The 230,686-nt window shown below is 34.5% G+C and carries 257 protein-coding genes, 1 tRNA gene and 3 pseudogenes (2 of these 261 only partly in view); 127 read left to right on the forward strand and 134 right to left on the reverse strand.

Going from position 1 to position 230,686, the window contains the following annotated elements:
* From QI155_RS04370 to QI155_RS04405, 8 genes are all read right to left on the reverse strand, one after another.
* Positions 1–256: the 5' end (the start) of a homoserine dehydrogenase gene (locus QI155_RS04370; RefSeq protein ID WP_068861757.1), read on the reverse strand. It extends 1,025 nt beyond the left edge of the window; 256 of the gene's 1,281 nt are visible here — the first part of the coding sequence; it begins with the start codon at positions 254–256; its stop codon lies off the left edge, out of view.
* A 9-nt stretch (positions 257–265) separates the two neighbouring features.
* The gene (gene alaC / locus QI155_RS04375; protein ID WP_068861758.1) at positions 266–1,474 is read right to left on the reverse strand and encodes an alanine transaminase; all 1,209 of its coding nucleotides are present in this window, start codon (positions 1,472–1,474) and stop codon (positions 266–268) included.
* 285 nt (positions 1,475–1,759) lie between these two features.
* Entirely contained in the window at positions 1,760–2,911 is a 1,152-nt protein-coding gene (locus QI155_RS04380) for an iron-containing alcohol dehydrogenase (protein WP_281321192.1), read from the reverse strand.
* Positions 2,898–3,758: a lipoyl synthase gene (gene lipA, locus QI155_RS04385; RefSeq protein WP_281321193.1), complete on the reverse strand. Its 861-nt coding sequence runs from the start codon at positions 3,756–3,758 to the stop codon at positions 2,898–2,900. The genes QI155_RS04380 and lipA overlap by 14 nt, the downstream gene beginning before the upstream one ends.
* Before the next feature lie 43 nt (positions 3,759–3,801).
* Positions 3,802–4,005 (reverse strand): cold-shock protein, encoded by a 204-nt coding sequence (locus tag QI155_RS04390; RefSeq protein WP_012546429.1) that lies wholly within the window; start codon positions 4,003–4,005, stop codon positions 3,802–3,804.
* 115 nt (positions 4,006–4,120) lie between these two features.
* On the reverse strand, positions 4,121–4,888 hold the full coding sequence (gene mazG, locus QI155_RS04395) for a nucleoside triphosphate pyrophosphohydrolase (RefSeq protein ID WP_281321194.1): 768 nt from the start codon (positions 4,886–4,888) through the stop codon (positions 4,121–4,123).
* Entirely contained in the window at positions 4,878–5,618 is a 741-nt protein-coding gene (locus tag QI155_RS04400; RefSeq protein ID WP_068861739.1) for an AAA family ATPase, read from the reverse strand. Before QI155_RS04400 ends, mazG begins: the two co-directional genes overlap by 11 nt.
* Before the next feature lies 1 nt (position 5,619).
* Positions 5,620–6,267 carry an HAD-IA family hydrolase gene (locus QI155_RS04405; protein ID WP_281321195.1) on the reverse strand — a complete coding sequence of 216 codons (648 nt, stop codon included), beginning with the start codon at positions 6,265–6,267 and terminating at the stop codon, positions 5,620–5,622.
* 82 nt (positions 6,268–6,349) lie between these two features.
* Between QI155_RS04405 and QI155_RS04410 the strand changes: the two genes are divergently transcribed.
* From QI155_RS04410 to QI155_RS04420, 3 genes are read left to right on the forward strand one after another with little or no spacing between them, the layout of a single operon-like run.
* Entirely contained in the window at positions 6,350–7,429 is a 1,080-nt protein-coding gene (locus tag QI155_RS04410) for a type IV pilus twitching motility protein PilT (protein WP_068861736.1), read from the forward strand.
* Complete coding sequence (locus QI155_RS04415; protein WP_281321196.1) at positions 7,426–8,604, forward strand: PilT/PilU family type 4a pilus ATPase; 1,179 nt, start codon at positions 7,426–7,428, stop codon at positions 8,602–8,604. The genes QI155_RS04410 and QI155_RS04415 overlap by 4 nt, the downstream gene beginning before the upstream one ends.
* A complete protein-coding gene (locus QI155_RS04420; protein WP_281321197.1) occupies positions 8,604–9,023 on the forward strand; it encodes a hypothetical protein in 420 nt (139 codons plus the stop codon). The genes QI155_RS04415 and QI155_RS04420 overlap by 1 nt, the downstream gene beginning before the upstream one ends.
* On the opposite strand, the gene rlmB is transcribed toward QI155_RS04420, so the two are convergent.
* The 5 genes from rlmB to QI155_RS04445 are packed head-to-tail and all read right to left on the reverse strand — an operon-like array spanning position 9,012 to position 13,554.
* A complete protein-coding gene (gene rlmB / locus QI155_RS04425) occupies positions 9,012–9,758 on the reverse strand; it encodes a 23S rRNA (guanosine(2251)-2'-O)-methyltransferase RlmB (RefSeq protein ID WP_281321198.1) in 747 nt (248 codons plus the stop codon). The genes QI155_RS04420 and rlmB overlap by 12 nt on opposite strands.
* Positions 9,740–11,197, reverse strand: coding sequence for a cysteine--tRNA ligase (gene cysS / locus QI155_RS04430; RefSeq protein ID WP_068860725.1), 1,458 nt, complete (start codon positions 11,195–11,197; stop codon positions 9,740–9,742). The genes rlmB and cysS overlap by 19 nt, the downstream gene beginning before the upstream one ends.
* A 15-nt stretch (positions 11,198–11,212) precedes the next feature.
* Complete coding sequence (locus tag QI155_RS04435; RefSeq protein ID WP_281321199.1) at positions 11,213–11,437, reverse strand: type II toxin-antitoxin system HicA family toxin; 225 nt, start codon at positions 11,435–11,437, stop codon at positions 11,213–11,215.
* Positions 11,434–11,652, reverse strand: a complete 219-nt coding sequence (locus tag QI155_RS04440) for a type II toxin-antitoxin system HicB family antitoxin (protein ID WP_068860729.1) — start codon at positions 11,650–11,652, stop codon at positions 11,434–11,436. Before QI155_RS04440 ends, QI155_RS04435 begins: the two co-directional genes overlap by 4 nt.
* Positions 11,653–11,685: 33 nt before the next feature.
* Positions 11,686–13,554 (reverse strand): ASKHA domain-containing protein, encoded by a 1,869-nt coding sequence (locus tag QI155_RS04445; RefSeq protein ID WP_068860731.1) that lies wholly within the window; start codon positions 13,552–13,554, stop codon positions 11,686–11,688.
* Positions 13,555–13,570: 16 nt separating this feature from the next.
* On the opposite strand from QI155_RS04445, the gene QI155_RS04450 reads away from it, so the two are divergent.
* The gene (locus QI155_RS04450; RefSeq protein ID WP_281321200.1) at positions 13,571–14,437 is read left to right on the forward strand and encodes a glycosyltransferase family 9 protein; all 867 of its coding nucleotides are present in this window, start codon (positions 13,571–13,573) and stop codon (positions 14,435–14,437) included.
* Here the strand turns inward: QI155_RS04450 and QI155_RS04455 are convergent.
* The 43 genes and pseudogenes from QI155_RS04455 to lnt form a co-directional block, all read right to left on the reverse strand.
* Positions 14,376–16,517, reverse strand: coding sequence for a methyltransferase domain-containing protein (locus tag QI155_RS04455; RefSeq protein WP_281321201.1), 2,142 nt, complete (start codon positions 16,515–16,517; stop codon positions 14,376–14,378). The genes QI155_RS04450 and QI155_RS04455 overlap by 62 nt on opposite strands.
* A gap of 185 nt (positions 16,518–16,702) precedes the next feature.
* Positions 16,703–17,113 carry a flagellar assembly protein FliW gene (gene fliW / locus QI155_RS04460; RefSeq protein WP_143600739.1) on the reverse strand — a complete coding sequence of 137 codons (411 nt, stop codon included), beginning with the start codon at positions 17,111–17,113 and terminating at the stop codon, positions 16,703–16,705.
* Positions 17,114–17,115: 2 nt separating this feature from the next.
* Complete coding sequence (gene csrA / locus QI155_RS04465; protein ID WP_068860740.1) at positions 17,116–17,340, reverse strand: carbon storage regulator CsrA; 225 nt, start codon at positions 17,338–17,340, stop codon at positions 17,116–17,118.
* 2 nt (positions 17,341–17,342) lie between these two features.
* Positions 17,343–18,785, reverse strand: coding sequence for a flagellar hook-associated protein FlgL (gene flgL / locus QI155_RS04470; RefSeq protein ID WP_281321202.1), 1,443 nt, complete (start codon positions 18,783–18,785; stop codon positions 17,343–17,345).
* A 2-nt stretch (positions 18,786–18,787) separates the two neighbouring features.
* Positions 18,788–20,437 (reverse strand): flagellar hook-associated protein FlgK, encoded by a 1,650-nt coding sequence (flgK, locus tag QI155_RS04475; protein ID WP_281321203.1) that lies wholly within the window; start codon positions 20,435–20,437, stop codon positions 18,788–18,790.
* Positions 20,438–20,878, reverse strand: a complete 441-nt coding sequence (locus tag QI155_RS04480; protein WP_083200109.1) for a flagellar protein FlgN — start codon at positions 20,876–20,878, stop codon at positions 20,438–20,440.
* Positions 20,862–21,161, reverse strand: coding sequence for a flagellar biosynthesis anti-sigma factor FlgM (flgM, locus tag QI155_RS04485; RefSeq protein ID WP_068860748.1), 300 nt, complete (start codon positions 21,159–21,161; stop codon positions 20,862–20,864). The genes QI155_RS04480 and flgM overlap by 17 nt, the downstream gene beginning before the upstream one ends.
* A 29-nt stretch (positions 21,162–21,190) precedes the next feature.
* Positions 21,191–21,964, reverse strand: a complete 774-nt coding sequence (locus QI155_RS04490; RefSeq protein WP_281321204.1) for a M23 family metallopeptidase — start codon at positions 21,962–21,964, stop codon at positions 21,191–21,193.
* A 7-nt stretch (positions 21,965–21,971) separates the two neighbouring features.
* On the reverse strand, positions 21,972–23,162 hold the full coding sequence (locus tag QI155_RS04495) for a flagellar basal body P-ring protein FlgI (protein WP_083200110.1): 1,191 nt from the start codon (positions 23,160–23,162) through the stop codon (positions 21,972–21,974).
* 12 nt (positions 23,163–23,174) lie between these two features.
* On the reverse strand, positions 23,175–23,906 hold the full coding sequence (locus QI155_RS04500) for a flagellar basal body L-ring protein FlgH (RefSeq protein ID WP_281321205.1): 732 nt from the start codon (positions 23,904–23,906) through the stop codon (positions 23,175–23,177).
* The gene (gene flgA, locus QI155_RS04505; RefSeq protein ID WP_281321206.1) at positions 23,903–24,577 is read right to left on the reverse strand and encodes a flagellar basal body P-ring formation chaperone FlgA; all 675 of its coding nucleotides are present in this window, start codon (positions 24,575–24,577) and stop codon (positions 23,903–23,905) included. Before flgA ends, QI155_RS04500 begins: the two co-directional genes overlap by 4 nt.
* A gap of 2 nt (positions 24,578–24,579) precedes the next feature.
* Complete coding sequence (gene flgG, locus QI155_RS04510; RefSeq protein ID WP_068860755.1) at positions 24,580–25,368, reverse strand: flagellar basal-body rod protein FlgG; 789 nt, start codon at positions 25,366–25,368, stop codon at positions 24,580–24,582.
* A gap of 12 nt (positions 25,369–25,380) precedes the next feature.
* Positions 25,381–26,100: a flagellar hook basal-body protein gene (locus tag QI155_RS04515; protein ID WP_281321207.1), complete on the reverse strand. Its 720-nt coding sequence runs from the start codon at positions 26,098–26,100 to the stop codon at positions 25,381–25,383.
* Positions 26,101–26,304: 204 nt separating this feature from the next.
* Positions 26,305–26,487 carry a hypothetical protein gene (locus QI155_RS04520; RefSeq protein WP_068860759.1) on the reverse strand — a complete coding sequence of 61 codons (183 nt, stop codon included), beginning with the start codon at positions 26,485–26,487 and terminating at the stop codon, positions 26,305–26,307.
* Positions 26,487–27,326 carry an HDOD domain-containing protein gene (locus tag QI155_RS04525; protein WP_281321208.1) on the reverse strand — a complete coding sequence of 280 codons (840 nt, stop codon included), beginning with the start codon at positions 27,324–27,326 and terminating at the stop codon, positions 26,487–26,489. Before QI155_RS04525 ends, QI155_RS04520 begins: the two co-directional genes overlap by 1 nt.
* Positions 27,327–27,335: 9 nt before the next feature.
* On the reverse strand, positions 27,336–28,391 hold the full coding sequence (locus QI155_RS04530; protein WP_068860763.1) for a chemotaxis response regulator protein-glutamate methylesterase: 1,056 nt from the start codon (positions 28,389–28,391) through the stop codon (positions 27,336–27,338).
* A gap of 12 nt (positions 28,392–28,403) precedes the next feature.
* Positions 28,404–29,588, reverse strand: a complete 1,185-nt coding sequence (locus QI155_RS04535) for a protein phosphatase CheZ (protein WP_068860765.1) — start codon at positions 29,586–29,588, stop codon at positions 28,404–28,406.
* Between the two features lie 23 nt (positions 29,589–29,611).
* The gene (locus tag QI155_RS04540; protein WP_281321209.1) at positions 29,612–31,324 is read right to left on the reverse strand and encodes a chemotaxis protein CheA; all 1,713 of its coding nucleotides are present in this window, start codon (positions 31,322–31,324) and stop codon (positions 29,612–29,614) included.
* Positions 31,324–31,728, reverse strand: coding sequence for a chemotaxis response regulator CheY (locus QI155_RS04545; protein ID WP_281321210.1), 405 nt, complete (start codon positions 31,726–31,728; stop codon positions 31,324–31,326). The genes QI155_RS04540 and QI155_RS04545 overlap by 1 nt, the downstream gene beginning before the upstream one ends.
* A 10-nt stretch (positions 31,729–31,738) precedes the next feature.
* On the reverse strand, positions 31,739–32,119 hold the full coding sequence (locus QI155_RS04550) for a response regulator (protein WP_281321211.1): 381 nt from the start codon (positions 32,117–32,119) through the stop codon (positions 31,739–31,741).
* A gap of 13 nt (positions 32,120–32,132) precedes the next feature.
* A complete protein-coding gene (locus tag QI155_RS04555; RefSeq protein WP_068860773.1) occupies positions 32,133–32,981 on the reverse strand; it encodes a protein-glutamate O-methyltransferase CheR in 849 nt (282 codons plus the stop codon).
* On the reverse strand, positions 32,978–34,867 hold the full coding sequence (locus QI155_RS04560; protein ID WP_281321212.1) for a HEAT repeat domain-containing protein: 1,890 nt from the start codon (positions 34,865–34,867) through the stop codon (positions 32,978–32,980). The genes QI155_RS04555 and QI155_RS04560 overlap by 4 nt, the downstream gene beginning before the upstream one ends.
* Before the next feature lie 55 nt (positions 34,868–34,922).
* A complete protein-coding gene (locus tag QI155_RS04565) occupies positions 34,923–35,627 on the reverse strand; it encodes a FliA/WhiG family RNA polymerase sigma factor (protein ID WP_068860777.1) in 705 nt (234 codons plus the stop codon).
* 5 nt (positions 35,628–35,632) lie between these two features.
* Positions 35,633–36,442, reverse strand: coding sequence for a MinD/ParA family protein (locus QI155_RS04570; protein WP_254045463.1), 810 nt, complete (start codon positions 36,440–36,442; stop codon positions 35,633–35,635).
* The gene (locus QI155_RS04575) at positions 36,432–37,448 is read right to left on the reverse strand and encodes a hypothetical protein (RefSeq protein WP_068860781.1); all 1,017 of its coding nucleotides are present in this window, start codon (positions 37,446–37,448) and stop codon (positions 36,432–36,434) included. Before QI155_RS04575 ends, QI155_RS04570 begins: the two co-directional genes overlap by 11 nt.
* A gap of 15 nt (positions 37,449–37,463) precedes the next feature.
* Complete coding sequence (flhA, locus tag QI155_RS04580) at positions 37,464–39,503, reverse strand: flagellar biosynthesis protein FlhA (RefSeq protein ID WP_281321213.1); 2,040 nt, start codon at positions 39,501–39,503, stop codon at positions 37,464–37,466.
* 5 nt (positions 39,504–39,508) lie between these two features.
* Complete coding sequence (gene flhB, locus QI155_RS04585; protein ID WP_068861702.1) at positions 39,509–40,570, reverse strand: flagellar biosynthesis protein FlhB; 1,062 nt, start codon at positions 40,568–40,570, stop codon at positions 39,509–39,511.
* A 3-nt stretch (positions 40,571–40,573) separates the two neighbouring features.
* Positions 40,574–41,305, reverse strand: coding sequence for a flagellar biosynthetic protein FliR (locus QI155_RS04590; protein WP_068861701.1), 732 nt, complete (start codon positions 41,303–41,305; stop codon positions 40,574–40,576).
* Between the two features lie 2 nt (positions 41,306–41,307).
* The gene (gene fliQ, locus QI155_RS04595) at positions 41,308–41,577 is read right to left on the reverse strand and encodes a flagellar biosynthesis protein FliQ (RefSeq protein WP_281321214.1); all 270 of its coding nucleotides are present in this window, start codon (positions 41,575–41,577) and stop codon (positions 41,308–41,310) included.
* Positions 41,574–42,188, reverse strand: a pseudogene (fliP, locus tag QI155_RS11055) (flagellar type III secretion system pore protein FliP); the annotation flags it as partial. The pseudogene fliP and the gene fliQ, both read right to left, overlap by 4 nt.
* Before the next feature lie 138 nt (positions 42,189–42,326).
* Positions 42,327–42,530 (reverse strand): annotated as a pseudogene (locus QI155_RS11060) (flagellar biosynthetic protein FliO); the annotation flags it as partial.
* A gap of 62 nt (positions 42,531–42,592) precedes the next feature.
* Positions 42,593–43,030, reverse strand: a complete 438-nt coding sequence (gene fliN, locus QI155_RS04605) for a flagellar motor switch protein FliN (protein ID WP_068861699.1) — start codon at positions 43,028–43,030, stop codon at positions 42,593–42,595.
* Between the two features lie 3 nt (positions 43,031–43,033).
* Positions 43,034–43,999 carry a flagellar motor switch protein FliM gene (gene fliM / locus QI155_RS04610; protein ID WP_068861698.1) on the reverse strand — a complete coding sequence of 322 codons (966 nt, stop codon included), beginning with the start codon at positions 43,997–43,999 and terminating at the stop codon, positions 43,034–43,036.
* 3 nt (positions 44,000–44,002) lie between these two features.
* The gene (locus QI155_RS04615; protein ID WP_068861697.1) at positions 44,003–44,488 is read right to left on the reverse strand and encodes a flagellar basal body-associated protein FliL; all 486 of its coding nucleotides are present in this window, start codon (positions 44,486–44,488) and stop codon (positions 44,003–44,005) included.
* Positions 44,489–44,867: 379 nt separating this feature from the next.
* Positions 44,868–45,671, reverse strand: a complete 804-nt coding sequence (trpC, locus tag QI155_RS04620; protein ID WP_281321215.1) for an indole-3-glycerol phosphate synthase TrpC — start codon at positions 45,669–45,671, stop codon at positions 44,868–44,870.
* Complete coding sequence (locus QI155_RS04625; protein WP_068861660.1) at positions 45,671–45,934, reverse strand: EscU/YscU/HrcU family type III secretion system export apparatus switch protein; 264 nt, start codon at positions 45,932–45,934, stop codon at positions 45,671–45,673. The genes trpC and QI155_RS04625 overlap by 1 nt, the downstream gene beginning before the upstream one ends.
* Positions 45,931–47,148 carry a hypothetical protein gene (locus QI155_RS04630; protein WP_068861661.1) on the reverse strand — a complete coding sequence of 406 codons (1,218 nt, stop codon included), beginning with the start codon at positions 47,146–47,148 and terminating at the stop codon, positions 45,931–45,933. Before QI155_RS04630 ends, QI155_RS04625 begins: the two co-directional genes overlap by 4 nt.
* Complete coding sequence (gene serS, locus QI155_RS04635; RefSeq protein WP_068861662.1) at positions 47,145–48,419, reverse strand: serine--tRNA ligase; 1,275 nt, start codon at positions 48,417–48,419, stop codon at positions 47,145–47,147. Before serS ends, QI155_RS04630 begins: the two co-directional genes overlap by 4 nt.
* A 66-nt stretch (positions 48,420–48,485) precedes the next feature.
* On the reverse strand, positions 48,486–50,729 hold the full coding sequence (gene gyrB / locus QI155_RS04640; protein ID WP_281321216.1) for a DNA topoisomerase (ATP-hydrolyzing) subunit B: 2,244 nt from the start codon (positions 50,727–50,729) through the stop codon (positions 48,486–48,488).
* 26 nt (positions 50,730–50,755) lie between these two features.
* A complete protein-coding gene (dnaN, locus tag QI155_RS04645) occupies positions 50,756–51,862 on the reverse strand; it encodes a DNA polymerase III subunit beta (RefSeq protein WP_281321217.1) in 1,107 nt (368 codons plus the stop codon).
* A 19-nt stretch (positions 51,863–51,881) separates the two neighbouring features.
* Positions 51,882–53,201, reverse strand: coding sequence for a chromosomal replication initiator protein DnaA (dnaA, locus tag QI155_RS04650; RefSeq protein WP_281321218.1), 1,320 nt, complete (start codon positions 53,199–53,201; stop codon positions 51,882–51,884).
* Positions 53,202–53,540: 339 nt separating this feature from the next.
* Positions 53,541–54,654, reverse strand: a protein-coding gene (prfB, locus tag QI155_RS04655; RefSeq protein WP_348650828.1) for a peptide chain release factor 2 whose coding sequence is annotated in 2 segments (ribosomal slippage) — positions 53,541–54,578 and positions 54,580–54,654 — 1,113 coding nt in all. Because the reading frame shifts where the segments join, the coding sequence is not laid out codon by codon here.
* Positions 54,633–56,222, reverse strand: coding sequence for an apolipoprotein N-acyltransferase (gene lnt / locus QI155_RS04660; RefSeq protein WP_281321219.1), 1,590 nt, complete (start codon positions 56,220–56,222; stop codon positions 54,633–54,635). The genes prfB and lnt overlap by 22 nt, the downstream gene beginning before the upstream one ends.
* 32 nt (positions 56,223–56,254) lie before the next feature.
* Here lnt and kdsB point away from each other — a divergent pair, with 32 nt between their 5' ends.
* Complete coding sequence (kdsB, locus tag QI155_RS04665; RefSeq protein WP_143600665.1) at positions 56,255–57,028, forward strand: 3-deoxy-manno-octulosonate cytidylyltransferase; 774 nt, start codon at positions 56,255–56,257, stop codon at positions 57,026–57,028.
* A complete protein-coding gene (locus tag QI155_RS04670) occupies positions 57,007–58,659 on the forward strand; it encodes a CTP synthase (RefSeq protein WP_281321220.1) in 1,653 nt (550 codons plus the stop codon). Before kdsB ends, QI155_RS04670 begins: the two co-directional genes overlap by 22 nt.
* 50 nt (positions 58,660–58,709) lie before the next feature.
* Here QI155_RS04670 and dsrP read toward each other — a convergent pair whose 3' ends face one another.
* From dsrP to QI155_RS04715, 9 genes are all read right to left on the reverse strand, one after another.
* Positions 58,710–59,900, reverse strand: a complete 1,191-nt coding sequence (dsrP, locus tag QI155_RS04675; protein ID WP_068859544.1) for a sulfate reduction electron transfer complex DsrMKJOP subunit DsrP — start codon at positions 59,898–59,900, stop codon at positions 58,710–58,712.
* A gap of 13 nt (positions 59,901–59,913) precedes the next feature.
* On the reverse strand, positions 59,914–60,684 hold the full coding sequence (dsrO, locus tag QI155_RS04680; RefSeq protein ID WP_068859542.1) for a sulfate reduction electron transfer complex DsrMKJOP subunit DsrO: 771 nt from the start codon (positions 60,682–60,684) through the stop codon (positions 59,914–59,916).
* Positions 60,681–61,082, reverse strand: a complete 402-nt coding sequence (gene dsrJ / locus QI155_RS04685; RefSeq protein WP_068859540.1) for a sulfate reduction electron transfer complex DsrMKJOP subunit DsrJ — start codon at positions 61,080–61,082, stop codon at positions 60,681–60,683. Before dsrJ ends, dsrO begins: the two co-directional genes overlap by 4 nt.
* Before the next feature lies 1 nt (position 61,083).
* The gene (gene dsrK, locus QI155_RS04690; protein WP_068859538.1) at positions 61,084–62,700 is read right to left on the reverse strand and encodes a sulfate reduction electron transfer complex DsrMKJOP subunit DsrK; all 1,617 of its coding nucleotides are present in this window, start codon (positions 62,698–62,700) and stop codon (positions 61,084–61,086) included.
* Positions 62,701–62,704: 4 nt separating this feature from the next.
* On the reverse strand, positions 62,705–63,694 hold the full coding sequence (gene dsrM / locus QI155_RS04695; RefSeq protein ID WP_281321221.1) for a sulfate reduction electron transfer complex DsrMKJOP subunit DsrM: 990 nt from the start codon (positions 63,692–63,694) through the stop codon (positions 62,705–62,707).
* A gap of 16 nt (positions 63,695–63,710) precedes the next feature.
* Positions 63,711–64,238 (reverse strand): RsbRD N-terminal domain-containing protein, encoded by a 528-nt coding sequence (locus tag QI155_RS04700; protein ID WP_068859537.1) that lies wholly within the window; start codon positions 64,236–64,238, stop codon positions 63,711–63,713.
* An 84-nt stretch (positions 64,239–64,322) separates the two neighbouring features.
* Positions 64,323–64,658, reverse strand: a complete 336-nt coding sequence (locus tag QI155_RS04705; RefSeq protein ID WP_068859534.1) for a TusE/DsrC/DsvC family sulfur relay protein — start codon at positions 64,656–64,658, stop codon at positions 64,323–64,325.
* A gap of 119 nt (positions 64,659–64,777) precedes the next feature.
* Positions 64,778–65,752: a DVU0298 family protein gene (locus QI155_RS04710; RefSeq protein ID WP_068859532.1), complete on the reverse strand. Its 975-nt coding sequence runs from the start codon at positions 65,750–65,752 to the stop codon at positions 64,778–64,780.
* Positions 65,745–67,118 carry a cobyrinate a,c-diamide synthase gene (locus tag QI155_RS04715; RefSeq protein ID WP_068859530.1) on the reverse strand — a complete coding sequence of 458 codons (1,374 nt, stop codon included), beginning with the start codon at positions 67,116–67,118 and terminating at the stop codon, positions 65,745–65,747. The genes QI155_RS04710 and QI155_RS04715 overlap by 8 nt, the downstream gene beginning before the upstream one ends.
* A 38-nt stretch (positions 67,119–67,156) precedes the next feature.
* On the opposite strand from QI155_RS04715, the gene QI155_RS04720 reads away from it, so the two are divergent.
* The 11 genes from QI155_RS04720 (at position 67,157) to QI155_RS04770 (ending at position 79,031) form a co-directional block, all read left to right on the forward strand.
* Positions 67,157–68,017: a glycine--tRNA ligase subunit alpha gene (locus tag QI155_RS04720; protein WP_068859527.1), complete on the forward strand. Its 861-nt coding sequence runs from the start codon at positions 67,157–67,159 to the stop codon at positions 68,015–68,017.
* Positions 68,001–70,034 carry a glycine--tRNA ligase subunit beta gene (gene glyS, locus QI155_RS04725; RefSeq protein ID WP_281321222.1) on the forward strand — a complete coding sequence of 678 codons (2,034 nt, stop codon included), beginning with the start codon at positions 68,001–68,003 and terminating at the stop codon, positions 70,032–70,034. The genes QI155_RS04720 and glyS overlap by 17 nt, the downstream gene beginning before the upstream one ends.
* A gap of 77 nt (positions 70,035–70,111) precedes the next feature.
* Complete coding sequence (gene pal / locus QI155_RS04730; RefSeq protein ID WP_068859525.1) at positions 70,112–70,666, forward strand: peptidoglycan-associated lipoprotein Pal; 555 nt, start codon at positions 70,112–70,114, stop codon at positions 70,664–70,666.
* Positions 70,663–71,508 carry a tol-pal system protein YbgF gene (gene ybgF / locus QI155_RS04735; protein WP_068859523.1) on the forward strand — a complete coding sequence of 282 codons (846 nt, stop codon included), beginning with the start codon at positions 70,663–70,665 and terminating at the stop codon, positions 71,506–71,508. The genes pal and ybgF overlap by 4 nt, the downstream gene beginning before the upstream one ends.
* A complete protein-coding gene (gene moaA / locus QI155_RS04740) occupies positions 71,505–72,473 on the forward strand; it encodes a GTP 3',8-cyclase MoaA (protein ID WP_068859521.1) in 969 nt (322 codons plus the stop codon). The genes ybgF and moaA overlap by 4 nt, the downstream gene beginning before the upstream one ends.
* A 41-nt stretch (positions 72,474–72,514) precedes the next feature.
* Positions 72,515–74,281: an ABC transporter ATP-binding protein gene (locus tag QI155_RS04745; protein WP_083200051.1), complete on the forward strand. Its 1,767-nt coding sequence runs from the start codon at positions 72,515–72,517 to the stop codon at positions 74,279–74,281.
* 18 nt (positions 74,282–74,299) lie between these two features.
* Complete coding sequence (locus QI155_RS04750) at positions 74,300–75,517, forward strand: O-antigen ligase family protein (RefSeq protein WP_068859519.1); 1,218 nt, start codon at positions 74,300–74,302, stop codon at positions 75,515–75,517.
* Positions 75,518–76,300 (forward strand): glycosyltransferase family 2 protein, encoded by a 783-nt coding sequence (locus QI155_RS04755; protein ID WP_068859517.1) that lies wholly within the window; start codon positions 75,518–75,520, stop codon positions 76,298–76,300.
* Positions 76,287–77,066: a class I SAM-dependent methyltransferase gene (locus QI155_RS04760; RefSeq protein WP_068859515.1), complete on the forward strand. Its 780-nt coding sequence runs from the start codon at positions 76,287–76,289 to the stop codon at positions 77,064–77,066. The genes QI155_RS04755 and QI155_RS04760 overlap by 14 nt, the downstream gene beginning before the upstream one ends.
* Positions 77,063–77,968: a class I SAM-dependent methyltransferase gene (locus QI155_RS04765; protein WP_068859513.1), complete on the forward strand. Its 906-nt coding sequence runs from the start codon at positions 77,063–77,065 to the stop codon at positions 77,966–77,968. The genes QI155_RS04760 and QI155_RS04765 overlap by 4 nt, the downstream gene beginning before the upstream one ends.
* 4 nt (positions 77,969–77,972) lie before the next feature.
* Positions 77,973–79,031 (forward strand): glycosyltransferase family 9 protein, encoded by a 1,059-nt coding sequence (locus QI155_RS04770; protein WP_281321223.1) that lies wholly within the window; start codon positions 77,973–77,975, stop codon positions 79,029–79,031.
* Here the strand turns inward: QI155_RS04770 and QI155_RS04775 are convergent.
* Entirely contained in the window at positions 79,028–79,819 is a 792-nt protein-coding gene (locus QI155_RS04775; protein WP_068859507.1) for a glycosyltransferase family 2 protein, read from the reverse strand. The genes QI155_RS04770 and QI155_RS04775 overlap by 4 nt on opposite strands.
* 133 nt (positions 79,820–79,952) lie before the next feature.
* On the opposite strand from QI155_RS04775, the gene QI155_RS04780 reads away from it, so the two are divergent.
* From QI155_RS04780 to QI155_RS04815, 8 genes are all read left to right on the forward strand, one after another.
* On the forward strand, positions 79,953–80,255 hold the full coding sequence (locus tag QI155_RS04780) for a DUF2325 domain-containing protein (RefSeq protein WP_068859505.1): 303 nt from the start codon (positions 79,953–79,955) through the stop codon (positions 80,253–80,255).
* On the forward strand, positions 80,255–81,370 hold the full coding sequence (locus QI155_RS04785) for a carbohydrate porin (RefSeq protein ID WP_068859503.1): 1,116 nt from the start codon (positions 80,255–80,257) through the stop codon (positions 81,368–81,370). Before QI155_RS04780 ends, QI155_RS04785 begins: the two co-directional genes overlap by 1 nt.
* 12 nt (positions 81,371–81,382) lie before the next feature.
* Entirely contained in the window at positions 81,383–81,613 is a 231-nt protein-coding gene (locus QI155_RS04790; RefSeq protein WP_068859501.1) for a ferrous iron transport protein A, read from the forward strand.
* Complete coding sequence (locus tag QI155_RS04795) at positions 81,610–81,837, forward strand: FeoA family protein (RefSeq protein ID WP_068859498.1); 228 nt, start codon at positions 81,610–81,612, stop codon at positions 81,835–81,837. Before QI155_RS04790 ends, QI155_RS04795 begins: the two co-directional genes overlap by 4 nt.
* Entirely contained in the window at positions 81,834–84,002 is a 2,169-nt protein-coding gene (gene feoB / locus QI155_RS04800; RefSeq protein WP_068859496.1) for a ferrous iron transport protein B, read from the forward strand. Before QI155_RS04795 ends, feoB begins: the two co-directional genes overlap by 4 nt.
* A gap of 11 nt (positions 84,003–84,013) precedes the next feature.
* The gene (locus QI155_RS04805) at positions 84,014–84,253 is read left to right on the forward strand and encodes a FeoB-associated Cys-rich membrane protein (RefSeq protein WP_068859495.1); all 240 of its coding nucleotides are present in this window, start codon (positions 84,014–84,016) and stop codon (positions 84,251–84,253) included.
* Positions 84,254–84,323: 70 nt separating this feature from the next.
* Positions 84,324–84,791: a cytochrome C gene (locus QI155_RS04810; RefSeq protein WP_068859493.1), complete on the forward strand. Its 468-nt coding sequence runs from the start codon at positions 84,324–84,326 to the stop codon at positions 84,789–84,791.
* Positions 84,792–84,935: 144 nt separating this feature from the next.
* The gene (locus QI155_RS04815; protein ID WP_068859491.1) at positions 84,936–85,337 is read left to right on the forward strand and encodes a metal-dependent transcriptional regulator; all 402 of its coding nucleotides are present in this window, start codon (positions 84,936–84,938) and stop codon (positions 85,335–85,337) included.
* Here the strand turns inward: QI155_RS04815 and QI155_RS04820 are convergent.
* A complete protein-coding gene (locus tag QI155_RS04820) occupies positions 85,318–86,199 on the reverse strand; it encodes a lysophospholipid acyltransferase family protein (protein WP_281321224.1) in 882 nt (293 codons plus the stop codon). The two genes, QI155_RS04815 and QI155_RS04820, sit on opposite strands and share 20 nt — an antisense overlap.
* A gap of 31 nt (positions 86,200–86,230) precedes the next feature.
* On the opposite strand from QI155_RS04820, the gene QI155_RS04825 reads away from it, so the two are divergent.
* From QI155_RS04825 to QI155_RS04885, 13 genes are all read left to right on the forward strand, one after another.
* Positions 86,231–86,788, forward strand: coding sequence for a DUF6036 family nucleotidyltransferase (locus QI155_RS04825; RefSeq protein ID WP_281321225.1), 558 nt, complete (start codon positions 86,231–86,233; stop codon positions 86,786–86,788).
* The gene (locus tag QI155_RS04830; RefSeq protein ID WP_068859484.1) at positions 86,785–87,003 is read left to right on the forward strand and encodes a hypothetical protein; all 219 of its coding nucleotides are present in this window, start codon (positions 86,785–86,787) and stop codon (positions 87,001–87,003) included. The genes QI155_RS04825 and QI155_RS04830 overlap by 4 nt, the downstream gene beginning before the upstream one ends.
* Positions 87,004–87,228: 225 nt before the next feature.
* Positions 87,229–87,384 (forward strand): hypothetical protein, encoded by a 156-nt coding sequence (locus tag QI155_RS04835; RefSeq protein WP_159426683.1) that lies wholly within the window; start codon positions 87,229–87,231, stop codon positions 87,382–87,384.
* 134 nt (positions 87,385–87,518) lie between these two features.
* Positions 87,519–88,103, forward strand: a complete 585-nt coding sequence (locus QI155_RS04840; RefSeq protein ID WP_068859482.1) for a YqaA family protein — start codon at positions 87,519–87,521, stop codon at positions 88,101–88,103.
* A 165-nt stretch (positions 88,104–88,268) separates the two neighbouring features.
* Entirely contained in the window at positions 88,269–89,513 is a 1,245-nt protein-coding gene (gene thrC, locus QI155_RS04845; RefSeq protein WP_068859480.1) for a threonine synthase, read from the forward strand.
* 3 nt (positions 89,514–89,516) lie between these two features.
* The gene (locus QI155_RS04850) at positions 89,517–89,795 is read left to right on the forward strand and encodes a MoaD/ThiS family protein (RefSeq protein WP_068859478.1); all 279 of its coding nucleotides are present in this window, start codon (positions 89,517–89,519) and stop codon (positions 89,793–89,795) included.
* A 10-nt stretch (positions 89,796–89,805) separates the two neighbouring features.
* Positions 89,806–90,054, forward strand: a complete 249-nt coding sequence (locus QI155_RS04855) for an NIL domain-containing protein (protein ID WP_068859476.1) — start codon at positions 89,806–89,808, stop codon at positions 90,052–90,054.
* A gap of 2 nt (positions 90,055–90,056) precedes the next feature.
* Positions 90,057–91,130: a threonine synthase gene (thrC, locus tag QI155_RS04860; RefSeq protein ID WP_068859474.1), complete on the forward strand. Its 1,074-nt coding sequence runs from the start codon at positions 90,057–90,059 to the stop codon at positions 91,128–91,130.
* On the forward strand, positions 91,127–92,335 hold the full coding sequence (locus QI155_RS04865) for a cofactor-independent phosphoglycerate mutase (protein WP_068859472.1): 1,209 nt from the start codon (positions 91,127–91,129) through the stop codon (positions 92,333–92,335). Before thrC (QI155_RS04860) ends, QI155_RS04865 begins: the two co-directional genes overlap by 4 nt.
* A 107-nt stretch (positions 92,336–92,442) precedes the next feature.
* Positions 92,443–93,168, forward strand: a complete 726-nt coding sequence (locus tag QI155_RS04870) for a rhomboid family intramembrane serine protease (RefSeq protein ID WP_068859470.1) — start codon at positions 92,443–92,445, stop codon at positions 93,166–93,168.
* 6 nt (positions 93,169–93,174) lie between these two features.
* Complete coding sequence (locus tag QI155_RS04875; protein ID WP_068859468.1) at positions 93,175–94,281, forward strand: radical SAM protein; 1,107 nt, start codon at positions 93,175–93,177, stop codon at positions 94,279–94,281.
* A 291-nt stretch (positions 94,282–94,572) separates the two neighbouring features.
* Positions 94,573–95,757: an L-2-hydroxyglutarate oxidase gene (gene lhgO, locus QI155_RS04880; RefSeq protein ID WP_068859466.1), complete on the forward strand. Its 1,185-nt coding sequence runs from the start codon at positions 94,573–94,575 to the stop codon at positions 95,755–95,757.
* A complete protein-coding gene (locus tag QI155_RS04885) occupies positions 95,757–97,298 on the forward strand; it encodes a bifunctional aminoglycoside phosphotransferase/ATP-binding protein (protein WP_068859464.1) in 1,542 nt (513 codons plus the stop codon). Before lhgO ends, QI155_RS04885 begins: the two co-directional genes overlap by 1 nt.
* 5 nt (positions 97,299–97,303) lie before the next feature.
* Here QI155_RS04885 and QI155_RS04890 read toward each other — a convergent pair whose 3' ends face one another.
* From QI155_RS04890 to QI155_RS04935, 10 genes are all read right to left on the reverse strand, one after another.
* On the reverse strand, positions 97,304–97,963 hold the full coding sequence (locus tag QI155_RS04890) for a restriction endonuclease (RefSeq protein WP_216819007.1): 660 nt from the start codon (positions 97,961–97,963) through the stop codon (positions 97,304–97,306).
* A 17-nt stretch (positions 97,964–97,980) separates the two neighbouring features.
* Positions 97,981–98,193, reverse strand: coding sequence for a winged helix-turn-helix domain-containing protein (locus QI155_RS04895; protein ID WP_216819006.1), 213 nt, complete (start codon positions 98,191–98,193; stop codon positions 97,981–97,983).
* A gap of 242 nt (positions 98,194–98,435) precedes the next feature.
* A complete protein-coding gene (locus QI155_RS04900; protein ID WP_068859462.1) occupies positions 98,436–99,380 on the reverse strand; it encodes a site-specific DNA-methyltransferase in 945 nt (314 codons plus the stop codon).
* Positions 99,381–100,013 (reverse strand): ThaI family type II restriction endonuclease, encoded by a 633-nt coding sequence (locus tag QI155_RS04905; protein ID WP_068859461.1) that lies wholly within the window; start codon positions 100,011–100,013, stop codon positions 99,381–99,383.
* Positions 100,014–100,230: 217 nt separating this feature from the next.
* The gene (locus QI155_RS04910) at positions 100,231–100,494 is read right to left on the reverse strand and encodes a chorismate-binding protein (protein WP_083200047.1); all 264 of its coding nucleotides are present in this window, start codon (positions 100,492–100,494) and stop codon (positions 100,231–100,233) included.
* A gap of 10 nt (positions 100,495–100,504) precedes the next feature.
* Positions 100,505–101,203 carry an ATP-binding cassette domain-containing protein gene (locus QI155_RS04915; protein WP_068859457.1) on the reverse strand — a complete coding sequence of 233 codons (699 nt, stop codon included), beginning with the start codon at positions 101,201–101,203 and terminating at the stop codon, positions 100,505–100,507.
* Positions 101,194–101,907, reverse strand: coding sequence for an ABC transporter permease (locus QI155_RS04920; RefSeq protein WP_068859455.1), 714 nt, complete (start codon positions 101,905–101,907; stop codon positions 101,194–101,196). Before QI155_RS04920 ends, QI155_RS04915 begins: the two co-directional genes overlap by 10 nt.
* The gene (locus QI155_RS04925; RefSeq protein ID WP_068859453.1) at positions 101,904–102,710 is read right to left on the reverse strand and encodes a substrate-binding domain-containing protein; all 807 of its coding nucleotides are present in this window, start codon (positions 102,708–102,710) and stop codon (positions 101,904–101,906) included. Before QI155_RS04925 ends, QI155_RS04920 begins: the two co-directional genes overlap by 4 nt.
* Before the next feature lie 67 nt (positions 102,711–102,777).
* Positions 102,778–103,830: an anthranilate synthase component I family protein gene (locus QI155_RS04930; protein ID WP_068859451.1), complete on the reverse strand. Its 1,053-nt coding sequence runs from the start codon at positions 103,828–103,830 to the stop codon at positions 102,778–102,780.
* Positions 103,831–104,571, reverse strand: coding sequence for an aminotransferase class IV (locus tag QI155_RS04935; protein WP_068859449.1), 741 nt, complete (start codon positions 104,569–104,571; stop codon positions 103,831–103,833).
* Positions 104,572–104,682: 111 nt separating this feature from the next.
* Here QI155_RS04935 and QI155_RS04940 point away from each other — a divergent pair, with 111 nt between their 5' ends.
* Positions 104,683–105,462 carry a ribonuclease H-like domain-containing protein gene (locus tag QI155_RS04940; RefSeq protein ID WP_281321226.1) on the forward strand — a complete coding sequence of 260 codons (780 nt, stop codon included), beginning with the start codon at positions 104,683–104,685 and terminating at the stop codon, positions 105,460–105,462.
* Positions 105,428–106,312, forward strand: coding sequence for a site-specific tyrosine recombinase XerD (xerD, locus tag QI155_RS04945; protein WP_068859445.1), 885 nt, complete (start codon positions 105,428–105,430; stop codon positions 106,310–106,312). The genes QI155_RS04940 and xerD overlap by 35 nt, the downstream gene beginning before the upstream one ends.
* Before the next feature lie 3 nt (positions 106,313–106,315).
* Here the strand turns inward: xerD and QI155_RS04950 are convergent, their stop codons facing one another.
* Together QI155_RS04950 and QI155_RS04955 are read right to left on the reverse strand one after the other, a co-directional pair.
* Positions 106,316–107,341: a mechanosensitive ion channel family protein gene (locus QI155_RS04950; protein WP_068859443.1), complete on the reverse strand. Its 1,026-nt coding sequence runs from the start codon at positions 107,339–107,341 to the stop codon at positions 106,316–106,318.
* 13 nt (positions 107,342–107,354) lie between these two features.
* On the reverse strand, positions 107,355–108,428 hold the full coding sequence (locus QI155_RS04955) for a 3-methyl-2-oxobutanoate dehydrogenase subunit VorB (protein WP_068859441.1): 1,074 nt from the start codon (positions 108,426–108,428) through the stop codon (positions 107,355–107,357).
* A gap of 64 nt (positions 108,429–108,492) precedes the next feature.
* Between QI155_RS04955 and QI155_RS04960 the strand changes: the two genes are divergently transcribed.
* Genes QI155_RS04960 through QI155_RS04995 form a run of 8 tightly spaced genes read left to right on the forward strand, consistent with a single transcriptional unit; the run spans position 108,493 to position 118,649 of the window.
* Entirely contained in the window at positions 108,493–109,029 is a 537-nt protein-coding gene (locus QI155_RS04960) for a Slp family lipoprotein (RefSeq protein WP_083200046.1), read from the forward strand.
* A gap of 9 nt (positions 109,030–109,038) precedes the next feature.
* Positions 109,039–110,673, forward strand: coding sequence for a DNA mismatch repair endonuclease MutL (gene mutL, locus QI155_RS04965; RefSeq protein ID WP_068859438.1), 1,635 nt, complete (start codon positions 109,039–109,041; stop codon positions 110,671–110,673).
* Between the two features lie 29 nt (positions 110,674–110,702).
* The gene (gene ppcA / locus QI155_RS04970; RefSeq protein ID WP_068859436.1) at positions 110,703–112,196 is read left to right on the forward strand and encodes a phosphoenolpyruvate carboxylase; all 1,494 of its coding nucleotides are present in this window, start codon (positions 110,703–110,705) and stop codon (positions 112,194–112,196) included.
* A 45-nt stretch (positions 112,197–112,241) separates the two neighbouring features.
* The gene (locus tag QI155_RS04975; protein ID WP_068859434.1) at positions 112,242–114,134 is read left to right on the forward strand and encodes a thiamine pyrophosphate-dependent enzyme; all 1,893 of its coding nucleotides are present in this window, start codon (positions 112,242–112,244) and stop codon (positions 114,132–114,134) included.
* 10 nt (positions 114,135–114,144) lie between these two features.
* A complete protein-coding gene (locus QI155_RS04980) occupies positions 114,145–114,618 on the forward strand; it encodes a 2-oxoacid:acceptor oxidoreductase family protein (RefSeq protein ID WP_068859432.1) in 474 nt (157 codons plus the stop codon).
* The gene (locus QI155_RS04985; protein WP_068859428.1) at positions 114,575–115,852 is read left to right on the forward strand and encodes a phenylacetate--CoA ligase; all 1,278 of its coding nucleotides are present in this window, start codon (positions 114,575–114,577) and stop codon (positions 115,850–115,852) included. Before QI155_RS04980 ends, QI155_RS04985 begins: the two co-directional genes overlap by 44 nt.
* A 14-nt stretch (positions 115,853–115,866) precedes the next feature.
* On the forward strand, positions 115,867–117,207 hold the full coding sequence (gene trkA / locus QI155_RS04990) for a Trk system potassium transporter TrkA (protein WP_281321227.1): 1,341 nt from the start codon (positions 115,867–115,869) through the stop codon (positions 117,205–117,207).
* Complete coding sequence (locus QI155_RS04995) at positions 117,204–118,649, forward strand: TrkH family potassium uptake protein (RefSeq protein ID WP_068861695.1); 1,446 nt, start codon at positions 117,204–117,206, stop codon at positions 118,647–118,649. The genes trkA and QI155_RS04995 overlap by 4 nt, the downstream gene beginning before the upstream one ends.
* Positions 118,650–118,651: 2 nt before the next feature.
* Here QI155_RS04995 and QI155_RS05000 read toward each other — a convergent pair whose 3' ends face one another.
* Positions 118,652–119,473, reverse strand: coding sequence for an ATP-dependent Clp protease proteolytic subunit (locus tag QI155_RS05000; RefSeq protein WP_281321228.1), 822 nt, complete (start codon positions 119,471–119,473; stop codon positions 118,652–118,654).
* A 172-nt stretch (positions 119,474–119,645) separates the two neighbouring features.
* Between QI155_RS05000 and QI155_RS05005 the strand changes: the two genes are divergently transcribed.
* The 5 genes from QI155_RS05005 to QI155_RS05025 all read left to right on the forward strand — a co-directional run bounded on the left by QI155_RS05005 (position 119,646) and on the right by QI155_RS05025 (position 123,039).
* On the forward strand, positions 119,646–120,809 hold the full coding sequence (locus QI155_RS05005) for an LL-diaminopimelate aminotransferase (RefSeq protein ID WP_068861693.1): 1,164 nt from the start codon (positions 119,646–119,648) through the stop codon (positions 120,807–120,809).
* The gene (locus tag QI155_RS05010; RefSeq protein ID WP_143600888.1) at positions 120,809–121,210 is read left to right on the forward strand and encodes a secondary thiamine-phosphate synthase enzyme YjbQ; all 402 of its coding nucleotides are present in this window, start codon (positions 120,809–120,811) and stop codon (positions 121,208–121,210) included. The genes QI155_RS05005 and QI155_RS05010 overlap by 1 nt, the downstream gene beginning before the upstream one ends.
* Positions 121,210–121,974, forward strand: coding sequence for a YkgJ family cysteine cluster protein (locus tag QI155_RS05015; RefSeq protein WP_068861691.1), 765 nt, complete (start codon positions 121,210–121,212; stop codon positions 121,972–121,974). Before QI155_RS05010 ends, QI155_RS05015 begins: the two co-directional genes overlap by 1 nt.
* Before the next feature lie 200 nt (positions 121,975–122,174).
* The gene (locus tag QI155_RS05020) at positions 122,175–122,438 is read left to right on the forward strand and encodes a hypothetical protein (RefSeq protein WP_068861690.1); all 264 of its coding nucleotides are present in this window, start codon (positions 122,175–122,177) and stop codon (positions 122,436–122,438) included.
* Between the two features lie 28 nt (positions 122,439–122,466).
* Positions 122,467–123,039, forward strand: a complete 573-nt coding sequence (locus QI155_RS05025) for a hypothetical protein (RefSeq protein ID WP_281321229.1) — start codon at positions 122,467–122,469, stop codon at positions 123,037–123,039.
* A gap of 183 nt (positions 123,040–123,222) precedes the next feature.
* Here QI155_RS05025 and QI155_RS05030 read toward each other — a convergent pair whose 3' ends face one another.
* Positions 123,223–123,840 (reverse strand): hypothetical protein, encoded by a 618-nt coding sequence (locus tag QI155_RS05030; RefSeq protein WP_281321230.1) that lies wholly within the window; start codon positions 123,838–123,840, stop codon positions 123,223–123,225.
* A gap of 10 nt (positions 123,841–123,850) precedes the next feature.
* The gene (locus QI155_RS05035; RefSeq protein WP_068861745.1) at positions 123,851–124,543 is read right to left on the reverse strand and encodes a S24 family peptidase; all 693 of its coding nucleotides are present in this window, start codon (positions 124,541–124,543) and stop codon (positions 123,851–123,853) included.
* Between the two features lie 44 nt (positions 124,544–124,587).
* Between QI155_RS05035 and QI155_RS05040 the strand changes: the two genes are divergently transcribed.
* From QI155_RS05040 to QI155_RS05100, 13 genes are all read left to right on the forward strand, one after another.
* Entirely contained in the window at positions 124,588–124,791 is a 204-nt protein-coding gene (locus tag QI155_RS05040; RefSeq protein WP_068861746.1) for a hypothetical protein, read from the forward strand.
* Positions 124,792–124,840: 49 nt separating this feature from the next.
* Positions 124,841–125,308: a hypothetical protein gene (locus tag QI155_RS05045; protein ID WP_068861747.1), complete on the forward strand. Its 468-nt coding sequence runs from the start codon at positions 124,841–124,843 to the stop codon at positions 125,306–125,308.
* Between the two features lie 3 nt (positions 125,309–125,311).
* Positions 125,312–127,543 (forward strand): Mu transposase C-terminal domain-containing protein, encoded by a 2,232-nt coding sequence (locus QI155_RS05050; protein ID WP_068861748.1) that lies wholly within the window; start codon positions 125,312–125,314, stop codon positions 127,541–127,543.
* Positions 127,544–127,654: 111 nt separating this feature from the next.
* Entirely contained in the window at positions 127,655–128,248 is a 594-nt protein-coding gene (locus QI155_RS05055; protein ID WP_281321231.1) for an AAA family ATPase, read from the forward strand.
* Positions 128,245–128,574, forward strand: coding sequence for a hypothetical protein (locus tag QI155_RS05060; protein WP_068861442.1), 330 nt, complete (start codon positions 128,245–128,247; stop codon positions 128,572–128,574). Before QI155_RS05055 ends, QI155_RS05060 begins: the two co-directional genes overlap by 4 nt.
* Positions 128,534–128,839: a hypothetical protein gene (locus tag QI155_RS05065; RefSeq protein ID WP_068861441.1), complete on the forward strand. Its 306-nt coding sequence runs from the start codon at positions 128,534–128,536 to the stop codon at positions 128,837–128,839. Before QI155_RS05060 ends, QI155_RS05065 begins: the two co-directional genes overlap by 41 nt.
* Complete coding sequence (locus tag QI155_RS05070) at positions 128,836–129,309, forward strand: phage protein GemA/Gp16 family protein (RefSeq protein WP_068861440.1); 474 nt, start codon at positions 128,836–128,838, stop codon at positions 129,307–129,309. The genes QI155_RS05065 and QI155_RS05070 overlap by 4 nt, the downstream gene beginning before the upstream one ends.
* Complete coding sequence (locus QI155_RS05075) at positions 129,272–129,691, forward strand: hypothetical protein (protein WP_068861439.1); 420 nt, start codon at positions 129,272–129,274, stop codon at positions 129,689–129,691. The genes QI155_RS05070 and QI155_RS05075 overlap by 38 nt, the downstream gene beginning before the upstream one ends.
* Before the next feature lie 84 nt (positions 129,692–129,775).
* A complete protein-coding gene (locus QI155_RS05080) occupies positions 129,776–130,156 on the forward strand; it encodes a hypothetical protein (protein WP_068861438.1) in 381 nt (126 codons plus the stop codon).
* The gene (locus QI155_RS05085) at positions 130,153–130,617 is read left to right on the forward strand and encodes a host-nuclease inhibitor Gam family protein (RefSeq protein ID WP_068861437.1); all 465 of its coding nucleotides are present in this window, start codon (positions 130,153–130,155) and stop codon (positions 130,615–130,617) included. The genes QI155_RS05080 and QI155_RS05085 overlap by 4 nt, the downstream gene beginning before the upstream one ends.
* Positions 130,604–130,912: a Mor transcription activator family protein gene (locus tag QI155_RS05090; protein ID WP_068861436.1), complete on the forward strand. Its 309-nt coding sequence runs from the start codon at positions 130,604–130,606 to the stop codon at positions 130,910–130,912. Before QI155_RS05085 ends, QI155_RS05090 begins: the two co-directional genes overlap by 14 nt.
* A complete protein-coding gene (locus QI155_RS05095) occupies positions 130,893–131,333 on the forward strand; it encodes a phage virion morphogenesis protein (RefSeq protein WP_068861435.1) in 441 nt (146 codons plus the stop codon). The genes QI155_RS05090 and QI155_RS05095 overlap by 20 nt, the downstream gene beginning before the upstream one ends.
* 2 nt (positions 131,334–131,335) lie before the next feature.
* Positions 131,336–131,626 carry a hypothetical protein gene (locus QI155_RS05100; protein ID WP_068861434.1) on the forward strand — a complete coding sequence of 97 codons (291 nt, stop codon included), beginning with the start codon at positions 131,336–131,338 and terminating at the stop codon, positions 131,624–131,626.
* Between the two features lie 620 nt (positions 131,627–132,246).
* Here the strand turns inward: QI155_RS05100 and QI155_RS11065 are convergent.
* The 6 genes and pseudogenes from QI155_RS11065 to QI155_RS05130 form a co-directional block, all read right to left on the reverse strand.
* Positions 132,247–133,026, reverse strand: a pseudogene (locus QI155_RS11065) (phage minor head protein); the annotation flags it as partial.
* Positions 133,010–134,497 carry a DUF935 family protein gene (locus tag QI155_RS05110; protein WP_068861432.1) on the reverse strand — a complete coding sequence of 496 codons (1,488 nt, stop codon included), beginning with the start codon at positions 134,495–134,497 and terminating at the stop codon, positions 133,010–133,012. The gene QI155_RS05110 and the pseudogene QI155_RS11065, both read right to left, overlap by 17 nt.
* An 8-nt stretch (positions 134,498–134,505) precedes the next feature.
* Positions 134,506–135,765, reverse strand: coding sequence for a terminase family protein (locus QI155_RS05115; RefSeq protein ID WP_068861431.1), 1,260 nt, complete (start codon positions 135,763–135,765; stop codon positions 134,506–134,508).
* Positions 135,762–136,163 carry a hypothetical protein gene (locus tag QI155_RS05120; protein WP_068861430.1) on the reverse strand — a complete coding sequence of 134 codons (402 nt, stop codon included), beginning with the start codon at positions 136,161–136,163 and terminating at the stop codon, positions 135,762–135,764. The genes QI155_RS05115 and QI155_RS05120 overlap by 4 nt, the downstream gene beginning before the upstream one ends.
* Complete coding sequence (locus QI155_RS05125; protein ID WP_068861429.1) at positions 136,156–136,401, reverse strand: hypothetical protein; 246 nt, start codon at positions 136,399–136,401, stop codon at positions 136,156–136,158. Before QI155_RS05125 ends, QI155_RS05120 begins: the two co-directional genes overlap by 8 nt.
* Entirely contained in the window at positions 136,398–136,664 is a 267-nt protein-coding gene (locus tag QI155_RS05130; RefSeq protein WP_281321232.1) for a hypothetical protein, read from the reverse strand. The genes QI155_RS05125 and QI155_RS05130 overlap by 4 nt, the downstream gene beginning before the upstream one ends.
* Before the next feature lie 123 nt (positions 136,665–136,787).
* On the opposite strand from QI155_RS05130, the gene QI155_RS05135 reads away from it, so the two are divergent.
* The 25 genes from QI155_RS05135 (at position 136,788) to QI155_RS05255 (ending at position 154,457) form a co-directional block, all read left to right on the forward strand.
* The gene (locus QI155_RS05135) at positions 136,788–137,903 is read left to right on the forward strand and encodes a hypothetical protein (RefSeq protein ID WP_068861427.1); all 1,116 of its coding nucleotides are present in this window, start codon (positions 136,788–136,790) and stop codon (positions 137,901–137,903) included.
* Positions 137,904–137,916: 13 nt separating this feature from the next.
* A complete protein-coding gene (locus QI155_RS05140; protein WP_068861426.1) occupies positions 137,917–139,053 on the forward strand; it encodes a P22 phage major capsid protein family protein in 1,137 nt (378 codons plus the stop codon).
* Positions 139,054–139,064: 11 nt separating this feature from the next.
* Complete coding sequence (locus tag QI155_RS05145; RefSeq protein ID WP_159426696.1) at positions 139,065–139,229, forward strand: hypothetical protein; 165 nt, start codon at positions 139,065–139,067, stop codon at positions 139,227–139,229.
* On the forward strand, positions 139,226–139,657 hold the full coding sequence (locus tag QI155_RS05150) for a DUF1320 domain-containing protein (RefSeq protein WP_068861425.1): 432 nt from the start codon (positions 139,226–139,228) through the stop codon (positions 139,655–139,657). The genes QI155_RS05145 and QI155_RS05150 overlap by 4 nt, the downstream gene beginning before the upstream one ends.
* A 312-nt stretch (positions 139,658–139,969) precedes the next feature.
* Complete coding sequence (locus QI155_RS05155) at positions 139,970–140,329, forward strand: hypothetical protein (protein ID WP_143600827.1); 360 nt, start codon at positions 139,970–139,972, stop codon at positions 140,327–140,329.
* Entirely contained in the window at positions 140,326–140,778 is a 453-nt protein-coding gene (locus tag QI155_RS05160) for a lysozyme (RefSeq protein WP_068861423.1), read from the forward strand. The genes QI155_RS05155 and QI155_RS05160 overlap by 4 nt, the downstream gene beginning before the upstream one ends.
* A complete protein-coding gene (locus tag QI155_RS05165) occupies positions 140,775–141,272 on the forward strand; it encodes a Gp37 family protein (RefSeq protein WP_068861422.1) in 498 nt (165 codons plus the stop codon). Before QI155_RS05160 ends, QI155_RS05165 begins: the two co-directional genes overlap by 4 nt.
* Positions 141,265–141,477 (forward strand): hypothetical protein, encoded by a 213-nt coding sequence (locus tag QI155_RS05170; RefSeq protein ID WP_068861421.1) that lies wholly within the window; start codon positions 141,265–141,267, stop codon positions 141,475–141,477. Before QI155_RS05165 ends, QI155_RS05170 begins: the two co-directional genes overlap by 8 nt.
* Positions 141,467–142,717: a phage tail sheath subtilisin-like domain-containing protein gene (locus QI155_RS05175; RefSeq protein WP_281321233.1), complete on the forward strand. Its 1,251-nt coding sequence runs from the start codon at positions 141,467–141,469 to the stop codon at positions 142,715–142,717. The genes QI155_RS05170 and QI155_RS05175 overlap by 11 nt, the downstream gene beginning before the upstream one ends.
* Before the next feature lie 12 nt (positions 142,718–142,729).
* The gene (locus tag QI155_RS05180; RefSeq protein WP_068861776.1) at positions 142,730–143,251 is read left to right on the forward strand and encodes a phage major tail tube protein; all 522 of its coding nucleotides are present in this window, start codon (positions 142,730–142,732) and stop codon (positions 143,249–143,251) included.
* Between the two features lies 1 nt (position 143,252).
* Positions 143,253–143,501: a hypothetical protein gene (locus QI155_RS05185; RefSeq protein ID WP_068861775.1), complete on the forward strand. Its 249-nt coding sequence runs from the start codon at positions 143,253–143,255 to the stop codon at positions 143,499–143,501.
* 132 nt (positions 143,502–143,633) lie between these two features.
* Positions 143,634–145,850: a phage tail tape measure protein gene (locus QI155_RS05190; RefSeq protein ID WP_281321234.1), complete on the forward strand. Its 2,217-nt coding sequence runs from the start codon at positions 143,634–143,636 to the stop codon at positions 145,848–145,850.
* Positions 145,850–146,365 carry a phage tail protein gene (locus QI155_RS05195; protein WP_068860564.1) on the forward strand — a complete coding sequence of 172 codons (516 nt, stop codon included), beginning with the start codon at positions 145,850–145,852 and terminating at the stop codon, positions 146,363–146,365. The genes QI155_RS05190 and QI155_RS05195 overlap by 1 nt, the downstream gene beginning before the upstream one ends.
* The gene (locus QI155_RS05200; protein WP_068860566.1) at positions 146,362–146,574 is read left to right on the forward strand and encodes a tail protein X; all 213 of its coding nucleotides are present in this window, start codon (positions 146,362–146,364) and stop codon (positions 146,572–146,574) included. Before QI155_RS05195 ends, QI155_RS05200 begins: the two co-directional genes overlap by 4 nt.
* Positions 146,562–147,545, forward strand: a complete 984-nt coding sequence (locus QI155_RS05205) for a contractile injection system protein, VgrG/Pvc8 family (protein WP_068860574.1) — start codon at positions 146,562–146,564, stop codon at positions 147,543–147,545. Before QI155_RS05200 ends, QI155_RS05205 begins: the two co-directional genes overlap by 13 nt.
* The gene (locus QI155_RS05210; RefSeq protein ID WP_068860576.1) at positions 147,538–148,110 is read left to right on the forward strand and encodes a phage baseplate assembly protein V; all 573 of its coding nucleotides are present in this window, start codon (positions 147,538–147,540) and stop codon (positions 148,108–148,110) included. Before QI155_RS05205 ends, QI155_RS05210 begins: the two co-directional genes overlap by 8 nt.
* Before the next feature lie 11 nt (positions 148,111–148,121).
* Positions 148,122–148,451, forward strand: a complete 330-nt coding sequence (locus QI155_RS05215) for a hypothetical protein (RefSeq protein WP_068860577.1) — start codon at positions 148,122–148,124, stop codon at positions 148,449–148,451.
* On the forward strand, positions 148,435–148,794 hold the full coding sequence (locus QI155_RS05220) for a GPW/gp25 family protein (protein ID WP_068860579.1): 360 nt from the start codon (positions 148,435–148,437) through the stop codon (positions 148,792–148,794). Before QI155_RS05215 ends, QI155_RS05220 begins: the two co-directional genes overlap by 17 nt.
* Positions 148,791–149,900: a baseplate J/gp47 family protein gene (locus QI155_RS05225; RefSeq protein ID WP_068860581.1), complete on the forward strand. Its 1,110-nt coding sequence runs from the start codon at positions 148,791–148,793 to the stop codon at positions 149,898–149,900. The genes QI155_RS05220 and QI155_RS05225 overlap by 4 nt, the downstream gene beginning before the upstream one ends.
* Positions 149,893–150,510, forward strand: a complete 618-nt coding sequence (locus tag QI155_RS05230; RefSeq protein WP_068860583.1) for a phage tail protein I — start codon at positions 149,893–149,895, stop codon at positions 150,508–150,510. The genes QI155_RS05225 and QI155_RS05230 overlap by 8 nt, the downstream gene beginning before the upstream one ends.
* Complete coding sequence (locus tag QI155_RS05235) at positions 150,503–151,414, forward strand: phage tail protein (protein ID WP_068860585.1); 912 nt, start codon at positions 150,503–150,505, stop codon at positions 151,412–151,414. The genes QI155_RS05230 and QI155_RS05235 overlap by 8 nt, the downstream gene beginning before the upstream one ends.
* A gap of 1 nt (position 151,415) precedes the next feature.
* A complete protein-coding gene (locus QI155_RS05240; protein WP_068860587.1) occupies positions 151,416–151,739 on the forward strand; it encodes a hypothetical protein in 324 nt (107 codons plus the stop codon).
* A 1-nt stretch (position 151,740) separates the two neighbouring features.
* The gene (locus QI155_RS05245; RefSeq protein WP_281321235.1) at positions 151,741–152,820 is read left to right on the forward strand and encodes a hypothetical protein; all 1,080 of its coding nucleotides are present in this window, start codon (positions 151,741–151,743) and stop codon (positions 152,818–152,820) included.
* A gap of 30 nt (positions 152,821–152,850) precedes the next feature.
* Positions 152,851–153,180 carry a diversity-generating retroelement protein Avd gene (avd, locus tag QI155_RS05250; protein ID WP_083200100.1) on the forward strand — a complete coding sequence of 110 codons (330 nt, stop codon included), beginning with the start codon at positions 152,851–152,853 and terminating at the stop codon, positions 153,178–153,180.
* 263 nt (positions 153,181–153,443) lie between these two features.
* Positions 153,444–154,457 carry a reverse transcriptase domain-containing protein gene (locus tag QI155_RS05255; RefSeq protein ID WP_281321236.1) on the forward strand — a complete coding sequence of 338 codons (1,014 nt, stop codon included), beginning with the start codon at positions 153,444–153,446 and terminating at the stop codon, positions 154,455–154,457.
* Between the two features lie 344 nt (positions 154,458–154,801).
* Here the strand turns inward: QI155_RS05255 and QI155_RS05260 are convergent, their stop codons facing one another.
* Both QI155_RS05260 and QI155_RS11070 read right to left on the reverse strand, forming a co-directional pair.
* The gene (locus QI155_RS05260) at positions 154,802–157,453 is read right to left on the reverse strand and encodes a cation-translocating P-type ATPase (protein ID WP_068860593.1); all 2,652 of its coding nucleotides are present in this window, start codon (positions 157,451–157,453) and stop codon (positions 154,802–154,804) included.
* Between the two features lie 45 nt (positions 157,454–157,498).
* Positions 157,499–157,633, reverse strand: a complete 135-nt coding sequence (locus tag QI155_RS11070; protein WP_348650829.1) for a PGPGW domain-containing protein — start codon at positions 157,631–157,633, stop codon at positions 157,499–157,501.
* Here QI155_RS11070 and QI155_RS05265 point away from each other — a divergent pair.
* Complete coding sequence (locus QI155_RS05265; RefSeq protein ID WP_254045459.1) at positions 157,572–157,742, forward strand: hypothetical protein; 171 nt, start codon at positions 157,572–157,574, stop codon at positions 157,740–157,742. The genes QI155_RS11070 and QI155_RS05265 overlap by 62 nt on opposite strands.
* Positions 157,743–157,774: 32 nt before the next feature.
* Here the strand turns inward: QI155_RS05265 and rlmN are convergent, their stop codons facing one another.
* The 4 genes from rlmN to QI155_RS05285 are packed head-to-tail and all read right to left on the reverse strand — an operon-like array spanning position 157,775 to position 162,080.
* Positions 157,775–158,818, reverse strand: coding sequence for a 23S rRNA (adenine(2503)-C(2))-methyltransferase RlmN (gene rlmN / locus QI155_RS05270; RefSeq protein WP_281321237.1), 1,044 nt, complete (start codon positions 158,816–158,818; stop codon positions 157,775–157,777).
* The gene (locus QI155_RS05275; protein ID WP_068860603.1) at positions 158,818–159,483 is read right to left on the reverse strand and encodes a TIGR00730 family Rossman fold protein; all 666 of its coding nucleotides are present in this window, start codon (positions 159,481–159,483) and stop codon (positions 158,818–158,820) included. The genes rlmN and QI155_RS05275 overlap by 1 nt, the downstream gene beginning before the upstream one ends.
* Positions 159,467–159,856: a co-chaperone GroES family protein gene (locus QI155_RS05280; protein WP_068860605.1), complete on the reverse strand. Its 390-nt coding sequence runs from the start codon at positions 159,854–159,856 to the stop codon at positions 159,467–159,469. The genes QI155_RS05275 and QI155_RS05280 overlap by 17 nt, the downstream gene beginning before the upstream one ends.
* A gap of 10 nt (positions 159,857–159,866) precedes the next feature.
* Positions 159,867–162,080 (reverse strand): vitamin B12-dependent ribonucleotide reductase, encoded by a 2,214-nt coding sequence (locus QI155_RS05285; protein ID WP_281321238.1) that lies wholly within the window; start codon positions 162,078–162,080, stop codon positions 159,867–159,869.
* 53 nt (positions 162,081–162,133) lie between these two features.
* Here QI155_RS05285 and QI155_RS05290 point away from each other — a divergent pair, with 53 nt between their 5' ends.
* A complete protein-coding gene (locus tag QI155_RS05290; RefSeq protein ID WP_068860608.1) occupies positions 162,134–163,141 on the forward strand; it encodes a sodium:calcium antiporter in 1,008 nt (335 codons plus the stop codon).
* Here QI155_RS05290 and QI155_RS05295 read toward each other — a convergent pair whose 3' ends face one another.
* On the reverse strand, positions 163,142–163,438 hold the full coding sequence (locus QI155_RS05295) for a ferritin family protein (protein ID WP_068860610.1): 297 nt from the start codon (positions 163,436–163,438) through the stop codon (positions 163,142–163,144). It lies immediately after the preceding gene.
* 77 nt (positions 163,439–163,515) lie between these two features.
* On the opposite strand from QI155_RS05295, the gene QI155_RS05300 reads away from it, so the two are divergent.
* The 3 genes from QI155_RS05300 to QI155_RS05310 are packed head-to-tail and all read left to right on the forward strand — an operon-like array spanning position 163,516 to position 166,621.
* Positions 163,516–163,851, forward strand: a complete 336-nt coding sequence (locus QI155_RS05300; RefSeq protein ID WP_068860612.1) for a YtxH domain-containing protein — start codon at positions 163,516–163,518, stop codon at positions 163,849–163,851.
* Positions 163,848–166,181, forward strand: coding sequence for an endonuclease MutS2 (locus QI155_RS05305; protein ID WP_068860614.1), 2,334 nt, complete (start codon positions 163,848–163,850; stop codon positions 166,179–166,181). The genes QI155_RS05300 and QI155_RS05305 overlap by 4 nt, the downstream gene beginning before the upstream one ends.
* On the forward strand, positions 166,178–166,621 hold the full coding sequence (locus tag QI155_RS05310) for a TIGR00725 family protein (RefSeq protein ID WP_068860616.1): 444 nt from the start codon (positions 166,178–166,180) through the stop codon (positions 166,619–166,621). Before QI155_RS05305 ends, QI155_RS05310 begins: the two co-directional genes overlap by 4 nt.
* Here QI155_RS05310 and QI155_RS05315 read toward each other — a convergent pair.
* From QI155_RS05315 to bioA, 5 genes are read right to left on the reverse strand one after another with little or no spacing between them, the layout of a single operon-like run.
* Positions 166,616–167,257, reverse strand: a complete 642-nt coding sequence (locus tag QI155_RS05315; RefSeq protein WP_068860617.1) for an ATP-binding protein — start codon at positions 167,255–167,257, stop codon at positions 166,616–166,618. The two genes, QI155_RS05310 and QI155_RS05315, sit on opposite strands and share 6 nt — an antisense overlap.
* Before the next feature lie 35 nt (positions 167,258–167,292).
* Positions 167,293–168,483: a hypothetical protein gene (locus QI155_RS05320; protein ID WP_173894049.1), complete on the reverse strand. Its 1,191-nt coding sequence runs from the start codon at positions 168,481–168,483 to the stop codon at positions 167,293–167,295.
* A 16-nt stretch (positions 168,484–168,499) separates the two neighbouring features.
* Complete coding sequence (gene kdsA / locus QI155_RS05325; RefSeq protein WP_068860621.1) at positions 168,500–169,327, reverse strand: 3-deoxy-8-phosphooctulonate synthase; 828 nt, start codon at positions 169,325–169,327, stop codon at positions 168,500–168,502.
* The gene (locus QI155_RS05330) at positions 169,309–170,289 is read right to left on the reverse strand and encodes a hypothetical protein (protein WP_281321239.1); all 981 of its coding nucleotides are present in this window, start codon (positions 170,287–170,289) and stop codon (positions 169,309–169,311) included. The genes kdsA and QI155_RS05330 overlap by 19 nt, the downstream gene beginning before the upstream one ends.
* A gap of 14 nt (positions 170,290–170,303) precedes the next feature.
* Positions 170,304–171,668 (reverse strand): adenosylmethionine--8-amino-7-oxononanoate transaminase, encoded by a 1,365-nt coding sequence (gene bioA, locus QI155_RS05335; protein WP_281321240.1) that lies wholly within the window; start codon positions 171,666–171,668, stop codon positions 170,304–170,306.
* Positions 171,669–171,776: 108 nt separating this feature from the next.
* On the opposite strand from bioA, the gene QI155_RS05340 reads away from it, so the two are divergent.
* Positions 171,777–172,103, forward strand: coding sequence for a DsrE family protein (locus QI155_RS05340; protein ID WP_068860626.1), 327 nt, complete (start codon positions 171,777–171,779; stop codon positions 172,101–172,103).
* Between the two features lie 4 nt (positions 172,104–172,107).
* Here QI155_RS05340 and QI155_RS05345 read toward each other — a convergent pair whose 3' ends face one another.
* From QI155_RS05345 to accC, 6 genes are read right to left on the reverse strand one after another with little or no spacing between them, the layout of a single operon-like run.
* Positions 172,108–172,557 (reverse strand): hypothetical protein, encoded by a 450-nt coding sequence (locus QI155_RS05345; RefSeq protein ID WP_068860629.1) that lies wholly within the window; start codon positions 172,555–172,557, stop codon positions 172,108–172,110.
* Positions 172,558–172,566: 9 nt separating this feature from the next.
* The gene (locus tag QI155_RS05350) at positions 172,567–173,283 is read right to left on the reverse strand and encodes a HesA/MoeB/ThiF family protein (protein WP_083200102.1); all 717 of its coding nucleotides are present in this window, start codon (positions 173,281–173,283) and stop codon (positions 172,567–172,569) included.
* Positions 173,271–174,257: a tryptophan--tRNA ligase gene (gene trpS / locus QI155_RS05355; protein ID WP_068860632.1), complete on the reverse strand. Its 987-nt coding sequence runs from the start codon at positions 174,255–174,257 to the stop codon at positions 173,271–173,273. Before trpS ends, QI155_RS05350 begins: the two co-directional genes overlap by 13 nt.
* Before the next feature lie 11 nt (positions 174,258–174,268).
* Complete coding sequence (locus QI155_RS05360; protein ID WP_068860634.1) at positions 174,269–174,925, reverse strand: site-2 protease family protein; 657 nt, start codon at positions 174,923–174,925, stop codon at positions 174,269–174,271.
* Positions 174,925–176,742 (reverse strand): sodium-extruding oxaloacetate decarboxylase subunit alpha, encoded by a 1,818-nt coding sequence (gene oadA, locus QI155_RS05365; protein WP_281321241.1) that lies wholly within the window; start codon positions 176,740–176,742, stop codon positions 174,925–174,927. Before oadA ends, QI155_RS05360 begins: the two co-directional genes overlap by 1 nt.
* A gap of 21 nt (positions 176,743–176,763) precedes the next feature.
* Positions 176,764–178,179: an acetyl-CoA carboxylase biotin carboxylase subunit gene (gene accC, locus QI155_RS05370; protein WP_068861340.1), complete on the reverse strand. Its 1,416-nt coding sequence runs from the start codon at positions 178,177–178,179 to the stop codon at positions 176,764–176,766.
* A gap of 79 nt (positions 178,180–178,258) precedes the next feature.
* Here accC and mqnE point away from each other — a divergent pair, with 79 nt between their 5' ends.
* From mqnE to QI155_RS05405, 7 genes are all read left to right on the forward strand, one after another.
* Positions 178,259–179,332 carry an aminofutalosine synthase MqnE gene (gene mqnE, locus QI155_RS05375; RefSeq protein ID WP_068861339.1) on the forward strand — a complete coding sequence of 358 codons (1,074 nt, stop codon included), beginning with the start codon at positions 178,259–178,261 and terminating at the stop codon, positions 179,330–179,332.
* Complete coding sequence (gene mqnC / locus QI155_RS05380) at positions 179,326–180,369, forward strand: cyclic dehypoxanthinyl futalosine synthase (RefSeq protein ID WP_068861338.1); 1,044 nt, start codon at positions 179,326–179,328, stop codon at positions 180,367–180,369. Before mqnE ends, mqnC begins: the two co-directional genes overlap by 7 nt.
* A gap of 14 nt (positions 180,370–180,383) precedes the next feature.
* The gene (locus QI155_RS05385; RefSeq protein WP_068861337.1) at positions 180,384–181,325 is read left to right on the forward strand and encodes an FAD-dependent oxidoreductase; all 942 of its coding nucleotides are present in this window, start codon (positions 180,384–180,386) and stop codon (positions 181,323–181,325) included.
* Between the two features lie 4 nt (positions 181,326–181,329).
* Positions 181,330–181,737 (forward strand): HEAT repeat domain-containing protein, encoded by a 408-nt coding sequence (locus QI155_RS05390; RefSeq protein ID WP_281321242.1) that lies wholly within the window; start codon positions 181,330–181,332, stop codon positions 181,735–181,737.
* Positions 181,734–182,144, forward strand: coding sequence for an archease (locus tag QI155_RS05395; RefSeq protein WP_281321243.1), 411 nt, complete (start codon positions 181,734–181,736; stop codon positions 182,142–182,144). The genes QI155_RS05390 and QI155_RS05395 overlap by 4 nt, the downstream gene beginning before the upstream one ends.
* Positions 182,145–182,331: 187 nt before the next feature.
* The gene (locus QI155_RS05400; RefSeq protein ID WP_281321244.1) at positions 182,332–185,223 is read left to right on the forward strand and encodes an intein-containing RctB family protein; all 2,892 of its coding nucleotides are present in this window, start codon (positions 182,332–182,334) and stop codon (positions 185,221–185,223) included.
* On the forward strand, positions 185,220–186,005 hold the full coding sequence (locus QI155_RS05405) for a menaquinone biosynthesis protein (RefSeq protein WP_281321245.1): 786 nt from the start codon (positions 185,220–185,222) through the stop codon (positions 186,003–186,005). The genes QI155_RS05400 and QI155_RS05405 overlap by 4 nt, the downstream gene beginning before the upstream one ends.
* Here the strand turns inward: QI155_RS05405 and QI155_RS05410 are convergent.
* Complete coding sequence (locus QI155_RS05410; protein ID WP_068861332.1) at positions 186,002–187,627, reverse strand: phosphomannomutase; 1,626 nt, start codon at positions 187,625–187,627, stop codon at positions 186,002–186,004. The genes QI155_RS05405 and QI155_RS05410 overlap by 4 nt on opposite strands.
* 172 nt (positions 187,628–187,799) lie before the next feature.
* Between QI155_RS05410 and QI155_RS05415 the strand changes: the two genes are divergently transcribed.
* Positions 187,800–187,887, forward strand: a tRNA-Ser gene (locus QI155_RS05415).
* On the opposite strand, the gene QI155_RS05420 is transcribed toward QI155_RS05415, so the two are convergent.
* Entirely contained in the window at positions 187,869–189,248 is a 1,380-nt protein-coding gene (locus QI155_RS05420; RefSeq protein ID WP_281321246.1) for a sigma-54 dependent transcriptional regulator, read from the reverse strand. The genes QI155_RS05415 and QI155_RS05420 overlap by 19 nt on opposite strands.
* The gene (locus tag QI155_RS05425) at positions 189,245–191,182 is read right to left on the reverse strand and encodes a DUF3365 domain-containing protein (RefSeq protein ID WP_281321247.1); all 1,938 of its coding nucleotides are present in this window, start codon (positions 191,180–191,182) and stop codon (positions 189,245–189,247) included. Before QI155_RS05425 ends, QI155_RS05420 begins: the two co-directional genes overlap by 4 nt.
* 110 nt (positions 191,183–191,292) lie before the next feature.
* Here QI155_RS05425 and QI155_RS05430 point away from each other — a divergent pair, with 110 nt between their 5' ends.
* Positions 191,293–191,751 carry a transcriptional repressor gene (locus QI155_RS05430; protein ID WP_068861330.1) on the forward strand — a complete coding sequence of 153 codons (459 nt, stop codon included), beginning with the start codon at positions 191,293–191,295 and terminating at the stop codon, positions 191,749–191,751.
* 13 nt (positions 191,752–191,764) lie between these two features.
* On the opposite strand, the gene QI155_RS05435 is transcribed toward QI155_RS05430, so the two are convergent.
* Both QI155_RS05435 and QI155_RS05440 read right to left on the reverse strand, forming a co-directional pair.
* Positions 191,765–193,468 carry a DUF2207 domain-containing protein gene (locus tag QI155_RS05435; RefSeq protein WP_281321248.1) on the reverse strand — a complete coding sequence of 568 codons (1,704 nt, stop codon included), beginning with the start codon at positions 193,466–193,468 and terminating at the stop codon, positions 191,765–191,767.
* 9 nt (positions 193,469–193,477) lie between these two features.
* Positions 193,478–194,026, reverse strand: a complete 549-nt coding sequence (locus QI155_RS05440) for a LemA family protein (protein WP_068861621.1) — start codon at positions 194,024–194,026, stop codon at positions 193,478–193,480.
* A gap of 162 nt (positions 194,027–194,188) precedes the next feature.
* Here QI155_RS05440 and QI155_RS05445 point away from each other — a divergent pair, with 162 nt between their 5' ends.
* The 6 genes from QI155_RS05445 (at position 194,189) to QI155_RS05470 (ending at position 201,276) form a co-directional block, all read left to right on the forward strand.
* Positions 194,189–195,466: a helix-turn-helix domain-containing protein gene (locus QI155_RS05445; protein ID WP_068861620.1), complete on the forward strand. Its 1,278-nt coding sequence runs from the start codon at positions 194,189–194,191 to the stop codon at positions 195,464–195,466.
* 112 nt (positions 195,467–195,578) lie between these two features.
* Positions 195,579–197,159 carry an FMN-binding glutamate synthase family protein gene (locus QI155_RS05450; protein WP_068861619.1) on the forward strand — a complete coding sequence of 527 codons (1,581 nt, stop codon included), beginning with the start codon at positions 195,579–195,581 and terminating at the stop codon, positions 197,157–197,159.
* A gap of 169 nt (positions 197,160–197,328) precedes the next feature.
* A complete protein-coding gene (locus QI155_RS05455; RefSeq protein ID WP_068861618.1) occupies positions 197,329–198,396 on the forward strand; it encodes a 4Fe-4S dicluster domain-containing protein in 1,068 nt (355 codons plus the stop codon).
* Positions 198,378–199,214 (forward strand): FAD/NAD(P)-binding protein, encoded by an 837-nt coding sequence (locus tag QI155_RS05460; protein ID WP_281321249.1) that lies wholly within the window; start codon positions 198,378–198,380, stop codon positions 199,212–199,214. The genes QI155_RS05455 and QI155_RS05460 overlap by 19 nt, the downstream gene beginning before the upstream one ends.
* Complete coding sequence (locus QI155_RS05465) at positions 199,214–199,960, forward strand: cytochrome B (protein ID WP_068861616.1); 747 nt, start codon at positions 199,214–199,216, stop codon at positions 199,958–199,960. The genes QI155_RS05460 and QI155_RS05465 overlap by 1 nt, the downstream gene beginning before the upstream one ends.
* On the forward strand, positions 199,957–201,276 hold the full coding sequence (locus tag QI155_RS05470) for a Ni/Fe hydrogenase subunit alpha (protein ID WP_281321250.1): 1,320 nt from the start codon (positions 199,957–199,959) through the stop codon (positions 201,274–201,276). The genes QI155_RS05465 and QI155_RS05470 overlap by 4 nt, the downstream gene beginning before the upstream one ends.
* Before the next feature lie 165 nt (positions 201,277–201,441).
* Here QI155_RS05470 and QI155_RS05475 read toward each other — a convergent pair whose 3' ends face one another.
* The 6 genes from QI155_RS05475 to QI155_RS05500 form a co-directional block, all read right to left on the reverse strand.
* The gene (locus tag QI155_RS05475; RefSeq protein WP_281321251.1) at positions 201,442–201,660 is read right to left on the reverse strand and encodes a hypothetical protein; all 219 of its coding nucleotides are present in this window, start codon (positions 201,658–201,660) and stop codon (positions 201,442–201,444) included.
* 53 nt (positions 201,661–201,713) lie between these two features.
* Entirely contained in the window at positions 201,714–202,073 is a 360-nt protein-coding gene (locus tag QI155_RS05480; RefSeq protein WP_281321252.1) for a NifB/NifX family molybdenum-iron cluster-binding protein, read from the reverse strand.
* Positions 202,074–202,105: 32 nt separating this feature from the next.
* On the reverse strand, positions 202,106–202,483 hold the full coding sequence (locus QI155_RS05485; protein WP_068858733.1) for a CGGC domain-containing protein: 378 nt from the start codon (positions 202,481–202,483) through the stop codon (positions 202,106–202,108).
* Between the two features lie 50 nt (positions 202,484–202,533).
* A complete protein-coding gene (locus QI155_RS05490; protein ID WP_068858731.1) occupies positions 202,534–202,851 on the reverse strand; it encodes a DUF5320 domain-containing protein in 318 nt (105 codons plus the stop codon).
* Between the two features lie 174 nt (positions 202,852–203,025).
* Positions 203,026–203,763 (reverse strand): ATP-binding cassette domain-containing protein, encoded by a 738-nt coding sequence (locus tag QI155_RS05495; protein ID WP_068858729.1) that lies wholly within the window; start codon positions 203,761–203,763, stop codon positions 203,026–203,028.
* Positions 203,760–204,536 carry an ABC transporter permease gene (locus QI155_RS05500; RefSeq protein WP_068858728.1) on the reverse strand — a complete coding sequence of 259 codons (777 nt, stop codon included), beginning with the start codon at positions 204,534–204,536 and terminating at the stop codon, positions 203,760–203,762. Before QI155_RS05500 ends, QI155_RS05495 begins: the two co-directional genes overlap by 4 nt.
* Before the next feature lie 67 nt (positions 204,537–204,603).
* Between QI155_RS05500 and QI155_RS05505 the strand changes: the two genes are divergently transcribed.
* Positions 204,604–205,188: a DJ-1/PfpI family protein gene (locus tag QI155_RS05505; protein WP_068858726.1), complete on the forward strand. Its 585-nt coding sequence runs from the start codon at positions 204,604–204,606 to the stop codon at positions 205,186–205,188.
* On the opposite strand, the gene QI155_RS05510 is transcribed toward QI155_RS05505, so the two are convergent.
* From QI155_RS05510 to QI155_RS05575, 14 genes are read right to left on the reverse strand one after another with little or no spacing between them, the layout of a single operon-like run.
* Positions 205,185–206,840 (reverse strand): ATP-dependent helicase, encoded by a 1,656-nt coding sequence (locus tag QI155_RS05510; protein WP_068858724.1) that lies wholly within the window; start codon positions 206,838–206,840, stop codon positions 205,185–205,187. The two genes, QI155_RS05505 and QI155_RS05510, sit on opposite strands and share 4 nt — an antisense overlap.
* A complete protein-coding gene (locus QI155_RS05515) occupies positions 206,841–208,103 on the reverse strand; it encodes an endonuclease Q family protein (protein ID WP_068858722.1) in 1,263 nt (420 codons plus the stop codon). It lies immediately after the preceding gene.
* Positions 208,090–208,746, reverse strand: a complete 657-nt coding sequence (locus QI155_RS05520; RefSeq protein WP_068858720.1) for a hypothetical protein — start codon at positions 208,744–208,746, stop codon at positions 208,090–208,092. Before QI155_RS05520 ends, QI155_RS05515 begins: the two co-directional genes overlap by 14 nt.
* Positions 208,747–208,748: 2 nt before the next feature.
* Entirely contained in the window at positions 208,749–209,456 is a 708-nt protein-coding gene (locus tag QI155_RS05525; protein ID WP_068858718.1) for a lysophospholipid acyltransferase family protein, read from the reverse strand.
* The gene (gene queC / locus QI155_RS05530; protein ID WP_068858717.1) at positions 209,453–210,121 is read right to left on the reverse strand and encodes a 7-cyano-7-deazaguanine synthase QueC; all 669 of its coding nucleotides are present in this window, start codon (positions 210,119–210,121) and stop codon (positions 209,453–209,455) included. The genes QI155_RS05525 and queC overlap by 4 nt, the downstream gene beginning before the upstream one ends.
* Positions 210,118–210,708 (reverse strand): glycerol-3-phosphate 1-O-acyltransferase PlsY, encoded by a 591-nt coding sequence (gene plsY, locus QI155_RS05535; protein ID WP_068858715.1) that lies wholly within the window; start codon positions 210,706–210,708, stop codon positions 210,118–210,120. Before plsY ends, queC begins: the two co-directional genes overlap by 4 nt.
* Complete coding sequence (gene pgsA / locus QI155_RS05540) at positions 210,705–211,241, reverse strand: CDP-diacylglycerol--glycerol-3-phosphate 3-phosphatidyltransferase (protein ID WP_068858713.1); 537 nt, start codon at positions 211,239–211,241, stop codon at positions 210,705–210,707. Before pgsA ends, plsY begins: the two co-directional genes overlap by 4 nt.
* A complete protein-coding gene (rfaE2, locus tag QI155_RS05545; RefSeq protein WP_143600624.1) occupies positions 211,222–212,238 on the reverse strand; it encodes a D-glycero-beta-D-manno-heptose 1-phosphate adenylyltransferase in 1,017 nt (338 codons plus the stop codon). Before rfaE2 ends, pgsA begins: the two co-directional genes overlap by 20 nt.
* The gene (locus QI155_RS05550) at positions 212,216–212,641 is read right to left on the reverse strand and encodes an NUDIX hydrolase (protein WP_068858711.1); all 426 of its coding nucleotides are present in this window, start codon (positions 212,639–212,641) and stop codon (positions 212,216–212,218) included. The genes rfaE2 and QI155_RS05550 overlap by 23 nt, the downstream gene beginning before the upstream one ends.
* Positions 212,641–213,708 (reverse strand): RIP metalloprotease RseP, encoded by a 1,068-nt coding sequence (rseP, locus tag QI155_RS05555; protein WP_068858709.1) that lies wholly within the window; start codon positions 213,706–213,708, stop codon positions 212,641–212,643. Before rseP ends, QI155_RS05550 begins: the two co-directional genes overlap by 1 nt.
* Positions 213,705–214,850, reverse strand: coding sequence for a 1-deoxy-D-xylulose-5-phosphate reductoisomerase (locus tag QI155_RS05560; RefSeq protein ID WP_068858707.1), 1,146 nt, complete (start codon positions 214,848–214,850; stop codon positions 213,705–213,707). Before QI155_RS05560 ends, rseP begins: the two co-directional genes overlap by 4 nt.
* Positions 214,851–214,859: 9 nt before the next feature.
* The gene (locus QI155_RS05565; protein WP_068858705.1) at positions 214,860–215,648 is read right to left on the reverse strand and encodes a phosphatidate cytidylyltransferase; all 789 of its coding nucleotides are present in this window, start codon (positions 215,646–215,648) and stop codon (positions 214,860–214,862) included.
* Complete coding sequence (locus tag QI155_RS05570; protein WP_068858703.1) at positions 215,629–216,336, reverse strand: isoprenyl transferase; 708 nt, start codon at positions 216,334–216,336, stop codon at positions 215,629–215,631. Before QI155_RS05570 ends, QI155_RS05565 begins: the two co-directional genes overlap by 20 nt.
* 2 nt (positions 216,337–216,338) lie before the next feature.
* The gene (locus tag QI155_RS05575) at positions 216,339–217,997 is read right to left on the reverse strand and encodes a VCBS repeat-containing protein (RefSeq protein ID WP_068858701.1); all 1,659 of its coding nucleotides are present in this window, start codon (positions 217,995–217,997) and stop codon (positions 216,339–216,341) included.
* A gap of 126 nt (positions 217,998–218,123) precedes the next feature.
* On the opposite strand from QI155_RS05575, the gene QI155_RS05580 reads away from it, so the two are divergent.
* The 14 genes from QI155_RS05580 to QI155_RS05645 all read left to right on the forward strand — a co-directional run bounded on the left by QI155_RS05580 (position 218,124) and on the right by QI155_RS05645 (position 229,519).
* Positions 218,124–218,966 carry an Mrp/NBP35 family ATP-binding protein gene (locus QI155_RS05580; RefSeq protein ID WP_068858699.1) on the forward strand — a complete coding sequence of 281 codons (843 nt, stop codon included), beginning with the start codon at positions 218,124–218,126 and terminating at the stop codon, positions 218,964–218,966.
* A 40-nt stretch (positions 218,967–219,006) separates the two neighbouring features.
* Positions 219,007–219,522, forward strand: coding sequence for an LPS export ABC transporter periplasmic protein LptC (gene lptC / locus QI155_RS05585; protein ID WP_068858697.1), 516 nt, complete (start codon positions 219,007–219,009; stop codon positions 219,520–219,522).
* Positions 219,503–219,985 carry a lipopolysaccharide transport periplasmic protein LptA gene (gene lptA, locus QI155_RS05590; RefSeq protein ID WP_068858689.1) on the forward strand — a complete coding sequence of 161 codons (483 nt, stop codon included), beginning with the start codon at positions 219,503–219,505 and terminating at the stop codon, positions 219,983–219,985. The genes lptC and lptA overlap by 20 nt, the downstream gene beginning before the upstream one ends.
* Positions 219,982–220,719: an LPS export ABC transporter ATP-binding protein gene (lptB, locus tag QI155_RS05595; RefSeq protein WP_068858687.1), complete on the forward strand. Its 738-nt coding sequence runs from the start codon at positions 219,982–219,984 to the stop codon at positions 220,717–220,719. Before lptA ends, lptB begins: the two co-directional genes overlap by 4 nt.
* Positions 220,719–222,131: an RNA polymerase factor sigma-54 gene (rpoN, locus tag QI155_RS05600; RefSeq protein WP_068858685.1), complete on the forward strand. Its 1,413-nt coding sequence runs from the start codon at positions 220,719–220,721 to the stop codon at positions 222,129–222,131. Before lptB ends, rpoN begins: the two co-directional genes overlap by 1 nt.
* Positions 222,132–222,143: 12 nt before the next feature.
* On the forward strand, positions 222,144–222,665 hold the full coding sequence (gene raiA, locus QI155_RS05605) for a ribosome-associated translation inhibitor RaiA (protein ID WP_068858683.1): 522 nt from the start codon (positions 222,144–222,146) through the stop codon (positions 222,663–222,665).
* 9 nt (positions 222,666–222,674) lie between these two features.
* Positions 222,675–223,526, forward strand: a complete 852-nt coding sequence (gene rapZ / locus QI155_RS05610) for an RNase adapter RapZ (RefSeq protein WP_143600622.1) — start codon at positions 222,675–222,677, stop codon at positions 223,524–223,526.
* A 123-nt stretch (positions 223,527–223,649) separates the two neighbouring features.
* Positions 223,650–224,069 carry a F0F1 ATP synthase subunit B gene (gene atpF, locus QI155_RS05615; RefSeq protein ID WP_068858681.1) on the forward strand — a complete coding sequence of 140 codons (420 nt, stop codon included), beginning with the start codon at positions 223,650–223,652 and terminating at the stop codon, positions 224,067–224,069.
* A gap of 10 nt (positions 224,070–224,079) precedes the next feature.
* Entirely contained in the window at positions 224,080–224,649 is a 570-nt protein-coding gene (gene atpF, locus QI155_RS05620) for a F0F1 ATP synthase subunit B (RefSeq protein ID WP_068858679.1), read from the forward strand.
* Positions 224,646–225,191, forward strand: coding sequence for an ATP synthase F1 subunit delta (atpH, locus tag QI155_RS05625; protein WP_068858677.1), 546 nt, complete (start codon positions 224,646–224,648; stop codon positions 225,189–225,191). The genes atpF (QI155_RS05620) and atpH overlap by 4 nt, the downstream gene beginning before the upstream one ends.
* 6 nt (positions 225,192–225,197) lie before the next feature.
* The gene (gene atpA, locus QI155_RS05630; RefSeq protein WP_068858675.1) at positions 225,198–226,706 is read left to right on the forward strand and encodes a F0F1 ATP synthase subunit alpha; all 1,509 of its coding nucleotides are present in this window, start codon (positions 225,198–225,200) and stop codon (positions 226,704–226,706) included.
* A gap of 32 nt (positions 226,707–226,738) precedes the next feature.
* Entirely contained in the window at positions 226,739–227,626 is an 888-nt protein-coding gene (gene atpG / locus QI155_RS05635; RefSeq protein ID WP_068858673.1) for an ATP synthase F1 subunit gamma, read from the forward strand.
* 33 nt (positions 227,627–227,659) lie between these two features.
* The gene (atpD, locus tag QI155_RS05640; protein ID WP_068858671.1) at positions 227,660–229,081 is read left to right on the forward strand and encodes a F0F1 ATP synthase subunit beta; all 1,422 of its coding nucleotides are present in this window, start codon (positions 227,660–227,662) and stop codon (positions 229,079–229,081) included.
* 15 nt (positions 229,082–229,096) lie between these two features.
* The gene (locus QI155_RS05645; protein ID WP_281321253.1) at positions 229,097–229,519 is read left to right on the forward strand and encodes a F0F1 ATP synthase subunit epsilon; all 423 of its coding nucleotides are present in this window, start codon (positions 229,097–229,099) and stop codon (positions 229,517–229,519) included.
* A gap of 12 nt (positions 229,520–229,531) precedes the next feature.
* Here QI155_RS05645 and QI155_RS05650 read toward each other — a convergent pair whose 3' ends face one another.
* The 3 genes in view from QI155_RS05650 to aat are tightly spaced (at most 1 nt apart) and all read right to left on the reverse strand, a layout consistent with a single transcriptional unit that may run on beyond the window.
* Positions 229,532–229,888, reverse strand: a complete 357-nt coding sequence (locus QI155_RS05650) for a peptide chain release factor-like protein (protein WP_068858667.1) — start codon at positions 229,886–229,888, stop codon at positions 229,532–229,534.
* 1 nt (position 229,889) lies between these two features.
* Positions 229,890–230,564: an HAD family hydrolase gene (locus QI155_RS05655; protein ID WP_281321254.1), complete on the reverse strand. Its 675-nt coding sequence runs from the start codon at positions 230,562–230,564 to the stop codon at positions 229,890–229,892.
* Positions 230,561–230,686, reverse strand: partial view of a leucyl/phenylalanyl-tRNA--protein transferase gene (gene aat, locus QI155_RS05660; RefSeq protein WP_281321255.1) — the end only. The gene runs 621 nt beyond the window's last position; 126 of the gene's 747 nt are visible here — the last part of the coding sequence; its start codon lies beyond the right edge, outside the window; its stop codon occupies positions 230,561–230,563. Before aat ends, QI155_RS05655 begins: the two co-directional genes overlap by 4 nt.

A 230,686-nucleotide genomic window follows, 5' to 3' on the forward strand; every position in this document is an offset into this window, starting at 1 on the left:
CTACGGTAGTGCCACCAACAAGTTCAACAACTATATCAATTTCCGGATCCTTTATAATCTCCCAAGCATCTGTAGTCAAAATCTCTTTTGGAAGTGTTATCTCTCTTGGTCTTTCAAGATCCTTATCAGCTACTTTTTTAAGAATTATATCTATGCCTGTTCTTTTTTTTATCAACTCTCTCTGATTAAGAAGAATTTTTATTGTACCTGTACCAACTACACCAAATCCTATAACTCCTACCTTTACCTGTTTCATTCTACCTCCTTATCCAACTTTTCTAATTCTTTTTACCTGAGGAACAAGATTTAGTGCTTTTTTAATTCCTTTACAAGCCTGCCTTATTCTGTGTTCATTCTCAACAAGAGCAAATCTTACAAAGCCTTCTCCTCCTTCTCCAAAACCAATACCAGGAGAAACTGCTACCTTTGCTTCATTTATTAAAAATTTAGCAAATTCTAAAGAACCCATTTTCTTAAAAGGCTCTGGAATTTCAGCCCAAACAAACATTGTTGCCTTAGGGGGGTCAACTTTCCATCCAGCCTGATTTAGTCCTTTAATGAGAACATTTCTTCTTCTTTCATAGGTTTTTCTTATTTCTTCAACACAGTCTTGGGGTCCCCTTAATGCAACAATTGATGCAATCTGAATTGGCTGAAACATTCCATAGTCAAGATAACTTTTTATTTTTGTTAATGCTCCAACAATCTCTTTGTTGCCAACACAAAAACCAACTCTCCAGCCAGCCATTGAATAACTTTTTGTCATTGAGAAAAATTCAACGCCCACATCCTTTGCCCCTGGAACTTGAAGAAAACTTGGTGCTTTATAATCATCAAAAACTAAGTCAGCATAGGCAAAGTCATGGATAACCATAATATTGTTTTCTTTAGCAAAATCAACAACTTTTCTGAAAAAATCAAGATTTTCCACAACTGCTGTTGTTGGATTATGAGGGAAATTAATTATTAAAATCTTTGGTCTGGGCCAGGAATTTTTATAGGCTCTTTCAAGCTCCTGAAAGAAGTCCATGGAGGGACAAATATCAAAGGTTCTAACATCTCCACCAGCAATTATTGCTCCGTAAGGATGAATAGGATAGGCTGGTGAAGGAGTAAGAACAACGTCACCTGGTTGTACTGCTGCTAAAAGTAGATGACTTAAACCCTCTTTTGAGCCAATGGTAACAACTGCCTCTGTTTCCGGATCTATATCAACGTCAAATCTTCTTTTATACCACTCTGAGATAGCACATCTAAGTTGAGTAATTCCCCTGCTTGCTGAATATCTATGATTTTTTGGAATCTTTGCTGCTTCACAAAGTTTTTCAACAACATGCTTTGGCGTTGGCAAATCAGGATTTCCCATACCAAGGTCTATTATATCCTCTCCTTTTCTTCTCAGCTCGGTCTTAAGTTGATTTACTACTGCAAATACATAGGGAGGTAATCTTTTAATTCTTGGAAAATCAAACATTTTTTCTTCCTCCATTTTTTATTTTCATTATACAATTATTTAAATTCCTCCTTTTGCATTACTTCCTTTCATTTAAAACAAACTCTGAAACTCCATTTTTATCATCCTGAGCCGAAGCCCTAAGCGTATGCAAAGTAATAGTAAGAATCTCCTCCTTTTACTATAATCGGAAGGAGTTCCTTCGGCTTACGCCTCAGGACAACGCCTCGGGGCATTTAGTCCCTCGGAATGACAGAAAAGATGTCATTCTGAGGGAGCGTAAGCGACCGAAGAATCTCCACCTCATTAATCATTTGCATATTTAATTATTTCTGTCAATACTTTTTTGTTATAAACATCTTTCATCTGCCAGACTTTTGCAATGTTATAAGCATTATCAACTATCTTTGATATCTCCGACTCACTTATTCCTACATCTTTTAAACTAACAGGTGCACCAATTTTTTTAAACCGATTCTTAAGTTCCAAAATTCCTTCATCAGCTGTTTTAACATTAAATATCTCTTTTGCAAATCTTTCAAACTGTTGGATATTTCTGTCTTTATACCACCGCATCCAAGCAGGTATGACAATACTTAAGCAGGCACCATGTGAAAGGTCATATAGAGCACCTAATGCATGGGCAATCATGTGATTAGGGAAACTACCATCTTTAATTCCTAACCTTGTAAGACCATTTAAGGCAAGGGTAGCAGCCCACATAAACTCAGCTCGGGCATTGTAATTGTAAGGTTCTTTTAATATCGTCTCTGTTGTCTGCATTGCTGTTTTAACAATCATTTCAACAAATCTACTCTGAAGAACTGGGCAATACTTACCGCTAAAGTAATGCTCAATTACATGAGCAATGACATCTACACAGGCATATGCCTGATATTGAGCAGAAACAGAGAAGGTAATTTCTGGATTTAGAATGGAAACCTTAGGGAAAATATGTTCAGATGAAATTGAAAGCTTTTCCTGATTTTCTTCCTTTGTTATTACAGCAAAACCATTCATCTCAGTTCCAGTTGCAGCCAAGGTTAAAATTGTATAAACAGGTAAAGCTGATTTTATTTCATCTCCTCTTTTGAAATAAACCCATACATCCTTTTTTGATTTTGCACCTACAGCAATTGTTTTCCCTTCATCAATAACTGAACCGCCTCCAACTGCAAGGATGGCATTTACTTTTTCTTCCTTTGCCTTTTTAATACCCTCTTTTGTGTGACTGAGGACTGGATTTGGCTTTACTCCACTGTGCTCAATGAACTCAATGTTATTTTCTCTTAATGCCTTGACAACTCTTTCATAGAGGCCAATTTTTTTAATGGATTCTTTTCCATAAACAAAAAGAACTTTTTTAATTTTATCCTTTTTCAAAATCTCTCCAATTTTATTCTCGGTCCCTTTGCCAAAAATTATTCTTGTAGGATTAAAAAATTCAAAGTTTTCCATACTTTCCCTCCTTTACTGCTTTAAAGGCTTCAAAAGCCCTTGTAGAACTTCTTATTAATGGACTACTTAAAACAACCTTAATTCCTTCTTTCAAAGCAAAATCCGCAATTTGATTAAAAAATTCCATTTTTTTATATTCTACTACAGGTAAAGCTTTTTTTGAAGGTTGAAGATACTGCCCAACTGTAATAATGTCACAACCTGCATTTTTTAAATCTTCTATTGTCTGAAATATTTCGCTAAGGCTTTCACCAAGTCCCACCATGAATCCTGATTTAGTAATCATTTCTGAATTAAGCTTTTTTGCAGATTCAAGAACTTTTAATGACCGCCTATAAATTCCGTCTCTTACATATCCGTATAGAGATGGCACAGTTTCAATATTATGGGAAAAAACTGCTATTTCAGAATTTATAACTTTTTCAATTGAATTTATATCTCCCTTAAAATCAGGAACAAGAACTTCAACCTGCGTATGAGGATTAATTTTTCTAATTTCTCTTATTGTCAAAACAAAATGTTCTGCTCCTCCATCTTCTATATCATCCCTTGTTGGAGATGTAACAACAACATATTTTAGGGAGAGGTCTTTAACTGCTTGAGCTATTCTCGAAGGCTCTTCAAAATCCAAAGGTTCAGGATTTCCTCTTTTAGCATTACAAAATTTACATCTTCTTGTACAAACATTCCCAAGAATCATAAAGGTTGCTGTTGGTTCTTTATAGCAAATACTTCTGTTTGGACATCTTAAGGTTTCACAGACAGTATTTAATTTTCGGTGTTTTAAAAAATTTTGTGTCTTTTTGAGCTCTTTAAGTTGGGTTTTAACCCATTCTGGAAGAGGCATTTGAAAAGTTTATAAAAGGGGGAGAGGTCTCCCCCTCAGGTTGTCAGACTTTTTCTACATTAACTGCTTTAGGTCCACGGTCTCCTTCAACAACATCAAATTTAACTCTGTCTCCCTGTTTCAGGGTCTTGAATCCATCACCCTTAATTGAAGTGTAATGGACAAAAACATCCTGTCCGCCATCCTGCTGAATAAATCCAAACCCCTTTGATTCGTTAAACCACTTAACACGTCCTTCAAAAGCCATACTTCTTAAAACCTCCTTTTAATCTCCCCACCAATGGTAGGTACTAAAACTTCGCTACATGCAAAGCTAATCCTTTTATAACATGGTCAAAGTAAAAAAGTAAAGGAAAATTTTTTCAACCTCTCTTTATTTCCTCCCAAAGGATGTCCATCTCGTTAATAGACATCTCTTTTAGTGATTTACCTTTTTGTCGAGCAAGCTTTTCAAGTTTTTTGAATCTTTTTTCAATTTTTCGATTTGTCTTTCTAAGAGCTGTTTCAGGGTCAATTTTCAAAAATCTTGCAATGTTTACAATGCTGAATAAAACATCGCCGACTTCTTCCTCTATTTTTTCCTTATCTCCTGATTTAACTGCCTCCTTCAATTCATTAATTTCTTCTTCAAGCTTATCAAAAGTTCCTTCAACATTATCCCAATCAAATCCCACTTTTGCTACTCTTGACTGAATCTTGTATGCTCTGAGCAAAGCAGGAAGTGCCAGAGGAATTCCCTCAAGAATTGAACTTTTAAGTTTACCCTCTTCCTTTTTTCTATCTTCCCACTGATTTAAAACTTCTTCTGGTGTCTTAAAATTTGCATAGCCAAATACATGGGGATGTCTGTTTATCATTTTCTTTGAAATTGTATCAATTACATCATTAATATCAAACTTACCCTCATCTTTTGCTATTTTGCTGTGAAAAACTATCTGAAGAAGCAAATCTCCCAATTCTTCCTTCATTTCTTTGTAGTCTTTCTTTTCAATTGCCTCTATTAATTCGTATGTTTCTTCAAGGAGATATCTTTTTAAAGTCTCATGGGTTTGCACTTTATCCCAAGGGCAACCTTCTTCAGATCGAAGCTTTTCCATTATTTCAACTAATTTCTGAAAATTATCTTCCAAATTCCTCCTCCAAAAATTTATAGAAATCTTTAATAACAACTGCTGAACTATTTAAAGAAAAAATACTTCCCCCTTGCTCACTTAAACTTTTTACTTTATCGTCAAAGTTAATATAAACTATTTTTCCAAAAATTTTTGATAATTCATCATGTCCTTCAATTTTTCCTGAAGACTGATTAATAACAAGAGCTTTTTTCTTAGAAGATAAATTTAATTCATCTACAAGTTGATTGATTCTTAATGCAGACTGAATACTACTTTTTGCCGGAGTGGCTATGATAAATAAGTAATCAATCTTGCTAATTATACCTCTGCTTATATGTTCCATCCCTGCTTCATTATCTACTATTATATATTTATATTTTTCAGAAATTTCCTGAAGAATTCTTTTTAATACATTATTAACTGCACAATAACATCCGCTTCCCTCAGGTCTTCCCATAACAAGAAGGTCAAATCCTTCTGATTCTTCAATAATTCTGTTAATCTCTATTTCAAGCCATTCATCAAGAGACATACCATCAGGTTTATCTTGCATTGCTCCTTCTCTAACTGACGCAAGAGTTCCAGTAATATTAATATCTAAGAGTTCAGGAAGACAAAAATTCGGGTCAGCATCGACAACCAATATAGGACTTAATTTTCTGTCTTTAAGATATCTTACAGTTAAGGCAGATAGAGTACTTTTACCTGTTCCACCCTTTCCTGCAAAAACAATAAATTGACTCATTTTAAGTTTTTCTAACAATACTTAATAAATCGCTAAATCGGTCAATAATAAAATCAGCATCTTTCAATAGCTCCCTTTCTCTATAGCCGTAAGTAACTGCTACAGTTTTAATACCTGCAGATTTTCCCGTCTCTATGTCAATATTGCTGTCTCCAACAATTAATGTATTTTCTTGTGATACATTGAATTTTTTCATTGTCTCTAATATAGGCACTGGTGAAGGTTTTTGTTGCGAAAAAGTATCACTGCCTGCTACAAAATCAAAATAATGCAAAAGATTCAATTTCTCAAGGGTTTTAATTGTTAAAAAACTTAATTTATTCGATATTACAGCCTTTTTAATATCATACAATTTATCAAGGATATCTGATACCTCAGGATAGGGCTTTGTATAGACTGCTATGTTATTACTGTAGTAACTAACAAAACAATCTAGTAATTCTTCAAGTAAATCTTTTTTTGCTCCTCTTTTTTCTATAGCCTGTTCTATTAATCTTTTAACTCCTTCACCAACCATTTTTCTTACTTCATCTTGAGAAAAACCTTCCAAGCCTCTGAGCTTTAAACAATAATTTAAGGCATTTTTTATATCTTCACAGGAATCAACAAGAGTTCCATCTAAATCAAAGATTATAAGTTCTATAGTCATGATTTAAATATTATAAATTATTTAAAAAATTATTTTAAAAATTTGTAAATTTTTAATCAAAATTATGGTATAATTTTACAGCATGGCAAAGATAGATGCATTTTTTCAATTAATGCTTGAAAACAAAGCAAGCGACCTTCACCTAGTAGCAGGAAGCCAGCCTGTTTTAAGAATTCATGGTGAACTTGTAAGAGTCCAGTACAAAGTCCTTGACAATAATGAATTAAGAAAACTTCTATATGAAATAACACCTGAGGAAAAGATAAAAATCTTTGAAGAAACAGGAGATCTCGATTTTGCTCACGAAATTCCAGGTGTTGCTCGTTTTCGTGCAAATTATTTTATGCATAAAGAAGGAATTGGTGCTGCTTTCAGGCACATCCCAAATGAGATTAAGACCATTGATGAATTGGGATTGCCACAGGTTTTAAAAAAATTTGCAATGCTTAAAAAGGGAATAGTTCTATTCACTGGTCCAACAGGTTCTGGAAAATCAACATCCTTAGCGGCCATAATTGACTATGCAAATACCCATAGAAAAGATAGAATAATCACTATAGAAGACCCTATTGAATTTATCCATCCAAATAAAGGTTGTGTTATTTCTTATAGGGAAGTGGGAACACACACTGAATCCTTTGCAAAAGCCTTGAGAGCAGCTCTAAGAGAAGATCCCGATATTATACTCGTAGGTGAAATGAGAGATTTAGAAACTATTCAGCTTGCCCTTGAAGCTGCTGCAACAGGGCATTTAGTTTTGAGTACCCTTCATACATCATCGGCAATTAAAACTGTTGACAGAATTGTTGATGTCTTTCCGACTGATCAGCAGGCTCAAATAAGAACATCCTTAAGTGAATCATTACAAGCAGTTGTATCTCAAACACTTCTTAAGAAATCTGATGGAAAAGGTAGAGTTGCTGTTTGTGAAGTCTTAATTAATACCTATGCTGTTGCAAATCTAATAAGAGAAAATAAAACCCATCAAATTCTTTCTATAATGCAGACAAGTAAAAAAATTGGTATGCAAACTATGGATGATGCTCTTTTAGAGTTACTTCAAGCAGGCAAAATAACTCCTGAAGATGCCTATGAAAGAGCCACAGACAAACAAAAATTTATTAAATTTCTTAAGGAAACACCTGAAACGGTATTTGTATGAGAAAGCAGGAAATAGATTATATTTTAGAAAAACTTTGTAATTATCATCCAGAGATATCTGATATTTTATTTACAGTAGGAAGACCATTACAGGTAATGCTTTGGGGAGAAATAAAACCTGTCTATTTAAATGAAGCTCCAATAGAAAGTTTAACACCCTTTCATACAGAGATTATTGCTCTTACATTAATTGGTAATCAAAAGAGACTTATAGATAATTTATTGAAAGATGGATATTGTGACTTATCCTATGCTATCCAAAGCGCTCGCTTCAGAGTAAATATATTCTCTCAAAGGGGTAATTACTCTATTGTAATGCGTAAACTTCCAATAAAAATTCCTACAGTGGAAGAACTTAAGTTGCCTGAAATAGTTAAAGAAATTGCAAAGGAAAGAATGGGTTTTGTTTTAGTTACAGGTGCTACAGGTTCTGGTAAATCATCAACTTTAGCAGCAATACTTAACATAATCAATGATACAAGGGCTTGCCATATTATAACACTTGAAGATCCCGTTGAATTTTTACATTCCCATAAAAAATCTACATTCAATCAAAGAGAAATGGGAATAGATTTTACTAATTATGCAGATGGACTTAGAGCAGCCTTAAGACAGGCTCCTCATGTAATACTTGTTGGAGAAATAAGAGATAGAGAAACCCTTGAAATTGCTATGCAAGCTGCTGAAACAGGACATCTTGTTTTAAGCACAATGCATACTACTGATGCAGGACAAACAATTGGAAGGGCAGTTGGAATGTTTCCTCCGGAAGATGAAAATTATATAAGATTAAGGCTTTCTGATACCTTAAAATGGGTTGTAAGCCAGAGACTACTGCCCAAAATTGGGGGAGGAAGAATTGTTGCTACGGAAGTAATGAGAAAGAATTTAAGAATAAGAGATTTAATAATAAATGGTGAGACAGCAGAAAAAACCTTTTATGATGTGATAGAAACTTCTCAAGCAGTCGGCATGCATACCTTTGACCAGTCAATTATTGAATTGTATAAACAAGGATTAATAACAGAGGAAACTGCTGTTGCCTTTGCATCAAGAAAATCGACAGTAACAAGAGAGATTGATAGAATGAAAGCTCAGAGGGGAGAAAAAACAACAGATATTGAAGGACTTAAAATAGACACTGAATATGAAAAAAGACTAAAAAGAGGACTATAATGGCAAAAGCAATTATTTGTGAAAATGATCCTGCAGTCCAAAAAAATTTATCACTAATTTTAAAGGCTTTTAATTTTGAATCGATAACACCTATTAGCTTAGAAGAAGCAATTAATGTTTTAGAAACCACTGATGATATATCTATAGTTATTGTAAATGAAACCTTTGCAGATCAAAAACCTCACAGTAACAGAATAATTCAATATATAACTAATCTGCCAATGTATCGAAGAAGAGATATTATGTTGATTATTACAGGACAAAACCTGAAAACATTAGACAGATTATTAGCTTTTGCAAAAGGTGCAGACTTAATAGTAAACACACAAGATATTAATAATTTCTTATCCTTTTTTAAAAAGTCCTATTCAGAACATCAAGCTACTTACAGACAATATAAGGAATTATTAAACAGATAAACTTCTCTGTCTCATAACCTCAAAAAGCAAAACTGATGTAGCGGTAGATACATTTAGTGAGTTTATCTTTCCTTTCATAGGAATCTTTACAATCTCATCACATAGTTCCCTTACAGTTTGTCTTATACCACTTCCTTCTGAACCAATTACTATGGCTATGGGAGAGTTTAAAGAAGCTTCCCAGAGAGTTTTGCCACCATCTGCTTCAGCTCCGATAATTGTGATGTCCCTCTCTTTGAACTCCCTTATCGCATACTTGATATTGTTTATCTCCACCAAATTTACATGCCATACTGCTCCTGCCGATGATTTCCATACTGAAGGAACAATGCCTACCGAGCGTCTCTGTTGATATATAACTGCATGGACACCTACAGCTTCAGCAACCCTTAGAATAGCACCAAAATTCTGAGGATCCTCAATTAAGTCAAGAATCAGGAAAAATGGTGGCTCTCTTTTCTGAGAGGGAATCTTAAGTGCATCTGTGAGATCTAACTTATCTTTTGGTATTACCTTTGCTAAAACACCTTGATGAACACCCTGTACAATTTTCTGTATTCGTTTTTCATCGACTATTCTCACAGGTATCAGACACTTTTCAGCTGTCTCTATTATCTCTCTCAAAGGTAAAAGCCTGCTTTTTGATATTAAAATCTCCTTTACTGCATAGGGAACTTTCAGGGCTTCCTTAACAGGATTTACACCGTAGATGTAGATTAAATCTTTATTTTCCATACTGTCCTGTCAGGCTTGTCTTCCAAAATAATTCCTTTTGAAAGAAGTTCTTGTCTGATAGTGTCAGCTTTTTGCCAGTCTTTATTTTTTCTTGCCATAACTCTTTCTTCAATCAATCTGTTTATCTCTTCCTCTGAAATTTCAACTTTTTTAATTTTAAGCAAATCTCTATACCATTGTATGGGTTCTCTTTGGAAAAGATTCAGAACACCTCCAAGTTCATTAATTGTTTTTTTTGCATAGGAAAGCAAGGATAACTCTTCTTTATTAGAAGGTTTTTTATCCATAAAACGGTTTAATTCCTTGATAAATTCAAATATTACTCCTAAAGCCTTTGCTGTATTGAAATCATCATCCATTGCCTTTTCAAACTCTGATTTAAGATTTTCAATGTTTAGTTCTATTTGAATATTTGATTTGCTTTTATCTTTTGGTTCAACTTTTTCAAAATCCTCAATTCTCCATATTGTGCTATAAACCCTGTCAAGGGTTGCTTCTGCTTCTTTAATATATTCATGAGCAAATTCTATTGGGCTACGGTAATGACTTGAAAGGAGAAAAAGCCTCAATGCCTCAGCATCATATATATCAAGTAAATCCCTAATGTTTAGGACATTTCCAAGAGATTTTGACATTTTTTCTTTATCTATGGTTACAAAGCCATTGTGAATCCAGTATTTTGCAAAGGGTTTTCCTGTGTATGCCTCTGATTGGGCAATTTCATTTTCATGATGGGGAAATATTAAATCTGCTCCACCACCATGGATATCAAGGGTTTCTCCAATATGCTTAAGTGACATGGCAGAACACTCAATATGCCAGCCAGGTCTTCCTTTACCCCAGGGTGATTCCCACCAAGGTTCACCAGGTTTTGAGGCTTTCCATAGAGCAAAATCAAGGGGGCTTCTTTTTCTTTCATTCACGTCAACGCGGGCACCACTCATAAGCTCATCGATCTTTTTCTTAGAAAGTTTTCCATACTGAGGAAACTTTTCAACAGAAAAATAAACACTTTGTGCCTCACCTTCATCTACAGTGTAGGCATATCCTCTTTCAATTAAGGCTTTCACTATCTTAATCATCTCTGCTATATGATCTGTTGCCTTCGGTTCTATATCAGCCCTTGCTATACCAAGACGATCCATGTCTTTGTAATACTCCTCTGTATATCTTTCAGCAATCTCATTCCATGTTACACCTTCTTTGTTTGCCCTATTTATAATTTTGTCGTCAATATCTGTAAAATTTCTCACGAATTTAACATCAAATCCGCGGTATCTTAAATATCTTACTATTACATCAAAAACAACAGCACTTCTTGCATGTCCAATATGGCAAAGATCATAGACAGTAACTCCACAGGCATAAATTCCTACCTTTTTGTCATTAAGGGGTTCAAATTCCTCAAGCCTGTTTGTTAAGGTGTTAAAAACCTTCATTTCATCCTCCAGCAGTTATAAAAGTTCCTTTAATTCTTCGATGCTTATACCAGCTTGACGGAGTATTGCTCTAAGTGTTCCTTCTGCTATCTCTTTATGATTAGGGATAGTTAATCTTCTGTGTGGTGGTTTGTCATGTCTTAGTATAATGTGACTTCCTGTTTGATGGTCTATTTTATATCCGATTTTTTCCAATAATTTGCAAAGCTCTTTACCTGAAAGCTGGGGAAGTTTGCTCACCCAAAAACCTCTACTTCTATAATTTCCTCATCTATAGGAGGTGGTAGGGGTTCATTGTGTTTTTTAAGACTTTCTAAATAACCTTTAACTGCATCTTTAATATTTTCCAAAGCTTCCATTCTTGTTTTACCCTGTGAAATACACCCAGGTAAGGAAGGACATTGAACCACAAAAATACCATCCTCATCCTGTTCAATCAAAATTCTATATTTCATTTATATCACCTCCTATTGAACCTTAAAACTATTTTAACCTAATTCTCTAAATCTTTCCCAATCTGTATGGGGTAAAAAGAGGGCAGATACATATTCATCCATAAATTTTTTTGAGCGCGAAAGGTCAATATATGTCATCTTTTGGGCAAGTTCATTGGCTAATTCCCAAAAATTCTTACTTAACAAACATAAAACAGCACCTGTTAAGGAAGTATTTCCCAAAAAAATAAATCTCTCCTCTGAAAGATTTGGTAACATTCCTATTTTTATTGCCTTTTTAATATTTAAAAACTCACCAAATCCTCCAGCTATGTAAACCTTTTTTAATTCCCTTTCACTTAATCCAACTTCTTCAAGAAGGGTTGAAATACCTGCATAAATAGCAGCCTTTGCACGAATAATATTGTCAATGTCTGACTGAGTTATGTAACAGTCTGAAGAAATTACAAATCTTGCTTCATTATCAAATATTTTTATATGTTTTGAATTATCAGTAACAAACTTACCTTTCTGGTCAATAACTTTTTTGCTAAAGAGTTCTGATAAAATATCTATCATTCCACTTCCACATATACCACGAGGAGCTTCATTTCCTATGACTTTTATATCAAATTCGTCAGTCTTTTGATTATAACTGAAAGATTCAACTGCTCCTTCTGTTGCTCTCATCCCACAGCTTATTCCACTTCCTTCAAAACATGGTCCAGCAGAGGTAGAGGCAGTGATAAGAAAGTCTTTGTTTCCAATTACAATTTCTCCATTAGTCCCTATGTCAATGAATAATGAAGTTTCTTCATCTTTATAAAGCCCTGTTGTAAGGAGGCCTGAAACAATATCTCCTCCTACATAACCTGCAACAGAAGGCAAAGTATAAATAGGTATTTGAGGTTCCAGCAAAAGCATGCAGTCAGATGCTTTCCATATTGGATAACGATTCAAAGTGGGAGTATAAGGCTCCTGTCTGATATACTTTGGATTAATTCCCCAGAAAATATGACACATTGTAGTGTTACCAGCGACGAAAGCACAATAAATCTTTCCTTCTTTATTTCTTAATGAAACAGTATTTATGAGGGCATTTATATCATCAACAATAGATTTTCTTAAAATGTTAAGTCCTTCAGGATTTTCCTCAGCAAAAATTATTCTTGTGATTACATCATCTCCATAATTAATCTGAGAATTATAACAGCTTGCAACATCTACAATTTTACCTTCTTCAAGGTCAACTAAAGCTAAAACAACAGTAGTTGTGCCAATATCAACAGCAATTCCGTAAATTTTTTTTGAGAGAAAATCAAGAATTTCCTCTTCTGTAATGGCTAAATTTATGCTCCAGTTATTTTCTCTTAAAAAATACGAAAGCTTTTCTGCAAGTTTTCTTGATATAAATAGCTCTTTCTGAATTGATCTTTTTAATCTCTCAAAATCTCCATGGGAATCAAAGGATGGTGGGTCTATTTTTAAGCTTAATTTTTTAACAACGGGAGCAAATAAAGATTCCTCGGGATATTGACCCCCTCGGAATGACAAAGAAGATGTCATTCTGAGGGCTTTAGCCCGAAGAATCTCCTCCTTAAGTATTTTTTCAATAATCTCTGTTTTAACAGTTGATATTCTTTCAGAAACCGTGATAAGTTTATCGGGAATTTCAATTAAAATATCACCACCTGGAAAGCTCTGGCAGGCAAGAACAAATCCTTCAGCTTTTTCCTTTTCTGATATTCCAAAAAAAGATTCTGTCTTTATATTTCCTTCTAAAACTTTGATTTTACATCTTCCGCAACTTCCTTTACCACCGCATGATGCATGAAGATAAACTCCCTGCCTTTGTAAAACCTGAAGAATACTTTCCTCTTTAGTTTCAAAAATTTTGCCATCCTTTGTTTTGACCTTAAACATGATTTAAAATTATATCATGAAAGCTCTTGTTTATCGCATGGGTGGATTAGGAGACAGTATTCTTGTTTATCCAGTTCTTGAGATTTTAAAAAGAAAAGGATATGAAATAACTGTATGGGGGAATCCTGAATATTTCAGACTCGCCATAGAATCAGGTTTTTGTAAAAAAGCAACATTTTATGAACCAAAGGAAGAATTTAACTTGAAAATAATCTTTTCCCAAAACAAAGAAATATTAAACAGTGAAAGCTCAATTTACATAAAGCCTATACCAACTGAAAAAATATGGATAGTTGAGTATTATTTGAGAGAATTAAGTTTTCAGAATGAATCCTTTTCCAGAACTCTTCCAATCAAAAACTCAATAGAAAAACACCGAAATCTATGCATTGTCCATCCAGGAAGTGGTTCAAAAAAGAAAAATCCCGAGCTGAGTTTTTTTATTAAACTTGAAAAAATCCTGAGAAACCGTGGCTTTAAAATTCAGTATCTTCTCGGACCAGCTGAAAAAAAACTTACAGGGAAATTTAAAAACTTCCTATATATGGAAGATACTCTGGAAATTGCAAAAATTCTCTTTAAAGCAAATCTTTACATAGGGCTTGACAGTGGCATAAGCCATTTAAGTAGTTTTCTTGGAATTCCTTCAATCATTATTTTTGGACCTACAGACCCTTTAGTCTGGCATCCCATTGGTGAAAATTTTTTTATTATTCGTGAAGAAAACTGTCCTCCCTGCTTTCCAAATGTTTGTGAAAAGAGGGGATGCCTTAATGAGAATTTATTAATTGAAAAAATCTCTCTGATTTTAAAAAAATATATTAAACTTTATCTGCCCTTCCCCAGATTATCTCTACAGCAGAGTATTTTATTGCCTTTTTAATGAGCTCTTCAAGATTAATTGGACTTCTTCCTTTAACAGCAATGGCAAACTGAAAATTTCCAAGAAGTCTAGAATTAAGATAAAGAGGTTTTAAGGTCTCTAAGACAACTGCCTTTGTTATATTGGAATCAACCTTTACAATTTTTCCATCATCAATCTTTAAATCAAATCCCAAAGGAGTTACTCCTTCAAGAACTGTTCCCGGAAGTAGAGGTTCTGTAAATATGTGAACTTCATCAAAACCAGCTTTTTTCAGAGCATAATGAAGGCTCCAAGGTTTCCATCTTGTTACATGATTTGGTGGATAATCACCATACCACCACTTATATTTTCTATATCCTTTAGCTGTGTTTTCAAATTTATAGAAGGGTGGACAGCTTAAAATAAGAAATCCATCATTTTCGAGGAGATTGTAAATATCTTCCAAAAACTTCATAGGCTCATGGACATGCTCAAGAACTTCAAGGGCTGTAATAACTTTGTAGGAAGCTTTAAAATCCTCGGATAATTCTTCAAAGGTTAAAGCTCTCACAACATTTAAATTAAACTTACTTTTTGCAATCTCTACAGCTTTTTCTGAGGCTTCCATTCCATAAGGATTAAAACCAATACGCCTTGCTATTAACATGAAAAATCCTGTTGAGCAGCCAACATCAAGAAGTTTTCCCTTTGGAATTTTTTTAAGAATTGGTATAAGAACATTAAATCTTGGAAGAATGCTCCATTTTTCTATTTCTTTTTTTTCATCCTCCACATTTAAATAGGACTCATAGGGAATATTAGTAAAATTTAATAAATCTTCATGATGCCTCCTATAAGCCTCATCATAATCCATTACTTTCATTGGATGGGTAAACTGCAAACCACAGGAGGGACATTCAAAGACTCTGAAAGAATTAATAACCTCAAAAAGAGGAATATCTCCAGAGAAATCACAGACAATGCATTTTTCAGGCTTTGGATAATTATTTTGCGTTAATAATTCAGCATCTTTCAAAGCAAGATATATCACCTTAGGAGGAATATTTTCAAAACAGGGGCTGTAAAACTGTCTTTTTACCTGTGCCTCTAAGCAAGGACCTTGAAGAGCATGAATATTACAGGGACTTTCACAAGTCTGACCCTTGTAGTTTGCCCGCAAAGGTATTACTGTAGGATAATTACCAGATGTAAACTCTGCCTCAATAGGTCCCGAAACAAGAACAGTTGGCTTACCCAATCCTCCTGCTATGTGAAGAGTTGCAGTATCTGCTGTTATCACAGCATCAGATAATGCCACAGAGGCAATGAGATATCTAATATCCTTCATGAAAACCGATAAATTAGCTGCCCTTATTCCATAGACATCTAAGGCTGTCTCAACAGTAATATCTTCATCAGGAAGTGAGCATATTACAGGAACATACTCATTCCATATTAAATCCTCAATACCTTTAAGAAGCTTTGGTGGAAGGGTTCTGTGCACTGAAGAGGCAAGATAATGAAATAAAAGTATTTTTTTGCCACCAGAGGCATCCCTGATTTTCTGAAAAGCCTCCCTCATCTCATTTAGCACTAACTCATCGATCCTAACATCAGGAGTTTCCTTTTCTGCTTTATAAATATATAACTTCCACAAATAGTAATCAATGAGGCTTAGGTTATCAAACTGAGGAGTATTAACCATCTCTATAACTTTTACAATATAGTCAGCCTTTGAAACCTCCTTAAAAGGAATTGGCATTGTAAGAAGATTATCAATATATGGAAGTCCCTCAAGAACAGGTCTTGCCTTTCCTGAGATGCTCACATTGAGAGTGACCTGAGGATACAGTTTTTTAATCTCCCTTAGCGCTGGAGTCATACATAAGGCGTCACCAATTGCTGCCTGAGCAATAACAAGCAAAGTTTTACCATTTAAGTGTTCCCCTTTATAAAAGGGTGGAAGCACGCTGTGAGCTAATTCAAATCTTGACTTTACAGGCTCAGGAAGAAAGTTAAAGACATCGTCAGCAAAGAGGAATTTATCTCCAGGACGGATTTTAAAATCGTAGCCATTGAAATTTAAATCAATCTTGTCCTTTGCCTTCCAAACTTTCATATCTCAATCCCTTTCATAGAAATTTTTATTATATAACATTTCCACTTTGCTTCATAGTAACAGGAAAAAAAAAGAGAAATTCCTCGGAGTATTGACCTCCTCGAAATGACGGAAAAGACTGCATTCTGAACATCTTATTTGTCATTATGACCCCAAACGAAAGCGAAGAGGAAGAATCTCATATCTTACTTCCTTATTGGTACTTTGAACTGGTAACGCTCATCTTCAAGTAGAATCTGTACACCAATTTTTTTGTTTTTATTTATTACAAAGGGAGATTTAAGATTTGCAGCAACTCCGTCATTGTATTTTAGCAAAGATACATAGATTTCAAGTTCTTCTTCAGTGTTAACCTGCAATATGGAGGTAATTTCATCACTCAATTCAAATCCATAGGTTGGGAAAAACTTAAAAGGAGAAACAATTAGCATTGCTACATCAGGGTCATCAATAGCAATGAGCCATTTTACAGGCTCAAGGCATTCTCTGATAATAAATCTTTCAAAGGGAATTCCAGGAATCCCGTAGGGAAAATTAATTATTTCATTTTGATTAATCACAAGTTCGCCAAATCGTTCAGTTTTAAGAGTTATCATTGTCATACTCCTTTTATAAAATCCTCAGGTTTTAGTTCCTTAGAGGTTTTCAATGCCTCTATGTTACTTTCACGGAGTTTTTCATAGAGTTCTTCACGGAAGATTAACACTCCCTTTGGTGCTTCAATGCCTATTTTTACCTGAGAGCCATCAATATCAACAATTTTAACTATTATATCATCGCCAATTCTTATTGACTGTCCCTGTTTTCTTGTAAGGACTAACAAAGCTACCTCAGAAAATCAAAGAGATTGCTACGGAAAAAGTCTGTAAGAGTGGTTCTTAGAGCCTGAAGTACAGACATTCTTCGATTAAGCTCTGATATTACCTTTATAGCATCAGCATCCTGATCATTTGATAAAGCTACTTTAGTATTTGTTTCTATTTCAAGATTGTAGTCTGTTATAGTTTCTATTTTATTTAGTCTTGCACCGATAAGAGATTGCTGTTTGAAAAGTTTATCTGCAATTTTGTCAATGTAGGCAACAGCTTTCTGAATTCTTCCCTGATCATTATTTTCAAGGGCTACCTTAAGAAAATGAAGTGCCCTTAAGTAGTAGTTTTCATTGAGATAATTATTATTAAAACTGTAATAGTTTGGGTCTGCTGGATCAGAAATATAATTGTATCCATTTATATTTTCTTGAAAACTCATTGAGACATTGCCTGATTCAGGATTGTAGGCTAAAAGATTAAGACCACTGTTTGGTGCATCAGTTGTTGTTACATCAATTCTTATCATATCGGATTTACCATTGGGAATACTTCCTATTACAAGGCGGTAGTCTGGAGAAGTAGAAGTGCCGACATTCACAACCCAGGCTTTAACATATTGAGATGCTTGATTGTTTATAGCATCTCTTATATCATTTAAAGAAGCATTTGCTGAAATAGTAACATTTACAGCCTGATTATCACCAAGCCTGATTGTAAGTGTTCCTCCATTGGTGGTAAAAGAATTTACAGGGTCTGTTACCGCTCCACCAGAAGACTGTGACATAAGTAAAGCTCCCAGAGGGTCTGCATCGTGTAATTGTAATATTTCATCTGGAGGCGGTGAAGAATTAGCTGAAACTGTTTGATTATATGGAGTTAAAATTTTAAGAGATGCCAACTCACCTGTTGCAGTATATGTAAAAAACTCTGTTGCAGGTAAATTTACAGCCACATCAAGGAAAAAGCTTATGTCAAGATACTGTAGATTTGTATCTGACTGATAAAGTCCATTCTGAGCATTAACTGGTGCTGTATCTGCTTTAAATCCTGCGAAGATGTATCTTCCTGATACCTTTGTGTTTATTGTGTCAATGCTACGCTGAATTAATGTATCAATCTCTCTTGCTATGGCAAGCCTGTCTGTTGGTGAAAGGGTGTCTGTTGAACCCTGAACTGCATACTGCTTGGCTTTAATTAACATTCTTTTTAGGTCATCAATTGCTTTTTCGGTTGCAGAGTTGTAAATCTTTGCAGTATCCATTACTCTTTTGTATTCATCGAGGGCTGAAATCTCTGATTTGTACTTGGCAATTCTTGATATTGCAACAGGATCATCACTGGGAGAAAGCACCCTCTTTCCTGTAGCAAGCTGTCTTTGAGCTTTAAACATCTCTTCAATCTGTTTGTTAATATCACCTAAAAAGGTCCTATAAAAAAAGCCTGTTGTAACTTTCATTGCTACCTCACCATTTCAAAAAGTGTTGAAAGTATTTCATCGGCAACTCTTATTACACGGGCAGAAGCTTCATACATCTTCTGATATTTAATTAGATTTATAGCCTCTTCATCAAGACTAACGCCTGAGATATCCTGTCTTCTTTTTTCAATCTCCTGAACCAAAGCCTCCTGAAAGTTTTTCTGAGTCTTTGCACTTGAAGAGTAGACTCCGATTTCTGAGACAATTGAGCGATAAAAATCTATTGGTTTAGCATTTCCAATTATTGGAGAATCAAGCAATCCATAAATTGCCCTTGCATTTCTGTTATCCATTGGACCAGATACCGTTAAAGGATTTTCACTTGCTGCTGCAATTTGGTCTGTATTTGTAATTGCAACACCAAAATAAAGAGCTGTATTCGGCTTTATCTGGAATGTAAAATCAAGCCCCGCTGATGGATTTCTAAGGGTTATGTTTATGTCATTGAAACTAAGACGATAGTAATTAATTGGAGGTGTTCCTTCAAACCATGATGTAACCGTAGGAGTTATTGATGTAGGGGGAGTCGTAGATTGGTCAGTAACTGTCCAATTAGTGCCATCATATTGAATCTGATATTGGTTATAGATGTTTGCATTGACTGAAGAAATATTAAGAGATGTTATATCTGGGCTACCAGATATAACTGTTAAATCATATAGCTGATTAAAAAAATTATTCCCTGTTGAACCATCAAGACCATAACCCTGACGATGCACTCTGTTTACTGCATCTGTTAGGTCAAATACAAGCATGTTTAATTTATTCATATATTCTGGAATTACTGTATCCCTTAAATCAATTTCTGCTTTAAGTTTTCCACCCTGAATTAACCTTGTTGCATCAATACTTCCTGAGACTGTTTCAAGATTAAACTGTAAATTCTGATTGCCATCAAGCCTTACATTCATGTGATACACTCTTCCACCATCAACAAGGGGCATACCACCAAGTAAAATTGAGTATCTTCCTGCATTATCTTCAAAATAAGTGATATTGACAATATCATTTAACTGCTTAACAAGATTTTCGCGCTGATCTTTTGCATCAAGGGCACCAGGATTTGCAACAATTTTTTCATTAAGTTCATTTATCTGATCAAGATATTGATTTATCTGATTCACAAAATTTTGAGAATCCTTATAAATTTCATATCTTTCATCAAGAAGAGCTCTATATGATAAATTGAATCTATGGGCAAGATAAGTTGCCTTATCAAGAAGTAAACTTCTTTCTGCTATTCCTGAAGGATTCTGGCTAAGTTCCTGCCAAGCATTGAAAAAATCATTTATAACATTGCTTAAAGCAATATCTGAAGCATCATTAAAGATACTTTCTAATCTAAGCATTCCCGACTGAAAAACATCCCAATAACCAAGTCTTGAGCTTTCTGTTTTAAGTTGAAGCTCTATGAATGAATTATACATTCTTCTTATATCTGTAATTTTTACTCCTCTTCCAGTTACACCTGCGTAGCTTAATACTCCAGAGGGAATGTTTTGAAAAATAACATCCTGTCTCGTATATCCCTCTGTTGCAGCGTTTGCAACATTATGGGAGACAACTTCCAATGCCTTCTGATAAGTCAATATGCCTGATTTTCCAATATCAAAAAGAGCAGTAAGTGCCATTTATGCCTCCTTTGAAAGGCTTTGTTTTGGAGTTATACCAAAGGATTCAAGAAATTTAATTGCGGTTCCTATATTTATAATTGAACGATCAATGAGTTGTTCATTTATTTTTTGAATCTCAGCAATGGCAGTCAAAAGGGTTTTCATTGCTGAATATAATTCTCTAAGCCTTTGAACATCCTGTGTTTGCTCAATATGGGAGATTATTTCAGAAAAAGATTTACCATATAGATTATTTTTTTCAAGAATTCTTTCCCTTTCGCTTTCCCATAGAGAAAGTTTCATTAAAACTGCTTCCTTTTCTCTTAATATTCTTTCAAGCTCTTTAGCTTGAAGAGCTACAATAGCATCCCTTTCTTCTGAGACAATTTTATAGAGACTGCTAAGTAAATTTTTTTCGTTCTGAAGAACTTTTACAAGTTCATCATACAAGCTTGTCAATTAATGCCTCCTTTATAATTTTGCCTGCAATCTCGCTACCCTTTACTTCATAGGTACCTGCATTTATTGCATTTTTAAGTTCTTCAACTTTATCTGCTCTGATATCAGGAATGTTACTTACTTCAACCATAAGTCTTGCAATATTTTTTGCTGACTCTGACAGAGTAACCTGATCCTTTGATAAAACTTCTTCACTTCTTTCTGGAGCTTTTCCTTGAGATTTCTCTGGGGCAATCTGTGGATTTGGTGCAACTCCGTCTATTCTAATTGGTCCTCCTATCATTTTAATACCTCCTTTTTCATGTTTTATATTTATATAATCGGTGATTTTTCAAAATTATTTATCATTGCAAGAGGATTCACTGCCCTGCCATCTTTCCTGACTTCAAAATGTAAATGGGGACCGGTAGTTCTTCCTGTAGAACCTGAAAAAGCAATAACCATCTCGGGAGTAACAGTATCACCTGTTTTGACAAGATTTTTTGAATTATGGGCATAAAGAGTTTGAATTCCATCTTCATGTTCAACTATAACACAGTTTCCATATCCCTTTGAATAACCAGAATAAATAACTTTGCCTGACAAAACAGGTCTAACAGGTGTTCCCTCTGGCACTGCAATGTCTATTCCATTATGATGTCTTCTTTTTCCATCAATAGGGTCTAATCTTAATCCAAATTGAGATGTAATCACACCCTTTACTGGCAGAGATATTTTCTTTGGCAAAGTAATATCTTTATTAATAATTTGCTCATTTTGCAATTTTTCTTCAGGTTTTGAAGGGATCAATTCAATCTTACCATGTTTACTCAAAGTATTTATAAAATTTGGATTTTCTGTTAAAAATTTCCCAATTCCAACTCCTCTTTCACTCATCATACACGCAATTTCTGGAATTAAAACAGTCATATAAGTAGACATGGTTTTTTCTTTTCCAAAGGAAGTATCAGAAAGCATTATTTTAAGTAACTCACTCAAAAAGAGAGTTTCTATTTTTTTAGAGAGTTCTTTTATTTGAACATCATTAAGGCTGTTAGAATTTATGTTTTTTAAATTTTCAGAATGAATATTAACCTTTCCTATCACTTTATCCTCACATTATTAAAAGCTCAGCCTTTAAAGCTCCTGCTGTCTTAAGTGCCTGAAGAATAGAAATTAAATCCTTTGGAGTAACTCCGAGGGTGTTCAATGCCTTAACTAATTCTCCAACCGTTGAACCTTTAACTTCTACTAAGGAAGCTTGTTTTTCTTCTACCTTTACTTCTGTTCTCTGAACAATTTCTGTTCTTGCTCTTTCAGGAGCTAAAGGAGGTGGTTGTACTACTTCGGGAGCTTCTTTAATGGTAATTGTTAAGCCTCCGTGGGCTAATGCAGTAGGAGATATTTTCACATTTGATCCAATAACAACAGTACCTGTTCTTTCATTTATAACAACACGGGCTGGCAAATCAGTGGAAACTTCAATTTTTTCAACTTCTGCCATAAACTCAAGAACATTACCCATGTATTCTTCAGGTATATTTATGTATACTGTTGAGGGATCTACTGCTTTTGCTATTTTAATTTTAAATTTTTTGTTGATATTTTCTGCTATATTCGTAGCAGTAATTGCATCAGGCATATTTAATAATAGATGTATATCACTTCTTACAAGAAGATTAACAGGAACTGCTTTTTCAACAATTGCTCCTTCAGGAATATATCCAACATTTTGATGATTTTTTATTGCCTGGGCAGCTCTTCCTGCAGCAATAAATCCACCTATTGATACAGGACCCTGAGCTATTGCATAAACCTCTCCATCAGGACCTAAAAGGGGCGTCATAAGAAGAGTACCTCCCTGAAGGCTCTTAGCATCTCCGATAGATGATACTTGAACATCAATTTTTGTCCCTGGTTTTACATTGGTGGGTAACTTTGCAGTAACCATAACTGCGGCAACATTTTTAACCTTACCCTTTAAATCTTTTACATTTACTGTAATTCCCATTCTACTAAGCATGTTAGCAATTGGCTGGTAAAGATATGTTCCATCTTTGTCTCCTGTTCCGTTTAAGCCAACAACAAGACCGTAACCAACAAGTTGGTTTTCCCTTACACCAGACCATTTTGCTACGTCTTTTATTCTCTCTGCAAAGGCATTGGATGAAAAAAGGATTACTATAAATACAAAGAGAAGATTCTTCGCTACGCTCAGAATGACAGATAAATTTGCAGTTAGAAAAAAGCAGTCTTGAACGATTTTAGAGACAGATAAAAAATGATTTTTTCTATTATTTTTCATCATCTTCCTCCTTTAAAAGGGCCAGATTTTGTCAAGAAATCTTACAAGCCAACCCTGAGACTGTTTGTCTCCCAATGTGCCATCACCAACCAAAAATATCTGAGCATCTGCTACATATTGGCTTAATATTGTATTGTTCTGGCTAATATCATCAGGTCTTATAATACCTCTTAAAACAAGAATTTCTTTTTCATTGTTTACAAAAATTTCTTTACGAGATTCAATAACGAGATTCCCGTTTGGTAAAACCTCTACTACCTTTGCGGTAATAGTTCCCGTAATACTTCCTGTTCTTGCGGTATTTCCATCGCCCTTGAAATCACTCTTTGCAGAACCCTTAACTGTAGGAGAAAATACATTTCCTGCTTTATAAAAACCATTAATAATTGGAAGATTTTGTATATTAAAATCTGTATTCATGCCAAAAAAGTTTTCTAATCCATAGTTTGTTGAAGAGTCTCTTGATGCAGAAGTAGAAGCCTTTTTCTGGGCTGAGGTTGTTTCATTTATAATTATTGTTACAAGGTCATTTACCCTTCGAGCCTTTTTGTCTTCAAATAAACTTGCTTTGTTTCGCCATAAGGAACCTTCTGTAACCTCCACTTGATTTTGTGGTTGTTCTGGATAATACTTTGGAGGCATTCCTGCGTTTTTTATATCTCTTACTTCTTTAAGCTCTGAGCAGGCTGAAAGTAAAAACACCACAGTCACTAAAAAGAATAATAAATTTAATCTTTTTTTCATATTGATACCCTCGCTGTATCTTTATCTATCAATTTTCCTACAATTTCCTTGCCAGTTTGAATACATAATATTCTTACATTATTTCCAACAACAGAGTCATATTTAAGGACACCCTCTGTCATTACAGTGACTGTTCCTGTGTCTATAATTACATTTACTTTGCTTCCTCTCTTAACAGGAATTCCTTCATAAAGGTGGTCATCCTTAATTATTAATCCCTGAGCAAGACTTCTTTTTACGACCTTGCCTATAATTAAATTTTTGTCTGTAATAGCTCCTGCTGGAATTCTACTAATTGGTTGCTTTATCTCTAAGAGATCTTTTTCTTCAACTGTGTCACCTCTTTTCATAGGTCTTTGGGTTACATAAAGAGTTGTTAATACCTCATAATTTGCTATTGCCCTGTACTGTCTTGTTCCACAGTTAAAAGTAAATTCTACTGAACTTGGTCTTTTTATTTCTCTAATCTTTAAATTTTCTGAAGTACAATTCCCCTGTGGTTCAAATCCAATAAACTTGATTTGACTAATTTGAACCTCTCTGTTAATTGAAGACTTTTTTATCTCATTAACAAGAAGATTTATGAGCTGAGTTTTATCAAAAGCATAAGTTGATGATATGAAAAAAATCAACAGAAAAAGATTAAAAAGAAATGCAATAAACCCTATCATTTTTACCTCTTAAGAGCTGAAACAGTCTGTAACATCTCATCAGAAGTCTGAACTGCCTTTGAATTAATATCAAAGGCTCTCTGGGCAATTATCAAATTAGCAAGCTCTTCTACAATATTAACATTAGACATCTCAAGGAACCCCTGAATTATAGTCCCTCTACCTTCTGTTCCAGGAGCTCCTGTAGTCGGTGCACCAGAAGCATCTGTTTCAAGGAAAAGATTTTTTCCAATTGCCCTTAACCCCCCGGGATTAACAAATCTTGCAAGTTCAATTGTCCCAATTTCAACAGGAGCAACAGTTCCCGGCTGAAGCACTGTCACTCGACCATCTGCTCCAACTGTAATGCTTGTAGCATCTGTTGGAACAGTAATTCCAGGTTCTATAGGGTATCCGTCATTAGTAACAATTCTTCCATCTCTGTCAATCCTGAAATTTCCTGCTCGTGTATAGGCAATTGTTCCATCTGGAAGGGTTACCTGAAAGAAACCATCTCCATCAATAGCTAAATCTAAGCTATTACCAGTGTTAACTAAATCTCCGGGAGTAAAAAATTTTGCCACTGCAACAGGTCTAACACCAAGACCTACCTGAATTCCCGTTGGATATTGTGTTCCATCATCAGAAGGTGCACCTGGTGGTATAATATTTTGATAAAGTAAATCCTGGAATTCTGCTCTTCCCTTTTTAAATCCCGTTGTGTTTACATTGGCAAGGTTATGGGAAATTACATCTACATTTAATTGCTGAGCATACATGCCTGTTGAAGCAGTAAAAAGTGACCTTAACATTGTTTACCTCCTTTATAATCTTGCAATTTCGCTTACTGCTCTTTGAGCAAGTTGGTCAAAATTTGTTGTTATTCTTTGTGCAAATTCAAAATTTCTTATAGCCTGTATCATATTTACAAGCTCATTAAGGGGATTAACATTTGAACTTTCAATCCATCCCTGAAAAATCTGTCCATCAGCTTGTCCTGCCTCATTTCCTTCATATAAGGACTGTCCAACATGTCTTATGTTATTTAGTTTTACAAGTTTTATCTTTGCTACCTGATTACCATCAACAAATATGGTTCCGTCATTACCAATCTCAATCCTCGTTCCATCAATTACTATTGGATTATTATTTTCATCAAGAACTCTTAATCCTGATTGAGTAATAAGAAAATTGTCTCTGTCTCTTGTAAAGGAACCTTCTCTTGTATAAAAAATCTTTTGCCCCCTCTGAACAGCAAAAAAACCTTCTTCCTGCACTGCAAGCTCAAAGGGATTACCAGTTTGCTTTAGATTTCCCTGTGATGTATCAATAAACTGAGTTCCAAAGTAGGTTTGAGCTCTTGCATCTAGATAAATAGCATTTCGCTCTGTAGGCCTACCTGAAAGAAGGGGATAAAGAGTGCTTGCAAACTGCTTTCTTTTATAACCAGTTGTATTGATATTTGCAAGATTGTGAGAAACAGCAGAAAGCTCATTTTCCCTCATAAACATTCCTGTCATTGATATATATATACCTTTATACATCCTTCACCTCCCTATTACTTTTACAAGCAAAGGATATGCCAGTTTTGATATATTTCTCGAGATGATAATATGTTCCTTAAAATTTTGCAGAAGCTTGATAATTTTGAAAAATTAAAGTTTAAAAACTTACAGATCTATGAGAAAAACCTTATTCAGGATAGGTAAATTTTTAAGATAATGGGAAATTTTTTCCCATTCCCAAATTTATACTTCTATGTCAATTTTATGTTCTGATTGTTCTTTTTCTTTTGAAGATTTCTCTTCTGAGTTTTCTTCTTTCTTTGGAGGTTTTTTCTTAATTTTAAATTTTGCAAAAACAGACCCCTCTTTTACAGGTCTGATTCCTCTGTAAGGACCTAAGGGGTCTATTTTATCATCAGGAGTCATTAGCTTAATAATGTATCTTTTTGTTTTTCAAACTTAATTTTAAACAAGCCTATAAGTTCCACTAAAGCTTCTTCTGTTAGGTCTAAGCTCACATAATCAATGGGAATATCCAAAGGATTTTTTAGTCCTATGCCAATATTATTACATATCTGATCAGCTACTCTAACAATATTACATATATCAGCAAAAGCTGCATCTTCGTAATCAGGAAAAGGATAAGTATGATGATAGGTTATAACCATTTCAAGTTTTTCAGGAAGTTTCCATTTTTTCGATATAAGAGCACCTAAAACAGTATGGTCAAATCCAAACATTTCATTCTCAATATCTCTTACTGTCTCACCAGTTTCATACATTTTTTCATAAACCTTAGGATAAACATCGGGCATTGAATTATTAATAATGGTCTTACCTACATCATGAATAAGTCCACATACTAATGCTTCATCTGGCTTAGCTAAACGAGTCACCATAGCAATTAAACTTGAACATAAAGCAACACCAAGACTATGCTCCCATAATCTCTGTTCAAAGGCATCAAATTTTCTGTGCAGGTCTCTTAAGGCAGTAGCAACTACAAGAGATTTAAGTGTTTCAAATCCTATCAAGAGTAATGCCTGTTTTATATCCTCTATTTTTCTGTCCTGACCATAATAAGGAGAGTTAGCAATTCTTAGCAGTCTTGTTACAAAACCTTGATCACGGGATATAGTTTCTTCAAGAACTGAAAGGGATGCGTAATCATCCTGTATAAGATTCATAACTTTCATAGCAATTGGTGGTAGGGAGGGTATATCAACAGTTTTCAGTATTATTTTTTCAATTACATCTTCCTGCACATCAACCTCCTATACTGCATTAATTATCTCTCCTGCCATCTCTTCAAGGGATACTACTTTATCAGCTATGCCTGCCTCTATAACAGCTCTTGGCATACCATATACTACACAACTTTCTTCATTTTGAGCAAATACTCTTCCGCCTGATTCCTTTATTTTTTTACATCCCTTTGCTCCATCATTTCCCATACCAGTAAGTATTACTCCGAGGCTTCTTCCAGGGAAACAATCTGCAACAGAAAGCATTAGAGCATCAACACTTGGTCTATAAATAAATTCTTCTTTATCCTCCGATATGGTTACCAATGTTTCAATGCCTCTTCTTTTTAGCCTCATATGTCCTCTACCAGGAGCAACATAAACAATTCCTGGTTTAATAGCTTCTCCTTCTTCAGCCTCTTTTACAGAAAGCTGACTCAATTGGTCAAGTCTTTCAGCAAAGGGCTTTGTAAAATTTGGAGGCATATGTTGAGCAATAACTATGGGAACTGGAAAATCCTTAGGAAGTTTTGGAATTATCTCCTGAAGAGCCTTTGGTCCACCTGTTGATGTTCCAATAGAAACAATTCCTACTTTTCTTTCTGTTGTTACTCTTACTTTTGGAATTTCCACTTTGGGTGTTTCAATTTTTGTTTCTGCTGGTTTTCCAATAGGTCTTCTCTTTATAATTCCTCTTTTACCTATTGTTTTAATTTTTTCAATCAGCATTCCCTTAATCTTTACAATATTTACTGATAGTTCAGCAAGATTTTTAGGAATAAAATCAACTGCACCAAGTTCCAATGCTTCCAGAGTTACCTTTGCTCCTTCGGTTGTAAGAGAACTAACCATAATAACTGGAACAGGACACTTCTGCATAATTTCCCTTAATGCTGTTATTCCATCCATTCTTGGCATTTCAACATCCATTGTAACAATATCTGGTTTTAGATCCTGAATCATCTGTATAGCTTCAACACCATCCCTTGCTGTTCCAATAACTTTGATTTCGGGGTCCTCCTGAAGCATGCTTGTTAATGCCTTTCTCATAAAGGCTGAATCATCGACTACTAAAACTTTTATCATACCTCAGACCCCTTAAAAACCAAATTCTTTAAGAAGTTCATCAACATCCTCCTGGGAGACCTTTTCAACTTCCTTTTTAACTGGTTCTTTTTCTTCAAATTTAAGCCCAAATGTGGTTATGAGTCTTACTAACTCAACTTCAAGATCACCTACCAAAGCAATAACTTTTTTTAAAACCTGTCCAGTTAAATCTTGAAAGGATTGTGTTGTAAGAATCTCGGTTAAATCATCTTCTAAGGAGTTTTTAAACTCTCTTAAAAATTGAACAGAGCTTTCAGGTCCTTGAATTTCCCTGATATGATTTGCAAGATCATCCATTTTTAAAATATATTTTTCAACAATTTCCATTGTCTTATTTGCTGCTTCCTCTGTTTTATCAATAACCATTTGAAGTTGATCCACTGCTCTTGGCATATGTTCTACAGCAATTTCTCTTAATTTTGGATCAAGAACTTCTCTGAAACTTTTTAATGAATCATGAAGTTTCCTCGCCACTTTTCCAACTTCTTTAAATAAATCGCTCTGACTTTTCTGAATTATACTGTTCATTATCTTGTCAGCGTTTTCATAATCTCCGCTTGATACAGCATTCATAAAGTTTGTAATTTCTTTTAAGAGAATATATTTGGGGTCATCCTTTGGAATTCCTTTTCCTTCATAAAACTTTACTGGATCAATCACCTCACTTACTGTAACTTCTCCTGCCATTGTGCTAACTTTTTTTACTACCTCCACCTTATCTCCTTCTTCAATTACATTAACAATCTCTTCTTCAAAAATTGACTGGTCTTCTGTGGGGATAAGTTTTTTTATGTCAAGAAGTATTAATAATCTGTCATTTAAACGGGCTACACCTTCTATCTGACTCTGACTTTGCTGCATAAATTCATCTGCCTGTTCAATAGTAGATTCATCAATGTTTACTACTCCTGTGATGTTGTCAACTAATGCACCAAATGTTATTTTCCCTGATGAAATAACAATAACTTTATTGCCCTCTGTTTCCTCTGGTAGACTTAAAAGTCTCTTTAAGTTAACAACAGGAATAACCCTACCTCTTAGATTTGTAATACCTTCCACATAATAGGGAACACCTGGCATTTTGGTAATCTGCGGGATTTTGATTATTTCTTGTACTTTAAGAATAGGAATAATATACTCGTTCTCATTTAAAAGAAAGCCTATGCACTGTCTCATCTTCTATTTCTCCTTAATTAATTTTATTTAATAGCAAAAACCTTTCTTGAAAGTAAGGCTAAGTCAAGAATTAATACAACCTTTCCATCCCCAGTTATGGTTGCACCCATAATTCCGCAGGCTTCTGAATCTATGCCATTGATTGTCTTAATAACTATTTCTTCCTGTCCAAGAACTGCATCAACAGCAATACAGAATCTCCTGTCTCCAACTGAGGCAACAAGAATATATTTTTGGTCTGTATTAGAACTTCCTAAAACACCTAACAATTCATTCAAGATAAAGAGAGGCAAAACTCTCTCTCTGATTGTAAGAACCTTTTGTCCTGATACTTCCTTTACCTGTGAAGTGCGGATTCTTAATGTTTCTTCTATCATTGATTGGGGTATTGCATAGATTTCTTCACCTACCTGAATCATCATTGCCTGCATTATTGCAAGAGTAAGAGGCAGACTTATTCGGAATGTGGTTCCTTTGTCTTTTTCTGTAAATATCTCAACATAGCCATTGAGCTTTGCCACATTGGATTTTACAACATCCATTCCAACTCCTCTACCACTTACCTCTGTAGAAACATCTTTGGTAGAAAAGCCTGGTAAAAAGATTAAATTTATTATGGCATCATCGGACATTTTTTCTGCTTCCTCTAAAGTAATAAGTCCTCGTGTAATTGCCTTTGCTTTTACAGCTTCAACATCAATTCCTTTACCATCATCTACAATATCAATAACAATCTGTGTACCCTTCTGATAGGCATTAATAGTGATTTTACCCTTTGGTGGTTTACCCTTTGAAACTCTTTCATCAGGTGATTCTATTCCGTGGTCTATTGAATTTCTTATTATATGAACAAGGGGGTCTCCAATATGTTCAATAACTGATTTGTCAACTTCTGTGTCTTCACCAATAATTTCAAGGTCTATGTCTTTTCCGAGAGTTCTTGCAAGGTCTCTTACCATTCTTGGGAATTTTACAAAGACTTTTTGAAGGGGTTGCATCCTCATTTTCATTACAGCAAGTTGTAAATCTGAAGTAACTCTGTCAAGAAAAGCTGTGGTTTCTACAAGTCCTTCTACTTGTTCATCTCCTGCATATCTAACTTCAAGTTTACTTGCAAGATTAAGCAATCTGTTTCGGGCAAGAACAATTTCACCTGCAAGATCCATAACTTTGTCTATCCTTGTCACATCAACTCTAAGGGTTGCTACTTCCTTTTCTTTTTCCTTTGGTGCCTGAGATACTGTTTCTTCTGTTTTAAATGTTTTTTCTTCAAATTCAGGTTTTGAAGGAACAACAGGCTGTATTTTTTCTTCATGGGCTTCTTCTTTTGTTTCAGATGTTATAACTGTTTCCTGGGATAAAACACTGTCTAAAAGTTTAAGAATAGGAGAAAGGTCTTCCTTTACTTCTCTCTTTTCTTTTATACAAGAAATAAGCATTCTTAAGGTGTCTGTTGCTTTTAGTATCGCATCGGTTATTTCAGGAGAAATTAACATTTCTCCTTCCCTTAATCTTTTTAAAATTGCCTCTGCTCTATGGGCTACATCAACAACATTCTGGAATCCTAAAAATCCTGCAGCACCTTTAAGGGTATGCATTCCTCTGAAAATTTCGTTTATAATCTCAGGGTCCTGGGCCTTTTGTTCAAGTTCTACAAAAAGTGGGTCAAGTTGGTCTAAAATTTCTTCGGCTTCAATAATGAATTCATTTATTATTTCATCCATCTCATCAGCCATTACTGTCCTCCTTTAAGAGATGGTTTTTTCTGAGCAATCTTTTCAAGTTTTTCCTTTAAAACCTCACCTGTAAAGGGCTTTACTATATAATTGTCAACCCCTGCCTTTATAGCTTCAATAACCTTTTCTTTCTCAGCCTCTGCTGTAACCATTAAAAAAGGAATATCTTTAAGTTGAGGATCATTTCTTATATGTTTAAGAAGCTCTATTCCTTCCATAACAGGCATGTTCCAATCGGAAACTACAAGCCCGTAATCTGCACTTTTTAACTTTCTTAAAGCATCCTCTCCATTTTCTGCTTCATCTATGTTTTCAAATCCCAATTGCTTTAAAAGATTTTTTACTATTCTACGCATTGTTGGAAAATCATCTACAACTAAGACCTTGATCTTAAAATTAAACATTCTATACCTCCTATTCTCTTTTACCAAAAATCTTTTTTATTATTTTTTTCATGCTCTCTACAATCTGTTCTGCTGTGGCAGGTTTTATGAGATAGTCATCAACTCCAGCTTTATAGGCTCTCTGTTTTTCTTCTTCATCGGCTTCTGTAGTAAGCATAACTATTGGTATATGAGAAAAATCAGGATTGGCTCTTACCTGTTTTGTAAACTCTATACCATCCATATAGGGCATATTCATATCAGTAAGAATTAGATTAATCTGTTCAAGACCTAACTTTTGTAATCCATCCATACCATTTTCTGCGGTCACTACATCATATCCTTTACTTTTAAGAATCAAAGAAAGCATTTTTCTTGTTGTTTTATCATCATCAACTACAAGAACCCTCATTGTCTTCCTCCATTTAAACTTTTTGATAAACTACCACTTTGTTTATAACCGTTGGTCTAAAAGCTCTTGTAATGTTGTGTAAACTCTCGGAGGTCCCTACAAATAAATAACCTTTAGGACGCAGTACATCGTAAATCAAGGATACTGCCTTCTTTTTTGCCTTATCATCGAAATAAATTAAAACATTTCTGCAAAATACCACATCTATTCCTTTTAATTGTTTTACTTCTTTTTCTTCTATCAGATTGATATTCATAAATTTTACCATTGATTTCACAATATCTGAAAGTACGTATATACCTCCTGAGTCTTTAAAATATTTCGCCATATACTGTGGAGGTATATTTCTGACAGAATAATTTCCATACATGGCTTTTCTTGCAGACATCAAAACAGATTCACTTATATCAGAAGCATAGATTTCTTTTCTTATAGACACCAATTCTGTTTTTTCAAGTAAAATCATGCCAATTGTATAAGGTTCTTCTCCTGTAGAGCAGGCAGCAGACCATATTTTAATATCTTTTCTTCCCATTTGAACATTCTCTTTGATTATCTGTGGAACAAGATTATTTGAAAAAACCTCAAACTGTTGGGGTTCTCTAAAAAAGAATGTTTCATTTGTTGTAATAGCATCAAAAAGGCGAGCTATATCATTCCTTTGGGCACTGTATTTCAAAAAATGAAGATAATCTTCATATCCTCTAAAATTTTTCTCCTTAACAATTCTACTCAATCTATTTTCAAGAAAATACTTTTTATTGTCAGGTACATATATACCAGTTTTTTCATAAATAAAATCTCTTAGCTGTTTAAAAATATCCTCATTCATTGTTAATGTAGAGGCTGTAGCAGTAATCATATTTTATTTAATACCTCCTCTATTTTTTCTCTAATTTCTCCTTTGGAATGTTCTTTTAAAGGATAAAGTAATTCATAAACTTCGCTACCGCCTATTTCTCCTAAGGCATCTATGACTGCTATGACAACAGGAGGAAAGGGATCATTTAAAAGAGGTGAGAGTTTTTCTATTAATGTTTCAGAATCACATCCTTTGTAAATTGCTTTTACTGCATAATATCTAATCCATGGATCTTCATCTTTAAGGCATTCAAAAAGAGCATCAGAGCAAAAACTTGCTTCGCCTAAGGATGAAATAGCTGCTTTTTTAAACTCTTTATTGTCTGAAAATATGTATTCTAACAGTTTTGATATGGCTTCATCTGTACCAATTCTTCCTAAGGCATATATGGCAGATTTTACTACTTCAGGTTCTTCGCATTTAAGTAGCATATCTATTATTTCCATTGAATAGGTTATATTGGCAAGTGCCTTTTTTGTCTCAGTCTTATAAGATTTAATGTTACTTAAAAAAGAGTCCTGATCAATGCAGATAAGAGCTGAAACCGTAGCTTCGATAATATCTGGATAGATTTCCTTTTCAAGGAGACCTGAAAGAACCTGGAAGGCTTCCTTTGCTCTGATCATGCCAATAGCCTCTATAGCTGCCTTTCTAACATTAGCATCAGGGTCTTCTGTACTTCTGATTATAAGGGATTTTACAGATTTTTCATCTCCTATCTCACCTAATGCCTTTGCAGAAGCTATTCTTACATCCCTTTTTATATCCTCAAGAAGTTTTATTAATACTGGGACAGCTTTTTTACTACGCATTTTTCCAAGAGTATTTATAACAAAAGCTTTAGCCCTATACTTTAATTTGTCTTTTTCAAGCAATTCAATTAGTGTATCTTCTGAATCAATTCCTAAAAGAGTATTCTGCAACAATCCTATTTTTTCATCGTAATCAAAACATGAAGGATCTAATGCTCCTGCTTCTTCAACTACAATTGGAACTGCATCAATTAAATTGGTTAACTGAACTCCTTTATATACCAATGTTTTTTCTTCCCAATCACCTTCTTTTAAAATCCCTAACAATTCATCTTTTATATCTACTCCTGGAGGAATTATTCCAATTCTTATTAATGCTTTTATAATTTCTTTTTTCTCATCCCTTGTTGCAATAGAAAAATATTTTAAGAGTGGACCGATTACTTTATCCGTTCCAATTTTACCTAATGTTTCAATTGCCTCTGCCTTTACAAGTAAAGAATCTGTATTAAGAAGTAGCTCACCAATTGCATCTACTGCTTCCTCTGCATTAAGACTTGCCAGAGCCTGTAGTACATAAAAGGCTATCCACTCTTCATCATTAAGTCTTTCAATTAACGCTGGAATTCCCTCTTTATATCCTAATTCACCTATTGCCCTTGCAGCAGCTGCTCTTACATTTCCATTGGAATCCTGTAGGAGTGGAATAACCTTAGCGCCATCAAAACCTGTTTTTATATCTGCTATTAAATCTAAAGCAAATTTTCTTACATCGGGGTCTTTATCTTTTAAAAGTTGATATATAAGATGGGGAGATTTGTTTCCAATCTCAGTAAGAATTAATAAAGCTGTATTCCTAAGATAGGCTTCTTCTTCTCTTAAAAGAGGAATCACCATATAGGTAACAAGTTCTCCAGGATTGATTAAAAATCTTTCGTCTTCGGAATTTCCAATTGCTATTAAAGCATGGGTAGCAGCTTCTTGGACTGCGGTGTTTTCATCTCTAAGAGCTTTAATTAGAGGATATATAGCTCTTTCATCAAAATATGAAAGTTCCTCTGCAGCCTGCCTTCTCTCTGAAGGTTCTGAATCATTTAATAACTTTAGCACAAGTTTTTTTATATTTTTCTTCATTCAAAAACCCTCCCAATAAATATTCAGGTTTATTATACCAAAATATTCTGTTTTTTCAGTTACTTTCAATAAAATTTTTTAATTTTATAAGAGCCTGTCCGTGGACCTGGCTTACTCTGGAAAGAGAAAGTCCTAAAACTTCTGCAATTTCTCGCATATTTAATTCGTCATAATAATAAAGTGAAATGACCAATTTTTCCTGTTCTGAAAGTCTTTCTATTGCCTTTGTGAGTTTTTCTTTAATCTCTCTTAATTTAATCTCTTCGAAAATATCATTTTTATCGGCAATTACATTTATAATGCTTAACTTGTCTCCATTTTTACTTTCAAGATAATCATCTAAGCTTACAATATCTGAGGCTTTAATGCTCTGATAAATTTCCTGTAATTGCCTATGAGAAATTTTTAAGAATGATGTAATTTCATCGTCTGTTGGTTCTATACCTTCATTTTTTAAATCTTTATATGCCCTTTTTACACCCTCAACTTTTTTACGGAATTCCTTTGAAAAAATATCTAAAGAACGAATTTCATCAAGTATAGCACCTCGTATTCTATAATCTATAAAAGAAGAGAGAGGAACATTAAAAGAAGGATTATATTTTATTAATGCTTCAAGAAGTCCCTTTATACCTGCAGAAATTAAATCATCCAAATCCAGAAAAGACTGCACAATATGATAATATCTTAAAGCATGATGCTTTATCTTTGGTAAAAATTGTTTTATAAGTCTTTCTTTTTCCTCCTCAGAATAAAACATTTACTTTATCCTGTAGTTAAAGCTTTTTTTAGAAAAAACTGCATTCCTCCTTTAAATAAGTTTACATCTCTTTTTAAAATCTCCTTTGCGATATCGGAGAGTTTTTTAGAAAAATCTGAAGTAGGAAATAGATTTACATAAGGTTTCTGTGAAACAATAGCATCTTTAATTTTTTCATCATAGGGAAGAAAACCAAGATAATCTAAACTTAAACCGAGAAATCTCTCTGTAACGAGAGAAATCTTTCTAAAGGTCTCTCTTGCCTCCTTAGGATTTTTTATATTGTTTATTACAATCCGAAAGTTTTTTTCGCCATACTCTTTATAAAGAACCTTTATCAATGCATAGGCATCGGCAATTGATGTAGGCTCGGATGTGACAATTATAATGTTGTCATGGGCAGCAGAACAGAAAAAGGTTACATTATCAGAAATTCCAGCGCCTGTATCTATTAGAAAAATATCGTAATTTTCATCGAGACTCTCAAGCTCCTGAATAATCTTAATTTTTTGCTCAAAAGTAAGTTGTGTAAGTTCTCTTATGCCAGAACTGGCAGGTATAATATCAATACCCTGTTCGGATTTGAAAATTATATCTTTTATATTCCTTTCTCCTGTAAGCAAATGTTTGATATTATACTTAGGGGCTACCCCAAACATAATATCAATGTTACTTAATCCTATATCGGCATCCATCAAAAGAACTCTTTTCTGCATTCCTCTAAAAATTAATGCAATATTGGTGACAAAGTTGGTCTTACCAACCCCTCCTTTCCCACTTGATACAGCAATTATTCTTGGTATATTAGTTTTCACAGACACCTCCTATAACAAAATTTGTTAATGCACGAGGAGGATAAATTTTAGGATTATCATAATAGTCTCCAGAAGTAATAAAACTTATTGGTTTTCCACTGTAAACAGCAATGTTATAGAGATTGCCGTAATTATGGGCTAAATCAATCTTTGAAAAGGCTATACAATCAATTTTTGACGAATCATTATTTCTTAAAACCCTAAGAGATGAACCTGCTGACATAGAGGCATCCATGAGAAGACATTTTTTTATTGGAACATCCTTCAATAAATCCTTTAACTCCGATAGACTGCTTATGTTTCCGTCTCCTGGAGTATCAATTAAAATCTTTGTTCTGTCAATATCTCTATGAATAATCTTATAAAGTTCTTTCAGATCCTTGACTATTTTAGCATCACATTTCAAAGACAGAGCTATTTGCTTTATATAAGCAACAGAACTTATTCTTTGATCAAGGGATAGAATCATAATTTTTTGATTTTTTGCTCTAATTGATTGTCCCAATTTAAATAATGTAGTTGTTTTCCCAACTCCTGGTAATCCAAAAAATACAAATCCTCTCTCATCTTCAAAATCCTTTTCTGCTTCTTTTATATTTTTTTCTATAACATTCCTTAATTCATTGATATCCGATACCTTTTCTAATAACATAAGGGCAAGATGAGGTTCTATGCCAATTTTTATCATAAAATTGTATAAACTTGCCTTTGAATTGTCATTCAATGATGGGAAAAGATGAGTAACACTTTCTCTTAATAAGGCAAGCTCAATTTTTATTTTTTCTAATTCCCTTTGAACTGTTTGATCTATATTTTGAATTGAAGGTATTGAAAAACCATTTTCTTGTGAGTCATCAAAGGCTGCTGTTATTTCAATCAAAGAATTGTTTGACAAAGGGTCTTTTTTTGTTATGCTTGAAATAATTACCGCATCAGGTCCTAATTCCTTTTTTACTGTTTCTAAAACTTCTTTGAAGCTTTTACCTTGAAACTTTTTTATTTTCATATATTACCTCCACGTTTATATTTTAATTGTAGCAAGCATATAAACTTTTACACCCTGTGATAGTTCTTGGGGAGAAAGAACTGGTAAAGAAGGTATGGTTCTTTCAACTGCCCTCTTTATAAATCTTCTTATTACTTGCGAACAAATGAGCACAGGTTGATACCCTTTTATAGTTGCTTCATCTGCTACTGTCTTTACCTTTTCAATAGCCTTCTCTAACACAATTGGATCTGGTGCAAAAATTGTGCCTTGAGGTGTACTCTGCAAAGATTCAATAAAGCTTCTTTCAAGGGAAGGATCGAATAAAATTGCAGAAATTGAACCGTCAGCATTCTGAACACTCTTTGTTATTCTTCTTGACAGTGCCTGTCTAACATATTCAGTTAAAATATCAGGGTCTTTGGTTACACTGGCATACTCTGCTAAGGTTTCAAGGATTGTCTGTAAATCTTTAATTGAAACTCTTTCTCTTAAAAGATTTTGAAGAACCTTTTGCACCTGTGAAAGTGTTAAAATATTTGGGATTAGATCATCAATAACTCTTGGATGGGTTTTTGCAAGATTATCAAGAAGTCTCTGAGTTTCCTGTTTACCAAGGAGTTCGTATCCGTAATTTTTCAAAATCTCTCTCAAATGGGTAACAATAACTGATGGTGCATCAACAACTGTAAATCCAAGCATCTGTGCCTTTGATAAATCCCTTTCTTCAATCCATAGGGAATCTACTCCGAAGGCAGGATCTTTTGCTGGAATTCCGTCAAATTCCTGGCCAAGACGAGCACCGATTGCAAGAAATCTTCCAGGGATTATCTCTGATGTGGCTATTTCAACTCCTTTAATTAAAATGCTGTATTGGGAAGGTTTCAGCATTAAATTATCCTTTATATGAATTGATGGAACTATATACCCCATCTCCATTGCAATCTGCTTTCTAAGGGAACGAATTCTTTCTACAAGAGAGCTTTCTCCTTCAACCAAAGGGATAAGGTTGTAACCTATTTCAAGGGAAATGGGATCAACTCTTAGAAGACTTTCAAGTTGAGCCTCCATTGTTATAGGTTTTTCTTCAGGGGGAGCTGGTGGAGGAGCCTCTTTTTCTTTTTTCTCTTTACTTATCATTAAGTAAGCTATCGCACCAGAGACAATGGCGATTATTATAAAGGGAAGATGGGGTAACCCTGGAATCAATCCAAGTAAAAGTAAAACTCCTGATGCTGTTGCAAGGGTTTTTGGATTTCGAAAAAGCTGATTAAGAATATCCTGTCCAAGATTTGACTCTGTTGCTGCTCTACTTACAACAATACCTGCTGCTGTTGATGTAATGAGAGCAGGCACCTGTGCTGCTAGTCCATCACCAATTGTAAGTATTACATAGGTCTGCACAGCATCTCCTATAGGCATTCCCTTCTGAAGCACTCCAATAAGTATTCCACCAATAATGTTTATAATCATGATAATTATTGCTGCAATTGCATCACCACGAATGAATTTACTGGCACCATCCATTGCTCCATAAAAATCTGCTTCTCTGCTTATTTCTTCCCTTCTTCGCCTTGCTTCTTTTTCATCAATAAGTCCTGCATTTAAGTCTGCATCAATACTCATCTGTTTACCAGGCATTGCATCAAGAGTAAAACGAGCTGAAACTTCAGCAATTCTTCCAGCACCCTTTGTAATTACTATGAAGTTTATTATTACAAGAATTAGAAAGACAATTAAACCAACTACAAAGTTTCCACTTACAACGAACTCTCCAAAGGCTTTAATAACTTTTCCTGCAGCTTCTGTTCCCATTTCTCCACGAGTTAAAATAAGTCGGGTAGAGGCAATATTTAGAGAAAGCCTCAGTAATGTGGCAATTAATAAAACCGATGGAAAAACTGAAAAATCAAGAGGTTTTCTTACGTAGGATGCAACAAGTATAATGAGAATTGAAAGTGTTATACTCATTGTAAGAGAAAGGTCAAGCATAAAAGGAGGAATGGGCACAATCATAAAAATAAGTATTAAAATTATTCCAACAGCAACTAAAACATCACTTCTTATGAAATTCATTATATTCATGCAATCTGCCTTCCTTTAAGCTTGTAAACAGTCGCTAAAATTGTTGCAACTGCTTTATAAAGTACCTCCGGTATTTCTCCTCCAATGGGAATTTTGTATAATGCCCTTGCAAGAGGTTTATTTTCATAAATTGGAACACCAGCAGCCCTTGCAATATCTTTAATTCTTTCAGCAAGAATATTTGCTCCCTTTGCAACTACCTGAGGTGCTGTCATGTTCTTAGAGTCATACTTTATACAAACAGCAATATGAAGAGGGTTTGTTATTACAACATCTGCCTTCGGAACTTCTTGCATCATTCTTTTACGAGCCATTTCTCTTTGAAGACTTCTTATTCTTGCTCTTACCATTGGTGAACCTTCTGTTTCCTTAAATTCTTCCTTTATCTCCTGCTTTGTCATTCTTAAATTTCTTTCATACTGCCATCTTTGATATGCAAAATCTATACCTGCAAAAACCGTAAGCATTATGAGACAAGCAAGAACAAGCTGATAAATCTTATGAAAGGACAATTCTGCAATAGCTTTAACATCCATATCTATGAGAAGGGGCAAAATATTGACATCCTTTTTTAAGACAAAATATATTACAAAGCCTAAAGCTATCAATTTCAGGATACCCTTTACTGTCTCAAAAAGAGCATTGAGTGAAAACATTCTTTTTATACCTTTAATTGGACTTATTTTTGAAATATCAGGAACTAAAGGAGCCCCAGTAAAAAGAAAACCTGTCTGAATAAAATGGACAAGTAATACACTAAAAAGAAGAACTCCACCAATTGGAGCAAAGAGGATAAAAAACCATTTTACTTCATCCTTTATTATTGTAAGAATAGCACCACTTATAAATTCTGGATTTTTAACTCTTGTAAAAGCCTCTTTCATATGTTGCATTATAGAAATTAAAAAAGTACCATAGAAAACAAAATAAAGAAAAATCATCCATGTGCCAATGATCCCTGTAAGCTCCCTGCTTCGAGGAACTTCACCTTTCTGACGAGCTTTTTCACGCCTTCGCGGGGTAGCCTGTTCTGTTCGTTCTTGTAGTTCTTCTGGCATATCCTACCTTAGTAAAATCAACAGAGAATCTTTAAGATTTATAAAAGCTCTTGATAGAACCATTGTAAAAATAGGAACGCTCAGCCACATAACTGCAATTCCTGTTGCAAGTAATAAAGGAAAGCCCACAAAAAAAACATTTGCCTGCGGCATAATTCTTGATAAAAATCCAAGTCCTATATTCATCAATACCTGAACAAGGAGGACCGGAGCTGAAAGCTTTAGTGCTAAAGGAAACAAAAGATAGGATAGTTCTATAACATTACCAGCAAAAGAGAATTTTGCAGGTGACTGAAAGGTTTTAACCATAATCTCAATAAGACTTAGATGTAAATCAAGAGAGAAAAACAGGGCAATTGTAAACATCTCATAAAAAACAGTAAGGGGACCCATAAGCTCACCAAACTGAGGATTAAAAATATTAGCAACAGCAAAGCCTATCTGCATACTCATCCATTGAGAGGCTGTCTCAACAGCAGCGATTATAATTCTTATCATTAATCCAATCGCCAATCCAAAGACTACAGCATTCAAAAGAGAAATAAAAAAATCTTCTTCCCTTTGAGGAACAAAGGGCATTATTGCAAGAGATACAGAAAGAGCAAAAAAGAATCTAAACATTATTGGAACAGTTCTGCTTCCAATGTATGGAAGAAAAAAAAGAATAATAGAAACTCTGATAAAAACAGGAATAAACTTATAAATTTGTGTTGTAAGAAGCCCTAAGTATTCCATAACTACTTAACATACAAGGGAAGGTTTTCAAAAATTCCCCTTGTAAACTTTGTCATTATATTGACCATCCAAGGGATTGTAAGAAATAATGTCAAAAATATTGCAATAATTTTTGGCACAAAGCTTATTGTCATTTCCTGTAGCTGGGTTATTGCCTGAAATAGACCTATAATAAGACCTACAAGAAGGCTTACAAAAAGCACAGGACCACCAACTAAAAGGATTGTTTCAAAGGTTTGCTTTGATATGTAGTTTAAAAGTTCTACTGTCATCGGAATCCTCCTGCAAGGGAGCCAATTATTAACTGCCATCCATCAACTAAAACAAACAGTAAAAGCTTAAAAGGCATTGATATCATTACCGGTGGTACCATAAACATTCCCATTGATAGCAATATACTTGCCACAACAATATCAATAACAAGAAAGGGAAGAAAGATTAAAAATCCTATTTCAAAGGCTCTTTTAAGCTCACCAAGTGCAAAGGCAGGAACAACAATCTTCATTGGTAAATCCATTGGAGTAGCTGGTTTTACTTCGGTTTTTGAAAGCTTAAGAAATAATGCCAAATCTTTTTCTCTTGTTTGTTTCAACATAAACTCTTTAAAAGGGACTGATGCTCTATTTATTGCTTCTTCCATATTTATCTCTTTTTTTGAAAAAGGAACATAGGCTTCTTTGTAAACTCTGTCAATAGTTGGAGACATTATAAACAGGGTAAGAAAAAGTGCAAGACCTATTATTACCTGATTAGGTGGGACAGCAGGTGTTCCGAGTGCTTGTCTGAGAAGGGATAAAACTATTACAATTCTTGTAAAAGAAGTCATCATAATCAGAATGGCAGGTAAAAAACTTAGCAGTGTAATAAATACCAGAATATCAATTGCAGAGGAAAAACCAAAAAATCCTCCTCCAGCCTGTGGTTGAGGTGCTGCAAAAGATAAAGCAGGAGTAAGAAGCAAGCAAAAACAATATAAACCACCCTTAAAAATTTTATGCCAGAAGGTCTTTCTTTCTTCTGTCTTTTCCTCAAAAATTGCTTTAATTTTTGCGGAGTCAAGTTTACTTATAAGATTAATTCCGTTTTCTGATATTCCTACAAGAAGGTATTCATCAAAGGCTTTTACAACACCTATTCCCTTTTTATATCCAATTGGTTGGTAATAAATAATTTGAATAAAGCCCTTACCAGGGTTTATTTTGCTTTTCATAACTCGCAAAACCATATAAAGGGCTACAATAATGAAAAGCAAAGATAATATTACCTTAAAATACTCCACCTTTCACCTCATCCAAGCTGTTTTACTCTTTCTTGGGGGCTTATAATGTCAGTGATTCTGATTCCAAATTTTTCATTAACCACAACAACCTCACCTCTTCCAATAAGCTTTCCATTAACATAAACTTCCATTGGTTCACCAGCAAGTTTGTCAAGAGCCACAACAGAACCCTGTGTTAATTGAAGAAGTTCTTGAACAAGAATTTTTGTCCTTCCTATGAGTACCGTCATTTCAAGGGGTATATCGAGAATAAAATCTATATCCCTTAACTTATGTTTTTCCGTAGCAGGTGTGAATTCATCTATCTGAGGAGTCTTTACTTCTTTTTGCTCTTTCATTGCCTTTTCCATTTCAAGAGCCTTTGCCATATCAAGCTCTTCTTCAGATAATTCTTCTGTATTTATATCTTCCTGAATATGTTGCTCTTGAATTTCTCTTTCTTCCATTTTTTATGCCTCCTCTGTAATTTTTATTGCGTAATTTCCTTTAAAAGTCCCTAATTTACCTTTAAATTTAGGAATACCTTCAACAAGCAAATCAATATCTTCATCAATTCTTCTTTGAAGGGTAATAACATCTCCTGTTTTTAGGTCTAATAATGTTTTAAAGTCTATTGTTACCTTACCTAAAACTCCTTCTATCAATATCGGTGCTTGTTTAATTTGTGCTTTGATACGACCTATCCATTTCATATCCATCTCATCTCTATCAGCCAAAAAGGCGCTATAAAGTTTATCCTTTATAGGTTCTACAGAGGAATAGGGAATGCATACCATAATTCTACATTCTCTTGTTTCAATTTCAAGTATGAATTCTATTTCTATTACTACATCCACTGGAGTAACTATGGTAACAAATTGGGGATTCATTTCTGTTCTGACATACTGAGGCTTAATTGGGAAAACAGGCTTCCATGCTTCTTCCATACTTTCAAGAAACATCATGACAACTTTATGAATTATTCTTTGTTCAATTGGAGTAAACTCTCTTCCTTCTGGTTTATAATAACCTTTACCTGTCCCGCCAAAATAAAACTCAATGAGAGTAAATATCATAGGAGCATCAAATACAACAAGGCTAAAACCTCTTAAAGGTTCAAGTCTTATAATATTCAAACTTGAAGGAAAAGGAACTGAACGTAAGAAATCATAAAATTTAGTAATATTAACATTAACATTAACTACATCTACAATCTTTCTTATATCTGAAGCAAGGCTTATTCTGAAACTTCTCGCAAGACGCTCATTAATAATATCCAAAGAAGGCATTTTGCCACGGACAATCTTTTCCTGAGAAGTAAAATCATAGGGACGTATTCCTGAAGGTGCCTCAGCAGTTTCTGTTTCTACTTCTCCACCTTCTATTCCTCTAAGAAGGGCATCAATTTCATCTTGTGATAGAATTTCTTCTGCCATGGCTTATTGCATCACAAAATCAGTTAAATAAACATTTAAAACCGTGCCTTCGCCAAGAATCTGATTTGCTCTCTGTTTAATCTCATCTTTAAGCATAATTTTACCTTCTGCTGATATCAACTCTTCTGAGGTTTTATTTGTTATTAAAGTAATTATGGCATCTCTTAGCTGAGGGGTTTTATTTTTAGCTTTCTCCATTAATTTTGCATCGGAAAGCTCTAATTGAATAGAAACTTTTAGATATTTTGAACCACCACTATCCATTAAATTTACAACAAAGGGTTCAAAAGCAAAATTTACTCCCGATGCTTCTTTTGTAGCTTCCTTTTTATCTCCTTCTTTACCTTTACTAAAAACAAAGAAATAGGCTCCTGCTGCACCTGCTAAGAAAACCACAACCGCTATGATAATGATTAAAAACTTACTCTTTTTCTTTTTAGGTTCTTCTTGAGGGGTTTCAACATCTTTTTCAACTTTTTCTTTTGCCATAAAAGATTACCTCCTATTACGATATTTTTCTAAATTTAAAACATTTAGCATACTTTATGCCAGAATATCTATAATCCTGAAATTGCCGATAAAAGAAAGGCAGTGCCTCCCTGTTTTGTCATTCTGACCCTGAAACGTAAGCGAAGGGGAAAATCTCTTCCGCTTTCCGTCATTCTGTCTCTCCTTTCCGTCATTCTGAGCGACAGCGAAGAATCCCCTACTCTTTTAAAGGAATGAGGTCCTTTGCTTTCGGCTCATGTTGACAGAAAAAACATTAGCATCTCTGATTATTTATCCCTGTAATAAAGATTCCATTTAAGAGTGACAAAAATTTTATAAAATTGACAGTTTTTTGACAATTTAAACTTTTTAAAACAGTCTAATTATAAATCTTAAGTTCCTTAATTTTCTGATCTGGATTTTCTGATAAAACTATAGAAGTTCCTACTAATATGGCATCTATACCAAATTGAAGGAGTTTTTGTACATGCTCTCTTTTACTGATTCCGCTTTCACTTACAACTATTTTGTCCTCTGGAATTAATTTTTTTAATTTGAAAGTATTATCTAAATCTATCTGCATAGTTTTCAAATTTCTATTGTTTATTCCAATAATTGAAACTCCTATATTTAATGCTTTTTCAAGGTCTTCTATATCATGAACTTCAAACAGTACATCCATTCCCAACTCCTTTGAAAGTTCAAACAATGCTCTTGCTTTATCAAGCGTAAGGATTGCTCCTATTAAAAGTAAAGCATCTGCATGAAGAGCTTTAGTTTCATAAACCTGATACTCATCAATGATAAAATCTTTTCTTAATAATGGTATTTGAGGATGTCTTTTTTTTACAACTTCAATATAATTTGGAGAACCAAGAAAAAAATCTTCTTCTGTAATTATTGAAATAGCATCTACACCAGAGGAAACATAAATATCAGACATCTTTTCAATATTAAATTCTTTCAATAGACCCTTTATTGGAGATGCCTTTTTTAATTCAGCAATAATCTTAATTGGCTCATTAAATTGTCTTTTTATTGCCTTTGAAAATTTTGTAGTGTCTCTGTTACCCTTATCAGATATAGATGAAATAATTTTTTTTAAATCTCCTACAGGGGTTCTTTTTTTGCTTTCTTCAATTCTTAATTTTTTCCTTTCCACAATCCTTTCCAAAATATCCATTACTTTACCTTACCTTTGAGCTTATAAACAAAAACAAGTATTTCAGCAACTGCTTTATATAACTCTATAGGAATCTCCTCATAAATATCAAGTTTAGAAAGTATCTCTACCAAAGCTTCATCCTCTTTCAATGGAACTCCATGCTGTTTTGCCAGTTGAATTATTTTATCGGCAATATATCCTCTTCCCTTTGCTACAACCTTTGGAGCATTATCTGCTGCTTCATATTTTATTGCTACTGCTTTTTTACTCTCATCCATCATACAGTCACGCTAATTAATCCTTCTTTTATATTCCATTGTTTTATAAGTTCTTCAATCTTTGTAACATAATTTATTCCACCGATATTCATGCCTCTTTTACGAAAACTATTCTTTAATTCATTTTCATAATTTTTTATCAAATCTAACATCTCTGAAGATCCAGAAAAACTGATATAAAAATTTTTGCTTATCATTGTTACAATAAAGGATAGAAAAGAGTTTTCTTTTATTTTCAAACTTATAAAAACAGTATGATAATCCTTTCCCTGTCTTTTAAAGGATTTAAAAGAAATATTTCCTCCTTCTATCTCATTCCACACAATTGGAAGAAATGTAAAAAAGCTCTGATAGGTCTTTGAGAGAACCTGATAGGTTTCTATATGTCTTAAAATATGCTGAGCTTTATCATTTATATCTTTTATACCTTCTGCCTTTGCTTGATCAATAATATTTTTAATTATCGATTTTAAATCTTCTCTAAGGTTTTCAAATCTTGAAAGGTCTGAAAGGGCATGCTTAAGTTTAGCTTCAAAATTTACACCAGAATTTAAAAGTGCCTGTTTGAGTTTTTCCTGAGTTAAATCGGTATTATCTATAATGAGACTTTTTAATTGATTTATCTGCTCTTTAAAAATACCTTTTTCCTCTAAAATTTTTATTAAATCATTGATTAATGTAGTTGTTTTGGTATTTGTAAGAATAAGTTTTGATATCTTTTCCATTAAAGAATCCTTAATTGTATCTAAAAGATTTTCTGTTGGCAAATTTAAAAGATGCCTTATAATTTGCTCAATCTTTTCATTATTTAGAAAACCTGATATATCAGTCCTTTGATTAACTAAGAGATTTTCCTTTGAACCCATAACTGTTTCTATAAGTTTAAGAATTTCATCATAGATTATTTGTTGCTGTAAAAGGGATTTTTTCTGATATTCAACGGTTTCAGAAGAAGAAAGAACTCTCAATGGAATTGTACCATCTTGAAGAGGTTTTTCAACTTTTACATAAATAGTTTCACCTTTATTTAAAGGAAGTTCTCTCTGAGGCTGAGCATTAAGAATTCTATTGTTAATCCTTATCTGAATTGTACCTGTAGGGAAAATATCCATTATTTCAGCAGTTAAAATCTCACCAATTACCAATTTAATTGGTTCTGCCTGTTTCCCTTTAAATATGTGGATAACACCTGAGGAATCAATTATAGGCTGAATCATCTTATTATATCTATACCCATATAGGGTCTTAAAGCCTCAGGGACAATGACTGACCCATCCCTTTGCTGATAATTCTCCAAAATTGCAACAACAGTTCTTCCAATTGCTAACCCAGAACCATTAAGAGTATGAACAAAGTCGGTTCCTTTTTTTTCTCTTCTACGAAATCTTATATTTGCTCTTCTTGCCTGAAAATCCTCAAAATTTGAACAAGAAGAAATTTCTCTATATCGTTTTTGTCCAGGAAGCCATACTTCAATATCATATGTTTTTGCAGAAGAAAAACCCAAATCTCCTGTACAAAGAACAATAACCCTGTAATGAAGACCTAAACGTTGTAGAACCTCTTCTGCATCCTTTGTAAGAGATTCTAATTCTTCATAGGAGTCTTCTGGTTTTACAAATTTAACAAGTTCAACTTTATTGAATTGATGCTGTCTAATTAGTCCTCTTACATCTTTTCCATGGGAACCTGCTTCTTTACGAAAACAGGGTGTGTATGAAACATAATAAATTGGCAGATCATCTTCTGATAAGATTTCATTTCTATGAAGATTTGTTACAGGAACCTCTGCAGTAGGAATCAGATAATACTCTGGTTCTTCTATTTTAAATAAATCTTCTTCAAATTTAGGAAGCTGACCTGTTCCAATCATTGAATCTTTATTTACAAGAAGTGGTGGAAAAACTTCTATGTATCCTCTACTAATATGTAAATCCAGCATAAAATTTATAAGGGCTCTTTCAAGACGAGCACCTGCACCTTTCATTACAGCAAATCTGCTTCCTGCAATCTTCCCTGCTCTTTCAAAATCTATTAATCCAAGAATCTCTCCAATATCCCAATGATTGAGAGGTTCAAAATCAAATTCAGGGGGTACTCCCCATCTTCTTATCTCTACATTTTCTGTTTCATCTTTTCCAACTGGTACTGTATTATGGGGTAAATTAGGAATATAAAGAAGAAAATTCTGTACTTTATCTTCAATTGTTCTTAATTTACTTTCAAGAACATTTATTTCATCACCTAATTGACGCATTTCAGAAATTAGTCTTTCCAATTCTGGAGAGTCAGGTTTTAATTTTTTTAGTTTTGCTATCTCTTGAGATACAGCATTTCTTATGGCTCTTTTATTCTCAATTTCTCTTAGCAATTTTAGTCTTTCTTCTTCCATAGATAGGAAGCTATCAAAATCTATGTTATATCCTCTCTTTTTAAGTGCTTCCTTTACTTTCTCAGGATTTTCTCTTACAAATTTTATATCAAGCATTATTCAAACTCCTTTAATTTTCATGATTAAGCCTAAGACAGCCTTTCCTAAATCAGGATTCTTAGATTAAATATCAAGATTTCTTACCTCAAGGGCATGTTTTACAATAAAATCTTTTCTTGGCTCTACTTCATCTCCCATGAGCACTGTAAATATTTCATTTGCCTTCTCAGCATCTTCAACTGTAACCTGAAGTAGGGTTCTTTTCTGAGGATCCATAGTGGTTTCCCAAAGTTGATCTGGATTCATCTCACCAAGTCCTTTATATCTCTGAATTGTAAGTCCCTTTTTCACAGTTTCCATAATTTTTGTATAAAGCTCCCACAAAGACTTGCTTTTTATGCTATCACTTTTTATCTGCAAACAAAAATCAGCATTACTTTTTATCTCGTTAAAAAGCATAATTTTGTCATAAATTTCCTTAAGAAGTCCGAAATCTTTCCAGTTTGCCTTTAAACTCTCTTGATTATCGATATTTAAAATTTTTTCTATGTAAGAGGCAGAAAAACCCTTTCTTTCGAAAGCTTCAATAATACGACCATATTCAAAAATAAGCATTAAAATCTCTTTTTTTATCTCTCTTTGTCTTTCTTGCTCAACTGATATTAGAGAGACTTCTTCAATTGCTATGTCGATCAAAAATTTATAAAATTCCTCCTCTGTTTGGATATATCTTTCCCATTTACCTCTTTTTATTCTGTAAAGAGGAGGTTGAGCTATATAAAGATAGCCTTGTTCAATTAAAGGAAGCATCTGTCTGTAAAAAAAGGTTAAAAGAAGGGTTCTTATATGAGCACCATCAACATCAGCATCAGTCATCAGTATAATTTTATGGTATCTTACAGAATTTAATTCAAAATTTTCCTTTCCTATTCCTCCTCCAATTGCTGTAATTAGAGTCTTTATCTCCTCTGAGGTAAGCATTTTATCAATACGAGCCTTTTCAACGTTTAAAATCTTACCCCGAAGAGGTAGAACAGCCTGAGTGCGTCTGTCTCTTGCCTGTTTAGCTGAACCACCTGCAGAGTCTCCTTCTACAATGAATAGTTCTGATTGAGAGGGATCTTTTTCAGTACAATCAGCAAGTTTGCCAGGGAGGGTAGTATCCTCAAGTATTCCCTTTCTTCTAGTAAGCTCCTTTGCTTTTTTAGCTGCTTCACGAGCACGGGCTGCGTCTTTTGCTTTTTCAATAATTTTCTTTGCATAATTAGGATTTTCCTCAAGCCATCTGCTAAGTCCCTCATTTAGAATTGTCTCAACAATACCCTTAACCTCGCTATTTCCGAGTTTCATCTTTGTTTGTCCTTCAAACTGAGGTTCAGGCACTTTAACGCTAATAACTGCAACTATCCCTTCTCTTACATCTTCTCCTGAAAGAATTTCTTTTCCTTCTTTTAAAAGACCTGATTCCAAGCTGTAACTATTTAAAGTTCTGGTAAGAGCTGATTTAAAACCAACTAAATGAGTTCCTCCTTCACGGGTGTTTATGTTATTTACAAAAGTCAAAATCTCCTCTGAGTAACCCTCATTGTATTGAATAGCTATTTCAACTATTACTCCATCTTTTTTCCCAGATACAAAAATAGGTTTTGGATTAATTACTTTTTTATTTTTGTTCATATCTTCTACAAATGATACAATTCCACCCTCTGCAAAAAACTCAATTAAATTTCCAGTATTTTCATCAAATAGAGTTATTTTCAAGCCTTTATTAAGATAGGCAAGTTCCTTAAATCTCTGAGAAAGAATATCCTTTGAAAATTCTGTAACTTCAAAAATTTCACTGTCTGGTTTAAATCTAACCTTTGTTCCTGTTTCTTTTGTTTCACCTACTCTCTGAACATCGGTAATTGGCTCACCACGAGAATATCTCTGACGAACAACTTTACCATCCCTTTTAACTTCTACCTCTAACCATTCAGAAAGGGCATTTACAACACTCAAACCAACTCCATGAAGTCCTCCAGATACTTTGTATGCCTTAGACTCAAATTTTCCTCCTGCGTGTAATTCTGTAAGTACTATCTCTAAGGCAGTCCTTCCTGCAGGATCATCGGGATGTTTATCAATAGGAATACCTCTACCATTGTCTGATACTTCACAGCTGCCATCTTTACATAGTGTTATGTCAATTTTTGTGCAAAATCCTGCTAATGCTTCATCTACAGAGTTGTCGACCACCTCATAGACAAGATGATGCAAACCCTCAACTCCTGTAGAACCAATATACATAGCTGGTCTTGTTCGAACACCTTCTAATCCCTTTAAAATTTTGATATCTTCAGCCTTATATGTTTCCTCTTTATTCACAACTACACTCCTTCACTTTGTCATTTCTATAATCTTAAAGGCATAACAATACTTTCATATTTATATAATCCTTTATCTTCTCCATCGGTAATATAAACTGCCTTATCTGGTTCACTCAGGGTTATCTTTGCTCTGTCTGAAGAAATTTCACTAAGTGCTTCAATCAGATATCTGGCATTAAAACCGATTTGAATTGGATTTGATTGATAATCTATTGTTAATTCATCCTTTGCCTCTCCTAATTCAGGATCAGAAGATGAAATAATTACTAAATCCTCTAAAAAATCCATTTTAACTGCATTTTGTCGTTCTTTACTTATAACTGAAACTCTTTTAAGAGAGGATATCATTAATTTTTTATCTACTATAGCAACTTTGTCATTATGTTTAGGAATTACTATCTCATAATCTGGATAGCTACCTTCTATCATTCTTGTAAGAAAAACTATGCTATCCATTTTAAACATTACATGAGTTTTTCCTATTTCAAAAACAACCTCTTCTGAATCGGCTATAAATTTCTTTAACTCAGCCAATGATTTTTTTGAAAGGATAACTTTCTTTTCATCTACAGAACCTATCCCTTCTAAAGAGGCTTTAAAAAGAGCTAATCGGTGTCCATCAGTGCCTACAACCCTGAAATCATTTAAATTTTTAAAATGAAAAAGCAATCCGTTTAAGGCATATCTTGCATCAGCCTCTCCCGCAGCATATAAGGTTTTATCAATGGCTGTCAGTAAAAAATCTCTTGATAATCTTATCTTTGTTGATTGTCCAATTTGAGGCCAAACAGGAAATTCGTCAGCACTTAAGGTAGCAAGCCTGTAATTTGTTCTTCCGCTTTGAATTAATAACCAGTTTTCCATTACTTTAAGTTCAATTTCATCGTCTAATTCTTTGACAATCTCATAAAATTTTCTTGCAGGAATACAGATTTTTCCTGGAGAAAATACCTCAATTTCTAATGGTTGTTTTACTGCTGTTTCAAGGTCTGTGGCTAATATATAACTTGAATTTTCTTCTGCTTCCATTAAAAAATGATTTAATACTGGCATTATCCCCTTTTTCTCAACAATATTTTGAATTTTCGAAAGCTTCTCCTGTATTGTTTCTTTTTTAACTTTTACATGCATTATGCTTTCCTCCTTTATCTTATTTATTTTCTTGAAGTTTTCTTATAATCGAATCAATTAACCGACATAAATTTTCGTCTTTTTCCTTCTCTTTTTCAATCTGCTTGCAAGCATAAATGACTGTTGCATGGTCCTTTCCACCAAAGGCATTGCCTATCTCAGATAAAGAAAGATTCGTCAACTTCTTTGTAATATACATTGCTAATTTTCTTGCATTTGAAATTTCCTTTGTACGTTTTTTTGATTTAATATCTTGCATTTTAATTCCTAAGCTTTCACAAACTGTTTTTTGAATTATTTCTATTGTTATCGGTTTATTTTCATCAGGTAATAAATCTTTAAGAACTTGTTTTGCTATTTCAAGAGTTATGGGGACTTTTGTTAAGGAAATATAGGCACAAAGTTTTATTAAAGAACCTTCAAGTTCTCTAACATTTGACTTAACACGGGAAGCTATGAAATAGGCGACATCCTCTGGAAGCACTATGCCTTCTCTTTCAGCTTTTTTATATAGAATAGCTAATCTTGTCTCAATTTCTGGTGGTTGAATATCGGCAATTAACCCCATTCCAAATCTTGAACGAAGCCTATCTGTAATATCCGAAATCTCCATAGGCGGTCTATCACTTGAGATAACTATTTGTTTTTGCTTACTGTATAATTCATTAAAGGTATGAAAGAATTCTTCCTGGGTAGAGTCTTTTCCTGCAATAAACTGAATATCATCAACAAGAAAAATATCTACTGTTCTGTATTTCTGCCGAAATTCAGGCATTTTTTCATGTCTAATTGCTGAAACAAATTCGCCAGTAAATTGTTCTGAAGAAATATAACAAACATTTAAATCTGGATTTTTATCTAAAATAAAATTACCAATTGCATTAATAAGATGAGTTTTTCCCAAACCAACACCCCCATATATAAAAAGAGGATTATATGAAAATCCAGGGTTTTCTGCCACCCTTAGGGACGCAGCATGGGCAAACTGATTAGAAGGACCGACTACAAAAGTATCAAAGGTATATTTAGGATTTAAATTACCTCGTTTAACTTGTTTAATTTTCTCATCTATGGTTAATTGTTCAGGTTCTTTTCCACTTATAATATAGTTTATTTCATAATTATTTCCAGTAACCTGATGGAATGCTTCTTTTATAAGGGATGGGAAATTATCCTCTATCCAGTCTTTAAAAAATCTATTTGGAACTTCAATAAAAATTTCAGAATTTTTTATATTTAAAAATTTTATAGGAGAAAACCATAAATCAAAGGTTGGCTCTCCTACCTTTTGTAAAAGTATCTCTAAAATTTTTTGCCAAATTTTATTTAATTCATTCATTTTTCAACAACTTTTTAACATTTGTTAAAAACTTTATTGTTAAAATACTGTTAAATCTAAAAATTCTTATTTTTCAATAAGATACAAATAAAGCATTATTTTTTAACATACTCATTATATCTTATAATTAACAAACTGAGCAATAAATTGTTAAAAACTTGTAAATATAATCCTATCAATTTAACATTCAAAAAATAAAAATAAGAAAAAATGTAAAAATTGTTTAAAAATATAAAAATTTATTCACATTCTAAATAATTGTAATCAAAATAAAAATCAACATTTAAACAGAACAGCTTATAACAAAAACTACTACTTAAAATAAAAAATAAAAAAAACTTAAGATGATACTGCAAACTTTTTTAAATAAGCTTCAATAAATATATCTATATCTCCATCTAAAACCTGATCTACATTATAAACTTCTAAATCAGTTCGATGGTCTTTAATTAATCTGTAGGGATGAAGAATATAAGATCTAATCTGATTTCCCCAGGAAATATTTTTTTTATCTCCTGTTAAAGCTTTCATTTTCTCTTCCTTTTCCTTCTGCATTAAATTGTAAAGTTTTGACTTCAAAATTTTCATAGCGAGTTCTTTATTTCTATGTTGAGACCTCTCAGTTTGACAACTAACAAAAATTCCTGTAGGAATATGAACTATTCTAACAGCAGAAGATACTTTATTTACATGCTGTCCTCCTGCTCCAGAGGCTCTAAAAGTATCTATTCTTAAATCATCTTCTTTTATATCAATCTGGATATTATCCTCTATTTCAGGACAAACATGAACAGCTGCAAAAGAAGTATGTCTTCTTTTATTTGCATCAAAGGGAGATATTCTTACAAGTCTATGAACACCAACTTCAGCTTTTAAATATCCATAAGCAAAAGGTCCTTCTACAGTAAATGTTACATCTTTAATCCCTGCTTCTTCACCTGTTTGTAAATCAATGATTTGAACTTTAAAACCCTTTTTCTCAGCCCATCTTAAATACATACGCATAAGAATTTCAGCCCAGTCCTGACTTTCAGTTCCACCTGCTCCAGGATGAATTGATACTATAGCATTATTTATATCATGTTGCCCTTTTAATAAAAGTTTTATTTCAAGATTATCAATCTGAGACCTTATATTTTCTATATCTTTTTCTAAATCCTTTAAAAGTAAATAACCCTCTTCTTCAGATTCAGCAATAGTTAAGGCTTCCTCAAGGTCTAAAACTCTCTTCGTTATATTTTCAATAGGTTCTATTGTTTCTAAAAGTCTATTTTTTTCTTTTTGAATCTCCTTTATTTTATCTAAATTCTTCCAAACTTCTTCTTTAAGAAGTTCTTTTTCTATTTCTTCAATCCTATTTTTTAATTTATCAAATTCAAAGACAATCTCTTAAAGAAAAAACCTTTTCTTTAATTTCTCTTAAAAAAACTTTTAAATCCTCAGATGTAACCATTTTTTACCTCCAAAATTTATATTTCCTATTAAAAATATCAAAGAAAATACTATACAAATATATGCAAATATATCACCATACTTTGTATAAAAACTAATTTTATTATTTATTTGAATATCACTTACAAAATATTTTCTCTCAAATAAATTTGTTTTATTAATAATCCTACCACTACTATCAATAAAACCAGAAATACCAGAGTTAGCAGATCTTATTAAAGGTTTTCTGTTTTCAATTGCTCTAAATACAGCTATTGAAAAATGTTGATAAGGTCCTGCTGTGTTTCCAAACCAGCCATCATTTGTAATATTTACAATAAAATTTCCACCTTTATTGTAAAATTTTCTAACCTGCCCTGGGAAAATAATTTCGTAACATATTAAAGTTGCAAACTTTCCAAAGGGAGTAATTGCTACATTATAACTACTACCGGGTTGATAATCGCCTATGCCCACTGTTAATTTATCAATAAAAAATAAAATTTTTCTTAGAGGAACATATTCTCCAAAGGGAACTAAATGTATTTTATCATAATAATAGGCAACTGTTCCATTTGGATCAATTAAAATAGCGCTATTCGTATATTTATCTTTTTGTCTTTCCATTATACTTCCAAAAAGTAAATATACATTTTGTTCTTTAACAAATTTTATTAAATCTTCTGTTAAATATCGATTTTTTTCAAAAATAAAAGGAATTGCTGTTTCAGGCCAGACAATAAGTTTAGGATTATATGCATTTGCTTTTACTGTAAGATTTTTATAAATATTTAAAATTTCATTAATTTTATTAAAATCCCACTTTTCATTTTGGGGGATACTTCCTTGGATTACAGCTACTCGGAATTTATTATTATTTTCATAAGAATCTAATCTATTTAAACCATAAACTATACATAAGACAAAAATTGTAATAACTAAAATAGTGCTACTTATAATTGAATAATAGGGTAAAAGGGGATACAGAGTTTTCTTTTTTCTAAAAATCCAAAAATCAAAAATAAAACAATTAAAAAGCACGATAAGGTAAGACAATCCATATATTCCAGTAATATCAACAATTTGAGCTATTATTAAAAATTTATACTGACTATATCCTAATAATGCCCATGGGAAACCTGTTAAAAAATAGGTTCTTAAAACTTCTAAGCTAACCCAGATAAAAGGTGCATACAATGATGTGGGTAAATTATTTCTGAGTAAATTCTTATATATTAATGAGAATAAAGCAGGATATAAAGCTAAATATAGAGATAAAAGAATAACTATGATATAACTTAAAAAAAGAGGAACTGATCCATAATAATAAAGGGAGTGGTATATCCAATAAACATTTCCTAAAAAATAAAAAAATCCAAAAATCAAACCACCTTTAAAAACAGTTTTATAATCTGGTGCATTGTAGAGAAATAAAAATAAAGGTAAAAGAGAAACCCAAGCAAAGAAAAATAAATCAAAGGGAGCAAAACTTAGTATTAATAAAATGGATGATAAAAAACATAAAAAGTATTTTTTTATAGAAAACAATATATATTTTTTTATATCTTCTATAAAAGTTGGTAATAACATCAGATATTTATGTTATCATAAAAATTAAATTTATGGTTATAATTATTATTCCAGCAAGATTTGCCTCTACCAGATTTCCAGGTAAACCCCTTGCTCTCTTAAAAAATAAACCAATTATTCAGCATGTATATGAAAAAGCAAAATCTTCTAAATTAATTGACGATGTCTTTGTTGCAACTGATGATGAAAGAATATTTAACTGTGTTGAAATTTTTGGTGGGAAAGCTATAATGACATCAAAAAGCCATCCATCAGGGACTGATAGAATTGCTGAGGCAGTTAATCTACTAATAAAATATGGATATAATTTAAAAAAAGAATCAATCATAATAAATCTTCAAGGAGATGAACCGCTGATTAAAACTGAAATGATAGATCAGCTAATAAACCTTATGAGAGAATATTCTTATTCAAACCAATTTATTGGAACCCTTGCAAAAAAAATCAATGATGAAAGGGACTTTCAAAATCCAAATATTGTAAAAGTTGTTTTTGATAAAAATGGATATGCTCTTTATTTTTCTCGGTCTCCCATACCCTTTGACAGAGAAAAATATCTTAAGGGTTTCAATTTTGACAGTTATATGTACAAACATATTGGAATTTATGGTTATACAGTTGAAATTCTTGAAAATTTTGTAAAACTTCCTCAATCTAGACTTGAAAAAATTGAAGCTTTAGAGCAGTTAAGAGCTCTTGAAAATGGGATTAAAATTAAAATCATAATAACAGAATATGATTCCTTTGGAATAGACACTCCTGAAGATTTGGAGGTAGTGGAAAAATGCCTAAATACATCTTTATAACAGGTGGAGTAGTATCTGCTCTGGGCAAAGGTATAGCAGCTGCAGCTATCGGAGCCTTACTTGAATCTAAGGGATGGAAAGTTACAATTCAAAAGCTTGATCCATACATAAATGTTGACCCTGGAACCCTTAGTCCCTTTGAGCATGGAGAAGTTTATGTAACCGATGATGGATGCGAAACAGATTTAGATCTTGGACATTATGAAAGATTTACCAATTTAACAACTTCCCACGTTAATAACTATACCTCAGGGAAAATATATTTTCATGTTATATCTAAGGAAAGAAAAGGAGATTACCTTGGACATACTGTTCAGGTTGTACCCCATGTAACTGATGAGATTAAAGAGGCAGTAAAAAGTGCTGCAGGAGAAAATTTCTATGATGTTATTATTGTAGAGGTTGGTGGGACCGTTGGAGATATAGAAGGACTTCCTTTTCTTGAGGCAATTAGACAATTCAGATATGATGTTGGAAGAGAAAATGTTTTATATATTCATTTAACATTAGTTCCTTATGTAAAAAGTGCTGGTGAACTTAAAACAAAGCCAACCCAGCACAGTGTAAATAATTTAAGAGCAATTGGAATTCAGCCAGATATACTTCTTTGTAGAGCAGACAGACCAATTCCTTATAATCTTAAGAAAAAAATTGCTCTTCACTGTAACCTTGATTTTGATGCTGTTATCTCAGCTCACGATGTTGAGACTGTTTATGAAGTTCCTTTGAATTTTAAAAACGAAGGACTTGACTTACTTATAGAAAAGAAACTTGGCTTACCTCATAGATTGTGTGACTTAACCCCTTGGGAAGATGTGATTAACAAAATTAAAAATCCTAAAAATGAAGTTAATATAGCAGTTGTTGGAAAATATGTAGGGCTTAGAGATTCCTATAAAAGCCTTACAGAAGCCTTAATTCATGGAGGAATAGCTAATAATGCAAAAGTTAATATTTTATGGGTAAACTCAGAGGACATAGAAAGAGATGGAGCTAAAATTCATTTAACAGATGCTCATGGCATACTAATTCCTGGAGGATTTGGAAGTCGTGGCATTGAAGGTAAAATTGAAGCAATAAAGTATGCAAGAGAAAACAAAATTCCATTTTTTGGAATATGCCTTGGAATGCAATGTGCGGTGATAGAATTAAGTAGAAATTTAGCTGGTCTTAATGCTCATTCAACTGAATTTGATCCTGATACAGATCATCCTGTGATTTATCTTATGGAAAGATGGTTTAATCCAAGGACAGGGCAATATGAGATTCGTTCAGTTGATTCGCAAAAGGGTGGAACAATGAGATTAGGAGCTTATCCTTGCGTTATTAAAAAAGGCACAAAAGCCTATGAAGCTTATAAAACAAAAGAAATTTCTGAAAGACATAGACATAGATATGAATTTAATAATAAATATATTCCTATCTTAGAAGAAAAGGGAGTTGTTTTCAGCGGAACTTCACCAGATGGTCAGCTTATTGAAATAATTGAATTTAAGGAGCATCCCTGGTTTTTAGGATGTCAGTTTCATCCTGAGTTTAAGTCAAAACCTTTTAAACCACATCCATTATTCAGAGAATTTATAAGAGCATCATTAAGAGAAAAACCGTCTCTTTTTGTATCCCTTGAATAAAAAAGGCGGGATAAATCCCGCCTTTTTTATAACTTATTAATAATTCAAATTTAATCAACAACCTGTTTTTGTCCGTATTTATCAAATACAGCTTTTTCTTTAACTGTAATAGCTATTTTATAAAGAACGGTTATCACTAAAGCTCCAACAGACCAGACTCCTGCTGCTACAAGAAATTCATTTAAAGCAATCCATGCTTCAGTAACCCTATCAAAAGAATTTGGAATAAAGCCACTTACTACAAAGGCAAATCCTTTATCCATCCATATTGAGAAAAATATGCATATTGCACCTATTAATTTTGTCACATTCCATTTCCTTAATGGTGGGAACATAAATATTAAAAGTCCGGTAAAGGCAAGCAAAGTAGATATTGCCATCCAAGGGACGAGTCTATCATGCCCTTCAAGTCCCCAATAAAGATATATTAATGATTTCATATGGTCTGGTATCTGGCTGTAGAAAGCTGTGAAGAACTCAAGTCCTATAAAGAATAAATGGATTATTAAAGCATAAGTCGCTATTTCAGCAAGCTTATTAATTGCCTGTTGTCCTGGGTCAAATTTTGAAACTTTTCTAATAATCATGCTGATAATAATAAGTAATGAAGGTCCTGCTGCAAAGGCGGTTGCAAGAAAGTGAGCTGCTTGAAGAGCTGTCATCCAGTGAGGTTTTCCAGGTAAACCAGCATACAGGAAGGCTGTTACTGTATGAATTGAGGGTGCCCACAAAATTGCCCAATATATAAATGGTTTAATCCATTTTGGAGGAGGAGCATCCTTTTTTTCAGCATGAAGTATTGTCCAACCACACAGTAAATTTAAAAATAAATAAGTCATAAGAACAAACATATCCCAAAAAATGATTGAATGGGGGGTTGGATGAAGTATAACATTCCAAACACGTGAAGGTTGACCCATGATAACAAAAACTGAAAGCATAGCAATTAAAACACATCCAACAGCAAGAAACTCACCAATTACTGTTATTCTTCCAAAGGCTTTATAATTATGAAAATAGTATGGCAAAACAACAAGTACAGCAGAAGCAGCAACACCAACAAAGAAAGTTAATTGACCAACATGAAATCCCCATGATACATCTCTGCTTAGTCCTGTTGTAAAAGCTGCACCAATATGGTGTTCTCTAAGCCAACATATAAATCCAATAAGTATCATTGTTATTAGAAAAGATATCCAAATCCAGTATCTTGGTTTACCTTTTAACGCTAAATCAAGCATTTCTTACCTCCCCTTAAATTATGTAGAAAACCATTGGTTGTGTGCCAAGTTCAACTTTTCTGCGAATGACAATATTTTCAGAGAGAACTTTTCTTATCTCAGAGTTTGGGTCATAGAGGTCGCCAAATATAATTTTTCCTTCAGAAGCCTCAACACAGTATGGAAGCTGTCCTTTGTCAATTCTTTGATTACAGAATGTACATTTTTCAACAACTCCGAGTGTTCGTGTTGGATATTCAGGATTAAATTCTTTTATATAGTCCCTTGGTGGAAGGAAGTTGTAACTTCTTGCACCATAGGGACATCCTGCCATGCAGAATTTACACCCAATACAGCGATGCATATCTTGCATTGTTATGCCATCGGGTCTTTTAAATGTTGCTTTAACAGGACATACTCTTACACAAGGAGGATTTTCGCAATGATTACATAGAAGTAGAAATTTTCTATGTTTTATCTCGTCAGAAATATATTCTTCAGCAGTATGAGTAAATGAATGCTTATAGTCATCTGTCCAAATCCATTTTACTTCATGAAGGGGATTGGCAATTTCAGGTACATTATGGGCTTTGTGACATGCTTTTATAACTTTTTCAAAATCTAACTCTGTTTTAAACTTTCTTGTGTCAATTACCATTGCCCATCTTTTTCCTTTGAGAGCATTGATGTCTTTTAGTACTTTTTGACCTGGCTCTTTTTCCAGAGCATTAATTGTAAAAGCACCACCTAAACCAAGTAGTGATGAAAAGGCAGCTATTTTTAGAAAATCTCTTCTTGTTATCATTTTACTCCCCCCACTTTAGGCTCAATATGGCAATCCCAGCAATAAGGTTTTACATTAACATAGTTGTGGCATTCATCACAGAATTTTTCTTTATTTGAGTGGCACTTCATGCAAGTGTTTTGTAGACTAACATCGTATTGTTTCCCATCACTGGCTACATATACTCTTTTACCTTCTCTGGTTGCATAATCCTTCCATGAATATAAAATCTTTATATGCATCTCACGCATGTACTGTTTTGGCTCTATACACTGCTTTTTCTCCATTTTTTGTATCTCGGGAGTATCAATACTTGGTTTTGGTTGTACATATGGCTTTCCAATACTCATTGTAAAAGGCAGAGTCACTATTATTACAAAAACAATTAATCCAAGAATTATTTTCCATCCATCATACATTTTATTGTTCCTCCTTTCCTGGTAGTGGCTCCATCCTTAAATTCATTGTTCTTTCTTTTTCTCCCTTCATTATCATGGCATTGGCAACAAGTTCTGTAACTCCTGTGACTCTCACTCCAGGTACCCAGTAATCCATCAAAGGTGGTAAGGTTGCTCTATCAATTGCACATATATTGGCAAGCATATTAACTCCAAATTTTTCACGAACATATCTTACTGCATTTGCTCTTGGAAATCCTCCTCTCATTCTTAATTCCATAATTTCACCTGCATTTAATCCTGAACCACCTCCACAGCAGAATGTTTGTTCGCGGATTGTTTCATCAGGCATATCATAGAAGTGGTTACAAACATTTTTTATAATATATCTTGGTTCTTCAAAAAGTCCCATACCCCTTGAAGTATTACAGGAGTCATGGAATGTAACAATGAGATTATCATTTCTTGATTTGTCAAATTTAAGAACTCCGTGTCTAATGAGGTCAGCAGTGAATTCACTTATGTGGACAATTTTATTTGATTTAGCATTTTCAAACTTTGTTCCTGTTATTGGTGATACAGGTTCTTCAAGAAAATCAACAGGACCATACCATGTATTGTGATACTGATGCCAGACTCTCCACATATGTCCACATTCACCGCCAAGTATCCATTTAACCTTAAGTCTTTTTGCTTCTTCATAGATTTTTGTATGAAGTCTCTTTGCCATTTCAAGAGAGGTAAAGAAACCGAAGTTTCCACCCTCTGAGGCAAAGGTGCTCCATGTGTAATCAAGTCCTATCTCGTGGAATAACATCATGTATCCCATTGCATTATAAATTCCAGGATCTGCAAAGAGGTCTCCTGAGGGTGTTACAAAGAGGATTTCTGCACCTTTTCTATTGATAGGTGGTTCAATCTTTATTCCTGTTATCTCTTCAATATCATTACACATAAATTCAAGGGTTGATTTCATTGTGTGGGGTTCTATTCCAAGATGGTTTCCAGTTCTATAACAGTTGGCAACAGGTCCAGATATCCAGTCAGTATTTAGTCCAAGTAGATTCATAAGTTCTCTTCCAATTATTGTTATTTCTGCTGTATCAATTCCATAAGGACAGAACAAAGAACAACGTCTACATTCTGTACATTGATAAAAGTAATACCAGAGTTCTTTTAAAACATCAAGGTCAAGGTCTCTTGCTCCACCATTTCTTCCAAAGAGTTTTCCACCAACGGTAAAATATTTTCTGTAAACAGACCTTAGCAGTTCAGCTCTCAGGACTGGCATATTTTTTGGATCACCGGTTCCTATGAAGAAGTGACATTTATCAGCACAGGCGCCACATCTGACGCATATATCCATAAATACATGGAATGTCCTGAATCTTTCAAGTCTCTGCTTGATACCTTCAATTACTATTTTTTTCCAGTCTTCTGGAAGTTTCCAATCAGGATCTGTTGGTGACCAGTCTCGGGCATTTGGAAATTCAACATACTCAAGATTTTTTCCTTTAGCTCCATAACAGTAAAAACCAGGTTTAAATTCTACTGGTAAAGTATCCATCCACTTTTTGGATGGCATCTTTTTTAAATTAACTTTAGAAATTAATTCTTCAGGTTTTGGTAATCCAGCCATGGTCTCACTCCTTTTCTACTGGTATTCCAGCTTTTTTCATTTTTTCTCTAAATTCATTTTCATACTCTTCATAATGACGATGTTTAACTGGATAATCCCAAGGATTTACATGCCTTTTCATCCTGTTGTTGTTTGCCAGATTTCTTGTTGGGCTTAAAAATACTCCACCCATATGCATGAGTTTGCTAAAAGGAAAGTAAGCAAAAAGAACACTTACAAGGAAAAGATGAATATAAAAAAGACTTCCTAAACCCTTTGGCACAATTGGATTAAGATAGACTAAACCCAGTGTAAGTTCTTTTATGCTTGTAATGTCAACTTTAGCAAAGTATCTCATTAGTATACCTGTTGCAACTATTCCAAGTATTAGAAAGAGAGGAAAGTAATCAGAAGGCAATGATATATATTTTACCTGAGGATTGAATATTCTTCTTCCAAGGAGATATAAAAGAGCTGCTGCAATTATTATATCTGTCATATAGAGCATAGGAAGTCCTATCTGCCAGAAAGAATCAATAGAATCAATTAAAGATATACACCAAGGAGTTTCTCCAACAAAAAAGCGTAAGTGTCTAACAAGAATTATTAAAAAGCAGTAATGAAAAGCTAATGCTCCAATCCATAGCCATTTGTTTGAACCCACATAGAGTCTTCCATTTAATATATCTGCTTTTGTATTTCTGAAAAGAGATCTAAAAAAGGCAATTTCAAAAAACATTCTAAGCGCAACACCCCATCCAGTTGATGGATTGTCAATTTTGCTGTATTTAATCCATGGAAGTGAAAACTGTTGTCCTGCAGTTGTAGGTATTCTAAATGGCACTGGCGATTTACCCCATTTTACTACTCTTTGAATAAATCCTATTACAAAGATTACGAAGGCAGCATAGGGAAATATTACAGCAAAAAGAATATCTAAGCCTAAAACATCTGTACCTATGTAGGCAAAAAGGATTAAACCTAATACTATTATAAAAGCTAATCCTATACCCATCTCACCCTACCTCACTTTAAAATTTTTTATTAGTTTCTACTGTTTTATCACTAATTTCTGATACAATGTTGTACTTTTTGAGAATCCACCAAGTTCTGTCAATCAGTTCTTTCGATTTAAGGTCATAAATTTTCTCTCTGTACTTCATGAAAATATCAAATGCTACAAGGGCAAGAGAATCTACTCTTGAAAGAAAATCCAATATCTGAGAAGACTCGAAATCCTTTTCAAGTTCATCTTGGAGAGCTTTTTTAATAAGAAAGATAAAGCCTACAGCCTGAGATGGAGTAAAATCCTGTACAGCTCTTATCCTGATTATTTCTTCAAGAGGTAAAATAAAATTTTCAATGGGTTCATTAGAAATTATTTTATCAATAATTTGCTCAATAGCATGATAGATGGTATACCCAACAGGATTTGTAAATTGTGTGCTTTTTTCTCTTAAAAATGTTTGACTTTCTTCAGGATAAGTAGCAATGGTTAACTCAAAAGACTTATTAATAATACTCTGTCTTTTTTTTGAAAGGAGGTCATTAATAGGCATCTCCCTCTCCTATTAAAATTAGTTTTTTAATCCCCCCTTTCCATAAATAAAAAGGGGCAGATGACTGCCCCTCTATGGAATGAATTATACGCATCCTGTTGGTTTTGGAAGCCCAGCATATCTACAGGCTTGTTTTGCTGGTCCATCTGGGAAAAGTCCGTAAAGATATTTTGTGTTTCCTTTGTCTGGTCCAAACATTTTAGCCATTTCTTTTACAAGAATTTTAATCATGGGAGCAATCTGATATTTTTGATAGTAGTCTCTTAAAAAGTTAATTACTTCCCAGTGTTGCTCCGTAAGAGTGATTCCATCCTGTTGAGCCATATACTCTGCAAGCTCGGGAGTCCAATCATCGAGGTTCTGAATGTAACCATCCTCGTCAATCTCGATTTGTTTTCCCTTAAATTCAATAAAAGCCATTTTACCTACCTCCTTTTAGTTTTTGCTGTTATTTTAACTTCTTTAATAAAATAACTTCAAGGGTAACTCAACTTTAAAGTATGCTTTATTGGAAAGTCAAATAAATTTAGTTTATAATTTTATAAAAATTTTTCAGCTTCAGATGTTTTTATTTTTATTATATTCCCTCCGTCATAAATTGATAATACAGCATTTTTTAATTCTTCCGGAGCCTGTAAGTTGACTTTTAATTTATTTGTCAAGATAAATGATAGAGCCCTTATTGTTTCGTTTTTGTCAGTTAAGAGTTTTTTTAGTTCTTCTTCATCGATTTTTATGTACTCTGAGAGATTAATTTTTTTAGAAAGCTTTATAATACTTCTAAGAACACTCTCAAGAAAGCTTTCCTCCTCCCTTTGTGACCATAAAATAGGAATAATGTCTTCAAATAATGAAGGCTCAGCATATATTATTTCGCCAATTAACTCTGCTGACCTCCATCCAATGCCCCCTGATTCATCTGTCATTGACCACAAAAGTTTTCTTATTGTATTTCTCAATGTTTCTACATCTTGTATTTCTATGTATGCCTTTGCAACATATCCCATTGCATCAATTGCTTTCCATGAGAGAGGGTCTTCTTTATCATAGGAAAGAGAAATTAGCCAACTCAGAATGTTTTTATTTTGTAAAGATTCTTTCTGAATTGTTTCAAAATCATCTTTTTGCAAAAGAGAAATAAAATCTTTTTTATTTATTTTTGTCTTCTCTTTCATAGGGATATTTAATCCTGCTGTTAGGGCTTTAATAAAAAAAAGTCTTCCACTGTAAAGCCAGTTTTTGATGTAAACATATTTGTGGTTTTTGTAATCATAATCTCTTTCTCTAATTTCAAAGTTAACTCCCAACTCAACATTTTCTATTCCTTCTGGTGAGACAAGAAAAAAGGCATTTACTAAGGCTTCTCCCTGATTATGTCCTGTTGGTTCACATACATATATAGCACCACATTCGCATTCACCATAAATTATTTCTCCAAAATCTGTAATTTTTTCCTCTGGAGGTGCTATAACTCTACTACAAAAAAGACATGTTGGCACTTCTTTTTTAGGCATTTTTATTCTCCCTATAAATTTTTGCTTTTTTTAAAATACCTTCAATCCATTGAGGACATCCGAGAGCATGAACATGTACATAGGTTCCAAGAGTATTTTTATAAAATACACCATCCATTTCACCAATTATTCCTTCCCCTCTTTTAATTTTAAAGCTCATCTTCGGCAATTCATCATAATCTATAACTTTGGAGTAGTGAAATTCGTGTCCTCTTATTTCCGTTTCAGGGTTATAAAAGGGATTTCCTTGTTCCACCTTTGCAATTACATATCCGTGTGCTTGAGGTTTTTTAAACATCTTGAGAGTTAAAGGAAAAATTCCTGTCATAGGGAAACTACCTTTTTCTGTAATTAAGGTCTTACAAATATACATTAATCCGCCACATTCTGCATATATTGGAAGTCCTGTCTCTGATTTTTTCTTTATATCATCCATAAGAGAGGAATTCCTAACAAGATATTTAACATTGGTTTCTGGAAAACCTCCACCAATGTAAAGAGCATCAACATCGGGTAATGCTTTGTCTTCTAATGAATTAATCAAAACCAAAGAAGCACCGGTTCTTTTTAGTTCTTCAAGATTTTCTTCATAATAAAATTGAAAAACCCTGTCTCTTATAACGCCAATCCTTAAACCCTTTCCATCTAAAGTATCTGAATTATCATAAGAATTAAAGCTTATGGGTTCAACATTTTTAGCGATTTTAATAATTTTATCTGCATCAATACAGTTGGAGGCTCTATCTATAAACTGTCTGGCTTCTTCTGTTTCATCATGTTCCTGATAAGGTAAAAGTCCCATATGTCTTTCTGGCATTTTAATATCTTTAAAACGCGGAATTGAGCCAACAATTTCGACATTACAGTATCTTTCTATGGACTCCTTAATAATTTTTTCATGTCTTGCATTGGCAACTTGATTAAGAATAACTCCTTTAATTGGAACTTCTTTGTCAAAATTAATAAAACCCTGAATAATTGCGGCAACAGAGCGGGTTGTTTTTGTGCAGTCAACTACTAAAATTACAGGGCATTTAATTAGTTTTGCTAACTCTGCTGAGGATACAGACCCTTCCGCATCTAATCCATCATAAAGTCCTCTATTCCCCTCTATTACAGAAATGTCTCCAATTGATCTTTCAAGAAAAGATTTAACTATTTTTTCTGGTGGAATCATAAATGTGTCAAGGTTATAACAGGGATTTTTTGAGAATAAAGAAAGCCAGCCACTGTCTATGTAGTCAGGACCTTTTTTAAAGGCAATTACATTTAATCCTTTTTTTACAAGAAGTGAAATTACTGAAAGGGTAACAGTTGTTTTCCCTGCGCCTCCACGGACACCTGCTATAAGGACTCTTGGATACATTTGACAGAAGCCTCTACGCTAAAGTATCATGAAAATCTATGTATTTTCAAGATATAATTTTTACACTTAATAAATACTGGGCAGAAAAAGGTTGTGTTGTGCTTCAGCCCTATGACCTTGAAGTAGGTGCAGGAACCTTTCATACTGCCACATTTTTTAAAGTGTTAGGTCCAGAATCCTGGAATACAGGATATGTTCAGCCCTGTCGTAGACCAACAGATGGAAGATATGGAGAAAATCCAAATAGACTTGGGCAGTATTATCAATATCAAGTTATTTTGAAGCCTTCACCAGAGGCTTCACAGGAACTTTACCTTGAAAGTCTTAAAGCTCTCGGGATAGATCTTTCAGCCCATGATATAAGATTTGTTGAAGATGACTGGGAATCTCCTACTTTAGGTGCATGGGGTCTTGGTTGGGAGGTATGGCTTGATGGAATGGAGATAACTCAGTTTACTTATTTTCAACAAGTTGGAGGAATTGATTTAAAACCGGTTTCTGTTGAGATAACATACGGAATTGAAAGAATAGCAATGTACCTACAAGAAGTCGATAATGTTTTTGAGATTAAGTGGAATGAATATTTTACTTATGGAGATATTCATCGTCAAGGTGAAGTAGAGTTTTCATATTTTAATTTTGATTGCTCTGATCCAACACTTATTAAAAGACATTTTGATGATTTTGAGCAGGAATCAAAAAGAATGATTGAAAAGAATCTTATCATACCAGCCTATGAATTCTGCCTTAAATGCTCCCATATGTTTAATCTTCTTGATGCAAGAGGAGTTCTTTCAGTTGCAGAAAGAACGAATTATATTGCAAGAGTAAGGGCTCTTGCAAGGTCCTGCGCAGAGGCTTATCTCAGAAAGAGGTATGGAGATGAATTTGCTTTTTGAAATAGGTGTTGAAGAGATTCCAGCAAGATTTATTCCTCTGGCACTTAATCAATTAAAGGAAAACTCCCAAAAAATTTTTTCTGAATTTAGGATAGAGATTGAGGAATTAAAAACTTATGCAACTCCAAGAAGGCTTGCACTTAAAGCAAAAGTTTCAGAAGAACAAGCCGAAGACCAAAAGCTCATATGGGGACCACCTGCTTATGTAGCCTTTGACGAAGAGGGAAATCCAAAAGAGTCTGCCTATGCTTTTTCAAAGGCACAGGGTGTAGATATTTCTCAACTTGAAATTAAGCCAAAGGGAAAGGGAAATTATGTCTGTGCTGTAGTTAGAGAAAAAGGTAAAAAAACAGAAGAGGTTTTACCAGATCTTTTAAAAGAGCTTTTCTTTTCAATTAGTTTTCCAAAAATGATGCGTTGGGGGATGGGAAATATAAAGTTTGTAAGGCCTGTAAGATGGATTTTAGCTTTTTATAAAGATAAATTAATTTCCTTTGAAATAGATGGAATAAAAACAGTTGGAGTAACCTACGGACATAGATTTCTTTTTGAAAAGCCTATTTATATTTCTATAGAAGATTATGAAAAGACTCTTGAATCCGCTTTTGTTATTGTTGACCATAATAAAAGAAAAAATAAAATAGTCACTCAAGCCACAGAGCTTGCAGAGCAAGTAGATGGAAAGGTTTTATTAGATGAAGAACTTCTTAACGAAGTGAACTTTCTGGTTGAATTTCCAAATTCTGTTTTATGTAGTTTTCCTGAAGAGTATCTCAGGCTTCCAGAGGAATTGCTCATTACTGTAATGAAAGACCATCAAAGATATTTTGCTGTTACTGATTTTGAAGGAAAATTAAAAAATTACTTTATAGTAGTAAGTAATACTAAATCTGAAAATGATGAAAATGTAAGAAAGGGAGCTCAAAAAGTTATAAAAGCAAGATTTGAAGATGCAAAATTTTACTATGAGGAAGACCTTAAAAAAGGATTGGACAGCCTACTTAATGCAACAAAGGGAATTATTTATCATGAAAAACTCGGAAGTCTATATGATAAAAGCTTAAGAATTTTAAAAATAGCTGAAGAATTTGCTCAGAAGATTTTACCAGAAAAAGTTGATTTAGTAAGAATCGCATCTAAATACTGTAAGGCAGACCTTGCAAGCGGAGTGGTAGGAGAATTTCCTGAACTTCAGGGAATAATGGGAGGATATTATGCTAAAAAGGCTCAACTACCTCAAGAAGTGGCATTAGCAATAAGGGAGCATTACCTGCCCAAAGGTTTTACAGATAATTTACCATCAAATGAAGTTGGTTGCCTTTTAAGTTTAGCAGACAAACTTGACCACATTGTCTCCTTTTTTTATCTTGGAGAAATTCCAACAGGAACCGAGGATCCCTTTGGTTTGAGAAGGTCTGCTAACGGAATTTTAGCTTTACTTTTAAAGAAAAAATATCCTTTAAGCATTAAAGATTGTGTTGATAAAGTAAAAGAGCTTGCCGATGAAATAATAAAGGAACAGATTTCAAGTTTTATTGGACAGAGACTTGAGAGTTATTTTGAGGGAACAGGTTATGATGTAAATTTAATAAGAACAGTTGGTGATTTTATCTTAAATCATCCTGTTTATGAAATTGAAGAAAGGCTTCAGGCAGTAAAAATATTTAAGAATAAAGAAGATTTTGAGTCCTTCTTTCTTGCAGTAAAAAGAGTTTTCAATATTATTAAAAATTACGAAAAATTTGAATTAAAACCCTCTCTTTTAGTTACAAAGGAGGAAAAAAATCTTTACAAGGAAATAATTGAAAAAAAAGAAAAACTTAATGAATATTTAATAAAGGCTAAGTTTCTTGATGCTTTAAATTATATTCAGTCTCTCACGCCAGTGATAAATAATTTTTTTGATAAAGTGCTTGTTATGGATAGGGATGAAAATATCAAAAGAAATAGGCTTGCCCTTTTACAGGAATTGGTTCAGTTACTTAAATCTGTTGCTGACCTTTCAAAGCTTTATTAATTGTTGTATTATGTAATATTATATAATTATGAAAAAGAGCATACAAGCCTACCAAAAAACTCTCTAAGGAGGCAAAAATGAGCTTTAAAAATATCTTTTTAATTATCTTTTGTCTTCTCTTTGTCTTTGCCTGTGCTGAAAGAAAGATTTATATACCCAATGGAAAAGTAGAGGGAGAAGTTCCAAAAAAAGAGGAAAAGATAGAAGGAAAAACAGATATTGATAAAACAAAGTTAGAAGAAGAGGCATTAAGTTCTAAACAAATTTCGGAACTTATAAAAAAACTACAGGAAGAGATTAGGGACATATATTTTGATTTTGACAGATATGATATAAGACAGGAAGACATTCCAACATTAAAAAAAATTGCCTCAGTTTTACAAAAATATCCCAAACTAAAGGTTATAATTGAAGGTCATTGTGATGAAAGAGGAACAAATGAATACAACTTTGCTCTTGGGCAAAAAAGAGCAAATTCAGCAAAACAGTATTTAATAACTCTCGGAGTATCATCATCCAAAATGGAAATAATAAGTTATGGTGAAGAAAAACCTTTATGCACTGAACAAAATGAGGGATGCTGGCAAAAAAATAGAAGAGCACACTTTGTGTTCATAGAGGAGGAAAAATGAGAAAAATAAAAATAGCATTTACAGGTATTGTAGCCTCCATTATTTTAACTGGCTGTGTTACAACTGGCGAATTTGAACAAATCAAGGCTGATATTGCCAGGCTTTATGTGGAAAATACTCAATTAAGGCAGGAAGTCTCTGAGCTTAAAGGCAGGGTTGATAAAATGTCTTCAGATTTAAGCACAGCAGTAGCTTTAAAGGAAGGACAACTTACCTTAATTGCACAAACTCAGGATTACGTAAAAGAACTTCAAATTCTTAAAGGGAGATTTGATGAAAACTCCTTCCAGAATGAAAAGAGATTTAAGGAGATTAATGATAAAATAGCAGAATTACAAACAAAGTTAACTCAACCTCTTCATCCAGTAGAAAAACAAGAGCCTGCAAAACTCGCACAGGAACCTTTAAAGGATCCTAAGGCAATTTATGATTCAGCCCATATTGATTTAAAGAATAAAAATTTTGCCTCTGCAAGGGAAAAATTTCATGAAATTTTAAAGAATTATCCAGATTTTGAACTTCTTCCAAATTCTTACTTTTGGATAGGTGAAACCTATTATAATGAAAAAAAATTTGAGGATGCCATTCTTGCCTATGAAGAATTCTTAAAAAAATATCCAAAGCATGAGAAAGCACCAGGTGCGCTTCTTAAAGAAGGAATGGCTTTTATGGAATTAAAAGATAGAAAAACAGCAAAGGTTGTATTTGAAAGAGTTATTGAAAGATATCCTAAATCTAAGGAAGCTGAAATCGCTCAACAGAAAATAGCAGAGATATTAAAAAGTCAGAATACGGGAAAGAAAACCTCCCCAAAAAAATCAACGCCTAAAAGTTCACGATGAAGGACAAATACAACAGAACTATTGATTATTTAAGAATTTCTGTCATTGATAGATGTAACTTACGTTGTATTTACTGTATGCCTGAGGAAGGTATCAAAAACTTGCTTCCCCATAATGAGATACTAAGTTATGAAGAAATATTACAAGTAATAAAAATTGCAACAACAATTGGTGTATCAAAGATAAGAATAACAGGCGGAGAACCTCTTTTAAGAAAGAACATAATAAGTTTTATTGAAAGAGTTGCCAAAATAGAGGGTATAAAAGACATAGGGATTACAACTAATGGAGTTCTTCTCAGACAATTTGCTTCTAAGCTTTATGATGCAGGTTTAAAAAGGGTAAATGTTAGCCTTGATTCTTTAGATGAAGAAAAATTTAAAACAATAACAAGATTAGGGACATTGAAAGATGTTCTTGAAGGAATTGAAGAAGCTTACAGGGTAGGACTTAATCCATTAAAAATAAATATGGTTGTTATGAAAGGAATAAATGATGACGAAATAGAAAGATTTGCTCGTTGGAGTATTGAGGTTCCCTATCAGATAAGATTCATAGAGTTTATGCCTCTTGGAGGCAATCACTGGAAAAAAGAGCTTTTTATATCTGCAGAGGAGATAAAAAAAAGAATAGAGAAAACTTTTGGGAAGCTAATTCCAGTTCAGATTAAAAAGTCAGGACCTGCTGAATATTTTATTCTTGAAGGAGCAAAAGGTTTGATTGGATTTATAAGTCCTCTTACAACTCATATATGTACAAGGTGTAATAGATTAAGGCTTACAGCAGAAGGAAAACTAAGACCCTGTCTTTTTTCAGACAGAGAAATTGATTTAAAGCGTCTTTTAAGAAACGGTGCTTCCCAAGATACAATAAAAGAAGTGCTTATAAAAACCATTCAACTAAAACCCCAGGGAATGTCAGATGAGACAAAGCCACTAAGGCCTATGTCAACAATAGGAGGCTGATTTTTTGAAGATTCTATTATCTAATTATTATTGGAAAAAATATGGAAATAGAAAAACAGTTTAAATTGAAATTTAAGAAATCATGGCTCGATGATTTTGCAGTTTTTTGGAGACTTATAAAGGAGCATAGATTAAGATTAATTTTGGCACTTCTTTGTAGTTTAGCCATATCAGGTATAAATGGAGCAATAGCCTGGGCAGTAAAACCTGCAATGGATGAAATTTTTGTAAAAAAATCTATAGAATTTTTATATCTCATTCCCATAGGAGTGCTTGCTTTGTTTAGCTTAAGAGGGATTTTTATGTTCTGTAACAACTATCTAATGAGTTCAATTGGTGCTAAAATTGTGAGAACTATTAGAGATCAAATTTATGATAAAATTCTTAAGCTTCCTCTTTCTTTCTTTTGTAAAGACAGCTCAGGTAATATTATTTCAAGGGTTTTGAATGATGTGGAGTTATTAAAAAATACAGTTTCCTATACGATAAAGGATTTTTTTGTTGAAGGGCTCACAGTAATAGTTTTAGCAGGAGTAGCCTTTTATCGTAGATGGGATCTTGCTTTGTTGTCTTTTGTTGTGATACCAATAATGATATTTACTATAGCAAAGTTAGGGAAAAAACTCAAGGAAATAGGTATGAAGACAAGATTCAGAATTGCAAAAGTAACTACGCTTCTTCATGAAACTCTTCATGGATTAAAGATTATTAAGGCATATACAATGGAAAAGGATATGATTCAAAGACATAAAGGAGTACTTCAGGATTATTATAGAAATATAATGAGAGAAGTAAGAACAGAAGAGTTTACTCGTTTACTTACAGAGACTATAGCAGGAGTTGGCGTTGCAATGATCGTTTTTTATGGCGGATATTTAGTAGTGACTGAAAAAATATCTTCTGGAGATTTTTTTTCCTTTATTACAGCAGTAATGTTAATGTATACTCCTTTACGAAGATTAAGCAAAGTAAATGCCTCTTTTCAGTTAGGTAGAAATGTCATAGAGAGATTAAGGGATATAATATTTGTTGATGAAGAAGTTAAAGGAGGTTTAGAAAAAAATATTCAAGGTAGTATTGTATTTAAAAATGTTTCTTTTAAATATCCACTTTCAAAGGATTATGCTTTAAAAGACATTAATCTTGAAATAAAGCCTGGCGAGACTGTAGCAATCGTAGGACCTTCGGGTGCAGGCAAAAGTACAATAGCTGACCTTATTGCAGGATTTTGGTATCCCACAGAAGGAGATATATTGATTGATGGCGTAAGCATTAGAGAAATTTCTCTTCAAAGTTTACGTTCACAGATTGCCCTTGTAACTCAGGAAATTATTTTATTTAATGACTCTGTAATGAATAATATCAAGTTTGGAAATATATCATCTACGGATGAGGAAGTCGAGCAGGCAGCAAAAATAGCAGATGCCCATGATTTTATAATGAAATTACCTAAAAATTATGATTCAGTGGTGGGAGAAAAAGGTGTTTTACTTTCAGGAGGACAGAAACAGAGAATAACAATAGCAAGAGCAATTTTAAGGGATCCTAAAATTTTGATATTTGATGAAGCAACCGCTTCATTAGATACTGAATCAGAAGAAAAAATTCAGAAAGCTCTTGAAAGAATTAGAAAGGGAAGAACAACTATAGTTATTGCCCACAGGCTATCTACAATTAAAAGGGCCGATAAAATAATTGTTATGGATAAAGGAAGAATTATCGAACAGGGGACCCATGAAGAACTTCTTGCCCTTCAGGGATTATATAGTGAACTTTGGCATAGTCAGTTTGGTGTTAATTATTTATAAAAATTTATGAGAGGTAATATGTTGAACAATATAATGACAGTTATTCGAAGCTTCCTTAGTTTCGAAGATAAGAGTTCAAGTATTCTCTTTCTAAGTTTATGTTGTCTTTTATTTTTTATCCCGCTATCGACATCTATATCTGTAATAGTGGGTTTTTTTGTTATAGCTATATGGATAATTTCAGGAATTGCTATCAGAAATATAATAGATGTTCTTAAACAGAGATGGATGATTCCTGTTTTTGTTTTTATATTTTTACCATGGGTGGGACTTATTTGGACATCCGATATAATAAAGGGATTAGACTTTGCAACAAAAAGTTATTACTGGCTATATACTTTTGTTGTTGCATCAATATTTATGACAAAGGAGAATTTAAAAATATTAATTAATGCGTTTTTAACCGGTTTAGCAGTTCTTTCAATTTTATCATTGTTACATTTTTTAGATATTATACCCAAATTACTTTGGATACCGACAGTATTTAATAAAAAATCGATAACCTCATCCCTTTTGCTCGTTTTTGGCATGTTGCTTTTATCATTTTATTTTAAAGAAGCCACAGGGAAGAAAGAAAAAATATTTATACTCTCTATGTTTTTTTTATTTTTTATTGCCCTGCTCATTGGAACTGGCAGGGCTGGATATTTAGCATTTGTATTGCTTTGCCCCATTATGATCTATAATTTTTTTGGTAAAAATTTCGTAAAAATAATTTTTGTCAATTTAATTATGATTCTCCTGTTATTTTTGTCTCCTATTGTTCAGAATAGAGTCTATCAAGCATACAATGATATTGTTCAATATCAAGAGAGGAATCCAAATACATCTGTAGGACTGAGACTTCACATGTGGCAGGGTGCTTTTAAAATATTTTTGGAAAATCCGATTATAGGTGTGGGCACAGGAGGTTATCAATTAGCAATGAAAAAATATGAAAATCCAAGCCTTGCCCCTGAATTTCACAATATAGATGACCCCCACAATAGCTATTTATATATGTCAGTCAGCTTTGGAATATTAGGTTTATTTTCACTATTTTGGCTTTTTGGAATTCTACTGAAGAATGGTTTTAGAAATCGAGAGAATATCGGTGGATTTGCTGTTTTAGCCTATACACTCGTATTGATAATCGGAAGCCTGACCAGCACTCAGATATTATCCCTTGCAACAGGATTTTTATTGGCTATTTTGTCTGGATTTCAAAAACATCTGAAAATCGAAGCGGAGAGATAGATGGCAGCAAAAAGAAATCCTCTTTCAGTGGCAATAATAACTTTGAATGAAGAAAAGAATCTACCTGATTGTCTAGCAAGTGTTTCTTTTGCAGATGAGATTGTCATTGTTGACTCTGGAAGTCGGGACAGGACATTAAATATAGCGAGAGATTTCGGCTGTCGAATTTTTGTTGAGAATTGGAAGGGATATGGACATCAAAAAAACAGCGCCGTTGAGAAGTGTACTTATGATTGGGTTTTACTAATTGATGCCGATGAGAGAATTCCACCTGAGACAAGAGAGAGAATCGTGGATGTTTTGAAATCACCAACTGCTGATGCTTTCATTTTTCAGAGAAAAAATTTTTTCTACGGCAAGTGGATAAGACATGGCGGATGGTGGCCCGATTATGTGTTGAGACTCTTTAGAAAAGACAGAGCAAAAATTAGCAATCGCAATGTACATGAGTCAGTAGAGGTCAATGGTGTTATTGAAAAATTAAATGTCCCCATTATTCACAATCCCATAGAAAATGTGGAGGAAATTATAAGCAAGATAAACTTTTATTCATCTCTTGGCGCTAAGGATTTGCAAAGAGCTGGATGTTCTCCTTCTATTTCAAAGGCAGTAGCCCATTCTTTGGCTATATTTCTAAAGACCTATCTTGTAAAGCAAGGTTTCAGGGACGGAAAAGAAGGGCTAATAATTGCCTTTTCGTCGGCTGTAAATACATTTTATAAATATATCAAGCTGTGGGAGTTAGTCTATTATGCTAAAAGAGGTGCAGATGAACCTGAATAGCAAGATAAAGACAAGATCATTGCCAATTACTCACGAGAAGGTGCTCGACATACTCACTAAGTACAAACCATGGAATGGAAAGATACTGGATTTGGGCTGTGGCGAGGGTTATTTTTCATCTCTTGTTGCAAAAAAAATAATCGAAAGCGGTGGACAAGGTTCTCTCAAAGATAGACTTTTCGCCTGTGACTATGACTATGAAGAATTTAAATATGAAAGGATAAAGGCTGACTTCTGCGATTGTAACGAAAAATTACCCTATCAAGACAATACCTTTGATGCTGTCTTCTCCATAGAGGTTATTGAACATCTTGAGAATATTTTTAATTTTGTAAATGAAATCTACAGAATACTTAAACCTGGGGGAGTGGCTGTAATTACAACTCCGAATATCTTAAACATAAACAGTAGAATCCGATTTTTTATCTTAGGTTTTCATCTGCTATATAATCCCCTTCCCATTTCTTCTAAAGATGCAAAAGGATTAGGAGGACACATCAATCCTGTATCCTGTTATTATCTTGCCTATGCATTTAAAAGAGCTGGTTTCAGAGAAATAAGGTTTCACACAGACAGATTAAAAAACAGTGCAAAGTTTCTACTCTTTTTTTTCTATCTTCCGATAAGGATTCTTGAGAAGTTGATCATGAGAAAAATCAAGAGAGATGATTTAGGGGTGTATATAGAAAACCAGGAAATTTTGAGAGAGATAAATTCTTTTCCGATGCTTCTTGGTCGCACATTGATAGTGGAGGCAATCAAATGAAGGGGAAGTTTGGTCCCTTTGAGGGAATTCTGGAGGAGACAACCTGTCCAGTTTGTAGAGAGACGAACGAAGTATCTAAAGTACCAGAGGCAAAATTAATCTTCAGAAGCCATGGAGGAATAGGATATTACAGATGTTCTCAATGTAATTTAATGTATGCATCTCCCCGTTTTACAGAGGAATCAATGCTTAAAATTTATGAACGGGAGGAATTTGCAGATCTCTCAGAATTTAATAATTGGTCCTATGAAAAGTGGAAGGAAAGCAGAAATCGTTCATACAATGTGCAAAAACTGAAGATAATGTTAGTTGAGAGATATCTCTCTCAAGGAGATAGAATTCTTGATGTAGGGTGTGGTACTGGACTTTTCATATTGGAAGCAAACAAAAAGGGATTTCTGTGCGAGGGAGTTGAGCCAAGTCTAATGCTTTCAAATATTTGTAAAAACGTATTAAAAGTTCCTGTAAATCACACACTGTTAGAAAATTTTGTCCCTCCTTACAAATTCAATGGAATCATAATCTGGGATGTACTTGAACATGTATATAATCCAGTCCGCATAATAAAAAAAAGTTTTGAATTGTCTGAATGGGGTGGTTTTTTATTTCTTCAAGTGCCAAATTATCGAGGAATATCGAATCAATACAAAAATCTTCTCTGCCGACTGGGGATCAGAGATAATGAATACAGACACTTCGGTTTTCCCTGGCATGTCTACTCTTTCGATAAAAGGAGTCTCTCCTTTTTGTTAGGTAAAACCGGCTTCAAAGTGATACTCTTCGAGTCGTGGTCGCACTGGTTGAAGGATGGATGGAGAAATCCTCTACTAAAAAAGTTATCAATCTATTTAAGAAAATGGTGTTTATCAGATTACATAGTTTGTGTAGCAAAGAAGGTTTAGTTTCATGAGAGATTTCTTGAAAAGTATTAGGCACATTTTACTTATAAACCTTAAATATCTTGGTGACTCTATATGGATGCTTCCTTTAGTTGAGAATTTAAAGAAAAATCTTCCAGATGTGGAGTTGTCAGTTCTTGTAAACAAGGGAACAGAGGATTTCTTTTACACATGCCCCTATATTAACAATGTCATTCCCTTTCCCCGCAGTGAGATCAAAGGTAAGCGATGGGGTTTCATTAAATTTATTCTATTTGCACTGAAATTAAGAAAACTAAAACCCAATATGGTCATAGACCTCACAGAGACTGACAGAGCAACAATCTTAAGTTACCTCTCAGGAGCAAGATTTAGAATAAGTTACTGTAATGAAAAAAGTTGGAGACAATTGCTTTTGACTCATCGAGTAAATTCCCGAATTCACTCGAAGCACATGGTTGAATACCTCCTTGATACACTAAGATATCTGGACATTAGAATATTTGAAAGCAGAATTAAAATCAACATTCCAAAGGAGGCTTTCCAATCTCTTGAGAGGAAATTTCCGACAATCTTCAATCACAACTCTGACAAAAAAAAAGTTGTTGTACATCCTGGAGCAAGAAATCCCCTACGCCAATGGGGTGCAGAAAATTTTGCACTGCTATGCGATGCTTTATCAGAAAAATGTAGAATTTTTCTTGTAGCTGGTCACTCAGAAAAATCAGTGCTTAATGATATTCTTAGGTATATGAAAACTGAGCCTGAGATTTGCACAAGTGAACTTAATTTATATGAGTTTGCAGCACTATGCGAACTTTCAGATATGTTTATTGGAAATGACAGCGGACCTATTCATGTTGCCTCTGCCAAAACATTCACTGTAGGTATCTTTGGCCCTACTGTGCCTGAGATTGTTTCTCCATGGACAGACAGAAAACTGATATTTGATGGAGGTAAGTCTCTACCGTGTAGACCCTGTAAGCAAGAAAAATGTATTAACTCCGAGTTTAACAAGTGTATAAGGAGTGTAAAGCCTGTAGATGTTATTGAAGAGGTCAGAAAAGTTCTTGATGAATTAGATTAGCCGAGATACTTGTCGATTCCATTTTTACAGAAGTATTCTTGACTTTTTATTGATAAATTAAGAAGTGATATGTTTTTCTCGAGGTTAACTCTCTCATAAGGTGCATGATATAAATGGTAACAGGTTGCCCTAAATTTTATGTCTTTTCTCTTGAGTCCATATCTGTAAAATCTTACCGCTAACTCAGAATCTTCCTTCCCCCATCCCTCAAAGTCCTCATTGAAACCATTGACAGTAATGAAATCCTTTCTAAAAAAGCTCATGTTGCAACTTCTTATACCTTTAAGGCTTTGTGAAATTTTGATTAGGGGCGCAGGTAATCTTATGGCATTAACTACATTGCTTGCTTGACCTTTAAGCTTGTAAAGAATTAGTTTCTTAATGGATATGTCTTGGAAGGTAAAATTCTGGGATACTTCTGGTCCTAAAAGTACCCTGTGCCCCTGAATAAAGTATCCCTCTTCTGCATAACGCAAGTGGTCTTCCACATGTGTATGGCAGGGTATGGAGTCATCATCAGTTATAATCAAATACTCTCCTGATGAATGAGCTATTGCTTTATTTCTTATTTTAGCTGCTCTGAAGCCTTTGTGTTCATGCCATACATGAATTATTTTAACTTTCCCATTTTCCTGTAAGTTTTTGATTATTAAGGCTGTCTCCTTATCAGAACCATCATCGGCTATAACAATCTCATCTGGAATATGAGTTTGATTTAGGTACCCTTCTATCACCCTTTTTAAGTATTTAGGTCGATTGTAGGTCGTAATGATTAGCGAAATTCTCATTACAAAAATATAAAATAAGTTTAATTTTTATTTCAAGATAATATATTTATAATTTACAAATTTAATTATATTATATTGACAAAATTTAGTTAATTATAATATTATTAGATTAACCTAATAATTGGAGGTTGATATGTGTGTAGCATTAATTGGTGGAATGGATAAGCTTAAGAAACATTATGTAGAAGAGGCAAAAAAAGTGGGAGTAGAGTTAAGAGTTTTCACTAAATTAGAAAAGGATACAGCGAAAAAAATTGGTGATGTAGATGCAATAGTGATATTTACAAATAAAGTCTCCCATGAGTTAAAGTTAACAATAAAAAAAGCATATCCCAACAAAAAATGTCCATATCTGATGTGTCATAGTTGCGGAGTGAGTTCCTTAATAAAATGTCTTGAAAATCTAAAAAAGAGCAAACAAAAAGGAGGGATGTAATGAAAGCTGTTAAAAGTTTTGCATTTGCTGTTTTATCTTTGCTTTTTCCTTTTACAGTTTATGCAGCGGACATTATAGAATGGTTATCTATTTCAGGTTCAGCAACTGGAGTTTATCAATGGCTTAACAAAACTCAAGGTGATATTGAAAACAAAGACAGAGGTTCTACAGTTATTGATTTTAATGTATCAATCAAACCGATTGAAAATAGTGAAATTTTTTTAAGGGCAAGTTTTGCAAAGGGAAGTGGTCTTAAAGATATTAATCCTTTTATACTTTCACCAAATGCTGATGATTTATTCAGTGACTTAAAAAACATCAATGGTCATCCAAGGGATCATCTACTTGAACTATGGTATTCTCACAAGTTTCCAATTGAAAAAGAAATCTTTCTTAAATTTACAGCAGGAATAATTGATTCAACAGCTTTTATTGATGACAATATTTATGCAAATGATGAGTTAGGACAGTTTATGAATGAAGCTTTTGTTAACAATCCCCTTGCAAATTTACCAAGTTATGATGCTGGAGTATCAGTAGAGTTTGAGTGGGATAAAATTCATCTTAGATTAGTAGGGATGCGTTCAAAGAATGATTATGAGAGGAGATTCAACTGGATTGGAGCACAAGTAGGATATAAACTTGAAACAACTTTAGGAGAGGGAAATTACAGGCTTTATGCTTATACAACTAACAAGAGATTTAAAAACTGGGATTCAGATGGATACAAGAGTTTAAAAGGAATTGGGGTATCCTTTGACCAGCAACTTATAAAGGATACATTGGGAGCATTCTTCCGTGCAGGATTACAGGATGACTCAGCAGTGATTGATTATAACAGAATGGTTTCCTTTGGATTTAATCTAAACGGAAGCATATGGGGAAGAAAAGATGATGAAATAGGGATTGGCTATGCTTATTTAAAGTCACCACCAAAAAATGAGGAACTTTTAAGAAGTCGGGTATTTGAGTCCTATTTGAAGTTTAAGCTTTTCAGCTACAAAGCAATATCCTCTGACATAACCCTTGATTATCAATACATACAGGATAAAACTCGTGAAGAAGGCACAAAGGCAGGAAATATATATGGAATTAGATTTAGTCTGAATTTTTAATGGAGGGCAGGAATGATACCCCTTGCTTTGATAGAAAGTGGTGAAAAAGTTGAAATTATTGATTTTGTAAAAAAAGGTAAATCTCTATTTAATCATTTAAGAGATATAGGCATTTTTGCAGGTAAAATTGTTGAGGTAGTAAGCAATCAGGGACATGGTCCTTTACTTTTAAGGATTGATGAAGCACGAATAGCTATTGGTAGAGGAATGGCAATGAAAATTATGGTAAGGAGGCTTCAATGAATCTTAGTGAATTAAAGAAAGGTCAAAAGGCAAAAATTACTTCAATTAATTCAAAGGGTCCTATAAAAAGGAGGCTTATGGATATGGGAGTGTTGCCAGGAGAAACTGTTGAAGTTGAAAAAATAGCTCCCCTGGGAGACCCTATTGATATTGTTGTTAAGGGATATCATCTTTCATTAAGAAAAAGTGAAGCTGAGCAGATAAATGTAGAGGTGATAGAATGAAAGAAATAAAAGTAGCAGTTGCTGGGAATCCGAACTCAGGTAAATCAACTTTAATAAATGCTATTGCAGGCACAAATCTACAGGTTGGTAACTGGCCTGGAGTCACCGTTGAAAAAAAGACAGCAACTATAAAATTTGATGATCTGACAATTAATCTTGTTGATTTGCCCGGCACATACAGCCTTAGCCCCTATACTCAAGAAGAGATAATTGCAAGAGATTTTCTTGTGAAAGAAAAACCTGATCTTATAATTGATGTAGTTGACTCTACAAATCTTGAAAGAAATCTATATCTTACAATTCAACTTCTTGAGCTTGATATTCCAGTTGTTATAGCTCTGAATATATATGATGAGGCAAAAAAGAAGGGTTATGAAATTGACATAGAAAAATTGGAACAATTACTTGGCGTTAAAGCTATTCCAACAGTGGCAACAAAAAAAGAAGGAATAAAGGAACTTCTTCAGGTTCTTAAAGATTTTGCCAGTGGAATTAATCCCATTGTTCCTAAAAAATTTAATTATGGAGATGTAGAGGAGTCATTAAAAATTGTAGAGACTGCTCTTAAGATAAATGACCCTGGTTTGTTAAACAGATATCCTTCAAGATGGCTTGTTCTTAAATTACTTGAAAATGACGAATTGGTTCTTAAAGAAACAGGGTTAAAGGGAGATGAAAAATTCCTTAAACAGGCCGTATCCCATTTTTTGAAATCCCATGATGAAGATATGGAATCTATAATTGCTGACATAAGATATGGAATTGCCCATGGAGTTACCAGAGATGTTTTAAAGAAGAGAGAGAAAAAACATATTGATTTTACAGAAAAAATTGACAGAATTGTTCTTAATAGATATCTTGGAATACCTATATTTCTTATTGCTATGTGGTTTGTATTCAAGCTTGCCTTTGATTTTTCAGCTCCTTTTAGTGACTGGCTTGATTCTGTAATAAGTGGTCCTGTGACTAAATGGACAACTGTGTTACTTAATGCTGCTAAAAGTCCTGAATGGTTCGTATCCCTTGTTACAGAGGGTATTATTGCAGGAGTTGGAGCTGTCCTTGTTTTTATTCCTGTAATTGCAGTGATGATGTTCATTATTACTTTGCTTGAAGGAAGTGGATACATGGCAAGAGTAGCCTTTATAATGGACAGACTTATGCATTCTATAGGTCTTCATGGAAAATCATTTATTCCTTTAATTCTTGGTTTTGGATGCAATGTTCCATCAATTTATGCAACCCGTGTTCTTGAAACAGAAAGAGACAGAAAACTAACAGCCATGCTTGTGCCACTTATGTCGTGTGGTGCAAGACTTCCTGTTTATGCTATATTCATCGGTGCTTTTTTTGCTAAGAATGCACCTACAGTTCTTTGGTCTCTTTATGTTCTTGGAATTTTCATGGCTATTTTGCTTGGACTTGTTCTCAAAAAAACTCTTTTTAAAGGCTTTGCACCAGTGTTCATAATGGAGTTACCTCCCTATAGAGTTCCTCTTTTCAGAGACCTTATGATTCATACTTGGCAGAAACTAAGACACTTTGTCATAAAGGCGGGAACTTATATTTTTGCTGTATCTGTTATCATGTGGTTTATGCTCAATACACCCTATGGAGTTGAAAAGGAAAACTCAGCTTTAGGAAGAGTCGGAAAGACAATAAGCCCTGTATTTGAACCCCTCGGATTTGGCACATGGGAAGCATCTTCTTCCCTTGTGGCAGGTTTAATTGCAAAAGAAGTAGTAGTAAGTACAATGGCCCAGATATATGGAACAGATAATGGACAAAAAGACAACTCAGAAGGGAAAGAAGGAACAAAAGGCTTTTTGGAAGATTTAAAGAATGTGGCGATTTCCTTCTTTAATGCGGTAGTAGATGCCTTTCAAAACCTTCTTGCAGGATTTGGAATTAAGAGTTTACAGGTAGAGGAAGAAGAGGAAATGACAACTCTTAAGAGTAAACTTCAGGAAATATTTACACCTCTTAATGCCTATGCATTTTTAGTATTTGTTCTACTTTACTGGCCATGTGTTGTTGTAGGTATTGCCATGAGACAGGAATTTGGTTCCTGGAAGTTATACGGTCAGACAATTTTAATTCACTCCATAATAGCTTGGCTTGTTGCTTTTTTAATATATCAAGGTGGCAGGTTTTTGGGTTTTTAGGAGGAGGTAAAATGACCATAATTGATATCATCGTGGCATGGTTAATTTTTTTAGGAGCTATATATCTTTTATACCGATCCCTGTGGAAAATGAAAGGACATTGTTCAGGATGTGCTTCAGGAGCTTGTAGTAAAAAGGGAATAAAGAAGATAACTAATTCCGAAATGCGATTGTATTCAGAGAAAATATCAACCAAAGGAGGTGATGATTATGAGATAAAAAATAATAAATCAAAACTTATTGTAATTTGATTTTTCAAGGTGAAATCAAACATGAGAATTTTGGATTCTCTTATTAAGAGCTAAAAGGGAGGGAAGAAAAATGAGGTTTAGTTTTGAGAATATTAAATTATTTATTGTATTTTCAATTTTAGCTATCATTTTTTTATCGGCTTCGGAATCATTTTCCGATGAGGTAACCTATAGAAAACACATTAAGCCTTTATTTGATTCAAAATGTTTAAGTTGTCATGGCCCAGACACACCCGAGTACTATGGCTTTAAGGAAGAAAAAGATAAATGGATTTCTATGGGAAAAGGTCCAAGAATGGATACTTACAGTCATTTAATTTTTTATACTGCTTGGCCTGATACAGGTGCTTTGATGAGAAGGCTTGATGACGGAAAAACTGCTGGTAAACAAGGCAATATGTATCAATATCTTGGTTCAAATGAAGAAGAAAGACAGAAAAATCTTAAGCTATTCAAAGAATGGGTCGGTAACTGGACGCTTAAGAGATGGAAAGAGATAACGAAGGAAGACATGGAAGGAATTAAAGTTAAATATTGAAAGTAAAAAGAGGGGCAGATTATTACCTGCCTCTCTTTTTTAAAAACTTGAAGGAGGCTATTTTTTAAAATTAAGTTAAAACAGTAGAGGCTTTAAAAAATCCAATAGGTAGTCTATATAAATTTTTCATGTTATAATTAAAATGTGAACGGACAAACAAAATTAGAATTAACTGAAAATCTTGAAGATTATCTATTCGATATCTTTGAAATTTTAAAAGAAGCGCCTGTTGTAAGGATAAAGGATATTGCTAAAAGACGGGGAGTGAAGCTTTCCAGTGTAGTGGTTGCTGTAAAAAGTCTTGCAGAAAAGGGGCTTATTAATTATCAGAAATATGAATACATCACATTGACAGAAAAAGGACTTGAAATAGCTCAAAAAATTGAAAATAGAAAAAAAATTCTTTATAAATTTTTAAGGGAGATTTTGAAGGTAAGTGAACAATCGGCAATGAGAGATGTTCACAAAATGGAACATGACCTATCAGAGGAGACAATAAACAGGATAATAGAATTCACAAGAGGATTTAAGAACGCATCTTCTTAAATCTCCTGTGAAACCAATAATACTGTTCTGGGTGAAGTTTTATTAAGTTTTCAAGTATTGAGTTATAATTTTCAATCATTTTTATTGTGGAGCTAAAGGAATTAGAGCCTTCCATTTCTATCTGCTCAAAAATTTTTATTTTGTGTCCGTCCTTTTCTCTTACAATGAATGCAGGAATAACAGGAGAGCCCTTTCTTAAGGCAATTACAAAGGCACCTTTTTGACATTGAACATACTTACCAAAGAATTTCGCATAAATTCCGGGTCTTGCTTGATCAGCAAGTATAAAAACTATCATATTTTTATTTAATGCTTTAATAATCTCTTTTGGAACCTCTCTGTCAGAGCGAAAAGGGATTGGATAGATTTTATAGGAGCTAATCAGGTTAAAGAGAAATCCCTTAGGTAAATACTTTCCTTCTTTGAAAAGAACTGCCACAGGATAACCTTTTTCAGCAAGCCATGCAAGCATTACAGGAATGTTTCCAATGTGTCCACTTAATGCAATAACTCCTTTACCTTCTTTTAATGCATTGTCAAGATGAGTAAGTCCTTCAGCTAATGCCCAGGGGCTTAATTTTTCTTCTTTTTTGATAATTAAGGCAATCTCAAGAGTAATTAAAATAACTTCCTGAATAAATCTTTTTAGAATTTTTTTAACTTCCTTTTCAGTGTATTGACTTCCGAAAGCGATTTTTAAATTTTCCAAAGCAATATGCTTTCTTGACCATGGAATTAAGTAAAGAAGGCTTCCTATGAATTTTGCAACATTAGGGAGATGCTTTTTTTTTAAGACTTTTCCAAGTCCAAAAAAAATTTTAATCCCACCTTTGAAAATTATATGTTTTAGAAAAGATTTCATCGCAAGCTTAAAAAATAATTATAATATTACTATGCAACAATTACAAGAATTAAAAAAGATTGAAGATCCAGTTAAGAAAAAAGCATATTTTATGGCTTTGCTGTCAGAAGAGTTTAGGAAAAGAGGAGCAAAAGAGCCGATAATTGTTGGAGGATTAGCAGTTGAAATATATACTCAAGGAAGTTACACTACAGGAGATATTGATATCAAGGCAGACATTACATTACTTGAAGAAATATTAAAGAATTGGGGCTTTAAAAAAACTGGAAGGGTTTGGTTAAATGATTATTTGGATATTTATATAGATTGGCTTGGAAGTAGCCTTGAAGAAGGGGAGGAAGCAGAAAAGAGAGTAAATGCAGTTTTAATAGATGAAAATCTTAATGTTAAAATTATTTCTATTGAGGATTTGATAATTGATAGACTTAATGCTTATAAGTGGTGGAAGGATGAGGATAGTTTTTTGTGGGCAAAGATTCTATTAAAGATTAAAGAAAGGATGGAAGAACAGATTGATTTAGAATATTTAAAAAAAAGAGCAAAAAAAGAGCAAATAGAAGATATAGTTGAGAAATTATTGAAAAAATGAGTGAGTATAGATATGAAGATTTAAAGAGAGTTTCAAAGTTAGTTAAAAAAGAACTAATAAATGAGGGTCAAATTATAAAAAAAATAAGGCGCAAGCCAAGAGATGAAGAAAAAACAAAACTTTTATATGAAATAGCATTAAATAGACTCAAAAAATATCCTCCCAAAAAAAAGAACAATTTTATAATTCTGCCCTATTTTTATGACAAAAAGTAGGATTTTTTGTTGTTCTAAATCTATGATAGAGAAAAGACTACCTTTCGCTCATGGAAGTTTTCAACACCTAAAATTGCCATTAAACATACAAACAAGTGAGTCTCCTTTTGAAGATTTTAATTTTAAGGGTAATATAAAATATCATCCAATAGGTGAAATAAAAAAATAAAAGAGGCTCACATATATGATTAAAACAAAATACACTTACTGTGAGTTTAGGCGACGATGTGCAAGATTGTGTGTTTAAGATATAGAAAAATCAATAAGGTAGTAGAAGTAGAAATAGATGGGTATTGTTTTTTTGGGGGTAAAAATTGTAAAAAAACAGTTAGAGAAGGATGGAATGGAGGGCAGAAATGGAGGGAAAAGATAGGTAAATGAAAAAATTTAGATAAAAATTCCCTCTTAAGAGGACTCTTAGAGTCAAAAAATCACTCTTTGAATTTTCTATCGACAATTTTAGGATATATATTGGTGAAAAATTAAGAATTAAAAGAATGGTATAATAATAACCTGTGCGATTGCTAAAGAGATTATATGGTTGGGTTTTAAATTGGGCAAATACACCCTACGGAACTCCTGCACTCTTCGTGCTTGCATTCACAGAGGCATCCTTTTTCCCTGTTCCACCTGATGTGCTTCTAATTTCTCTTGGGCTATCAAAACCAAAGAACGCTTTTTATTATGCCACAATTTGCACAATAGGTTCAGTGCTTGGAGGCATTTTTGGTTATTTTTTAGGACTAAATTTCTGGGAATTAGCAAAGAATATACTGTTTTTTTACATTGATTATGATAAATTTATTATGGTAAAAAATTATTTCATAAAATATGAAGCATGGGCTATAGGTATTGCAGGTTTTACTCCAATTCCATATAAAGTTTTCACCATATTGGCAGGTTTTTTTCAGTCAAATTTTTTAATATTTGTTTTCATGTCAGTAATCAGCCGAGGTGCAAGATTTTTTATTTTGTCATCTTTAATTTATAAATTCGGATTTCCTATTCGAGCTTTCATAGATAAATATTTTAATTTGTTAACTTGGATATTTATAGTTGTTGTTATTTGTGTCTTTTTACTGGTCAAATATATTTTTTAATAATCAATTCGATTAATGTATAATTTGTTTTTATGTCTATCTCTCAACAAAATAAATCTTACTGAAATTACCGATAGAAATTTCAGAGGAACACCTTTCAGCTTCGAAATAAGTATAAAAGAAATGTTAAAATAAAAAATTAACCATTGAAATAGGAGGTGGGAAATGAAATATGTAAAAGGACTTAAATGCAGAGAATGCGCAAGAGAGTATCCAGTAGAGCCTATATATGTGTGTGAATTCTGCTTTGGTCCTCTTGAAGCAGTCTATGACTATGCAAAGATAAAGAAAGCCTTATCAAGAAGAACTATAGAGAGAAGACCAAAAACATTATGGAGATATAAAGAGCTTTTACCAATAGATGGTGAACCACAGGTTGGACTTAATTCTGGTTATACACCTTTGGTGGAAGCTAAAAATCTTGCAAGATATCTTGGAGTAAAAGAACTTTACATAAAAGATGACACAGTTGCCCATCCTACACTTTCATTTAAAGATAGAGTAGTTGCTGTTGCACTTACAAAGGCAAAGGAGTTTGGCTTTGACACAGCTGCCTGTGCATCTACTGGAAATCTCGCCCATGCTGTATCAGCTCATGGTGCAAAGGCAGGATTTAAGAGATTTATTTTTATTCCTGCCACATTGGAACAAAGCAAAATTGTTGCTTCTATCGTTTATGAACCAAATCTCGTTGCTGTTGATGGTAATTATGACGATGTAAACAGACTTTGCAGTGAAATTGCAAACAAGTATAGATGGGCTTTTGTGAATATAAATATTAGACCCTTTTATGCAGAAGGTTCAAAAACAATTGGATTTGAAATAGTTGAACAGCTTGGTTGGAAAGCTCCAGACAGTATTGTTGTTCCCTGCGCAAGTGGTTCACTTCTTACAAAGGTGTGGAAAGCCCTTAAGGAATTTAAGGAACTTGGTATATTAAAAGAATTGGAAACAAAAATATACGGAGCTCAGGCAACTGGATGTTCTCCAATTTCTACAGCATTCAAACAGGGAACAGATGTAATAAGACCTGTTAAACCTAACACCATAGCAAAGTCTCTCGCTATAGGAAATCCTGCTGATGGATTTTATGCTTTGCAGGCAGTAAAAGAAAGTGGTGGTGCAATGGAGGATGTCTCTGATGATGAGATAGTTGAGGCAATAAAGCTTCTTTCAAAAACTGAAGGAATATTTGCAGAGACAGCAGGAGGAGTTACCCTTGCCTGTTACATTAAACTTTTAAAAGAAGGCAAAATTGACAAAAAGGATTGCACGGTTCTGTGCATAACTGGCAATGGACTTAAAACAGCAGAGGTTTTAAACGGCAAGACAGCAGAAGTTTACCATATTAAACCAAATCTTGCTTCCTTTGAAGAAGCTTTGAAAAGAATTAATGATAAGGGGAGGTAAAAAATGGCAGTAAAAGTTTTGATTCCAACACCACTTCAAAAACTAACAGATGGTAAAGATGTGGTGGAAGCACCGGCAGGAAAAATTATAGATATAATCAATGCCCTTGATAAAAAATATCCAGGGCTTGCAGAAAGACTCTGTCAGGATGGTAAGATAAGAAGGTTTATTAATGTTTATCTTAATGAAGAAGATATAAGATTCCTTCAAGGAGAGGAAACACTGGTAAAGGATGGTGATGAAGTTTCAATTGTTCCTGCCATAGCAGGAGGGAATTTTTAAGGAGGATTTTATGGGTGAGATTAAAAAATTAAGGGTAAGGCTCACCTTTCCGCAGGAATTAATTAAAGAGCCTGTACTGTTTAGAATGGCAAAAAAATACGATGTCATGCCAAATATTCGTAGAGCAAGAGTAACTGATACCTTTGGTGAGATGATTCTTGAACTTGAAGGACTTGAAGAAAATCTTCAACAAGGCATTGACTCCCTAAGACAGCAGGGGGTTGTAGTTGAACTAATAGAAGGAGATATTATTGAATAGCCATGAATGCAAAATCGCCCTGGAAAGGAATTATAAGAGAGTATTACGAGTTTTTTCCTGTAACCGAAAAAACTCCTATTGTAACTCTTTTAGAGGGTAATACCCCTCTTGTAAAGGTAAACAATCTTACCAATGCACTAAATATTGATTTAGAGCTTTATCTTAAGTTTGATGGAGCAAATCCTACAGGTTCCTTTAAAGACAGAGGAATGACCCTTGCCATATCAAAGGCATTAGAAGAGGGTTCTCGTGCTGTAATCTGTGCATCAACGGGAAATACCTCTGCTTCAGCTTCAGCCTATGCTGCACGAGCTGGAATAAAGGCAATTGTTCTTATTCCAGAGGGTAAAATTGCCACTGGAAAACTTGTTCAGGCAATGATTCATGGAGCAGTGGTTATTCAGATTAAAGGAAATTTTGATCAGGCTTTAAATATTGTAAGAGCAATTGTTAAAGAATACCCGATTACTCTTGTTAATTCAATAAATCCATACAGAATTGAAGGACAGAAGTCAGCAGCCTTTGAAGTTTGTGATCAGCTTGGGCAGTCTCCTGATTATCATGTCCTACCTGTTGGAAATGCTGGAAATATTTCAGCTTACTGGAAGGGATACAAGGAATATAAAGAAAAAGGAAGAATCTCTGAGCTTCCTAAAATGCTCGGGTTTCAGGCATCAGGAGCAGCTCCAATTGTTCTTGGTAGACCTGTTGAAAAACCTGAAACAATTGCCACAGCAATAAGAATCGGGAATCCTGCAAGCTGGGCAACCGCTTTACAGGCAAGAGATGAATCTGGTGGAAAAATAGACATAGTCACTGATGAAGAAATACTTAAAGCTTATAAAATGATTGCCTCCTATGAAGGAATATTTTGCGAGCCAGCAAGTGCAGCCACTGTTGCTGGTGTTATAAAGCTTTACAATGAGGGATATTTTAAAAAAGGTTCAACTGTAGTTTGCACCCTTACAGGGAATGGGCTTAAAGATCCTGATACAGTCTTCAAAGTAGCTGATGAACCTCGTGTCTTGCCAGCAGATTTAGACAGTGTAAGAGCTTTTGTGGAGAAACTTTTATGAAATATATTGTTATAGTTCCTGATGGCGCAGCGGATTATCCTTTAGAAGAACTTGGAGGGCTTACACCTCTTCAAGTTGCTAAAACTCCAAACATGGATTTTCTTTCTTCAAAGGGAATAGCAGGTTATGTAAAAAATATTCCTCAGGGATTTTCTCCAGGAAGTGATGTAGCAAATTTGAGTATTCTTGGCTATGATCCGAGAGTTTATTATACTGGAAGAGCTCCACTTGAAGCTGTGAGTATGGGATTAAATTTGTCTAAAGATGATGTGGCATACAGGTGCAATCTCGTAACATTAAAAATCTTAGATAAAAAAAGAATTTTAATGGAAGATTACTCAGCTGGGCATATTACTTCTGAAGAAGCAAAAATTCTTATTGAGGAAGTAAACTCAAAACTTGGCAATGACCAATTAAAGTTTTATCCGGGAATAAGTTATAGACACATAATGTTATGGAAAGGTGGTTCTGAAGATGTGGAATGCACTCCACCCCATGACATTACAGGAAAAGAAATATCTATGTATCTTCCAATAGGGAAAAATTCACAAATTCTGACAGAGCTTATTTTTAAGTCAATAGATATTCTCAAAGATCATCCAGTTAATAAAAAAAGAATTTCAGAAGGTAAAAAACCTGCAAACAGTATATGGCTCTGGGGACAGGGTAAAACTCCCTCTTTGCCAACATTTAAAGAAAAATATGGAGTTTCAGGTGCTTTAATTTCTGCTGTAGACCTTACAAAGGGGCTTGGAATTTTGGCAGGATTTCACATAATAAATGTTCCAGGTGCAACAGGCTGGATAGATACAAACTATGCTGGCAAGGCTGAGTATGCTTTGAATGCCTTAGAAAGAGTTGATTTTGTTTATATTCATATTGAAGCACCCGATGAGGCTGGACATCAGGGAGATTATAAACTGAAAATTAAAGCCCTTGAGGACATTGACAGCATTGTTGTTAAAAGGATTCTTGATGGGGCTTCAAAAAGATTTAAGGAATTTAAAATTCTTCTTCTTCCAGATCATCCAACTCCAGTAAAAGTAAAAACTCATACTGCTGAGCCAGTTCCCTTTGTAATTTATGATAGTAGAAAAGAATACTCAAAAAATAGAAAATTTTCAGAGGAAATTATTACTTCTCCTGATATTCAAATAGAAGAGGGTTTTAAACTTATGGATTTATTCATTTACAAAGATGCCTAATTTTTTAGATACTCTTTTGCGCATTATTCATTCTAAAAACATCCCTGTTAAGATAAATTTTACCAACAATCATCAAAGCAATATCAATAAAAAAGGAGTGAAGTAAAATGATACCAATAAGGGATTGTCTTCCAAGAAGATATACTCCCTATATGACATGGCTTATTATTGCTTTAAATTCAATAATTTTTATTTTTGAACTAATGTTGACACCAGAAGATTTAGATTATTTATTTCATATTTTTGGTTTAATTCCTGCAAAATACATGCTTGTAAGCTCCCTTCCCATTGACCCCTTTTACTATCTTCCTTTTTTGACAAGTATGTTTCTTCATGGTGGCTGGTTTCATTTAATAAGTAATATGTGGATCATGTTTATTTTTGCTGATAATGTGGAAGACAAGATGGGTTCATTTAGATTTTTAATTTTTTATTTGCTTTGCGGATTTGGTGCAAGCTGGATTCACTGTCTTATAAATCCAAGCTCAATGATTCCCACAGTTGGAGCCTCTGGAGCAATATCAGGAGTTTTAGGTGCCTATATGATAATGTTTCCCCATGCAAGAGTAATAACTCTTTTTCCCATTCTTTTTTTCCCATTCTTTTTTTCCCTTCCTGCCATTTTTTATATTTTAATGTGGTTTTTTATTCAACTTTTTTCAGGACTTGGTTCTCTTCTCTCCCCAACTGATGTAGGAGGAGTTGCCTGGTGGGCTCATATAGGAGGTTTTGTTTTCGGAATAATTTTACATCGAATATTCGTTATCAAAAAGAGACTCCGTATTTATGATGATCAGTTTGACTATTACTGCGCATGGGGAAGATTTTTATAATTAAATATGGGTGTTTGTAAAATATGTAATGAATCTTCTTCTTACATTGCTAAATATCCAGGGGTTTGTTTAAGTTGTATTAGAAAATATCCGGAAGAAGCTATAGAAGTATCATCAGAATCTCATAAAGAAAGTAGACTTGCTTATGGATTACCTCCATTTCCACCAAAGGCAGAGACAGGAATTCAATGTAAAATATGCGTAAATGAATGTAAGATTCCATCTGGTGAATATGGATACTGCGGATTAAGAAAAAATGAAAATGGGAAATTGATTGTACCTCCATATGGCTATGGAAAACTTAGCTGGTATCTTGATCCTCTTCCAACAAACTGTGTTGCAGATTGGGTTTGCCCAGCAGGAACTGGCTCTGGATATCCAGATTTTGCTTATACCAAAGGAGCTGAATACGGATATTATAATCTTGCAGTATTTTTTCATGCCTGCTCTTTTAATTGCCTTTATTGTCAAAACTGGCACTTTAAAGAAGAGACCTTTAAGTCAAGAATAAGAACAGTTGATGAATTATTGAAAAGCATTACTCCAGCTGTATCCTGCATATGCTACTTTGGTGGAGATCCTTCACCACAAATAGTTTTTGCCCTTGAGGCATCCCGAAGAGCTATCAGAGAAAAAAAGGAGAAAATATTAAGAATATGCTGGGAAACAAATGGATCAGTTCATAAAGCTTATCTTGAAAAGATGATTGAATTGAGCCTTATTTCTGGTGGATGTATCAAATTTGATATTAAAGCATGGGATGAGCCTCTTCATATTGCATTAACAGGAGTTTCAAACAGGAGAACTCTGGAGAATTTTGCCTATGTAGCAAAGTTTTTTGACAAAAGACCATCTCCGCCACTTCTTATTGCAAGCACTCTTTTAGTCCCTGGATATATAGATTCCGAAGAAGTAAGCAAAATCGCTAATTTTATTGCCTCATTGAATCCTAAAATTCCCTATCGTTTACTTGCCTTTTATCCCCATTTTTATATGAGTGATCTACCTCTTACATCAAAAAAATTAGCTGAAGATTGCCATGAGGCTTCTTTAAAAGCAGGACTGAAAAATGTTTCAATTGGAAATATCCATTTGATAAGATGCAAAAATTAAACTCCTTTCTTAAAAAATAAGATAAGTATAACCTAAAATTGCCGATACAGAATAAAAGCAATATTTCGTTTATGCAGTCATTCCGAGGGGTTCAATACCCTAAGGAATCTCTCATTAAAGAATCTATCTGATGAAAAATGAGGAGATTCCTCAGTCGCTCATACTCCTTCGGAATGACAAAATCAGTGTTTTTCTATCGGCAATTTTAAGGTATAAAATTTGTATATTTTTGATATAAAATAGTTACCATGAATACAAATCTTAGAGTACGCACATGAGAGGCAGTAAAAAATGATTTTAATCTGCGGTGCTGGAATAACAGGGCTTACAATAGCTAAGGAGATTCTTAATTTAGGAATAAAAGATATTGTAATTTTTGATAAAGAGCCTGATTTGGGCAAACATGCCTCTGGAAGAAACAGTGGGGTACTACATGCAGGAATTTATTATACTCCTGAAACACTTAAAGCAAGGTTTTGTTTAAAAGGTAATCAGCTTATGAAGCAGTATTGCAAAGAAAGAGGACTCACCCTAATTGAATCTGGTAAGGTCATTGTTACAAAAAAGGAAACAGAATTGCCAGTACTTTATGAGCTTTACAAAAGGGCAAAACAAAATGGTGCAGAGGTAGAACTTGTTGACAGTAAAACTTTAAAAGAAATAGAACCATATGCAAAAACATATGAAAAAGCCCTTTATAGTCCTTTAACTGCAATTATTAATCCAAGAGAAATTCTAATTTCCCTTGAAAATGAACTTAAAGAGGCAGGTATAAAAATTTTAAAGGGGGTAAGTTTTAAAAAATTTATTAATTCAAATAACATAGAAACATTTCAAGGAAAAATTCAATTTGAATATTTCATAAATTCAGCAGGTGCCTATGCAGATAAAATAGCTCATAGTTTTGGCTTAGGGCTAAATTACAGAATTTTGCCCTTTAAAGGATTGTATAAAAAGCTTAGGAAAGAAAAAAACTTTCTTGTAAAAGGAAATATATATCCTGTGCCAGATATAAGAAACCCCTTTTTAGGTGTACATTTTACTAAAATTTATGATGGAACAGTTTATGTTGGTCCAACTGCAACACCTGCCTTAGGAAGAGAAAATTACAAAATGTTTGACAATTTAGGATTGGAGAGTTTACAAATTCTTTGGAGAGATTTTTTACTTTTTATGAGTAATGAGAAATTTAGAAATAATGCCTTTTCGGAGATAAGAAAGTATTCAGCGAAAAAATTTTACGATGATATTAAGGATATGCTTGAAAATATAACCATTGATGACCTTTTACCGTCTTCTAAAGTAGGTATTAGACCTCAACTAATTGATATAAAGAAAAAGGAACTTGTTATGGATTTTGTAGTTTTAAAGGAGTCTAAAACAATACACATTCTCAATGCAATATCGCCAGCCTTTACTTCTGCCTTTGCCTTTGCAGAGTTTATTGTAAAAGAATACTTTATGGAGAAAAAATAATGGTTAACTGGGCAGAGGAACTTAAAAGAGAGTCTTTTTCTCATAAACCAAAGGAATTAAAATTAATTCAGACCCATATTTCCTATGTTTTCTTAGCTGATGATTTAGTTTACAAAATTAAAAAGCCTGTGAACTTTGGATTTCTTGATTTCACAACCCTTGAACTAAGACGCTTTTACTGTGAAAAAGAGGTGGAGCTAAACAGAAGATTCTGTCCTGAAGTATATCTTGGAGTAGTCCCAATTTCTCTGACTAAGGATGGATATAAAGTTGAAAACAGTGAAAATCCAGTTGAATATGCTGTAAAAATGAAAAGGCTTCCTGAGGATGGCATGATGCAAAAAATTTTAAAAAACAGAGCTTTAACAGAGAAACATATTGATTTAATTGTGGATTTACTCGTTCCTTTTTATAAGTCTGTCAGAACAGGTAAAGGAGTAAATCAGTTTGGCTCTATTGATACGGTTTCTTTTAATACAGAAGAAAATTTTACCCAGACAGAAGGCTTTGTGGGAAAAGCTTTAAATAAATGGAGATATAATCATATCATTAATTGGACAAGAAATTTTATAAAAGAAAATACCTCTCTTTTTGAGAAACGAATCAAAGAAGGCTTTATTCGTGAAGGTCATGGAGATCTCTACTCTGCCAATATATGCTTTGATGATTTAAAAAAAGTTTATATCTATGATTGCATAGAGTTTAATGAGAGATTTCGCTGTCAGGATATTGCCTCTGATATAGCCTTTTTGAGTATGGACTTAGATTTTCATGATTATGAGGCTCTTTCAAAATATTTTGTGGAAAAATATGTTGAAAAATCAGATGACAGGGACTTATTGAAGCTTCTTAATTTTTACAAATGCTACCGTGCCTATGTAAGAGGTAAAATTGGATGCTTTACTTCAATGGATAAAGCTTTTACAGAAGAACAACGAGCGGAAGCTTTAAAAAATGCGCAAAAGTATTTTGACCTTGCTTATATTTATGCAGAAGGTGTTCCAAAGCTTTTTGTAGTATTTGGACTTTCTGGAACAGGTAAATCAACCCTTGCAAGAGCATTAAGTGAAATAACTCTTTCAGAATGGCTCCCTTCAGATATAGTAAGAAAAAATCTTGTTGGGATTGCTCCAACAGAACATCGTTATGAACCCTTTGAAAAGGGAATTTATAGTAAAGAATATACAGAAAAAACTTATAAAAAAATGATAGAGATTGCAAAAGAGACATTAAAAAAAGGCAGAGATGTAGTTTTAGATGCTACATTTAGAGAAAGAGTCTATCGGGATATTGTTCAGAAGGAACTTAGATTTGCAGATATTTACTGGATATGGTGTACTGCACCTGATAGTGTTGTAAAGGAGAGATTTATGAGGAGGAAAGATACACAGGATATTTCTGATGCCCGATGGGAGATTTACTTAGCCCAGAAGGAAAATTTTGAATCACCAACCGAAATCCCTGAACAAAAACTTATAAATATTAAAACAGTAGAGGAGGTAGAGAAGCTTTTAGAGAAGATTTTGAGAAAGATAAAATAAAAATTTTAAAATTCTTCAAAATAATCTTCATCAATTTTTAAAATTTCATAAATTCTAAAGGGCTTAACTCCAATTTTAAACTTTATCATATAATCAACCAACTTATCACCATCAATTAGAATAATTTTAATATCAGAAAGAGATTTTGCGTATTCTAATGATTCATTAGTAAATTGTGAAGTAGTTATAAAGACTCCTTTTTTGCCTTTACCATGAATGGCACCAACAAATGCTTGAAGTTCTTTCCTGCCAAATGAACCACTTGTCCATTGTTTAGCCTGAATATATACATTATCTAAACCTAGAATATCTTGTTTAATAATTCCATCAATTCCTCCATCATGACTTTTACCAATATGCTGACTTGCCTCTTCAAAAGAACCACCATATCCCATTTTTAATAAAATATCAATTACAACCTTTTCAAACTGTTCTGGAGTGAGTGATACAATTTTATTTTTTAACTCATCTTTGACAAGATTGTTAATTTCCTCTACTTTTAAGGATATTATTTCTTCTGGAGATTGTGTTTCTATTGATGTTCTTTTCTCAACTTGCATTTTATTTGAGGTTTTTTCAGATTTTTCTCTCCATTCTCTGAACTCATCATATTTCACGAGATCTTCATAATCTATTTTCTCTGGTTTTTTTTCTAAAATTTCCATCCCTCTTTGCGTGATTTTTATAAATCCTCTTTTAGGAATATCCAAAAGTCTTGCTTTTTTAGGTATGTTTTTGCCCAGTTGACTCGACCATAAAAAATTGATTGAGTACCACTCGGTACTTTTCTCCCTCTTTCTTCTTGAGTAAGTTTGAAATAGTCAGCCAACTGATTTACCAATTCACTAAAAGGTCTTTCATTTCCATCACCAAGTAATCTTAATAAAGGTAACATTATATTTTCATAAGTGGGTATCATATCATTTTTAGAAATTTTTCAAATTCATTAAGTTATTTTAAACAAATTTCTATTCATGACAATAGTCATAAGATTACTACAATTTCCGATAGAAAAACCGAAATTACCCTTTATTGTCATCAAATATTGTCCTTAGCATAAAAACCCCCCTGATAGTTATGGAATTATTTGGGGTAGTGTCAATAAACCACATATATTTTATGCTTTTTATATGCCATTTAGCCATTTTTATTATCCTTTTCCTCTTTAAATTCAAATAATTTGGGAGTATTAAAAACAAGAGAGAACTTTTTTATTCGCTCTTCTGCTAATTTTACATATTTTTCGTTTATTTCGTATCCAACATAATGTCTCCGGGTTTTAAGTGCTGAAATCGCGGTTTGTCCGCTTCCTATAAATGGGTCTAAGACAATCTCTCCTTCAAAGGTATAAAGTTGAATCAATCTATAAGGCAACTCTAAAGGAAAAGGTGCAGGGTGACCCACTTTTGTGGCTGATTCTGCAGGAAATGTCCATACACTTTTTGTAAATTCAAGAAACTCCTCCTTAGAAATTGTGTTTTTTCTTCCGAGATTTTCCCTTGAAAAACTTCCTTTAGAAAAAACCAATATGTATTCATGAATGTCTCTTAAAGTCGGATTTTTGGCAGAAAGCCAGCTACCCCAAGCAGTAGAAGGACTGCCACTTGATGCCTTATTCCATATGATTTCACCCCGCATTAAAAATCCTAAATCAAGCATATCTTCTATGATAAAAGCATGAAGTGGAATGTATGGTTTTCTTCCAAGATTGGCAATATTGATGCATGCCCTGCCACCCGGAACAAGAACTCTTTTAACCTCGCTCCACACCCTTTTTAAGAATCCTCTATATTCATTCAAGGTAAGATTCTCATCATATTCTTTCCCTACATTATAAGGTGGAGAGGTAACCATGAGATGAATGCTATTATCAGGCAATTCATTCATCTTTTCACTTGATTTACAAAGGATTTTATCTATAAATTCTGGAGGGACTAGATTTTCAACATATTTGACAGGTTCCTCTTTGGGCAAACCTTCGTATAATCTACTTGTATAAAAAGAGGTGGAGTCATGATTGATTCTTCCAGGAGAACCAAAAGTACTTGTTTTTGTTCCGTTTTTTCTTGGAGTATTTCGCATTTAGTCCTCCATCCAAAGGTCAACCCATTTTTTGTATGCGTTTGATTCTATTTCCTTTCTCTGCCAATTAATTTCAATTCTTTTGGTGTCACTATCTTTCACCACTCTAAACAATGCTTCTTTAGTTATTTCGACACCTCTTGGATTTGTTCCGGGCTTTGGAAGTCTGATATAATTTTCTCTACCAACTTTATCAAAAAGTTTTCTTTGTACTTCTAAGGGTATATAATAAAATCCTCCTGTACTGTGCCAGTTAATTTGAACAAGTAGAATATCGCAATATGGATAATAGTTATTATGGAATTCTTTTGCTTTATGTGGGTCTACTGTCCATATGAGTTTAACTCCTGCTAACTTTTTACCTGTGATTGTTTTTATAGATATCGGTTTTCCAAATAATTTTACATCTACTTCTGGTTCAGTAATAGGGATTTCAGTTTCTACATTTTCTTTGCCAAATTTATAAATTAGTAACGCTACGATGATTTTTTCACGAAGCGAACCAACTTCCATTCCTGTTTTTCCTGCTCGTGAACTTTCTAATTCTGCAAGTTGAAATAAATATGGTAACCGTCTTTTAATCTTCTCTACAAGTTTTTCATCTTCGAATATTTCTATTAATGGATTAGACATTATTTATACTCTCCACATATTTTTATTATATCTTACTTATGTCCATTTTTGAAGTAATTTTCATTCTTAATCCTTTAATTTTAAAAAATTGTGATCTTGAATATTTTCTTTTAAAGTTATTTAATCGAGACAAAAGATGTAGTGAAAAAATTTTTTTGATTGTCTAATATTCAAACTTTTTATATCAAAGTAAGAATAACAAAAAAATATACTTGAATTATTTTTTTAAGATACCATCTTTTAAATAAAAAGCTTTGACTTTTAAATAAAGCTCGGAAAGTTCTTGTTCGGGATTAGAATCCCAGACAATACCGCAACCTGCGTAGTAGGGAAGAAGATTTTCTTTTCCTACAGCGGTTCTTATTATAACAGAAAGAGTAAAATCAGTTAATTTCTTAAATTGCCGATTAAAGAAAAGTTGTCTTTCCTTCATACTGCCCTTCTGAGAAGTTCGATGCCACGAAGTACCGTCCTGAGCCATTCGACTTTGCTCAGAGCATGCCCTGTAAGAGTTGAAAGGGGCTTTCAGAGCAAACTGAAGTTCGGGTTAGTTTTCCTTTTTCAAGAAAAAGAAGAATATCCCCAGTTCTTTTTGCTGATTGATAATCATGTGTTGCCATTATGATTATTGAATTAAGCCTTTGTTTTAACTGAGTAATTATGTTTTCAATTATTTCCGTGTTTTCCTGATCCACTGAGGCTGTTGGCTCATCAAGAAATAAAAATTCGGGCTCTAAAACAATTGCTCTTGCAATCCCCATTCTTTTTGCTTCTCCGCTAGATAAACTGAGAGCATTTTGCTTCTTTTTATGAAGTAATCCAACAAAATCAAGAGCTTTTTCAACTCGTTCTTTTATTTCTCCTTTATTCATCCCTCTTATTTTTAATCCGTAGGCAACATTTTTAAAAACTGTTGTGTTGAAAATTCCAATATTTGGCAATAGTAGTGTAATCCTTCTTCTTAAATTTAGATTATTCTCAACAACTTTTCCGTCTTCATAATAAATAATTTCACCATCGTCAGGACTTTCTAAAAGTGCGCAAATTCTTAAAAGAGTTGATTTTCCTGAACCATTTGGTCCCATTAAAACATATACTCCGCTTTGTTCAAATGAAAAGGAACAACCATCAAGAACTTTTTTATCTTTGTAAGATTTTTTAATATTTGAAATTATTAAACTTAAAGCCACTGGCTGGACTCCTTTGTTCCTTTTTTCTGAATAGAAAATAAGATAATGTTTATTATGAAAGAAATACAAAGAAGTATTATCCCAAGAGCCATAGCAAGCTCAAAATTGCCTTTGTCTGTTTCAAGGGCAATAGTAGTTGTCATTACACGGGTGTATCCTGCTATATTTCCTCCAACAATAAGTATTGCTCCAACCTCAGCCATTACTCTTCCAAGTGCTGCACAGACTCCAGCCATTATTCCATATCTTGTTTCTCTTATCATTGTCAGAGCTATCTGAAAAGGTGTGGCTCCAAGAGTTTTGGCTGCAAGTTTTACTGTAGGATTTACTTTAACAATTGATGAATGGGTAATTGCTGCCACAATGGGAAATGCGAGAATGCTCTGAGCAATAATCATTGCAGAGGGAGTATAAAGAAGACTTAAAAAACCAAGAGGACCGCTTCTGGAAAGCAAAAGATAGAGAAATAATCCAACAACCACAGGAGGCAACCCCATGAAAGTATTAAGCAATGTTATAATCGCGTTTCTACCAAAAAAATTTTTTAATCCAAGCAATGCACCCGCAGGAAAGCCTGTTAGGGTTGCAATTGCAAGAGCTGTGCCTGAAACTTTGAGAGACAAAAGTATTATCTCTAAAAGTTCTCTATCAAGATGCAGAATAAGATAAAATGCCTGTTTAAAGGATTCTAAAATAGAGTTCATCTTGCATTAGGAATAAAAAGTTGATTTCCGAATTTATCCTTAAAAGATGCTATGGCATTTTGTCCTTCCTTTGAAATTATCCAGTTTACAAACTCCATAGCTTCTTTATATTTTACATGTTTATGCTTTTGCGGATTTACTGCCATAACACCGTATTGATTAAATAGAAAAGGATCTCCCTGAAATAGTATTGTTAGGTCATGCTTATCTTTTATTGCAAGCCATGTTCCTCTGTCAGTAAGTGTATATGCCTGTTTTTCATTTGCAATTCTTAAAGTTTTTTCCATTCCCTGACCTGCTTCAAGATACCATTTTTGTCCCTTTGGTTCAATTTTTGCCCTCTGCCACAATGATAATTCCTTCATATGAGTTCCAGATTTATCTCCCCTTGAAATAAAAAAGCTCTGAGATAAAGCAATTCTTTTAAAGGCATCTACTGATTTTTTAATTTCTTTTATTTTTGCTGGGTCATTTTTAGGTCCTACAATAATAAAATCATTATAACAAACATCATGACGGTTTATAAAATAGCCCTTTTTTAAAGCTTCAAGCTCAAGTTCCTTTGCATGGGCAAAAACAACATCCGCATCTCCTCTTTTACCCATCTCAATTGCTGCACCTGTACCCCTTGCAATAACTTTGACTTTGATACCTGTTTTTTTCTCAAATAATGGTAAAATATGACTGAGTAATCCAGAGTTTTCCACTGAAGTGGTTGTTGCAAGAACAATTACATTTTGCTGAGCTACTGCTGCATTTGCCAAAATAAATAATGAAAATACAATGGCCAGTAAGATTTTCATTTTACTCCTTATTAATTCTCCAGTTTTGTCTCCAACCTGAGTTTACATAATAAGCTTTCCTACTTAATTATTTATTTTTTACTTGAGAATGACAAGGGCTATAAAAAGCTTTAACTTTTAAATAAAGCTCGGAAAGTTCTTGTTCGGGATTAGAATCCCAGACAATACCGCAACCTGCATAGTAAGAAAGATGATTTTCTTTTCCTACCGCGGTTCTTATTAGTACAGAAAGGGTAAAATCTGTTTCATTTTCTACAATCCCTGCACATCCGCAGTAGTATCCACGAGCATGGGGTTCAAGATTATCTATCATCTCTACTGCTTTTCTTTTAGGTGCTCCAGTGACGCTTGCAGGTGGAAAGGTTGCTTTTATTATATCAATAATTGATTTTTCTGAAAATCCTTCAACAGTTGAATACATCTGATAAAGAGTCCTGTATTTTTTTATTTTAAAAAGCTCAGTGACTTTAACACTTCCAATTTGAGCAATCTTTCCAATGTCGTTTCTCATCATGTCTGTTATCATAAGATTTTCTGCTCTGTCCTTTTCACTTAATTTAAGAAAATTTAAATTTTTAGATGTTCCTTTGATGGGTTTACTTTTTAGGATAAAACCTTTTTTCTCAAGGAAAAGCTCCATTGAGCCACTTATAATATAAAATTGATCTAAATCAAGATAGAATCCATAGGGAACAGGCTGATTTGTGTAAAAATTTAAAAATAATGCTAAAGGATCGCCAGAAAGGTAAAAGTCAAATCTGTTGGTTAGGTTTATTTGATAGACAGTTCCTTCCTTTATTAAATTTTTAATTTTTAAGACACCTAATTTAAAATCGCTATTCTTTAATGTTTGACTTTTTAATTTTAAAAATATCGGTGTTTTGTTAACTTCGAAGAGTTTTTTAATTTTTTTAATTTTTATCACTATAATCTTTGGAAATTCTGTTTCTTTTAGATTCAAATTGAGTGTTTCACCAGAAAGGTCAAAGGAAAAAACAACAAAGGATAATGCAGGTATTTCCCCAATATCCAACAAACTATTGTAAAAACTTACACTTTCAATATGAGCCTCATAAAAACCTTTTTTTTTAAACCACTCTCCAGAAAGAATCAAACGCATTTAGATACTATTTTCCTCGTCAATTAATGAGTTTAGATAATTAATAAGATTTTCATCATAGGAAAATTCTTTATCAATTATTTTACATACTGGTAGGACACCAACTAAACTATTTAAAATAAAAATAGCGGAATATCGAAATAAATCCTCAATTTTGATTTTTGCTTCTTTTATCTCAAATTTATCCATGAGTGTCTTTAAAGTTGTTCCAAGTAAAAGTCCACACTCTCTGTAAGGCGTAAAAAACGTATCATCTTTAAAAAGTAAAATATTTGAAGAGGAGCATTCTGTAATTTCATCCCTTTCATTAAGAATAATCGCATCGTCAAATCCGTTTTTAAGAGCTTGTCTTTTTATAAGAATGTTTTGAAGATAATTAATTGTCTTATGATATATAACAGGATCGGAACTATGTCTTTTAATATTTGATATACAAAGTCTTTGAGGTTTTTTTACAGGATTGTATTCCTTTGCAATAATTAAAACCTCTGACTGTTCCGGTGTTGCATAAAAAAGACTTTCTCCCTTTGAAAGAAGACAAAACTTAACATATAAATTTTTTCTATTTTCTGTTTTTTCCTCAATAAAATTACAGAAACTTTCAAAATCTGGACAAGGAATTTGGAAAAATTGAGCTGATGACCTTAGCCTTTCATAATGTCTATAAAGTTTTTTTGTTCTACCACGCCAAAGTATTGTTTCAAAAATTCCTTCTCCATAAAGAAGTGTTCTAAGTTGCATATGTTTATTTTAAATGTTTTTGCCTCACGAGTAAAATTTTTTATAACTTGTCTAAATTTTCTCAAGCTTAATATAATAAAAACATGATTAAAAATACTTTTATACTTCTTGATGGAATTGGAGAAAAAAAGAGAGCGAAGGCTTTGGAGACAAGGAGTTCTTACATGGGAAGACTTTTTTAATTGTGTTGAAGTTTTAGATATAGAATGGGAAAAGAAAAAAAATTATGATGAATTTCTCCGCCGAGCCTATGATGCTTTGCTTTGTAAAGATTGCTATTTTTTTGCCAGAAATTTAAAAAAAAGAGAACATTGGCGACTTTTTGAAGAATTTATATCTGAGGCAGTATGTCTTGACATAGAAACAAGCGGGCTGACACCAGAAAAGGGTGGATATGTTACTGTTGTTGGGTTGTATTCAGTAAATGGATATAAAGCATTGGTTAAAGGAGAAAATCTTACGGAAGAGACACTTCAGGAAGCCATTAACGAACACAAATTTTTAATTACTTTTTATGGTACTATCTTTGACATACCCTTTTTGAAAAAGGAGTTTCCTAACTTAAAGATTGAACACATTCCCCATTTTGATCTCTTTTTTGCAGGTAAAAGATTAGGAATTCAAGGGGGACTGAAAAAACTTGAAACTATGTTTCTGATTGAAAGAGAAGACGAGCTTAAAGGACTTAATGGATATGATGCTGTAAGACTGTGGAAAGCCTATTTAAATGGTAGTATAGATAGTCTTGAACGTTTAATCTCTTATAATAAGGCAGATACGGAAAATTTATTTCATATTGGAAAGATTTTTTATGATATGTTACGAACACAGGTGGGTATTGAAGAGTTTATAAATAATGGAAAATACAGAAGCAGTCAAAAAGTTTCTTAATTATCTTCTTACTGAAAAGGCTCTCTCATTAAACACGGTAAAATCCTATGAGAATGACCTGAAGGCATTTTTAAGATTTCTTAATGAGAAAAATATTTCTGTCTTAAGCTGTAAGAAAAATGATGTCACAAATTATCTTTTAACACTAAAAGAAAAAAGTTATAGTTCTGCCTCTATTGCAAGAGTTCTTTCAACGATAAAACACTTTTTCCGTTTTTTGATTTTTGAAAATCAAATGCTACATGACCCAACAGAAGGGCTTAAATCACCAAAGCTGTGGCTTAGGCTTCCAAAGGCTTTAGAGTTTGACGAGATAAAAAGGCTTCTTTCAGTTATGCTTGAAAGTAAATATTTCTTGAGAGATATTGCAATGCTTGAGCTTATGTACGCAGGTGGATTAAGAGTTAGTGAGCTTGTAAAATTAAAATTAAGTGATATTAATTTTGAGGCAGGATTTATAAGGATTAAAGGTAAAGGGGATAAAGAAAGAGTTGTTCCCATTGCTCAAAGAACTATTGAAAGAATTAAAAATTATTTAATTCATTTAAGACCGAAATTATTAAAAAAGAGAGCTTCTGATTATGTTTTTCTCAATAATCGTGGACAGTCAATGACAAGGCAAAGATTCTGGCAAAACCTCAAAGCAATGGGAAAAATTGCCAATGTGGAGGTTACGCCTCATATGATAAGACACAGTTTCGCAACTCATTTGCTTGAAGGCGGTGCTGACTTAAGAAGTCTTCAGAAAATGCTTGGTCACAGCGATATATCTACTACTCAGATTTACACTAAAGTTTCCATGGATAGACTTAAAAAGGAATATCTTAAACACCATCCAAGAGCAAAGTAAGTGCTATAAATCTTTTTTCAACCAGACAACTCTTTGAGGCAATGGAATTTCAATATTTTCTTCCTTTAATCTTCTGAGGATTCTTTTTCTTATCTCATTTTGAACATTAAACTGATATGATACATCTTCAATGTGACATACAATTGTAAAATCAAGAGAATTCTCTCCAAATCCTGGAATAAATCTTACAACTGGTTCTGGTTCACTGAGAAGCCCTGGAATTTCCGGTACAGCTTTTTTAATCTCTTCAATCAGTATTCTTTCAATTTTTTCAGGATCTTCTGAGTAACTTACGCTTACAGGGATTGGAAGGGACATTCGTTTTTCAGGAAGATGATAGTTTATAACTACACTCTGTGCAAGCATACTATTTGGTATAATAACCATGTTGTTAGGAAGCATTCTAATTCTTGTTGTTCTCCATGATATATCTTCTACATATCCTTCCTGCCCTGTTTCAAGGCGAATAAAATCACCTACTCTTATTGTTTTTTCAGCCATAATATGGATTCCTGCAAAGAGATTTGAGAGTGTGTCTTTGAGTGCCAGAGCAACTGCTAATCCACCAATTCCCATAGCTGTAATTAAAGGAGCAATGGAAATTCCAAAGATATTAAGAATGATTATTATGCCAATTAGATATATAGCTCCCTTTATAATTGTATGAAGAAGTCCTGTTGACTGAACAGCAATTCTTTGATTTTGAATATAGTTACTTAAAAGCCTGCTTACAAGATTAGCCAGTGCAACAGTGACTGAAAAAATTATTAAAACATGGATTGATTTAACAATATAAGTAGAATACTTTATTGGAATCTCCGATGTTTCTACTCCGATATAAAGAGATATTCCTATGCACCATAGAATTGAAGGAAACTTTATTGTGCTTATAATTAGGTTGTCAAGCTCTGTATGGGTTCTTTCTGCCCATCGATGAAGTATATTGAATAAAACAGCTCTTACAATTAAAAGAATAACTAATGTTACAGCTAAGACAAGAAAGGATATTAATACTTTTTCAGCACCCATTGTTCATTAAAGATTATATTTTAGCCATAACTTGTTCTTTTGCTGTCATATTGCTTAATGCTTCATAAACATCTTCAGCTGTTATAATGTTTCCCCCAGGTCTTCCATAGAAATAGACCTCTGACATTCCATTCACAGCAAGTTTAACATCCTCAACCATCTGTCCTGCATTAAACTCAACAACGATAAATCTTTCAATTTCCTGAGCAATCTGTCTTATTAGTTCTTCAGGGAAAGGGAAAAGGGTAACAGGTCTTAAAAGCCCAATTTTAATTCCCTGCTGTCTTAGTTTTTTTATGGCAGAGAGAGCTATTCTTGCAGCAGAACCGAAAGCAACAACAACTACTTCTGAATCATCAATAAAGTATGTTTCGTATTTTACCTCTTTTTCCTTCCACTGTTTATATTTTTCCTGTAACTTCCAATTATGTTTTTCAAGTTCGCCTTCACCCATAAGTAAGGTTCTTATAATGCGAGAAGGTCTTCCCTTTGCACCTGTGAGCGCCCATGAGGATTTATCAAAATTTTTTAACTCAGGCATTCTCTGTATAACTGGCTCCATCATCTGAGCAATCACACCATCACCAAGAATTATAACAGGAGTTCTTAATTCATCAGCCTTTTCAAAAGCAAGAATTGTATAATCCCAGAGTTCCTGAACACTAAAGGGAGCATATACAAGTAAACGGTAGTCTCCATGTCCACCACCTTTTACAGCCTGAAAGTAGTCAGCCTGACTTCCAGATATGTTTCCAAGCCCTGGTCCGCCACGCATCATATTAACAATAACTGCAGGCAATTCAGCAGCTGCAAGATAGGATATTGCTTCTAATTTAAGGCTTATTCCAGGAGAGCTTGATGATGTCATAACTCTTACACCACACGCACTGGCACCATAAATCATATTTATTGCCGCAATTTCACTTTCTGCTTGAATAAAGACTCCACCAACTTCTGGCAACCTCTTTGATAAATATTCAGGGATTTCATTTTGAGGGGTAATGGGGTATCCAGCATAAAATTTTAATCCTGCCTGAACAGCAGCCTCTGCAACGGCTTCATTACCTTTCATTAGAACTTTATTCATTTTTACCTCCGATAGATCTTTTTTCAGAATTTTTTATTTTAACACATTATTGATATAATGAAGTATGAAGTTCAAAATCTACATATTAATCTGTTTTCTATTTTTAATATCTGGATGTGCTACTTTGCCTAAACCTTTAAAGGATATTCCTGCTTTAAGAGATGTGCCATTTTCTATAGTAAAAAACAATCCTGAAAAATACCGTGATGTATCACTTCTGTGGGGTGGAAGGATTACAAATTGTATTAATACTCAAGAGGGAACAGTTTTTGAGATTCTTCATCTTCCCCTTGACAGAGACGGTTATCCTACTGAAACAGATTTATCTGAGGGCAGATTTATAACCACTTCAAAAAACTTTCTTGACTGTGCAGTTTATTCAAAGGGAAGACTTATAACAGTTGTAGGTAAATTCAGGGGTCTTAAAGAAGGTAAAATTGATGAAATGCCATATAAATTCCCTTTTATTGAAGCTCAGGTAACCTATTTATGGAAAAAAAGAGTTCCCTATCATCATCGCTATTACTGGCGGCCATCTCTATGGTTTTGGTATGGTTCACATCCTTGGTATTTTGAATATGGCTATCCTCCCTGGTGGTAGTATTATTTTATGGGTAAGATCAGGATACTTTCAGAAAATCTTATTGGTAAAATAGCAGCTGGAGAAGTAGTAGAAAGACCTGCCTCAGTGGTAAAGGAGCTTGTTGAGAATTCCATAGATGCCAATGCAAAGCAAATTCATGTTTATATAAAAGAATATGGATTAGCACAGATAAAAATAATTGATGACGGAGAGGGCATTTCAAAGGATGATGTTTCTTTGGCTTTTCAAAGGCACGCAACAAGTAAAATAAAAGATGAAAGAGATCTTTTCAAAATTAAAACATTAGGATTTCGAGGAGAAGCTCTCTATTCAATAGCACAGGTAAGCAAATTAAGAATTATTACTCAACAAAAAGATGAGGATATTGGAACAGAAGCCTACATTGTTGGCGGCAAAATAATTGATATAAAACCTGCTTTTTCAAAGGGAACTACAATTGAAGTTACAGATCTTTTTTTTAATACACCAGTTAGAAGGAAATTTCTTAAATCTTCTTTTACTGAGAAAGCACATATTCTTGATACTGTTCAAAACTACTGCCTTGTCTATCCAGAAATTGCCTTTCGTTTATTTATTGATGAACAGGAAGTCTTAAATACTCCTCAAGTAAATTCTAAAAGGGAGAGAATAGCCCAGGTTTTTGGTGCTGAATTTTTAGATATGCTTAAATTTAAAACAATTTCCGAAGATAATTATAAAATTGAATTATTCTTAGGAATCGAAGACCTTTCAAGAAGTAGGCGATCAAAACAGCTTATTTTTATAAATAAAAGACCTGTAAAAGAATCTTCAATTGCAGGAACTTTATACAAGGCTTTGCAAATTAACCACAATCATCCCCAGTTTTTTATTTTTATAACTATGCCTTCCGAAGAGGTTGATTTTAATGTTCATCCAACAAAGAAAGAAGTAAGATTTCAGAAACCTCAAATAATTCATCAGCTTATTTTTAAAATGTTAAATTCAGATTCTAAACCTTTAATTTTGTCAGAATCTAAGGAAGAATGGAAAATAGATTCAAATCCATCTTATGTAATGCAGGGTTATGTGTTTGAAAAGGAGACTTCTGCTTTATGGCAAGAAAATTTAGAGTTTTTCCCTCTGGATAATGCAATTGTTGCTATAAAGAAGTATGATGGAGTACTGTTTCTTGACTATCATGCTGCCCATGAAAGAGTTAATTTTGAAAAAATTTTAAATAAAATGGATGAGCAAATTGTTAGATTAGTTTTTCCACACATTATTCAATTAGATTCAAAGGATTATATTGTAATAAAAGAGAACCTTCAAATTCTTAATGAACTTGGAATAGAAACTGAGGATTTTGGAAAAAACTCAATAATAATTAGAGCAATTCCAGATATTCTTAAAAATGCAGATCTTGCAGGAATAATTGAAAGCATTGCTGTAACTCTTAAGGAAGAGACAAGTAAGCCAGATTTTATTGATATTAAAAGAAAAATATCTGCCACTGTTGCATGCCATATTTCTCTAAGAGCAAATAACAGGATAAATGCCTATGAAATTATATCTTTGCTAAAGGAACTTGAAAAAACTTCTGATCCAGAACATTGTCCCCATGGAAGACCATTAAAAAAGTTTTTTTCAAAGGATGAGATTAAAAAGTGGTTTCATAGGTAATCTATTTTTTGGTATAATTAAACCTAATTATGAGCAATAGAAAAATTCCAAAAGTTATGTCTACTCAGCATCCGGACAATGTCTCTATTCCCTTTTTTGCAGAGACATCAGATATGTCAGGAGAAGATGAGATTCAAGAAGCCTATTATGCCTTTTCCCATCTTGGATGCTGTGAACAAATGTGGGACAGCGAAGGAAAAGAAGTTGACAATTATGTTGTAAAAAAACTTTTTACTAAGTATCCTTATTTTTTTAAACAAAGAAGACTTGGAAGAGATGTTTTTCTTACTTTAAGAGTTCCCAATCCTGCTGTTGAAAAGGAAGAAGCAAAAATTCTTTTAGAAACATTAGAAAGCATTCCCCGGTCTTTTGATGTGGCAAAAATTTTTTATGAAGATGAAACTTATCCTCCTGTTTTTGAAGTAATTTTGCCTCTTACAACTTCAGCTATAGAATTAGACAGGATTTATTACTTTTACAAAAACTTTCTTTACGAAAGGCAGTTTAAAAAATTGTATGACAATGATATAACACTGGCTGAATGGATAGGAAAATTTTTACCAGAAGAAATAAATATAATTCCTCTTTTTGAAGATGTTCCATCAATGTTAAGTTGTGATAAAATTGTTTCTGAGTATTTAAATAATAAAAGCTTGAGTCATATAAGAGTTTTTTTAGCTCGTTCTGATCCTGCTATGAATTACGGAGTAATAAGTGCTATTCTTGCTAATAAAATTGCATTAAAAAAATTAGAAATGCTATCTAAAGAAAAAGAAATAGATATATATCCAATTTTGGGAGCAGGATCTCCGCCTTTTAGAGGGAATTTGACTCCCTATACAGTTGAAAAAGTTTTATCAGAATACTCCTCTGTGGAAACTTTTACAGTTCAGTCAGCCTTTAAATACGATAATCCCGTTGAACATGTTATAGAGGCAATAAGAAAAATTAAAAATTTTGTAAGAATTCCTCTAAAAGATTTTGATGAAAAATTGGCAAAATCTTTTATTGAAAAAACTTCGGAACAATATAGAAAAGAAGTTGAATATCTTGCTCCTCTGATTAATGAAGTTTCTAAATATGTACCAAAGCGAAGAATGAGAAAATTACATGTAGGACTTTTTGGATATGCAAGAAGCATAGGAAGTGTAAGGCTTCCGAGGGTTATATCTTTTTGTTGTGCCTCTTACTCAATAGGACTTCCTCCAGAATTATTAGGATTAAGCATTTTAAATAAAGAAGATCTTAAAGAAATCAAGAGTATTTACAAAAACATTGAATTTGATCTCTCAATAGCTATGCGGTATTTTAATCCTAAGTGCATTGAAATTTTACCTTTAGATTTAAAAGAAAATATCATAAGCTCTATAGAATTGATTAACTCATTAAACATTTCCTATGAGCCTGATTTAAATCACAGAGAAAAAACTACACAGATTATAAAAATCATTAAAAATGGTTTCAATCAATCTATTACCGATCTTCTCACAGAGGCAGCTTATATAAGAAGATTTCTTGGTTAAAATTTCCCGTTGCATTAGAAATTATATTTTTCTTATCATATATAGATGTCAAAATTATATCTTTCTGGGAATGAGGCAATTGCCTACGGATTAATTCATGCTGGAGTAAGATTTATCACGGGATATCCTGGAACTCCTTCAAGTGAAATTATCCCTACCGCTCAAAAAATTATAAAGGATCAAGAGATTAAAGCCTATGTTGATTGGGCAATCAATGAAAAGGTTGCCTATGAAGTCGCCTACGGAGCCTGTCTTGCAAACATAAAAAGTGCTGTCACAATGAAACAGGTAGGACTTAATGTTGCAATGGATCCTTTCATGAATTCTGCCTATGTAGGAACAGTAGCTGGATTTGTTGTTATAAGTGTTGATGACCCCGGTCCTCATTCATCCCAGACTGAACAGGACAGTAGATTTATGGCGATGACAGCAAAAATACCTATTTTAGATCCTTCAACTGTTGAGGAAGCTTTTGAGTTTTCCAAAAAAGCTATTCAATTAAGTGAAAAGTACGGTATCCCTGTTATGTTAAGAAGTACAACAAGAATTTCTCATGGAAGAGCTTTGGTAGAAGTAGATGATCAGATAATAAAGCAAGAGTTAAATCCATATTTTAAAACATCTAAAGAATGGACAAAACAGTTAAGCAGATTTGCTGCAACACCAAAACAAAGACTTGAACTACATAAAATTTTAAATAGAAAAATTGGCGAAATCACAAAGGAAAATATACCCCGTCTATTTTTCAATGGAAATATTCTCATCCTTTCAAGTGGTGCTGTATTTTCCTATTTATATGAACTTATTGAAGAGCATTCTCTTCAGGATAAAGTAACACTGGCAAAATTTGATATGCCCTATCCTTTGTCAAGGGATACTCTTATGTCGCTTACGCTTCCTCAGAATACCACACTTTCTGTCATTCCGAGGGACTCAATGTCCCGAGAAATTTCTCAAAATAAGGAGAAGATTCTTAACATTAATAAAACTTTCAGCCGTATCGTTTCTATTGAAGAGACCTATCCAGTAATTGAGTTACAACTTAATACAGAAGGACGAAGAAACGGAATTGTTCCGAAAGAAGGGGAGTTACTTCCTGAAGTTTGTGAAGAAATTCTTGAAAATCTTAAGCTTATAAAAAAGAGAAAAATTTTTACTATCCCACCGCTTAAAAGACCGTCTCTTTGTCCAGGATGCGGTCACAGAATAGCACTTTATGAAGTGAAAAAAGTTTTCGGTAAAAAAGCAATATATGCAGGTGATATAGGTTGTTACACCCTTGCACTTAATTTTAATGTTACTGATATAGTACTTAATATGGGAGCAAGCGTTTCCTTAGGATTTGCATTTAGTAAAACCTTTGAATTAGGAAATAAAAATCAGGATATAGTTTCAATAATTGGTGATTCAACCTTTTTTCATACAGGGATTCCTCCATTAATAGATGCTGTTCATTATCAAGTCCCCTTTTTACTTATTATTCTTGATAATCAAACTGTTGCTATGACCGGTAATCAGAAAACTCTTTCAACGAGCAAAAATTTTTTAGGTGAATGTCTTAAACCTATTGTTATCGAAGACATTGTAAGATCCATAGGAATAAATTTTTTAGAAGTAACTGATCCCTATGACTATGAAAAGTCTTTAACAATTATCAAGGAAGCAAAAAAATTTTTAAAGGAAAGGAAAGAGCCAGCTGTTGTGATTTTCAGGCATCTTTGTATAAATACACAGGAAGGACTCAAGAGTAATCCTAAAAAATCTGTAAAAATAAGTGAAGAACTTTGTAAAGGATGTAAATTTTGTATTAATGAGTTTGAGTGTCCTGCCATTGTTTTTGATGAAGGAACATCAAAGGCAATGATTGATAAAACATTGTGTATAAGTTGTGGTTGTTGTATCTATATATGTCCAACAAAGGCAATCAATCTGATATAGTAGGTGACAGATGAAACTTGTAATTATTGGTAAAGGTGGACAAGGTGTTATATTCTTTTCAAGGATGATTGCACAAGTAGCATCAATGAAGGGATTTCTGGTTCGTTCCACTGAAATAAAAGGAATGGCTAAAAAAGGTGGTACTGTTGAAATACAGATGAAGATTGGTGAGGGATTAAGCGGGGTTGTCAGAAGAGGTAGTGCTGATTTAGTGATACTTTTAAGTGAAGATTTGATGGATTATGCAAAAACTTTTGGAGACAAAGTGTTTACTTTTACCAGTGAAGAGATAGAAAAAGCCTTATCTTCAGTTCCAATGCGTTATGTCAACACCTTTTTACTTGGTATATTTGTAAAGAAAACAGCATTATTTAGTTGTGATGATTTTTTGAAAATTTTTGATAATCAAAATAAAGAATCATTTAAAAAGGGGTATGAATATGTTCAATCCTCAACAAGAAACTCTTCCAAGAGAAGAAATTGAAAAAATTCAGCTTAATAGACTAAGAAAAACCCTAAAATATCTTAAAAATTCAAAATCAAAACTTAAAGAAAAATATATTCACATTCAGCCTGAGGAACTTAAAAGTCTTGATGACTTAAAATTTCTTCCTTTTACAACAAAAGATGAATTAAGAGATTGTTATCCCTTTGAGCATATTGCCAGAGATGTTTCTGAGTGCTCAAGAATGCATATGAGTTCAGGAACAACAGGAGTGCCTGTTATAAATGCGATGACGAAGGCAGATATAGAACAATGGGGAGAAATTATGGCAAGATGCCTTGCCTGTGCTGGACTTACTGAGAAGGACAGAATTCAGATAATGCCTTCTTTTGGACTTTTCAATGGCGGATTTGGTTTTCATTATGGAGCTGAAAGACTTGGAGCTTTCATCGTTCCAGCCGGTGCAGGAAGGTCTTTAATGCAGCTTAAGCTTATTAAAGAACTTAAAGTCACAGCAATAGGAGCAATTGCATCATATCCTGCAAGGCTTATTGAAGTTGCCCGTGAGAGCGGTTTTGATTTCAGAGAAACTAAGCTCAAGGTCGCTATACTCGGTGCTGAAACATGGTCAGATGAATACAGAAAAAGAATTGAAGATGAAATGGGAGTTAAAACCTATGATATAATCGGACTTACAGAAACAGGTGGAGTTGGTCTCGGAATAGATTGTTCCGCAAGAGCTGGAATTCATGTATGGGAAGACCACTACATTGTTGAAATTATAAATCCTGATACAGGTGAACCATTACCAGAAGGACAGGAAGGTGAAATGGTTATAACAACTCTTACCCGTGAAGGACTTCCATTGATTAGATACAGAACAAGGGATATATCAAGCATTTTATCTTATGAGAAATGTTATTGTGGAAGAACACATGTTCGTATAAGCAGAATTCGTGGAAGAACAGACGATATGCTTAAAGTTAAGGGAGTTAATTTCTATCCTTCACAGGTAGAACAGATTTTACTAAAATATAAGGGACTTTCTCCCTATTATCAGCTTGTTATAGAAACAGTAAAAGGAAAAGATGAAATGACAATTATAGTTGAAAAAGCTGACAATGGATTAACTCAAAAAGAGCTTGAACATCTTGACCTTGAATTATATGACTTTTTAGGCTTTCACAGTAAAATTCAGGTTGTACCAGAGGGAACAATTCAAAGGGTACCAGGAAAAGCTGTTAGAATAGTAGATAAAAGGAAGAAAAATTAAAAAGAGGATTTTGTATGCGTGTGATTATTGTAGGAGCTGGAGAGGTTGGATATCAGGTTGCAAAGTTTCTAACTTATGAAGGCGTAGATGTTGTAATAATTGATAGAGATGGGAATAGACTTAGAAAAATTTCAGAAGAACTCGATATAGCAACAATAGAAGCAGAAGGAAGTGATCCTTCAGCTTTTAAGGAAGCAGGAGCTGATAAAGCGGATTTGCTTCTTGCTGTAACAAACAGCGATGAAACTAATATGATTGCTTGTCTTCTTGGAAAAGCAATGTTTAATATAAAAAGAAAAATAGCAAGAATAAGAAATCCTGATTATTATTTCAATAAGGAACTCTTAGGTAAAGCCAATCTTGATATAGATCCTGCAATTAATCCAGAGCTTGAAGCCGCTGAGGCAGTATCAAAACTTATTGAAAATCCCTTTGCCAGTGAAATAGTAGAGTTTGAACAAGGAAAAATTAAAGTAATAGGATTTAAAATCCCTCAAGATAGTTTTATTAAAGGAAAAAAATTAAAATCTTTGAGAGCTTTTTTAAATAGAGATTTTATTATAGGTGCTATTGAAAGAGATGAAAATGTTCTAATTCCTACTGGAGAAGATTTTATTCATGAAGGAGATATAGTATACATGCCTATTCCAAAAGAACAAGTTCAGGAGGTAGCTCAAAGCCTGGGAGTTTTAGGGAAGCCTGCTAAGAAAATAATGATTTTAGGTGGAGGAAGATTAGGTTATTATATTGCAAGTAAGATGGAAACCCGAGCAGATATAAAAATAATAGAAAAAGATGCTGAAAGATGCAAATTTTTAAGTAAACATCTTGGTAAATCATTAATTTTACATGGAGATGGTGCAGATAAACAACTTTTGATTGAAGAAAACATAAGTAATATGGATATATATATTGCTTGTTCAAATAATGATGAATTAAATATTATGGCATCTTTACTTGCCAAAAAACTTGGAGTAAAGAAAGTCATTTCTATTATCAATAGAACTGATTATATCTCTCTTGCTCATAACTTAGGAATACAATCCGTTTTGTCTCCGAGATTAATTACTGCAAGTATAATTCTAAGATACTTAAGGAGAGGAGAGGTTTTATCTCTTACCGCTATAGCTGAAAATAAAGCTGAAATTATAGAGATAGTTGTCACTGATAGATCATCAATAGTTGGAAGAACTTTAAAAGAAGGAATATTTCCCCGTAATTCTATTTTAGGTGCAATTATAAGAGATGACAAAATAATTATTCCTTCAGGAAATGATATCATTCGTAAGAGAGATAAGTTAATCATATTCGCTTTAAAAGATTCAATAAGAGAAATTGAAAAACTTCTCACATGAATTTTAAAACAGTCATTAATATAGTCGGAATAATCTTAATTATTATTTCAATTTTTATGTTAATACCGCTTGGAGTGTCTATAATAAATCGTTCATCAGATACGCTTGCTTTCGGACTTTCCTTTTTAATAACTTTTTTTTCTGGCACTGTTATGCTTGCTCTAACTAAACAATACAGATACGAGGAGTTGATGTATAGAGAAGCTTTCATAACAGTAGCTTTTGCTTGGATAGGAGTAGCTTTTTTTGGTTCATTGCCCTATGTATTTACGGGAGCTGTTAGTTCCTTTACTGATGCCTTTTTCGAATCTATGTCGGGATTTACAACAACAGGAGCAAGCATATTTAAGGATGTGGAAAGTCTGCCTGCTGGGCTTCTTTTCTGGAGAAGTATGACCCAATGGATAGGTGGTATGGGAATTATAGTTTTTGCCCTTGCTGTGCTACCAATTATTGGAACAGGTGGAATGCAATTATTTAAGGCAGAAGTGCCAGAAATAAGTGTTGACAAATTAAGACCTCGGATAATTGATACCGCGAAGTCTTTGTGGTTTATCTACATCGGTATTACTACAATTATAACTTTCCTTTATTTTATTGGTGGAATGGATTTTTATGATGCAATCTGTCATGCCTTTACAACGATTTCCACAGGAGGATTTTCCACAAAAAATTCAAGTATTGCTTTTTTTAATAATCCTGCAATTGAATACATAGCTTGCCTTGGAATGTTTCTTGGCGCTATAAATTTTTCTCTCTATTTTTATCTGATAAACAGAAAACCTCAAAAAATTCTAAAAAATGCTGAATTTCGATTTTATTTTTTTGTAGTTTTGGTGGTAGTTAGCTTTTTAACGATACACTTATATTATTATTATCATTCAATTTCAGAATCATTTAGATACTCAATTTTTCAAGTTTTATCTATAATGACTACCACAGGATATGCCACAGCTGATTATCTTAAATGGAGTTCCTTTGCGCAGTTGGTTATTTTATTAATCATGTTTTTAGGAGGCATGATAGGTTCAACAGCAGGAGGACTTAAACAGGTAAGAATATATCTTATGCTAAAACAGATTTATAGAGAATTTTATCAGCTAATCCATCCAAGGGCAGTTATAGCCCTAAAATTAGATGATAAATTCTTGACAAAGGAAACTCTTGGAAGTATATGGGGATTTGTTTTTCTTGCCCTTTTTGTTTGTGCTATATCAAGTATTGCAATGACTGCAACAGGGCTGGATTTAATTACGGCAGTATCAACCGTTGTATCTGCCATGAACAATGTTGGTCCTGCATTGGGAGAAGCAGGTCCGACGAGTAATTATTTTTCTATTCCTCCTGTAGGTAAATGGATACTGATTTTTTGTATGCTCGCTGGAAGATTAGAATATTATACGGTTTTAATTCTACTTACACCTGCTTTCTGGAAAAGATGATTCTATTGTATCTTACCTGTTCTTCTTACTGGTATATATTCCACTGATTGTTTGACAGGTTGTGGATAAAGGTTCATAAGAAGAAGTATTTCTTTAGGCATATTTGTATTTACAGGAAGACCAAGTTCTTTAGCCTTTTCAGCACTTATAGGATAGTCATGAGTCCACATTCCAGATACCAATTTTTCAGCAATCTCTTTAGCTTTAACTTCAGGATGTTTTCTAGAAAGGATTTCAACAATAATCTCTTTCATCTGTCTAATTGCTTTTTCTGCCTGATCTGCAAGAACAAGAGTGGAATCATCAATTTCATTAATTGGTTTTTTTTGTAAAACACTTAATAAAGAGACTGCTGAATACTGACCAAGTTGAGGATCCAAGGGTCCAAGTACAGCATGTTCACACATGACAATCTCATCGGCAGATAAAGCAATAAGTGTACCACCAGACATTGCATAATGGGGAACAAAGACCGTTACTTTTCCCTTGTGCTTTGACAATGCTCTTGCAATTTGGGTTGCTGCTATAGCTAATCCTCCAGGGGTATGAACAACAAGATCTATAGGGGTTTCATCGTCAGTTAAATGGATGGCACGTAATACCTCTTCTGAATCATGGATATCTATATAACGCATAACTGGAAATCCGAGAAAACTCATTGTTTCCTGTCTATGAACAAGAAGTATCACCCTGCTATTACGTTGTTTTTCAATTTCTGCTATTAGCTTTATTCTTGCATTTTCAAGTAATTTTTTTCTTATTACAGGTTGCAATGCAATAATTATTAGAAAAATCCAGAAAAAATAAGTTGGGTCAAAATTCATGAATTTACCTCTCTTTTGTTTTTTATTAATTATAACAAATTTTAGCTGTTTCTAATTGTTCCACGTGGAACATTTAGAAAGTCTTAAAATTATTAAAAATGACATAAAATTTTGAATTATTGAAGGTTTTTTTGTAAACTAAATAAACAAACTCTACTAAGGAGGCTAAGGAATGGAGATTCAGTATGCTGAGAGAATTAAAACTTTACCCCCATATCTTTTCGCAGCAATTGACCAGATGAAAAAAGATGCTCTATCAAAAGGAGCTGACCTAATTGACTTAAGCATTGGCGACCCCGATATCCCAACCCCTACCCATATTGTAGAGGCAATGAAAAAAGCTGTTGAAAAGCCAGAGCACCATAGATATCCAAGCTATGAAGGAATGTTGTCTTTTAGACAGGCTGTTTCAGATTGGTATAAGAAGAGATTTAATGTTGATCTTGACCCTGAAAAGGAGGTTCTTAGTCTAATTGGTTCAAAGGAAGGAATTGGTCATATTCCTCTTGCCTTTGTTGACCCTGGGGATATTGTGCTTGTTCCTTCTCCTGGATACCCTGTTTATCCTGTTGGAACAAAGTTTGCTGGAGGAATTCCTTATTTTATGAATCTCAAAGAAGAAAATAATTTTTTGCCTGATATTGATTCAATCCCTGAAGATATATTAAAAAAAGCAAAACTAATGTTTATAAACTACCCTAATAATCCTACCAGTGCAGTAGCTTGTGAAATTTTTTATAAAAAGGTTATTGAATTTGCTAAAAAATACAATATTATTGTATGCCATGATGCAGCTTACTCAGAGGTTTACTATGAAGAAAAGCCAATTAGTTTTATGCAAATAGATGGAGCTAAAGAGGTTGGTATGGAATTTCATTCTCTATCAAAGACATATAATATGACAGGATGGCGAATAGGCTTTGCAGTAGGAAATAAAGATATTATTTCTGGACTTGGAAAGGTTAAAACAAATCTTGATTCAGGTGTTTTTCAGGCAATTCAGGAGGCAAGCATAGTAGCCCTTAAGACAGATGACAGTATTTTAAGAGAAATAAGAGACATATACAAAGAAAGAAGAAATATTTTATATGAAGGACTTAAAAAGGTTGGATTTGAATTGCAAAAACCTATGGCAACCTTTTATCTCTGGGTAAAAGTTCCACGTGGAACAAATTCAATAGATTTTGTTGCAAAACTTCTGAAAGAAGCAGAAGTTTTATGTACCCCAGGAGTTGGATTTGGTGAGTATGGAGAAGGATACATAAGATTTGCTCTTACTCAGCCTAAGGAAAGAATAAAAGAGGCAGTAGAAAGAATAGGGAGGCTTAAAATATAATGAAAACTTTCACAGTTAGAACTTCTTCAAGGGAAGAGTTTGTAGATATTACTGATGAAGTTGAAAAGGCAGTCAAAGATAGTGGAGTTAAAAACGGAGTTTGTTATCTGTATGTTCCTCACACAACAGCAGGTATAACAATAAATGAAGGAGCAGACCCTTCAGTAAAAAAGGATATAATAAATGCATTAAAAAAGATAGCCCCTTCTCAGGCAGGTTATCTTCATATGGAAGGGAATGCAGACAGTCATATTAAAGCAACTCTTGTGGGTTCTTCCGTGATTGTTTTAATAGAAAGTGGGAATCTATTATTAGGACAATGGCAGAGTATATTTTTCTGTGAGTTTGATGGGCCAAGGACAAGAAAAGTTTATTTAAAAATAATTAAAGAGGAGGAATAATGTTAAACATTAATGCCATAGCTCCAGAGGAGCTAACAGAAGAATCAAAGTTTAATTTTCGTTGCTATCCCGGGATTTCCTGTTACAAAAGCTGTTGTAAAAATATCGATATAATGCTTACTCCCTTTGACATAATGAGATTAAAAAACAGATTTGGCATATCTTCAGGTGAATTTTTAATGAAATACACCTATGTATTTATTGAGCCTAAAAGTGGATATCCCTTTGTTTTTTTAAATAAAAATGATGACGATGAAAAAAACTGCCCCTTTCTATGTGAAGCAGGATGTTCTGTTTACGAGGACAGGCCAGCTACATGTAGATACTATCCCATTGGACAGGCTTCCCTAAAAAAATTTGATATGACAGATGGGATTACAGAAGAGCATTACTTTTTTGTAAAAGAACCTCACTGTAAGGGCTTTAATGAAGAAAAAGAATGGACAGTAGCAGAGTGGAGAAAAGATCAGGGGGTTGACCTTTACGATGATATGAACAGAGGCTGGAAGGAGCTTTTCTTTACAAGAAATCTTAAAGCTCATAAACTTGACGAAAATAAAGCAAAAGCTTTTTATATGGCCTGTTATGATATCGATGCCTTCAGAAGATTTGTTTTTGAAAGCAGGTTTCTTCAAATTTTTGATGTTCCTGAAGATAAAATTGACAAAATTAAGAAGGATGAAACAGAGCTTATGAATTTTGGTTTTGATTATGTAAAGTTTCTTTTAATGATGAAGGAGACATTGAGGCTGAAGAAAAGCTAAACATAAATTTAAAAGATATTTATATTATTTGCCCCGTCCTGAGTTTATTAACTTAGAGTCAAATTTTGGCAAATTGGGCTTGTAAACCCTTGATTTTACTTGATGTGACTTTTTATTTTTAAATCTTATTGTATAACTTTTTTTAATTTTTATTTAATTTCATATTAACTTTTATCCCTATTTATCTGTATAATTATTCCATGTTCCTAAAAATTGTCCGTTCAGCCCAAAATATTGATTATGTATATGTTGTAGAAGGTTACAGAGATGAATCTGGAAAAATAAGACACAAGTATCTATTCAGTCTTGGAAGGCTTGAAGATTTCCTTAACACCGAGTCATTTAAAAAACTTGCAAAAAGAGCTTTAGGTGAAAGTGCAGAGAAACAGTTTGACCTTACAAAAATATCAGAAGGAAGAGTACTCAATTATGGTCATTGTTTAATAAAAAAAGCTTTGGGATAAATTTCAGTTTAATCAATTTTTCAGCAGGGTGTCAAAGAAGAAGCAATTTAATCTATCACAGGCAGTATTTTATATGACAGCAAGGCATATGATTTCCTCAGACAGCAAACTTGGGATGTATGAAAGCAGGAAGGATTTTTTAGGGTTTGAAAGTATAGGGATAAATCATCTATACAGGGCATTAGATGTACTGGCAGAAAGCAAGGAAGAATTAGAGGAGTATCTATTTAACCGAAGAAACCTTAGTGCAGAACAAATCCTTTCAGCTTATCATAGTTTATGGAAGATAGAGGAATCTTTCAGAATAATGAAGCACACCATAGAGGTAAGACCTGTATATCACTGGACAGAAAAAAGAATAAAGGGGCATCTGGTAGTATGTTTTCTTTCCTTTTTATTTATGAGGATGTTAGAGTTTGCATTAAACAAAGATGTATCAACAGAAAGAATAAAGGAAGCATTACAAAGTGTTACACTTACAGAGTTTAGCATAGATGGGAAAGAATACTATTTAAAGAACAGGATGGATAAAGTAGCAAAAGCCCTATTTAAAACAATGTGTATTTTATCAGGTAAAATGAGAAAAAAAGAAAGTTATTAAAATGCTTGATAATACTTGATTTTATGACTATTTTGAGGTTTGAGAAAAATTGCAAAAAATACCGATTTTTTAACATAGATTTGAGAAATTTTTACTTAAAAAATAGACAATAAAAATTAAAAAACCTATAAAATTAAATTAGTTTGCTTTGTCTATTTTTCTGAGTCAAAAAATGGTAAAAATTCATAACGCCGTTGCAACTTCCATTCTTATATATTGCAATTCATTGCAAACATTTAAAGATGTGCAATGTTTTTTTATCAATAATGACATTCTATAATCCGGCTTTTGTTCTTTTGAGAGCTTTGGAATCCCTAACGGAATATTTTCCTTACTACAGGATATTTCATTGTTTTTTAAACAATCTTTTGCTTCTTTGATAACAAAATTGACTATATCCTGAGGCGTGTCTTGATAAGAAACAGCATGAAAATCTAAGGCATTTAAAAAACTATCTATAAAAGGAGAAATTATAGAAGGATTTGTGCAATTTATTTTTGCATCTCTACATTCAATATTTAAAAACAGATATTTCCTTTTTGAATATTTATGTTGATATCCAAAAGAGCCAATATCAATATCCGAAAGATTTCTTATATAATTTATATAGTATTCTCCAGCCTCACCTTTCCCTTCTGATTCTTTAATTACAATTCCAGGAATTTTCTTTTTTGCCCAAGAAGAGGCATCTTTTACTGTTTCTACATTTATTTTTCTCTCGTTGTTGACCTTTTTATCAGATGAACACTGTACTTGTAATGCAACCATTAAAATAGCCATAAAAACAATTACTTTTTTCATTTTTGCCCTCCTATTTTTCTATTTCTCTGCCTATCCAGATGACCTTACCGATGACATGAATATCATCTGGAGGCACGATAATTGGCTCATATTTTGGATTATCGCTAATAATTTTAAGTTTTTTTTCATTAAAAAGCAATTGAATTCGCTTAATCATAATGGAATCATTGACATAAATAGCATAAATTCCACCATGAAGGTCAACAAAGTTCCTGTTTCCATCCACCAGGACAATATCGCCACTGAAAAGCGTTGGTTCCATTGAGTCTCCCTCTACCCTGATAAGGCTCATTTTTGTATGGTCACCCTTACGCCTGATCCAGTCACTCCTGAAGGCAAGCTTTATCTCTATCTGAGCGTCTTCTACCGGAACAAGTCCTTTGCCTGCACTGATTTTTCCGCTCACCATAGGAATGAGAATGTAGTCCTGCCCCAGACTTTTATATTCTTTAGTAGTTTCTGGTGTAACAAGAGGTTTATGTTTTTCAATAAACATTTCTCCTTCACCAGTGATGAGCCAATCAATTGAGATATTCAAATGCATAGCTAATTTCTTTAAATTTTCATATCCGGGGAGTCTTTTCCCAGATAAATAATCCATTAGCGTTGGATAAGGAATTTCAGTCTTTTTGCAAAATTCTTTATAATTAAAATTTAATCTATCTATTAAAATTTTTAATCTATCTTTTAATTCATTCTGCATAAAAACCCCTTGACATATTTAATGCAATAACATATAATTTCAATATGCAAATAAATAAAGTGTTAATAAAAGAAGTCAAAAAAAGTGACCTTATAAGGCCAAATCTTTCTGCAATTGCAAAGAAAATCGGCAAAACGAGAACATGGGTTAGTCTTGTCTGGAACCGCAGAAAAAAATCAAGGCATACACAAGAGCTCATAGCAGAGGCTCTCGGAATCCCATATGAAGAACTCTGGGGCGACAAATGAACCATATTGATAAGTATATATTTTTTTGTCATTTTTGTCTATGTCTAAGATGAAGAAAAAAATAGACATACAACAGCTTGATTTCTTTGATCTACTTAAGAAAATTCAGCAAGAACAGGCTCAGGCTTTGAATGAGTCTGCTCCAGGAAGTCTAAATATAGATGCTCAGATACGCGGGCTTGTAACAATGGCTCTCAAGCAGACAAGGCTAAGTAGATATGAGGTGGCTGGTAAGATGTCTGAACTACTTGGCAAAGAGATAACAAAAGCGATGCTTGATAGCTGGTCTGCTGAGAGCAAGGAAAATCATAGATTCCCTCTTTCGTATCTGCCTGCTTTTTGCAGAGCAACAGGAAGCAGGGAAATACTCAGGTTTCTTGCAGACAAATGTGGCGGATTCTACATAGAGAGTGCTGAAGCTTTATATACAGAGCTTGGCAGGATTGAGCAGATGAAAAAAGAGCTTTTAGAGAGAGAAAAAACAATAAAAATGATGATACAGAGGCTTGGGGGGTGACCGATGAGCAATTTAGTTGCCTTAAGAAAAGAAAGTAGCAGTTCGCACTTACAAGACAAAAGTGCGAACTTAAGTGCGAACCTATTAACAAAAAGTTCGCAGTTGTCAAAAGGCATTGAAAATAAAGAAAAAAATAGATATCAAGATAGTAGTTTAAAGCCAAAAAATCATTATGAAAGTGCGAACCTCTGGTTAGAGATAAAAGAGGTTCAGGAGCTATTAAATGTATCAAAAAGAGCACTTCAAAAAGCTTGTAAAGCTGGCAAATTTATAACAAAAACCGCCACTGGCAGAGGCGGGATAAGATACCTCATCGCTCTTTCCTCTTTGCCTGCTGAGGCAAGGCTTAAATACTACCAGCAAAAAGGCATGCTTGAGTCTTACCTTCAAGCCACAATCCCAGCTGCTCCACCTAAGGCTCCAAAGAAATTTATAGAGATAGCCCTTGCAAGACTGAATCTTGTGAGACTCTGGAGAGAGTTCAGAAAAGGGGCTGGCAAAAAAACAGAGGCAGACAGGGCTTTTCTGTCTGCATATAATGAAGGGAAAATCGCACAGAACATATATAAAATACTTGGTGAAGTATCAGTAAAAACCCTATATCGCTGGATAGACCAGCTTGGGGGTACAGATGACTACACAAGACTAATTCCTCAGTGGAATCCAGGAAGCAGGCGATGCGGACTCACAGAAGAAGAGAAAGACATATTTTTCAGATTTCTGCTTGACCCAAAAAACATAAAAATCGGTCAGGCAATCAGATTAACTAAATTCTACCTTGAAAGCAGAGGAATCCCTTCGCCTTCTCATCCCATCACATTCAGGCGTTTTGCTGAGAGATGGAAAACAGAAAACTACGACCGCTGGGTGCTGATGCGAGAAGGTCAGAAGGCACTAAGAGATAAAGTAGAAACATTTATCAGGCGTGATCCATCGTTACTTGAAGTTGGAGAAGTGCTGGTTGCAGATGGACACAGGCTAAATTTCCAGGTGATAAATCCATTCACTGGTAAACCTGTGAGACCGGTGCTTGTGGGATTTCTGGACTGGAAGAGCTTTACGCTTATTGGCTATGAAATTATGCTCACTGAGAATGTTCAATGCATTGCATCTGCTTTGCGAAATGCCATACTGAGGCTTGGCAAATTCCCGAAGGTCGTATATATGGACAATGGAAAAGCCTTCAGGGCAAAGTATTTCACAGGTGTAGATGACTTTAATGAAACGGGGATATATGGGCTTTTTGCCCGTCTTGGTGTGACAACAATCTTTGCCCATCCATACAACGCAAGGGCAAAAGTAATAGAGAGATGGTTTCAGGAGTTCACAGAGACATTTGAGAGATTGATGCCGAGTTTTGTGGGGTCATCCATACAGGACAGACCTGCCTATCTAAAAAGAAATGAGAAATTTCACAAACAACGCCATAAAGAATACATCCCAACCATAGAGGAAACAATCCAGCTTATAGAGTCATGGCTACAATTTGAATACTCCCAGCCCTGCCCTCATGTGACAGGCAAGACTAAGGGAGAAGTACTTCAGGAAGGACTTGGTCAAGGAGTGTTTGTTGATGAGCTTGATGGCCTCATGATGGAAGAAAAAATCACAAACATCACCCGCAATGGAATCAGATTCCTCAAGACAGAATACTGGGATGAAGCACTGTACGGAATGAGAGAGCAGGTAATCATCAAGTACAGCATTTTTGATTTGAGCCAAATAAAGGTATACGACAAACGAGGAGAATTCATCTGCATTGCAAAACGCAGGGAACCTGTTCATCCTCTGGCAGCAGTAAGGGGAGATGCAAAGGATATGGAAGAGCTCAAGCGTCAGATAGCAGAGCAGAGAAGGCTTGAGAAAAAGACAATTATGGCTGTTAAAGACCTTCTCAAGAGACAAACAGACATTCAGCTTGACTGGCAGAAGGCTATAGAGGCATCTCCTCGGATAGCGGACAGAATTGAGATAGAAGATCTGCAACTTCCACCGATTGAAGAGCACATTCCTGATGAAGCTGTAAAGATAGAGCCAGAGCTTCCGCAGGAAATTGAGCCAAATCAGGATCAAAACGCACCTGAAAGACCATTCTTTGGAGACAATGAAATTGCAAGGTATGAGTGGCATATGAAGAATGGATTCCACACACAGGAAGACTGGGAGTTCAAGGAATATTTTGAAAGCACGCTAACTTACAAAATGATGAAACAATTCTGGGAAAAAGAAAATTAACTTTTACAGGAGGATTATAACATGAAAAGAATTTTTGCGAGAACAACAAATGTTGAACGTTTTGCAGGGGCGATGACTCGCCTCATGAATCGTCAGGAGGGGATACCAGGAATGGCACTTATATTTGGAGAGCCAGGACTTGGGAAAACCAAAACTTCGCTCTGGTGGATAGCAAATAACGATGGGATATTCATCAGAACAAAAAAACTGATGACAGGCAGGTGGTTACTTGAGGAAATCGTGGCTGAACTTGGCGAGCAACCTGCAAGGCGTGTGAGTGAGCTATTCAGGCAGGCACAGGACCAGCTACTTGAAAGACCACGCCCCATATTTGTTGATGAAGCAGACTATCTCACGCATGATGTGAGAGTTCTTGAAACACTCCGTGATCTTCACGATGTAACAGGCGTGCCAGTGATTTTTATCGGAATGGATCACGCTGATAAAAAGCTTGCAAGATACAAGCATCTCTTTGACCGATTTAGCGAAATAGTAAAGTTCAATCCTCTCACAGAACATGACATCAGAATGATAGCAGATCAGCTTTGTGATGTAAGGCTTTCAGATGATGCAATACAGCATATAGCAACACAGGCAAATAGATTTAGAAGAGTCATGGTCTGGCTTTACAGAGCTGAAGCAGTAGCAAAGGCAAACTCTCTTAAAGAGGTCTATGCAAAGCACCTCAATGGAGGCGGGAAATGAAAAAAAAAGGACAGGCTACAGATGAGAGACAAAAAATCTGGAAAGTGATAAGGGGGCTGTTGACATTCACAATTGATGATATTGTGAGGCTTACGGGGTGCAATGAGAGAAACGCATATTACTACATATGTAAACTTAATAAAGCAGGGTATTTCAGAGTAATAGACAAACAGGCTACAAAGACAAAACACCGCAGGGTTTACAGACTCATAAAAAACACAGGGCCTCTTGCACCCATTGAGACATCAGTAATATTTGACCCAAATATAAAAGAGGTGATGATAAATGAAAGAGATACTGCAAGAGGAAATACAAAAAAGAGGTAAAAAGCAGGTTGCATTTGAACTGGGGATAAGCGTTTCAACTCTCACTCTCTACATGCAGGGAAAATATCCAGCGCCAGAAAGGGTGGAAGAAAGGGCAAAAAAAATATACTCAAATGGCAGGATCCAATGTCCTGTGCTTGGTGAAATATCTCCTGCTCAATGTGCTGAAAACTACGAGCTTGCTGAGAAAGTTGGCAGGATGGTGTCAAACCCCGAAAAGCTCAAACTATACAGGGCTTGCATGAAATGCGAGATAAGAAAATGAAGATAACAAAAGGACAGATAAGAATAATTCATACACTAAAAAATAGGCTTGGCTGGGATGAGTCGCAATACAGAGGATTTCTCATGTGGAATACAGACAGATTTGTCACAAGCTCACTTGAACTGAGCTATGAAGAAGCAGAACGAATCATCATCAAAATGAGACATAAAGCAGTAATGGCTGGAGTGTGGCAGGACAGACAAAGGAAATATGATGAGCTGGACGGCAGGGAAAATATGGCAACAGCAGCGCAGCTCAGGAAAATTGAGGCAATATGGGCTGAAGTATCAAGGGCAAAGACAGAGGCGGAAAGAAAGAAGGCGTTACGGAACCTATTATGGAAGAAATTTAGAATAACGGATATAAGATTTCTGGAAGATTGGCAGGTAAGAAAAGTAATAAAAATGCTTGAGGCAATGAAGGAGAGAAAATATGGCAAGAAAAAAGAAGAAGCAACCCCCGCCGTATGAAGAAGACTATCAATTTCCAACGCATTGTGAACGATGTAAAGAGGTGCTTTTTGATGAAATTGTAATAACAGAGGAAGGGCAATACTATATGAAAAAATGCATTATGTGTGGGGCAAGATATTTCAAGAGGGAACGGCTACAAAGAAAAATTTGTTATGAATGTGGCAGAGAATTTTTCGTAAAGAGCATGAAGCAAAAACTATGCAATGAATGCATGAAGAAAAAAACGAACAGAAAAATAGAAAAAATATGTTTTCACTGCGGTAAAAAATTTCTGGGATTCGCAAAAACAAAATACTGCGAAAAATGTCGTCCTCAGATATTATCTGAAAAATCAAAAGAATATAGGAGGAAGAAAAATGTCTGTATGTCTGTATCGTAAAAAGTGCTATGGTGCACACTTCTGCACCATTACAAAAACTCATTGCGGGGTATTTACCCTGCTAAAATGTATATGGGAGGACTTATGGAAAGGACAAAAAAAGAAAGATATAAGAACAAGCTTCTGCGGGTAATGGTAAAACACATAGGCAAGACAAACAGCATCAGCATGTCAGCACTTTATGAGGCGGTATTTGGAGAACCCTGTCGCGACAAAATCAACGAAACACGAATAATAAGAAGGCTAATTACGGAGCTTCGGCGTGATGGCGTGCCAATCTGCTCTGATACTGACAGCGAAGGCGGAGGTTACTATCTTGCCGCAGCAGGCGGAGAGCTTGAAAACTATTGTATGAGGTTGAGGATCAGGGCGTTGAAAACGCTCAGGATGGAGGCAATATTAAGGAAGATGACACTGCCTGAGCTGATTGGACAGCTCAACTTAAATGTAGGAGGGAAAAAATGAAAGCTATAGCAGCAAAAAATCAGGATACAGTGAGACTTAAAGTTGAAGATTTGCTTGCAAAGATAAAGATAAACAAACAAATGCTTGAAGCAATTGAAAATCAATATAAAGGAGAAATTGAAGCAATCAGAAGCAAATACTACAGGCACATTGAGGAAGTAAAAAACGACATAAGGCAGTATGAAGAAGAACTTCAGAAGTTTGCGTTCAGACACAAAGCAGAGCTTTTCACTGGAGACATAGCGGATTTTCAGAATGGAAGGCTCATATATCAGATAAAGAAAGCAGTCAAGCGGGTGCGTGGGATACTTGAAAGACTTGAGCAACTTGGCTGGAACGAGGCAATAATAATAGAGAAAAAAGTCAACTGGGATGAAATAGAAAAATGGACTGATGAGAGACTGATTGCAGTGGGCACTGAAAGAGTAATAAAGGAAACAATAAACTATGAGCTTAAGTAAAATGGACTGGCTCAGAGAGCTTTCAGAGGAAGAACTGTCAGGATTGCTTTATGGCGATCTCTCTCTCATATACTCTCTCTGTGGCATAGACACACTCATCAAAGTATGCGAAAATCTCATGGGAATGAATCTATATATAAGTTCTAAGCCAATAAAAGACGCGGTTAAGCTCTATGTGAGAAAAAATTTCAATGGGCATAATCACAAAGAGCTTGCTGTAAAGCTTGGAGTAAGTCAGCGCTATATATATGATATTATAGAGAAAGAGTTAAGGCATGATCAAAATAGAAATTGATGACAGACAATTCAGGGAAGCTATACAAAAACTCATTCAGCGTGGCATAGACAGACGCCCCTTGATGCGTAATATTGCAATGATCATGCATAATGCAGTTGAGGAAAACTTTGCACAGCAAGGACGCCCCAGCTGGAGACCTCTGAGTCCAAAAACAATCAAAGCAAGACAGCAAAAGGGTTACTGGCCGGGGTCAATACTTCAGATGAGGGGAAGACTGGCAAGTTCGATCACAGCACAGAGCGATAACGACAAAGCGATGGTGGGAACAAATGTAGTCTATGCGGCTATACATCAGTTTGGAGGAAGGGCTGGCAGAGGACACAGGGCAGAGATCCCTGCAAGGCCCTTCCTGAGCCTCACAGAGGAAGATTTAAACGACATTAAAGAGACAGTTATTGACTATTTAAAGGGGGTTTAAAAATGCTTACTCTTGTTTATGATAAAGAACTTTTTGATCTTTTCAGAGAATATAGTAAAAAATTTGGAATAGAATTGATTGCAGAAGAAACTTTAAAAAAAATAGAGGAGGTAGGAATTTTCCATATAATAGACTTACCAGACTTAGATTATGATGTCATAAAAAAAGAAATCCAAAAATGTATAAACAACATTGCAAATCCTTATATTGATGATATTGATTTTTTCTTTACGCTTGCTGGTTGGACCAAAGAAAAAATAGAAGAAATAAGAAGAGGGGATATTCTTTTTTAACCCATAAGAATTTTTTTCATAATCTTTTCAAACTCCTGCACAACAAAGAAGCAATGCCCTTGCTTTCTGATAAAATTAAGTGCCGATCTATCATTTCTTGCCCATAAAGCAAACAATGATGCTATTGCTTCTTTAATATCACGATCTGGTGCATCCAAGTAATATCCTTTTTTATGTCCGTAACTTCCATAAATTTTTTGTCTTGTAAGCCCTTCAAAAAAGCATGATACATCTGGGTCACCGTAATAAAGTTCTCTCGGTCTCAGTTCAGGGATAAAATCAATATTAGAGAACAATTTTTGAGCTTCTCTGAAGTGATAGACAAACTCTTTTTCAATTTTGATTTTGAAAAGCTCGTCAAGATGGTGCCCGAATTCATGAATAAAATCTCCTTGTTTTTTCGAATTTGAATTAATAAATATAGTTTTTGTAAGTGGATTATAACGAGAAGTCTCAGAGGTTGATATATATTTAGCGGTGAATTTATATTTTTCAATAATAATTCTTGCTTCCTCATTGCATTTTTCAACCTCAGCCTGTAAAAAATCCCTTAATTTTTTATTTTTGATAAAAGAAAAGTACGGATAATCTTTATAGAATTTTGCTTTTAAATCATCGGTGTATTTGCTCATATCAGGAAACCACGCAGCTAATCCGGGATTATGCCCCCAGCCCACATCTGTAGGGATTTCCATTCCAGTAACAGGATCGTGATATACAGCAACAGGCTGAAGCTCGCCTGTTTTTTTGCTTACGAGCTCATCTTTCCATGTAATTTTGCCCTCTGCCGAGTCAACTGGAAGCCCTTTTCTGTCAATGTCTTTTTGGCTGAGTGCACGAACACGGCAACGACAATTGAACCCATTCGGTGGGTAATGGGTCTTCCAGAAGGGATCGTCATATCGGAAAATCTTGCCGTGCAATGCCCTGTGGGCTGGTCTTGTGCGAGAGTCAAGCACAGCAACATATTGCCAGTACGGATGGGTGTCGGTTGATTCCATCATTGTTTTGTATCTGCCAGCCATGTATGCAGTCTGCATATTTACATTAAAAATGGTTTTCAGCCTCCAGGGTGAGCCCTCAAGGAATCTTTCAACCCTGCCATCAGGATAGACTGCAAACTTATATCCCCACCACCCTTTTGCCTTCAGGCGTGGCTCAAGCTCCTTACGAAATTGCTCAAGACTGATGCCTTCATTAATGGCTTTCTGAACCATTTCCCTGATGTCCTGTAGAATGTCCATCCTCATAGCCTTTGCAACAGTGAAAGCCTTTGCATGGGCTTCCTGCCACATTTCCCACCAATCCCAGGTAAGCTTGTATCCTTTGGCTTTGAAATACTCTATTGCCTTCTCTGGAGGAAGTCCTATTGCGTATGCAAGATCAATACTTTCTGGCATTGAGCATTCCCCACAGCTCGCTAACAAAGATTGCCCTTGAAAGCATCTGCTCAATTGCAGATGTATCCATATCTGGATAAGTTTCTACGAGTTTTTCCATTATTTCCTCGTATGAAGTACCTTCTTTAATAAGTTCTATAATTGGTTTGAGCACTCCTTCCATCTGAGATTGTAGTTCTTCAGGAGATATAGATTCCATTGCATCGTCAATTGCCTGTTGATCAGGGAAAGGTGATTCTTTTTTTTCGGCAAACTCTGTTTTTGTGGTGTTTTGCTCTGAAACCTCAATATCTTCGTCTTCAAGGGCATACGCCTTTTGAAAGTATTGTTTGGTAAATCTGAGACCTGATTTTTCAAGGGAGTTGGAGATTTTTTCATCTCTCTCTGCAAGGTTTTTGTCTATATCTGATTCCTCATACATGGAAAAAACAGGCATCTCGCCATCTGAAAAATTTATTTCGTATATCCATTTGATTAGCTGATTTATCGCTTTTTCAATCATTTTTTTGTCGCTGTTGATGAGGTCTTTTCTTACCTCCATGTGCACCTGGGCTGCTGCATAAGAACCGCCTTGAACCTGTGTTGTGAGGTTTTGCCCAAGCAGCGCAATTGCAATCTCCTGATCGCAGTAATCAAGTAGCTCCCTGTATATTCCAGCCGATGCCGACTTGGCAGAAGCTTCAAGTACCTCAACAGAGGAATCATCCGGTACAACTGCAATTGCATCTTGAATCATTGCCTCAAGCATGCCGGCAAACCTGTCTGTTTCTTCTTTTGAGGTTCCGCGAGGATGCTTACCGATGAGAAAGGGCATGCCGTACTTTTCAGTGAACATAACCCAGAACTTAAGGCCGCCTTTTTTGAATGTTACGGGCCAGAAGCACTTGCTAAGAGCAGGCTCGCCATAGGGATTTTTATATGTGGCATTATGCTGCACAAGTAAAAATTTATGTTCTGGTACGGGTTCACCGTTCAGTTTCTCTTTTGTTCTGAGCATCAGGTTATTTTCTTCATCAAACACAAACCACTCCTGAGGCTTGCCAACGATACGGGCAGGAAGAATATAGGAGCCAACTTTTTCCCACACGACCTCACACACAGCATAGCCGAATAGCACAGCATCAAGCATCTCTGAGATTACTTGATATATGTCTATATTAGAGAAAACTTCTTTAATAATCCTTGCCTGTCGTGATTTTGCCTTGCCTTTGTCAATATCCCACTCAAGCGAGAGCACGCCTGCCTTTCTACTGCCTGCACATCCTGAAACACGTGCATCTGTAAGAAGTTCATGATATACGGTTATATCCTTGCCCTGTTTTTTTAGCACAGGGTCAGGATTTGGCAGATAAAAACCGAGCGAGTAAAAATCTATAGCCCCTTTTCTTGTGGCAATCTCTTCTGTGAGTGAGGCAGGTTTATCAGCAGCAAACCTAATAAAAGTCTTTTCGTCTATCCAGATACCTTTCATATTGCCTCCTAATATCCTCTTGTAAGTTCTAATGCCTGACGCCTTGAACGGCTAACAATGTATGGCATCTCGGACGGTTTTGCTCCTGCATGTACAGCCAGGGCCAATGCCCAGAAATAGTCTCCATGCCCTTCAGATTCTGTTCTGTCTGCGTCATATCTTATATTGCCAGCTTCGGTGACATACTTTTTAATGCTGTGTATGTCTCTGATAAGCCCCTGATGGCTCATGATTTTGAGGGCATTTTTTTCAAAGAGCATTCTTGTATAGGTAACAAGGCTTTCTTTAACAGGCTGGGTGAATGTAACAGACTCAACAGTAGAGCCATATTTTCTCTGAAGCTCTTCTGCAAGTTGCATTCCAAGACCTGTTGAATCTATGCATATTCTATGTGGCTGATAAGTGTTTTTAAGCATCTCTATCTTAAGCCTTTGAGCCTCAAAGTTTTCTTTATACATTTCATCAATGTGCCTTACATAAAAGACATCGCCAAGTTTTTCAACGACCACGATAGCGGTGATGTCTCTTTTTCTTCCGATGTCAATGCCCATGTAAAATATTCCTCTCTTTATGCCATCCCAGCTGTCACACTCTGAGGATACGGCATTAAGGATCATCTCAAGCGGGAAGTAGCTGAATGCTTCGTCTATAAACTCACACTCAAACTCCTGAGCAAAGGCATCAGCATCCATTGTGCGTTTAAACATCTCTAAATCTATGTTTAAGCCCTCATTAATTGCATCATAAATTGTTACTTTGTGCTTGCTGAAGCCAAGCTGGGTAGCGTTCTCCCAGAGCTCATAGAATTTGCCCGATTTGCCAGCCGGGGTGGAGACCACACGCACGGAGTAGCCTTTAGAGATGATTGGAAGCATGGCAGTCCATATGGCTTTGCTGTCCTTGTGAAAGGCAAACTCATCAAGGAAGACATGACCGGAATATCCACGAACTGTCGTGGGAGAGGCAGGCAAAGCAACTATCTTAGAACGATTGGGAAGCATTATCTCTGAGCGGGACTCACGGATAAGCCTGAGATCTATAACTTTTTTAAATACATCAAGCAGAGAGGCAATCCTGTCCATGACTTCCATAGACTGCCTTTCGGTTGTTGAAAGGATCAGAATTGAACATCGTTTTTCAGTTGCAAATTTCAGTGCTTCAAAGCAAAGAGAAGTTGTCTTTCCAATCTGTCTTGCAGCAAGCCAGATTTTTAGCCTTGATTTATCTTTTATCCAGCGCTCCTGGTATGGATAAAGCTTGAAGCTCATGACTCACCGAATGCTTCGGAAAGAGCTTTCTTAAGGACTTCTTCAATATTGACCTGCTCTTTCTTTTCAGCTATTGCAGTTTCAAAGTCCTTTGCCTTCATGATGAGAGGAAGAATTCTTGCAAGTGCATAGAGCCTTCCTGTGTCAACCTTTTCTCCCCTATCCCAATCATCCATAATAGAGCGTGCAAGTTTTCTTGCAAAAACAAAGAGTTCTTCAGAAAGACTCTGCTTTTCCTTGAGAAACTGAGCCCTTTTTCTCTCCCAGTCACCTTCTTCTTTCCATAGCCTGACAGTTTTTTCCCCAAGCTTCAGTCGTGATGCAATCTCAGAGATTGTGCACTGTTCAACAACATAGAGGCGTTCAGCTTCGTTGAAATACAGATGTTTTTTAGCCATTTAGCTCTCTTTCCAGTTTTGCTATTTTTTCTTTAAGCTCTTTCATGTCAGAGATGCATTCATTCAGTCTCTGCATCATAATGAGAGCCTTTTCAGAGTCAATCAGCGTCATGTCTTCCTCGTATGGATTGAGCAGATTCCTGATTGCCACAAGTAACCCGCTTGCTTCAAGGTCTTTTTCCCTGTAGCGTTTCCTTGCATCTGCAAGGTAGCCTTTTAGCATTACTCTTTCGCTCATTTAACCATCTCCTTCTTAAGGGGACATTGCATCCCCGTGTCAATTTTATATTCAATCCTTGATACAGAGCTGACCATCCATTGCAGTGTCTCTAACTGTTGCTGCAGATATTCCTGCTGTGCTCTTTCTCTGTCCTCCATATTTTCAATGATTTGCATGAGAATTTTTGTCTGTGCCTTGTGATATATAAAAAACACGATAAAAATCAATGCAGGAAAGCCTACATATTTGACAAGCTCAATAAAAAATGGCAGTTCATTCATTGGACTCTCCTTTTTTCTTTTTAGAGTAGCTATTTTCTTCTGAGGCAATCTTTTGAACTGTTCAAAAGATTACGAGCATTTTCTTTATTTATGCTAAAGAAAATATCTGCGGGAGGTGAGATATTGCAGATAGAAGTATTCAGAGCAGGCACATGGACTGACTCAGCTGGAAACACCCGTACATGGACAGAGGAAGACCTTGACAAAATTGTTCAAAAATACAACTCACAGAAAGAGCACGAAGCTCCTGTTGTAATAGGGCATCCAAAAGACAATGCTCCGGCGTATGGCTGGGTGGAGCAACTTGAGAGACGTGGCAAAAGCATCTGGGCAAAGATAAGGCCAACAGTGCAGGAGTTTGTTGACTGGGTGCGTCAGGGGCTGTATAAAAAGGTCTCAATAAGTCTGTATCCTGATCTACTTCTCAGACATATCGGGTTTCTTGGTGCTACGCCGCCAGCTGTAAAAGGGCTTACGCCACCACAGTTTTCAGACTCTCAATATACCGAGTATGAACTAAACTTCAGGGACTGGACAGCTGACGACAGAGAAAAACTTGCAAAAGGACAGCTAAAGGGAGCATTTGCAGGACCAAATAGAAGCTTTCCAATAGCATCATGTGAAGATGTCTCTGATGCGTGGAAACTTGCAGGGCAGGCAGAAAATCCTGATCAGATTCGTAGAAACATCATAAAGATAGCAAAAAAATACGGCTGGGAGGACTGCCTCCCGGATACAGCCATACAATGGGCTAAAGAGCACAACATACAACTAAAGGAGGAGGATATGGAAGAAAAACTCAAAGAGCTGGAGGCTCAGCTCAAAGAAAAAGAGAGGCTACTTGCTGAGTTTGCTGAGAAAGACAAGGCAAAGGATGAAGAAATAGCAAGACTCAAAGCAGAGATTGAAAAGATTGAGAAGGAAAAGAGGCGCAATCAGTACGAATCATTTTGTGAGGAACTCATCCGTGAAGGAAAGATGCTTCCAGCATGGAAAACAAAAGTGATTGAACTGATGGAGATATTGCATGCAGTTGGAGAACATGAGTTTTCAGAAGGTAAAAAGCCTGCTGAGGTAGCATTCAAAGAGTTTCTCACATCAATGCCGAAGGTGATCAGCTTTGAGGAGATTGCAAAGAAAGACAAAACAGGCTCTAAATCAATATCAAGACAGGAATTTGAGGCAATGGACGCACAGGCCAAATATGAATATATAAAATCTGGCGGAATAATTTTATAAGGAGGAGGATAATATGGCTAATACACTAACAGGATTAATTCCAACAATCTACAAGGCTCTCGATGTTGTATCAAGGGAGCTGGTGGGGTTTATACCATCTGTTTTTCTGAATGCTGCAGCTGATCAGGTAAAAAAAGACCAGACAATTACATACCCTGTTACAAATGCTTATAGCGCATCAGATATAGTACCTGCGGCAACAGGACCTAATCCTGCTGCTACAACAGTTGGTACTGACTCAATGTCAATTACTAAGGTTCGTAGTGTCACATTCTACTGGGAAGGTGAAGAAATTAAAGGACTTAATACAGCTAATCTATATGAATCGCTTCTTCAGGCGCAATTTGCCCAGGCCATGCGGACGCTCGTAAATGAAGTTGAAGCAGACCTTGCTGCCTTATATATAAATGCCTCCCGTGCATACGGTACAGCAGGAACAACACCATTTGGAAACAACCTTGAAGATTTGGCACAGGTCAGGAAAATACTGGCTGACAACGGAGCACCAATGAGTGAACTTCAGCTCGTCATAGATACTACAGCGGGTGCAAAATTAAGAAGTCTCGGGCAACTCACAAAGGCAAATGAGGCAGGCTCAACAGACACGTTAAGGCGTGGGGTGCTTTTAGATGTCTTTGGATTTCAGATTAGAGAGTCTGCACAGGTAAAGACACACACTAAGGGAACAGGCAGCGGATATCTTGTAAATGCTCCAAGCGGGCTTCCAGCAGGAACCACAGTCATTCCTGTTGACACTGGCAGCGGAACAATACTTGCAGGAGACGTGGTAACATTTGGCAGCGATCCAACAAAGTATGTTGTAACCAGTGGTCTTTCCGGTGGAACATTTACCATTGCACCACCTGGTTTGCTCACAGCAGTTGCAGACAATACAGCAGTAAACATAGTAGGCAACCATACATGCAACATGGCATTTGCAAAATCAGCAATACATCTTCTCTGCAGAGTGCCAGCCATGCCGGCGGGAGGAGACGCTGCAGACGATGTCATAACTGTCACTGATCCTGTATCAGGTATCTCATTTCAGGTTGCCTTATATCGCCAGTACAGGCGTATAGCCTATGAAGTGGGTCTTGCATGGGGAGTCAAGGCGGTGAAAAAAGAGCATATAGCTCTGCTTCTTGGGTAAGGAGGATAAAAATGGCTAAAAAGAGGGATGAAAATATTGATGAAGCTGAAAATCTTGCTGAAAAAAAGCTTGTAAAAATGATTCGTGATGGCGATGTAGAGCCAAAAACAGCAGATGTGCATCCTGACATGGTTGAAGACTATAAAAAGGGAGGCTGGAGGATAGCTGAACAATGAGCTACTGCACGCTTAACGATCTCATAAAAGCGATTCCTGAAGAAAATCTCATACAGCTTACTGATGACAATGGAATGGGGGTGATAGATGAAGAAAAGATAGATGAAGCCATAGCATATGCGGGGCAGCTGATAGACGGCTACTTGAGGGGCAGATACTCTGTCCCTCTTGACCCTGTTCCAGAGCTAATCAGAAGGCTTGCAGTTGACATGGCTGTATTTCATCTGTATTCAAGACGGTTTGAGCTTGAGATGCCACAGAGCATGATTGACAGGCGCAAAGAGATCATCAGACTTCTTGAGCAGATTCAGCAAGGCAAAGTTCAGCTTGGCATAGAAACAGATAAGTCACCGGGTCAGGGATACTATCAGAGCAATAAAACTGAAGAGGACAGATTTTTCAATAAAACGCTTTTAGAGAGGTTTTAATTTGAAGGGGGATATCAGAGTATGGGTCAGGTAAAAAAAGAGGCTTATAAGCGATTCTACGAAGCGATTTTAAAAAGTGGACATTTTAAAGTTTTAAATGCCTTTTAAAGGGGGTTTAAGAGGGTATTAAATGGCATTTAAAAAATTGATAAAAAATATTATGTTAAATTTTTTTGTCAGTGACAATGAAGGAGGTTTGATATGATACTCGGTGCAATTCTGGGGCTGTTAGGGGCAATAATCCCTGAAGGAATTAAGATTTTCAAAGAACGACAGGACCATAAGCATGAAAAAGAGATGCTTGAGCTTCAGATGCAGTACCAGCGAGAGATGATTGAGGCTCGCATTCAGGAAGCAAGGGCTTTAGCAACGCTGGAGCTTGACAAAGAGGCATATCGCTATGCACCAACAGATGTGAAGCCAACCGGTAATTTCTGGATAGACCTTTTGCAGGTTATAGGTGCATTTTACAATCAGACAGTGAGGCCTACTCTCACATACTTAGTCATAGCTTGCTGGCTTATGGTCAAATATGCAAGCTGGCAGATAGCAGGAGGCAATCTTGAGGTGCTCCCTCAGATATGGACAGAGGCAGACAATGAATTCGTTGCAGCAGTGGTCATGTTCTGGTTTGGTGGTAGAGCGTTCAGCAGGACTTTCAAAAGAATATGACTGAAAGAGGCATTGAGCTCATAAAACGCTTTGAGGGCTATAGCCCTACAGTATATCTCTGCCCTGCAGGGTATCTAACTATTGGGTACGGCCATGTGGTCAGGCCAGAGGAGAGGGAAATGTTTGCGAAGGGAATTACAATGGAGCAGGCAGAGGAGCTCCTCAGACAGGATCTCTCAAAATACGAGAAGGCAGTTATCTCACTCCTTCAGCCTGTAGCCTTCAGCCTTCAGCCTCAACAGATAGATGCCTTAACAAGTTTTGCATACAATGTTGGACTTTATGCTCTGAAAGCATCCACGCTGAGAAGAAAGATTTTAAGAGGTGATCTTCTTGATGCAGCGGATGAATTCCTCAAATGGGTCTATGCAGGTGGCAGGAAACTTCAGGGGCTTGTGAGGAGAAGACAGGCAGAGCGAGAGCTATATCTTGAAGGGGTTTTGCAATGACCATAGCAGATATTGAGCAGGCAATAATTGACAGGCTCAAAACAAAGATACAGGGGCTTGAAATCACAGGCTTTCCAGAAAAGCCGAAAGAATACAGGCTTCTACATCCAAAAGGAGCCTTGCTCGTGAGTTATGCGGGCTCAACATTTTCAGAGCCCCAAAGTGTGAATGCGATTGTCCAGGAAAGAAAGATGGAGTTTGATATCACAGTTGCCATGAGACATCTACGGACACACGAAGGAGCATATGCATATCTTGACGCAGTGAGGATTGCGCTGACGGGATATAGAATCACAGGCTGCTCAAAGATGTATCCAGTGAAGGAACAATTTCTTTCAGAGGACAATGGGATATGGCAGTACAGCATTACATTCACTCTGACAGCTCCTGCAGTTGAGCCAACAGAGAAAGAAACAACTGTACTTTTAAGAAAAATAACAGCAACAGATGATTATGATACAACGATAATAAAAAAGGAGGGCTATGATGGCTAAGTATGTGTATCAGGGTCCGCCATCGGGAGTAACACTGAACGATGGCAAAGAGGCTTTGCTTTTCCCCGGTGCTGAGATAGAGCTTCCAGAGGAAAATGATTATGTGAAAACGCTGATAGCAATTGGATACCTGAAAGAGGTAGCAGAGAAAAACGAAATAAAACAGTTTAAAGGTAAAAAGGAGGTAAAAGAAGATGCCAGCTAATTTCTTGCATGGTGTTGAAACAATTGAGATTGAAAAAGGTGCAAGACCTATAAGGGCGGTAAAAACAGCAGTGATAGGTCTTGTTGGAACTGCTCCAATACAGGATGTTGAGAGCGATTACAGAACTGTAAATAGACCAGTTTTAATATTGAATGATAGGGATGCGGCAAAATACTTTGGCACTCAGAAAACAGGCTACACAATCCCGCAGGCACTGGATGCAATATTTGATCAGGGAAGCGGTATTGTCATAGTGGTAAACGTATTTAATCCTGATGTGCATAAAAATGCACAAAATGAGCCAGATCCTTCGCAGGTAACAGTATCTGATATTATAGGCGGGACTGATGCTTCAGGCAATAGGACCGGCATGCAGGCATTCAAAGACTGCTACAATCTCTTTGGCTTCTTCCCGAAGATTCTCATTGCACCTGTCTATTGCACACAGGTAAGTGTAGCAACAGAGCTGAATGTTATGGCAGGAGCAATTAGGGCAGTAGCAATAGTTGATGCCCCAGCAGGAACAACATTTCAGCAGGCAATAGCTGGAAGAGGTCCAAATGGTTCAATCAACTTCAACTTTTCATCTGAAAGGATGATACTCTGCTACCCGCACCTGAAAGTCTATGATCCAGCAACTGACACAGAAAGGCTTGAGCCATACAGCCAGAGGCTTGCAGGAGTGATAGCAGCAAAGGACATTGAAAAAGGCTATTGGTGGAGCCCATCCAATACAGAGATAAAGGGTATTACAGGAGTTGAGAGAAATCTCTCAGCAATGATCAATGATCCGAACTCAGAAGTAAACCTGCTCAACGAAGCGGGCATTGTTACGGTATTCAACTCCTTTGGTACAGGGCTGAGGACGTGGGGAAACCGCTCAGCTGCGTGGCCAAGTGTAACGCATCCAAAGAACTTCATCAACGTGCGCAGAACAGCAGATGTGCTTCATGAAAGCATTGAATACAGCATGCTTCAGTTCATAGACTTTCCAATAAATGATGCATTGATTGATGCCATCTGCGAAAGCGTAAACATGTTCATTAGAACACTCATAGCAAGAGGAGCTCTGATAGATGGCAGATGCTGGTTTGACAAGGCAAAGAATCCATATACAGAGATTGCACTTGGGCATCTCACTTTTGATATTGAATTCATGCCACCAACTCCGGCTGAAAGAATTACATTTGAAAGCTTTATAAACATTGAGCTTCTTAAGAAGCTTGGGGGAAGTCAATAAGGGAGGTAAGAGATGAGCAAGCTTCAGGTAAATAAGCTATACAATGCAAATGTGTATGTAAACGGCATAAGTTTTCTTGGCAGAGCCGAAGAGGTTACACTGCCACAGGTCAAGGCAAAGATGGTTGAACACAAGGGGCTTGGAATGTTTGGCGTAATAGAGACCGCAGCAGGCATTGAAAAGATGGATGCTAAAATCAAATGGGGAAGCCTATATCCAGAGGTTTTAACAGAGGCTGCAAACCCATATAAGGCTGTCTCAATTCAGGTAAGGGCATCCCTTGAAACACATGACTCAACTGGCAGGGTTGATGAGGTTCCTGTAGTTGCGTTTATGACAGCACAATTTAGAAATTTTCCCGGTCTTGGATTCAAACACCAGGACAATGTAGAGGTTGAGACAGAGCTAAGCGTGAGCTACTACAAACTTCAGGTTGACGGCAAAGACATCATTGAAGCAGATGCCTTTGCAAACATCTGGAAAGTGGAAGGCGAAGACATTCTCGCTACATACAAAGCGAACTTAGGAGCATAAGATGAAAGAGATAAAACTTCCAAGTGGTAAAAAAGCAAAAATCAGGGAAGGCAAAGGTAAGGATCTACTTAATGCATGGAGAAAGGCAAAAAACAATGATGAAATAGTTTTTGCCCTTATTGCAGAGCTTGTTGAGATTGATGGCAAAAAAGTAATCTATGAGGATTTGCTCGAGATGGACCTAAAAGATGTGCTTGCAATTCAGGCTGAGGTTGTAGGGGATTTTTTATCCCTACAACAGGGCATATAATTTTTCTGATCAAGACAACAGGAATGACGCTTGCAGAAATAAAAAAAATGAGCATTGAAGAGATTGCTTTCTGGATAGAGGAGGCAAAAAAATATGAACAGCAGAGAGCTGAAGCAATAGAGGAGATTTTAAATGGATAAAACACTCCAGATAGGGTTAATTCTGGTTGCCTATGACAAGATGACAAAAGTCTTAAAGGCTGCCACAGGAGAAGCTATTGAGTCTTTCAGTAGGCTTCAGGAAAAGATCAAACAGACATCAGAAAAGCTCGCTATGGTTGGAACAGCCTCATATTTTGCAGGCTCTCAAATTTTATACAGCATGAAAAAACCGATTGATGCTTTTATGGAGCTTGAAGATGCTTCTACCCAGCTTAAAGTCACACTTATGAAAGATACAGGAGAAATCTCAGAAAAATTTGAAGAGATAAACAAAATTGCTGCAAAACTTGGAGCTGAACTACCAGGAACAACCTCTGACTTCTACAGGATGGCATCATATATGAAAGCGCTTGGAATTACAGAGGAATCAATTGCAGGCGGAGCTCTTGAAGCAGCTGCAAAGCTCGGTGTAGTGCTAAAGCCCTTTGGGGTTACATACGAAGAGGCTGCCATATCAGTGGCAAAATTTAAAGAATCACTTGGCATTGCAGATAAAGAGTTAATCTCATTTATGGATATTATTCAGAGAGTTGCACATCAGGGCGTTAAACTTGAGGAGATGAGATACGCCTTTGCAGACCTTGCAGGAACACTTCAGCCTCTCGGGATTCAAGGGCTTGAAGCATCAAAAAGCATAACTTCTCTTGTTGCGATGCTTATAAAGACAGGAAGAACAGGGAAAGAAGTTGGAAATGCAATCTCGGACATGATAAGACAGAGCATGGATATAGAGCGTGTTTCAAAGGCAAATCAAATGCTATCGCAGTTTGGAATACAGCTTAATTTTGTAGATGAACAGACAGGCAAATTCAAAGGCATTGAGAATCTGATTGTTCAGCTTGACAAACTCAAAGAGCTTCCAGATGCGGTCAGAATGGAAGTATTCAAGGCGATATTCGGCGCTGGCTCTGCAATGGATGTGGCAAACATTATTGCGACAAAAGGCATAGAAGGCTACAACCAAATGATTGACAGGATGAAAGAGCAGGCAAGCTTAAACAAAAGAGTTGAGGAATCTCTTGGCACACTCAGAAACATGTGGGAAGCATTTACAGGGACATTTCAGAACGCACTTGCTGCAATCGGCAAAGGGGCCGCTCCATTGCTAAAGTGGCTTGCAAATACACTAAACAACATCTCAGAGGCGATAGGAAACTTTGCAGAAAAGCATAAAACCCTTACCACAATAATATCATCAGGAGCTGTAATTCTTGGTGGAGCATTGATGGTATTCGGCTCTCTGGGGATAGCGCTGTCGGTAGTATTGAGGCTTTCAGGCGCAGCGATAAAAGGTTTCATGATATTTGGCAGTCTTGCAAAGGCAGTAGCGCCGATATTGATATCTTCATTAAAAGCAATCACCGTTGCTTTCAGAGTTTTCAGCGTGACTGCAATTGCAGGGCTTAGGGCTGTAGCAGTTGCCATGCTTACAAATCCAATTGGGTGGATACTGCTTGGTATTACTGCTCTTGTTGCAGCTGGATATCTGCTTTATAGAAATTGGGATAAGGTATCAAAAGCCTTATCTTCAGCGTGGAACTGGCTCAGAGAAAACTGGAAAAAGCTTTTGCAAGTCTTTATGTGGGTCAATCCTATAACAATGCCCATTATGGCTTTAAACAAGCTTGTTAAGTATGTTTTTGGTATAGACTTATTCAGCGCAGGCAAAAAGATCATAGAAACGCTCTGGAAAGGCATTCAGTCTGTGGCAATGAAACCTGTTGAGGCTGTAAAGAACATCGTGCAGAAGATAAGAAACTTTCTGCCTTTCAGCCCTGCAAAAGAAGGACCATTCAAAGACCTGCATAAAATCAGGCTAATAGAGACAATAGCTGAAGGGATGAAAGCATCACCGCTTGTAGTTGCAATGAAGCAGGTACTTGAACCAGTGAAAGCAGTAATGCAGCCACTCATTCAACCTGTAAAGCAAGTGCTTGAACCAGTGAAAGCAGTAATGCAGCCACTCATTCAACCTGTAAAGCAAGTGCTTGAACCAGTGAAAGCTACAGGCACAGCTCAAGCAGTAAGAGCATCAAACATTACAGTAAACTACTCACCGAGCATAAACATCTCTGGAGCAGTAGCTCAAGCAAAAGAGGATCTCATGGCAATGCTCAGACAGCATCAGGCAGAGCTTCTCAAGCTTATTCAGGATGCACAGGCTAAAGCCCAGAGGGTGGCATACTGATGGCAAGATATGCATGGCTTGGAGATATACAGCTTGACCTGATCACCTACTTTGACAGCCTTGAGTCCACATCAAGGGTCAATTATGCAGAGCATGAAGTCATAGAAGGAAAACCAAGACTGCAGTACATTGGTGAGGCTCTGGATGAGATCACCATAAAAATTTCACTTCATACAGACTTCTGCAAGCCCGAAGAGGAGTTAAAAAAAATCAAAGAAGCAATGAAGAAATACGAACCGCTTGATTTCATCTTTGCAAGCGGTGCTTATAAAGGCAAGTATGTGATAGAGGAGATCACATCTACAGTTATACAGACATTTGAAGATGGCACAGTGCAGGCAATAGAGGCAACGCTAAAGCTCAAAGAGTGGGTTCAGGATAGGCCGCTCGAATACAAAAAAGAAGCAAAAAAGAAAGCACAACAGAAAAAGAAAACAGTAAAGAAAACAGAATTCACAACTGTTACAGAAAAAAACAAGGAAGGCATTGAATTTAAAAAAATAGTTAGGCAATGAATCAGTATATAGAATACATAACAAAAGAAGGAGATCGCTGGGATTTGATAGCATACGACCTTTACGGAGACGCAACCATGTATGAACCAATCATAGTTGCCAATCCCGATGTACCAATTTATCCAGTGCTACCATCTGGCATAAAACTTAAAATTCCTGTGATAGAGATAAAAGACACGATTGAGGAGCTCCCACCGTGGAAAAGGTAAGAAAGCCTCTATTTTTCATAGAGTATGAGAAAAAAGATATAACAGCATACATAACACCATATGCGCTTTCAGTCACATACACAGACTATGTGCACGGCAAATCTGATGAGATAGAGATACAGCTTGAAGACAGAGAGCACCTCTGGAAGTCATCGTGGTATCCACAGAAGGGCGACCTTATCACGCTTAAAATAGGCTACGAAGGGGAAAAGTTGCTTCCATGCGGAAGCTTTGAGATAGACGAAATTGAGCTTTCAGCGCCACCAGACGTGGTGAGCCTTAAAGGGCTTGCAACAAATATTAAAAAAGCGCTAAGACAGGCAAACACAAAAGCATACGAGAACAAAACACTCAAGCAGATTGCAGAAGAGATAGCCAAAAAGCATGGATACGAGCTCGTAGGAGAAATAAAAGACATAAAAATCAAAAGAATCACACAGAAACAGGAGCGAGACATAGCATTTTTAAAAAGACTTGCGGAAGACTACGGCTATGTATTCAAAATTACTGATGGGAAGCTGGTTTTCTATGAGATTGAAGCTCTTGAGTCTCAGAGCGTGGTGTATATCATAGACAGAAAAGACATGATTTCATTCAGTTTTAGAGATAAGACTTATGAACTATATAAAGCCTGTGAGGTTCAGTATCATGATCCAAAAACAAAAAAAGTTATTACTCATACAGTTAATGCAGATGGCGTTACAAAGGGAGATACTCTTAAGATCAATGAAAGAGTTGAGAATAAAGAGCAGGCTATTGCAAAAGCAAAGGCACATCTTAAGGCAAAAAACAAAATGCAGACAGAGGGAAACATTGTCATAATTGGAAATCCAAAACTTGTAGCAGGCTCAAACATAGAAATTACAGGGTTATACATACTCAACGGCAAATATCACATTGAATCGGCGAAACATACAATCTCAAGAATGGACGGATACAAAACAGAGCTGGAGGTAAGAAGAGTTGCTTAGGTTCGGCGTTGTTGTTGGGGTTGACGAATCAAGAGGTATGGTGAGAGTACAGTATACAGACATGGATGGAGAGGTTTCATACTGGCTTGCAGTGCTCAAGCAAAAGACATTGAAAGACAAGGTATACTGGATGCCCGATGTAGGCGAGCATGTTGCGGTGCTGATTGATGAAAATGCTGAAGAAGGCGTTGTTCTTGGAGCAATATATTCTTCAGCTGATTCTGTCCCGGTCAGCAACAAAGACAAATGCCACATCAAATTTGAAGATGGCACCTGGATTGAGTACGACAGGGCAGAACACAAACTCAGAGCAGAAATACAAGGAGATATTGACGTAAAAGCAACAGGAAGATGCGATCTGGATTGTCAGAGCCAAATATATATCAAGAGTGCCAGCAATATCACGATTCAGGCACCTACAATAAATATGAAGGGTGGCTCACCTGCTGAAGGCTGGTTTGAGGGTAATTTCAGGCTAATAGGCAATCTCGAAGTGCAAGGAAATATATATGTTACAGGGTCAATTATTGACGAGGGTGGCAACACCAATCATCACAGCCATTAGGGAGGGTAAATATGTTAGAGAAAATGCTGAAACTATGGAACAATAAAATTAATCCTTTAGGAAACTTTGATGATGGTTTACCATCTCAGTATCGCTCAATAAAAGGTTTTATTTATTGGTACTTTATCCGCAACCCATTCCATAATTTTTGTGCCTATTGGATAGGCTTTAGAGGGAAAAATATTGATTATTCTCAAATTTGGAACAAAAAACAAAAATGGAATTTAGTGTTACCATTTTTTTCCTTTAAAGGCAATCATTGGGAAATGTATATTGGCTGGAGGCCTGATTCAAAAATGTTTGGTATATCTATCCGGAGAAAAGATGAAAACAATAGATAACATAGAAAGCGTAGATTTTCAGCCAAAATTCGGAGAGATTGGCGAGGTTGTTGAAAATATTGAAGACATCAACCAGTGCATCAGGATCATCCTTTCAACCCCAAAGCGAAGTGACCCACATCGCCCTGAGTTTGGTTCAGACATATGGAAATATATTGACTATCCAGTGAATGAGGCAATCCCGAATATAATTCGTGAGGCAATAGATGCAGTCAACACATGGGAGCCCCGTGTGGAGATTAAAAGCATTCGTGCAAAAGTGGAGCAGGCAAATGTAATTTTACAGATTGAATGGGTGCTTAAGGGCTCAGAAGAGCCTACTTTACTGGAGGTGATAGTATGAGTTTGCCAGAGCCAGAATTTATAGAGCGTGATGCAGAAAAAGTTACAAGAGAGCTAATCTCTTTGTATGAGCAACTTACTGGCAAAACCCTTTATCCAGCCCAGATAGAGCGTCTTATCATTGATCTGATTGCTTATAGAGAAATGCTTATTCGTATTGGTATACAGGAGGCTGCAAAACAGAATCTATTGGCATTTGCACGCTATCCAATGCTTGATTATCTCGGCGAACTGCTCGGTGTGACAAGGCTTCCTGCACAGCCAGCAAGGACAACACTTAGATTTACACTCACTGAGGCACTCTCATTTGACCTTCTAATCCCTGAAGGGACACAGGTTGAAACAAAGGACGGCAAATATATATTTGAGACAGACAGAGACCTCACAATCACGGCAGGGCAAACATATGGAGATGTAACAGCAACATGCACCGTAGCAGGCACAGGCGCAAACGGATATATGCGAGGAGATGTCAATACGCCAGTATCTACGCTTCCATACATTGGGAAAGTTGAAAACATCTCAGTCACCTATGGGGGGGTAGACAGGGAGGATGATGAAAGATTGAGACAGAGAATCAGGGAAGCTCCAGAGAAGTTTTCAGTCGCTGGTCCAAAACTCGCATATCGTTTCTGGGCAATGACAGCTCATCAGGACATCGTAGATGTGGCTGCAGTATCTCCATCACCTGGAGTTGTGAATATATATCCTCTTATGAAGGATGGCAACCCATCAAATGAAATACTTGAGCTTGTATCTCAGGGACTCAATCATGAAAGGGTGCGCCCTCTAACTGATTACGTTCAGGTGCTTACACCTACACGGGTAGATTTTTCAATAGATGCAAGGCTTACGCTATACATAAATACAGATTCTGGAATTGTTCAAAAGATTTGTGAAGAAAAAATCAAGCAATATATAGCTAATATGAAATCAAAGCTTGGCATGGACATAGTGAGAACACAGATTATAGCACTTTTAAACAGCGTTTCAGGGGTATATAAATGCGATTTAATAGCTCCAGAGCAGGACAGAACTCTTGCAGAAAACGAATGGGCAAACTGCACAGGATATACACTAACCATAGTGGGGTCAGTAGATGGCTGATAAAAGACTTATTCCAGCAGGCATAAAAGATTTAAACGCAGAGGCGTTCAATGAACTCATAGATAGACTTGGCAGCATAGACCTCACGCCTCTTCTTATCTATATTATTGACCATGTAGACTCCTCAGCCCTTCCCCACCTCGCCTGGCAATTCCATATTGAAGGCTGGGAGCTTGCAGAGACAGATAAAGAAAAGCGTACACTGATTAAGCGTGCAATTGAGTTGCATCGCTACAAAGGCACACCCTGGGCGGTGAAAGAGGCAATCAAGGCTTGTGGGTATGAAGCAGATATTTCAGAGTGGTTTCAATACGATGGACAACCCTATATGTTTAGGGTCTATATTCAAAAGCCTGTTCAGAGTGAAGACACATATACAAAGCTCCTCAGGCATATATACGACTGCAAAAACGAACGAAGCTGGCTGGACAGCATTGGCACTCATCATGGCTATACAGGAAAGGTTTATGTAGACTCAAGAGTATGGCTTGGCATGAGATATACAATTCAACCGAACATGCCAGAAATATATGTCAGCCCAGCAAGGTATTATGGTGGTTTTTACTACAGGGTTGGAAACTATATGAGCATAGGAGTGTCAAATGGCTAATTTTTCAGGGACAATCATAACGAATAAAGGCCTGGATTTACTTGCAAAAGCAATACGGGGAACGCAACTCACATTCACAAGGGTCGCACTTGGTGATGGAGTATGGCCAGTCCCTCATTCTCCTGAGCAGATGGAATCACTTGTATCAGAAAAAAAGAGTATTCAGATACAGGGGATAGAAGTTGTAGGGAATGGAACTGCCAGATTAAGGGCAGTGCTGATGAACACAGAGCTACAGACAGGATTTTTTGCTCGTGAACTTGGCATCTTTGCGCAGGATCCTGATCTTGGAGAGATTCTATATGCAGTCAGCTATGCAGGAGATCAGGCAGACTACATTCCACCGGGCGGAAATATCGTACTTGAAAGCATCATAGATGTATTTGTGATTGTATCTACCGCAGAAAATGTGACAGCATGGATAGATGATACAGTTGTGCTTGCAACGAAGAAGGATATTGTTGAGCATAATGAATCCAATACATCACATCAGGATATCAGAGCTATTATAAGTACACACCTAAATTCACCTGATGAACACAATATCCCTCAGCAAATACAGTATGCAATTGAGCATCATGAACACAATCAGTATACAAAGAAATATTTACATGCACAGACAACAGCAGCCCTTGAATGGGACATCCTGCACAATCTTGGCGTGACATATCCTGTTGTGAAAGCATATTCTGAAAGCACAGAGCAGGTTAATTTATTAGGGTATTGCGGTTCTGGAGTATACTGCGGACAGGAAGGCTTGTATTGTGGGGGCGGAAGCACTGTTCAGGCAATTGTGCTGACTGATATACCTTATAACGAAGTCGTAATAATTTCTCAGAATAAATTGCGTGTGCGGTTTAGCTCCGCACAGGCAGGAAAAGCAATTATATTAGGAGGTGTGTAATATGAGAGGTGCACCAAAATGGCTCAACTCACGGGAAGATGTATATACGGTAGCCCAGCTTGCTATTGATGGGCAACTTGACAGAGAAGAAGTAAAAAAGAAAATTCAGAACTTGATGAGCGACGAAAAAGTATATGTTTTTGGGCACATTGTTGATGAAAACTATACAGCAGGACAGGATGAGAATGTTTGCGAAGTTAGAAAAGAAGATTGCACAGTTGAGTATCACTACTACAGGCTTCAAGACAATCCAAACGCAAGATATCTCCAGATGGGGCTCACAAAAGATGAAATACAAACGATTTTAAACGAACTGGAGGGATAAAATGGGGCTTTTATGGCAGAACAGTTCACAGTATCCATTGAATGCAGACTTTCTAAGTAGACCTCATGATATTCGTGCAGGAGGTGGAGACCACTACTTGGAACCAAACTCACAACTGAATGGAGTAAAGTTGCTTGCAGGCACAATCATTCCCTTGTTCAACGGTAGTGTCTGGAAAGTGTATGAGTTTACAAGTGATGTGAATATTACAACGCTTGATACAGGAAGTTTTCAATTTGGAAAAGACTACTATGTATATCTCTGCGATGATGGTTCTGCAAGCGGATTGTTGTTGATTTCTCTCAATTCTACGGCACCAAGCGGCTACAATGCTAATAACAGCAGAAAAATCGGAGGTTTTCACTTTGGCAGAAAAAGAAATTCATTTACACCATCCGATGTAACTAATAACGTAGTAGTTCCAAATTCTGTATGGGATTTGGTTCGCAGACCTCGTTGTTCTCCAGAAGGCATGGTTTACATTTGCGGTGGGGTGTGGGTAGATATATATCTCGTTAGTGTGAATGAGGCTATTACATTTACCGCTGGGAATGGCTCTCCACTTGCAAGTGGAACAGGAAAATCAACCTATAACAGCATACCACTCACAGGAACAGAGGGACTCTGTGGATACAACTTTATTGAGCTTGCATGCAGAAGTGGGAAGAGACTTCTTACATATGCGGAGTGGTTGCGTGCGGCATATGGAAGCCCGCAGGGCAACAGCTCAGATAATCTCAATGCATGGACTGCGACGAGCAATACAGGAAGGCAAGTAACAGGGTATGTAGAAAGAGCTATATCCTTGATGAATGTAATAGATTGTGTTGGAAATGTGTATGAATGGCTGGATGAATTTAGTATTAGACAGGATGGCACATCTTGGGGATGGAGAAATCCTATGTCAGGGCAGGGAGTTGGGCAGTTATGGTTGCCTTATGATTTTGGTCTTGTTCAGCTTATTTGCGGCGGCTATTGGCGCGATGGGGCGTATGCCGGCTCCCGCACGGTGAACCTGAGCCACTGCCCCTGGAGCGTGGTCACGGGCATTGGCTCCCGTTTCGCCTGTGATTCTTTGTAAATCTGATATCTGTTTTCTGGGGGTCTGTTTTTGGAAAACTTAAAATTGTATCAAAAATTATATGATTTTGCGATGTATATTTTCCCGATAATAGATAAATTTCCACGCTATGAGAAGTTTGCCCTCTGCAGCCAGATTAAAAATTGTGTGTTTGATGCAGCTAAGCTTGTTATAAAAGCAAATAAAATTTACAATAAGAAGCCGATTATGTATGAAATTGATATTAAAATTGAAGAATTAAAATTTTTACTGAGATTTGCTCATGAAAGACGATATATGTCGCACAAATCGTATAGTCACAGCAGTGAGAGGCTTATAGAGATAGGCAGGATTCTTGGAGGCTGGATTAAAAGTGTATAGAGGGGCTAAGGATGCTTGCGGCGGCAATTGGAACAATGGGGCGTATGCCGGCTCCCGCACGGTGAACCTGAACAACTACCCCTGGAACGTGAACACGAACATTGGCTCCCGTTTCGCCTGTGATTCCTTCTCTCAGAGATGTAAGTTTACGGACTTACATCCATCCCTTTGGGAATCAGATCCTTAGTCCTTCCCTCGAAGGGAAAAGATAAACTTGCCTCTGCGGTGAGTAAGTTGACTGAAAACTGAAAATGGTAGGGGATATGCCAGTTACTTATAATAATTTGTACAACAAGATATATAGCTTTAACAACCTTTACTCTGCATATTTAAAGGCCAGAAAATGCAAAAGATATAGAAAAGAGGTGCTTGATTTTACAAGCAAATTAGAAGAAAACCTTTTAATTATTCAGAATGAACTTATCTGGAAAACCTATGAACCAGGCAGATTTAAAGGGTTTTATGTCTATGATCCGAAAAAGAGATTGATCCATGCTCCTGCTTTTAGAGATAGAGTCATTCACCATGCTCTATGTAATATCATAGAGCCTTTGTTTGAGAAAAAATTTATCTACGACAGCTATGCCTGCAGAAAAGGAAAGGGCACGCATGCAGCAGTTAAAAGAGTCCAGAAATTTATGAGAAAACTGCCAAGAAACAGTTATGTCTTGAAGGCTGATATCAGCCAGTATTTCCCAAGCATAAGTCATGATATATTGATGAAAATCATAGCCAGGACAATTTCTTGTAAAGACACTTTATGGCTTATAGAAAAGATCATAAGAATTGACAATAAGGGGCTACCAATAGGGGCATTGACGAGCCAGTTATTTGCAAATGTATACCTGTCTGAGCTTGATCATTATATTAAAGACAAACTTGGCGTTAAATTTTATGCGAGGTATATGGATGATTTTGTTGTTATTCATCATGATAAGCAGTATCTCAGATCCTTATTAACAGAAATAGAAGGCTTTCTATTTGAAAAACTCGCTCTAAAACTTAATAGGAAAACTCAAATTTATCCTATCAAGCATGGCATAGACTTTTGTGGGTATCGAATCTGGCCTACATATATATTGCCAAGAAAGAGAAATGTAAAGAGAGCAAGAAAAAGATTTAAGAAACTTGCCTTGCTTTATAAGCATAGTAGAATATCTTTACAAGAAGTTAGAAATTCTATTATGAGCTTTATTGGCTATATGAAGCACTGTAATGGATATAGAAGCTTATCTTATATACTCTATGAAACTGTTTTAACAAGAACCCCAGTCTAAACATGTAGTGTTCCAGAAATTTCCAGGAAAATCCCTCCTGATCCCGAATCCTATATTTTTTTAACTAAATATTCTCAAATCTCTGTTACTTTTTCTCAAACCTTTTGTTAAGTTACACAATGAAAGTACCAGAACCAGCCCATTTAACAGTCAAAGAAGAATTCAGAATATAAAAAGATAAAGAAAATCAAAGAGTTACCCTTTGTGTTGTACAAAAATTTACATTTTCAAAAAATAAAATTCAATAATTTCAATAACTTACAAAATTAAGTTGATAAACTCGGGTAAACATTGATTGACTGTTACAAAGTTTTGTTTTTGTGCATGAAGGCTTATATAGGCAGTTAAGTAGTTTTAGGCTTTTTTCTTCTATTTATAAATTTTTCAATCTCAACTGCAAAAAATACTACAGATGATAGAGCAAGTGTAAGCAACAATTCATTTATTGTCAGAGGCTGAGTGTGGAATATTGGATTAAGAAATGGCACATACACTACAGCCATCTGAAGAAATATGGTCAAAACAATAGCTCCCAAAAGAGGGCGGTTTTTGAAGAAACCTGTCTTAAAAAGAGAGTCTTCCTCAGATCGGACGCTCATGACTACAGCCATTCTTCCTATCACTAAGGCAGTAAATACCATTGTTTGCCAAGGCATTCCCTCTTTAAGAGTAAATGCCTGAAATAAAAGAGCTGTCACCCCGATCAGCAGTCCATATTTTATTATGAATAAGCCTCTACCGTGTGAAAATACTCCTTCCTCTGGATGTCTTGGTGGTCTGTTCATAATATTCCTTTCAGGAGGTTCTGCAGTAAGAGCAAGGCCAGGTAAACTGTCAGTGAGAAGATTCATCCACAATATCTGAATTGGAAGTAGTGGAAGAGGAAGACCAAAAAAAGGCGCAAGAAAAATAGCCCATAATGTTCCAGCATTAGAAGTCATTGAGTATTTTATGAATTTAAGTATATTATCATAAATACGCCTTCCCTCCTTTACTGCTTTAACAATGGTTGCAAAGTTGTCATCAAGAAGTATCATGGAAGAAGCCTCTTTTGAAACATCTGTTCCCGTAATACCCATTGCAACTCCAATATTTGCTCTTTTGAGTGCTGGAGCATCATTTACACCATCTCCTGTCATGGCGACAAACTGTCCTTTCTCCTGAAGAGCTTTAACTATTTTGAGTTTTTGTTCAGGTGCAACTCTTGCATATACTCTTATACGTTCTACCATTTCTTTAAATTCATCTGGAGGAATTCTATCAAGTTCTCTTCCAGTAATAATTGTCTTAACAGAATCATCAATTATACCAAGCCTTTTAGCTATAGCCTTTGCAGTTAGTGGATGGTCTCCTGTGATCATTACAGGCTTGATTCCAGCTGTTATACATTGTCTTACTGCCTCTACTGCCTCTGGTCTTGGTGGATCCATCATTCCAACGAGTCCTAAAATAGTGAGTCCTGTTTCTACAGTTTCTGGTGAGATATTATCAGGCAAAGAATCCCATTCTTTCATTGCAATACACAACACCCTTAATCCATCAGCTGCCATTTTATCACTTATCCTGTGTATTTCTTTCTTATCAATTGATTTAGTACCATCAGATGTTAATACATAGTCAGCTCTCTCAAGGAGATTTTCTATCGCACCTTTTGTGAAAGAAATAAAATTAGTCTTGAAATAATGCTGAGAATTCACACTATGGATGGTTGTCATGCACTTTCTGTCTGAGTCAAAAGGAATTTCTGCAACACGGGGAAAAATATTTTGAAGCTCTTCTTTATCAAAACCATTCTGTTTTGCAGTTTTATAGAGTGCTATCTCGGTAGGATCTCCTAATATATTGCCCTTCAAATCCATTTTAGCATCATTGCTTAATGCAAGAGCAACCATAAGGTAGTTAAAGGGTAAATCTTTCTGTCTTTCCACACCTATATCTATGTCTGCCCCTAACCTAATAACTTTTCCATCAACATAAATCTCTTCTACAGTCATTTTATTCAATGTAAGAGTTCCTGTTTTATCAGAACAGATGTATGTTACAGATCCTAAAGTTTCAACAGCAGGAAGCTTTCTTATGAGTGCATTAAGTTTAACCATTTTTTTTGCTCCAAGAGCGAGGGCTATAGTTATTACAGCAGGCAATGCCTCAGGTATCGCAGCTACTGCGAGACTTATGGCTGTAAGAAGCATTAAAACTAAAGGTTCACCTCTTATTAATCCAGCAACAAATACAATAGCACATATAACTATGATTGCAATCGCTAATTTCTTACCGAAAATCGCAAGTCGCTGTTGTAGAGGAGTCTTTGAATCTTTTTCTTCCTGAAGCATAGTTGCGACCTTTCCAAGTTCTGTTTCCATGCCAGTAGCTACAACAATGCCTGTTCCTCTTCCGTATGTGACCAATGTTCCCTGGTATACCATATTTTTTCTGTCACCTATAGGAAGATGTTTTTCATGAAGAACAGCTGTACTTTTTTCTACTGGAACAGATTCACCTGTAAGTGCTGCCTCCTCTACCTTAAGATTTGCCACATCTATTAACCTCATATCTGCAGGCACTATTTGTCCTGCTTCAAGTAAGACAATATCGCCAGGAACAATCTGTGAAGCTGGAACAGTTGTAATCTTTCCATCTCTTAAAACATTACATGAAGGCGCAGCCATCCTTTTGAGAGCAGCCATTGCTTCTTCTGCTTTGTATTCCTGGATAAATCCTATGATAGCGTTAAGAACTACTATTGCAACTATAGCTGCTGCATCAGTGGGTTTACCTACTATTCCTGCAATAATTGCTGCTCCTATAAGAATTATTATCAAAAAATCCGTGAATTGGTTAAGAAACATCATTAAAGGAGTCTTTCTTTTTCTTTCTTTTAGTTCATTAGGACCATATTCTTGAAGTCTTTTTTGAGCCTCTTGAGATGAAAGACCATTAAGAGAGGAGTTTAATAATGTAATTGTTTCATCAACGCTTTTTAGATACCAATCCATAGAATTATCAACCTTTCTAATCCTTTCAAAGTGCTATCCTTCTGATTAATTTAATTTTTTTCTTTTTTTTAGTTTTGTTTGTATCTTAGCTAATAACCTTCGAGCCCATGAAAATTCTATGGCTAGAATTCCCAATCCAAGTGGTATAACCAAAAAAGCAGGTCCAGGTAAAACTAACATTGCAATTCCAATTAATAGTAATGTAAAACCGATTATTGCTATAATTAATCTTTTTACTTGTTTTATAAGTTTATTAATTAAAAACACCATAAATAAAAAATCACATTAAACTATAAACTATAATAAAATATAACACAAAAATTAAGATAGATTGTAAATATACAAAGCTTTTAATTGCCCACAAGCTGCGAGTATATCTGTGCCCTTACTTTTTCTGATAAACACAGAGTAACCTTTTGATGCAAGTATTTCCTGAAATTTTAGTATTTCAGGTTCATCGGGTTTTCTAAATTCGCATCCTTCCCATGGATTAAAGGGAATAAGATTTATTTTTGATGGTATTCCCTTTAGTATTTGGGATAGTCTAAAAGCATCTTCTTCAGAAGAATTTATTCCTTTAAGCATTACATACTCAAAGGTTATTCTTTGTCTTGGTTTAAGAGGGTATTCTCTTAGAGTTTTTAACAATTCATGGAGTGGATATTTTTTATTTATTGGCATAAGAAGGCTTCTTGTTTTTTCATCGGTTGCATTCAATGAAATTGCAAGTTTTATAGGAGGAGCTTTTTGGGGAAGTTCTTTAAGTGCAGGAACGATTCCAACTGTTGAAAGTGTAATTCTACGGGGTGAAAACTCAATTAAATTTTTAAATCTCCACAATGCTTCAACAAAATTATCAAAATTTAAAAGAGGCTCACCCATGCCCATAAAAACTATGTTGGTGATTTTTCTTTCTTCGGAGTCTTTAGTCTTTATTAGTTTACTAACTTGAATAAATTGATCAACTATTTCCCAAGTATTAAGATTTCTCCTGAAACCGATTTTACCTGTAAGACAAAACTTACACTTAAGGGGACATCCAACCTGACTTGATATACATAAAGTAAGTCGCTCTTTATCAGGAATTATTACACTTTCTATTTTTTCATTGTCTTCTAATTCCCATAAAAATTTTTCTGTACCATCACTGCTTATTTTTCTTTCTATGAGTTTAATATTTCCAATATAGTATTTTTGAGAAAAATTTAATCTTAGGGACTTAGGCCATTCAGTAATTTCGTCAATTGAGGTGGCAAATTTTTTATAAATCCATTGCATTAGTTGTTTTCCTCTGTAGGAAGGAAGTTTTTCCTCTTTGATGATTTTTTCTATTTCTGATTGATTAAATTTTTTTAAATTAAACATCATTCATAGGGATTTGGAAAATCAACTCCAAGCCTTGTAAGATAATTTTTAAGATATCCACTTACAGCTTCAGGATTGTCAATGATTTCGAAATATTTAAAATCATCAAGACTTATTGCACCAAGATTTTTAGGCGAATTTTTAAGCCAGTCAAGTAATCCCTTCCAGTACTCAGATCCATAAAGAATTATAGGAAATGAAATAATTTTACCTGTTTGAACAAGGGTTAGGGCTTCAAAAAGCTCATCAAGAGTTCCAAAACCTCCCGGGAAAATAACAAAACCGATGGAGTATTTTATAAACATAAGCTTTCTAACAAAAAAGTATCTAAAATTCAAAGATATATCAAGATATTTATTAGGATGTTGTTCATGAGGTAGTTCAATATTTAAACCAATAGATTTCCCTTTTCCTAATTTTGCACCCTTATTCGCTGCTTCCATTATCCCGGGACCGCCACCTGTAATTATTGAGAAACCTGTCTGACTAAGTAATTTTGCAACTTTGAAGGCTTCTTGGTAGTAAAAACTTTCCTCTGTCAAACGGGCACTTCCAAATATGGAAACTGCAGGACCTATTCCATGAAGGGTTTCAAAGCCTTCAACAAGCTCAGACTGTATTCGGAATACTCGCCAAGTATCAGAGGATTTAAAATCTTCTATCATTGTCGTCTTCAACTATACTTGTTCTTATTAAAGCTACTAAAGCAGAGTGAGGGACTATTAGATACTTTTTTTCCTCAAATTCTATTTCTATTACAGCATCTTTTAGAAAGAAGGCATAGTCTCCTTCCTGAGCCTGTAAAGGTATGTATCTAATTGATTCAGAAGTTGTTCCTTTCCATGGCTCTTCAAGAATGGCAGAAGGGTCATTAACTGGATAACCTGGACCAACTTTAATAATTCTACCAGTCATGATTTTATCCTTTTCTTTGACCGTAGGAGGCAAAAAAAGCCCTGATGTTGTTTTATCTATTTTATCGTCAGGTTCAATTAAAACCCTATCACCTACTATTATTAGTTCTCTCTTTGTTTTCATGGTATTACTCTTAGCTACATTTAGTGAAACCGCAACTATGACAAATTACGCATCCTTCTTCATAGGAAAGGGAACTTCCACATTCAGGACATGCTCCGTAGTGAACAAATTCAATATCTGACTTTTTTTGTTCTTGAACTTCTGTTTGCCCTTTTACTCCTCTAATTTCAGATTCTATTGCTTTAGCAATAGCATCGGAACAGCTTGTTATTTTTCCATTACTTGCCCATACAGGAGAGTGACAGGATATACCTTTAAGTTGTTTTACTATCTCCTGAGGCTCTATTCCACTTCTTAATGCCAAAGATATAAGTCTTCCAATGGCTTCTGCCTGAGAAGCAGCACATCCGCCTGCTTTTCCAATATTTGTAAAAACTTCAAAGGGTTTGTCATCTTTGTCTTTATTTATTGTAACATAAAGATTTCCACAGCCTGTTTTCATTAATCTTGTAACACCTTTTAGAACCTCTGGTCTTTTCCTTGGTTTTAATGGGATAAAATGTCCTTCCGTTTTACCTTTCTGAATAACTTGTCCCTGTCTTGAACCATCTCTATAGACAGTAACACCCTTACATCCAAGTCTATAGGCAAGAAGATAAACTTCCCTTACATCATCTTCTGTGGCATTATTTGGAAGATTTACTGTTTTACTGACTGCATTGTCAACATATTGCTGAAAGGCAGCTTGCATACGAACATGATCTAAAGGAGAAATTTCATGGGCAGTTACAAATATTTTTTTGATTTCTTCAGGAATATCTTTTATCCCTTGAATTGAACCTGTCTCAGCTATTCTTTCAGCCAGAGTCTCAGACCAAAGCCCTCTTTTTTCCATTTCTTCTTTGAAATAGGGATTGACCTCTACAAGACGTGTTCCATCCATTACATTTCTCGCAAAACATATGGCAAAGAGAGGTTCTATTCCTGAAGAACAGCCTGCAATGATGCTTAGTGTTCCTGTTGGTGCAATGGTAGTTATTGTTGCATTTCTAAGAGGCATCTTATTATAGTATATGCTTTTTTCATAATTGGGGAAGGTACCTCTTTGTATTGCAAGTTCCTGAGAAGCGAGTCTACCTTCATTAAGTATAAATTTCATTAATTCTTCTGCTAAAGTAAGGGCTTCTTTTGAGTTGTAAGGAATTTTTAACTGCAGTAGCATGTCTGCCCAACCCATAACACCAAGTCCGATTTTTCTGTTTGCCTTAGTGTTTTTTTCTATTAAAGGCAATGGATATTTATTTGCATCTATTACATTATCAAGAAAATGAACTGCTTTCCATACAACACTTTTAAGAAGTTCCCAGTCTACAGATCCATTCTTTACCATTTTTGCAAGATTTATAGAACCAAGATTGCAGGATTCATAAGGTAGCAGAGGTTGTTCTCCACAGGGATTTGTTGCCTCAATTTCACCAAGTTGTGGTGTGGGGTTTGAAGCATTAATTCTGTCAAGGAATACAATTCCTGGTTCTCCGTTTTTCCATGCCTGATGAACTATAAGATCAAAGACTTCCTTTGCTTTAATTTTTCTCTGGAGTTTACCTGTTCGGGGATTTATTAGTTCATATTCTTCATCATTTATAACTGCTTTCATAAAATCTTCAGTAAGTCCAACAGAGATATTAAAGTTCGTAAACCTTGTAAGGTCATCTTTACAGGTTATAAACTCTAAAATATCAGGATGGTCAACTCTTAAAAGTCCCATATTTGCTCCTCTTCTTCGTCCACCCTGTTTTACAGCCTCTGTTGCTGAATCAAATACACTCATAAAGGAAACAGGTCCTGAACTAATTCCCTTTGTTGAACCTACAACATCTCCCTTTGGTCTTAATCGGGAAAAGCTAAACCCTGTACCTCCTCCAGATTTATGAATAATTGCAGCATATTTTACTGCATCAAAAATACCTTCCATCGAGTCTTCAACGGGTAAGACAAAACAGGCAGAAAGTTGACCAAGAGGAGTACCCGCATTCATAAGAGTAGGTGAATTAGGTAAGAATAGAAGTGAAGTCATAAGCTCGTAAAATTCTTCTTTTGTTTTATTTACTTCCTTTTCAGATTTACCATATAACGCATCAATTTGAGCAATGGCTGTTGCTACGCGACGAAATAATTCTTCCGGTGTCTCTATAATGTTGCCTTCTTCGTCTTTTTTCAGATATCTTCTTTTTAATACTTCTATGGCATTGTTACTAAGTTTTAGCTTTGTTAATGATTCCACCTTGCACCTCCAAAAGTTGTATATATATTCAAGATTAGATTATAATTTTATACATGACTGAGGATATTTTTCTACTGATTTTTAATTTATTGTTGATATTGCTTAGTGCTGAGGTTTTCACAAATGGAGTTGAGGTATTTGGAAAAAGACTTTCTTTAAGTCAAGCAGTTACTGGAAGCATACTTGCTGCAGTAGGAACAGCCCTTCCTGAGACAATTCTTCCAATGGTTGCAATATTTTTACATAAAGGAGAATCAGCCCACAGTATAGGCATTGGTGCAATATTAGGTGCACCTTTTATGCTTGCTACTTTGGCATTTTTAATGATTGGTTTGACTGTTCTAATAGCTCACATTTTCAAAAGAAGAGCCTTTACTTTTGAAGTAGAGAATACAACAGTAAAAAGAGATTTGATGTTTTTTCTGGTCATGTATTCATCGGGAATTTTTCTCCCTATGTTTATAAAACAACATATAATAGTTGCTTTCTTACTTGTTTTCGGATACATAGCGTATTTATATGTAACATTTAAAAGCGAAAGTAGTGAAATTCTACATGAAGAAAAACTATACCTTGAAAAAATTTTTGGTAAGATAGTTCCAATAAGTAGGTTTAAGACTTTTTTTTCATTAATACAGGTTTTACTTGCTTTAGGGATAATGATCAAGGGTGCCCATGGATTTGTTTCATCCCTTCAACATCTTTCCATTCAATTCGGTTTTGACCCCCTATTATTTGCTCTTTTAGTTGCACCAGTTGCTACAGAGCTTCCAGAAAAATTTAACTCTGCAACATGGACATTCAGAGGAAGAGATACTCTTGCAATGGGAAATGTGACAGGAGCTATGGTCTTTCAATCAACTTTTCCAGTATCTGTCGGAATTATTTTTACTGAATGGAATATTACAGGTTATGCATTGTTAAGTGCCTGTTTGGCTATATTAGCTGGCTTGATAGTGTTGGGGGAAATCTTTATTAGAAAAAAGATTTCCCCTCTTACCTTAATTTTTTCAGGTTCTTTTTATTTATTATATTCAGTTTTAGTAATTCTATCTTTTTAACTATTTTTCTTCCTCTTCCTCAAATAATTCTTCAACTTCTTCTCTTCCCTCTTCAAGTTCATCTTCCTGTTCTTCATCATTCATAAGAAGCAAAGTCAGAAATTCACCGACATGGGTTTTTTCTTCTCTTGCAATATCAAGAAAAATTGCTTTAATTTTCTCATCATTTGTTAATGAAGCAAGCTGTTCATAGAGATTGATAGCATCAAGCTCAGCAATAAGTCCTATTCTTAATATCTGTCTGTTAATATCCTCTGATTCTAAATTTTCCATTGAAAAGGGAATCTTAGAAAGCATATAAACCTCCTTTTTTTCTTTAATTATACAATATTAAAGTGTTAAAATTAAAAAAATAACTTTTACGGAGGCTTAAAATGAGAGAAGAAGGAAAAATTTTAGCAGCCTTTCTTTTAGGAGGTCTTATTGGAGCAGCCTTTGCATTACTTTATGCACCAAAATCAGGAGAGGAGACAAGAAAAGATATCAAAAAGAAAGCAAAGGAATTTAAGAAAAAAACTGTAAGAGCGGCAGAAGACCTTTATGAGGAAATTGAAGAGCTATCAGATATGTTAAAGGAAAAAATTAGAGATATTAAAGAAAGGGGACAAGAATTAGGTTCTGATGCAAAAAAAGAAATTTTAACGCAAATTGAAAAACTCTCCAAGATGATAGATGAAAAAAAGAAAAAGCTTCTGGAGAAGTTTGATTGATTGAAGAGAGGGTTCTTCAGGATTTAGATTATTTTAAAGTTATCGCATTAATTGAAGATTTATCCAATTCAGAGGCAACGAAAGAATATATCAGAAAAATTTATCCCTTTGAAAATTTTGAACAATCAAAAGGTGCGTTACAGGAATTTTCAGAGATAAAAGAATTTTTTGACAAAGGAGGAGATATTCCAATCTCCTCCTTTCCAAATATATTCCCTCTTCTACAAAAAGCCAAAATAGAAGGTGTTTTTTTTGAATCTATAGAATTGACTTCTCTGCTAAAGTTTTTAAGAGTTTTAGATAGAATATTACCTTTTATTGATGATTTATTGAATTTTCAAAGTCTAAGTAAAAAAATTAGAGAGATTTTAGGGAATCATATTTCTGTTGGTCAACCTTATCTACTTGAAAGACTTGAAAATACTGTTGATGAAGATGGCAATATCCTTGATACAGCTTCTCCAATGCTAAAGTACATAAGAAAACAAATAAAAATTACAGAAGAAAGAATAAAAAATAAGCTTGAAGAATTTATAAATAGACAGGATATAAAGATTTTTCTTCAAGATAATTTCATTACAAAAAGAAATAATAGATGGGTTATTCCAGTCAGAATGGACTCAAAGGGACAGATTAAGGGAATCCTCCATGATGTATCCCGTTCAGGAGAAACTGCTTTCATTGAGCCAGAAGAAATTTCAACACTATCTAAAAAACTTGAGGAATTATTAGTTGAAGAAAGACTCGAGGAAATTAGAATTTTCAAAGAGATTTCCTTAGAGGTTCATCAAATTAGTGATAGTCTTGAGAGAGAATTTCAACTTCTTGTTTATCTCGATAAAATGAAAGCAATATACAAATATTCTCAAATATTTAATGCCCATATTCCTCAAATTACTGAAGAAAGATATATAAGACTAATAAATGCCAAGCATCCGATTCTTATGCTTTCCACTAAAGAAGTTGTACCCCTTGATCTTGAACTTATGGATAAGAAACTTCTTGTAATCACCGGTCCAAATGCAGGTGGTAAAACCGTTACTTTGAAAACAATAGGACTCTTAACTGCCCTATCTAATGCTGGATTACCTATTCCAGCGAGTCCATCTTCTTCGATTCCTTTTGTAAAAAGCCTATATGTGGATTTTTATCACGAAGGCTCTATAGAAGAGCATCTTTCAAGCTTTGCCTCCCATATTGTAACTTTAACAGAAATAGTTGAAAAGGCAGATTATATGAGTCTTGTATTACTCGATGAAATAGGAACAAACACAGATCCTGAGGAGGGTTCAGCTTTAGCTTGTGCAATTCTTGAAGAGTTAAATGAAAGGGGAAGTTTTACCATTGTTACAACTCACCTTAGTAAAGTCAAGTTATATGCAGCAAGCCATGAAAGAATGGAGATTGCAGCAATGCTTTTTGATGAACATACAATGACCCCTTTATATAAACTAAGTATCGGTAATCTCAGACCTTCCTATGCTTTGGAAGTTGCAAAAAAATACGGTTTTCCTGAAAGAATTATCAAGAAAGCCTACGAACTTAGAGGAACAGAGGATCTTAGAATTTATGATCTAATGAATAAACTTGAAAATTTAAAGAAACATTATGAAGAAAAACTCGAAGAGCTTGAGCTATTAAAGCAAGATTTAAATAATGAAAGGAAAAAATTAGAAAAGGCTTTAGAGGAGGCAAATCTTAAAAAAACCAAAATTGTTGAGGAAGCAAAGAAGGAAGCTCAAAAGATTATTAATGATATAAAAAGACAGATCAATTTTCTCTACGAACAAGCAAAAAAGGCAGATAAAAAGGAACTTAAAGATATATCAAGAAAGGTTTATGAGATTGCAAAGCAGTTTACTAATCAAACCTCCCAAATACAATCAGACATAAAAACAGGAGATATTGTAAAGATAAGGAATCTAAATCTTACCGGTAAAGTAATAAATATAGAAGATGGAAGGGCTAAAATTCAGACAGATAAAGTTCAGATAGATGCTGAACTAAGTGAACTTGAAAAATATTCTCTTTCTGATACAACCGAAAGTTTCATTTATTATAAACCAATTAAAAATAATGAAGAATCTTTAATGAAAAAAATTGATATTCGAGGAATGAGAGTAGACGAAGCGATTTCAATTATAGAAAGATTTTTGAATGACTTATCCATTAATGAAGTTAATCAAGGATTAATAATACATGGCATAGGGAAGGGTTTTCTTAGAGACGCAGTGAGACAATATTTAAAAGAGCATCCTGTAGTTAAGGATTACAGGCGGGGTAATCCCGATGAAGGCGGAGATGCTGTAACTGTGGTGGAACTTAAATGAAAATTGTTGGTGTTATTGGAGCAGGCAGAGCAGAAGAAGAATTATTAAAAATAGCAGAAAAAGTAGGAAGCCTTCTTGCAAAAAAGGGATTAATATTAATTAACGGTGGACTCGGTGGTGTAATGGAAGCTTCTGCTAAAGGAGCTTTTCATGAAGGTGGCATCACAATAGGATTATTACCAACAGGAAAAAAAGAAGATGCCAACCCTTATATAAAAATACCTATTCCTACAGGAATGGGAGAGATGCGCAATGCTTTAATAGTAAGAGCCTCTGATATATTAATTGCAATTGGTGGAGAATATGGAACTCTAAGTGAAATAGCATTAGCATTGAAAACAGGTAAAAAGGTAATTGGTATTAAAACCTGGAGAATACCAGGAGTTATTGAAGTGGAGAGCGCTGAAGAAGCTGTAAAATTAGTTTTAAAGAATTTATAAACCATTATCAATAATGGGTAAATAAATCTTAAAGGTTGTTCCTTTGCCTAATTCACTTTCAACCTCAATATATCCTTTGTGGTCATTTATAATTCGATATACAATTGGAAGTCCCAGTCCAGTTCCCTTTGTTCCTTTTGTTGTAAAAAATGGTTCAAATATTCTTTGTTTTGTTTCCTCATTCATTCCAGCTCCTGTATCTGACAATGAAAGAAGCGCATATTGTTTTTCTTGAACTGAGATTTTTTCAGTTTTTATTTTTATTATTCCACCTTCTGGCATTGCTTCTTTTGCATTTAAAATTAAATTTGTCATGATTTCATCAAAGGCTCTTATATCAAGATTAACTTTAAGAGAATCTTTAAAAAGATCATAAATTACTTTTATGTTTTCTCCAACTAAAGCTTGAATAGTGGTCTTCATAGATAAAATAATTTTATTGAGATCACTATCTTTCATTTCATATTTTCTTTCTCCTGTTAAGGTTAAAATTTCTTTAGTAAGATATATTGCTCTCTTTGAAGCATTTATAATTTGGTCAAGGGCATTTTTGGTAAAATCATTTGAAACCTTTGATTGAGCAATTGATGCAAATCCATGAATTACATTGATTAAATCTTTAAATCTATGAACCATTTCACCAAGAGAACGTTTAATGCTTTCAAAATGCTTTATTTCCTGAATTTTTTTTCATTTTCTTTAGCCTCTAATATCTTCTTTGAAGCATCAGAGACTGCTCTGCTTAAATAACCTATCTCATCGGTTCTTTTTGATTCCTTTGGGAAAATTAATTCTTTTGCTCCAAGATTTGCTGTCTGGTTTGATATGTTAATAATAGGTTCCATATATTTTTTGTTTACATAGATAATTGTAATCAATGAAATAATAATGGTAGCAATAATCTGATAAAAAAGATATAAATTAAGATCTTTTGTTAGGACCGAATAGGGGATTAAGTTAACCAATGTAAGTTCTTTATTTCTAATTTTCCATTTTTCAATTTTCACAAGCCACTTTTGATTATCAAAATTAATTTCATATAATTTTGCACTCTTAATTGAAAATAACGCTTTATAAAGCAAGGGAAATTCTTTTTCATTAAGTTGATAAATCTTACCAGTCATTGCAGTTATTTCATTTGAAAATGCAATTAAGTCTATACCATTTGAAATAAGATATAGCTTTGCCTGTTCATGAATTTTTTGTTTGGTCTTATCTAAGAATAAAGATATATCCTTTATCATAAGGTCCATACCAACGACTTCATTTGATTCGCTACATAAAAGTAATGAGGCTGTTATTCCGGGGTCTTTTGTTGTCCTGAATAGATATTCTTTGCTCCACTGAATATCATTAGCCGTGTAAGCCTGTCTATACCATTCTGTTTTTCTTGGGTCATAGTCATCTTTTTCAATTCTTTTACTTATTATTTCCCCATCATTGTTTAAAGTATTCCAAACTACAAATCCTTTGTTCTCTGATTTTTTTATTCTATTTAGCCAATTTCCTCTGTCATTTAAAATCAGATAACCATTTCCTTTACCGTCTCCATAGTTGATTGATGTTACTTGGGGATACTTTTTCATAAATTCCATTAAAAATTTATTTGTTTTTTCAACATCATTAAAATCTAAAATTTTACAGCATGTTAATGTTTGAATGTTATATAAAAAAGTTTCAACAGGGTTAATAAAGTTTTCTACTTCAGCTTTAAATAGAGAAGTGACAATGGAAATATTTTTATCCAGAGAATTTCTATAAAAATGCAAAGAAAAAAGATAGTTACTTATTGAGATAGTACCAACCAAAATAAGAGTAATCATTATGGAAACCCACTTAATACTTAATGTAAACTTTGCCATTTTATGGTATTATTTTTTAATAAAAAATTTTTGCTACTTTATAAATTTCAATAAGTGATTGAAGGAGGCTTTCGAAGTCCTTTAAGGAAAACATATTTGGACCGTCGCAGAGGGCTTTATCTGGTTCAGGATGGACTTCAAAAAATAATCCATCAACCCCACAGGCAACGGCTGCTCTGCTTAAGTATGGTATAAATTCTTTTTGTCCAGAGGAACATACACCAGCTCCACCGGGAAGCTGAACAGAGTGAGTTGCATCAAATACAAAAAAGACTCCCATTGAACGAATTATTGGAAAACTTCTGAAATCTACAACAAGATTGTTGTAGCCGAATGTTGTTCCCCTTTCAGTAATGATTATTTTTTCATTTCCTGTGGATTTAATTTTTTCAATTATGTTTGATACATCCCATGGTGCAAGAAACTGTCCCTTTTTAACATTTACAGGTTTTCCTGTTCTGCCTGCCTCTACAATTAGGTCAGTCTGTCTACATAAAAAGGCAGGTATTTGAATAACATCAAGGACATCTTTAGCAATCTTTATTTCTTCAACAGAATGCACATCACTTAATAGGGGAACATGGAAAGTTTCTTTTACTTTGTTTAAAATTTCAAGTCCCTTTTTAATTCCAGGGCCCCGATAAGATTTTATAGATGAACGATTTGCCTTATCATAGGAGGATTTGAAAATGAAAGGAATTCTGAGTTTCTGTGTTATTTCCATTAATTTTTCAGCAGTTTTAAATACTATCTCTTCAGACTCAATAACACAGGGTCCTGCAATAAGAAAAATTTCATTCTTTTTTATTTCAATATTTCCAACAATCACTTTTTCTGTTGTAATTCAAAGGCTTTTTTAGCAGCTTCTGCTGCACGCTTTGCCTCTTCAGCAGCCTTTTTTGCTTCTTCAGCAGCTCTTTTTGCCTCTTCTACATCTTTATCAGCTTTTTGTTTTTCCTTTATTTCAACTTTTTTTATTGTTGATGGAACTTCTGCAAGTTTATAAGTCTTTTCATCTACAATAGGACTTCCCCAATCACTGATTCTTACTATATAGCCTGAATTTCTGTCAGATATCCAAAGTTTACCATCAATCCATACCATTCCTGCAGGAGAAGAAAGATAACGGGAGTTGGGTATTTCTTCAATAACTTTACCTGTTACAGTATCTAATCTGATAATTCTTACATTATCTGTTGAACTTGACGGATTAAGAGGGTCTATAATACCAGCAATTATAAGATACTTACCATCCCAAGCAATAGCTGTGGGTAATTTTATAGGTGAGAGATATTCAGCAATTACAGAACCATCTTCTGGAGTTATTTTAAAAATTTTCTCCCTTTTAGAGTCAGCAATCCAAAGATACTCCCCATCAAAAGTCATGTCTTCTGGATAGATTTTTCCCAATGGAAGCTTTTTTAATATATCTCCTTGCGGAGTAACTTTAAGAATTCTCTTGTTTGCTGAATCTGCAACCCATATATATCCAGTGCTTCCTACTGTTTTCTGCCATGCAAGTCCAGTAATGTATGCAGGATTGTCTCTTGAGGTTATTGTAATCGGGTATCTATCGAAAAAGTAATGACCTTCATAATTATAAATTGATCCAGCAGTAGCGGTATCAATATTATCTATAAAAGCAATTAATCCCTCTTTGCCAACAATTAGATTTTTACCATCCCATGTAATTGCAGTTGGACTTTGTGGCATTGTTTCACCAACTCCTGAAACATCTAATTTTACTTGTTCTGTACAAGCAATAACTAAAAATGGCAGAATCAATAAAAATAAATATCTAAACATAACTTACCCTCCTTTTATAAAGTTATTTCAATTATACAATCTTTTATTACCTTAAGCAACCCCTTAAGGTTTTCCTCTGAAATAATAAGTGGAGGAATTATAACAATAATATCTCCAAGGGGTCTTAACCATACCCCATGTTTTCTTGCTGCTTTTACTACTTTCCAGCCAGTCTGCTCTTTCCATGGAAAGGGTTCTTTTGTTGTTTTATCTTTTACAAGCTCCACTCCTGCAATCATTCCTTTTTGTCTTACATCGCCCACATGTTCTAATTTTCCTATCTCAGAGAGTTCTTCCCTTAATAGTTCAATTTTTGGTGGAAGACTTTCAAGAGTTTTATCCTTTTCAAATATTTCAAGATTTGCTATAGCTGCTGCACAAGCTAAAGGATTTCCCGTATAGGAATGTCCATGATAAAAGGTTTTTATCTCTTCAATTTCACCTAAAAAAGCATCAAATATTTTTTCTTTGACTGCAGTAACTGCTAACGGCATATATCCATTAGTAATTCCTTTGCTAAGGCAGATAATATCTGGGGTCACTTCTTCATGTTCACAGGCAAACATTTTCCCTGTTCTTCCAAATCCTGTTGCCACTTCATCTGCAATAAGTAATATTTCGTATTTATTACAAAGTTCTCTTAATCCCTTTAAATACCCCTGAGGCCAAACAATTATTCCGCCAGCACATTGGACAAGGGGTTCTACTATAACTGCAATAATATTATTTTGATTTTCTTTAAGTATTTTTTCCATCTCTTTTAAACAACCTAATCCACAATCTGGATAGCTAAGTCCCAGTTCGCAACGATAACAATAGGGAGCAGGTGCTTGAATTGATTTATTTAACAGAGGTTTATAAACCTGATGGAAAAGTTCAACTCCTCCAACACTTACAGCACCGATTGTATCTCCATGATATCCTTCTTTAAGGCTTACAAAGGTGTCTTTTCCTTTAACTCCAAGATTTACCCAGTATTGATAGGCAATTTTAAGGGCAATTTCAACAGCTGTTGAGCCATTATCAGAGTAAAATATTTTTTTAAGAGGTTCACCCCATGGAAGAGCATTTTCAAGTAACTCAGCAAGTTTTTTTGCTAAAACAATGCTTGGTTCATTAGATAGTCCAAGTAATGTTGAATGAGCAATTTTATCCAGTTGTACTTTTACTGCTTCATCTATTTCTGTTCTTCTATGTCCATGAATATTTACCCAGAGAGATGATACTCCGTCAAGATACCATTTGCCATCAATGTCTTTGATAAAACAGTCCTTTCCTTCTATAATGATTGTAGGTTCTTCTTGAAGCCAGTATTTCATTTGAGTAAAGGGATGCCAGATATAATTTTTGTCCCATTCAATAAGCGTTTTTTTATTCATTTACCCTCCATGTTTATTACCCTATTTACAATCTCTGCTCTTTAAGGATATTATAGAATAACTTGGTTAGTAAAAGGTATCAAACACTAAGAATTGCAGGAGATAGGGATGAAAATTGGCATACTTATATCAACAAATGAGCCAGAGACCTTATGGAATGCCTTTCGTTTTGGAGTGCTGTGCTTGAATATGGATTATGACAATGAAGTAATAATATTCTTAAATTCAAAGGCAACTGCCTATGAAGAAGCTGACTCGGAAAAGTTTAATATTAAGGAATTAGCAAAAAGTTTTGTCCTTGGTGGAGGGAAAATTATCGGCTGTCAGAAAAGTATGGGATTAAGAGGAATTGAAGGAGGCGAGATATGTCAAAAAGGTGGACAAAAGGATTTATATGAATTAATGGTTACATGTGATAGATTTATCTGTTTTTGATCCTCTATTCTGAAAATTTTTTAGAAATTTTATAAAGATATTCCTGAAAATCCTGTGGTGAAAAATTCTCTGGAACAGTCTCATTTATTACCATTGCTCTGAACATTTTTCGCAGTAATTCAGAGGGTGCAAACTTTTTTATTTTCTCTCCTAAATCTTCTGAATAGTTGTGAACTAAAAAAGATTCTGTATACCATAGGTCTTCTTTTATGGGTTTTACATGATGGCAAAGAAGATTTTTTACTGTCTCAGGTGTAGCTTTGTTTTCAATTATAATTGCTCTAATGTCATTATTAAGATTTTGAAGTCCCTTTACAGCAGGATTTTGTCCAAGTCTATGCCTTCCCTTCGTAATAGGAGAAAATTTTGTTATGTTAACACCAGAACAATAAATGTGTTTTTCATTATCCACAGGTTTAATTAAAAAGTAAAAAAAATCACTTATGAATTCCATAGTTTCTCCTTATTTACCACATACTATACATGAAGGATCTTTTTGGGCTTTAAAGGTTTTGAAATCACAGCTCATTCCGTCCCAAACTAAAAGCTTGTTTTTCAAAAGTTTACCAATTCCGACAAGGTATTTTATTGCTTCTAATGCCTGAAGAGCACCAATTACTCCTGGAGTTGCACCAACTACGGGAAAGGTTTCTTTCGGAGGTGCTTCAGGGAAAAGACATTTAAGACAGGGTGTTTCGGGAGGCTGAATGAAACTGAGCATTCCCTGAATTCCATAAATTGCACCAAAGACAAGAGGAATGCTTTTTTTAATAGCTACTTCATTAAGTATATATCTTGTTTCAAGATTATCCATGCAATCCATTATTATCTGGGAGTCTCCAATAAGTTCAAAGGCATTTTCTGATGTAATCTTTGAAGTAATTGGAATTACTTCAACATCAGGGTTTATGGCTGTAAGGGTTATTTTTGCTGAAAGCGCTTTATTTATTCCTATTCTTGTGTGACTGTGAAGTATTTGTCTGTTAAGATTTGTTACTTCAACAGAATCAAAATCACATATAATAATTTTCCCAACTCCTGCAACAGCAAGATATATTGATACAGGACTTCCAAGTCCACCTGCACCAGCAATAAATACAGTGGAATTTTTTAACTTTTTTTGACCTTGCTCACCCCATCCATCAATGAGCATCTGACGGGCATATCTCAAGAAATCCAACCAATGACCTCCTTCATCTCTTTAAGAGTTTCTTTTGCAACTTTTTTTGCCTTTTTTGAGCCTTCAGAAGCAATTTCAATAAGCTTAGAAGGATTATCAATCAACTGTTGTCTTTTCTCCCAGATTGGATTTAATGTTTCAATTACATGATTTATAAGTATTTTTTTACAGTCAATACATCCAATTGATGCTGTTGTGCATCCTTCTGTTACTTCTTTTTTCTCAACATCATTTGAAAAAATTTTATGTAAATCAAAGACAGGACATTTTGCTGGATCTCCTTTGTCTGTTCTTCTTTTACGCGCCGGGTCTGTAACCATTGTTCTTAATTTTTCAGTTACTGTTTTTTCATCATCGCTTAAATATATGGCATTTCCATAGCTTTTTGACATCTTTCTTCCATCTACACCTGGAACCTTTGGAAACTCTGTAAGGAGTGCTTCAGGTTCAGGGAAAAATTCCTTTCCATAAAGATAGTTGAATCTTCTCGCAATCTCTCGGGAAATCTCAAGATGGGGTACCTGATCAATTCCAACAGGAACATACTTTGCTCGATAAATAATAATATCGGCTGTTTGAAGCACTGGGTATCCTAAAAATCCATAGGTATCAAGGTCTTTATCTTTTATTTGTTCCTTTTTTTCTTTGTAGGTGGGAACTCTTTCAAGCCATCCAAGAGGTGTTATCATACTTAAAAATATATGTAATTCTGCATGTTGAGGAACCTGTGACTGAATAAATATTGTTGATTTTTCAGGATCAAGGCCAGCTGATATAAAGTTCATAAGCAGGTCAATTGTGTAATCTTTTATTTTTGAAGGATTTCCATATCCTGTGGTAAGGGCATGCCAGTCTGCTACGAAAAAGTAGCAGTCATATTTATCTTGAAGCCTTACCCAGTTTGAAAGAGCACCAATAAGGTTTCCAAGATGAAGTGGTCCGCTTGGTTGCATCCCGCTTAATACTCTGTCCATTCTTCCTCCAATTAAAAAAATGAGAGAATATTAAAAAAAAGTTTCACTAATGGCCATACAAAAATGCTTGTTAATCCTGTGATTATCATAAATATAACAATTAAAGAGCCAAAGGGCTCAATTTTCTCCATCATTTGAGAATACCTAAGAGGTAAAACTCCCATAAGTATTCTTCCTCCGTCAAGAGGTGGAATTGGGATAAGATTAAAGGCTGCAAGAATAATGTTTATCATTATTGTGGCTTTAAGAATTAGTATTAGAGGGTCAAAAATGAAATGTGGTATTAATCCTGTAAAAGGTAAAACAATCCATTTAAGCAAAATTGTGCAAAATATGGCAACCAAGATATTAGCTACAGGACCTCCTGCAGCTGTAAGTGCCATTCCTGTTTTGGGATTTTTGAAATTATATGGATTTACAGGGACAGGCTTTGCATATCCAAAAACCCATTGTCCGCTTGTGAGTATAAGTAACATAAAGGGCATTATTATTGTTCCAAAAGGATCAATATGCGATATTGGATTTAAAGTAAGCCTTCCTGAAAGTTTTGCTGTGTTATCACCAAGTCTGTAGGCTACCCATCCATGGGCAAGTTCATGAAAAACAATTGCAATAAGTATTGCAGGTGCTGAAATTAAAATCTGTCTTAAAATACCTGTAAATTCCATTATTTTATCCTTATCATTACTTCATCTGGGTTGACCATGTCACCCTCTTTTATGTAAATTTCTTCCACTGCTCCATTTATAGGCGAATGAATCTCATTCTCCATCTTCATTGCCTCAACTATGACAACTGTATCCCCTGCATTGACGTTATCACCCTTTTTAACCTTAATTTTAACAACTGTACCAGGCATTGGACTTGTAATATCTCCAGGCTCTGATGGTCTTGGTCTTACAGATTCCTTTGGTTTAATTTCAACCTTTCCTTCTTCACTTGGGACAATTTCCTGTAGTGGCTCAACGATGACTTCTACAAGCTGATTATTAACATAGAGAAAATAGGGTCTTTTACCATCAACTTTATGCCCTTTACCACCAACTTTAACATGATAGGATTCACCGTAAAGATTTATTAGAAACTCAGTTGGTGCAAGGCTTGGTGCAGGTTTAATATCTTCTTTTTTAGCTGGTGTAATCTCTTCTTTAATTCCCTTTTCCTTTGCTTCAAGAAATTCAAGGAAGATCTTAGGGAATAGACAGTAACTAAGAACATCTTCATCGGATTTAGCTTTATCTTTAAGCTCAGATTTTGCCTTTTCAAACTCAGGCTGAAGAAGGTCTGCAGGTCTACAGGTTATAAATTCTTCATCCCCAAGAATTTTTTTTCTGACTTCTTCATTTACAGGTGCAGGGGGTTTACCGTATAAACCTTTAAAGTAGTTTTTAGTCTCTGTTGTAACCATTTTGTATCTTTCGCCAGTTAAAACATTCAAAGTTGCCTGCGTTCCTACAATCTGACTTGACGGAGTAACAAGGGGAGGATAACCGAAGTCTTCTCTTACACGTGGAATTTCTTCCATTACTTCTTTTATTCTGTGAAGGGCATTTTGCTCTCTAAGTTGATTAACAAGATTGCTTAACATGCCGCCAGGAACTTGATATACAATGACTTTTGGGTCTGGTCCTATATATTCACTTTCAAGGTGTTTATATTTTTTCCTTGTTTCATAAAAGTAGTCTGCAATCTCATCAAGAAGTTCCATATTAAAACGAGGCTCTCTTTCGGTGCCTTTTAAAATGTGGCATATTGTTTCAAGAGGTGGTTGAGACGTACCCCCTGCCATTGTTGAAATTGCTGTATCTACAATATCAACACCTGCCTCAATTGCTTTGATTGTAGTAGCTACAGCCATGCCAGCTGTGTCATGGGTATGTAAGTGAATTGGTAAATCAATTTGTTCTTTTAATCTTTTTACAAGTTCGTAAGCAGTATAAGGGTCAAGAAGTCCTGCCATATCCTTGATGCAAATAATGTGAGCACCCATGTCTCTAAGTTTTTTTGCAAGATCAACAAAATAATCAATTGTGTAAATTGGTCCAATTGTATAGCAAAAGGCTGCTTCAACAGTTCCACTATACTTTAATGTGGCAGAAATTGATTTTTCCATATTTCTAAGGTCATTTAGAGCATCAAAAATTCTAAGTATATCAATGCCGTTTTCAATGGTTTTTGCAACAAATTTTTCCACTACATCATCAGGATAGTGTCTGTATCCAACAAGATTTTGTCCCCTAAGAAGCATTTGTAATTTTGTATTTTTAATGAGTGCCCTGAGAGTCCTTAATCTCTCCCAAGGGTCTTCCCTAAGGAATCTAAGGCAACTGTCAAAGGTAGCTCCACCCCATACTTCAAGAGAATGAAAGCCAACCTGGTCAAGTTTTTCAGCAATTGGCACTATATCTTCAAGTTTAAGTCTTGTTGCATGGAGGCTCTGATGGGCATCCCTCAATGTAGTATCCATTATTTTTACTTGATTCATATCACACCTCACAAATTTATATTAAACCCTGCTATGAGCAACAATTGCAGCGCTAAGAATTACTGCTATATCAAAGGGTTCTTTTTCTTCAGTATAAAGAAGACTATTAAGCTTTTCTTCAATATATTTTGTGCTGAAATTACCTTTACGGAAGTCATCATCTTCCATAATTTTGATATATAGAGGGATTGTTGTTTTTACACCTCTTATAATATATTCACTTAAGGCACGATGCATCCTTCTTACTGCTTCATCCCATGTTCTTCCTCGGGCTATAAGCTTTGCTAAGAGGGAATCATAATAGGGAGGAACATTGTAACCCTCAGTTACATGTCCGTCAATTCTTATCCCGAAACCGCCTGGAGAATAATAAGCAGTAATAATACCTGTGGAGGGAAGAAAATCATTCAGAGGGTCTTCAGCATTAATTCTGCACTGTATAGCATATCCATTTAGAGTTATTTCATACTGCTTTATCTCAAGGGGTTCACCATAGGCAATTTTTATCATATTTTGTACAAGATCAATGCCTGTAATTTCTTCTGTAATTGTATGTTCAACTTGAATTCTTGTATTCATCTCAAGGAAGTAAAAATTAAGATTTTCATCAACAAGAAATTCTACGGTTCCAACATTATCGTAGCCAACTTCGTAGGCAAGTTTTTTAGCTGCCTCGCCCATCTGAGCCCTTACTTTTTCTGTGAGTAGCAATGAGGGAGCGATTTCAATTAGCTTCTGATGCCTTCTCTGAATTGAGCAGTCCCTTTCTCCAAGATGAATTATGTTTCCATATTTATCCGCCATTATCTGAATTTCAATATGATGGGGTCTTTGAAGATATTTTTCTATGAAAACTCTGTCATCTCCAAAGGCTTTTTTTGCCTCTGACATGGCAATTGGTATTTGTCTGCGTAAAGCCTCTTCATCATAGCAGATCCTCAAACCCCTTCCACCACCTCCTGCAACAGCTTTAACCATTACTGGATAACCAATTTCTCTGGCTGCACTTACTGCTTCATCTATGTTATTCAAAGGAGGTGTGCCAGGCAATAATGGAATTCCTATCTTTTCAGCAATTTTACGGGCTTCATCTTTCAGTCCCATTTTCCTTATTGCTTCTGGATTTGGACCGATAAAGGTCATTCCAGCCTGAAAGCATGCTTCGGCGAACTGAGGATTTTCCGAAAGAAACCCATAGCCTGGATGAATGGCATCACAACCAACATTTTTTGCAAGTTCTATTATTCCATAGATATTTAGATAGCCTCTAAGAGGTCCAGGAGTTACGAGATAGGATTCATCAGCTTTTTTAACATATCTTGATGTTGCATCGGGTTCACAGTATATTGCAACTGTACGAATTCCGAGCTCTTTACAGGCTCTTATAATTCTTAATGCAATCTCTCCCCTATTTGCAATTAAAACTTTTCTGAACATATAAACCCCTTTAAAGGTAAATTATTAAAATTTTAAATGAATTCTTAAAATAAATCAATGAGCAGTGCTATAATAAGTTATGTTTTCTGATATTGAAAGAAAAATAATAGTTGGCGAACGGCTATCAAAAGAAGATGCTTTATATCTTTTTCGGTCAGAAGAAATTCATAATATTGGAAAGTTAGCTGATTATGTATCAAGAAAGATAAATAATGACAAAGTTTATTTTATCATAAACATACACATAAATCCTACGAATATTTGTGTTAATCGTTGTAAATTTTGCGCTTTCTCTCGCTCAAAGGGTGATCCAGATGCTTATGAAATGACAATTAAAGAAATTATAGACAGGCTTAAAGAGGTTTCACAGTCAGTAGGATATGTTAAAGAGGTTCACATTGTTTCAGGCTTACATCCAGAATGGGATTTCCGATACTATCTTGACATGCTTCAGTCAATAAAAAAGGAGTTTCCACATATAGGCATAAAAGCTTTCACTGCTGTGGAGATTGATTATTTTTCAAAAATTGCAAATTTTAGTATTGAAGAAACCCTTTTAAAACTTAAATCCGCAGGGCTTGATATAATGCCAGGTGGTGGAGCAGAAATATTTAATCCTGAAATAAGAAACATAATATGTCCTGAAAAAATATCAGGTAAACGCTGGCTTGAAATTATAAAGACTGCTCACAGCCTTGGTATAAAGACAAATGCTACGATGCTTTACGGACATTTAGAATCCTTTGAACACAGGGTTGACCATTTATTAAAGCTTAGAGAACTTCAGGATGAAACAGGCGGATTCCTTGCTTTTATTCCTCTTAGTTATCAACCTCAAAACACAGAGATTAAGGTTCTTTACCCAAGTGGAATTGATGATTTAAAAACAATTGCTATATCAAGGCTTTTTCTTGACAATATTCCTCACATAAAAGCTTACTGGATAATGCTTGGTGAAAAACTTGCCCAACTTTCTTTGCTTTATGGTGCTGATTGTCTTGAAGGAACAGTTATAGAAGAAAAAATTGCCCACTCAGCAGGTGCTCGTTCTAAAAGGGGTTTAACACTTAAGGAGATAATAAGTATGATAAGGGAAGTTGGTAAAATTCCTGTTGAAAGAGACAGTTTTTATAATGTGGTAAAGCTATGGTAAGAGTAAGCAAAAAAGAAGCAGTTGAGATGCTTAAAGAATTATCAATTTATGAGCTTGCTCAAAGAGCGGATGAAATAAGACAAAAACTTCATCCACAAGGAATTGTTACTTTTGTTGTAGACAGGAACATAAATTATACAAACATATGCATTAATAAGTGTAAATTCTGTGCTTTTTGGAGACCAAAGGAGCATCCTGAAGCATATATTATTTCAAAAGATGAACTTGCTCAGAAGATTGAAGAGACCCTTGCATTAGGAGGAACTCAGATTCTTCTTCAGGGTGGTGTTCATCCAGATTTAGCTCTTGATTTTTATATTGATATGCTTAAATTTATAAAAAGTAGTTTTAATATTCATGTTCATGGGTTTTCTCCGCCTGAAATTTCTTTTCTTGCAAAAAAAGAGGGCATTACGGTAAAAGAAGTGCTTCAGAGACTTAAGTGTGCCGGGCTTGATTCAATTCCTGGTGGTGGAGCAGAAATTTTAAGTGATAGAGTAAGAAGGATTCAGTCACCAAATAAGATTAATTCAGCAGAATGGTTAAATGTGATGAGAGAAGCTCACAAACTGGGGATGAGAACTTCAGCAACAATGATGTTTGGAAGCATAGAAGCAGAGGAAGACATAATTGAACATTTAGATGCAATAAGAGAGCTTCAAGATGAAACAGGTGGATTTACAGCTTTTATTCCTTGGAGTTTTCAGCCTTTAAATACAGAACTTAAAAAAGAAAATCCTGAGCTTCAGCCAGCAGGCTCAGTAAAGTATTTAAGGGTACTTTCTTTAAGCAGAATATATCTTGATAACTTTAAAAATATTCAAGTTTCATGGGTAACACAGGGAATAAAGATTGCTCAAGTAGGATTACGCTTTGGCGCAAATGATTTTGGTTCAACAATGCTTGAAGAGAATGTTGTAAGATCAGCAGGAGTTTCCTATAGAGTAACTATGAATGAAATAATTGAAGCAATAAAAAGTGTAGGTTTTAAACCTGCCCAGAGAGATACATATTATAATATTTTGAAATTTTTTTGATGGAGGAGGTAATAATGTCTGAAATTTATGATTTAATAATAATTGGCGGAGGTCCAGCGGGACTTACGGCAGGAATTTATTCTGCAAGGGCAAATTTAAAAACTCTAATTATTAATAAATCAAAAACTGCTGGAGCTCTTGCATATGCCTCTTTAATTGAAAACTATCCAGGACTTGAAAAACCTCTTCCTGGCAAAGAACTTCTCAAAATAATGCTTAATCAGGCATTATCCTTTGGAGTTCAATATAAAGAAGAGCAAGTGGTGGGGGTAAATTTAATCTCTGAAACAAAGGAAGTAATAACAATGCAGGGTTCTTATTCAGGCAAGACAGTTATAATAGCAACAGGAGCTATGGGAAGAAAACCTACAATTCCTGGTGAAGGAGAATTTCTTGGAAGAGGTGTAAGTTATTGTGCAGTCTGTGATGCTCCTTTTTTTAGAGGGAAAAATGTTGCAGTGCTTGGTGACAGCGAAGAAGCAGTAAAAGAGGCGAATTATTTAACAGAGTTTGCAGAAAAGGTTTATTTAATAACTCCTTCTTCTCGATTAAAAGTAGAAGGAGACCACCCATTATATTCAAATAAAAAGATTGAGATAATGCTTTCTTATTCAATAAAAACAATTAATGGGCAGGATTTTGTAACAGGAATAACTGTCAAGGATAAAGAAGGGGTTGAAAAAGACATTGAAATTTCAGGAGTTTTTGTTTATATGGCAGGCTTCCAACCAGTAACAGATTTTCTTGGTGAAGCTATAAAAGTTGATGAAAGAGGCTTTATTGTAGTAGACAATTTTATGCAAACAAATATACCTGGAGTTTTTGCAGCAGGTGATGTGGCAAGTCCCTATGCAAGGCAGGTTGTAATTGCCTGTGCACAGGGAGCAATTGCTGCTTTAAGTGCAGAAAAGTACCTGAGAGGAAGAAAGCAAATAAAATCAGACTGGCATGGGTGATTCTATGAATGGAAATGGTGGAAACTGGGAAGGTAAAGCCTTTGAAGATATGCTTTTTGATTATCTTGACAATGGTTATCTTGAAAGTATTATTACCTTTTTTAAACATGAACCTGAGCAGATTTTTCTTATACCTAAGATGTTAGCAGATGAAAGATTAAGGGTAAAGGTTGGTGCTTTTGCAATAATTGAGGAAATTAAGGAAAAAAATCCAGAAAGCCTAAATAAAATTATCCCAGAAATTACTAAACTTTTAAATTCAGTAGAGAAAAATATTCGTGGTGATGCAGCTTACGCTCTTGAAATAATTGGCTCTCTTGAAGCTAAGCCCGCACTTATTGAAGCTTTACAAAAAGAAGAAGACCCGCAGGTTAAGGAATTTATTGAAGATGCAATCAGAAGTTTAAAATGAGCTATAGAGTTATTGATGTTGCAGGTGATATAGGATTAAGAGCAGAAGGTAGAACTCTTCAGGAATGCTTTGTTAATGCAGGATTAGGACTTTATAGTCTTATAACAGACTTAAATCAGATAAAGCAGAAACAGCAAATAGAGATCGAAATTGCAGAGGAAAGTATTGAAATTTTACTTGTTAGTTATTTAAATGAATTGATTTTTCAATTTGATGCCTATGGGTTTATTGGAAATGCTATTGATTTAACAATTGAAAGAAATACTCTTAAAGCATTAGTTTATGGAGAAACTTTTGATCCTAAAAAACATGAGCGTAGACTTCTGATAAAAGCAGCTACCTATCATAATCTAATCATAAAACAGGAAAACACTCACTGGATTGCCGAGATAATCTTTGATATTTGAAAAATTTGAAAAGTTAACAAAAATGTTAATAATATATGCTTAATGAAATATTCTGAACTGACATTACAATGTCTTTTTTTATCATTCTGAGGCAGAAGTACTGAAAAATCTTAATAAAATGGACTTAGACCCTGTTATAATTTATTATAAGGATTGGAACAAATTTTAATACAAAAGGAGGTGGATTATGCCAAAAATTGAGGGAACAATAAGATTAGATCCATACAGAATTCAAGTTCCTAAAGGTTTTGTTCAAGGAATGAAAACGGAGGGTATAATTTATCTTGATGAGGTTCTTGAATCTGACCTTGAACTTGATTCAGTCCGTCAAGTAGCAAATGTTGCAACCCTTCCTGGAATTGTTGGAAAATCTCTTGCCATGCCAGATATTCACACAGGATATGGCTTCCCGATAGGCGGAGTTGCTGCCTTTGATGCTGAGGAAGGGGTTATCTCTCCTGGAGGTGTCGGTTACGATATAAACTGTCTAAGTCCTGATTCAAAAATTTTAACTGAACATGGCTACTGGATTAGAATTAAAAATATTCCTGAAAAATTTAAGGGAGAAAGATTGAAGCTCTATAATTTATCAGAAGGACATAATGATTCTTCAGAGATTTTACTTGCCACTAAAAGATTTGTGAAAGAGCAAGAATCTGTAATTAAAATTTATACAGAGATGGGGAAAGAAATTGAAGGAAGTTTTGATCATCCAGTTTTAACACCTCATGGATATATGAATTTAGCAGATTTAAAAGAAAATGATTATGTGATTATCTATCCTTTTGAGGGGGTTGAATATGAAGAAAAAGAAGGCATACTTTTAGATGAAAAAATTTTTTCAGATAAAAATCCTCAAATTATTAAATATCTTAAAAAAAGGGATCTTTTGCCTCTTAAATGGAATGACCACAGATTGGGTATTTTATCAAGAATTTTCGGTTTTGCTTTAGGAGATGGGCATCTTGGAAAAATGCAGGGACGAATTTCATTAAGTTTTTACGGAAAAGAAGAGAATCTAAGAGAACTAAAAAAAGATCTTGATAAATTAGGAATTTCATCTAACATACACATCAGGCAAAAAAAATACTCAATTGAAACAGTTAGCGGCAAATATACTGGGAAAACTGAATCAGCTGAGTTGAGAATTTCATCAAGAGCTTTTGCCGTGTTGCTACAAAATCTTGGATTACCTTTAGGCAAAAAAACAGAACTTTCCTATAGAATTCCTGATTGGATTAAACAAGCTCCATTATGGATTAAAAGAAACTTTTTAGCAGGATTCTTTGGCGCTGATGGAAGTATTTTGACATTTAAAAGCTGTACACCTTTGCCTGTAAACATTACTCAAACAAAGAAGAAAGAACTTAAACAGAATCTTATGGATTTTCTTTATGATATTGCCAATATTCTAAAAGAATTTGGTATCAATTCAGTAATTTATAAAATTAAATCTAAGCAGAATATAACTTATAGACTTTCCATTGTAGGAGAAGAAAATATAAGAATTTTTGCAGGAAAAATCAATTACGAGTATGATCTAAAGAAAAAACAACAGGCACTCTTTGCCTATGCTTATCTTAAAAAGAAAAAAAAGGTTAAAGAAGTTCGTCAAAATGCTCTGACCAAAGCTATTCTTTCGTATAGAGATAGCAAGAGTTTAAAGAAGGCATATGAAAGTGTCAGTGATATCGTAAACAAAAGATTTGTAGAAAGAGTGATATACAGCGACATAAAAGAAGTGAGGATTCCTGAAAAATTTATGGATTTTAAAGAATACATAAATAATTTTGGATTAAATGGCGGTTTTGTTAAGGATAGGATTATAAAGATAGAACAAAATATTCCTAATTACAGCCATCTTTACGATTTGGGAGTTAGGCATCATGCCCATAACTTTATTGCAAATGGAATTGTAGTCCATAACTGTGGAGTAAGGCTTCTTAAAAGTAATCTTACAAAAGAGGAAGTTGAACCAAAAATAAGAGAACTTATTGATCTTCTTTATACCCATATACCTTCTGGAGTTGGTTCAACGGGAAAAATCAAGCTTTCACCTGAGGATGCAAAAAAGGTTGTTCGTAAAGGTGCAATATGGGCAGTAGAACAAGGCTATGGAGAAGCCGATGACCTTCAAAAAATTGAATCAAATGGATGTCTTGAAGGTGCAGATCCTGAAGTGATAAGCAAAAAAGCCTACGAGCGTGGTAAAGACCAATTAGGAACTCTTGGCTCTGGCAATCATTTTCTTGAAGTTCAGTATGTTGATGAGGTCTATGAGCCTGAAATAGCTGAGACTATGGGATTATTTAAAAATCAGATTACAGTAATGATACATAGTGGCTCACGAGGTTTTGGTCATCAAATATGTGATGACTATGTAAGAGAAATGTTACAGGCAGCAAAAAAATACGGAATTGAACTTCCTGATAAAGAGCTTGCTTGCGCTCCATTCCGTAGTAAAGAGGGACAAAAATATTTTGCAGCAATGAAAGGGGCAGCTAATTATGCATGGGCAAACAGGCAATGTTTAATGCACTGGACAAGAGAAGTTTTTCTTAGACTCTTTAAACTTTCACCGAAGGATCTTGCAATGACAGTTGTTTTTGATGTAGCCCATAATATTGCAAAAGAAGAGATTCATACAGTAAATGGGAAAAAAGTTCGACTTGTTGTTCATAGAAAAGGTGCAACGAGGGCTTTTCCAAAAGGTCATCCAGAGCTTCCTCAGGTTTACTTTAATATTGGACAGCCTGTAATAATTCCAGGCGATATGGGAAGGGTTTCCTTTGTTTTAGTGGGAGAAGAAAGGGCAATGCAAGAGACCTTTGGTTCAACTTGTCATGGAGCTGGAAGACTTCTTAGCAGAACTCAGGCAATTAAGCAGGCAAAGGGAAGATCAATTAAAGAGGAAATGGCTCAAAAAGGGATAATTGTAAGATCTGCTGGTAAAGAAACCCTTGCTGAAGAGATGCCAGATGCATACAAGGATGTATCAAATGTTGTTGATGTTGTTCATAATGCAGGAATTGCCCGTAAAGTTGTAAAACTAAGACCTTTAGGAGTTATAAAGGGATGAAACTAAAAGTTGGATGGATTCAATATGCTAATGTTTATCCAATATTCTATGTTCTTGAAAAAGAGGGTTTACTTACTGAAGATATTCATCTTGTAAAGGGAGTACCTTCTCAGCTTAACTGGGCATTGAGAAATGAGCTAATTGACTTAAGTCCTTCTTCCTCTGTTGAGTATCTTCTTAATCAAGAACTTTATGATTATGTTGATGGAATTTGTATAAGTTCAAAGGAATATGTAGGAAGCGTTCTTTTTTTTACAGAAAATCAGCTAAAAGCCCTTGATAGCAAAAAAATTTTAATTACAGACCAGTCTGCCACATCCCATATTCTTTTAAGAGTTATACTGGAAAAGTTTTTAGGATTAAAACCAAAGTACGATATTTCGTCAGCACCCTATAAGGGTGAGTCTTTTTTATTAATTGGGGATGATGCTTTGCGATACAGAAAAATTTTAAACAATAAAAAAGTTTATGACCTTGCTAACCTATGGTATCAGTATACAGGACTTCCCTTTGTTTTTGCTTTATGGATTGTAAGAAAGGAAATTACAAGACCTGATAGCGAACTTTATGGAATATATACAAAATTCAGAGACAGGCTTATTTATGCAAGAAACCGCTGGACAGAATATACTCAGGAGATGATAAAAAATTACTATTTGAGGAAGTTTATGACAGAAGAGGAAATCTTATTTTACTGGAAAGAGAACATGGATTATAATTTGACAGAAAAACATAAGGAGAGCTTAAAGCTTTTTGAAAATTATATCAGCTCATTAGTTTAAAGACAAATTATATTGCCTGTACAAATCTGGTTTGTTAATTTTTTTGTTCTTTCTATTAGAATTTCCCTTTCTTCAGAAGATAAAGCTTCAATATAAATTCTTATCTTAGGCTCTGTACCTGAAGGTCGAATCATTATCCATGAGTTATCTTTAAAGACGATTTTTACTCCATCTATTGTTATTATTTCTGAAATCTCTTTTTTTAATTCTCCTAAATCCAGAATTTCCCCTTTTTTGAATTTTTTTGCAAAGGCGTATACATTTTCTTTTATATGAGGTCCGAAGGATTCACGGGGTAGTTCTATTCCTGTTCTTTCCGGGAAGTATCTACCATATTTTTCTTCAATTTCCTCAAGATAATCACTCAGATTTTTCCTTAATGTAGCCATCATTTCTAAGGCAAGTAAAACTCCGAATATTGCGTCCTTTTCAAGGGTATGATTTTGAACTGAAATTCCGTCTGACTCTTCAAAAGCAACAATTGCTTTTTCTTTTGTTTCTGGTAAAAGATAGGGTCTAAAATGCTTAAATCCAACCTTAGTCTCTAAAACAGAAACCCCCAAAGCCTTTGCAATGGCATTAACAAAATTGCTTGTGCCAACGCTTTTTACCACTATTCCGCGCCTCTCTTTATAAGTGTATAGATAATGAAAAACCATTGCACCAAAATAATTCATAGGAATTTGCCTTTTTAAGTCAGCAAAACGGACTCTATCGCTGTCTGGATCAATTATTGCAGCAAATCCTATCGAATCTTTTTTCAGATAAGACAAAGCTAATTTTAAATTAGACTCACTTGGCTCTGGTGATAATCCTTCAAAAAGGGGGTCTTCAGCATTTCTTAAACATATAAATGTTCCTGGTTTTAAAAAAAGAATTCTTGCAAGTTTACCCTTACTTGTTCCATACATATGATCAATTGCGCATAATGGTTTTTGTTTTTCTATAAAATTCTTAATTTTTTCTAAATCAATGACCTGTCTTTTTTTCAAAAATTTTATATAAAACTCTGTAAGGTCTATTTTTTTGATATCTTTTGGTGGGAGGCTTTTTATTTCTGAAGCTTTTTTCATTATTTCATTTGCCAGGGTTTCAATAGGCTTTGTAAGTTCTTCAGGGGCAGGTCCTCCATCTGAAGGGTTCAGTTTGAATCCTCCGTAGTTTGCTGGATTATGACTTGGAGTAAGATTTATCGCGGCTGCTGCATTAAGCTCAACCACAGCTGCTGAAAACTCTGGTGTACAAGCAACGCCTGCGTAGTAACAATTTATACCTTCAGATTGTAAAATTCCTATTACTTCATAAGCAAAATCTTGTCCAAGGATTCTTGTATCATGTCCAACAATAACTCCTCTTTCTCTAAATTCATTGTATGAGTTTACTCCCATTGCATTTAAAATTTTTTTATCCTCACTTTTTACTGTTTCAATAATTGCTCGAGTAAGAACTCTTACATTTTGCATTGTAAAGTCAGAGCCTATCTCACCACGCCAACCAGAAGTTCCGAAATGAATCTCTGTAGGAGCAGTATTTTCCTGTGCGAGTCTTTCTATCTTTTTTAACAAAATTTTGTTATTATTTGGTTTGCTTAATATTTCTCTCCATATATCAGATGCTTTCATCTTATCCTCCTGCTGTTGTTAAAAATGAGAATGTTCGATAATTTATATTAAAATCAAAACCTTATAATTATATTACTCCTATTTTTGTTGTAATTTCCATTTTTCATTTTGGGTTGGGGGATTTTTAAGATACTGCATAATGTAAAATTTATTTGTTATAATAAAAAAATTTGGAGGGGTGGCCGAGTGGCTTAAGGCGGCGGTCTTGAAAACCGCTGTAGGGTTACACCCTACCGGGGGTTCAAATCCCTCCCCCTCCGTTATCATCTACTCCATAGGTTTTTAATTTTTCCCAAAGTGCCTTTCTACTTATACCGAGCTTTTTTGCAGCTTCTGTTTTTTTCCATGAACATTCTTCAAGAGTTTTTAGAATAAGATTTTTTTCAAATTTTTCCATGCATTCTTTTAAAGAAAAATTATTTACAAAACAATTTGTTTCAAAAGAGCTAATATGAGAGAGTTCTTCAGGCAGATTTTTTAAATCTATTATTCCATCTTTTGATAAAAGTACAGCTCTCTCTATTGCGTGTTTTAGCTCTCTTACATTTCCAGGATAATGATAGGACAGAAGAGCTTCATATGCTGATGGTGAAATTTTAATGTTGGATTTATGATATTTTTTTGAAAAGTAATCCACAAAGTATTCTATCAGCAAGGGAATGTCTTCTTTTCTTTCTCTAAGAGGTGGAATATTAATTGGGACTACATTAATTCTATAAAAAAGATCTTCCCTAAATTTTTCAGCCTTTATTAATTCCTTCAAATTCTTTGATGTGGCATATATAAATCTAACATTTATTTTTAAAGGCTCTTTAGCACCTAAAGGGTATACTAAGCCATCCTCTATGACTCTTAACAATTTTGCCTGAAGAGAAAAGGGCATGTCACCAATTTCATCAAGAAAAATTGTTCCATCGTTTGCCAGTTCGAGTTTTCCTTTTTTTGTTTCTGTGGCACCTGTGAAAGCTCCTTTTTCATATCCAAAAAGTTCTGATTCAAATAATGTTTCAGGGATGGCAGCACAATTTATTTTTATATAAGGTTTGCCTTTTCTTAAGCTAAGTCTTTGTATAGCATCGGCGATTAATTCTTTTCCTGTTCCGCTTTCTCCATAAATTAAAACAGGTACATCAGTCTTTGCTATTACCTGAATTTTTTCAAAAATTTCTCTCATTGCTGGGCTGTTACCTATTATTCCTTCAAACCCTTCTTTTTTTCCGATAGATTTTCTTAAATATTCTACTTCTAATTCTAAATTTCGAAACTTCAGAAATCTCTCAATAGTAAGCAGTAACTCTTCATTGGAGAAAGGTTTTGCAATATAGTCAAAGGCACCCTCTTTGATTGCCTGAACAGCAGTCTTTACTTCAGCAAAGGCTGTAATGATTATTACTCCGGTATTGGGATATTTATTTTTTATATTTTTAAGTAAACTAAGTCCATCCATCCCTGGAAGTTTTAGATCGAATATGGCTATATCAAAGTTTTCAGAATCAATTATTGAAAGAGCTTTTAATCCATCATCGCAAATTTTTACTGTATATCCTGAACTACTAAGAAAATGACTCATTCCAATTCTCATTGCAAGGTCATCTTCAACGATTAATATTTTTTCTTTCATGGTTGTATTGGAAGTTCTACTGTAAAAGTAGTTCCCTTTGAAGAAGTTTTTACCCAAATTTTTCCATTATGTTGCTCGATTATTGATTTACTAACTGAAAGTCCAAGTCCTGTTCCCTGTCCAACAGGTTTTGTTGTAAAGAAAGGATCAAAGATTTTGGGTAATATATCATCAGGGATTCCAGGTCCTGTATCTGTAAATGAAATTATAAAGTTTTGGTTCTTTATATCAGTTTCAATGATAAGAATTTTTTCATTTCCTTTCATTGCTTGGATGGCATTTAATATAATGTTTAAGAATACTTGTTCTATTTTATTTTGGTCAACCATTATTTTTGGTAAGTTAGTTTTTAACTTTTTGACAACCTGAATTTGATGTTTAGAAATTAGATAATCAGTTAATTTCAGCACATTCTCAATTAAATTGTTAATGTCAGCAGGTGATATAAATAATTCTGTTTGCTTAGCAAAGTCAAGTAATTGTTTTATTATCTCTTGAATTTTGTTTAATCCGTTATTTATAACTTCGATATGAATTTTTCTAGTTTCCTCATCCATTTCAGTTGAGGTTAAATTATTAAAACATAATTTTATCCCTCCCAATGGATTATTAATTTCATGGGCTAATCCAGCTGAAAGTTGACCTATAGCAGCTAATTTTTCTGTAATTCGCATTTGTTCTTCAATTTTTCTTCTTTCTGTTATATCCTTTACATAGTGGACAACCTTTACTACCTCATTTTTTTCATCAAAAATTGGATAGAAATGCATAAAATAATGTTTTCCATCTTCACCTTCCCAGAATTCTGAAAGAGGAGTTTTATTTTCAATGACTTTTTTAAGAAAATAAATAGGACAGAATGTGTCAGCATCAAGCTTTTCTAAGTTGCAAGGAGCATTGAAGACAGCAGCTCTATGTTCTTTTATCCAATTTCTATAAGCTTGGTTCGTCATTTCTACAGAACAATTTGAATTTACAAGAGCAAGAGGGTCGGTAATACCTTCGAAAATTGTTTGAAGAGTTTCTGCATATTTTTTAGTTGCTTCCTGAGCTTCATATAGATGTATAGCCATCTGATTGAAAGAAAAAATAAGTTCACCGATTTCATCTTTGGTTTTAACTTCTATTTTTTGATTTAATGGTTCTGTCCCCTCTACTATACCTTTAAACAATGAGCTTAAATTCTTTAATGGTTTTACGACAAAATTCCAGAAAATACCCTGTAAAGCTATAAAAAGAAGTATTAAAGAGGTTGCTCCAAATAAAAAGGTTGATACCGCTATGCCTTTTATTTCTACTAACGTGGAAGCAATTGGTGCTGAAACAGCCTCTACTCCCATGATATCACCTACTTTCCACTGAAAATCCCTGCTTCTTGGATACATCTCTAATAAGGCTTGTGGTGCATCTTTTATTTTCCCATGGCACACTAAACAACCATTTTCTACAATAACAGGTTTTGCCATTATTAGAATTTCTTCATTATCTACTTTTAAAATTCCACTCCATAATTCTTTACCGTTATTATTCCTGAAGAAGTGAATTAATTTTAGATAAACTCCATCAGCCTTATGGTTTGGATTGATAGGTTCTGTTGATACTCTCTTGTAAGTGTATGATGAAAATTTATTATTAAATCTATTCATCACGCTATGTCTTACATGGGTTGTTGACATTCCTTTAATAATAAATCTGTCTTTTTGTCCTGTTTCTTCTAATAGTTTAAAAATAGCAGGTCTTAATTCCTCCTTTACATAGCTCCCCAGTGCATCTATTTGAGTTAAAATTATTTTTGTTTTTTCATTGGCATCTTCAATTACTTTTTGTTTTAAATGGTAGTAAAGAAGAAAGGAAAAAATTACACAAAAGACCAGCAGGATTAAAATGATAGAAAGAGTGAATTTTGTGGTTAAAGAAAAATTTCTTAGTCCCATCTATTTAAATTTTAAATAATGATATTCTTTCAGTTCAATATTAATTTTTTATATTTGTCCAAAAGGATCTTATTTCGTTATAATTGAAATAAAAAGCAAAGGAACTTATAATGTCATTTGGTCATGGATGTGGTTGTAAGGGAAGATTTAAAAAATGGGGATTAAAATGGACACAAACAAGAGGTGCTATTATTGATATTCTTGCCTCTAAGGGTGGTCATCTTAGTGCAGAAGAAATTTTCTTTGAAGTAAAAAAAATTCTTCCTGGTATAGGGTTAGCTACTGTCTATAGAACCCTTGAAATTCTTTGTGAACTCGGATTTGTTAGAGAATTTGATTTCAAGGATGGAAGATCAAGATATGAATTTATTGCTGGGAAGGAAAAAGTTGAGCATTATCACCTTGTATGTAAAGTATGTGGAAAAATAATAGATTATGAAATAGATACTGAAAATACTGAAGACCCTCTGTTCGATTTTAAAAAATCCCTAATAGATAAATTTAATTTTTCAATTGAACGATCAGATATTAAATTTTTTGGGATATGTGAGAGATGTAAAAATTATTAATAAATAACATCTGTTACCAAGAGCCTCCGCCTCCACCACCTCCTCCACCACCTGAAAATCCACCTCCTCTACTTCCAGAAGATGAGGAGCGTGGCTGGGTTGTAAGCGCATGTGTTGCTTGACTTGTGAATGTATTCAGGGAATTGGCAAAGTAAATAGTTGAAAAACTTCCTCTGCTTTCATACCATCTTGGTGGTTCAGTAAATAATCCTTCAAAAGCTTCTGACCACCTCTCAGCTTCTCCAAAGGCAATTGCAAAGGGCAGAGTGACTTCAAAGACTTCGGGAATTTTTTCTGGTGGGAAAAGTTTTTCTATTACAGATTTTTCTACTCTACTAATAAACTCCTCATAACCTTTTAAGTATTCCATCATTTCAGTCCCATTGGATGTTTTTCTTGGCATAAACTGTCCAAAAATAAAAAGACTAAAGGCAGTGACTAATCCTGACAATAAAAAGGGGAAAGGAGAAATGGAAAATAAAAACTGTGAACCAATTGTGAACCAGATTGTTAGGATAAAAATTATTACTCCAAGCCCACTATAGGAATTTCTAATATTAAGGGGATTTTTAAAGAAAAAGCCTTTGGATGTTAAGGAGGAAAAAATATCTTTCTTTATTAAGGGAATAAAACGATAGAATTTTTTATTAAGTTCTGAAAGTTTAACTCTTCTTTTATTTTCGAAAATGCCTGATAAAATCTGAAGATCAAAGTTATTTTTCTGAATAGCATCATCAAATTTTTTTATTTTTTCCAAAATATAATCTCTTTTTTTACCGAATAAAAACCTTGATTCTTCAATTTCAATTATTTTTAAATATCCTCGCCTTGCCAGATCTATAATTTCAGCAACTATGTCACGAGCATCAACTTTTTCATCTATTAATGTTCCTGCTTCAATGGGAGTTAAATTTTCCGGTGGATAATACTGAACTTGTATGATTCCTTTTCCTCCGATATCGCGTCCTTTGTTCCACCATAACCATATCATAAAACTTAAAAATAAAATTATATATAAAAAAGTATATATCCAGGGATTTTTCCACCATGGTGGTCCTTTAGATATTGTTATTAAACCTGCTTTCCATCCAACAGCTACAGTCATTCCTTCATGGGCAGATAAAGGTTTGGTAAGGGTAAATAGGATTTCATTTTTCTCTTTATTGATATTACAATCTTTACCAATACTGCCAAAAGCACCTGTATAACAGGCAAACTGAATAGAGCTATCATCAAATGGTAAAATTACTTTAGCCGTTGCATTTGTTATTGGAACAGCCCACCCTGTTCCAATGGCATTCCAGTAAAGTTCATCTATGTTACCAAAGTTATAAAGGGCATATCTTACTTTATATCGAATAATGTATTTTTGGATTCCGCTTACAAATTTATTCGGATCTCCGATGCGAATTCTCAAATTATTTCCATATTTAGAAATCTTAGTTTGATAGGAATTCAGGTTCTGATCTGTTACAAAAATATCTTTGATTTCTATTTTATGTTTTTTACCTGAAGGATCATTAAAATCTAAGGGAATATGACGATATATTCCATGTTTATTGTCATAGCCGAAATCAACGATTAATTTTTCTATAATTTTTAATTCACTGTTTGGCTCAACTTTTAATTCTACATCGTAGGATTTAATATACCATGCCCATGATTGAGAAGAGAAAAATATTATGAATAATACAACAACAAATATAAATTTTTTCAATTTTACCTCTTAAAATTTAACCTGAGGGACCACTCTTTCTGTTTCATCCATTTCGAAAAATATTTTACGGGTAAAACCTAAAATTCCTGCAATAAGAGAATTTGGGAAAATTGATATAGAAGTATTGTAATCTCGAACCACTGCATTAAAATACCTTCTTGCCATACTTATTGTTTCTTCAATTTTTGCAAGTTCATTTTGGAGTGCTTGAAAGTTTACACTTGCTTTAAGATCAGGATAATTTTCTGCTAAAGCAAAAAGTTGACGTAATGCCTGAGTTAACATATTTTCTGCTTCTATTTTTTCTTCTGTTGTTTTTGCTGAAATCGCTGTATTCCTGATCTTTACTACTTCTTCAAGAGTTTTTCTCTCGTGAGTTGCGTATCCTTTTACAGTTTCCACAAGATTTGGGATAAGGTCATGTCTTCTTTTTAGTTGAACATCCACATCAGACCAAGCCTGCTCGGTCATGATTTTTAATCTAACGAGTTTATTATAAGTAAAAATTAGCCATAAAAGGACTAAAATAAAAATAATTAATGGAATTAGATATAACATTTTAAACTCCTTTTTTTCAGTAATTTTATCATTAAATTTTTTTAATGTCAATTAGTCCACATTCCTCAAAAAATAATCTCATTAATAAAACATTGTTCCCTCAGAATTGACAAAAAATACGCTAATATTTTAAAGTCTAAAACTGTGAGGTAACCGTTTACCGTGCAAAAAATATCTTCAGGCATAATAGGACTTGATAGACTCATTGATTATCTTTACTTAGGAGATAATGTTGTCTGGGAAGTTGATGCAGGAACTTTTTATGATATTTTTATTAAAAAGTTTGTTGAAAAATCAATACAGGAATCAAGAGAGGTAGTTTATATCAACTTTAATAAATCTGTACAAAGCCTTTTAAAGGAATATGGAGGATATGTTAATAAAAATTTTCATATTATTGACTGTTTTACATCAGGAAAGGGGAAAAATGACATAACTTTTTTAAAGTCTTACAGTGAGAAACCAGAACAGTTTGATATTATTAAAGTTTTAAACCCATCTAATTTAGATGAATTGATTAGTGCAATAAATTCTGTGGAAAATAGAATAAAATCTTTACCAGTATATATTTTTGATAGTCTTACAGGTATGCAAGATTTTTTAAGAGATGAAACCGCTACTTATGGATTTTTTACATATATGTGTCCAAGACTTTTTGACCTTGATAGTGTTGCTTACTGGATTTTAGAAAAAGATGCTCATAGCCAAAAATTCAAAGCAAATTTAAGACATATTACTCAGGTGGTATTAGAGCTATATAGAAGAAAAGAAAAGTTTTTTATAAAGGCATTGAAGCTTTCAAGAAGAGCAAATCGTGAAGCCTTTAAACCACATACCTATGAGTTTGTGAATGGGGATATTATAATTAAATCACAGGAGCAGGATTTTCCCTTTGATATTGGTTCAAAAATTAGAGAATTAAGGATTTTAAAAAATATGAGCCAGAAGGAATTAGCTCAAAAGGTTAATCTCACCCCTGGTTCAATTTCTCAAATTGAGAATAATCAAATAGTTCCATCTATTATTTCATTCATACAAATTTGTAATGCCCTTGGTGTTAAAATAAGCGACTTATTGAATGAAGTATTTGAGAAAGATTTATGTATAATCAAAAGGGAAAAAACATTATCTCAACTTTATAAAAAAAATTCAGTTATAAGTGTTTATAAAATTGTTTCAGATGAAGAATTAAAGGCATTTTTAGTTAAATTTAAAGGAGAAGAAACCAGTCAATCAGTTAGGCAGGATTTTTTTTACGAATTAGAGCCTAATTTTATATATATTTTAAAAGGTAAAGTATTTTTAAATATCGGGAATTCTAACTTCAATCTCCAGACAGGAGATGGTCTCTATCTAAGAAAAGCAGTATCTTTAAAGTTAGAAAACAAAGGGGGTGAGAATACTGAGATTTTATTAATAAAATCAATATGTAGTTTTTAGGCTTATTTAATCTGGCGAAGGAGTAGATTGTATTTTTTTGTCAATTTGTTTTAGTATTGCTAAATTTTTAAGAATTTAAAATTAGTATTAATTAACATTAAGGAGGTTAATCATGAGCGTTATTCCAGGACAACCAAATGCAAGTTCAGCAACAGGAACTCGTAACAGAGTTTCTGATCCAGCACCTTATTCGGGAATTTGTTCAGTATGTCTTGATGGATGCCCAGGTTTTTGTGAAGTTGGAAAGTCGTCTTTCAGAGGCAGAGAAGTTCTTTATCCAAGTCCTTTTGGAAAGGTTACAGCAGGTGCTACGAAAAAATATCCAGTAGATTATTCTCACTTGAACATTCAGGGAACCTGTGTTGGAGCTATTGGAGTAGAAGCTGATCCAGACAAAGCAACATTTCCTGCAGTTAACACAGAGAGAGAGATTGGCAAAGATTATAAAATTAAATTAAGAATTCCTATTTTTACAGGTGCTCTTGGTTCTACAGATATTGCAAAAGACAACTGGGAAGGATTAGCAATTGGTGCTGCTATTTCTGGAATCATAATTGTTATTGGTGAAAATATTGTTGGAATGGACCCTAAGGCAGAGTTTAAGGATGGTAAAGTTGTTAAATCTCCTGAAATGGAAAGAAGAGTAAAATTTTTTAAAGATTGGTATGATGGTTACGGTGAAATAATTCTTCAACAAAATGTTGAAGATACAAGGCTTGCTTCTGCAGAGTATGCAATAGAAAAATTAGGGATTACCTGCATTGAGCTTAAATGGGGTCAGGGAGCAAAAAATATTGGAGGAGAGGTAAAACTTAAAAGTCTTGAAAGAGCTCTTGAATTAAAGAAAAGAGGCTATATAGTTCTTCCAGACCCTGAAGACCCCGTTGTTCAAAAAGCTTACAAGGCAGGAGAATTTAAGGAGTTTGAGAGACATTCAAGACTTGGTATGGTAAATTATGAAGATTTCCTGAAATCTGTAGAGCATTATAGAAAAGCTGGTGCAAAATTTTTATCATTGAAAACAGGAGCATACAGAATTACAGATCTGGCAAGAGCCTTGCGCTTTGCATCAGATGCAGGAATTGACCTTGTTACAATTGATGGTGCCGGTGGAGGAACAGGAATGAGCCCATGGAGAATGATGAATGAATGGGGTATTCCAACTATTTATTTACAATCTATTGCTTATAACTTTGCAAAACAGCTTGCTGAAAAGAAAAAATATGTGCCAGATCTTGCAATAGCCGGTGGTTTTTCTCTTGAAGATCATATATTTAAAGCTCTTTCACTTGGTGCTCCCTATTTTAAGGCAGTTTGTATGGGTAGAGCTCTCATGATTCCAGCTTTTGTAGGAAAACATATTCAAAAATGGGCAGAGGATGGAAAGTTACCAGCTGATATTAGCAAGTATGGTTCAACAGTAGAGGAAATATTCATCACTTCAGAAACTTTAAAAAATAAATACGGAAAAGCCTTTAAAAAACTTCCATGGGGTGCGATTGCCATGTACACCTTTGTTGACAGACTAATTCTTGGACTCAAACAACTCATGGCTGGTGCAAGAAAGTTCTCCATTGAATATCTTGACAGAAACGATATTGTAGCACTTACAAAAGAAGCTTCCGAAGTAACAGGAATTCCTTATGTAATGGAAGCTGATATGGAGGAAGCACAGAAAATTCTTTTAGACTAATACTTAAGGGAGAGGATTTTTTCCCTCTCCCTTTTTTATATTGTCTTATTTAGCTCTTTTCTAATCTTAGTCTTTTTAATAAAATTAATACGGTTACCCTATGCCGTCTGTTGACAAATTAATTTTAAAAAAACTATAATGATTTACTTTATTACTTTTTGGGGCATAAATGAAAATTGAACAATATAGGATAATTGAAAAATCAAAATTTGATGATTTTATAAACTCCTTAATAACTTTTTCAAAAGTTGTAGCACCCGTTTATAAAGGATTTAAAAATTATATTTTTCAGGAAATAAAATCTGCAGAACAAGTAAGCCTTAAATACATTCCCACCATAATTCCACCGAAAAAATATTTTATGCCACAGAGAGAAACAATTTTACAGTTTGATGTAAATAATGAATTAAAAGTAGAACCTATTGTAGAATATGAAAATTTAGTCCTTTTCGGTGTTCACACTTGTGATATTGCTGGTATTAAATGTCTCAACATGGTACTTTCTGATAAACCAAAAGATACAGCCTATCTTATAAGAAAAAAGCACATCACCATAATAGGACTTGAATGTAATGACTACTGTGATGAATACGCAAGTTGTTCTTTTGTGGGAGCTCACATTCCTACCACTGGTTATGATTTAATGTTCACAGACCTCGGGGATTACTTTATTGTCCATATTCATTCATCAAAGGGAACAGATATTATTGAAAAAACAGGAATTTTTAAGCCAGCAAAGGACAACAACATAGAAGAGCTTAGAAACCTGAGAGCTCAAAAATTAAAAATATTTAACAATGAAGTTCCAACTGAAAGAAGATATCTTCCAGATCTCTTTGATCGCTCCTTTAATGCTTCAGTATGGAAAGAATTAGAACAAAAGTGCCTTAGTTGTGGTAACTGCACAGCTGTATGTCCTACCTGTTATTGTTTTGACATAAAAGATGATGTTGATTTGACTCTTAAAGTAGGAGAAAGATACAGAATCTGGTTTTCCTGTCAGCTTGACCCATTTGCAAAAGTTGCAGGTGGTATAGATTTTCGCAAAGAGCGTTCTGCAAGACAAAGACATCGCTTTTACAGAAAATTCCGTTATCACATTGACCGTTATGGTATGGTTTTCTGCACAGGCTGTGGAAGATGTTCCCGTACATGCATGGCAAAAATTAATTTAAAGGAAGTTCTTACATCATTAATTAAGGAATCAGAGGCAAAGATATGGCGAAAGTGGTTATAAAAGATTCTCCATACAATGTAAAAAGAGCTAAAATTTTAGACATAAAGTCCCTTACTGAAAAAGAAAAACTTTTCAAAATTGTTTTTGAAGACCTTTCATGGCTTGATTTTGAACCTGGACAGTTCATAATGGTATCTCTTGCTGGAATAGGAGAGATTCCGATTTCAGTTTGTTCTTCGCCTTTAAACAGACACTATTTTGAAATATGTGTAAGAGCTGTTGGAAAAGTAACAAATTCTCTTCATAGATTAAATGTTGGTGACATTATTGGAGTCAGAGGTCCCTATGGAAACGGATTTCCAATTAAAATGATAGAGGGACATGACCTTTTAATTATTGCAGGAGGGTTGGGATTAGCACCTCTTAGGTCACTTATCCTTTATGCAATTGACAATCGTAGAGATTTTGGAGAAATTCATATGCTTTTGGGATGCAAAACTCCTAAGGAGCTTCTTTTTGTTGATGAGATAGAGGAATGGAGAAGAAGAATGGATCTTCATTTTGCCTGTACTGTTGACAGAGCGGATCCTGATTGGAAAGGAAATGTTGGATTGATAACCTCTCTAATCCCAGGAGTTGATATTGATCCGTTAAGAACTTATGCAGCAGTTGTAGGTCCACCAATCATGTATAAATTTGTAATAAAAGAGTTACTTGCAAAGGGACTACCTGTTGACCAGATTCTTCTTTCCTTTGAAAGACATATGAAATGTGGCATGGGAAAATGTGGAAGATGTCAGATTCAAAATCTTTATTGCTGTAAGGATGGTCCTGTTTTTACCTTTAAAGAAATAATGGATATGGCAGAGGCATTGTAATGAGTAAACCAAAGGTTGCTTTTTTTGATTTTGCCTGCTGTGAAGGATGTCAGCTTCAGGTTGCAAATATTGGAGAGCTTTTAATTGATGTTCTTGATATCATTCAGGTTGTTGAATTCAGAGAGGTTATGTCTGAAAAATGGGATGGTGAATTTGATGTTGCCTTTGTTGAAGGAAGTATTACTGATGAACATGCTGTAAAAAGGATTAAAAAAATAAGGGAAAGGAGCAAAATACTCGTAGCTCTTGGTTCTTGTGCAACAATTGGTGGAGTAAATGGAATGAAAAACTCCTTTCAGCTTGAAGAAGTCGGAAGATATGTATATGGTGAGTTCTATAAATTTTTCCCAACAATTCATACAAAGGCAGTGCATCAGGTTGTAAAGGTAGACTATTTTATAAATGGTTGTCCAATTTATATCCCGGAGTTTGTTACGGTTCTTAAATCCATTTTACAGGGAATCCCTTATTATGTTCCTGAATATCCTGTATGTGTTGAATGTAAGCTTAATGAAAATGTATGCATGTATGACAGAGGACTTACCTGCATGGGTCCTGTTACAAAAGCAGGTTGTAATTCCTGGTGTATAAACAATGGAAATATTTGCTATGGTTGTAGGGGACTTACAATAAATCCAAATATTGAGGGATTTAAAGAAGTTTTAAAAAATTATAAAATTCCTGAAGACTTTCTTATGAAGAAAATTGATATGTATAACAAATGTAAGGAGCTGGATAAGCAGTGAGTCAAAATATTAGTATTAATGTTAATTATCTAACAAGAGTTGAAGGTCACGGAAATATTACTGTTGAAGTGAAGGACGGAAAGATAGCAATATGTAGGCTTGAGATTGTTGAATCTCCAAGATTTTTTGAAGCTTTCTTAAGAGGTCGCTCAATCTTTGAAGCACCACACATTACATCGCGAATCTGCGGAATTTGTGCTTGTGGACATACCTTGGCATCAATTCAATCAGCAGAGGATGCTCTTGGAATAAAACCAACAGAGCAGACAACTTTATTAAGAAAACTTTTGCTTCATTACGAACATCTTGACAGCCATATTCTTCACATTTATCTTCTTGTTGCCCCTGACCTTTTAGGAGTAACAAGTTTTGTTCCTCTAATAAAAAGTCATCAGGATGTTGTAAGGCGTGCTTTGAAGATGAAAAGACTATGTAACGAACTTTGCGATATTCTTGTAGGAAGACATGTTCATCCAATAAGTGCAGTTGTTGGAGGCTTTACAAAGCTTCCTTCCCACAATGACCTTGAGGAAATGCGTAAGAGACTTATAGAATTAAGAAAAGATATGGAAACAACGGTAGAACTATTCAGTAAGCTAAAATTTCCTGAGTTTGAAAGAGATACTGAATATGTGGCTTTAGTAAATGATGAAGATGAATATCCTCTTCTTTATGGAGATATAGGCTCAACAGATGGATATAGGGTAAGCAAATATGAATATAAAAATGTTACAAATGAATTCATTGTGCCCTATGCTTCTGCAAAAAGAACAAAATGGCACAGGGATTCTTATGCAGTTGGTGCTTTATCAAGATTTAATCTTAATTCAGAAAAGCTTCATCCAAAAGCAAAGGAAGCTGCTAATGCATTGAATTTAAAGCCAAAATGTATAAATCCCTATCTAAACACAGTTGCTCAGATTGTTGAGTGTGTTCATTGTATAGAGGATGCTATACAAATTATAGAAAAACTCTGGCATCAAGGTATTAACTATGATGAGATTGTTGTCCCAGACTTAAATCAGAATGGCAATTTACCACAGCGTGCTGGAGAGGGTGTGGGAGCAGTTGAAGTCCCTCGTGGACTTTTAATTCATCATTATGAAATTGATGAAAGAGGAGTTTTTAAAAACGCAAACTGTGTTATACCAACAAATCAGAATACCCACAATATAGAGCTTGATATGATAAAACTTATTCCAGAAATTATTAATCAGTCTCAGGAAGAAATAACACTTGCACTCGAGATGCTCGTAAGAGCCTATGATCCATGCATATCTTGTTCAGTCCATATGGTAGAAGTTAATCTCAAATAATTTTGTTTGCCAATTTGTCTTTTGAAAATGTCAAATAGGGCATGCCTGCTTTTACTGAGTTTATCAATTTAATCTTGTAAGTCATTGAAAAAATTGAATTTTATTTTTTAAAAATGTAAATTTTTATACAACAAGATGGGTAATTCTTTGATTTTTCCTGTATTTTTAGATTCCGAATTCTTCCTTGGCTGTTATATGGGCTGGTTCTGATATTTTTAATGCCCTAAATAGAGTCTTTCCTATCTTATCCATCTTATTCTTTAAATAGTATTCCTTGCCATCTATACTAAACTCTGTAAATGTTATGCTCCTTAAAGCTTCTTTTATTCTTTCTGTTGATACATCTTTGTTTACTAAATAGTAGGAAAATATACAATTTATCAATTTGATAATAAATTTTACTTGTGTCTATTACTTAATTTAGGCGGTGTTAAGGTTTAATGTTTGCACTCATGATCACCATGATCACAAATGCTTTCGCCATCAGTTAGTGTACCTTTGATAAATTTATCAATTACTTCTTCAACTTTTCCTGTAACTCCAACAATTACTTTTATCCCAAAAGCTTGAAGATTCATAACTGCATTTGGACCCATGCCTCCTGCAATAATGCAATTAACATTCTGATTTCTCAGAAACATTGGAACAGCACCTGGTTGATGAGCTTTATAACCAGGATTTTCAATAAAGTTTTTGCTTAAAATTTCACTATCTTTGATATCAAATATTGTAAAACCTGGACATCTTCCAAAATGATGAGCAACAAAATCTCCTTCTGTTGCTATTGCAACTTTCATTTTAAGCCTCCTGATTTTTTATTAAATTTTATTTAAATTCCAAAAATTGTTGGTGGTGCATACTTATGAGTTCCTTCAATAATTTCAATTCCTGCTTTTTCTTTTACTGCTGCGATGATGTCGTCTTTTCTTGGGCAAAACTTTATCATACATGTTCCAATATGAAGGGCATCTATATTTTCTTTTAAGGCAGAAAGCTGAGTTTTTAAAAGAAGAAGGCTGCATATTGCTCTTGTTTTATTTCCTTCACAGCCACCACAATCCATAATTCCAACAATAGCAACATCCTCATTTTTGTATCTTTCAAATTCACCTTCTTTGCGGGAAAAAGCTACAAGACATTTTGCATCACCAGGACATAAATTTTGTTCTCTAATCATCTTACATGATAGAATTGCAATTCTTTTCATTTTCTATCCCTCCAAAAAAATTAACCGGAGGCAAAGCCTCCGGTTTGAGATTACTTCTCCTTTTCAATTTCGCTCAAGCGTTTTTCAACTATTTCAAGATTTTTCCTTAGAATTTCTGCCTCCTGCTTAAGTAGTTCAGCTTCTTCTCTAAAAGGGGCTTCTTCAAAAAATGGCATTCTCCAAAAGCCTCTAAATCTTCTTCTCAAACCTCTAAACAATCCAGAACATCTCCATCCTCTAACTCTTCCTAAACTTCTACCTGGTTCAGAATTCATGTATCCTGAGGCATTAAAACGTCCACAATATCCAAATCCTCTACCTGTTTTTGGACCTGCTCCAAAAGGTCCTGTTCTGTCACAACAAAGCATATTTAATCACCTCCCCAAATTAATTATTCTTTATATTAATGAAAATCATTTTCATTTGTCAATAAAAAATTAATTAAACTTAAAAAGAAAATTTTTTATATGATTCCTAAGAGAAGATTTATGTTGCTAATTAGATACAAATTTTCGTAAAGAGATTTTTATAAACAAAAAATATTAAATTCTGAAAAAAAGTTCCTTTATAAAATCTTTAACAGCAGAAATATTACTTTTAATAAGTTCATCTTTGTTGCCGTCAAAGACAATTTGCCCCTCTTTAAGAAAGATAAAACGATTGCAGAGTTGCCAGGCTACATATACAACATGTGTTATTATCATAAATCCTATATTTTCTTTGTCTGCAAGATCTTTAATAAGAGTCATAATTCTTTCAGAATTTATAGGGTCTAATCCTGCTGTTGGTTCATCATAAAGAAACATCTTTGTCTTGCCAACTGCTAAAGCACGAGCAATAGCTACTCTGCGGTGCATTCCACCACTTAACTCCTCAGGCATAAGTTCTTCTGCGTCCTCAACTCCAACACGTCGGAGTAACTCTCTTACTCGTCGATAAATTTCTTCATCGGGAAGTTTTAAAAGTTCTCTCATGAAAAAAGCCACATTTTCTTTTACAGGTAAAGAATCAAAAAGAGCACCTTCTTGAAAAACTATGCTAAATTTTCTTCTTATTGGAATAAGTTCTTCTTCATTTAATTGAGTTATATCAACACCATCAATTATAATTTTTCCTTTATCTGGACTGATTAAGCCTAAGATTAATTTTAAAATTGTTGTTTTTCCTCCACCGCTTTCACCAAGGACTGCTATTCTTTCGTCAAAGTTTGCTGTAAAACTGATTCCTTTTAGAACCTCTCTGTCTCCATAGGAAAACCAAACATTGTCGAATACTATCATACATTGAATCCTAGTGCATAAAATAAAATTCTTGTAAGTATAAAATCTGTTGCAATTACTGTTATAATTGAGATAACAACAGCCTTAGTTGTTGATGTTCTGAGCCCTTTTGCACCTCCACGAGTTGTAAGTCCGTAAAAACAACTTATGCAAGATATAAGATATCCAAATATAAAGGGTTTGATAGTGCCTGAAAAAACATTTTGAAAGGTTAATTCTTCAATAATGCTTGACCAATAAAAGGAACCACTCTGATTGCTCACAAAAACTGCTATGTAGTAGCCTCCAATAAGACATACAAGATCTCCAATTATTGTAAGACAGGGTAGCATCACCACTGATGCAATAACCCTTGGAATTACAACTTTTTTAATTGGGTCAATACCATAAACTCTTAATGTGTCAATCTGATGTCCAAGAATCATTGAACCAATTTCTGCAGTCTGTCCAGCACCAACTCTACCGATGAAAACCAATGCTGTTACAAGAGGTCCGATTTCTCTAATTACCGCAATCCCTACGATTTTACCTGTATACATTTTTAATCCAAGTCCGCTAAGTTCAGCACTTAATTGTAGACTTAATGCCATTCCTACAAAAAGACATACCAAAGAAACAATGAAAACAGATGCAGAGCCTGCATATTCCATCTGCTCAATTATATCATCAAAGTAAAGAGGTCTTTTAAAAAGTTTTAAAATAGAGTTTATTGAAAGCAGGTAGAAATCCTGTAAATCTGCCAATGTCTTTTTTATTTGATTACCCGCATTCATAAAACTTAACAATATCTTAACATAAAAATTTTATAATAAAATAAACAAAAAATTAAGGAGGTGGAGTATGCCTAAAAAAATTTTAATGCTCCTTGGAGATTTCGTAGAAGATTATGAGGCAATGGTTCCATTTCAGATGCTTAAAATGGTAGGACACACTGTTCATGCAGTATGTCCTGGGAAAAAGGCAGGAGATACCGTAAAAACAGCAGTCCATGATTTTGAAGGAGATCAGACCTATACTGAAAAAAGAGGCCATAATTTTATGTTAAATGCAGATTTTGAAAAGGTTGACCCTGCAAAATATGATGCTTTAATTATTCCAGGAGGGAGAGCCCCTGAATACTTGAGACTTAATGATAGGGTGTTGGATATAGTAAAACATTTTGTAGAATCAGGAAAACCCGTAGCTGCCATTTGTCACGGAATTCAGCTTTTAACAGCTGCAAATGTAATAAAAGGAAGAACTCTTACTGCTTATCCAGCAGTAAAAGCAGAAATCATACTTGCCGGTGGGAAGTGGTGTGATGTAAATGAAACATTTTCAAATGCCTGCGTTGATGGGAATATTGTAACTGCTCCTGCCTGGCCTGCTCATCCTGAGTGGATTAGGAAGTTTTTAGAACTTCTTGGAACAAAAATAGAAGCTTAAAATAGTCCTTTCTGCTTTGGTCCGGTCTGTGTTGACCGGACTTTTTTTATTTTTATATATTCCTCGGGAATATCTTTTAAAAAAGAGGAAACAGAAAGCGACATTTTTTTCCCATTTATAAATCTTTGCTTAGCATGGATAAGTATTAAATCATCCATTGCTCGTGTCATTCCAACATAAAAAAGTCTTCTTTCTTCTTCTATATCTGTATTAGAAATTGTGTATGGTATTAAACCTTCATCAAACCCTGCAATAAAAACAATAGGAAATTCAAGACCTTTAGCAGAATGAAGAGTAAGAAGGCTTACTGCATTCAGGTTTTCTGGAAATAAGTCAAAAGGTGTTAGTCCAGAAAGTTCATCAATGAATGCTTGAATCTGTTCTATTAATTTTCCATTATGGTATGTTTTAGCCATATTGTTTAACATAGAAATTTCTGTATCTGTCAGTCCATTATATATATTAGAAGACTGGAGAAATTCAAACAATGGTATATTAGAAATTAATTTTTTTGATTGGCTATACATAGTTTCCGTAAGTTTTTTTATGAAAGATGATGTCCAAGATTCTGGATCTTTTATTATTGTTTTAACAGGAATTCCTTCTTTAGCCAAAAAATCCTTGATAATTTTTAACTGATTGTTTGTTCTTGTAAGGACAGCAAAACTTAAAAAGCTATATTGAGTTTCTTCTTTGTTTTCATAAAGTTCTGTAAAATCTGTTGCGCCAAGTCTTGATTTTATTTCTTTGATAATTGTTTTTGCTTCTTCGTATTCATCTTCAACTTCGAAAAGAGTTATTAGAGATTTTTTTTCTTTTGTAGGCTCAATTCTTTTTGAAAATCGCTTAGTATTGGCAGTGATAAATTTATTTGAAGCTTCTATTATATTTGCCTGAGAACGATAATTAAGAGATAAGTTTATAAGAGTTAAATCTGGAAAATCCTTAGGAAGATTCAAAAAAAGATCAATTTCTGATCCCCGAAAAGAGTAGATAGCCTGATCAGGATCACCAAATATACTAAGAGACCCTTCTTTTTTTAGAAGTCCTTTTATAAGTTCATACTGAATTTTGTTTATATCCTGAAATTCATCAACAATAATGTAAGAAAAAAGAGGAGGAATTTGTTTATTCTTTATAAGTTGTAAAGTCTTCAAAAGTAGATCATCAAAGTCAAAAAGATTAAGTTCCTTCTTTTTTTCTTCATATTTTTCATAAACAATTAAAGTCTTTTCATCAAATGGGGTGTTTGTATTTTTGAATTTTGTTATTTTTTCAATAATTTTATCGATGTTTTTTTCATTTAAAGAAGAAATTATTTCTCTTTGTTTTGCTCTGGTGCATATTTGAAAGTGTTTTTCCTTTTCTGGTAAGAACTCTCTTAAAAGTCTTAAACATAGAAGATGAAAGGTTCCAATAAAAGGTAAATTTTCTTTTTTCTGTAAACTATTGATAACTCTCTGTTTCATTTCAACTGCTGCTTTTTGTGTAAAAGTAATCGCAGCAATTTCATCTGGATTGATTCCTTCATTTAAAAGATGAAGTATTTTTGCTGTAATGGTTAGTGTTTTCCCTGTTCCAGGTCCAGCCAAAACACAGCAGATTTTATTTGAACTTTCTGAGGCTATTTTTTGGTTTTTATTAAGCTTCATTTAAAAGAGAATTGTTTGTCCTTTAAAGTTAGATTTGGCAGGTTCCCCAAATACTTTTATTTTGCCATATTCTCCATCATATCCCGCTTCTACAAAAACTTTTCCACTTCTCATTCGATCAATTCCTTCTGCCAGCTTTGAATCAAATTTTTCAATTTCTGTTAAATCTTTATGTAAAAGTATAGCATATTCGCTTCCAAATTTATAAAGAATCTTCATGTATGTATCAAAAACTGATTTAGACTGTGTAGAGGTATTTTTTATTTCAGCAATTATCTCAGGTAAAGGAATAATGGATTTAAATGGAAGAGTCTTTGAAGGTTTAAATCCTTCAGGTCTGTCTGCCAATGTTTCAACTCTGTGCATAACGCCAATAGTAACCTTTTTACCACATACAGGACATAAATAGTTTCTTCTTATTGATTCTTTTGGTGAAAGCCTTACTCCACAAATTCTATGTCCATCATAATGGTATTTTCCCTCTTCAGGAAAAAATTCCACAGTACCAAGAAATCCTTTGCCTGTTTTTATTGATTCAGTGATTGTCTTGTAATCCAATTCGATATCAAAAATATTCGCTTCTCTGCCAATTTTAGCTGGCGAGTGAGCATCAGAATTTGAAATAAGGGATATTTTATCAAGTTCACTAAGACGCCAGTTCATTGGTGGGTCAGAACTTAACCCTGTCTCTATTGCATATATATAAGGAGTTAAATCTTCAAAGCATTCTTCAAGGCTGTCAAATCCTGACTGGGAACCAAAAACTGAAAAATGGGGAGTCCATGCATGGGCTGGGATAATCATTGTAGCAGGTGAAATCTCAAGGATGATTTTCATCGCTTCCTTTGCATCGATTCCGAGAATAGGTCTTCCATCTGAACCAAGACTTCCTATTTGAGATAAAGCATAATTTATCTTTGTAGCATCTTTTAAAGAAGGAGATAAAATAACAAGATGAATTTTTCTGAGTTTGCCATTTTTTTGATAAATGCAACTTATTTCAGAGGAAAGGATGAAAAATATTTCTTCTTTACAGGAATCGGGAACATCAAGTCGATACTCTTTTTTTAGAGTTAAAAGTCCATTCCCTTCTTCATTAAGTTTTAATTCAATTTCCTTTAGCCATTGTGGATGGGTAAAATCACCAGTTCCGATTAATTTTATACCTTTAAGTTGAGCCCATTGTTCAATTGTTTCAAGAGACATGTCTTTACTTGTTGCACGGGAGAATTTAGAATGAATATGAAGATCAGCGTAAAACATCTACTAAAATTACACCCAGTTCCTGAGCTTTTTTTATGGCACCCTGTGTTTTTTCTTTACAAACTACAACAGCTAATGTTTCAATATCAGAGGCTTTTTTAAAAATTTGGGCTCTTTTATAAGCTCTTTCTACATCCTTTTTATCAGCCTTTACAGAGGCTTCTGCAATTAGTAAAACTTTTTTTGTAGGATCTTTTGTAAGAACACCTGTTGCAACAAGATCAACATCAAGAGCATCCTCTCTTTCAGCAAAATTGATTTTGTTTTCATCGAGGGCATCATCCAGTATTTCAACATATTTTTCAGGATTTAAAACCTTACATCTTCTTATAATACTACCAAAACGTGAAGGTGCTTTATCTTTTAATTTTATTTCAAACATGTCACCTTTAAGAATTCCGACATCATCTTTTAATATTTTTACATCTTGTTTGAGCCCCGCCACATCTTGTTCCAGAGTATCAACTTTTTTCTTTAAAGGTCTGAATTCATTTACTAAGAATTGTTCGAATTTTTTTGGTAGCTCTAAGAGTTCAGTAGTCAAAATAAGTTGTCTTAGTTCCTCAAGCCATTCAGGATGAGATTTGAGAATCCTAACAAGATCTTGAAAGGTATCAATTTTATCATTTGCTTTTACTTGCATGCTTAATTATAACATTTTTTAAGAGAGTTTTCGATAAATTGAATAATCTGAAGATGCTCTTTAAGTCCTTTATTTTCAATATAAAGAGGCGTTCCAATAAAGAAACATATAGGTTTTGATGGGTCAATTTTACCGAAATCTTTAAAAATTTTGCCAATACCCCAGGCATCTGTTCTTAAGGCTACAGGAATAGCGGGAACCTGAGCTTTTTTGGCAAGTTTTATTCCGAGGGTATTAAATTTTGTTGGATCAAATACAACTTCCCTGGTTGCCTGAGGAAAAACTATTACTGAGATTCCTTCTTTAAGTCTCTTTAGTCCCTCATTCATGACGATTTTGTAATCTTCCTTTGGATTTTTTCTTGTAACTGGAATTGGATTTAAAGCAGACAAAACTTTCCCAAAAAAGGGATAGTGTAGAAGAGATTTTTTTACTACAAAGGTTACTCTGAACTCTCTGCCAATTACTCCAGGAAGAACAAGGGTTTCAAGGGTGCTCATATGATTTGCGATAAAAACGCAAGGAGGCTTTAAATTTTTAAGGTTTTCTGTGCCTTTAATTGTAATTTTACAGCCTACATCTCTCATCATATTAAGAATTTTTAAGCCATCTATGACCAATTCTTCGTAATTGTATTGACCTTTGTTTGCTTTAATTGCACTTAAAACAATTTTTTTTATTACATTAGTATGAAGTTTAAGTGTAATCATTTTAGTAAAGGATCTTTTATCCCAGCTTCTTCAAAGCCTTTTAATCTATATATACAACTTGGACATTTAAGACATGGTTTTGGTGGCTCACCTTGTGGATAATAGCAACTCCAAGTAAGAGAGTAGTCAAGTCCGAGTTCAATTCCCTTTTTTATTATTTCTGTCTTTGTTAAATAAAGAAGAGGTGCTTGAATTTTAAATTTTATAGTACCTTCTACCGAGGCTTTGGTTGCAAGGTTTGCCATATATTCAAAGGCTGAAAGATACTCAGGTCTACAGTCTGGATATCCTGAATAATCAACAACATTAGCTCCAATAAAAATGTATGGTGTTTGTAGTACTTCTGCCCAAGCAAGAGCAAAACTTAGAAATATAGTATTACGAGCTGGAACATAGGTAACAGGAATTCCTTCTTGAGTATCTTTAGGTATTTCAATTTTTGATGTTAATGCAGAACCCCCAATTTTTCTTAAATCAAAGGAAACTATTAAATGTTCTTTTACTCCAACATGTTTTGCGACTTTTTTAGCAAATTCAAGCTCAATTGAATGCCTTTGTTTATAATCAAAAGATATAGCATAACATTCAAATCCTTCATTTTTTGCTAATGCAAGAGTAGTTGAAGAATCAATGCCTCCACTTAGAAGTACTACAGCCTTTTTCATTTGGTTTCTCCAATCTTTGGTTCTGTACCTTTAATTAATCTTTTTATATTTGAAATATGTCTTAAATAAATAATAATTGTAAAGAGCCATGTAAAAATTAAAAACTCTTTCGGATATCCTAAAATTATAACATTTAATGGAAGTAAAGCAAATGATAAGAGCGCTCCTAAAGAGGAAATTTTACTGATTTTGACAGTGACTATCCAGATAAGTACAGTAATAAAGCCAACTAAGGGCATAGAGGCTAAGAGAACTCCTAAAGATGTTGCTACTCCTTTGCCTCCCTTAAATTTAAGAAAAGGTGTAAAACAATGTCCAAGTATGGCAAGTAATCCAACTACACCAATTAAAATTAAATTTTCACTGTATGGCGATATTTTTACAATTAAAACAGGAACGAATCCCTTTAATATATCAAGTATTAAAGTAATTAAAGCTTCTTTTCTACCAATAATTCTCATTACATTGGTTGCACCAATATTTCCACTGCCAACTTTTTTTAGATCAATGCCCTTTGCTTTACCAATAAGGTATCCCCAGGGAATAGAGCCAAAGAAAAAGGCAAAAAGGCAAAAAAGAAAACTCATTTTATGTTCCTCCAAAAATGAAAGATATATTGAAAACCAGAAAATAAAGCTACAAAAGTTGCAATGTATATTAAAAGAAGTCCTAAATCGTATAGATCAACCCCATATATTTCTTCTGCAACAAGCAGAAGTAGAATTGATATCATCTGGATGACTGTTTTTGCTTTACCAGCTGTTTCAGCAGGAATAACAACTCCATGCGATAAGGCATAAAAACGTAAGGTTGTAATGATAAATTCTCTTAAAATTATAACTGTTGCTATCCAAGCAGGAACTCTTGCTAAATCAACGAGAATTATAAGGGCAGAAATCACAAGAAGTTTATCTGCTATGGGGTCTAAAATAATACCTAACTTTGTTATTTGTTTAAATTTCCTTGCTAAATAACCATCAAGAAAATCTGTTACAGAGGCAATTAAGAACAAGAATGCCCCAAATTGAGGATTTGTAGGTGCTTCTATTATAAAAATTGGAATAATAAATATTCTTAAAATTGTTAATGTTGTAGGAAGATTAAAAGTTCGTATATTCATCTATAAATTTGTACCAGAGTTCTTTTGCCTTTAAAATTATATCACAGATCTCTCTTACAGCTCCCTGTCCAGCTTTATTTTCAGTTATGTAGTCAACCCTTTTTTTTACTTCTTCGTGGGCATCTGCTGGAGCAAAGGATAATCCAACTCTGCTAAGAATTGATAAGTCAATAATATCGTCACCCATTGCAGCAATTTCATCTTTTTTTAAATTATATTTTTCAACTATTCCATTAAAAACTCTCAATTTTTCCCTTATTCCTTGATGAACCTCTGTAATTCCGAGTTCTTTCATCCTTCTTTGAAGTGCCTTTGATTGTCTTCCAGTAATCACAGCAATATTGATTCCTATTTTATGAAGCATTACAAGTCCATGTCCGTCTTTTACATTAAAAATTTTGAGTTCGTTTTCTTCATCATCAAGAATAATGTCACCAGATGTTAATACTCCATCGACATCAAGAATGAGAAATTTTATTTTTTTTGCTTTTTCAATTAAAGAGGCTGACGACTGATGGATAAAGCTTGTATTGGATTTGGTATATTTCTTTATTATTCTATTTATTATTTCAGTTGTTGAAATTCCATCCATGTATGGAAGGCTATAGACTTCTTTTACAAGATCTGCTCCTACAATTTCATTAACCTTCCAGTCTCCTCCTTTAACAATAACATCAGGTTGAAGATATTTAATCAAATTATACGGTGTTTCTTCATCAAAAAATGTTACAAAATTGACTACTTCCAGGGCGGAAAGCACTTCTGCCCTTTCATGTTCTGGATTAATTGGTCTTAGGGGTTTTATTTTTTTTACTGAAATATCAGAGTTTATGGCAACTATTAAAATATCACCAAGCTTTTTTGCTTCTTTTAAATAGCTTATATGTCCTACATGGATTATATCAAAGCATCCATTTGTGAAAACAATTTTTTTCCCTTCCTTTTTTAATTTATCTATTTCTTTTTTGAGTTCTTCAGGATTTAAAATTTTGGGCATAAATTTTCTCTAAAGCTTTCTTTAAGATTTCTTTGTCTGTTGAATAGGTTATTTTTTGTATAGCCTCCTCAGGGCTAAACCATTCTGCAGAGTCAATTTCCCATTGAGGAACTATTTGTCCATTAGTGTATTCAACAAGAAAATATTTTACGGTTTTAAAATATTTTTCTCCGTTTAAAACAAACCAGTAAGAGGTTTCTCCAATTTCATCAATTATTTTACCCTCTATACCTGTTTCTTCTTTTATCTCTCTTAGTGCTGTTTCCTTGGGTTCTTCTCCTTTTTCTATCAATCCCTTTGGTAAAGCCCATACTTTACTATCCTTCGTAGAAATAAGAAGTATTTTTAAATCAGTATTTTCAAATTTATAAACAACTCCTCCAGCAGAAGAGACTCTTTTCATTAAGGCATCCTTCCTGGATTTAGAAGTCTTAAAATGTCATTATAAAAGGCAAGCATCATTAATGCTACAAGAAAGACTATTCCAATTTTTTGAGAAACTAAAATGAATTTTTCACTTAATGGTTTTCTCCTTATTGCTTCAATTAAGAAGAACAAAATATGACCACCATCCAAAATAGGAATTGGTAAAAGATTAAGAATTCCAAGATTTATACTTATTATCGCAGCAAAGCTTAAGAAACTTATTGCCCCTTGCTCAGCTGTTTTACTCGCAGCTTGAAATATGAGGATAGGCCCTCCTATGACTTCTGTTGAGACAACTCTTTGAAATATTTTTACAATGGTAAGATAGGTAAGTTCAACAATCTCGTAACATTTTTGAATAGATTTATTTAAAGCAGAGACAGGTTCTTCCTTTTTTATAAAAACTGCTCCTTCATCAGGTTTTATTCCGATTTGTCCAACAACTATCTTTTCTCCAAAAAGATTTTTAGATTCCTTTGCTTGAGGAGTTATTTGAAGCTGAAAAATCTCGTTATTTCGTTGAATTCTAAAGATTAGATCTCTGTTGGGATTCTGTTGAATAAACTGAGCCATATCAAACCAATTTGTAATTTTTTGTCCTTCTATTTCTAATATTGTATCTCCGCTTTTTAGTCCTGCAGAATAAGCAGGGGAGCCTTCCATAACTTCACCAATTACTGGTTTAAGGACAGGTACTCCGCTTACAAATATAATCCAGAAAAGAAGAACAGCACTGAATATATTAAAAAGAGGACCAGCAAGAACAATAAAAATCTTTTTATAAACTGGTTGATGTTTAAAAGATTTCTTTTCATCAATTATTTCATCTCCAACTTCCTCTCCATACATTTTTACATATCCACCAAGAGGAATAGCACTTATAAGATATTCTGTTTCTCCGATTCTTTTCCCGATTACTTTAGGTCCGAAACCAATCGAGAATTTAAGAACTCTTACTCCACTTAGTTTTGCAGCCAAGAAATGACCAAGTTCATGAATAAATATTAAAAAACCAAAGAGAATGACCGCGTAAATAAGGCTCATTTTTTTATTTCCTCCAATGCTTTTTTTCTTGCCCAGCTGTCAGCTTCAAAAATTTCTTCTATACTGTTAGGATAAAAAACCCTATGGGTATCCATAACTTTTTTAATCACTCTGTATATATCATTAAATTTTAACTTTCCTGAAATAAAAGCTTCAACAGCTATTTCATCAACGGCATTCAAAACAGTTGGCATACTTCCTCCAAGCTTTGCTGCCTCGTAAGCAAGGGCAAGGCATGGAAAAACATTAAAATCTGGAGGTTCAAAATTGAGTTCTCTTAGTATGTTCCAATCTATTGATGGAATTACATTTGAGAGTCTCTCAGGAAGTGAAAGTGCCAGTGCAATGGGTGCTTTCATATCAGGATTGCTCATCTGAGCAAGATAGGTTCCATCAATAAATTCAACGAGGCAGTGGACTATGCTTTGTGGATGAATTAATACTCCTATTTTTTCCACAGGCATGTTAAAAAGGTAATGAGCTTCAATCACTTCAAATCCTTTATTCATAAGTGTTGCTGAATCTATAGTAATTCTTTTCCCCATTTTCCATTTAGGATGATTTAGAGCTTGCTGAGGAGTTACATTTTCTATCTCATGTATTTTTTTGCCTCTAAAGGGTCCTCCAGAGGCTGTTAGCCAGATTTGTTTTATATAAGGTTTGTTACATCCATTTATGCACTGGAAAACAGCACTATGTTCACTATCTACAGGAATTATTTTAGCTCCGCTTTTTTCAGCTTCTTTCATTAATAAATTTCCAGCCATAACAAGACTTTCCTTATTTGCAAGTGCTATAGTTTTTCCAGCCTTTATAGCTTCATAAGTAGGAAGAAGCCCTGCAGCACCAACAATGGCTGAAAGAATAATATTGGCTTCTTTAAGTTTTGCAATTTCACAAATTCCTTTTATCCCTCTAAGTATTTCTACTGATTTTATTTCTTTATTTAATTGTTCACAGGCTTTTTCATCATAGACTGCCACATATTTAGGTTTAAATTCCTTAATTTGCTCTTTAAGAATGTTGATGCTACTTTTTGCTGCAATTCCTAAGACTTCAAATTTTTCAGGAAACTGTCTGATTACATCAAGAGCACTTTTTCCAATAGAACCTGTACTACCTAATATTACAACTTTTTTCAATATTTCCTCCTACATAAACTTCATAGAAAAATAAAGGAGAATTCCTCCGAAAAGCATACTATCTATTTTATCAAGCAATCCACCATGTTCTGGAAACAGTAAGCTTGAATCTTTTACTCCTGCATCCCTTTTAAACATTGATTCTACAAGGTCTCCAAATATTGAAATGATACCAATTAATAACCCTGTTATAACAAGTTTATAGAATGGTATAGATAACAAAAAATAACCTGAGATTAGAGATGCTAATGTTCCACCAATAACTGAACCATAAGCACCTGCCCAAGTTTTTTTAGGACTTACTTCTGGATAAAGTTTACGATTGCCAAATCCTTTTCCAATATAATAGGCAAAGGAGTCTGCTATCCATACAACAGCATAAAGATATATAATCCATTGCCATCCATCAATTCGTAAAAACCAGTGAAAGGAAAGTAAAGCAGGAATATAAAGAATTCCTATTAAAACAGGTGATATTTCATAGAGAGAATTCTTGGGGTCCTTTTTAAAAATTAAGCGAAGCGTTGTTATTGCTACAAAGGCTAATCCATAATAATGCAGGGCAAACTTATAATAAAAACAGTTAAGCAAAAAAAGGATTACAGAGAATAAAACTCCAGTGAATATTAAGAAATTAGGGGTTTTATATATTTTTAAAAATTCCCACATGCCTATTGCACATATTAAGGTAAGTAGTCCTAAAAAGAAGTAAGGAGGTAATTTCACAATTATAAAAATTAATAGAGGTAAGGCAATTAAAGCAACGATAATTCTTTTTTTATGCCCCTGTAAACTCACTTATTTTGCCAAATCTCCTTTGTCTTTTCTGAAAATCAAAAATAGCCTCTATAAACTCTTCTTCAGTGAAATCAGGCCAAAGAGTTTGTGTAAAATAAAATTCCGAATAGGCTGACTGCCATATTAAAAAATTACTTAATCTTTGTTCTCCTGATGTTCTTATTATAAGATCAGGATCAGGAGTGCCTGCAGTATCAAGCATTGATGTAAAAATATTTTCATTAAGTTCATCAGGTTTTATTTTATTTTTTATGATTTTTTCTATTGCTCTTAAGATTTCATCTCTGCCACTATAGCTTATTGCAAAATGAGCAGTAAGTTCAGAGCAATTCTCTGTTGCTTTTTCTGTTTCTTCAATTATTTTAAGAATTTGTTGAGGTATCATCTTTCGATTACCTATCATTTTGAATCTAATTCCTTCAGAGATAAATCTTGGAGTTTCCTTTTTTAAATGATTTTGCAGTAACTCCATAATTATCTCTACTTCTTTTTTAGGTCTTTGCCAGTTTTCTATTGAAAAGGCGTAAAATGTAACCACATTAATATTCAATCTTTTTGCAGCTTGTATAATTTCCTTTACTTTTTCTACACCTCTTTTATGCCCTTCATAACGAGGTAGTCCTCTCATTTGTGCCCATCTTCCGTTCCCATCCATTATTATTCCAACATGTTTTATAAATCTGCCCATTTTTAATATTTAAAGGAAAGGATATGAAGAATTGTTTCGAAAGGACTTTCTCCTTGAAGAAGTCTTCTTGGATTGAAACCAAAAGGAGGTTTCACAAGAACAAATAGTTTATCTGAGGAAACTGCGTAATCAAGTATTTCTCCTGACATTTCCTCTGTAATAGCGGTTTCCTCAACACCTATTCCTGTCCATTGAAGAAGTTGAAGTTTTGAACTTCTGTACCCAAAAGTGGATAGATTAACAAGCCCTAATAAAGGTTTTTTTTCTATAACAATTACGCCATTACTTAAAGGTTTTATTCTACTTTGAACTTTCCACTTTCCAAGACTTAACATTGAAATTCCCGTTTGTTTTTCATATTGTAGCCCGTATCCTAATGATTCCTGTGAACGCCAAAGAGGAATTCCTTTGCTATTATACACAGCAAGGGAACCATCATCTTCCCATTTAAATATGATATCTCCTAAAAGATAAAAATCATAGATGTTAGCTTTAACAGGAAGATTTAAAAATTCAGCAGTTTGATAGGTTGTTTTTTGTGGAGTTATATAAAAAATTTTTCCTTCAAAGCCAAAAGAAGGGGAATAGGTTTGAGCAATTAATTTTCCATTATAGATTCTTAAGAACAAATCATTAAGTCTTGCAATTTCATAAAATCTGTCTTCCATCCATTTGATTATCAATGAAATTACTCGATCATCTTTTTTTATGGTTGTTATAATTTCATCTTTTCCATCTCTGTCAATATCTCCTGTATCAAACCAGAGAATATCACCACTAATAGGTAATATATAATTACTTTTAAGCTTCATGTCTACATTTATAAGATAAAGACTTATTTCACTGTCAGAGGCAATTAAAATCTGATTTTGGCTTATTCCATCAAAATTGCCCGTGGCAATTCTATTAATGCTTCTTGAAAGTCTATAAGAAAGAAGGGTGTGTCCCTCAGGGACTATTAATGAAGCATATTTTTTTCTTAGTTCACTAAGAGCAACAGAGGGAATCTCAATTTCTGAGCGAGAAAAAAGTTTTTTATCTTTAACCCAGTAGAGTTCTTGAGATAGTTTTAAATTTCCATCTTGTTTGGACTGATTGAGTATAAGCAAAAGATCAACATTTTTTGCATCTTTTAGAAGTTTCTCTGGTTCAGTTAGATTTATAGGAGCATCGATTATTTCGAATCTTTCAGTGCTTTTAAGATCTCTGTAGTAGCCTTCTCCAACGGCCCACTCAGTATTCCCTTGAGCATATAAGATTCTTATTTTTGATTTAGGTATCTTGAATAGAAGAAATTCTTTACTTTCAAAATCAATATTTTTTTCAATTACAAGAGCTTTTGCAGAGTTTTCTTCAGCTGTTAAAACTTCTGCAGTACCGACTATTTTTTCTGACTTGCCAATAACCTGTCTTGTAACAGGATGAATTAAAGGAACAGTTTCTTCAAAAAGAATTATTCTTTGTCCTGGTTTTATTAATTCCTTTCTACCTTTATCAATAATTATATAATCTTTTTCAATTTTTGTTACTTTTCCTTTAACCTCGGGGAAATAGGAGAGTATTTCCGTTTTTATTGGAAGAAATATCTCAGATGCAAAAGATTTCGGAGATAATACAAGAATAAAAATTAAGCATAAAAATATTTTAATGAAGAAATGCATTTAAAAGTTTATACTAAAATCGTATTTTAAGTCAAAAATTTTTAATTTTTTAGCTGTGCTTGATTTAATTTGAATTTAATGTTGTTTTATGGGTTATATTAAAAATAATAAGTCTCAAGGAGGTGTATGAAATTGACAGAGGAGAGAAAAAGTTGCCAATGCGAAGAAAGAGAGCAAGTAAAAAGAGAAGTTGCTTTAAGGTTCAATTTAAATGCAATTAAGAAAAAATTTTTAGTCCTTTCAGGAAAAGGAGGAGTTGGTAAAAGCACTGTTTCTACAAATCTTGCAGCAGGATTATCAGTAAAGGGTTATAAGGTAGGATTATTAGATATTGATATTCATGGTCCAAATATTCCTAATATGTTTGGACTCGAAGGACATGCTCCAATCGTAACTGATTTAGGTATTATGCCCTTGGTTTATTCAGAAACATTGAAGTTAATTTCAGTTGGATTTTTCCTTGAACAAAGAGATCAAGCAGTGGTGTGGAGAGGTCCTATTAAACACAGATTAATTGAAAATTTTTTAACAGATGTTCGCTGGGGAGAACTTGATTTTCTTGTTATAGATTCTCCTCCAGGAACAGGCGATGAAATTATATCAATTGTTCAAATCTTAGATAAGGTTGATGGAGCAATAATTGTAGCTACCCCTCAAGATGTGGCATTAGCGGATGTTAGAAGAACTTTAAGATTCTGCAAGGATGCTTCAATTCCAATATTAGGAATAGTTGAAAATATGAGCGGATTTATATGCCCTCACTGCGGAAATAATGTTGAAATATTCAAAACTGGAGGAGCAGAAAAACTTGCAGAACAATATAAGGTTCCCTTTTTAGGAAGAATTCCTATTGACCCTCAAATTGTATCAAATGGAGATGAGGGTAAACCATTTATGCTGTTTTATCCCGATAGTGCGCCAGCAAAGGCTTTTTCCAATATAGTTAAAAAAGTGGTTGAAGCACTATAGTTATTTTATTCTGTTATTCTATGTTATAGTTAAAGCAGATATGAGAGTTATACTAATTATTGCTATGATTTTAGTTTCTGCTATTGTAATATTGTTGGTTTCAAACATGGAAAAAGAATCTTCTGTAAAGGTTAAAATTTCAATGGAGGGGTCTACATTTAAAGATGCTCAGTATATTCAGAAGAAAGACAATCAAGTTAAGCTCATGCTTAATACCAAGGAAACCTTTATGAGTGATGATGGTAAATTGATGGAATTAAGGGAAGTCAGTATATATTTCCCTGAAAAAAACTTTACTGTTAATGCTGTAAAAGGATATTACTATCCAGATAAAGGAGATTTTATTTTTACAGAAAGTGTTGAAGGTATATCTAAGGATTTTAAAGTTATAGCTACAGAGGTCTTTTATAGCGGAAAAGACAACATGCTTTATTCGGAAAAGCCACTTCAAATTCGGGGGAAAAATTTCATAATAGATGGTAACAGTGGTAAAGCAACTTCTGATTTGATAGAATTAAAGAAAGGGGTGAACGCAATTGTCTATCCTAAAAAGTAAATTAATTATTCTGTTTTTTACTATTTTGTGTATTGGTTATGTTTCTGCAGAAGAAAAAAAGGACATTGTTCAGCCAATTGTGATAACTTCTCAAACATTAATTAATGACAGCAAAACAAGGACTGCAACCTTTGACGGAAATGTTATAGCTAAAAGAGGCGAGGTTACTTTATATGCTAATAAAATGATAGTTTATTATGAAGATGAACAAAAGGGTGGGAATATAAAAATGATTGAAGCAATAGGAAATGTAAAACTTACAAAGGGCGATAGAGTTATAACTTCTCATAAAGCTACATATTACCCAGAACCAGAGGAAAGAGTTGTTTTTTTAGGGGAACCAAGGGCAACAGAGGGAAAGAATTTAGTTACAGGTGAAAAAATTACATATTTTATGAAAGATGAGCGAGCAATGGTAGAAAAAAGCAGAGTCTATCTTAAAGAGAGAAAAACAGGTAAATGAGCTATAGTTTAAAAATAGAAAAACTAAAAAAAAGCTTTGGTAAAAAAGAAGCAGTGAGAGGTATAAGTTTTTCTTTACAAAATGGAGAAGTTGTTGGTTTATTAGGTCCAAATGGTGCAGGGAAGACAACAACATTTTATATGATAACAGGAATAATAAAACCAGACAATGGAAGAATTTTTCTTAATAGTAAGGATATTTCTTCAATGCCTATTTATGAGAGAGCAAGGCTGGGATTAGGTTATCTTCCTCAAGAGTCTTCAATATTCAGAAAGTTGACTGTAAGAGATAATATCAAAGCAGTTCTTGAAATTAAGTATGAAAATGATAAAGATGCATTATCTAAGATTGACGAAGAAGTGAACGAGATTCTCAAAGAATTTAATTTAAAAGAGTTTGCTGATAGAGAAGGATATAAACTTTCAGGCGGTGAACGAAGAAGAGCAGAGATCGCAAGGGCGATTGCCTTAAAGCCTATTTTTATGCTTTTTGATGAACCTTTTGCAGGTATTGATCCTTTAGCAGTAGTTGAATTGAAGAAAACAATAAAACATCTTAAAGATAAAGGTATAGGTGTTATAATTACAGATCATAATGTAAGAGAGACTCTTTCTATCACTGATAGAGCCTTTATAATTCACAATGGTGAACTTCTTGCTGAAGGTTCTCCTGAGCAACTTATTAATGACAAAATAGTTAGAGAGGCTTATCTGGGGGAGGATTTTAAACTATAATGGCACTTGAGCAAAGAGTAGACCTTAGATTAACACAAAAGCTTGCATTAACACCTCAGTTACAGATGCAACTTAAGCTACTTCAACTTCCTCAGCTTGAATTAAGCCAATATCTTCAAATTGAGTTGCTGGAGAATCCTTTACTTGAATTAGATGAAGAAACAGAGAGTTCAGAAGAAGCAGAATTAACTCAAACAGAAGATGAACCTATCATTATTAATAAAATTGAAAATATTATTGTAGATGAATATTTTAATGAAAGGGCTGATGATGGAAGAGATTTAGGTTACTTTAACCCCGGTATAGAGGAAAAACCTTCCTTTGAACTTTTTTACTCCACATCAAAAGATTTATGGGAACACTTACTATGGCAGTTAAGACTAAACAAGTCTGATGACAGGATTAGATTAGTTGCAGAAATAGTTATAGGGAATATTGATGAAGATGGCTATCTTAAAGCAACTGAGGAAGAAATAGCCAAACTTGCAGAGACAGATTTAGAGACTGCCAGAAAGGCAATTTCATTGGTACAGGAATTTGACCCACCTGGAGTTGGTGCAAGGGATTTAAAAGAATGTTTATTATTACAGATAAAAAACTTAGGATTGGAACAAACAATCATTTATTCAATAGTTGAAGAACATTTAGAGGATCTTCAAAGAAAAAAATATGAAAAGATTGCAAAAAGATTTAATGTATCAATTGATGAAATTTTTCAAGCAATAAAAATAATTGAAAAACTTGAGCCAAGACCGGGAAGAAATTTTGCACAGGGAGCTTCCTTTACACCTGTTCCAGATGTTTATATTAAAAAAGTTAATGATGAATATCAAATTATACTTAATGATGAAGGCATTCCTAAAATTAGACTAAGCAATCTTTACAATGAACTTGTCAAGTCTTACAAGTTATCTGCCGAAGAGAGAAAATTTTTTAAGGAAAAATTTAAAAATGCTGTGGATCTTTTGAAAAGCTTAGAACAAAGGAATAGAACAATTTACAGAGTAACAGAAAGTCTTATTAAATTTCAGAGAGAATTTTTTGACAAAGGAATCTCTCATTTAAAGCCTCTTAATTTAAGAGATATAGCGGAAGATATAGGATTACATGAAAGTACAATAAGCAGAGTTACTTCTAACAAGTATCTTGCCTGCGACCATGGAATTTTTAGTTTTAAATTTTTCTTTGGAAATGCATTAAATTCAAGCACGGGAGCAATTTGTTCATCAAAAGTAAAAGAGTTAATTCAAAAAATTATTAGTGAGGAAAATCCTGAAAATCCACTTTCAGATAGTGAAATATCAGAAATATTAAAAAAGCAAGGGATAGATATTGCAAGAAGAACTGTTGCAAAATATAGAGAAGAACTTAAAATACCACCTAAATCAATAAGAAAGGTAAAAAAATATTAAGGAGGACCGGGTATGAAGTTAAATATCAAAGGAAGGAATATTGAAGTTACCGATGCCTTAAGGCAGTATATTGAGAAAAGATTGAGCAAATTTAGTAAATTTTTAAATGATCTATCTGAAGCAGTGGTTACAATAAGTACTGAAAAGTTTACTCATAAAATAGATGTTCTATTGAAAGTTAACGGACATCTAATTCAGGCAGAGGGAAAAACAGAAGATTTGTACTCTGCTGTAGACCAGGTCGTAGAAAAACTTGAAAAACAGGTACTTAAATATAAGGAAAAAATTCAAAATAAAAATAAGAAAGATAATACTAAACATCTTGCAGTTTCTGAAGAAAAAGCCGAAACAGTTAAAAGGATAGTAAAATTCAAAAAATTTGATTTAAGACCCATGACACCAGAGGAAGCAGTTGATCAAATGGAACTTCTTGACAAAGATTTCTTTATTTTTTTGAATTCTTTTACAGGAGATGTGAATTTAGTTTATAGAAGAAAAGATGGTAATTACGGTTTAATAGAACCGGCAAGATAAGGTTTTACTTTGATTAGTAGTCCAAACATAGTTATTGTTACAGGGCTTTCGGGAGGAGGAAAAACTGTAACTTTAAGAACTTTGGAAGACATAGGTTTTTTCTGTATCGACAATTTACCAGTTCCTCTTGTCTTTAATTTTTTAAAAAATATTAGTGAATATGGCTATCATGAAAAGGTCGCTTTTGGTATTGATATCAGAGGATATAATTTTTTCGAAAGTTCTTTAGAGTTCATAAAAGAAATCAAAAAAAATTATAAAACAGAAATTCTCTTTCTTCATGCTGATGAAGAAACAATTCTTAGAAGATATAAGGAAACAAGAAGGCCACATCCTTTATCTTCGCAATACAAGGATTTAATTGAGGCAATAAGGCAGGAGTATATTTTGCTTTCTCCATTAAGAGAATTATCAGATAAAATAATTGATACAACTAATTTAAATCCACATGAATTAAAAGCCCTTATCCGAGGTATATATGAAGGAGAGACATCTTATCCTGTTATTACAATAATTTCTTTTAGTTTTAAAAAAGGTATTCCCCTAAATTCAGACTTAGTATTTGATGTAAGATATCTACCAAATCCTTATTTTGTTCCAGAGCTTACGGATTTTACTGGCAAAGATATATTAGTTAGGGATTTTGTTTTAAAGCAACAAGAAACAAAAGAATTCCTTGAACATATTAAAAATTTTCTAAATTTTGCCTTACCTAACTATAAAAAGGAAGGCAGAGCCTATTTGACAATAGCAGTTGGTTGCACAGGAGGAAAACACCGATCAGTTGTAATTGCCGATGAAATTTCCGATTTCATAAAGAGCTTGTTATTTGATGTATCAACGATTCACAGAGATTTATAAGAAAAATTTAATGATACCATAAAAATTTAAAATTGATAATTTCTTGACAAAATAAGCTGTATATGGTATCTTGTCATGCAGTTGTTTTAAAGCACAAAAAATCTAACAGAAAGAAGGTGGGGTATGTTAGAGTTTAACAATTGGTTTTTTGTATTAATGATTCAATTTTTTGTCTTAATGTTTATCCTAAATGCTATTCTCTTTAAACCAATGATTGAGCTTTTTAGTCAGCGGGAACAAATGATTAAGGGTGCCCTAGAAGAAGCTCAGATCATGAATGAGAAAAAGGAAAAGGCTATTGCGCAGATGAATGCTGATTTAGCAAATGCAAAGGCACAGGCAAAACAAATTATTAATTCCCTTAGGGAGGAAGCATTAGCCTACCAAAGAGAGGTTATTTCCTCTGCAGAAAAAGAAGCAGTTCAAATGATTGAAAAGGCAAGGGCAGAAATCAAAGCAGAAACTGAAAGAGTAAGAGTGATGCTAAGACAGGAAGTTGAAAGATTATCTGACGAGATTGTCAATAAACTGATAAAAGTATGATGGAGGCGATATGAAAAAGTGGATAATTTTAACCTCATCAATTATGGTATTAACTGCTGTTAATGCCTTTGCTGCTGCCGGTGGTGAGCCTATAGGAGGAGATTTAAAAGATTGGATATTTAAAACAATCAATTTTGCAATATTGGTTTTTATTCTTGTTAAATTTCTTGGAAAACCTATAAAAAATTTTCTTGCACAAAGAAAAGAGCTAATTGAAAAGAGCATTAAAGAGTCACAGGAAGCAAAAGAGCTTGCTCAGAGAGCTTTACAGGAAGTTGAGGAGAAGCTAAAACTTAAAGATAAAGATGTGCAAGATATAATAGAGTCAGCTAAAAAAATTGGTGAACAGGAAAAACAACAAATAATTCAAGAAACCGATAGAATGAAGGAGAAAATTCTTGAACAGGCTAAAACTAATATAGAGTTTGAGGTAAAGATGGCAAAGAATGCATTGAGGCTTGAAGCTGCGGAGTTAGCAATTCAATTGAGCGAGCAAAAGCTAAAAGAAAAAATAACACCTGAAGAGCAAGAAAAGCTCCTTCAGGAATCAATAAAAATTATAGAGGGGCGGAAAAATTGAGAAAGGTTAGAGGAGCTAAGGCAAAAAAATATGCAAAACAATTTTTAAGCCTGGTGAATCTTGACCAGGTTCCAGAAATTGTAGTTAAACTTGAGACAGTATCAACTCTCATGCAGAAGGAAAAGCAATTCAGAAACATGCTTACTTCTCCTTCCTTTAAGGATGAGGAAAGAGTTGGAGTGATAAGTTATCTCTGTGAAAAAATGAATTTACCTGAAGAGGTGAAAAAATTTTTAAGTTTTCTCAGTATCGAAGGAGTTCTTGTTGGGTTAGGGGAAATTGTGAGGTATATCAATGCACTTTATTTAGAGGCTAAGAGAAAGGTAAAAGGAGTTGTAACAAGTGCTATAGAGTTACCTGATAGTATAAAGCAAAAAATTATCGAATCTTTAAAAGTAATCACAGGAAGAGATGTGGAATTACAGTATGAGATTGATCCTGAATTAATAGGTGGGGTAAGAGTTAAAATTGGAAGCACAATGTATGATTTGAGCATAAAAGGCCAGTTGGGTCTTTTAAGAGATAAGCTTATAAAGGGGTGAGAAACTATGGAACTTAAGATGGAAGAAATTAGTGAGTATCTTAAAAAGCAGATTGCTGACTTTGAGAAGAAGGCTGATGTCAGCGAAGTAGGAATTGTTACCTCTGTTGGTGACGGTGTTGCAAGAATTTATGGATTAGACAACTGCATGGCTTCTGAAATGCTGGAGCTTCCAAACGGAGTTTATGGAATGGCTCTTAACCTTGAAGAAGATAATGTAGGTGCTATTCTTTTTGGTGATGACAGACTTGTCAAAGAGGGTGACATTGTTAAAAGAACTGGAAGAGTTATGGAAACTCCAGTTGGTGAGGAGCTTATTGGAAGAGTTGTTAATGCCATCGGAATGCCCATTGATGGCAAAGGCCCAATTAATGCAAAAGCTTCAAGAAAAGTTGACGTAATTGCACCTGGAATTATTAAAAGACAGCCTGTTAAGGAGCCTCTCCAGACAGGTATTAAGGCAATAGATGCAATGATTCCAATAGGTAGAGGACAGAGAGAGCTTGTTATTGGTGACCGTCAGACTGGTAAGACAGCTATTTTGCTTGATACAATTATTAACCAGAAAGGACAAAACTGCATATGTATATATGTTGCCTGTGGACAGAGACGTCAAAGTGTTGTTCAGGTTGTTGAAACTCTTAAAAAATATGGAGCAATGGATCACACAATAGTTGTTGCAGCAACAGCATCTGAGCCAGCATCCATGCAGTATATTGCACCATATGTTGGCTGTGCAATGGGTGAATATTTCAGAGATAAAGGTATGCATGCATTAGTATGTTATGATGACTTAACAAAACAGGCATATGCATACAGACAGGTTTCATTGATTCTTAGAAGACCACCAGGTAGAGAAGCTTATCCTGGTGATGTTTTCTATCTCCATTCAAGATTGCTTGAAAGAGCAGCAAAACTCTCTGATGCTGAGGGCGGAGGTTCTCTTACAGCATTACCAGTTATTGAAACACAGGCTGGAGACGTTTCTGGATATATTCCAACAAATGTTATCTCTATTACAGATGGTCAGATATATTTAGAGCCAGAACTCTTTTATGCTGGTGTCCGTCCAGCAATTAATGTAGGTCTTTCAGTTAGCCGTGTCGGTGGTGCAGCACAGATCAAAGCAATGAAGCAGGTTGCAGGTATGTTAAGATTAGACCTTGCTCAGTACAGAGAACTTGCAGCCTTTGCCCAGTTTGCAGCAGATCTTGATAAAGCAACAAGGGCATTACTTGAAAGAGGGCAGAGAATGGTTGAACTTCTTAAACAAGATCAGTATGTTCCAATGCCTGTTGAAGACCAGATTATGTTAATTTTTGCAGGAACACAGGGACATCTTGATGATTTACCTGTCTCTGCTATTAAAGCCTTTGAACAGGGATTCTTAAGCTTCATAAGAAGCCAGAAAGAAGACCTTAGAAAGGAAATTAGAGAAAAGAAAGAGCTTGATGATTCGCTCAGACAGAAAATAACTGATGCTATTTTAGAGTTTAAGAAGACTTTTCAGCCTTAATTAATAAAAAAACTGAAGCTAGGAGCTGTTAAATGCCGACATTAAGAGATATAAGAAAAAAGATAAAGGCAATACAGGGTACAAAGAAAATAACCTCTGCCATGAAAATGGTGGCAGCAGCTAAGCTCCGTAAAGTACAGGACAACATGCTCAGATACAGACCCTATGCAACAAAAATGCAACAAGTTCTTGCAGATTTATCAGGAGCTGTTGAGACAAGAGGTGATGTTCCCCCCATACTTTTAAGAAGACCAATAAAAACAGTAGAGGTATTAGTAATAACCTCAGACAAAGGTCTTTGTGGAGCTTTTAACACAAATATTTTAAGGGCTGCTCATAAAGAAATAAATAGACTAAAAGGTGAAGGATTAAATGTCGTATTATCAGTTGTTGGAAGAAAGGCAAGAGATTACTTTAAAAGAAGAGATTTTGCGCTTAAAAATGTATGGACTGGGATTTCAGGAAGGCTTCAGTATACACATGCTCAAATGATAGCACAGGAGATGATAAATGCCTATGTAACTGAAGCAGTTGATGAAGTAGTAATTATTTTTAATGAATTTAAATCAGTAATAGCTCAAAGGGTAGTAATTAACAGATTATTGCCTATTGGCAGAATTGATGCTACACCTACAGAACAGCCTACTTTTATACCATTTACTTATGAACCGAGAGCTCCTGAGCTTTTTGCCATGTTATTGCCAATTTATATTGAAATTCAGATTTATAGGGCACTTTTAGAATCTCAAGCAGCTGAAGAAGCAGCAAGGATGACAGCAATGGATAATGCAACTAAGAACTGTGATGAATTAATAAAAAAGACAACACTAATAGCCAACAAAGTAAGACAGGCATCCATTACAAAAGAGTTGATGGATATTGTTGGTGGTGTTGAAGCATTAAAACAAAGTGAAGGATAAAATTTTAATAAAGAATAAAGGAGGTTTTATATTATGAACGTAGGTAAAGTTGTACAGGTTATCGGAACAGTTGTCGACTGTGAATTTGAAGGGCAGTTGCCAGAGGTTTTGAATGCATTAAAGATAGATGAACCTGGTGATCCAGCAAAAGGTATTCCAGAAATTCATCTTGTTTTGGAAGTTGCTATGCATCTTGGTGAAAACAGAGTAAGAACTATAGCAATGGGATCAACTGATGGACTTATAAGAGGAATGAAAGTTGTTGATACAGGCGCACCTATAACAGTTCCTGTTGGAAAACCTGTTCTTGGACGTATTATAAATGTTATCGGTGAACCTGTTGATGAGGCTGGACCTATTCAAGCTCAGGATAAATATCCAATACACAGGATAGCTCCAGAATTTACTGAACAATCTCCAACTACTCAACAGTTTGAGACAGGTGTTAAAGTCTTTGACCTTCTTGTACCGTTCGTAAGAGGTGGTAAAATGGGAATGTTTGGTGGTGCTGGAGTTGGTAAAACTGTCGTTATTATGGAGATGATTCATAATATTGCAATGAAACACGGTGGTGTTTCAGTTTTTGCAGGTGTTGGAGAAAGAACTCGTGAAGGAAATGACCTTTATCTTGAGATGAAACATTCAGGGGTTTTACCACAGGTTGCTCTTGTTTATGGACAGATGAACGAGCCTCCAGGTGTTAGAGCAAGAGTAGGACTTACAGCTCTCACAGTTGCTGAATACTTCAGAGATCAGGGACAGGATGTTTTGATATTTATCGATAATATATTTAGATACACCCTTGCTGGTTCAGAGGTTTCTGCACTTCTTGGAAGAATGCCATCTGCAGTTGGTTATCAGCCAACACTTTCAACAGAAATGGGAGCATTACAGGAAAGAATTACAACTACTGCAAAGGGTTCTATTACATCCATGCAGGCAATTTATGTTCCTGCAGACGACTTAACAGACCCTGCAGTTGCAGCAGTTTTTGCTCATCTTGATGGTACAGTTGTTCTTTCCCGTCAGATTGCAGAGCTTGGAATTTATCCTGCCGTTGACCCTCTTGACTCTACAAGCCGAATTCTTGATCCAAGAGTAGTGGGAGATGAACACTATCAGGTTGCAAGAGGTGTTCAGGCAGTGTTACAGAGATATAAAGAATTACAAGATATTATTGCAATCTTAGGTATTGAAGAACTTTCAGAAGACGACAAACTCACCGTTGCAAGAGCAAGAAAACTTCAAAGATTCTTAAGTCAGCCATTCCATGTTGCAGAAACCTTTACTGGAACACCTGGAAGATACGTTAAACTTGAAGATACAATAAAAGGGTTTAAAGCTATCCTTGATGGAAAATACGATGACCTGCCAGAGCAGGCATTCTATATGGTTGGTCCAATTGAAGAAGTTGAGGAGAAAGCGAAGAAGATGGGATACACAAGACAGGTTTAATTAAAGGAGTGAAGAATGGCAGATAAATTGAAGTTAGAAGTAATAACTCCATATGGAGAATTAATAAATGAAGAAGTAGATGAAGTTTATGCTACAGGTGCAGAAGGAGATTTTGGAGTATTTCCTGGTCATTGTTCCTTTATGACCGCTCTAAGAATTGGCTCTTTATCCTATAAAAAAGAAGGACAAATGAATTATCTGTTTATCAATCGTGGATATTGTGAAGTTCTCAATGACAGAGTTTTGGTTTTGGTAGGTAGTGCAGAAAGAGTTGAAGAAATTGATGTAGAAAGAGCAAAGGCAGCATTGGCAAGAGCTGAAGAGAGACTCCGTAAAGCTCAAGCAGGCGAGACAGATATTGATATGGCAAGGGCTCAAGCAGCCTTAGAAAGGGCTACAATAAGAATTCAATTAGCAACTAAACTTATTCCAAGGTAAAAAGGGGGAGGTTTATTCCTCCCTCTTCTTTTTATTTCTTCTTTTACTTCTTAGCTTTTTCTTTTTAATTTTCTCAATTTCCTTTGATTTTTGGGTGGAGATTCCGAGTTTTTCTTTTATTTTATCAACAAGTAAACGTCTTGCAAAGAATCTATTTAAACCTAAGGATCTTTCTTTGGTATATTTTATTTCTATCCCTGTTGGTATATGTCGTAGAAAAACTCCAGAGGATGTTTTATTTACCTTTTGACCTCCATGTCCACTACAACGGATAAACTTTTCTTCAATATCTGATTCTTTAATTAAGAGTCTTTGCATTTCAGATATAAGTTCTTGTTCTTTTTTGGGTGATACAGGAAATTTAGACATTTTAACTAAGTAAAGGTAGTATTTTATTGACTTCAGTAAGGTTTTCAACTACAACATCTGCATCAGTATTTTTTAAATCTTCTATACTATAAGGTCCTGTAGCTACAGCAATAACTTTAGCTCCATAAATTTTTGCACATTTAACATCTCTTGGTGTATCTCCTATAACTATACATTGATGAAAATCAACATAAAGATTAAATTTATTAATAAATTTTTGAATTCCTATCGGAAGCAAAAAGTTTCTGTCTTCGTGATCACTTCCAAAGGCACCAAATAAAAAAAAGGAGTTTAAACCAAAGGGTTCAAGCTTTATTCTTGCTCCTAATTCCACGTTCCCTGTAAGAAGTCCAAGGGGATATTCAAAGTCATTATATAGAAGCTCAAGAAAGTTTTTAACTCCTGGTTTTAAATGTTTTGAATTGTTATTTATTTCCCTCTTTAAGTTATTAATATAACTTTCAATAATTTGATTGATTAATCTATTTGAAGGCTTAATCTTTAAAAGATTAAGCCCTTCTTTGATAATTTGAATATCTGTTTTTCCTGCCATTTCAAAGTTTTTGAAAGCTTCTTTTATTCCTAAGACCTCTTCGAAGGCTTTATTTAAAGAGCGAGTGCCAGCTCCACCTGCACTTATTAATGTGCCATCGATGTCAAAAAATATTAATTTCACTTATATTTTCTCCTCAGTATAAGTTTTTCCCTTAAAAAAAAGGCAGTATTAGAAGTCGCTTTATTATGGGGAACCCATTTTTTTATTATAGAATTTTTATTAATTGCTTCATCGAGCATTTT

The organism is Thermodesulfovibrio sp. 1176, assembly GCF_029946585.1.
In the GTDB taxonomy this organism is placed as follows: Bacteria; Nitrospirota; Thermodesulfovibrionia; order Thermodesulfovibrionales; family Thermodesulfovibrionaceae; genus Thermodesulfovibrio.

Coding starts and splice junctions, on each gene's coding strand:
- QI155_RS05165 (WP_068861422.1), top strand. CDS start 140,775: ATGACCATAGCAGATATTGAGCAGGCAATAATTGACAGGCTCAAAACA.
- flgM (WP_068860748.1), bottom strand. CDS start 21,161: ATGATAGGAGGACCAATTAGAATAGACGGAGTTGCACCAAATCCACAG.
- QI155_RS04575 (WP_068860781.1), bottom strand. CDS start 37,448: ATGAAAATAAAAAAGTTTCAAGGTAAAAGCTTCAAAGAAGTTTTAGAA.
- QI155_RS04560 (WP_281321212.1), bottom strand. CDS start 34,867: ATGAAGAAAAATATAAAAAAACTTGTGCTAAAGTTATTAAATGATTCA.
- QI155_RS05495 (WP_068858729.1), bottom strand. CDS start 203,763: ATGATAGTATTCGACAATGTTTGGTTTTCCTATGGAGACAGAGAGGTT.
- QI155_RS04955 (WP_068859441.1), bottom strand. CDS start 108,428: ATGAATAAAGTTCTAATGAAAGGTAATGAAGCCGTTGCAGAGGCTGCT.
- QI155_RS04975 (WP_068859434.1), top strand. CDS start 112,242: ATGTCAAAATTATATCTTTCTGGGAATGAGGCAATTGCCTACGGATTA.
- dsrJ (WP_068859540.1), bottom strand. CDS start 61,082: ATGTATGATGGATGGAAAATAATTCTTGGATTAATTGTTTTTGTAATA.
- QI155_RS04830 (WP_068859484.1), top strand. CDS start 86,785: ATGAGTGAGTATAGATATGAAGATTTAAAGAGAGTTTCAAAGTTAGTT.
- fliQ (WP_281321214.1), bottom strand. CDS start 41,577: ATGACAGTAGAACTTTTAAACTACATATCAAAGCAAACCTTTGAAACA.
- QI155_RS11070 (WP_348650829.1), bottom strand. CDS start 157,633: ATGTTAGTTTTACCTGGACCTGCTTTTTTGGTTATACCACTTGGATTG.
- QI155_RS05090 (WP_068861436.1), top strand. CDS start 130,604: ATGAGCTTAAGTAAAATGGACTGGCTCAGAGAGCTTTCAGAGGAAGAA.
- QI155_RS05310 (WP_068860616.1), top strand. CDS start 166,178: ATGAAAATTGTTGGTGTTATTGGAGCAGGCAGAGCAGAAGAAGAATTA.
- QI155_RS04920 (WP_068859455.1), bottom strand. CDS start 101,907: ATGAACTCTATTTTAGAATCCTTTAAACAGGCATTTTATCTTATTCTG.
- QI155_RS04935 (WP_068859449.1), bottom strand. CDS start 104,571: ATGCAACTTAGAACACTTCTTTATGGAGAAGGAATTTTTGAAACAATA.
- ppcA (WP_068859436.1), top strand. CDS start 110,703: ATGAGCAATAGAAAAATTCCAAAAGTTATGTCTACTCAGCATCCGGAC.
- QI155_RS04810 (WP_068859493.1), top strand. CDS start 84,324: ATGAGGTTTAGTTTTGAGAATATTAAATTATTTATTGTATTTTCAATT.
- QI155_RS04895 (WP_216819006.1), bottom strand. CDS start 98,193: ATGTTACCTTTATTAAGATTACTTGGTGATGGAAATGAAAGACCTTTT.
- QI155_RS05150 (WP_068861425.1), top strand. CDS start 139,226: ATGAGCTACTGCACGCTTAACGATCTCATAAAAGCGATTCCTGAAGAA.
- QI155_RS05055 (WP_281321231.1), top strand. CDS start 127,655: ATGGCACTTATATTTGGAGAGCCAGGACTTGGGAAAACCAAAACTTCG.
- rfaE2 (WP_143600624.1), bottom strand. CDS start 212,238: ATGCCCAAAATTTTAAATCCTGAAGAACTCAAAAAAGAAATAGATAAA.
- QI155_RS05450 (WP_068861619.1), top strand. CDS start 195,579: ATGAGCGTTATTCCAGGACAACCAAATGCAAGTTCAGCAACAGGAACT.
- QI155_RS05240 (WP_068860587.1), top strand. CDS start 151,416: ATGAGAGGTGCACCAAAATGGCTCAACTCACGGGAAGATGTATATACG.
- QI155_RS04450 (WP_281321200.1), top strand. CDS start 13,571: ATGAAAGCTCTTGTTTATCGCATGGGTGGATTAGGAGACAGTATTCTT.
- trpC (WP_281321215.1), bottom strand. CDS start 45,671: ATGGATATTTTGGAAAGGATTGTGGAAAGGAAAAAATTAAGAATTGAA.
- serS (WP_068861662.1), bottom strand. CDS start 48,419: ATGCTTGATATAAAATTTGTAAGAGAAAATCCTGAGAAAGTAAAGGAA.
- QI155_RS04590 (WP_068861701.1), bottom strand. CDS start 41,305: ATGGAATACTTAGGGCTTCTTACAACACAAATTTATAAGTTTATTCCT.
- bioA (WP_281321240.1), bottom strand. CDS start 171,668: ATGAATAAAAAAACGCTTATTGAATGGGACAAAAATTATATCTGGCAT.
- QI155_RS04415 (WP_281321196.1), top strand. CDS start 7,426: ATGAGAAAGCAGGAAATAGATTATATTTTAGAAAAACTTTGTAATTAT.
- QI155_RS05110 (WP_068861432.1), bottom strand. CDS start 134,497: ATGAAAGGTATCTGGATAGACGAAAAGACTTTTATTAGGTTTGCTGCT.
- QI155_RS04515 (WP_281321207.1), bottom strand. CDS start 26,100: ATGTATAAAGGTATATATATATCAATGACAGGAATGTTTATGAGGGAA.
- QI155_RS04765 (WP_068859513.1), top strand. CDS start 77,063: ATGAAGGGGAAGTTTGGTCCCTTTGAGGGAATTCTGGAGGAGACAACC.
- QI155_RS05045 (WP_068861747.1), top strand. CDS start 124,841: ATGAAGAAAAAAATAGACATACAACAGCTTGATTTCTTTGATCTACTT.
- QI155_RS05265 (WP_254045459.1), top strand. CDS start 157,572: ATGGCTAGAATTCCCAATCCAAGTGGTATAACCAAAAAAGCAGGTCCA.
- QI155_RS05420 (WP_281321246.1), bottom strand. CDS start 189,248: ATGAAAGAAAAAATATTAATCGTTGAAGATGACCTTGCAATGAGAATT.
- QI155_RS05385 (WP_068861337.1), top strand. CDS start 180,384: ATGTCTGAAATTTATGATTTAATAATAATTGGCGGAGGTCCAGCGGGA.
- QI155_RS04670 (WP_281321220.1), top strand. CDS start 57,007: ATGCCTAAATACATCTTTATAACAGGTGGAGTAGTATCTGCTCTGGGC.
- QI155_RS04615 (WP_068861697.1), bottom strand. CDS start 44,488: ATGGCAAAAGAAAAAGTTGAAAAAGATGTTGAAACCCCTCAAGAAGAA.
- QI155_RS04440 (WP_068860729.1), bottom strand. CDS start 11,652: ATGAAATATAGAATTTTGATTGAACAGGATGAGGATGGTATTTTTGTG.
- QI155_RS05405 (WP_281321245.1), top strand. CDS start 185,220: ATGAAACTAAAAGTTGGATGGATTCAATATGCTAATGTTTATCCAATA.
- QI155_RS05190 (WP_281321234.1), top strand. CDS start 143,634: ATGGATAAAACACTCCAGATAGGGTTAATTCTGGTTGCCTATGACAAG.
- QI155_RS05040 (WP_068861746.1), top strand. CDS start 124,588: ATGCAAATAAATAAAGTGTTAATAAAAGAAGTCAAAAAAAGTGACCTT.
- QI155_RS05115 (WP_068861431.1), bottom strand. CDS start 135,765: ATGAGCTTCAAGCTTTATCCATACCAGGAGCGCTGGATAAAAGATAAA.
- QI155_RS04710 (WP_068859532.1), bottom strand. CDS start 65,752: ATGCCTAAAAAAGAAGTGCCAACATGTCTTTTTTGTAGTAGAGTTATA.
- QI155_RS05000 (WP_281321228.1), bottom strand. CDS start 119,473: ATGAATTTTGACCCAACTTATTTTTTCTGGATTTTTCTAATAATTATT.
- rseP (WP_068858709.1), bottom strand. CDS start 213,708: ATGAGCCTTATTTACGCGGTCATTCTCTTTGGTTTTTTAATATTTATT.
- QI155_RS04960 (WP_083200046.1), top strand. CDS start 108,493: ATGAAGTTCAAAATCTACATATTAATCTGTTTTCTATTTTTAATATCT.
- QI155_RS05345 (WP_068860629.1), bottom strand. CDS start 172,557: ATGGAATTCATAAGTGATTTTTTTTACTTTTTAATTAAACCTGTGGAT.
- xerD (WP_068859445.1), top strand. CDS start 105,428: ATGGAAAATACAGAAGCAGTCAAAAAGTTTCTTAATTATCTTCTTACT.
- QI155_RS04495 (WP_083200110.1), bottom strand. CDS start 23,162: ATGAAAAATAATAGAAAAAATCATTTTTTATCTGTCTCTAAAATCGTT.
- QI155_RS05260 (WP_068860593.1), bottom strand. CDS start 157,453: ATGGATTGGTATCTAAAAAGCGTTGATGAAACAATTACATTATTAAAC.
- QI155_RS05510 (WP_068858724.1), bottom strand. CDS start 206,840: ATGAAGCTTAATAAAAACCAAAAAATAGCCTCAGAAAGTTCAAATAAA.
- QI155_RS05525 (WP_068858718.1), bottom strand. CDS start 209,456: ATGATTACACTTAAACTTCATACTAATGTAATAAAAAAAATTGTTTTA.
- QI155_RS05500 (WP_068858728.1), bottom strand. CDS start 204,536: ATGAATGCGGGTAATCAAATAAAAAAGACATTGGCAGATTTACAGGAT.
- QI155_RS05280 (WP_068860605.1), bottom strand. CDS start 159,856: ATGAAAACAAAGAGAGAACTAATAATAGTAGGTGATAGGGTTTTAATT.
- QI155_RS05400 (WP_281321244.1), top strand. CDS start 182,332: ATGCCAAAAATTGAGGGAACAATAAGATTAGATCCATACAGAATTCAA.
- QI155_RS05440 (WP_068861621.1), bottom strand. CDS start 194,026: ATGTTATATCTAATTCCATTAATTATTTTTATTTTAGTCCTTTTATGG.
- QI155_RS04785 (WP_068859503.1), top strand. CDS start 80,255: ATGAAAGCTGTTAAAAGTTTTGCATTTGCTGTTTTATCTTTGCTTTTT.
- QI155_RS04980 (WP_068859432.1), top strand. CDS start 114,145: ATGAAACTTGTAATTATTGGTAAAGGTGGACAAGGTGTTATATTCTTT.
- fliW (WP_143600739.1), bottom strand. CDS start 17,113: ATGATAACTCTTAAAACTGAACGATTTGGCGAACTTGTGATTAATCAA.
- QI155_RS04850 (WP_068859478.1), top strand. CDS start 89,517: ATGGCAGTAAAAGTTTTGATTCCAACACCACTTCAAAAACTAACAGAT.
- QI155_RS05230 (WP_068860583.1), top strand. CDS start 149,893: ATGGCTGATAAAAGACTTATTCCAGCAGGCATAAAAGATTTAAACGCA.
- oadA (WP_281321241.1), bottom strand. CDS start 176,742: ATGAATCAAGTAAAAATAATGGATACTACATTGAGGGATGCCCATCAG.
- QI155_RS05425 (WP_281321247.1), bottom strand. CDS start 191,182: ATGGGACTAAGAAATTTTTCTTTAACCACAAAATTCACTCTTTCTATC.
- QI155_RS04755 (WP_068859517.1), top strand. CDS start 75,518: ATGGCAGCAAAAAGAAATCCTCTTTCAGTGGCAATAATAACTTTGAAT.
- QI155_RS04500 (WP_281321205.1), bottom strand. CDS start 23,906: ATGAAAAAAAGATTAAATTTATTATTCTTTTTAGTGACTGTGGTGTTT.
- QI155_RS04900 (WP_068859462.1), bottom strand. CDS start 99,380: ATGCGAAATACTCCAAGAAAAAACGGAACAAAAACAAGTACTTTTGGT.
- QI155_RS05125 (WP_068861429.1), bottom strand. CDS start 136,401: ATGAGCGAAAGAGTAATGCTAAAAGGCTACCTTGCAGATGCAAGGAAA.
- flgG (WP_068860755.1), bottom strand. CDS start 25,368: ATGTTAAGGTCACTTTTTACTGCTTCAACAGGCATGTATGCTCAGCAA.
- QI155_RS04405 (WP_281321195.1), bottom strand. CDS start 6,267: ATGACTATAGAACTTATAATCTTTGATTTAGATGGAACTCTTGTTGAT.
- QI155_RS05080 (WP_068861438.1), top strand. CDS start 129,776: ATGGAAAGGACAAAAAAAGAAAGATATAAGAACAAGCTTCTGCGGGTA.
- QI155_RS05485 (WP_068858733.1), bottom strand. CDS start 202,483: ATGAAAAGAATTGCAATTCTATCATGTAAGATGATTAGAGAACAAAAT.
- QI155_RS04855 (WP_068859476.1), top strand. CDS start 89,806: ATGGGTGAGATTAAAAAATTAAGGGTAAGGCTCACCTTTCCGCAGGAA.
- QI155_RS04820 (WP_281321224.1), bottom strand. CDS start 86,199: ATGAAATCTTTTCTAAAACATATAATTTTCAAAGGTGGGATTAAAATT.
- QI155_RS05050 (WP_068861748.1), top strand. CDS start 125,312: ATGAGCAATTTAGTTGCCTTAAGAAAAGAAAGTAGCAGTTCGCACTTA.
- QI155_RS05005 (WP_068861693.1), top strand. CDS start 119,646: ATGGAGATTCAGTATGCTGAGAGAATTAAAACTTTACCCCCATATCTT.
- QI155_RS04950 (WP_068859443.1), bottom strand. CDS start 107,341: ATGGGTGCTGAAAAAGTATTAATATCCTTTCTTGTCTTAGCTGTAACA.
- raiA (WP_068858683.1), top strand. CDS start 222,144: ATGAAGTTAAATATCAAAGGAAGGAATATTGAAGTTACCGATGCCTTA.
- QI155_RS05175 (WP_281321233.1), top strand. CDS start 141,467: ATGCCAGCTAATTTCTTGCATGGTGTTGAAACAATTGAGATTGAAAAA.
- accC (WP_068861340.1), bottom strand. CDS start 178,179: ATGTTCAGAAAAGTTTTAATTGCAAATAGGGGAGAGATTGCATTAAGA.
- QI155_RS04940 (WP_281321226.1), top strand. CDS start 104,683: ATGGAATTGGAGAAAAAAAGAGAGCGAAGGCTTTGGAGACAAGGAGTT.
- QI155_RS04555 (WP_068860773.1), bottom strand. CDS start 32,981: ATGATTACTGCTACAGCCTCTACATTAACAATGAATGAGGATATTTTT.
- QI155_RS05070 (WP_068861440.1), top strand. CDS start 128,836: ATGAAGATAACAAAAGGACAGATAAGAATAATTCATACACTAAAAAAT.
- QI155_RS04530 (WP_068860763.1), bottom strand. CDS start 28,391: ATGATAAAAGTTTTAGTAGTCGATGATTCAGCCTTTATGAGAAAGGCA.
- dsrO (WP_068859542.1), bottom strand. CDS start 60,684: ATGATAACAAGAAGAGATTTTCTAAAAATAGCTGCCTTTTCATCACTA.
- QI155_RS04795 (WP_068859498.1), top strand. CDS start 81,610: ATGAATCTTAGTGAATTAAAGAAAGGTCAAAAGGCAAAAATTACTTCA.
- QI155_RS05520 (WP_068858720.1), bottom strand. CDS start 208,746: ATGCAAGTAAAAGCAAATGATAAAATTGATACCTTTCAAGATCTTGTT.
- dnaN (WP_281321217.1), bottom strand. CDS start 51,862: ATGCATGTAAAAGTTAAAAAAGAAACAATACAGGAGAAGCTTTCGAAA.
- thrC (WP_068859474.1), top strand. CDS start 90,057: ATGAATGCAAAATCGCCCTGGAAAGGAATTATAAGAGAGTATTACGAG.
- QI155_RS05225 (WP_068860581.1), top strand. CDS start 148,791: ATGAGTTTGCCAGAGCCAGAATTTATAGAGCGTGATGCAGAAAAAGTT.
- QI155_RS04420 (WP_281321197.1), top strand. CDS start 8,604: ATGGCAAAAGCAATTATTTGTGAAAATGATCCTGCAGTCCAAAAAAAT.
- QI155_RS04925 (WP_068859453.1), bottom strand. CDS start 102,710: ATGAAAATCTTACTGGCCATTGTATTTTCATTATTTATTTTGGCAAAT.
- ybgF (WP_068859523.1), top strand. CDS start 70,663: ATGAGAAAAATAAAAATAGCATTTACAGGTATTGTAGCCTCCATTATT.
- QI155_RS04400 (WP_068861739.1), bottom strand. CDS start 5,618: ATGAGTCAATTTATTGTTTTTGCAGGAAAGGGTGGAACAGGTAAAAGT.
- QI155_RS04890 (WP_216819007.1), bottom strand. CDS start 97,963: ATGGAAATTTTAGAAAAAAAACCAGAGAAAATAGATTATGAAGATCTC.
- QI155_RS05320 (WP_173894049.1), bottom strand. CDS start 168,483: ATGGCAAAGTTTACATTAAGTATTAAGTGGGTTTCCATAATGATTACT.
- atpF (WP_068858679.1), top strand. CDS start 224,080: ATGAAAAAGTGGATAATTTTAACCTCATCAATTATGGTATTAACTGCT.
- trpS (WP_068860632.1), bottom strand. CDS start 174,257: ATGGACAGAGTATTAAGCGGGATGCAACCAAGCGGACCACTTCATCTT.
- QI155_RS05645 (WP_281321253.1), top strand. CDS start 229,097: ATGGCAGATAAATTGAAGTTAGAAGTAATAACTCCATATGGAGAATTA.
- QI155_RS05100 (WP_068861434.1), top strand. CDS start 131,336: ATGCTTACTCTTGTTTATGATAAAGAACTTTTTGATCTTTTCAGAGAA.
- QI155_RS05020 (WP_068861690.1), top strand. CDS start 122,175: ATGTTCCTAAAAATTGTCCGTTCAGCCCAAAATATTGATTATGTATAT.
- QI155_RS05575 (WP_068858701.1), bottom strand. CDS start 217,997: ATGCATTTCTTCATTAAAATATTTTTATGCTTAATTTTTATTCTTGTA.
- QI155_RS05315 (WP_068860617.1), bottom strand. CDS start 167,257: ATGGTTCATAGATTTAAAGATTTAATCAATGTAATTCATGGATTTGCA.
- QI155_RS04700 (WP_068859537.1), bottom strand. CDS start 64,238: ATGCCTATTAATGACCTCCTTTCAAAAAAAAGACAGAGTATTATTAAT.
- flgK (WP_281321203.1), bottom strand. CDS start 20,437: ATGGCACTTACTGCTCTTTTTGATATTGGAAAATCAGGCATATTGACT.
- QI155_RS04545 (WP_281321210.1), bottom strand. CDS start 31,728: ATGTTTAATTTTAAGATCAAGGTCTTAGTTGTAGATGATTTTCCAACA.
- QI155_RS04995 (WP_068861695.1), top strand. CDS start 117,204: ATGAATTTTAAAACAGTCATTAATATAGTCGGAATAATCTTAATTATT.
- QI155_RS04565 (WP_068860777.1), bottom strand. CDS start 35,627: ATGTTTTATTCTGAGGAGGAAAAAGAAAGACTTATAAAACAATTTTTA.
- kdsB (WP_143600665.1), top strand. CDS start 56,255: ATGGTTATAATTATTATTCCAGCAAGATTTGCCTCTACCAGATTTCCA.
- QI155_RS05145 (WP_159426696.1), top strand. CDS start 139,065: ATGGCTAAAAAGAGGGATGAAAATATTGATGAAGCTGAAAATCTTGCT.
- QI155_RS05330 (WP_281321239.1), bottom strand. CDS start 170,289: ATGTTTAGATATTTATTTTTATTGATTCTGCCATTTTTAGTTATTGCT.
- rlmN (WP_281321237.1), bottom strand. CDS start 158,818: ATGTTTAATTTAAAAAAATTTAATCAATCAGAAATAGAAAAAATCATC.
- dsrK (WP_068859538.1), bottom strand. CDS start 62,700: ATGGCTGGATTACCAAAACCTGAAGAATTAATTTCTAAAGTTAATTTA.
- QI155_RS04745 (WP_083200051.1), top strand. CDS start 72,515: ATGGAAATAGAAAAACAGTTTAAATTGAAATTTAAGAAATCATGGCTC.
- rpoN (WP_068858685.1), top strand. CDS start 220,719: ATGGCACTTGAGCAAAGAGTAGACCTTAGATTAACACAAAAGCTTGCA.
- feoB (WP_068859496.1), top strand. CDS start 81,834: ATGAAAGAAATAAAAGTAGCAGTTGCTGGGAATCCGAACTCAGGTAAA.
- QI155_RS05155 (WP_143600827.1), top strand. CDS start 139,970: ATGCAGTACCAGCGAGAGATGATTGAGGCTCGCATTCAGGAAGCAAGG.
- flhB (WP_068861702.1), bottom strand. CDS start 40,570: ATGCCAGAAGAACTACAAGAACGAACAGAACAGGCTACCCCGCGAAGG.
- QI155_RS05035 (WP_068861745.1), bottom strand. CDS start 124,543: ATGCAGAATGAATTAAAAGATAGATTAAAAATTTTAATAGATAGATTA.
- QI155_RS05580 (WP_068858699.1), top strand. CDS start 218,124: ATGAAATTGACAGAGGAGAGAAAAAGTTGCCAATGCGAAGAAAGAGAG.
- QI155_RS05550 (WP_068858711.1), bottom strand. CDS start 212,641: ATGAAAAGAGTCTCTTCTGCTGGAGGAGTTGTTTATAAATTTGAAAAT.
- QI155_RS05130 (WP_281321232.1), bottom strand. CDS start 136,664: ATGAATGAACTGCCATTTTTTATTGAGCTTGTCAAATATGTAGGCTTT.
- QI155_RS05275 (WP_068860603.1), bottom strand. CDS start 159,483: ATGATAGAAGATTTTAAATCCTCTGATACTTGGCGAGTATTCCGAATA.
- QI155_RS04380 (WP_281321192.1), bottom strand. CDS start 2,911: ATGGAAAACTTTGAATTTTTTAATCCTACAAGAATAATTTTTGGCAAA.
- lnt (WP_281321219.1), bottom strand. CDS start 56,222: ATGTTATTACCAACTTTTATAGAAGATATAAAAAAATATATATTGTTT.
- mqnC (WP_068861338.1), top strand. CDS start 179,326: ATGGTAAGAGTAAGCAAAAAAGAAGCAGTTGAGATGCTTAAAGAATTA.
- QI155_RS04445 (WP_068860731.1), bottom strand. CDS start 13,554: ATGTTTAAGGTCAAAACAAAGGATGGCAAAATTTTTGAAACTAAAGAG.
- flhA (WP_281321213.1), bottom strand. CDS start 39,503: ATGAATTTCATAAGAAGTGATGTTTTAGTTGCTGTTGGAATAATTTTA.
- QI155_RS05120 (WP_068861430.1), bottom strand. CDS start 136,163: ATGGCTAAAAAACATCTGTATTTCAACGAAGCTGAACGCCTCTATGTT.
- QI155_RS04770 (WP_281321223.1), top strand. CDS start 77,973: ATGAGAGATTTCTTGAAAAGTATTAGGCACATTTTACTTATAAACCTT.
- QI155_RS04390 (WP_012546429.1), bottom strand. CDS start 4,005: ATGGCTTTTGAAGGACGTGTTAAGTGGTTTAACGAATCAAAGGGGTTT.
- QI155_RS05075 (WP_068861439.1), top strand. CDS start 129,272: ATGGCAAGAAAAAAGAAGAAGCAACCCCCGCCGTATGAAGAAGACTAT.
- QI155_RS04630 (WP_068861661.1), bottom strand. CDS start 47,148: ATGATTCAGCCTATAATTGATTCCTCAGGTGTTATCCACATATTTAAA.
- QI155_RS05235 (WP_068860585.1), top strand. CDS start 150,503: ATGGCTAATTTTTCAGGGACAATCATAACGAATAAAGGCCTGGATTTA.
- QI155_RS04905 (WP_068859461.1), bottom strand. CDS start 100,013: ATGTCTAATCCATTAATAGAAATATTCGAAGATGAAAAACTTGTAGAG.
- QI155_RS04410 (WP_068861736.1), top strand. CDS start 6,350: ATGGCAAAGATAGATGCATTTTTTCAATTAATGCTTGAAAACAAAGCA.
- QI155_RS04750 (WP_068859519.1), top strand. CDS start 74,300: ATGTTGAACAATATAATGACAGTTATTCGAAGCTTCCTTAGTTTCGAA.
- QI155_RS05015 (WP_068861691.1), top strand. CDS start 121,210: ATGTTAAACATTAATGCCATAGCTCCAGAGGAGCTAACAGAAGAATCA.
- QI155_RS05505 (WP_068858726.1), top strand. CDS start 204,604: ATGCCTAAAAAAATTTTAATGCTCCTTGGAGATTTCGTAGAAGATTAT.
- QI155_RS05515 (WP_068858722.1), bottom strand. CDS start 208,103: ATGTTTTACGCTGATCTTCATATTCATTCTAAATTCTCCCGTGCAACA.
- QI155_RS04985 (WP_068859428.1), top strand. CDS start 114,575: ATGTTCAATCCTCAACAAGAAACTCTTCCAAGAGAAGAAATTGAAAAA.
- cysS (WP_068860725.1), bottom strand. CDS start 11,197: ATGAAGGTTTTTAACACCTTAACAAACAGGCTTGAGGAATTTGAACCC.
- trkA (WP_281321227.1), top strand. CDS start 115,867: ATGCGTGTGATTATTGTAGGAGCTGGAGAGGTTGGATATCAGGTTGCA.
- QI155_RS05085 (WP_068861437.1), top strand. CDS start 130,153: ATGAAAGCTATAGCAGCAAAAAATCAGGATACAGTGAGACTTAAAGTT.
- QI155_RS04885 (WP_068859464.1), top strand. CDS start 95,757: ATGGTTAACTGGGCAGAGGAACTTAAAAGAGAGTCTTTTTCTCATAAA.
- fliM (WP_068861698.1), bottom strand. CDS start 43,999: ATGGCAGAAGAAATTCTATCACAAGATGAAATTGATGCCCTTCTTAGA.
- QI155_RS04805 (WP_068859495.1), top strand. CDS start 84,014: ATGACCATAATTGATATCATCGTGGCATGGTTAATTTTTTTAGGAGCT.
- QI155_RS05220 (WP_068860579.1), top strand. CDS start 148,435: ATGAAAACAATAGATAACATAGAAAGCGTAGATTTTCAGCCAAAATTC.
- QI155_RS04910 (WP_083200047.1), bottom strand. CDS start 100,494: ATGGCTCAGGACGGTACTTCGTGGCATCGAACTTCTCAGAAGGGCAGT.
- QI155_RS05360 (WP_068860634.1), bottom strand. CDS start 174,925: ATGGAATTTACAGGTATTTTAAGACAGATTTTAATTTCAGCACCTGCA.
- QI155_RS05650 (WP_068858667.1), bottom strand. CDS start 229,888: ATGTCTAAATTTCCTGTATCACCCAAAAAAGAACAAGAACTTATATCT.
- QI155_RS05295 (WP_068860610.1), bottom strand. CDS start 163,438: ATGCTTTCTAAGATTCCCTTTTCAATGGAAAATTTAGAATCAGAGGAT.
- dnaA (WP_281321218.1), bottom strand. CDS start 53,201: ATGAATGAATTAAATAAAATTTGGCAAAAAATTTTAGAGATACTTTTA.
- QI155_RS05255 (WP_281321236.1), top strand. CDS start 153,444: ATGCCAGTTACTTATAATAATTTGTACAACAAGATATATAGCTTTAAC.
- QI155_RS04775 (WP_068859507.1), bottom strand. CDS start 79,819: ATGAGAATTTCGCTAATCATTACGACCTACAATCGACCTAAATACTTA.
- QI155_RS05185 (WP_068861775.1), top strand. CDS start 143,253: ATGAAAGAGATAAAACTTCCAAGTGGTAAAAAAGCAAAAATCAGGGAA.
- QI155_RS04875 (WP_068859468.1), top strand. CDS start 93,175: ATGGGTGTTTGTAAAATATGTAATGAATCTTCTTCTTACATTGCTAAA.
- atpD (WP_068858671.1), top strand. CDS start 227,660: ATGAACGTAGGTAAAGTTGTACAGGTTATCGGAACAGTTGTCGACTGT.
- QI155_RS05095 (WP_068861435.1), top strand. CDS start 130,893: ATGATCAAAATAGAAATTGATGACAGACAATTCAGGGAAGCTATACAA.
- QI155_RS05030 (WP_281321230.1), bottom strand. CDS start 123,840: ATGAAAAAAGTAATTGTTTTTATGGCTATTTTAATGGTTGCATTACAA.
- flgL (WP_281321202.1), bottom strand. CDS start 18,785: ATGAAAGTTACAACAGGCTTTTTTTATAGGACCTTTTTAGGTGATATT.
- atpG (WP_068858673.1), top strand. CDS start 226,739: ATGCCGACATTAAGAGATATAAGAAAAAAGATAAAGGCAATACAGGGT.
- dsrP (WP_068859544.1), bottom strand. CDS start 59,900: ATGCTTGATTTAGCGTTAAAAGGTAAACCAAGATACTGGATTTGGATA.
- mutL (WP_068859438.1), top strand. CDS start 109,039: ATGGGTAAGATCAGGATACTTTCAGAAAATCTTATTGGTAAAATAGCA.
- QI155_RS05300 (WP_068860612.1), top strand. CDS start 163,516: ATGAGAGAAGAAGGAAAAATTTTAGCAGCCTTTCTTTTAGGAGGTCTT.
- QI155_RS05290 (WP_068860608.1), top strand. CDS start 162,134: ATGACTGAGGATATTTTTCTACTGATTTTTAATTTATTGTTGATATTG.
- QI155_RS05195 (WP_068860564.1), top strand. CDS start 145,850: ATGGCAAGATATGCATGGCTTGGAGATATACAGCTTGACCTGATCACC.
- queC (WP_068858717.1), bottom strand. CDS start 210,121: ATGAAAAAGGCTGTAGTACTTCTAAGTGGAGGCATTGATTCTTCAACT.
- QI155_RS05455 (WP_068861618.1), top strand. CDS start 197,329: ATGAAAATTGAACAATATAGGATAATTGAAAAATCAAAATTTGATGAT.
- alaC (WP_068861758.1), bottom strand. CDS start 1,474: ATGTTTGATTTTCCAAGAATTAAAAGATTACCTCCCTATGTATTTGCA.
- QI155_RS04625 (WP_068861660.1), bottom strand. CDS start 45,934: ATGATGGATGAGAGTAAAAAAGCAGTAGCAATAAAATATGAAGCAGCA.
- QI155_RS04535 (WP_068860765.1), bottom strand. CDS start 29,588: ATGAGACAGTGCATAGGCTTTCTTTTAAATGAGAACGAGTATATTATT.
- QI155_RS04825 (WP_281321225.1), top strand. CDS start 86,231: ATGCAACAATTACAAGAATTAAAAAAGATTGAAGATCCAGTTAAGAAA.
- QI155_RS04540 (WP_281321209.1), bottom strand. CDS start 31,324: ATGGCTGATGAGATGGATGAAATAATAAATGAATTCATTATTGAAGCC.
- lhgO (WP_068859466.1), top strand. CDS start 94,573: ATGATTTTAATCTGCGGTGCTGGAATAACAGGGCTTACAATAGCTAAG.
- QI155_RS05215 (WP_068860577.1), top strand. CDS start 148,122: ATGTTAGAGAAAATGCTGAAACTATGGAACAATAAAATTAATCCTTTA.
- QI155_RS05180 (WP_068861776.1), top strand. CDS start 142,730: ATGAGCAAGCTTCAGGTAAATAAGCTATACAATGCAAATGTGTATGTA.
- dsrM (WP_281321221.1), bottom strand. CDS start 63,694: ATGGGTATAGGATTAGCTTTTATAATAGTATTAGGTTTAATCCTTTTT.
- lipA (WP_281321193.1), bottom strand. CDS start 3,758: ATGCCTCTTCCAGAATGGGTTAAAACCCAACTTAAAGAGCTCAAAAAG.
- QI155_RS04720 (WP_068859527.1), top strand. CDS start 67,157: ATGTATTTTCAAGATATAATTTTTACACTTAATAAATACTGGGCAGAA.
- QI155_RS04760 (WP_068859515.1), top strand. CDS start 76,287: ATGAACCTGAATAGCAAGATAAAGACAAGATCATTGCCAATTACTCAC.
- QI155_RS05060 (WP_068861442.1), top strand. CDS start 128,245: ATGAAAAAAAAAGGACAGGCTACAGATGAGAGACAAAAAATCTGGAAA.
- QI155_RS05395 (WP_281321243.1), top strand. CDS start 181,734: ATGAGCTATAGAGTTATTGATGTTGCAGGTGATATAGGATTAAGAGCA.
- QI155_RS05430 (WP_068861330.1), top strand. CDS start 191,293: ATGTCATTTGGTCATGGATGTGGTTGTAAGGGAAGATTTAAAAAATGG.
- pal (WP_068859525.1), top strand. CDS start 70,112: ATGAGCTTTAAAAATATCTTTTTAATTATCTTTTGTCTTCTCTTTGTC.
- lptC (WP_068858697.1), top strand. CDS start 219,007: ATGAGAGTTATACTAATTATTGCTATGATTTTAGTTTCTGCTATTGTA.
- QI155_RS04705 (WP_068859534.1), bottom strand. CDS start 64,658: ATGGCTTTTATTGAATTTAAGGGAAAACAAATCGAGATTGACGAGGAT.
- QI155_RS05390 (WP_281321242.1), top strand. CDS start 181,330: ATGAATGGAAATGGTGGAAACTGGGAAGGTAAAGCCTTTGAAGATATG.
- atpF (WP_068858681.1), top strand. CDS start 223,650: ATGTTAGAGTTTAACAATTGGTTTTTTGTATTAATGATTCAATTTTTT.
- QI155_RS05140 (WP_068861426.1), top strand. CDS start 137,917: ATGGCTAATACACTAACAGGATTAATTCCAACAATCTACAAGGCTCTC.
- QI155_RS04715 (WP_068859530.1), bottom strand. CDS start 67,118: ATGTATCCAAGAGTCCTTATAGCAGGTGTCCGTGGAGGCGCAGGGAAA.
- QI155_RS05065 (WP_068861441.1), top strand. CDS start 128,534: ATGAAAGAGATACTGCAAGAGGAAATACAAAAAAGAGGTAAAAAGCAG.
- QI155_RS04870 (WP_068859470.1), top strand. CDS start 92,443: ATGATACCAATAAGGGATTGTCTTCCAAGAAGATATACTCCCTATATG.
- QI155_RS05410 (WP_068861332.1), bottom strand. CDS start 187,627: ATGAAAGCATCTGATATATGGAGAGAAATATTAAGCAAACCAAATAAT.
- lptB (WP_068858687.1), top strand. CDS start 219,982: ATGAGCTATAGTTTAAAAATAGAAAAACTAAAAAAAAGCTTTGGTAAA.
- QI155_RS05200 (WP_068860566.1), top strand. CDS start 146,362: ATGAATCAGTATATAGAATACATAACAAAAGAAGGAGATCGCTGGGAT.
- QI155_RS05490 (WP_068858731.1), bottom strand. CDS start 202,851: ATGCTTTGTTGTGACAGAACAGGACCTTTTGGAGCAGGTCCAAAAACA.
- mqnE (WP_068861339.1), top strand. CDS start 178,259: ATGTTTTCTGATATTGAAAGAAAAATAATAGTTGGCGAACGGCTATCA.
- QI155_RS05460 (WP_281321249.1), top strand. CDS start 198,378: ATGGCGAAAGTGGTTATAAAAGATTCTCCATACAATGTAAAAAGAGCT.
- QI155_RS05170 (WP_068861421.1), top strand. CDS start 141,265: ATGGCTAAGTATGTGTATCAGGGTCCGCCATCGGGAGTAACACTGAAC.
- QI155_RS04790 (WP_068859501.1), top strand. CDS start 81,383: ATGATACCCCTTGCTTTGATAGAAAGTGGTGAAAAAGTTGAAATTATT.
- QI155_RS04550 (WP_281321211.1), bottom strand. CDS start 32,119: ATGAGGGTTCTTGTAGTTGATGATGATAAAACAACAAGAAAAATGCTT.
- QI155_RS05160 (WP_068861423.1), top strand. CDS start 140,326: ATGACTGAAAGAGGCATTGAGCTCATAAAACGCTTTGAGGGCTATAGC.
- QI155_RS05465 (WP_068861616.1), top strand. CDS start 199,214: ATGAGTAAACCAAAGGTTGCTTTTTTTGATTTTGCCTGCTGTGAAGGA.
- plsY (WP_068858715.1), bottom strand. CDS start 210,708: ATGAGTTTTCTTTTTTGCCTTTTTGCCTTTTTCTTTGGCTCTATTCCC.
- QI155_RS05570 (WP_068858703.1), bottom strand. CDS start 216,336: ATGGGCAGATTTATAAAACATGTTGGAATAATAATGGATGGGAACGGA.
- QI155_RS04865 (WP_068859472.1), top strand. CDS start 91,127: ATGAAATATATTGTTATAGTTCCTGATGGCGCAGCGGATTATCCTTTA.
- QI155_RS04930 (WP_068859451.1), bottom strand. CDS start 103,830: ATGCGTTTGATTCTTTCTGGAGAGTGGTTTAAAAAAAAAGGTTTTTAT.
- QI155_RS04835 (WP_159426683.1), top strand. CDS start 87,229: ATGTGCAAGATTGTGTGTTTAAGATATAGAAAAATCAATAAGGTAGTA.
- atpA (WP_068858675.1), top strand. CDS start 225,198: ATGGAACTTAAGATGGAAGAAATTAGTGAGTATCTTAAAAAGCAGATT.
- QI155_RS04520 (WP_068860759.1), bottom strand. CDS start 26,487: ATGACTCCTGATGATAAAATAGACCCCTTAGGTCCTTACAGAGGAATC.
- flgA (WP_281321206.1), bottom strand. CDS start 24,577: ATGATAGGGTTTATTGCATTTCTTTTTAATCTTTTTCTGTTGATTTTT.
- QI155_RS04780 (WP_068859505.1), top strand. CDS start 79,953: ATGTGTGTAGCATTAATTGGTGGAATGGATAAGCTTAAGAAACATTAT.
- rlmB (WP_281321198.1), bottom strand. CDS start 9,758: ATGGAAAATAAAGATTTAATCTACATCTACGGTGTAAATCCTGTTAAG.
- QI155_RS05340 (WP_068860626.1), top strand. CDS start 171,777: ATGAAAATTGGCATACTTATATCAACAAATGAGCCAGAGACCTTATGG.
- pgsA (WP_068858713.1), bottom strand. CDS start 211,241: ATGAATATACGAACTTTTAATCTTCCTACAACATTAACAATTTTAAGA.
- QI155_RS05480 (WP_281321252.1), bottom strand. CDS start 202,073: ATGAAAGTTGCAATAGCAACAGAAGGAGATTTTGTTGCTCATCATTTT.
- moaA (WP_068859521.1), top strand. CDS start 71,505: ATGAAGGACAAATACAACAGAACTATTGATTATTTAAGAATTTCTGTC.
- fliN (WP_068861699.1), bottom strand. CDS start 43,030: ATGGAAGAAAGAGAAATTCAAGAGCAACATATTCAGGAAGATATAAAT.
- QI155_RS05010 (WP_143600888.1), top strand. CDS start 120,809: ATGAAAACTTTCACAGTTAGAACTTCTTCAAGGGAAGAGTTTGTAGAT.
- thrC (WP_068859480.1), top strand. CDS start 88,269: ATGAAATATGTAAAAGGACTTAAATGCAGAGAATGCGCAAGAGAGTAT.
- QI155_RS04455 (WP_281321201.1), bottom strand. CDS start 16,517: ATGAAAGTTTGGAAGGCAAAGGACAAGATTGATTTAAATTTCAATGGC.
- QI155_RS05245 (WP_281321235.1), top strand. CDS start 151,741: ATGGGGCTTTTATGGCAGAACAGTTCACAGTATCCATTGAATGCAGAC.
- glyS (WP_281321222.1), top strand. CDS start 68,001: ATGAATTTGCTTTTTGAAATAGGTGTTGAAGAGATTCCAGCAAGATTT.